The sequence below is a fragment of the Pseudomonas peli genome, assembly GCF_050563605.1.
Taxonomy (GTDB): Bacteria; Pseudomonadota; Gammaproteobacteria; order Pseudomonadales; family Pseudomonadaceae; genus Aquipseudomonas; species Aquipseudomonas peli_A.
Genome location: NZ_JBNXUH010000002.1, coordinates 113443 through 340789, shown reverse-complemented (window position 1 = coordinate 340789; position 227347 = coordinate 113443). Strand labels below are relative to the sequence as shown.

201 protein-coding genes, 3 tRNA genes and 3 pseudogenes (2 of these 207 running past the window's edge) are annotated in these 227347 nt (G+C 60.7%); 122 read left to right on the top strand and 85 right to left on the bottom strand.

What is annotated here, in order from left to right; translation table 11 throughout:
* Positions 1-467: the 3' portion of an NAD(+) diphosphatase gene (nudC, locus tag ACQ4LH_RS03890; RefSeq protein WP_430696015.1), read on the top strand. It extends 361 nt beyond the left edge of the window; only the last 467 of its 828 coding nucleotides appear in the window; its start codon lies off the left edge, out of view; the stop codon is at positions 465-467.
* On the opposite strand, the gene ACQ4LH_RS03885 is transcribed toward nudC, so the two are convergent.
* Positions 435-1220 carry a TSUP family transporter gene (locus tag ACQ4LH_RS03885; protein ID WP_430696014.1) on the bottom strand — a complete coding sequence of 262 codons (786 nt, stop codon included), beginning with the start codon at positions 1218-1220 and terminating at the stop codon, positions 435-437. The genes nudC and ACQ4LH_RS03885 overlap by 33 nt on opposite strands.
* 101 nt (positions 1221-1321) lie before the next feature.
* Between ACQ4LH_RS03885 and ACQ4LH_RS03880 the strand changes: the two genes are divergently transcribed.
* The gene (locus tag ACQ4LH_RS03880) at positions 1322-1969 is read left to right on the top strand and encodes a hypothetical protein (protein ID WP_430696013.1); all 648 of its coding nucleotides are present in this window, start codon (positions 1322-1324) and stop codon (positions 1967-1969) included.
* 55 nt (positions 1970-2024) lie between these two features.
* Here the strand turns inward: ACQ4LH_RS03880 and ACQ4LH_RS03875 are convergent, their stop codons facing one another.
* From ACQ4LH_RS03875 to ACQ4LH_RS03860, 4 genes are all read right to left on the bottom strand, one after another.
* The gene (locus ACQ4LH_RS03875; protein ID WP_430696012.1) at positions 2025-2792 is read right to left on the bottom strand and encodes an SDR family oxidoreductase; all 768 of its coding nucleotides are present in this window, start codon (positions 2790-2792) and stop codon (positions 2025-2027) included.
* A 180-nt stretch (positions 2793-2972) separates the two neighbouring features.
* The gene (locus ACQ4LH_RS03870; protein ID WP_430696011.1) at positions 2973-4040 is read right to left on the bottom strand and encodes a phosphotransferase family protein; all 1068 of its coding nucleotides are present in this window, start codon (positions 4038-4040) and stop codon (positions 2973-2975) included.
* Between the two features lie 284 nt (positions 4041-4324).
* The gene (locus ACQ4LH_RS03865) at positions 4325-4636 is read right to left on the bottom strand and encodes an SCP2 sterol-binding domain-containing protein (protein ID WP_304869276.1); all 312 of its coding nucleotides are present in this window, start codon (positions 4634-4636) and stop codon (positions 4325-4327) included.
* Between the two features lie 60 nt (positions 4637-4696).
* Positions 4697-5407, bottom strand: coding sequence for a histidine phosphatase family protein (locus tag ACQ4LH_RS03860; protein ID WP_430696141.1), 711 nt, complete (start codon positions 5405-5407; stop codon positions 4697-4699).
* A gap of 210 nt (positions 5408-5617) precedes the next feature.
* Here ACQ4LH_RS03860 and sohB point away from each other — a divergent pair, with 210 nt between their 5' ends.
* Positions 5618-6637, top strand: coding sequence for a protease SohB (sohB, locus tag ACQ4LH_RS03855; protein ID WP_430696010.1), 1020 nt, complete (start codon positions 5618-5620; stop codon positions 6635-6637).
* Positions 6638-6662: 25 nt separating this feature from the next.
* Positions 6663-7652, top strand: a complete 990-nt coding sequence (locus ACQ4LH_RS03850; protein ID WP_430696009.1) for a YhdH/YhfP family quinone oxidoreductase — start codon at positions 6663-6665, stop codon at positions 7650-7652.
* A gap of 54 nt (positions 7653-7706) precedes the next feature.
* Here ACQ4LH_RS03850 and ACQ4LH_RS03845 read toward each other — a convergent pair whose 3' ends face one another.
* Entirely contained in the window at positions 7707-8144 is a 438-nt protein-coding gene (locus ACQ4LH_RS03845) for a hotdog fold domain-containing protein (protein ID WP_430696008.1), read from the bottom strand.
* 113 nt (positions 8145-8257) lie between these two features.
* Between ACQ4LH_RS03845 and ACQ4LH_RS03840 the strand changes: the two genes are divergently transcribed.
* Positions 8258-8836: a TetR/AcrR family transcriptional regulator gene (locus ACQ4LH_RS03840; RefSeq protein ID WP_430696007.1), complete on the top strand. Its 579-nt coding sequence runs from the start codon at positions 8258-8260 to the stop codon at positions 8834-8836.
* Positions 8837-8881: 45 nt separating this feature from the next.
* Here ACQ4LH_RS03840 and ACQ4LH_RS03835 read toward each other — a convergent pair whose 3' ends face one another.
* The 4 genes from ACQ4LH_RS03835 to ACQ4LH_RS03820 form a co-directional block, all read right to left on the bottom strand.
* Positions 8882-9379, bottom strand: coding sequence for a DUF934 domain-containing protein (locus tag ACQ4LH_RS03835; RefSeq protein ID WP_397493264.1), 498 nt, complete (start codon positions 9377-9379; stop codon positions 8882-8884).
* Positions 9363-11021 (bottom strand): nitrite/sulfite reductase, encoded by a 1659-nt coding sequence (locus ACQ4LH_RS03830; protein ID WP_430696006.1) that lies wholly within the window; start codon positions 11019-11021, stop codon positions 9363-9365. The genes ACQ4LH_RS03835 and ACQ4LH_RS03830 overlap by 17 nt, the downstream gene beginning before the upstream one ends.
* A 430-nt stretch (positions 11022-11451) precedes the next feature.
* Entirely contained in the window at positions 11452-12069 is a 618-nt protein-coding gene (locus ACQ4LH_RS03825; protein ID WP_304869264.1) for a hypothetical protein, read from the bottom strand.
* A 7-nt stretch (positions 12070-12076) separates the two neighbouring features.
* On the bottom strand, positions 12077-13711 hold the full coding sequence (locus ACQ4LH_RS03820; protein ID WP_430696005.1) for a methyl-accepting chemotaxis protein: 1635 nt from the start codon (positions 13709-13711) through the stop codon (positions 12077-12079).
* Positions 13712-14041: 330 nt separating this feature from the next.
* Here ACQ4LH_RS03820 and ACQ4LH_RS03815 point away from each other — a divergent pair, with 330 nt between their 5' ends.
* Positions 14042-14872, top strand: a complete 831-nt coding sequence (locus ACQ4LH_RS03815; protein ID WP_430696004.1) for an undecaprenyl-diphosphate phosphatase — start codon at positions 14042-14044, stop codon at positions 14870-14872.
* Between the two features lie 87 nt (positions 14873-14959).
* Positions 14960-15928, top strand: coding sequence for an alpha/beta fold hydrolase (locus tag ACQ4LH_RS03810; RefSeq protein ID WP_430696003.1), 969 nt, complete (start codon positions 14960-14962; stop codon positions 15926-15928).
* A 19-nt stretch (positions 15929-15947) separates the two neighbouring features.
* Here the strand turns inward: ACQ4LH_RS03810 and ACQ4LH_RS03805 are convergent, their stop codons facing one another.
* Positions 15948-16847 carry a LysR substrate-binding domain-containing protein gene (locus tag ACQ4LH_RS03805; RefSeq protein WP_430696002.1) on the bottom strand — a complete coding sequence of 300 codons (900 nt, stop codon included), beginning with the start codon at positions 16845-16847 and terminating at the stop codon, positions 15948-15950.
* A 123-nt stretch (positions 16848-16970) separates the two neighbouring features.
* Here ACQ4LH_RS03805 and ACQ4LH_RS03800 point away from each other — a divergent pair, with 123 nt between their 5' ends.
* Positions 16971-17579, top strand: coding sequence for an FMN-dependent NADH-azoreductase (locus ACQ4LH_RS03800; RefSeq protein WP_430696001.1), 609 nt, complete (start codon positions 16971-16973; stop codon positions 17577-17579).
* A gap of 69 nt (positions 17580-17648) precedes the next feature.
* Here the strand turns inward: ACQ4LH_RS03800 and ACQ4LH_RS03795 are convergent, their stop codons facing one another.
* Positions 17649-19235 (bottom strand): ABC-F family ATPase, encoded by a 1587-nt coding sequence (locus ACQ4LH_RS03795; RefSeq protein ID WP_304869253.1) that lies wholly within the window; start codon positions 19233-19235, stop codon positions 17649-17651.
* A gap of 367 nt (positions 19236-19602) precedes the next feature.
* The gene (locus ACQ4LH_RS03790; RefSeq protein WP_430696000.1) at positions 19603-20223 is read right to left on the bottom strand and encodes a TetR/AcrR family transcriptional regulator; all 621 of its coding nucleotides are present in this window, start codon (positions 20221-20223) and stop codon (positions 19603-19605) included.
* A 149-nt stretch (positions 20224-20372) separates the two neighbouring features.
* Between ACQ4LH_RS03790 and ACQ4LH_RS03785 the strand changes: the two genes are divergently transcribed.
* The 7 genes from ACQ4LH_RS03785 (at position 20373) to ACQ4LH_RS03755 (ending at position 30513) form a co-directional block, all read left to right on the top strand.
* Complete coding sequence (locus ACQ4LH_RS03785) at positions 20373-21647, top strand: serine hydrolase domain-containing protein (protein ID WP_430695999.1); 1275 nt, start codon at positions 20373-20375, stop codon at positions 21645-21647.
* A gap of 123 nt (positions 21648-21770) precedes the next feature.
* Positions 21771-23096 carry an alginate export family protein gene (locus ACQ4LH_RS03780; RefSeq protein ID WP_430695998.1) on the top strand — a complete coding sequence of 442 codons (1326 nt, stop codon included), beginning with the start codon at positions 21771-21773 and terminating at the stop codon, positions 23094-23096.
* A 41-nt stretch (positions 23097-23137) separates the two neighbouring features.
* A complete protein-coding gene (locus tag ACQ4LH_RS03775) occupies positions 23138-24238 on the top strand; it encodes a polyamine ABC transporter substrate-binding protein (protein WP_430695997.1) in 1101 nt (366 codons plus the stop codon).
* A gap of 671 nt (positions 24239-24909) precedes the next feature.
* Complete coding sequence (locus ACQ4LH_RS03770; protein WP_430695996.1) at positions 24910-25740, top strand: p-hydroxycinnamoyl CoA hydratase/lyase; 831 nt, start codon at positions 24910-24912, stop codon at positions 25738-25740.
* A gap of 75 nt (positions 25741-25815) precedes the next feature.
* The gene (locus ACQ4LH_RS03765; protein WP_430695995.1) at positions 25816-27264 is read left to right on the top strand and encodes an aldehyde dehydrogenase; all 1449 of its coding nucleotides are present in this window, start codon (positions 25816-25818) and stop codon (positions 27262-27264) included.
* Between the two features lie 136 nt (positions 27265-27400).
* A complete protein-coding gene (locus ACQ4LH_RS03760) occupies positions 27401-29263 on the top strand; it encodes a feruloyl-CoA synthase (RefSeq protein WP_430695994.1) in 1863 nt (620 codons plus the stop codon).
* A gap of 2 nt (positions 29264-29265) precedes the next feature.
* Positions 29266-30513, top strand: a complete 1248-nt coding sequence (locus ACQ4LH_RS03755) for a thiolase family protein (protein WP_430695993.1) — start codon at positions 29266-29268, stop codon at positions 30511-30513.
* Between the two features lie 47 nt (positions 30514-30560).
* Here ACQ4LH_RS03755 and ACQ4LH_RS03750 read toward each other — a convergent pair whose 3' ends face one another.
* Entirely contained in the window at positions 30561-31052 is a 492-nt protein-coding gene (locus ACQ4LH_RS03750) for a MarR family winged helix-turn-helix transcriptional regulator (RefSeq protein ID WP_430695992.1), read from the bottom strand.
* A 337-nt stretch (positions 31053-31389) separates the two neighbouring features.
* Here ACQ4LH_RS03750 and ACQ4LH_RS03745 point away from each other — a divergent pair, with 337 nt between their 5' ends.
* The 4 genes from ACQ4LH_RS03745 (at position 31390) to ACQ4LH_RS03730 (ending at position 35335) form a co-directional block, all read left to right on the top strand.
* Positions 31390-32832 (top strand): coniferyl aldehyde dehydrogenase, encoded by a 1443-nt coding sequence (locus ACQ4LH_RS03745; protein ID WP_430695991.1) that lies wholly within the window; start codon positions 31390-31392, stop codon positions 32830-32832.
* 23 nt (positions 32833-32855) lie between these two features.
* The gene (locus tag ACQ4LH_RS03740; RefSeq protein WP_430695990.1) at positions 32856-33785 is read left to right on the top strand and encodes an alpha/beta hydrolase; all 930 of its coding nucleotides are present in this window, start codon (positions 32856-32858) and stop codon (positions 33783-33785) included.
* A gap of 104 nt (positions 33786-33889) precedes the next feature.
* Positions 33890-34549, top strand: coding sequence for a TetR/AcrR family transcriptional regulator (locus ACQ4LH_RS03735; protein WP_430695989.1), 660 nt, complete (start codon positions 33890-33892; stop codon positions 34547-34549).
* A gap of 54 nt (positions 34550-34603) precedes the next feature.
* Positions 34604-35335, top strand: a complete 732-nt coding sequence (locus tag ACQ4LH_RS03730) for a GntR family transcriptional regulator (protein WP_430695988.1) — start codon at positions 34604-34606, stop codon at positions 35333-35335.
* Between the two features lie 114 nt (positions 35336-35449).
* Here ACQ4LH_RS03730 and ACQ4LH_RS03725 read toward each other — a convergent pair whose 3' ends face one another.
* The 3 genes from ACQ4LH_RS03725 to ACQ4LH_RS03715 all read right to left on the bottom strand — a co-directional run bounded on the left by ACQ4LH_RS03725 (position 35450) and on the right by ACQ4LH_RS03715 (position 39764).
* Positions 35450-36403 (bottom strand): PDR/VanB family oxidoreductase, encoded by a 954-nt coding sequence (locus tag ACQ4LH_RS03725; RefSeq protein ID WP_430695987.1) that lies wholly within the window; start codon positions 36401-36403, stop codon positions 35450-35452.
* A complete protein-coding gene (locus ACQ4LH_RS03720) occupies positions 36400-37482 on the bottom strand; it encodes a Rieske 2Fe-2S domain-containing protein (RefSeq protein WP_430695986.1) in 1083 nt (360 codons plus the stop codon). The genes ACQ4LH_RS03725 and ACQ4LH_RS03720 overlap by 4 nt, the downstream gene beginning before the upstream one ends.
* Before the next feature lie 443 nt (positions 37483-37925).
* Positions 37926-39764, bottom strand: a complete 1839-nt coding sequence (locus ACQ4LH_RS03715) for a sigma 54-interacting transcriptional regulator (protein WP_430695985.1) — start codon at positions 39762-39764, stop codon at positions 37926-37928.
* Between the two features lie 281 nt (positions 39765-40045).
* Here ACQ4LH_RS03715 and ACQ4LH_RS03710 point away from each other — a divergent pair, with 281 nt between their 5' ends.
* The 8 genes and pseudogenes from ACQ4LH_RS03710 (at position 40046) to ACQ4LH_RS03675 (ending at position 50396) form a co-directional block, all read left to right on the top strand.
* The gene (locus ACQ4LH_RS03710; RefSeq protein ID WP_430695984.1) at positions 40046-40813 is read left to right on the top strand and encodes a coniferyl-alcohol dehydrogenase; all 768 of its coding nucleotides are present in this window, start codon (positions 40046-40048) and stop codon (positions 40811-40813) included.
* A 106-nt stretch (positions 40814-40919) separates the two neighbouring features.
* Positions 40920-42566, top strand: a complete 1647-nt coding sequence (locus ACQ4LH_RS03705; RefSeq protein WP_430695983.1) for a DUF1302 domain-containing protein — start codon at positions 40920-40922, stop codon at positions 42564-42566.
* Positions 42567-42584: 18 nt separating this feature from the next.
* On the top strand, positions 42585-43946 hold the full coding sequence (locus ACQ4LH_RS03700; protein ID WP_430695982.1) for a DUF1329 domain-containing protein: 1362 nt from the start codon (positions 42585-42587) through the stop codon (positions 43944-43946).
* Positions 43947-44020: 74 nt separating this feature from the next.
* Positions 44021-45106: a WD40/YVTN/BNR-like repeat-containing protein gene (locus ACQ4LH_RS03695; RefSeq protein ID WP_430695981.1), complete on the top strand. Its 1086-nt coding sequence runs from the start codon at positions 44021-44023 to the stop codon at positions 45104-45106.
* A gap of 66 nt (positions 45107-45172) precedes the next feature.
* Positions 45173-47581: an efflux RND transporter permease subunit gene (locus tag ACQ4LH_RS03690; RefSeq protein WP_430696140.1), complete on the top strand. Its 2409-nt coding sequence runs from the start codon at positions 45173-45175 to the stop codon at positions 47579-47581.
* Positions 47582-47605: 24 nt separating this feature from the next.
* Positions 47606-48319 carry a hypothetical protein gene (locus tag ACQ4LH_RS03685; RefSeq protein WP_430695980.1) on the top strand — a complete coding sequence of 238 codons (714 nt, stop codon included), beginning with the start codon at positions 47606-47608 and terminating at the stop codon, positions 48317-48319.
* Positions 48320-48437: 118 nt separating this feature from the next.
* Positions 48438-49538 (top strand): annotated as a pseudogene (locus ACQ4LH_RS03680) (HAMP domain-containing protein); the annotation flags it as partial.
* Positions 49515-50396 (top strand): methyl-accepting chemotaxis protein, encoded by an 882-nt coding sequence (locus ACQ4LH_RS03675; RefSeq protein ID WP_430696139.1) that lies wholly within the window; start codon positions 49515-49517, stop codon positions 50394-50396. The pseudogene ACQ4LH_RS03680 and the gene ACQ4LH_RS03675, both read left to right, overlap by 24 nt.
* A gap of 67 nt (positions 50397-50463) precedes the next feature.
* On the opposite strand, the gene ACQ4LH_RS03670 is transcribed toward ACQ4LH_RS03675, so the two are convergent.
* Positions 50464-51345, bottom strand: coding sequence for a helix-turn-helix domain-containing protein (locus ACQ4LH_RS03670; RefSeq protein ID WP_430695979.1), 882 nt, complete (start codon positions 51343-51345; stop codon positions 50464-50466).
* 251 nt (positions 51346-51596) lie between these two features.
* Here ACQ4LH_RS03670 and ACQ4LH_RS03665 point away from each other — a divergent pair, with 251 nt between their 5' ends.
* The 5 genes and pseudogenes from ACQ4LH_RS03665 (at position 51597) to ACQ4LH_RS03645 (ending at position 56889) form a co-directional block, all read left to right on the top strand.
* Positions 51597-52211 carry a DUF3237 domain-containing protein gene (locus tag ACQ4LH_RS03665; protein ID WP_430695978.1) on the top strand — a complete coding sequence of 205 codons (615 nt, stop codon included), beginning with the start codon at positions 51597-51599 and terminating at the stop codon, positions 52209-52211.
* A gap of 74 nt (positions 52212-52285) precedes the next feature.
* The gene (gene mhpT, locus ACQ4LH_RS03660; protein WP_430695977.1) at positions 52286-53503 is read left to right on the top strand and encodes a 3-(3-hydroxy-phenyl)propionate transporter MhpT; all 1218 of its coding nucleotides are present in this window, start codon (positions 52286-52288) and stop codon (positions 53501-53503) included.
* 500 nt (positions 53504-54003) lie between these two features.
* Positions 54004-55077, top strand: a pseudogene (locus ACQ4LH_RS03655) (HAMP domain-containing protein); the annotation flags it as partial.
* Positions 55072-55935 (top strand): methyl-accepting chemotaxis protein, encoded by an 864-nt coding sequence (locus ACQ4LH_RS03650; RefSeq protein ID WP_430696138.1) that lies wholly within the window; start codon positions 55072-55074, stop codon positions 55933-55935. The pseudogene ACQ4LH_RS03655 and the gene ACQ4LH_RS03650, both read left to right, overlap by 6 nt.
* A 21-nt stretch (positions 55936-55956) precedes the next feature.
* Positions 55957-56889, top strand: a complete 933-nt coding sequence (locus ACQ4LH_RS03645) for a LysR family transcriptional regulator (protein ID WP_430695976.1) — start codon at positions 55957-55959, stop codon at positions 56887-56889.
* Here the strand turns inward: ACQ4LH_RS03645 and ACQ4LH_RS03640 are convergent.
* Positions 56877-57323 carry a GlcG/HbpS family heme-binding protein gene (locus tag ACQ4LH_RS03640; protein WP_430695975.1) on the bottom strand — a complete coding sequence of 149 codons (447 nt, stop codon included), beginning with the start codon at positions 57321-57323 and terminating at the stop codon, positions 56877-56879. The two genes, ACQ4LH_RS03645 and ACQ4LH_RS03640, sit on opposite strands and share 13 nt — an antisense overlap.
* Positions 57324-57325: 2 nt before the next feature.
* Positions 57326-58675, bottom strand: a complete 1350-nt coding sequence (locus ACQ4LH_RS03635) for an amidohydrolase family protein (protein ID WP_430695974.1) — start codon at positions 58673-58675, stop codon at positions 57326-57328.
* Positions 58676-58937: 262 nt separating this feature from the next.
* On the opposite strand from ACQ4LH_RS03635, the gene ACQ4LH_RS03630 reads away from it, so the two are divergent.
* The gene (locus ACQ4LH_RS03630) at positions 58938-59324 is read left to right on the top strand and encodes a nuclear transport factor 2 family protein (protein WP_430695973.1); all 387 of its coding nucleotides are present in this window, start codon (positions 58938-58940) and stop codon (positions 59322-59324) included.
* A 189-nt stretch (positions 59325-59513) separates the two neighbouring features.
* Here the strand turns inward: ACQ4LH_RS03630 and ACQ4LH_RS03625 are convergent, their stop codons facing one another.
* Positions 59514-60704, bottom strand: a complete 1191-nt coding sequence (locus tag ACQ4LH_RS03625) for an FAD-dependent oxidoreductase (RefSeq protein WP_430695972.1) — start codon at positions 60702-60704, stop codon at positions 59514-59516.
* A 152-nt stretch (positions 60705-60856) separates the two neighbouring features.
* Here ACQ4LH_RS03625 and ACQ4LH_RS03620 point away from each other — a divergent pair, with 152 nt between their 5' ends.
* The gene (locus ACQ4LH_RS03620; protein WP_430695971.1) at positions 60857-61798 is read left to right on the top strand and encodes a cupin domain-containing protein; all 942 of its coding nucleotides are present in this window, start codon (positions 60857-60859) and stop codon (positions 61796-61798) included.
* Between the two features lie 178 nt (positions 61799-61976).
* On the opposite strand, the gene ACQ4LH_RS03615 is transcribed toward ACQ4LH_RS03620, so the two are convergent.
* On the bottom strand, positions 61977-63134 hold the full coding sequence (locus ACQ4LH_RS03615) for an alpha/beta hydrolase family protein (protein ID WP_430695970.1): 1158 nt from the start codon (positions 63132-63134) through the stop codon (positions 61977-61979).
* Positions 63135-63324: 190 nt separating this feature from the next.
* Positions 63325-64239 (bottom strand): LysR family transcriptional regulator, encoded by a 915-nt coding sequence (locus ACQ4LH_RS03610; protein ID WP_430695969.1) that lies wholly within the window; start codon positions 64237-64239, stop codon positions 63325-63327.
* A gap of 322 nt (positions 64240-64561) precedes the next feature.
* On the opposite strand from ACQ4LH_RS03610, the gene ACQ4LH_RS03605 reads away from it, so the two are divergent.
* From ACQ4LH_RS03605 to ACQ4LH_RS03500, 22 genes are all read left to right on the top strand, one after another.
* On the top strand, positions 64562-65500 hold the full coding sequence (locus ACQ4LH_RS03605) for a VOC family protein (protein WP_430695968.1): 939 nt from the start codon (positions 64562-64564) through the stop codon (positions 65498-65500).
* Positions 65501-65514: 14 nt separating this feature from the next.
* Positions 65515-65877 carry a Rieske (2Fe-2S) protein gene (locus ACQ4LH_RS03600; protein ID WP_430695967.1) on the top strand — a complete coding sequence of 121 codons (363 nt, stop codon included), beginning with the start codon at positions 65515-65517 and terminating at the stop codon, positions 65875-65877.
* Between the two features lie 175 nt (positions 65878-66052).
* On the top strand, positions 66053-67177 hold the full coding sequence (locus tag ACQ4LH_RS03595; RefSeq protein ID WP_430695966.1) for an FAD-dependent oxidoreductase: 1125 nt from the start codon (positions 66053-66055) through the stop codon (positions 67175-67177).
* 142 nt (positions 67178-67319) lie between these two features.
* On the top strand, positions 67320-68999 hold the full coding sequence (locus ACQ4LH_RS03590; protein ID WP_430695965.1) for a DUF1302 domain-containing protein: 1680 nt from the start codon (positions 67320-67322) through the stop codon (positions 68997-68999).
* Between the two features lie 12 nt (positions 69000-69011).
* Positions 69012-70376: a DUF1329 domain-containing protein gene (locus tag ACQ4LH_RS03585; protein ID WP_430695964.1), complete on the top strand. Its 1365-nt coding sequence runs from the start codon at positions 69012-69014 to the stop codon at positions 70374-70376.
* Between the two features lie 72 nt (positions 70377-70448).
* Positions 70449-71543 carry a WD40/YVTN/BNR-like repeat-containing protein gene (locus ACQ4LH_RS03580; RefSeq protein ID WP_430695963.1) on the top strand — a complete coding sequence of 365 codons (1095 nt, stop codon included), beginning with the start codon at positions 70449-70451 and terminating at the stop codon, positions 71541-71543.
* A gap of 4 nt (positions 71544-71547) precedes the next feature.
* Positions 71548-74043, top strand: a complete 2496-nt coding sequence (locus ACQ4LH_RS03575) for an efflux RND transporter permease subunit (protein WP_430695962.1) — start codon at positions 71548-71550, stop codon at positions 74041-74043.
* Positions 74044-74185: 142 nt separating this feature from the next.
* Positions 74186-75394: an MFS transporter gene (locus tag ACQ4LH_RS03570; protein ID WP_430695961.1), complete on the top strand. Its 1209-nt coding sequence runs from the start codon at positions 74186-74188 to the stop codon at positions 75392-75394.
* Between the two features lie 4 nt (positions 75395-75398).
* Positions 75399-76346 (top strand): PDR/VanB family oxidoreductase, encoded by a 948-nt coding sequence (locus ACQ4LH_RS03565; RefSeq protein WP_430695960.1) that lies wholly within the window; start codon positions 75399-75401, stop codon positions 76344-76346.
* Between the two features lie 10 nt (positions 76347-76356).
* Complete coding sequence (locus ACQ4LH_RS03560) at positions 76357-76947, top strand: malonic semialdehyde reductase (RefSeq protein ID WP_430695959.1); 591 nt, start codon at positions 76357-76359, stop codon at positions 76945-76947.
* 21 nt (positions 76948-76968) lie between these two features.
* Positions 76969-78042: a Rieske 2Fe-2S domain-containing protein gene (locus ACQ4LH_RS03555; protein WP_430695958.1), complete on the top strand. Its 1074-nt coding sequence runs from the start codon at positions 76969-76971 to the stop codon at positions 78040-78042.
* 14 nt (positions 78043-78056) lie between these two features.
* Positions 78057-78638 (top strand): cupin domain-containing protein, encoded by a 582-nt coding sequence (locus ACQ4LH_RS03550; protein WP_430696137.1) that lies wholly within the window; start codon positions 78057-78059, stop codon positions 78636-78638.
* The gene (locus tag ACQ4LH_RS03545) at positions 78635-79618 is read left to right on the top strand and encodes a fumarylacetoacetate hydrolase family protein (protein ID WP_430695957.1); all 984 of its coding nucleotides are present in this window, start codon (positions 78635-78637) and stop codon (positions 79616-79618) included. The genes ACQ4LH_RS03550 and ACQ4LH_RS03545 overlap by 4 nt, the downstream gene beginning before the upstream one ends.
* A gap of 10 nt (positions 79619-79628) precedes the next feature.
* Entirely contained in the window at positions 79629-80615 is a 987-nt protein-coding gene (locus ACQ4LH_RS03540) for an NAD-dependent epimerase/dehydratase family protein (RefSeq protein WP_430695956.1), read from the top strand.
* Positions 80615-81400 (top strand): cyclase family protein, encoded by a 786-nt coding sequence (locus ACQ4LH_RS03535; RefSeq protein WP_430695955.1) that lies wholly within the window; start codon positions 80615-80617, stop codon positions 81398-81400. The genes ACQ4LH_RS03540 and ACQ4LH_RS03535 overlap by 1 nt, the downstream gene beginning before the upstream one ends.
* Before the next feature lie 99 nt (positions 81401-81499).
* Entirely contained in the window at positions 81500-82696 is a 1197-nt protein-coding gene (fdhA, locus tag ACQ4LH_RS03530) for a formaldehyde dehydrogenase, glutathione-independent (RefSeq protein ID WP_430695954.1), read from the top strand.
* A gap of 104 nt (positions 82697-82800) precedes the next feature.
* Positions 82801-83511 (top strand): CoA transferase subunit A, encoded by a 711-nt coding sequence (locus ACQ4LH_RS03525; protein ID WP_430695953.1) that lies wholly within the window; start codon positions 82801-82803, stop codon positions 83509-83511.
* 2 nt (positions 83512-83513) lie between these two features.
* Entirely contained in the window at positions 83514-84143 is a 630-nt protein-coding gene (locus tag ACQ4LH_RS03520) for a CoA transferase subunit B (RefSeq protein WP_430695952.1), read from the top strand.
* Positions 84144-84172: 29 nt separating this feature from the next.
* Positions 84173-85831, top strand: coding sequence for an arylsulfatase (locus ACQ4LH_RS03515; protein WP_430695951.1), 1659 nt, complete (start codon positions 84173-84175; stop codon positions 85829-85831).
* Positions 85831-86862 (top strand): formylglycine-generating enzyme family protein, encoded by a 1032-nt coding sequence (locus ACQ4LH_RS03510; RefSeq protein WP_430695950.1) that lies wholly within the window; start codon positions 85831-85833, stop codon positions 86860-86862. The genes ACQ4LH_RS03515 and ACQ4LH_RS03510 overlap by 1 nt, the downstream gene beginning before the upstream one ends.
* A 14-nt stretch (positions 86863-86876) precedes the next feature.
* A complete protein-coding gene (locus tag ACQ4LH_RS03505; protein ID WP_430695949.1) occupies positions 86877-87713 on the top strand; it encodes a cache domain-containing protein in 837 nt (278 codons plus the stop codon).
* A gap of 10 nt (positions 87714-87723) precedes the next feature.
* Positions 87724-88011: a DUF2218 domain-containing protein gene (locus ACQ4LH_RS03500; RefSeq protein ID WP_430695948.1), complete on the top strand. Its 288-nt coding sequence runs from the start codon at positions 87724-87726 to the stop codon at positions 88009-88011.
* 4 nt (positions 88012-88015) lie between these two features.
* Here ACQ4LH_RS03500 and ACQ4LH_RS03495 read toward each other — a convergent pair whose 3' ends face one another.
* Complete coding sequence (locus tag ACQ4LH_RS03495; protein WP_430695947.1) at positions 88016-89476, bottom strand: MDR family MFS transporter; 1461 nt, start codon at positions 89474-89476, stop codon at positions 88016-88018.
* A gap of 11 nt (positions 89477-89487) precedes the next feature.
* Positions 89488-90207, bottom strand: coding sequence for a hypothetical protein (locus ACQ4LH_RS03490; RefSeq protein WP_430695946.1), 720 nt, complete (start codon positions 90205-90207; stop codon positions 89488-89490).
* Between the two features lie 614 nt (positions 90208-90821).
* On the opposite strand from ACQ4LH_RS03490, the gene ACQ4LH_RS03485 reads away from it, so the two are divergent.
* Entirely contained in the window at positions 90822-92744 is a 1923-nt protein-coding gene (locus ACQ4LH_RS03485; RefSeq protein ID WP_430695945.1) for a hypothetical protein, read from the top strand.
* A gap of 75 nt (positions 92745-92819) precedes the next feature.
* On the opposite strand, the gene pobA is transcribed toward ACQ4LH_RS03485, so the two are convergent.
* Entirely contained in the window at positions 92820-94004 is a 1185-nt protein-coding gene (gene pobA / locus ACQ4LH_RS03480; protein WP_430695944.1) for a 4-hydroxybenzoate 3-monooxygenase, read from the bottom strand.
* A gap of 120 nt (positions 94005-94124) precedes the next feature.
* Here pobA and ACQ4LH_RS03475 point away from each other — a divergent pair, with 120 nt between their 5' ends.
* The 7 genes from ACQ4LH_RS03475 (at position 94125) to ACQ4LH_RS03445 (ending at position 102940) form a co-directional block, all read left to right on the top strand.
* A complete protein-coding gene (locus tag ACQ4LH_RS03475) occupies positions 94125-94994 on the top strand; it encodes a helix-turn-helix domain-containing protein (protein WP_430695943.1) in 870 nt (289 codons plus the stop codon).
* Positions 94995-95584: 590 nt separating this feature from the next.
* Complete coding sequence (locus ACQ4LH_RS03470; RefSeq protein ID WP_430695942.1) at positions 95585-96148, top strand: TRAP transporter small permease; 564 nt, start codon at positions 95585-95587, stop codon at positions 96146-96148.
* Entirely contained in the window at positions 96145-97425 is a 1281-nt protein-coding gene (locus ACQ4LH_RS03465; protein ID WP_430695941.1) for a TRAP transporter large permease subunit, read from the top strand. The genes ACQ4LH_RS03470 and ACQ4LH_RS03465 overlap by 4 nt, the downstream gene beginning before the upstream one ends.
* Before the next feature lie 54 nt (positions 97426-97479).
* Complete coding sequence (locus ACQ4LH_RS03460) at positions 97480-98499, top strand: TRAP transporter substrate-binding protein (protein ID WP_430695940.1); 1020 nt, start codon at positions 97480-97482, stop codon at positions 98497-98499.
* 188 nt (positions 98500-98687) lie between these two features.
* Positions 98688-99938 carry an OprD family porin gene (locus tag ACQ4LH_RS03455; RefSeq protein WP_430695939.1) on the top strand — a complete coding sequence of 417 codons (1251 nt, stop codon included), beginning with the start codon at positions 98688-98690 and terminating at the stop codon, positions 99936-99938.
* Positions 99939-100213: 275 nt separating this feature from the next.
* Positions 100214-102124: a 3-dehydroshikimate dehydratase QuiC gene (gene quiC, locus ACQ4LH_RS03450; RefSeq protein WP_430695938.1), complete on the top strand. Its 1911-nt coding sequence runs from the start codon at positions 100214-100216 to the stop codon at positions 102122-102124.
* 138 nt (positions 102125-102262) lie between these two features.
* Positions 102263-102940: a TetR/AcrR family transcriptional regulator gene (locus tag ACQ4LH_RS03445; protein ID WP_430695937.1), complete on the top strand. Its 678-nt coding sequence runs from the start codon at positions 102263-102265 to the stop codon at positions 102938-102940.
* Positions 102941-102992: 52 nt separating this feature from the next.
* On the opposite strand, the gene ACQ4LH_RS03440 is transcribed toward ACQ4LH_RS03445, so the two are convergent.
* Both ACQ4LH_RS03440 and aroQ read right to left on the bottom strand, forming a co-directional pair.
* Positions 102993-103853 (bottom strand): shikimate dehydrogenase, encoded by an 861-nt coding sequence (locus ACQ4LH_RS03440; protein ID WP_430695936.1) that lies wholly within the window; start codon positions 103851-103853, stop codon positions 102993-102995.
* A gap of 4 nt (positions 103854-103857) precedes the next feature.
* Positions 103858-104298: a type II 3-dehydroquinate dehydratase gene (aroQ, locus tag ACQ4LH_RS03435; RefSeq protein ID WP_430695935.1), complete on the bottom strand. Its 441-nt coding sequence runs from the start codon at positions 104296-104298 to the stop codon at positions 103858-103860.
* 403 nt (positions 104299-104701) lie between these two features.
* On the opposite strand from aroQ, the gene pcaQ reads away from it, so the two are divergent.
* The 23 genes from pcaQ (at position 104702) to pcaC (ending at position 127469) form a co-directional block, all read left to right on the top strand.
* Positions 104702-105634 carry a pca operon transcription factor PcaQ gene (gene pcaQ / locus ACQ4LH_RS03430; RefSeq protein WP_430695934.1) on the top strand — a complete coding sequence of 311 codons (933 nt, stop codon included), beginning with the start codon at positions 104702-104704 and terminating at the stop codon, positions 105632-105634.
* A 103-nt stretch (positions 105635-105737) separates the two neighbouring features.
* The gene (gene pcaH / locus ACQ4LH_RS03425; RefSeq protein ID WP_430695933.1) at positions 105738-106457 is read left to right on the top strand and encodes a protocatechuate 3,4-dioxygenase subunit beta; all 720 of its coding nucleotides are present in this window, start codon (positions 105738-105740) and stop codon (positions 106455-106457) included.
* Between the two features lie 13 nt (positions 106458-106470).
* A complete protein-coding gene (gene pcaG / locus ACQ4LH_RS03420; RefSeq protein WP_430695932.1) occupies positions 106471-107076 on the top strand; it encodes a protocatechuate 3,4-dioxygenase subunit alpha in 606 nt (201 codons plus the stop codon).
* The gene (zapE, locus tag ACQ4LH_RS03415) at positions 107045-108133 is read left to right on the top strand and encodes a cell division protein ZapE (protein WP_430695931.1); all 1089 of its coding nucleotides are present in this window, start codon (positions 107045-107047) and stop codon (positions 108131-108133) included. The genes pcaG and zapE overlap by 32 nt, the downstream gene beginning before the upstream one ends.
* A 10-nt stretch (positions 108134-108143) precedes the next feature.
* The gene (locus ACQ4LH_RS03410) at positions 108144-109085 is read left to right on the top strand and encodes an AEC family transporter (RefSeq protein ID WP_430695930.1); all 942 of its coding nucleotides are present in this window, start codon (positions 108144-108146) and stop codon (positions 109083-109085) included.
* A gap of 127 nt (positions 109086-109212) precedes the next feature.
* On the top strand, positions 109213-110055 hold the full coding sequence (locus ACQ4LH_RS03405) for an IclR family transcriptional regulator domain-containing protein (protein ID WP_430695929.1): 843 nt from the start codon (positions 109213-109215) through the stop codon (positions 110053-110055).
* Between the two features lie 242 nt (positions 110056-110297).
* Positions 110298-111254: an AraC family transcriptional regulator gene (locus tag ACQ4LH_RS03400; RefSeq protein ID WP_430695928.1), complete on the top strand. Its 957-nt coding sequence runs from the start codon at positions 110298-110300 to the stop codon at positions 111252-111254.
* A 229-nt stretch (positions 111255-111483) separates the two neighbouring features.
* Entirely contained in the window at positions 111484-112845 is a 1362-nt protein-coding gene (gene benA, locus ACQ4LH_RS03395; protein WP_430695927.1) for a benzoate 1,2-dioxygenase large subunit, read from the top strand.
* Positions 112846-113334 carry a benzoate 1,2-dioxygenase small subunit gene (benB, locus tag ACQ4LH_RS03390; protein ID WP_430695926.1) on the top strand — a complete coding sequence of 163 codons (489 nt, stop codon included), beginning with the start codon at positions 112846-112848 and terminating at the stop codon, positions 113332-113334.
* A gap of 92 nt (positions 113335-113426) precedes the next feature.
* On the top strand, positions 113427-114437 hold the full coding sequence (gene benC / locus ACQ4LH_RS03385; protein ID WP_430695925.1) for a benzoate 1,2-dioxygenase electron transfer component BenC: 1011 nt from the start codon (positions 113427-113429) through the stop codon (positions 114435-114437).
* A gap of 31 nt (positions 114438-114468) precedes the next feature.
* A complete protein-coding gene (locus ACQ4LH_RS03380) occupies positions 114469-115239 on the top strand; it encodes a 1,6-dihydroxycyclohexa-2,4-diene-1-carboxylate dehydrogenase (RefSeq protein ID WP_430695924.1) in 771 nt (256 codons plus the stop codon).
* 70 nt (positions 115240-115309) lie between these two features.
* Positions 115310-116650: an MFS transporter gene (locus ACQ4LH_RS03375; RefSeq protein ID WP_430695923.1), complete on the top strand. Its 1341-nt coding sequence runs from the start codon at positions 115310-115312 to the stop codon at positions 116648-116650.
* Positions 116651-116678: 28 nt separating this feature from the next.
* Entirely contained in the window at positions 116679-117800 is a 1122-nt protein-coding gene (locus ACQ4LH_RS03370; RefSeq protein WP_430695922.1) for a muconate cycloisomerase family protein, read from the top strand.
* Positions 117801-117817: 17 nt separating this feature from the next.
* Positions 117818-118108 (top strand): muconolactone Delta-isomerase, encoded by a 291-nt coding sequence (gene catC, locus ACQ4LH_RS03365; protein WP_430695921.1) that lies wholly within the window; start codon positions 117818-117820, stop codon positions 118106-118108.
* A 30-nt stretch (positions 118109-118138) separates the two neighbouring features.
* A complete protein-coding gene (gene catA, locus ACQ4LH_RS03360; protein WP_430695920.1) occupies positions 118139-119080 on the top strand; it encodes a catechol 1,2-dioxygenase in 942 nt (313 codons plus the stop codon).
* 93 nt (positions 119081-119173) lie between these two features.
* Positions 119174-120400 carry a benzoate/H(+) symporter BenE family transporter gene (locus ACQ4LH_RS03355; protein WP_430695919.1) on the top strand — a complete coding sequence of 409 codons (1227 nt, stop codon included), beginning with the start codon at positions 119174-119176 and terminating at the stop codon, positions 120398-120400.
* A 128-nt stretch (positions 120401-120528) separates the two neighbouring features.
* Positions 120529-121788, top strand: coding sequence for an OprD family porin (locus tag ACQ4LH_RS03350; RefSeq protein WP_430695918.1), 1260 nt, complete (start codon positions 120529-120531; stop codon positions 121786-121788).
* Positions 121789-121973: 185 nt separating this feature from the next.
* Positions 121974-122822 carry a CoA transferase subunit A gene (locus tag ACQ4LH_RS03345; RefSeq protein ID WP_430695917.1) on the top strand — a complete coding sequence of 283 codons (849 nt, stop codon included), beginning with the start codon at positions 121974-121976 and terminating at the stop codon, positions 122820-122822.
* Positions 122822-123604, top strand: a complete 783-nt coding sequence (locus ACQ4LH_RS03340) for a CoA-transferase subunit beta (RefSeq protein ID WP_430695916.1) — start codon at positions 122822-122824, stop codon at positions 123602-123604. The genes ACQ4LH_RS03345 and ACQ4LH_RS03340 overlap by 1 nt, the downstream gene beginning before the upstream one ends.
* The gene (pcaF, locus tag ACQ4LH_RS03335; protein WP_430695915.1) at positions 123601-124806 is read left to right on the top strand and encodes a 3-oxoadipyl-CoA thiolase; all 1206 of its coding nucleotides are present in this window, start codon (positions 123601-123603) and stop codon (positions 124804-124806) included. Before ACQ4LH_RS03340 ends, pcaF begins: the two co-directional genes overlap by 4 nt.
* 72 nt (positions 124807-124878) lie before the next feature.
* On the top strand, positions 124879-126240 hold the full coding sequence (locus ACQ4LH_RS03330) for a 3-carboxy-cis,cis-muconate cycloisomerase (protein WP_430695914.1): 1362 nt from the start codon (positions 124879-124881) through the stop codon (positions 126238-126240).
* A gap of 11 nt (positions 126241-126251) precedes the next feature.
* The gene (pcaD, locus tag ACQ4LH_RS03325) at positions 126252-127040 is read left to right on the top strand and encodes a 3-oxoadipate enol-lactonase (protein ID WP_430695913.1); all 789 of its coding nucleotides are present in this window, start codon (positions 126252-126254) and stop codon (positions 127038-127040) included.
* Between the two features lie 36 nt (positions 127041-127076).
* Positions 127077-127469, top strand: coding sequence for a 4-carboxymuconolactone decarboxylase (gene pcaC, locus ACQ4LH_RS03320; RefSeq protein ID WP_430695912.1), 393 nt, complete (start codon positions 127077-127079; stop codon positions 127467-127469).
* A 112-nt stretch (positions 127470-127581) separates the two neighbouring features.
* Here the strand turns inward: pcaC and ACQ4LH_RS03315 are convergent.
* The 4 genes and pseudogenes from ACQ4LH_RS03315 to ACQ4LH_RS03300 all read right to left on the bottom strand — a co-directional run bounded on the left by ACQ4LH_RS03315 (position 127582) and on the right by ACQ4LH_RS03300 (position 130980).
* Positions 127582-128800, bottom strand: a pseudogene (locus ACQ4LH_RS03315) (MFS transporter).
* Between the two features lie 89 nt (positions 128801-128889).
* A complete protein-coding gene (locus tag ACQ4LH_RS03310; RefSeq protein ID WP_430695911.1) occupies positions 128890-129831 on the bottom strand; it encodes a LysR family transcriptional regulator in 942 nt (313 codons plus the stop codon).
* 133 nt (positions 129832-129964) lie between these two features.
* The gene (locus tag ACQ4LH_RS03305; RefSeq protein ID WP_430695910.1) at positions 129965-130273 is read right to left on the bottom strand and encodes an AzlD family protein; all 309 of its coding nucleotides are present in this window, start codon (positions 130271-130273) and stop codon (positions 129965-129967) included.
* Entirely contained in the window at positions 130270-130980 is a 711-nt protein-coding gene (locus ACQ4LH_RS03300) for an AzlC family ABC transporter permease (protein WP_430695909.1), read from the bottom strand. The genes ACQ4LH_RS03305 and ACQ4LH_RS03300 overlap by 4 nt, the downstream gene beginning before the upstream one ends.
* A 176-nt stretch (positions 130981-131156) precedes the next feature.
* Here ACQ4LH_RS03300 and ACQ4LH_RS03295 point away from each other — a divergent pair, with 176 nt between their 5' ends.
* From ACQ4LH_RS03295 to ACQ4LH_RS03285, 3 genes are all read left to right on the top strand, one after another.
* Positions 131157-132044 (top strand): LysR family transcriptional regulator, encoded by an 888-nt coding sequence (locus ACQ4LH_RS03295; protein WP_430695908.1) that lies wholly within the window; start codon positions 131157-131159, stop codon positions 132042-132044.
* A gap of 118 nt (positions 132045-132162) precedes the next feature.
* Positions 132163-132414 (top strand): helix-turn-helix domain-containing protein, encoded by a 252-nt coding sequence (locus tag ACQ4LH_RS03290; RefSeq protein WP_430695907.1) that lies wholly within the window; start codon positions 132163-132165, stop codon positions 132412-132414.
* Positions 132411-133607, top strand: a complete 1197-nt coding sequence (locus ACQ4LH_RS03285) for a type II toxin-antitoxin system HipA family toxin (protein WP_430695906.1) — start codon at positions 132411-132413, stop codon at positions 133605-133607. The genes ACQ4LH_RS03290 and ACQ4LH_RS03285 overlap by 4 nt, the downstream gene beginning before the upstream one ends.
* A 44-nt stretch (positions 133608-133651) precedes the next feature.
* On the opposite strand, the gene ACQ4LH_RS03280 is transcribed toward ACQ4LH_RS03285, so the two are convergent.
* Complete coding sequence (locus ACQ4LH_RS03280; protein WP_430695905.1) at positions 133652-134689, bottom strand: AraC family transcriptional regulator ligand-binding domain-containing protein; 1038 nt, start codon at positions 134687-134689, stop codon at positions 133652-133654.
* 10 nt (positions 134690-134699) lie between these two features.
* Positions 134700-135617 carry a GGDEF domain-containing protein gene (locus tag ACQ4LH_RS03275; RefSeq protein ID WP_430695904.1) on the bottom strand — a complete coding sequence of 306 codons (918 nt, stop codon included), beginning with the start codon at positions 135615-135617 and terminating at the stop codon, positions 134700-134702.
* A gap of 400 nt (positions 135618-136017) precedes the next feature.
* Between ACQ4LH_RS03275 and ACQ4LH_RS03270 the strand changes: the two genes are divergently transcribed.
* From ACQ4LH_RS03270 to ACQ4LH_RS03245, 6 genes are all read left to right on the top strand, one after another.
* Positions 136018-138525: a TonB-dependent receptor gene (locus ACQ4LH_RS03270; protein WP_430695903.1), complete on the top strand. Its 2508-nt coding sequence runs from the start codon at positions 136018-136020 to the stop codon at positions 138523-138525.
* A 71-nt stretch (positions 138526-138596) separates the two neighbouring features.
* Positions 138597-140522, top strand: a complete 1926-nt coding sequence (locus tag ACQ4LH_RS03265) for a phytase (protein ID WP_430695902.1) — start codon at positions 138597-138599, stop codon at positions 140520-140522.
* An 87-nt stretch (positions 140523-140609) separates the two neighbouring features.
* The gene (gene tolQ / locus ACQ4LH_RS03260; protein WP_430695901.1) at positions 140610-141320 is read left to right on the top strand and encodes a protein TolQ; all 711 of its coding nucleotides are present in this window, start codon (positions 140610-140612) and stop codon (positions 141318-141320) included.
* Between the two features lie 10 nt (positions 141321-141330).
* Complete coding sequence (tolR, locus tag ACQ4LH_RS03255) at positions 141331-141774, top strand: protein TolR (RefSeq protein ID WP_430695900.1); 444 nt, start codon at positions 141331-141333, stop codon at positions 141772-141774.
* Between the two features lie 11 nt (positions 141775-141785).
* Entirely contained in the window at positions 141786-142568 is a 783-nt protein-coding gene (locus ACQ4LH_RS03250) for an energy transducer TonB (RefSeq protein ID WP_430695899.1), read from the top strand.
* Between the two features lie 76 nt (positions 142569-142644).
* The gene (locus tag ACQ4LH_RS03245) at positions 142645-144600 is read left to right on the top strand and encodes a PhoX family protein (protein ID WP_430695898.1); all 1956 of its coding nucleotides are present in this window, start codon (positions 142645-142647) and stop codon (positions 144598-144600) included.
* A 58-nt stretch (positions 144601-144658) separates the two neighbouring features.
* Here the strand turns inward: ACQ4LH_RS03245 and sph are convergent, their stop codons facing one another.
* The 3 genes from sph to ACQ4LH_RS03230 all read right to left on the bottom strand — a co-directional run bounded on the left by sph (position 144659) and on the right by ACQ4LH_RS03230 (position 146972).
* Positions 144659-146173 (bottom strand): sphingomyelin phosphodiesterase, encoded by a 1515-nt coding sequence (sph, locus tag ACQ4LH_RS03240; RefSeq protein WP_430695897.1) that lies wholly within the window; start codon positions 146171-146173, stop codon positions 144659-144661.
* A 133-nt stretch (positions 146174-146306) separates the two neighbouring features.
* The gene (locus ACQ4LH_RS03235; RefSeq protein WP_430695896.1) at positions 146307-146675 is read right to left on the bottom strand and encodes an MmcQ/YjbR family DNA-binding protein; all 369 of its coding nucleotides are present in this window, start codon (positions 146673-146675) and stop codon (positions 146307-146309) included.
* Positions 146676-146693: 18 nt separating this feature from the next.
* Positions 146694-146972 (bottom strand): peptidylprolyl isomerase, encoded by a 279-nt coding sequence (locus tag ACQ4LH_RS03230; protein WP_430695895.1) that lies wholly within the window; start codon positions 146970-146972, stop codon positions 146694-146696.
* 143 nt (positions 146973-147115) lie between these two features.
* Between ACQ4LH_RS03230 and ACQ4LH_RS03225 the strand changes: the two genes are divergently transcribed.
* Positions 147116-148336, top strand: coding sequence for a PilT/PilU family type 4a pilus ATPase (locus tag ACQ4LH_RS03225; protein ID WP_430695894.1), 1221 nt, complete (start codon positions 147116-147118; stop codon positions 148334-148336).
* A 28-nt stretch (positions 148337-148364) separates the two neighbouring features.
* Here ACQ4LH_RS03225 and ACQ4LH_RS03220 read toward each other — a convergent pair whose 3' ends face one another.
* The 11 genes from ACQ4LH_RS03220 to ACQ4LH_RS03170 all read right to left on the bottom strand — a co-directional run bounded on the left by ACQ4LH_RS03220 (position 148365) and on the right by ACQ4LH_RS03170 (position 160306).
* A complete protein-coding gene (locus ACQ4LH_RS03220; protein ID WP_430695893.1) occupies positions 148365-149132 on the bottom strand; it encodes a substrate-binding periplasmic protein in 768 nt (255 codons plus the stop codon).
* A 32-nt stretch (positions 149133-149164) separates the two neighbouring features.
* Positions 149165-151120 (bottom strand): acetoacetate--CoA ligase, encoded by a 1956-nt coding sequence (locus tag ACQ4LH_RS03215; protein WP_430695892.1) that lies wholly within the window; start codon positions 151118-151120, stop codon positions 149165-149167.
* 253 nt (positions 151121-151373) lie between these two features.
* On the bottom strand, positions 151374-152276 hold the full coding sequence (locus ACQ4LH_RS03210; RefSeq protein WP_430695891.1) for a hydroxymethylglutaryl-CoA lyase: 903 nt from the start codon (positions 152274-152276) through the stop codon (positions 151374-151376).
* A 131-nt stretch (positions 152277-152407) separates the two neighbouring features.
* Positions 152408-154369, bottom strand: coding sequence for an acetyl/propionyl/methylcrotonyl-CoA carboxylase subunit alpha (locus tag ACQ4LH_RS03205; protein WP_430695890.1), 1962 nt, complete (start codon positions 154367-154369; stop codon positions 152408-152410).
* Positions 154366-155166 (bottom strand): gamma-carboxygeranoyl-CoA hydratase, encoded by an 801-nt coding sequence (locus tag ACQ4LH_RS03200; protein WP_430695889.1) that lies wholly within the window; start codon positions 155164-155166, stop codon positions 154366-154368. The genes ACQ4LH_RS03205 and ACQ4LH_RS03200 overlap by 4 nt, the downstream gene beginning before the upstream one ends.
* A gap of 36 nt (positions 155167-155202) precedes the next feature.
* Positions 155203-156810 carry a carboxyl transferase domain-containing protein gene (locus tag ACQ4LH_RS03195; protein WP_430695888.1) on the bottom strand — a complete coding sequence of 536 codons (1608 nt, stop codon included), beginning with the start codon at positions 156808-156810 and terminating at the stop codon, positions 155203-155205.
* An 18-nt stretch (positions 156811-156828) separates the two neighbouring features.
* Positions 156829-157992 carry an isovaleryl-CoA dehydrogenase gene (locus ACQ4LH_RS03190; RefSeq protein WP_430695887.1) on the bottom strand — a complete coding sequence of 388 codons (1164 nt, stop codon included), beginning with the start codon at positions 157990-157992 and terminating at the stop codon, positions 156829-156831.
* Between the two features lie 29 nt (positions 157993-158021).
* Complete coding sequence (locus tag ACQ4LH_RS03185; RefSeq protein ID WP_090253868.1) at positions 158022-158423, bottom strand: MerR family transcriptional regulator; 402 nt, start codon at positions 158421-158423, stop codon at positions 158022-158024.
* 227 nt (positions 158424-158650) lie between these two features.
* A complete protein-coding gene (locus ACQ4LH_RS03180; protein ID WP_430695886.1) occupies positions 158651-158983 on the bottom strand; it encodes a low molecular weight protein tyrosine phosphatase family protein in 333 nt (110 codons plus the stop codon).
* Positions 158984-159034: 51 nt separating this feature from the next.
* On the bottom strand, positions 159035-159256 hold the full coding sequence (locus ACQ4LH_RS03175) for a hypothetical protein (RefSeq protein ID WP_305591538.1): 222 nt from the start codon (positions 159254-159256) through the stop codon (positions 159035-159037).
* A 132-nt stretch (positions 159257-159388) separates the two neighbouring features.
* Positions 159389-160306: a LysR family transcriptional regulator gene (locus tag ACQ4LH_RS03170; protein WP_430695885.1), complete on the bottom strand. Its 918-nt coding sequence runs from the start codon at positions 160304-160306 to the stop codon at positions 159389-159391.
* A gap of 158 nt (positions 160307-160464) precedes the next feature.
* Between ACQ4LH_RS03170 and ACQ4LH_RS03165 the strand changes: the two genes are divergently transcribed.
* On the top strand, positions 160465-161694 hold the full coding sequence (locus tag ACQ4LH_RS03165) for an acyl-CoA dehydrogenase (RefSeq protein ID WP_305591534.1): 1230 nt from the start codon (positions 160465-160467) through the stop codon (positions 161692-161694).
* 54 nt (positions 161695-161748) lie between these two features.
* Here the strand turns inward: ACQ4LH_RS03165 and ACQ4LH_RS03160 are convergent, their stop codons facing one another.
* The 5 genes from ACQ4LH_RS03160 to xthA form a co-directional block, all read right to left on the bottom strand.
* Entirely contained in the window at positions 161749-161952 is a 204-nt protein-coding gene (locus ACQ4LH_RS03160) for a hypothetical protein (RefSeq protein ID WP_430695884.1), read from the bottom strand.
* Between the two features lie 4 nt (positions 161953-161956).
* A complete protein-coding gene (locus tag ACQ4LH_RS03155) occupies positions 161957-162940 on the bottom strand; it encodes a TerC family protein (RefSeq protein ID WP_430695883.1) in 984 nt (327 codons plus the stop codon).
* Positions 162941-163087: 147 nt separating this feature from the next.
* On the bottom strand, positions 163088-163837 hold the full coding sequence (locus ACQ4LH_RS03150; protein ID WP_430695882.1) for a substrate-binding periplasmic protein: 750 nt from the start codon (positions 163835-163837) through the stop codon (positions 163088-163090).
* A gap of 110 nt (positions 163838-163947) precedes the next feature.
* Positions 163948-165330, bottom strand: a complete 1383-nt coding sequence (locus ACQ4LH_RS03145) for a substrate-binding domain-containing protein (RefSeq protein ID WP_430695881.1) — start codon at positions 165328-165330, stop codon at positions 163948-163950.
* 104 nt (positions 165331-165434) lie between these two features.
* Positions 165435-166250, bottom strand: a complete 816-nt coding sequence (gene xthA, locus ACQ4LH_RS03140; protein WP_430695880.1) for an exodeoxyribonuclease III — start codon at positions 166248-166250, stop codon at positions 165435-165437.
* 143 nt (positions 166251-166393) lie between these two features.
* Here xthA and ACQ4LH_RS03135 point away from each other — a divergent pair, with 143 nt between their 5' ends.
* From ACQ4LH_RS03135 to ACQ4LH_RS03095, 9 genes are all read left to right on the top strand, one after another.
* A complete protein-coding gene (locus ACQ4LH_RS03135; RefSeq protein WP_430695879.1) occupies positions 166394-167035 on the top strand; it encodes a GNAT family N-acetyltransferase in 642 nt (213 codons plus the stop codon).
* 311 nt (positions 167036-167346) lie between these two features.
* Positions 167347-169074, top strand: a complete 1728-nt coding sequence (locus ACQ4LH_RS03130; RefSeq protein WP_430695878.1) for an autotransporter assembly complex protein TamA — start codon at positions 167347-167349, stop codon at positions 169072-169074.
* Positions 169071-172742, top strand: a complete 3672-nt coding sequence (locus ACQ4LH_RS03125) for a translocation/assembly module TamB domain-containing protein (RefSeq protein WP_430695877.1) — start codon at positions 169071-169073, stop codon at positions 172740-172742. The genes ACQ4LH_RS03130 and ACQ4LH_RS03125 overlap by 4 nt, the downstream gene beginning before the upstream one ends.
* A 294-nt stretch (positions 172743-173036) precedes the next feature.
* Complete coding sequence (locus tag ACQ4LH_RS03120; protein WP_160086853.1) at positions 173037-174380, top strand: alanine/glycine:cation symporter family protein; 1344 nt, start codon at positions 173037-173039, stop codon at positions 174378-174380.
* 289 nt (positions 174381-174669) lie between these two features.
* Entirely contained in the window at positions 174670-175170 is a 501-nt protein-coding gene (gene tpx, locus ACQ4LH_RS03115; RefSeq protein WP_430695876.1) for a thiol peroxidase, read from the top strand.
* A gap of 193 nt (positions 175171-175363) precedes the next feature.
* Entirely contained in the window at positions 175364-176590 is a 1227-nt protein-coding gene (locus ACQ4LH_RS03110) for an MdtA/MuxA family multidrug efflux RND transporter periplasmic adaptor subunit (RefSeq protein WP_430695875.1), read from the top strand.
* Positions 176587-179685: an MdtB/MuxB family multidrug efflux RND transporter permease subunit gene (locus tag ACQ4LH_RS03105; RefSeq protein WP_430695874.1), complete on the top strand. Its 3099-nt coding sequence runs from the start codon at positions 176587-176589 to the stop codon at positions 179683-179685. Before ACQ4LH_RS03110 ends, ACQ4LH_RS03105 begins: the two co-directional genes overlap by 4 nt.
* Positions 179682-182789 carry a multidrug efflux RND transporter permease subunit gene (locus ACQ4LH_RS03100; RefSeq protein ID WP_430695873.1) on the top strand — a complete coding sequence of 1036 codons (3108 nt, stop codon included), beginning with the start codon at positions 179682-179684 and terminating at the stop codon, positions 182787-182789. Before ACQ4LH_RS03105 ends, ACQ4LH_RS03100 begins: the two co-directional genes overlap by 4 nt.
* On the top strand, positions 182786-184243 hold the full coding sequence (locus ACQ4LH_RS03095; protein ID WP_430695872.1) for an efflux transporter outer membrane subunit: 1458 nt from the start codon (positions 182786-182788) through the stop codon (positions 184241-184243). Before ACQ4LH_RS03100 ends, ACQ4LH_RS03095 begins: the two co-directional genes overlap by 4 nt.
* A gap of 50 nt (positions 184244-184293) precedes the next feature.
* Here the strand turns inward: ACQ4LH_RS03095 and ACQ4LH_RS03090 are convergent, their stop codons facing one another.
* The 6 genes from ACQ4LH_RS03090 to ACQ4LH_RS03065 all read right to left on the bottom strand — a co-directional run bounded on the left by ACQ4LH_RS03090 (position 184294) and on the right by ACQ4LH_RS03065 (position 188439).
* Entirely contained in the window at positions 184294-185301 is a 1008-nt protein-coding gene (locus ACQ4LH_RS03090) for a DctP family TRAP transporter solute-binding subunit (protein WP_430695871.1), read from the bottom strand.
* 323 nt (positions 185302-185624) lie between these two features.
* Positions 185625-186629 (bottom strand): TRAP transporter substrate-binding protein, encoded by a 1005-nt coding sequence (locus ACQ4LH_RS03085; protein ID WP_430695870.1) that lies wholly within the window; start codon positions 186627-186629, stop codon positions 185625-185627.
* Between the two features lie 319 nt (positions 186630-186948).
* The gene (locus ACQ4LH_RS03080) at positions 186949-187449 is read right to left on the bottom strand and encodes a disulfide bond formation protein B (protein WP_430695869.1); all 501 of its coding nucleotides are present in this window, start codon (positions 187447-187449) and stop codon (positions 186949-186951) included.
* Between the two features lie 74 nt (positions 187450-187523).
* Positions 187524-187928, bottom strand: a complete 405-nt coding sequence (locus ACQ4LH_RS03075) for a hypothetical protein (protein WP_430695868.1) — start codon at positions 187926-187928, stop codon at positions 187524-187526.
* Between the two features lie 111 nt (positions 187929-188039).
* The gene (locus ACQ4LH_RS03070) at positions 188040-188222 is read right to left on the bottom strand and encodes a hypothetical protein (protein ID WP_430695867.1); all 183 of its coding nucleotides are present in this window, start codon (positions 188220-188222) and stop codon (positions 188040-188042) included.
* A gap of 25 nt (positions 188223-188247) precedes the next feature.
* Complete coding sequence (locus ACQ4LH_RS03065; RefSeq protein ID WP_430695866.1) at positions 188248-188439, bottom strand: hypothetical protein; 192 nt, start codon at positions 188437-188439, stop codon at positions 188248-188250.
* Between the two features lie 255 nt (positions 188440-188694).
* Here ACQ4LH_RS03065 and katG point away from each other — a divergent pair, with 255 nt between their 5' ends.
* Both katG and ACQ4LH_RS03055 read left to right on the top strand, forming a co-directional pair.
* Positions 188695-190905: a catalase/peroxidase HPI gene (gene katG / locus ACQ4LH_RS03060; protein ID WP_430695865.1), complete on the top strand. Its 2211-nt coding sequence runs from the start codon at positions 188695-188697 to the stop codon at positions 190903-190905.
* Between the two features lie 157 nt (positions 190906-191062).
* Positions 191063-191614 (top strand): ATP-dependent zinc protease family protein, encoded by a 552-nt coding sequence (locus ACQ4LH_RS03055; RefSeq protein WP_430695864.1) that lies wholly within the window; start codon positions 191063-191065, stop codon positions 191612-191614.
* Between the two features lie 85 nt (positions 191615-191699).
* On the opposite strand, the gene ACQ4LH_RS03050 is transcribed toward ACQ4LH_RS03055, so the two are convergent.
* From ACQ4LH_RS03050 to dsbD, 4 genes are all read right to left on the bottom strand, one after another.
* On the bottom strand, positions 191700-192449 hold the full coding sequence (locus tag ACQ4LH_RS03050) for a 3-oxoacyl-ACP reductase family protein (protein ID WP_430695863.1): 750 nt from the start codon (positions 192447-192449) through the stop codon (positions 191700-191702).
* A 118-nt stretch (positions 192450-192567) separates the two neighbouring features.
* Positions 192568-193338, bottom strand: coding sequence for a thiol:disulfide interchange protein DsbG (dsbG, locus tag ACQ4LH_RS03045; protein WP_430695862.1), 771 nt, complete (start codon positions 193336-193338; stop codon positions 192568-192570).
* 2 nt (positions 193339-193340) lie between these two features.
* Positions 193341-194150 (bottom strand): prolipoprotein diacylglyceryl transferase family protein, encoded by an 810-nt coding sequence (locus ACQ4LH_RS03040; RefSeq protein WP_430695861.1) that lies wholly within the window; start codon positions 194148-194150, stop codon positions 193341-193343.
* Positions 194150-195910, bottom strand: a complete 1761-nt coding sequence (dsbD, locus tag ACQ4LH_RS03035; protein WP_430695860.1) for a protein-disulfide reductase DsbD — start codon at positions 195908-195910, stop codon at positions 194150-194152. Before dsbD ends, ACQ4LH_RS03040 begins: the two co-directional genes overlap by 1 nt.
* Before the next feature lie 175 nt (positions 195911-196085).
* Here dsbD and ACQ4LH_RS03030 point away from each other — a divergent pair, with 175 nt between their 5' ends.
* Both ACQ4LH_RS03030 and ACQ4LH_RS03025 read left to right on the top strand, forming a co-directional pair.
* Positions 196086-196781 (top strand): response regulator, encoded by a 696-nt coding sequence (locus ACQ4LH_RS03030; RefSeq protein WP_430695859.1) that lies wholly within the window; start codon positions 196086-196088, stop codon positions 196779-196781.
* The gene (locus ACQ4LH_RS03025) at positions 196778-198136 is read left to right on the top strand and encodes an ATP-binding protein (RefSeq protein ID WP_430695858.1); all 1359 of its coding nucleotides are present in this window, start codon (positions 196778-196780) and stop codon (positions 198134-198136) included. Before ACQ4LH_RS03030 ends, ACQ4LH_RS03025 begins: the two co-directional genes overlap by 4 nt.
* Here ACQ4LH_RS03025 and ACQ4LH_RS03020 read toward each other — a convergent pair.
* The 4 genes from ACQ4LH_RS03020 to ACQ4LH_RS03005 all read right to left on the bottom strand — a co-directional run bounded on the left by ACQ4LH_RS03020 (position 198123) and on the right by ACQ4LH_RS03005 (position 201283).
* The gene (locus tag ACQ4LH_RS03020) at positions 198123-198467 is read right to left on the bottom strand and encodes a hypothetical protein (RefSeq protein WP_430695857.1); all 345 of its coding nucleotides are present in this window, start codon (positions 198465-198467) and stop codon (positions 198123-198125) included. The two genes, ACQ4LH_RS03025 and ACQ4LH_RS03020, sit on opposite strands and share 14 nt — an antisense overlap.
* Positions 198468-198489: 22 nt before the next feature.
* On the bottom strand, positions 198490-199533 hold the full coding sequence (locus tag ACQ4LH_RS03015) for a DUF2955 domain-containing protein (protein WP_430695856.1): 1044 nt from the start codon (positions 199531-199533) through the stop codon (positions 198490-198492).
* A complete protein-coding gene (locus ACQ4LH_RS03010) occupies positions 199523-200665 on the bottom strand; it encodes an HlyD family secretion protein (protein WP_430695855.1) in 1143 nt (380 codons plus the stop codon). The genes ACQ4LH_RS03015 and ACQ4LH_RS03010 overlap by 11 nt, the downstream gene beginning before the upstream one ends.
* A gap of 93 nt (positions 200666-200758) precedes the next feature.
* Positions 200759-201283, bottom strand: a complete 525-nt coding sequence (locus ACQ4LH_RS03005; protein WP_430695854.1) for a transporter suffix domain-containing protein — start codon at positions 201281-201283, stop codon at positions 200759-200761.
* A 358-nt stretch (positions 201284-201641) separates the two neighbouring features.
* On the opposite strand from ACQ4LH_RS03005, the gene ACQ4LH_RS03000 reads away from it, so the two are divergent.
* The 6 genes from ACQ4LH_RS03000 (at position 201642) to ACQ4LH_RS02975 (ending at position 204383) form a co-directional block, all read left to right on the top strand.
* Positions 201642-202109 (top strand): GFA family protein, encoded by a 468-nt coding sequence (locus ACQ4LH_RS03000; RefSeq protein ID WP_430695853.1) that lies wholly within the window; start codon positions 201642-201644, stop codon positions 202107-202109.
* A gap of 108 nt (positions 202110-202217) precedes the next feature.
* The gene (locus ACQ4LH_RS02995) at positions 202218-202493 is read left to right on the top strand and encodes a hypothetical protein (protein ID WP_430695852.1); all 276 of its coding nucleotides are present in this window, start codon (positions 202218-202220) and stop codon (positions 202491-202493) included.
* Positions 202494-202585: 92 nt separating this feature from the next.
* A complete protein-coding gene (locus ACQ4LH_RS02990) occupies positions 202586-202804 on the top strand; it encodes a DUF6500 family protein (RefSeq protein WP_430695851.1) in 219 nt (72 codons plus the stop codon).
* A gap of 53 nt (positions 202805-202857) precedes the next feature.
* Complete coding sequence (locus ACQ4LH_RS02985) at positions 202858-203412, top strand: YdeI/OmpD-associated family protein (protein ID WP_430695850.1); 555 nt, start codon at positions 202858-202860, stop codon at positions 203410-203412.
* 74 nt (positions 203413-203486) lie between these two features.
* Positions 203487-203927: a hypothetical protein gene (locus ACQ4LH_RS02980; RefSeq protein WP_430695849.1), complete on the top strand. Its 441-nt coding sequence runs from the start codon at positions 203487-203489 to the stop codon at positions 203925-203927.
* A 111-nt stretch (positions 203928-204038) separates the two neighbouring features.
* Entirely contained in the window at positions 204039-204383 is a 345-nt protein-coding gene (locus ACQ4LH_RS02975; protein WP_430695848.1) for a YciI family protein, read from the top strand.
* 83 nt (positions 204384-204466) lie between these two features.
* Here the strand turns inward: ACQ4LH_RS02975 and ACQ4LH_RS02970 are convergent, their stop codons facing one another.
* The 4 genes from ACQ4LH_RS02970 to ACQ4LH_RS02955 form a co-directional block, all read right to left on the bottom strand.
* Positions 204467-205870 carry an efflux transporter outer membrane subunit gene (locus ACQ4LH_RS02970; protein WP_430695847.1) on the bottom strand — a complete coding sequence of 468 codons (1404 nt, stop codon included), beginning with the start codon at positions 205868-205870 and terminating at the stop codon, positions 204467-204469.
* On the bottom strand, positions 205867-209046 hold the full coding sequence (locus ACQ4LH_RS02965) for an efflux RND transporter permease subunit (protein WP_430695846.1): 3180 nt from the start codon (positions 209044-209046) through the stop codon (positions 205867-205869). The genes ACQ4LH_RS02970 and ACQ4LH_RS02965 overlap by 4 nt, the downstream gene beginning before the upstream one ends.
* A gap of 13 nt (positions 209047-209059) precedes the next feature.
* The gene (mexE, locus tag ACQ4LH_RS02960) at positions 209060-210301 is read right to left on the bottom strand and encodes a multidrug efflux RND transporter periplasmic adaptor subunit MexE (protein WP_430695845.1); all 1242 of its coding nucleotides are present in this window, start codon (positions 210299-210301) and stop codon (positions 209060-209062) included.
* A gap of 166 nt (positions 210302-210467) precedes the next feature.
* Entirely contained in the window at positions 210468-211382 is a 915-nt protein-coding gene (locus ACQ4LH_RS02955; protein WP_430695844.1) for a LysR family transcriptional regulator, read from the bottom strand.
* Between the two features lie 262 nt (positions 211383-211644).
* On the opposite strand from ACQ4LH_RS02955, the gene ACQ4LH_RS02950 reads away from it, so the two are divergent.
* Positions 211645-212667: a zinc-dependent alcohol dehydrogenase family protein gene (locus ACQ4LH_RS02950; protein WP_430695843.1), complete on the top strand. Its 1023-nt coding sequence runs from the start codon at positions 211645-211647 to the stop codon at positions 212665-212667.
* A 189-nt stretch (positions 212668-212856) separates the two neighbouring features.
* Here ACQ4LH_RS02950 and ACQ4LH_RS02945 read toward each other — a convergent pair whose 3' ends face one another.
* Complete coding sequence (locus ACQ4LH_RS02945) at positions 212857-213600, bottom strand: Crp/Fnr family transcriptional regulator (RefSeq protein ID WP_430695842.1); 744 nt, start codon at positions 213598-213600, stop codon at positions 212857-212859.
* A 425-nt stretch (positions 213601-214025) separates the two neighbouring features.
* On the opposite strand from ACQ4LH_RS02945, the gene ACQ4LH_RS02940 reads away from it, so the two are divergent.
* Positions 214026-215381 carry a cation:proton antiporter gene (locus tag ACQ4LH_RS02940; RefSeq protein WP_430695841.1) on the top strand — a complete coding sequence of 452 codons (1356 nt, stop codon included), beginning with the start codon at positions 214026-214028 and terminating at the stop codon, positions 215379-215381.
* 29 nt (positions 215382-215410) lie between these two features.
* Here the strand turns inward: ACQ4LH_RS02940 and ACQ4LH_RS02935 are convergent, their stop codons facing one another.
* The 3 genes from ACQ4LH_RS02935 to ACQ4LH_RS02925 all read right to left on the bottom strand — a co-directional run bounded on the left by ACQ4LH_RS02935 (position 215411) and on the right by ACQ4LH_RS02925 (position 217843).
* On the bottom strand, positions 215411-215872 hold the full coding sequence (locus ACQ4LH_RS02935) for a PA2169 family four-helix-bundle protein (RefSeq protein ID WP_430695840.1): 462 nt from the start codon (positions 215870-215872) through the stop codon (positions 215411-215413).
* Positions 215873-216416: 544 nt separating this feature from the next.
* A complete protein-coding gene (locus ACQ4LH_RS02930; RefSeq protein WP_430695839.1) occupies positions 216417-216809 on the bottom strand; it encodes a GFA family protein in 393 nt (130 codons plus the stop codon).
* Between the two features lie 113 nt (positions 216810-216922).
* Positions 216923-217843, bottom strand: a complete 921-nt coding sequence (locus ACQ4LH_RS02925; RefSeq protein WP_430695838.1) for a LysR substrate-binding domain-containing protein — start codon at positions 217841-217843, stop codon at positions 216923-216925.
* 255 nt (positions 217844-218098) lie between these two features.
* On the opposite strand from ACQ4LH_RS02925, the gene ACQ4LH_RS02920 reads away from it, so the two are divergent.
* Positions 218099-218305 carry a tautomerase family protein gene (locus tag ACQ4LH_RS02920; protein ID WP_430695837.1) on the top strand — a complete coding sequence of 69 codons (207 nt, stop codon included), beginning with the start codon at positions 218099-218101 and terminating at the stop codon, positions 218303-218305.
* A gap of 160 nt (positions 218306-218465) precedes the next feature.
* Complete coding sequence (locus ACQ4LH_RS02915; protein WP_430696136.1) at positions 218466-219200, top strand: SDR family NAD(P)-dependent oxidoreductase; 735 nt, start codon at positions 218466-218468, stop codon at positions 219198-219200.
* Between the two features lie 25 nt (positions 219201-219225).
* Here the strand turns inward: ACQ4LH_RS02915 and ACQ4LH_RS02910 are convergent, their stop codons facing one another.
* Both ACQ4LH_RS02910 and gorA read right to left on the bottom strand, forming a co-directional pair.
* Positions 219226-219852 carry a trimeric intracellular cation channel family protein gene (locus ACQ4LH_RS02910; protein WP_430695836.1) on the bottom strand — a complete coding sequence of 209 codons (627 nt, stop codon included), beginning with the start codon at positions 219850-219852 and terminating at the stop codon, positions 219226-219228.
* Between the two features lie 7 nt (positions 219853-219859).
* The gene (gorA, locus tag ACQ4LH_RS02905) at positions 219860-221218 is read right to left on the bottom strand and encodes a glutathione-disulfide reductase (RefSeq protein WP_430695835.1); all 1359 of its coding nucleotides are present in this window, start codon (positions 221216-221218) and stop codon (positions 219860-219862) included.
* Between the two features lie 82 nt (positions 221219-221300).
* Here gorA and ACQ4LH_RS02900 point away from each other — a divergent pair, with 82 nt between their 5' ends.
* The gene (locus ACQ4LH_RS02900; RefSeq protein ID WP_430695834.1) at positions 221301-221723 is read left to right on the top strand and encodes a VOC family protein; all 423 of its coding nucleotides are present in this window, start codon (positions 221301-221303) and stop codon (positions 221721-221723) included.
* Positions 221724-221774: 51 nt separating this feature from the next.
* On the opposite strand, the gene galU is transcribed toward ACQ4LH_RS02900, so the two are convergent.
* From galU to gacA, 8 genes are all read right to left on the bottom strand, one after another.
* Entirely contained in the window at positions 221775-222614 is an 840-nt protein-coding gene (galU, locus tag ACQ4LH_RS02895) for a UTP--glucose-1-phosphate uridylyltransferase GalU (RefSeq protein WP_090253791.1), read from the bottom strand.
* A 44-nt stretch (positions 222615-222658) separates the two neighbouring features.
* Positions 222659-224050, bottom strand: a complete 1392-nt coding sequence (locus tag ACQ4LH_RS02890) for a UDP-glucose dehydrogenase family protein (protein WP_430696135.1) — start codon at positions 224048-224050, stop codon at positions 222659-222661.
* Between the two features lie 159 nt (positions 224051-224209).
* Positions 224210-224296, bottom strand: a tRNA-Leu gene (locus tag ACQ4LH_RS02885).
* 112 nt (positions 224297-224408) lie between these two features.
* A tRNA-Cys gene (locus tag ACQ4LH_RS02880) sits at positions 224409-224482 on the bottom strand.
* 39 nt (positions 224483-224521) lie between these two features.
* Positions 224522-224597 (bottom strand) — tRNA-Gly (locus ACQ4LH_RS02875).
* A 67-nt stretch (positions 224598-224664) separates the two neighbouring features.
* Positions 224665-225225, bottom strand: a complete 561-nt coding sequence (gene pgsA / locus ACQ4LH_RS02870; RefSeq protein WP_430695833.1) for a CDP-diacylglycerol--glycerol-3-phosphate 3-phosphatidyltransferase — start codon at positions 225223-225225, stop codon at positions 224665-224667.
* A 33-nt stretch (positions 225226-225258) separates the two neighbouring features.
* Complete coding sequence (uvrC, locus tag ACQ4LH_RS02865; RefSeq protein ID WP_430695832.1) at positions 225259-227100, bottom strand: excinuclease ABC subunit UvrC; 1842 nt, start codon at positions 227098-227100, stop codon at positions 225259-225261.
* Positions 227087-227347, bottom strand: partial view of a response regulator transcription factor GacA gene (gene gacA / locus ACQ4LH_RS02860; RefSeq protein WP_397493349.1) — the 3' end only. The gene runs 384 nt beyond the window's last position; the window shows 261 of its 645 coding nt (coding positions 385-645); its start codon lies off the right edge, out of view — the gene reads right to left on this strand; it ends in the stop codon at positions 227087-227089. Before gacA ends, uvrC begins: the two co-directional genes overlap by 14 nt.

Genomic DNA, 227347 nt, shown 5'->3' with positions numbered 1-227347 from the left:
TGCTGGGCGAACGCGCGATGCACTGCGTACGCTGCGAGCTGCAGCATTACCCGCGGCTTTCACCGAGCATGATCGTACTGGTAACCCGCGGTGATGAGATTCTTCTGGCGCGCTCGCCGCGCTTTGTTTCCGGGGTCTACAGCACCCTGGCCGGCTTCGTGGAAGCGGGGGAGTCGGTCGAGCACTGCGTGGCCCGTGAAGTGCGCGAAGAAGTCGGGGTCGAGATCAGCTGCTTGCAGTACCTCGGCAGCCAGGGCTGGCCATTCCCGCATTCGCTGATGCTGGGTTTTCATGCCGAATACGCCTCGGGCGATATCGTTATGCAGGCCGATGAAATCGAGGATGCTCAGTGGTTCAGCGTGCATGACCTGCCGCTATTGCCGGCGGCACGCTCGATTGCTCGCTATCTGATTGACGTCTATGTGGCGCGCCGTCTAGGCCAGCCCGAACCAGTGCTGCCAGGCTAGGCGCACGGTTAATGCCAGTACCACTAGGATAAATACTGGGCGGATAAACTTCGAACCGCCCTTGATCGCCGTGCGTGCCCCGAGAAACGCTCCGACCATCAGTGCAAGCCCCATGCAGATGCCCAGCAGCCAGGCCACTTGCCCGCTGATGATAAACACGGTCAGGGCGCAGATATTACTGACGAAGTTCATGCTGCGGGCCACGCCGCTGGCCTTGACCAGATCGAGCGGGTAGAGCAGCAGGCTGCTGACCGTCCAGAAGGCGCCGGTGCCTGGGCCCGCCACTCCATCATAGAAACCCAGGCTGATGCTTTGTGGCCACTGCCGGCCTTTGGCGATAGGCGCCTCGGCGAGCAGCGGCGCATCCGGAGTTTTGCCAAACAGCAGGTACAGGCCGCAGCCAAATACCACCGCAGGTAACAGCTGGTTCAACCATTCCGACGGCAGCCATTGCGCCAATGCGGCGCCCAGCAGTGCGCCGACCGCCGTGCCGATCAGGGCATTGCGCCACTTGCTGGGGTCAAATAGCTTGCGCCGGTAGAAGGTGTAACTGGCGGCGGCTGAGCCAAAGGTTGAGCTGAGTTTATTGGTGCCCAGGGCCAGGTGCGGCGGCAGGCCGGCAGTCAGCAGTGCGGGGATGGTCAGCAAGCCGCCACCGCCGGCAATTGCATCGATAAAGCCGGCAATAAACGCGACCAAGGCGAGAATCGCCAGGGTCGACAGGTCAACGCTGAGTTCAAACGGGAAAGCCATGAAAAACACGTCCTGTGTCTAATTGTGGTGTTCTCTTGCTGTTCGCCAGCCAGGTAGCTGCGCATAATGCCGGCAATTTCAAGCATAAGGAATGCACGGCAATGCAATACGGCGGACTGGCATGGGCAACAGCATTGTTGGCATTACTGGCGGCGTTTGTGGCGGCGCGCATCCTGTTCAATCGGCAGTGGTTTCTCGGTTGGTTGCGCGGCACCTGCGGCCTAGCATTTCTCGCCCTGGCGGCGCTGATTGGTCTGCTGGCCAACGATTTGCGCAGCTATGCAGCAATTCCTGAAGGTAAGCCGCTGGCCACACTGAGCTTCAAGGCTGACGGGCCACTGTATCGGGTCAGTGTGCTGGAGGGCGGTCGTGAGCGTACGCTGACCATGGAGGGCGATCTCTGGCAGCTGGATGCGCGTTTCCTGCAATGGAAAGGGCTGGCCGCGTTGATTGGCCTGGAGCCGGGTTATCGTCTGGAGAAACTGTCGGGGCGTTTCCTATCGATCGAACAGCAAAGCCTGGCGCAGCACACCCGGGTCGAACTGGCGCGCAGTCCATATGGTATCGATCTGTGGCGCTGGCTGCGGTTGGGTCAGCATGACCTGTTTATCTTCGACCCACAGGCGCGTCGGGTGACCTACCTGCCGCTGGCCGATGAGGCGGTGTACAGCATCAACCTGACGCCGGCTGGATTGCTCGCCGAGCCGATGAATCCGGCGGCCAAGCAGGCGCTGAAAGACTGGCAGTAAATTTCAGGTAGTAAAAAAGGGACCCGAGGGTCCCTTTTTTATTGGATGGGCTATCTCAGGAGAGGAAGCCGCCGTCCACGTTCAGCGCCACACCGGTGGTGTAGCTGGAGGCATCGCTGGCCAGGTACAGCACGGTGCCGGCCATTTCGCTTGGTGCCGCAACACGCTTGAGCGGGATGCGCTGCAGGGCGAGGTTGAGGATGGCGTCGTTCTTTACCAGCGCCGAGGCAAACTTGGTATCGGTCAGGCCCGGCAGCAGAGCGTTGCAGCGAATGCCGAACTGCGCGCACTCCTTGGCGAAGACCTTGGTCATGCTGATCACCGCGGCCTTGGTTACCGAGTAGATGCCCTGGAACTCGCCTGGCGAGACGCCGTTGATCGAGGCAACGTTGATGATGCTGCCACCACCGTTGGCCTTCATCAGCTTGCCGCCTTCGATGGACATAAAGTAGTAACCGCGGATGTTCACATCGACGGTCTTCTGGAACGCCGACAGGTCGGTGTCCAGTACGTTGCAGAACTGCGGGTTGGTGGCGGCGTTGTTGACCAGGATGTCGAGGCGGCCGAACTGCTCTTTGATCTGCGCGAAGACGTTGCTGATCTGCTCCATCTCGCCAATATGGCAGGCCACGGCGGTGGCTTTACCGCCATCGGCGATGATCGCATCGGCAACTTTCTGGCAATCGTCGATCTTGCGGCTCGAGACGATCACGTGAGCGCCTTGCTGGGCCAGCAGTTTGGCGATGGCTTCACCGATGCCACGGCTGGCGCCGGAAACGAAAGCGATCTTGCCGTCGAGGTCGAACAGTTGGGTCTTGGACATAGGATTTTCCTTTCTTATTGAGAACGTATCCAAAGTCTGCTGCGCGTCGGCCCTGCTGCGTTAAAAACAGGCTCGGAATGCTCATTTACAAAAGTAAACTCCGCTTCCTCGCCTGTTTTTGCCTTGCATGGCTCTAGCTCGCAAGCCTTTGAATGGGTTCTATGAGGCCTGTTCGGCCGTTTACAGCTGCGATTTGTTGATGACCTGCAGGCTCATCTGCTCCAGCAGCTTGTTCATCTGAATGAACTGCGCGAAGCGTTTGTCCTGGGTCTGGCCATGGAAGTAGCGGTAGTAGATCTGCTGCACGATGCCGGCCAGGCGGAACAGGCCGTAGGTGTAATAGAAGTCGATGCTCTTGATTTCGATGCCCGAGCGCTCGGCGTAGTAATCGGCGAACTGCTGGCGAGTCAGCATGCCCGGCGCATTGCTTGGCTGGCGGCGCATCAGCTGGATCGGTGCCGAGTCACCGGCTTCGATCCAGTAGGCGAGGGTGTTGCCCAGGTCCATCAGCGGGTCGCCGATGGTGGTCAGTTCCCAGTCCAGCACGCCGATGATCTGGCTTGGATTCTGTGGATTGAGGATGACGTTATCGAAGCGGTAATCGTTGTGCACAATACCGGGCTTGTGGTGGTCGGCAGGCATCTTGTCCTTGAGCCAGGCCTTGACCGGCTCCCACAGCGGCGCGTCGGGCGTCAGGGCTTTGTCGTAGCGATCACTCCAGCCACCGATCTGTCGCTGCACATAACCTTCGGGCTTGCCTAGGTCGCCCAGGCCGCAGGCCTGATAGTCGACGTTGTGCAGCTCGACCATCTTGTCGATAAAGCTCTTGCACAGCTCGCGGGTCTGCTCGGCGCTGAAGTTCAGCTCGGCCGGCATTTCCGAGCGCAGGATGATGCCGTTGACCCGTTCCATGACATAGAACTCGGCACCGATCACCGACTCGTCGATGCAGTGCACATAGGCTTTCGGGCAGTAGGGGAAGCCGGCGTTGAGCTGATTGAGGATGCGGTACTCGCGGCCCATGTCGTGGGCGGATTTGGCCTTGTGGCCAAAGGGCGGGCGGCGCAGGACGAATTCTTTGTCCAGGTATTCCAGCAGGTAGGTCAGGTTCGAGGCGCCGCCCGGAAACTGGCTGATGCGTGGCTCGCCCGTCAGACCGGGGATATGCGCCTTGAGGTACTGGTCGATGACCGCGGCGTCGAGTTCTTCGCCTTCGCGGATACGGGTGGACTGGTCAGTAAGCGCCATGTTTATCCCTTCTGCTTATGATGGGTGCCTAAGATAATTAGCTAATCTAATGCTGCTAGGGTCGCCTCACAAGGATTACACGCCGTTATAGGCGGGCGTGTTGCTACCCAATCAAGCTACCTGATTGGCTGTTCTGGTGCGTGTTGCAAGACATAAAAAAATGGCCGGGAGCCAGTGTGCACGTCGCGTAGCGACGGCCCGCAGGGTGGCCGCCCTGGATGGCGGCCATAAAAAAACCGGAGTCGAGGACTCCGGTTTGTTTTGTAGCGTAGTAGCCTTGCCGCTTAAACCGGGAACAGCTCGCCCAGTTTCATGGCCAGCATCATGTCGCCTTCGGCGCGCAGTTTGCCGGACATGAACGCTTGCATACCGTCGGTTTCGCCGCTGGTGATGCCTTTCAGGGTGTCGGTGTCCATGATCAGGGTCACGTTGGCGTTGGCATTGTCGCCTTTCTCAACGGCGCAGGTGCCGTCCTTGACGATCAGGGCGTAGTTCTCGCCGTCTTCGATGTTGAATTGGAACACCAGGTCCAGGCCTGCAGCGGCACCGGCGTTGAATTTGGACTGCATGGTATTGACGATGTCTGCAACGCTCATGGTTTCTTCCTTTTTCTCAGGTTTTTTCTAGCGCCCGTGATGGGTGCAGTGGGCCGAAACTCAGCGATAAGTGATGAGCTCCGGCGCCTTCAACAGCTGCAAATGCACATGGCTGTTGAAGGAAGCCAGGCTCACTTGGCTGCCGCGAAACTTCAGGCAGCTTAGTGAGGTGTTAACAATTTGCCAGTTCAGCTCGAAAGCCTGCGCGGGCGCGATACCGGTAATCAGATGCAACAGGGCAGTAATAGTGCCGCCCGAGGTGAATACGGCAATGTTCTGTTTGCTCTCGGCCTGTTGCAAAAGGCGGTTGAGGCCGCCCTGGACCTGCTCGACGAAGCCTTGCCAGCTTTGCAGGTCCGGCGTGTCGTGTTCGCCGGCAATCCAGCGGCCAATCAGCTTGGCGAACAGGCGCTGAAATTCAGCACGATTGCTCGCGCCATTACGCAGGATATGCAGGGCTTCAGGTTCTTCGCCAAGCATGCCCGGCAGCAGGCTGCGGATTACCGCGTCGGCATCGAACTCATTGAAGGCAGAGTCAATGTCCAGTGGTGGTATGGCTATGCCTGCATCGTGCAATTGCTGTAAGGCGCTGTTAGCGGTGTGCTGCTGGCGGCGCAGATCACCACTGACGCTGCGATCAATACGCGTGCCGAGTTGTGCGAGGTGCGCGCCCAACACTTCGGCCTGGCGAATTCCGATGGGCGATAGCACATCGTAATCGTCTGCACCGAAGGAGGCTTGGCCATGTCGAATCAGGTAGATGCTGCCCACGTCCGCTCGATTCCGGTACGTTGAAAGTTTCGCGAGGGTATGAGGAAGCTCAGGAGCTGTCAACGTAAAAACATACGCTTGTTTGAATTGCATGAGTGCGCTGAATAGCTGTGGTCTGTTTGCTGGCCGCCAACCCATGGCCTCGGTATGCTTGGGCACTATTCAGCGCGGCCGATGAGCGCGCGCTGCCATTGGTACAAGGGGGAATTCGTGGAGTTTTTTGCAGAGTACATCGGCTTTCTGGCCAAGACAGTGACCCTGGTTGTGGCCATTCTGGTGGTGCTGGTATCGATTGCCGCGCTGCGCAGCAAGGGCCGGCAGAGCACTGGCCAGCTGCAGGTGAACAAGCTCAATGACTTCTTCAAGCAGCTGCATCAGCGCATGGAGCACGCGGTGCTCGATAAGGAGCAGCTGAAAGCGGCGAGCAAAGCCGAAGCCAAGGCCGCCAAGCAGGAAAAAAAAGCTGGTATCCACAAACCGCGCGTCTACGTGTTGGACTTCGACGGCGATATCAAAGCCTCGGCCACCGACAGCCTGCGTCACGAAATCACTGCTTTACTGACTATGGCGACGCCGCAGGATGAAGTGGTGCTGCGTTTGGAAAGTGGCGGCGGCATGGTGCACAGCTATGGTTTGGCCTCTTCGCAGCTGGCGCGGATTCGTCAGGCGGGTGTGCCGTTGACCGTTTGTATCGACAAGGTCGCTGCCAGCGGCGGCTATATGATGGCCTGCATTGGCGAGAAGATCATTTCCGCGCCGTTCGCCATTCTTGGCTCGATTGGCGTGGTGGCTCAGCTGCCTAATGTGCACCGCCTGCTGAAGAAGCATGATATCGATTTTGAAGTACTTACCGCAGGCGAGTACAAGCGCACCCTGACGGTGTTCGGCGAGAACACCGAAAAGGGCCGGGAGAAGTTTCAGGAAGACCTGGAAACTACCCATGAGTTGTTCAAAGGCTTTGTTGCACGCTACCGGCCGCAGTTGGATATCGATCAGATTGCTACCGGCGAAGTCTGGCTGGGTCTGGCGGCGCTGGAGAAGCAACTGGTTGATGAGCTGAAGACCAGCGACGAATACCTGGCAGAACGCGCCAAGAGCGCCGAGCTGTTTCATTTGCACTATGCCGAGAAGAAAACCCTGCAGGAGCGAGTTGGACTGGCGGGCAGCGTGGCGCTGGATCGTTTCGTTCTGAACTGGCTGAGTCGTTTGAATCAGCAACGCTTCTGGTAATCGGTCCGCCGTATAGAGGAAGAACATGAGCAAGTTCAGCGCATTACAGGCCCGTGAAAGCGCAGCGGGCGGTTTCGAACAGGTGATTGTGCAGCGTGAGATCGACGACTTGCCGGCCGGCGAGCTGCTGATTCGGGTCAAGTACTCCTCGCTCAACTACAAGGATGCGCTGTCGGCCAGTGGCAACCGCGGCGTGACCAGAAGCTTTCCGCACACCCCTGGCATCGATGCCGCCGGTGTGGTGGAAGCTTCCAGTGTGGCCGAGTTCAGCGCCGGCGATGAGGTGATCGTCACCGGCTACGACCTGGGCATGAACACCTCAGGCGGTTTTGCCCAATACATTCGTATTCCCGCCAGCTGGGCGCTGAAACGCCCCCAGGGCTTGTCGCTGCGCGAGGCTATGGTGCTCGGCACTGCTGGGCTGACGGCAGCGTTGTGTGTCGACAAACTTGAGCAGGCTGGGCTCACGTCGGATGCCGGCCCCGTATTGGTAACCGGGGCCACCGGTGGCGTCGGCAGTGTCGCGCTGGCCTTGCTCACTTCTCTGGGTTACCGCGTTGCGGCGTCGACCGGCAAGGCCGAGCAGGCGGATTACCTCAAGGCGCTGGGGGCGCAGCAGATTGTGCTGCGTACCGAACTGCAGGACGGTACCGATAAGCCGATGCTCAAAGAGCAGTGGGCTGGCGCGGTGGATTGTGTGGGCGGGGATATCCTGTTCAACGTGGTCAAGTCGCTGCGCTACGGCGCCAGTGTTGCCTGCTGCGGCCTGACGGCTGGTGTCGGTTTTAAGGGCAGCGTGCTGCCGTTTATCCTGCGTGGAGTAAATCTGCTCGGGGTCGACTCGGTCGAGCTGCCGTTGGTGGTCAAAGCGTCGATGTGGGACAAGCTGTCGCTGCAGTGGAAGGTCAAGCTCGATGCACTGGTCACCGAGGTGACGCTTGAGCAGTTGCCCGATGCGATTGCGCAGATCCTCGCTGGCAAGCAGGTCGGTCGGGTGCTGGTTAACCTGGCTTGAGTGGTTGCGCGACTAAAAAGGCCCGGTCTTACCGGGCCTTTGTGTTTCTGGAGCTCAGGCCTGACTGACGTACATGGTGATATCTGCGCGAAACACCGCTTTGTCGCCGACAAAGGCCTGTACAGGTACAGTCACGTCACCCAGCTGGCTCCAGTCGATGGCGCTGCCATCGGCCACGGCGCGAATATCGCCATCGGCCTTGGCTAGGTATTCCACGGTCATACCGCGTGGAATCCAGCGGCAGCCCTTGGGGATAGATGCGTCGGTCATGGTCCCTGCGGCCAGCTCGGCCGCGTTGCACAGGGCAATCGCGTGCACGGTGCCGATATGGTTGAGTACCTCGCGGCGCTTGGGGAAGGTGACTTCGGCGTAGCCTGGACGCAGCTCTACGAATTGCGGGGCGATGCTGGCGAAGTAGGGCGCGACCTGGCCGATCATGGCGCTGAACTGCACCGGGCCTGTCTGCTGGAACATCTGTAACATCTGGCTCATGGGATTCTCCTGGCCTGTTTACTGATTGAAGAGATGTGCGCGCCAGGGCAGTATACGAATATTGGAATTTAATTCTAGAAATATATTCTAGTTAAGTTGTCGCCGAGGAAAGCATGGCCCGTCGTTCCCGCAAAGATGAAATCCTCCAGGCTGCGCTGGCCTGCTTCACCGAGGTTGGAGTCGATGGCACCACCATCGAGATGATCCGTGATCGTTCCGAGGCCAGCATCGGCAGCCTGTATCACCACTTCGGCAACAAGGAGCGAATCATCGCCGCGCTCTATCTGGCGGGTACGGCTGAGTACGCGGCGATGCTGGAAGAGGGCTTTGCCACGGCTGACAGCGCCGAGGCCTGCGTCAAGTTGCTGGTCACCAGCTATATCGACTGGGTGACGGCCAATCCTGACTGGGCACGTTTTGTCCTGCACAGCCGCAGCCGGGTGGAAGCGGGGGAAATGGGTGAGCAGTTGCGTGAAGCCAACCGCGAGCACTTTCAGCGCATATTTGCCGCGCTCTCGCGCTACCGTGAAGAGGGGCTGTTCAAGGCCATGCCGGTGGACTGCTTTGCTTCGGTGATCATCGGACCAACCCACGACTTCTCGCGCAACTGGCTGGCGGGGCGCACACAGACGCAACTGGCGGGTTGCCGCGATCTGCTGGCTCAGGTGGCCTGGGAGAGCGTGAAAGCCTGAAATAAAAAAAGCCCCGCAGAGCGGGGCTTTTCAGTGCTGAGCCAATCAGGCGCGGCGACGGAACAGCGGTAGCGGCTGATCCGTGGAGGCCTGATAGACCTCACTGAACTCCTCGAAGGCTTTCAAGGCATCCAGTGGGTCTTTGTCCTCACGCAGGGCGAAGGCATCGAAGCCCACGCGCAGGTAGGAGAACAGCTGATCGCGCAGCACATCGCCGATGGCGCGCACTTCGCCCTTGTAGCCGTAACGGTTGCGCAGCAGGTAAGCGGTGGAGCAGTGACGGCCATCGGTGAAGGCCGGGAAGTTCAACGCGATTACCTGGAAGTTATCCAGCTGATCGGCGATTTCCTCGATTTCCTCACCCGCGTCCAGCCATACACCCAGGCCGCCATCGCGGGCCTTGAGTGCGGTGCTGTGCTCGACCCACAGGCCCAACGGTACGATCAGGTCGTCGCAGTTGGGAATGCCGTCCAGCGTGGCGTCCTTGGGCAGCAGGTGCCAGCTTTCATCGATCAGCTGACCGTTCTTAATGATTCGCTGCATATACTCGCTCCTTGAACGGGTCTACGCCAATACGGCGGAAGGTGTCGAGGAAACTCTCTTCTTCGGTGCGGCGCTCGACATAGACCTTGACGATCTTGTCGATCACATCGGCCATGTCGGCTTCGGCGAAGGATGGGCCGAGGATCTGCGCCAGGCTGGCGTCACGGCCAGCGCTGCCGCCGAGGGACACCTGATAGAACTCTTGACCTTTCTTGTCCACCCCGAGGATGCCGATATGGCCAACGTGGTGGTGACCGCAGGCGTTCATGCAACCGGAGATATTCAGGTCGATATTGCCGATATCGAACAGGTAATCCAGGTCGTCGAAACGGCGCTGAATGGCTTCGGCAATCGGGATCGACTTGGCGTTGGCCAGGGAGCAGAAGTCGCCGCCCGGGCAGCAGATGATGTCAGTCAGCAGGCCGACGTTCGGCGTGGCGAAACCGTTTTCACGCAGCTCGCCCCACAGGGTGAACAGCTGCGCCTGCTCGACATCCGCGAGGATGATGTTCTGGTTGTGGCTGTTGCGCACTTCGCCAAAGCTGTAGCGGTCGGCCAGGTCGGCAATCGCATCAAACTGCTTGTCGGTGACATCGCCTGGGGCCACGCCGGTTGGCTTCAGTGACAGAGTAACGGCGACATAGCCCGGCTTCTTGTGGGCGAAGGTGTTGCGCTGACGCCAGCGGGCAAAGCCTGGGTGTTCGGCATCCAGGGCCGCCAATGCAGCATCCTGATCGTCGAGGGCTTTGTAAGTTGGGTCGATAAAGTGCGCGGCAACGCGGGCCACTTCAGCTTCGGTCAGGGTGGTCGGGCCGTCTTTCAGATGGACCCATTCCGCATTGACTCGCTCGGCGAAGACTTCAGGGGTCAACGCCTTGACCAGAATCTTGATGCGCGCCTTGTACTTGTTATCGCGACGGCCATAGCGGTTGTACACACGCAGGATGGCGTCGAGGTAACTGATCAGGTGCTGCCACGGCAGGAACTCGTTGATAAAGCTGCCGACGATCGGGGTACGGCCCAGGCCGCCACCGACGGAAACACGGAAGCCCAGCTCACCGGCGTCGTTCTGGACCGCTTCCAGGCCGATGTCGTGCACTTCAATCGCGGCACGGTCGCTGACTGCGCCGTTGACGGCAATCTTGAACTTGCGCGGCAGGTGGGTGAACTCGGGGTGGAAAGTCGACCACTGACGAATGATCTCGCACCACGGACGTGGGTCGATGATTTCATCCTTGGCCACACCAGCGAACTGGTCGGTGGTGGTGTTACGGATGCAGTTGCCGCTGGTCTGGATCGTGTGCATCTGCACGGTGGCCAGCTCGGCGAGAATGTCAGGCACATCTTCCAGGTCCGGCCAGTTGAACTGGACGTTCTGACGGGTGCTGATGTGCGCGTAGCCCTTGTCGTAGTCACGGGCAATCTTGGCCATCATGCGTACTTGGGCGGACGACATCAGGCCGTACGGCACGGCAACGCGCAGCATCGGCGCAAAGCGCTGGATGTACAGGCCATTCTGCAGGCGCAGCGGGCGGAATTCTTCACCGCTCAGTTCACCAGCGAGGTAACGGCGGGTTTGATCGCGATACTGCTTGACGCGGTCTTCGACGATTTTTTGGTCGTACTGGTCGTATACGTACATGGAGTGTCCTGTTATCAGGCTTTTTACAGCTATCAGCGCGCACGGCCGCGCACTCCCTGCGGAGCCGGAGGAAGATACCAGCTCAGGGTTATGCGCAAAAGTGATGTTTGAGTATATGGAAAGAACTTAAAGGGATAAGGCGGCCGTTGAACATAGCCCTACGGCTTGAGTAAGCGGGCATGCTGGTCTTAACTGCATAAGACGATTCACCCATAAACACAACAAGAGGGGTAGTCCATGAGTGAACACAGTGAACCGGATAATGCTGACAGCGTGGTAGATGCCAAGGCCATTTTCGCCTTGATTGTGATTTTCGTCGTCACTGCAGTGTTTTGGGTCAGCCAGCAATAAGACCTAGCAGCGGCTAAAGCGCAAAGCGGCATCAGTCAACTGATGCCGCTTTTTTATTGGCCGCAGGCTTGAGTGGTATTCAGTGACAGCTGAGGCTGTCGGCCTGGCGATAGAGCATAAGCAACTTGCGTGTAATGGACTGCTGAATATCGTCACGCTCGAAGGTCGATAGTCTGGTCAGGCGACTGACCTGCAGGCGATGCAGGTGGATATAGGGCATCTGCTGATCGAACTCGCGCAGGTCTCCCTTCATCATGATTGGCAGGAAGATATCGCCGGCCTTCTTCTGGTTGCTGATGATTTGCGCCAACGCCGGTTTGAACGGCATGGTTTTCGGCGCCGGGCCGCCTTCCTTGATCATCGTGGTCAGCAGCAAGCCTGGCTTGCGCAGGACCACACCGGGTAGCACGCATAGCCCGGTTTTACGTACGGCATGCGACTCGATGCCGTGCAGGGTGTCGTGGAACGCATAGGGATTGGGCAGCACCACCATCTTGCGGCCCATATCGCTGGGGAAGTGCAAGTCGTAGTTGGTGTACAGCTGGCGCGTCGACTCCGAGTACACGCACAGGCGGTTCTCGAACAGCTTGATAAAGCGTTCCGCCAGCTCGCGCCGGGCGATGCTGTCCAAGTCCCAGATCAGGTCCTGGTTCTGCGGTTTGCTCAGGTCGACTTCCTGGTGTTCCATATCGCTCATTGCGTTCTCATACCCTGAACTGTCCAAGCAGCCGGTTAAGCTGCTCGGCCAACTGACCTAGGTGTTGCCCGGCATCACTGGATTGTTGCGCCGCCAGGGCATTGTTATGGGCCAGGCTGGCTGCCTGGGTGACATTCTGGTTGATGTCTTCGACCACGTGCGATTGTTGCAGTGTCGCGCTGGCGATGGAAGCGTTCAGGCCGGTGAGATTGCGCAGGCCGCTGGCGATCAGGGTAAGGCTGGCACCGGCTTGACTGGCCTGCTCGATGGTCAGCTGCGAGGCTTTGCTGCTGTCGTTGATAACCTTGACCGCTGCCTCCGAGTTGCCCTGCAGGCGTTCGATCATCACCTGGATTTCCGCCGTGGATTTTTGCGTACGCTGCGCCAGCAGACGCACCTCATCGGCAACCACGGCAAAGCCGCGCCCTTGCTCGCCGGCACGCGCAGCTTCGATGGCAGCATTGAGTGCGAGCAGGTTGGTCTGTTCGGCAATCGAGCGGATTACCTCCAGTACGCTGCCGATTTGCGTGCTTTCCTGAGCCAGGGCTTGAATCACCGTTACGGCCTGGTCGATGGTGCCGGACAGCTCGTTGATCTGCCGCAGGCTCGCTTCAATGCTCTGCTGGCCTTGCAGGGCTTGCTCTTCGGCCGCGTGCACTTCGGTTGAGGCATGCTCGGCGTTTTTCGCCACATCCTGCACGCCGTACGTCACTTCATTGATCGCGGTGGCGACCAACTCCATTTGCTGCGATTGCTGTTCGCTGTGTTGCTGCGCCTGGCCGGAAACCTGGCCGAGGTTGCGCGCGGCAGCATCGAGCTGAACGGCAGAATCGAGGGACTGCTTGATCACCAGGCGCAGCTTGTCGGTAAAGGCATTGAAGTGGCGGGACAGGGCGGACAGTTCATCATTGCCGTGGGTGTCGAGGTTGCGCGTCAGGTCACCATCGCCGCTGGCGATATTGGCCATGGCGCTGACGGCGTGCTGCAGGGGTTGAGTGATGCTGCGTACGATCAGCACAATCAGCAGGGCCACTAACGCCGCAATCACCAGGCCAATCACTATGGTTTTTAGCGCCTGGGCCTGGAACTCGGCCTGAACATCATCCACATAAACGCCAGAGCCGATTATCCAGCCCCAGGGTTGGAACAGTTGCACATAGGAAACCTTGGGCACGGCGTCGCTGGCGCCCGGTTTGGGCCAGCGGTAATCGACCTGGCCAGCGCCCTGGCTTTTGCTGATGGCGACCATTTCATTGAACAGCGCTTTGCCGTCGGGGTCCTTGAAGCCCGAGAGGTTTTGACCTTCCAGTTTGGGATTAGTCGGGTGCATGACCATCATCGGGGTCTGGTCATTGATCCAGAAGTATTCCTGGCCGTCGTAGCGCAAGCCGCGAATGGTTTCCATGGCCTGCTTTTGGGCATCTTCGCGAGGCAGGCTGCCTGCGGCTTCCAAGGCGTGATAGTGCTGCAGAATACCGGCTGCGCTCTGTACCACGTGCTGGGTTTTCTCGGCTTTGGCGGCGTACAGATCGGTGTGGATCTGTTTGAGCAACAATGCGCCCTGAATAATCAGCATGACGATGGCGACCACCAGGATCAGCCATAGGCGACGGTTAATGGGTAGGCTGCGCAGGCTATTCATGGAGTTGTTCTCCCTTGTTGTTTTACGCCTCTTATAGGTCAAGAGCGTTTATTGGCTACGTTAGACCTTAGGCTAATTGGCAGATATGCAAAGTGTAGGTGAGCTACCTCGTGGGGCTCTCTGTGCTGTGAATAGAGGAGCGGCGCGGCGCGGCATGCGCTAAATGCGCAGGTTCTCTGCTAGGATTTGCGCCGTAACGAGTTAAGTGCGTGATTTGCTTATTTTTTCTGTCCGCAGGAACCTTTTGCGAAGGGTTCGGTCGGACGCCCTCACAAGTTCATCATCATATTTGTTGTTCGTGCTGGATAACGCATGTATTTAGGAGCGGGGATGGATCTTTGGGTTGCCGTGCAGGCACTGATTCTGGGCATTGTGGAAGGCGTAACCGAGTTTCTGCCGATATCCAGCACCGGTCACCAGATCATTGTTGCCGACCTGATTGATTTTAGCGGCGAGCGGGCGATGGCTTTCAATATCATCATCCAGCTGGGGGCGATTCTCGCGGTGGTGTGGGAGTACCGGCGCAAGATTCTCGACATCGTTGTGGGCCTACCTAAAGAGCCGCAGGCGCAGCGCTTCACGGCCAATCTGCTGATTGCCTTTCTGCCGGCTGTGGCGCTGGGCGTATTGTTTGCCGACCTGATTCATCATTATCTGTTCAACCCGATCACCGTGGCCCTGGCGCTGGTGGTGGGCGGGGTGATTATGCTCTGGGCCGAGCGGCGCACGCACCTGGTGCACGCCGAGAGCGTGGATGACATGACATGGAAGGACGCGCTGAAGATCGGTTTCGCCCAGTGCTTGGCGATGATTCCAGGTACTTCACGCTCCGGCGCGACGATTATCGGCGGCCTGCTGTTCGGTTTGTCGCGCAAGGCTGCGACCGAGTTTTCCTTCTTTCTCGCAATGCCGACCATGGTTGGTGCTGCGGTGTACTCCGGCTACAAGTACCGCGATCTGTTCCAGGCCAGTGACCTTCCGGTATTTGCCATTGGCTTTATCACCTCGTTTATCTTCGCGATGATCGCGGTGCGGGCGCTGCTCAGCTTTATCGGCAAGCACAGCTATGCCGCCTTTGCCTGGTACCGCATTGGTTTCGGCTTGCTGATTCTGGCGACCTGGCAGCTGCAGTGGATTGACTGGAGCACGGCGCAGCCGTGATTGCTTAGACTGTATTCGGCAGATGGATTAAAGGCGCACCCCTGGGTGCGCCTTTGTCATAGTGGCCTCGGTTAAATGGAGGCGCATATGCATCAGATTGAGCAGCAAATTCTTCAAGTCAACGGCATTGATCTGAGCCTTTACAGCGCCGGCCCCGCGACAGGGCGGCCGGTCTGGTTGCTGCACGGCTTTCCCGAATGCTGGCATTCCTGGCGCCAGCAGATTGAGCCGCTGGCGGCTGCCGGTTACCGCGTACTGATCCCGGAAATGCGCGGCTATGGCCAGAGCAGTGCGCCGCGTGATCCTGCGGCCTATGACGTGCTGACCATCTGTGCCGATATCCAGGCGGCCATGGATCAGCTCGGTCAGCAGCAGGTGTGTGTGGTTGGCCACGACTGGGGCGCACCGATTGCCTGGCACCTGGCCTTGCTTGAGCCTGAACGGGTGCAGGCGGTGGTCGGCATGGCAGTGCCGTTTGGTGGGCGACCCAGGCAGCCGGCTATCGAGATCATGCGCCAGCTTTATGCCGGGCGTTTCCATTACATCCTGCATTTTCAGCAGCCCGGCGTAGCCGAGGCGGAGATGGATGCTGATATCCCACGCACCCTGCGCATGATGATGCACAACACCTCGGCGGCCGTGCCCAAGGATCACTTTCTGCAGGAAAAACCTGCCGGTGCTGGGTTGTTCGATGGCGTGCAGGATCCCGGCACGCTGCCGGCTTGGTGCGACAGCGCAGCATTCGAGCATTACCTGAAAACCTTCGAGGGCCGCGGCTTCTATGGTGCGCTGAACTGGTATCGCAACTTTGAGCGCAACTGGCAGCGCACCGAGGCCTTGGCTGATCGGCAGATCGAACAGCCGGCGCTGTTTCTGCTCGGTGATAAGGACCCAGTCGGCACCCTCGAGGCCTACACCCTCAAGCAGATGCCCAAGCGCGTGACCCAATTGGAACAGCATGTGCTGAAAGAGTGCGGGCATTGGATTCAGAACGAGCAGGCCGAGCAGGTCAATCAGCTACTGCTGGCCTTCCTCGCTCGGCATTTTCCTGAATAAACCAAGACCTTCATTGCGACTAAATCGGCTGATCCCAACGGCTAAAGGCATCACTCAGGTGTTCGATCCACGCCCGCACGGCCGGCAGCATGCCGCGTCTGTGGGTGTACACCGCTTGTAGATTAGCGGCGGGCAGCGCCCAGTCAGGTAGCAGGCGAATCAGTCGGCCATCGGCCAGTTCATCTAGGCACAGGGGCGCGGGCAGCATGGTAAAGCCCAGGCCGGCCATGGCCGCGTGTTTGCGGACGTTGAAATCTTCGATGGCCAGGCGCGCTTCCAGCACAGCCTCCTGCACGCGCCCGCTGTCGTGTTGCAGGCGCAGGTGAATCCTGCGGTCCGCCTCCAGGGCCCCTAGCGCAGGCAGTGCAGCAAGATCGTCGGGCGTGCTGATCCTGGCGTGCTGCAACAAGGATGGCGCGGCCACCATAAAGGCTTGAGCCGGACGCAAGCGCCGGGTGATCAACGTAGGGTCTTCATCCTCGGCGCTGCGCACGCGCAAGGCGACGTCCACGCCCTCGTTAAGCAGGTCGATGCGCCGGTTGGTCTGAATCAGCTCCAGTTGCACCTTGGGGTAGGCCGCGAGAAAACTCACTACCAGCTCCGAGAGCAGGGCGATGCCGCCTGGTGCGCTGACCCGCAGACGACCGCGCGGCTCGCTGGTCAGGCTGGCCACGGTTTCCTCGGCCTGTTCGGCTTCCTGCAGCATGGCCTGACAATGGCGCAGATAACGCTCGCCGATATCGGTCAGCGCCAGTTTGCGCGTGGTGCGTTGCAGCAGGCGCGCGCCGAGGCGGTTTTCCAGCTCGGCAATCCGTCGCGACAGGCGTGATTTGGGGATGCCGAGGGTGCGCCCGGCTGCAGCAAAGCCGCCGGCTTCCACCACTTTGGCGAAATAGAACAAGTCGTTGAGGTCATGCATGATTTTATCGTCCTATCAGTGGGACGAACTATCGCATTTACGCTGACTAATCGGCTATTGCTTTCATCGATAGTATCTCCAGCATCTTGATCGCCGTGGGGCGATCTCAATTTGGAGATTGTCATGAAACTACTGCACCTCGATTCCAGCATTCTCGGCGACTCGTCCGCTTCCCGCCAACTCAGCCGCGCCGTGGTCGACGCCTGGTTGGCCGCCGAGCCTGAAGCGCACGTGAGCTATCGCGACCTGGCCAGCGATGTGCTGAGCCATCTGTCCGCCGCCAGCCTGGTGGCCGGCGGTACCCCAGCCGAACTGCGCGATGCTGCGCAGAAGCATGAAGTCGAACTGGCTGAAAGCACCCTCAATGAGTTTCTCGCGGCCGATGCCATCGTGATTGGCGCGCCGATGTACAACTTCACCGTGCCGACCCAGCTCAAGGCCTGGATCGACCGTGTGGCCGTCGCCGGCAAGACCTTTGCCTACGACGAGAACGGCCCCAAGGGGCTGGCAGGCGGCAAGAAGGTGGTGATCGTCTCCACCGCTGGCGGTATTCACGCCGGCCAGCCAAGCGGCCAGGCTCATGAAGAGTATCTGCAGCTGGTGCTGCGTTTCCTCGGCATCACCGACATTGAGATCGTCCGCGCTGAAGGCCTGGCCTACGGTGAAGAGCCGCGCGCCAATGCGTTCGCGTCGGCGCAGGCGAAAGTCGCGGAGCTGTTCGCCACTGCCTGATTGTCCGGCATAAAGCAAAAAGCCCGCTCAATTGAGCGGGCTTTTTATTGGTCGCAGGTTACTGCCGGTTTAGACGATCACGCCCTGGCTGCGCAGGTAGTCATCGTAGGTACCGCTGAAGTCGGTGATGCCGTTGGCCGACAGCTCGATGATGCGGGTGGCCAGGGAGCCAACGAACTCACGGTCATGGCTGACGAAGATCAGCGTGCCCGGGTAGTTTTCCAGCGCCAGGTTCAGCGCTTCGATGGATTCCATGTCCAAGTGGTTGGTCGGTTCGTCCATGATCAGCACGTTCGGCTTTTGCAAAATCAGCTTGCCGAACAGCATACGGCCTTGTTCTCCACCGGAGATGACCTTGACCGACTTGAGGATCTCGTCGTTGCTGAACAGCATGCGCCCCAGGGTGCCGCGGATCATTTGCTCGCCGGTGGTCCACTGGCCCATCCAGTCGAACAGGCTGACGTCGTCTTCGAAGTCGTGGGCGTGGTCCTGGGCGTAGTAACCCAGCTCCGCGCTGTCGGTCCATTTGACATGGCCGGCATCCGGGGTCAGTTCGCCGACCAGGGTGCGCAGCAGGGTGGTTTTACCGATCCCGTTCGGGCCGATAATCGCAACGCGTTCGCCGGCTTCAACCTGGAAGCTGAAGTTCTTGAACAGCGTCTTGCCGTCGAAACCCTTGGCCATTTTGTCGATCATCACGGCTTGGCGGTGCAGCTTTTTGTTCTGTTCGAAGCGTATGAACGGGCTGACGCGGCTGGATGGCTTGACCTCGGCCAGCTGGATTTTGTCGATCTGCTTGGCGCGCGACGATGCCTGCTTGGATTTCGAGGCGTTGGCCGAGAAGCGGCTAACAAAGCTTTGCAGCTCATTGATTTGCGCTTTTTTCTTGGCGTTATCCGACAGCAGTTGCTCGCGCGACTGGGTCGCGGCGGTCATGTACTCGTCGTAGTTGCCTGGGAACAGACGCAGCTCGCCGTAATCCAGGTCAGCCATGTGGGTGCACACGCTGTTCAGGAAGTGACGGTCGTGAGAAATGATGATCATGGTGCTGTTGCGCTGGGTGAGGATGTTTTCCAGCCAGCGAATGGTGTTGATGTCCAGGTGGTTGGTTGGTTCGTCCAGCAGCAACACTTCCGGGTCGGAGAACAGAGCCTGCGCTAGCAATACGCGCAGTTTCCAGCCCGGCGCGACTTCGCTCATCGGGCCGAAATGCTGCTCCAACGGAATACCCAGGCCAAGCAGCAACTCACCGGCACGGGACTCGGCGGTGTAGCCGTCCATTTCAGCAAACTCACCTTCGAGCTCGCCGACCTTCATGCCGTCTTCTTCGCTCATTTCCGCCAGCGAGTAGATGCGGTCGCGCTCGGCTTTGACCTTCCACAGCTCTTCGTGACCCATGATCACGGTGTCGATCACGCTGAATTCTTCGTAGGCGAACTGATCCTGGCGCAGCTTACCCAGGCGCACGTTCGGCTCCAGCATCACCTGGCCACCACTCGATTCCAGGTCGCCGCCGAGAATCTTCATAAAGGTCGACTTGCCGCAGCCGTTGGCCCCGATCAGGCCGTAGCGGTTGCCGCCGCCAAACTTGACGGAAACGTTCTCGAACAGGGGCTTGGCCCCGAATTGCATGGTGATATTGGCGGTGGAGATCACGAATCTTGGTCCAGATAAACGGGCGCACGGGCGCGAAAGGGGCGCGATTGTAGCGGTTTACGGCCACAAAAGGCAGCAGATGGGACAGGCGGAGTGGCTATTCGATGCGTTTACATGTGTGCAGTGCTTGCGTGCTAGTTGGAACAGCCAAACCAGCTATGGCACTTGAACCGTTGGTTTACCGGCAACTGATAACGTGTTTTATCGAGAGTTTCGCGATGCCGGTATGCTGTACATCGCGTTTTGGCCTCGAAGCTCTGCCTGGAAAAACGCTTCATTTCGCTTGGCAAAGCTAAGCAGGCGATAGGTGAAACCCGGCTGGCGAAGGTCGAAGACCAAGACATCTCCAGCCAGCCGAGGCTGTCCGTCAGATCTTGGGGGGCACCATTCCGTGGAGGATTAGGCCGGAAGTCTGGCGTACCTGCTGGCGATGAGTTTCAAGATCAAGCGGCTCACTACTGGTCAGGCGTAGCAACTGCAGGTGCGAATAGTCGTTGAGCAGAAATGCTGCCAGGTCCACATCCAGGTCGGCGCGCAACTTTCCGGCGTTTTTCAGATCGCGCAGCAATGCGGCAATTTCGCCGCGCAGGATGTCATTCATGCGCTTGTAGCTATCCGGCAGGCCGCTTTGTCCGCCGCTGAGTACATGCAGCAGCAGCTCACGCCAGATAGCCGGGGGCATCATCGCCAGGGCTTGGTCCACCAGCACCTTTTCTAGGTAGCACAGGGCATCCAGCGGGTCATCCATCTCGGCAATATGTGCGCGTGCATCGCTGATGGCGCGTGCGTCGCCTTCCTGCAGCATCTCGACCAGGATCTCGTGCTTGGAGCCAAAGTACTTGAACACGGTAGGGGCCGAAACCCCTGCCTCCTGGGCGATCTGCTCGATTGTGGTGCTCTGGAAACCCTGCCGCTCGAACAGCTTTACACCTGCCTGGCTGATCGCTTGCCGGCGCATCTCTTTCTGTCGTTCTCGCAAGCCGCTCAATTGTTCCCCCTGGGTTTTCCTGCCTTGGAGGCAAGAGCATAGCGGCTATTGTTTCTTCGTAAAAACAATTTATTGACTAAAGAAATTAATCTAGATAATTATTTAGTCACATCTGCCGTGTGCAGAGCACTTGTCAGGACGCATGCTTCATGACACTCCACACCGATTCGCTGATTGCTCGCCAACTGGCCCGTCACTATGCCGATGCCCACGAAGCGTTGTTTGCCGGCCCCGCTCACGACACCTTCATGAAGGGCTTCCCGCCTTCTGAGACGCAGCGTGTTAGCTGGCATAACTGGATGAGCCCACCGTTCAACAAATGGGGCTTTCGCCACCTTGCTCGGCTACGTCCGAGTATTTCTGTCGCTGCCGGCAACGCTGCGGCGAGCGACTTGCCCGAGGCTGCCGAGGATCTCGATGGATTCGGCTTCGAGAGCCTGTGTGGGCTGACCGTACGTCTCGATGAACAGCTGGTGGCCAGTCACTGCGACGCCTTTATCGTGCTGCACCGTGGCAAGGTGAAATACGAGCGTTACTTCAATGGGCAGAGTGCGAACGACCGACACATCATGTTTTCGGTTACCAAATCGCTGATTGGTGTGTTGGCTGAACAACTGATCTGTGACGGCGTGTTGAATCCAGAGTTGAGAGCCGATCACTACGTCCCCGAATTCGCCGGCAGTGCTTTCGCCGACGCCAGCGTTCGCCAGCTTTTGGATATGGCAGTGGGCATCGACTACAGCGAGCGCTACGACGATCCAGCGTCGGAAAGCTCACAGTTTGGTTACGCCTGCGGCTTCCAGCCGGCACCTGCTGCATACGCCCAGTTTGCCTCGCTCTATCAGTACCTACCGTCGTTGCGTAAACGCGGCGAGCACGGTGGTTTTTTCCACTACGTCACTGCAACCACCGAAGCCCTTGCGTGGGTGATGGAACGTGCCGGGGGCGTTTCTTGTCCCGAACTGCTGTCACGCATCTGGGGACAAATCGGCTGTCAGCGTGACGGTTACTTTATGGCCGACCCCTGGGGCCGCGGTGTCGCTGGCGCAGGCTTCAGCGCAACCGCACGGGATCTCGCGCGCTTCGGGCTGCTGTTGGCCAATGGTGGCACGCATGAGGGCAGGGCGCTGCTTGATCCGCGAGCGATCGAATCCATCGCCCAGGGCAGCGATCCGGCGATCTATGCCGCCAACGAGGAGTTCAGCGCATGGACGCCTGGAGCTTCATACCGCAGCCAATGGTACGTGTTCAACGATCACAGCCAGGCCCTGATGGCCTGCGGCATCAGCGGGCAGTACCTGTTCGTTGATCGCGATGCCGATGTGGTGATCGTCAAGCAGTCATCACTGCCTGAGGCAGTCAGCATCTTTGACCCCGATAACGTCCGCGTCCTGCGTGCGTTGGCCCGCCATTTCAAAGGCTGAGAGACATTACAAAAACGATCTGCCGGCGGGCTTTGACCTGTCGGCCCCACGCTGGATGCGTGATAGCGACGGTTGTCGCCTGAGCTGCCCTGTAACACAACAACAATCAACCAGGAGCAATCTATGAACCGAGTACCCTTGGTACCCTCACTTCTTGCCGCGGCGGTTTTGGCCAGCCAGCCGGCAATGGCTGGCTATACCTTCCAGGAGGGCGATCTTTCAGGAGAGGTCAATTTAACAGCGGGTGGTGCTGCAATTTTCACCCGTAACGTCAACTTCGGTGCGGGGCGTATCGATACCCGTAACGGTCAGGCCACCGGAAACAATGCAGACTGGCAAGAGGTCTATGTCAAGCCGGCGGTCAGTTTTAGCTATGCCCTGAACCCGGACTTCGACCTGTTGGCCAAAGGCTCGATCGTCGCTGCATCGACCTTCGGCGATGGCGACGCAGGCGGCTTTACCCGCGGTACCGACAATCGTGTCTCGGCAGAGGAAGCCTACGTGGGCTTTCGCGCCGGGGAATGGCGTTTTACCGCGGGTCGCCAGGACTACATGATCGGCTCGGGCTTTATCGTCATGGATGGCAATCTCGACTTTCACGATGACGCTGCCTTCTGGCTGGCACCGCGTACGGCCTTCCGTGACTCTGCAGTGTTGGGCTGGTCCCGTGATGCGCTTTCGGTACAGGCCTTCAGCCTGCGCACCGATGACCATCTTGGCGACTACCGCATGAATGGCGTGAACCTCGATTACGCGGTGGAGGGTGTTGCCACCTTCGGCGCGATGGCCATGAAGCTGAAGTCGGAAGATCGTGACTCCAATATCGCTACGCCGCGCGATGGCATGGAGGTCTACAACATTCGGGCGCTGAATGCCAAGCTGCCTGGGCTCCAGGACCTGACCCTTAACGCAGAGTATGCCGTGCAAGGCGGTAAAGACGGCGGTATCAAATATGACGCTAAAGCCTGGTATGCCGGGGCCGAATACGCCTTTAGCGATCTGCCCCTGCAGCCGAAACTGGGCTATCGCTATGCCTATTTTTCTGGCGACGAAGACCTGGCTGACAACAAGCGTGAAGCCTGGGACGCTCTGAGCAAAGGCTTTGTCGACTGGGGGACCTGGCTGGTCGGTGATGTGGTGGGTAACTACCTGCTCAATAACAGTAACCAGAAGGTGCACACCTGGTCGTTGAAAACTCAGGTGCATCCAGCGCTCACCGTCGGGGCGATGCACCACCAGTTCTCTCTCGATGAAAAGAATCTCTTCGGTGCGCCTGTCAGCGACCGGCGCTTCGCCGATGAAAGCGTGGTCTTTGTCGATTGGGCGGCAACTCCCCAACTGTTCACCTCGCTTTCCTACAACTGGGTGCAGCCCAAAGCAGCGGCCAAGCAACTGCTGGGCGACAAGACGTTCTCCGCCGTTGAAATGTACTTCACCTACCGCTATTGATGAGTGGGTAGCCGCTGTGGCGGGTACCCCGGGAGCCTGATATGAATTCTGTAATGCGCAGCATGGCGGCCGCGATTGCCGTCACCCTTATGAGCAGCTCGGCCTTTGCCGAACAACGAACCGTTCGAATCTACAACTGGTTGGAATACTTGCCCGCAGAGATTCTCAAGGACTTCGAGGCGGAAACTGGTATTCGCCCCATTTACGATGTGTTTGACAGTATTGAAATGCTTGAGTCCAAGTTACTCACAGGGAACTCGGGCTATGACGTGGTGTTTCCCAGTACTGCCAACCTGGGTAAGTTTATCCAGGCCGGTACATTCGAGCCGCTCGACCGCAGCAAGTTGAAAAACTGGTCTCACCTCGATGAGCCTTTCCTGGCTGAGTTGGCCAGCAGTGGCGATCCGGGTAACCAGTACGCCGTACCGTATATGTGGGGCACAACACTGATTGGCTACAACGTCGATATGGTGCGTAAGGCGCTTGGTCCAGACGTCAAGCTGGATAGTTGGGATCTGATCTTCAAGGAAGAGAACATCTCCAAACTGGCCAAGTGCGGCGTTGGTTTCATCGATGCCGCCAACGAGGTGCTGCCCATCGCATTGCATTATCTGGGCTTACCGTCGCACTCCACCGAGGCAGGCGACTATCGCAAGGCTCAGGCGCTGATGGTTTCGATTCGTCCGCACATCAATTACTTCAGCTCATCGCGCTATGGCATGGACCTGGCCAATGGCGATATCTGTGTAGGTATCGGTTGGTCAGGCGGTGTGGCGCTGGCAACGCGTTTGGCGGATGCGGCAGGTAAAGGCGTCAAGGTAGACATGATCCTGCCCAAGGAAGGTGCGCCGGTGTGGTCTGACGTGATGGCGATTGCCAAAGGCGCGGCTAATCGCGATGAGGCTCATGAGTTTCTGAACTACATGATGCGTCCGGATGTGATCGCCAAGGCCAGTAACACCATCGGTTATCCAAATGCCAACAAGGACGCCACATCTCTGGTCGATGCCAGCATTCGGGAGAACCCGAATATGTACATCCCAGAAGATGTTCTCCCCACGCTGTTTGTACTCAAGTCGTTGCCGCAGAGTGTCGAGCGCATGCGCATACGCACCTGGAACGCGATACGCACTGGTATGTGACTTATCTCAGGCCCGGGTTTTTATGGCGGGCCATTGTGTGGGGCGAGGGGAGGTGCTGAGCAGCGTCTTTTGCGTTTGCTCAGGCTCTTATTTCGTGGTGAAGGAGAGTCGTAGCCGACTCTCCTGTCGGCGTTCTCAGTGTCATATAAACCTCTGGTCCAGGTCGGCCCGGCCACCTCTGCGGGCAATGTACTCGGCTGGCAATCGATGAGTGCACCTCGTTCTTCGCGTTCAGTGCTGCTTTAAGGCTGGCATCACAGCCAGCGACGAAATCATCCCTGTTTTTGTCGTCGTGAGGGCCAGGCTCTGTCCTGTGTAGTCCCTGCGACACCATGCATACAACCGCAAGAAGCCCAATGTCGATTCTCGCGAGCAGATCGCCAACACCCTTGCGTTTACCCTGTGCCTTTGTCGCATTGCCGATAGGTCAGCACGTGTCAGCTAGCCCTCAATTTAAGAAAATAGATTATGTCTGTTAACGTAATTTTCTGCGTTTTTCTGGCAACAATTATCCGGTTTGCGGCTGTTTTATGGCGATGTAGTGCTGCTGTGAGCGGGTTTAAGCTTGAGTAGGCTTGTGGTGGTTGTTTTTAAATATAGTTAATTGACATAACTATATTGGCGAGGTAATTTTGTCTCCAGGCGCTAACAGCCAAGACAAGAGGTGTGAGATGAGCAGCTACGAAAACCGTTGGAAAACCGTCAAGGTCGAGATCGAAGAGGGTATTGGTTGGGTCATCCTCAATCGCCCGGAAAAACGCAACGCCATGAGCCCGACCCTGAACCGCGAAATGGTCGAAGTGCTGGAGACCCTGGAGCAGGATCCTGACGTCGGCGTGCTGGTGTTGACCGGTGCCGGCGAAGCCTGGACCGCGGGCATGGACCTGAAGGAATACTTCCGCGAAATCGACGCCGGCCCGGAAATTCTTCAGGAGAAAATTCGCCGCGAGGCCTCGCAATGGCAGTGGAAACTGCTGCGCATGTACACCAAGCCGACTATCGCTATGGTCAATGGCTGGTGCTTTGGTGGCGGTTTCAGTCCGCTGGTGGCTTGCGATCTGGCGATCTGCGCCGACGAAGCGACTTTCGGGCTGTCGGAAATCAACTGGGGCATCCCACCGGGCAACCTGGTGAGCAAGGCCATGGCCGATACCGTCGGCCACCGTCAGTCGCTCTACTACATCATGACCGGCAAGACCTTCGGCGGGCCGAAAGCCGCAGAGATGGGCCTGGTCAACGAGAGCGTGCCGCTGGCGCAGCTGCGCGAAACCACCATCGAGCTGGCGCGCAACCTGCTGGAGAAAAACCCGGTGGTGATGCGTGCGGCGAAGATTGGCTTCAAGCGCTGCCGCGAACTGACCTGGGAGCAGAACGAGGATTACCTGTACGCCAAGCTCGACCAGTCGCGCCTGCTCGATACTGAAGGCGGCCGCGAACAGGGCATGAAGCAGTTCCTCGACGAGAAGAGCATTAAGCCGGGCCTGCAGGCCTACAAGCGCTAGGTCTCGCTACGGCGCTTGAAGTTTTTCCAAGCGCCGAGCGGGTTTCCAGAACAAGCACAATAAGAGGAATTCCCCATGTTCGAGGTGCCTTTGCTGATTGGCGGTCAGTCACGACCGGCTGCTGATGGTCGCGTGTTCGAGCGCTGCAATCCGGTGACCGGTGAAGTGGTGTCGCGGGTTGCCGCCGCTACCCTGGAAGATGCTGATGCCGCCGTGGCAGCGGCCCGGGCGGCGTTTCCCGCCTGGGCCGCGCTGGCACCCAACGAGCGCCGCGCGCGCCTGCTCAAGGCGGCCGAGATGCTTGAAGACCGTGCGCCGGAATTCCTCGCGGTGGCCGGCGAGACCGGGGCGATGGCCAACTGGTACGGCTTTAACGTGCATCTGGCCGCCAATATGCTGCGCGAAGCGGCGGCGATGACCACGCAGATTTATGGCGAGGTGATCCCCTCCGATATGCCCGGCAGCTTCGCCATGGCCCTGCGTCAGCCCTGCGGCGTGGTGCTGGGTATCGCGCCGTGGAACGCGCCGGTGATTCTCGGTACCCGCGCGGTTGCCATGCCGCTGGCCTGCGGCAATACCCTGGTACTCAAAGCGTCCGAACTGAGCCCGGCGGTGCACCGCCTGATCGGTCAGGTGCTGCAGAACGCCGGCCTCGGCGATGGCGTGGTCAACGTGATCACTAACGCGCCGGAAGACGCGCCGGCCATTGTTGCCCGGTTGATCGCCAACCCGGCGGTACGTCGGGTGAACTTCACCGGCTCCACCCATGTTGGGCGCATCATTGGCGAGCTGTCGGCGCGGCACCTGAAACCGGCACTACTGGAGTTGGGCGGCAAGGCCCCCTTGCTGGTGCTGGATGACGCCGACCTGGATGCGGCAGTGGAGGCCGCGGCCTTCGGTGCCTACTTCAACCAGGGTCAGATCTGCATGTCCACCGAACGGCTGGTGGTCGATGCCAAGGTGGCCGATGCCTTTGTCGACAAGCTGGCGAGCAAAGCCACCAGTCTGCATGCCGGCGATCCGAGTGACAGCCTGTCGGTGCTCGGCTCGCTGATCGACGCTTCGGCCGGGCAGCGGATCAAGGCGCTCATCGACGATGCCCTGGCCAAGGGCGCGCGTCTGGTCACCGGTGGCCAGTTGGACGGCAGCATCATGCAGGCAACCCTGCTCGATGGCGTCACTCGGGATATGCGCCTGTACCACGAGGAATCCTTCGGGCCGGTGGCGGTGGTGCTGCGTGGCGAGGGCGATGAGGAGCTGTTGCGCCTGGCCAACGATTCCGAGTTTGGCCTGTCGGCGGCGATCTTCAGCCGCGATGTGTCGCGCGCCCTGTTGCTGGCGCAGCGGGTCGAATCGGGCATCTGCCATATCAACGGCCCGACCGTACACGACGAGGCGCAGATGCCTTTCGGTGGGGTCAAGGCCAGCGGTTACGGCAGCTTCGGCAGCAAGGCCTCGATCGATTTCTTCACCCAGCTGCGCTGGGTGACCATTCAGAACGGGCCGCGTCACTACCCGATCTGAAAACCTGATCAGGATCTGCTGAGCAGATCCTGGGCTGGCAAGCAGCACTATAAGAACAATCGGCCCAGGCACGGCCGCGCACCCTGGGGTGGCGCGGTCAGACGCCCAGGGCGCGCTTTGCTGAGGAGTTTCACAGGTGAACAACCCATCTAGCGGTCGCGTCGAACCCGTCTACCGGCCGGTATCGATCGGGCAGTCGGCGGTGCAACTGCGCGAGGTCGGGCAGGCGCTGTATATGGAGGCGTTGGAGCCGCTGCAGGCGTATCCGCATCGCCTGCTTGAGCGCCTGTTGCGCTGGGCCGAGGAGCGGCCCGAGCAGACCTTTATTGCGCGACGTGGTGCCGATGGTCAGTGGCAGCGCATCAGCTATGCCGAGATGCTCGGACGGGTGCGTAGTATCGCCCAGGGTCTGCTGGGCTTCGACCTGTCGGTCGAGCGGCCGCTGCTGATTCTCTCCGGCAACGATCTGGAGCACCTGCAACTGGCCTGCGCCGCCCTGTATCTCGGCGTGCCCTATTGCCCAGTGTCGCCTGCCTACTCGCTGGTGGCTCAGGACTACACCAAGCTGCAGCACATCTGCATGCTGTTGCAGCCGGGGCTGGTGTTCGCCGCCGATGGCCAGGCCTTCGCTCGCGCTATCGAGGCGGTGGTGCCGGCCACCACGCCGTTGCTGCTGACCGCGGGCGCAGTGGCGGGGCGCGAGTGCCGCTCGTTCGCCAGCCTGCTCGGCAACGAGGCCTGTGATCAGGCGGATGCGGCCTTTGCTGCGACCGGCCCCGACAGCATCGCCAAGTTCCTCTTTACCAGTGGCTCGACCAAGCTGCCCAAGGCGGTGATCACCACCCAGCGCATGCTCTGCGCCAACCAGCAGATGCTGTTGCAGACCTTCCCGGTGTTCGGCGAAGCGCCGCCGGTGCTGGTCGACTGGCTGCCGTGGAACCACACCTTCGGCGGCAGCCATAACGTCGGCATCGTGCTGTACAACGGCGGCAGCCTATATATCGACGACGGCAAGCCGACCCCGCAGCATTTCGCCGAGACCCTGGGCAACCTGCGCGAGATTTCGCCGACCGCCTACCTCACCGTGCCCAAGGGCTGGGAAGAGTTGGTCGCCGCCCTGGAGGTGGATGCCGAGCTGCGCGAAGTGTTCTTCGCGCAGATCAAGCTGTTTTTCTTCGCCGGCGCCGGGCTGTCGCAAGCGGTCTGGGATCGCCTCGATGCCGTGGCCGAAGCGCACTGCGGCGAACGTATCCGCATGATGGCGGGCATTGGCATGACCGAGACCGCGCCGTCCTGCACCTTTACCACCGGGCCCTTGTCCATGGCCGGTTATGTCGGCCTGCCGGCACCGGGTTGCGAGGTCAAACTGGTGCCGGTGGACGGCAAGCTGGAGGGACGCTTCAGTGGTCCCCATGTGATGCCGGGTTACTGGCGTTCACCCGAGCAGAGCGCTGCGGCCTTTGACGAGGAGGGCTTCTACTGCTCCGGCGATGCGCTGAAGCTGGCCGACCCCGAGCACCCGGAATGGGGCCTGATGTTCGACGGCCGTATCGCCGAGGATTTCAAGCTCAATACCGGGGTATTCGTCAGCGTCGGCCCGCTGCGCACGCGGGTGATCATGGCAGGCGCGCCCTATATCCAGGATGTGGTGGTGACCGCGCCGAACCGCGAGTGCATTGGCCTGCTGGTATTTCCGCAACTGGCAGCCTGTCGCGAGCTGGCCGGTCTGGCGTTCGACGCCACGGCCGAGCAGGTGCTGGCCGCGCCGCGGGTACGCGCCTGGCTCGGCGAGCTGCTCGAACAGCTCAACCAGCAGGCTACCGGCAGCGCCTCGCGCCTGGCCTGGGCCTGCCTGATGAGCGAGCCGCCGTCGCTGGATAAGGGTGAGGTCACCGACAAGGGCTCGCTCAACCAGCGGGTGATCCTCAGTTGCCGCGCCGAGCGGATCGATGCGCTCTATCAGGGCGCAGACCCGCAACGCGTAACGGCGGAGCGCTGAGCATGGGCAGCGGCCTCTATTCGGCGTTCGACGACGTAGCGATCCTCGAGGCCGTGCGCACGCCCTGGTGCGATTACGGCGGTGCCCTGGGCCTGGTCTCGCCGACCGACCTAGGGATCAAGGTCGGCCGCGAAGTGCTGAAGCGCGCCGAGATTGATCCGGCAGCGGTGGATTTGGTGCTGGCCGGTTGTGTGGCCCAGGCGAGTTTCGATGCCTATATGCTGCCGCGCCATATCGGCCTGTACAGCGGTGTGCCACAGGTGGTGCCGGCCCTGGGCGTGCAGCGCATCTGCGGCACCGGTTTCGAGCTGTTGCGTCAGGCTGGCGAGCAAATCGCCTCCGGCAGCGCCGAGTTGGCCCTGTGCGTCGCTGCCGAGTCGATGTCGCGCAACCCGATCGCCGCCTATACCCACCGCGGCGGCTTTCGTCTCGGTGCCGGGGTGGAATTCAAGGATTTCCTCTGGGAGGCGTTGTTCGATCCGGCTGCCGACGTCGACATGATAGGTACTGCGGAGAATCTAGCGCGGCGCTATGGCATCGCCCGTGATGAGGTCGATGCCTATGCCTTGCGCAGTTTCGAGGCGGCGCTGGCGGTGCAGGGCGAGGGTGTTTTCACTGGTGAGATGGTCAGTGTGCACAGCGAATCCTTCGAGCTGGATGGCTATCAATCGCGTGGTATCGCCTTGCCGCGGGGAGTTGAGTCGGTCGCGCAGGACAGCCATCCGCGGCCGACCAGCCTGGCGGCGTTATCACGCCTGCGCGCTATCCACGCCGGCGGTGTGCAGACCGCCGGCAACAGTTGCGCGGTGGTCGATGGCGCGGCGGCGGCCCTGGTTGCCTCTGCCAGCGCGGCGGCGGGGCGCAGGCCATTGGCGCGCTTGCTGGCGACTGCGGTGGTCGGTGTGGCACCGGAACTGATGGGTATCGGCCCGGCCCCGGCGATCCGCCTGTTGCTGGAGCGCAGCGGCTTGCGTTTGAACGATATCGCCCGCTTCGAAATCAACGAAGCCCAGGCCGCCCAGGTGCTGGCGGTGCAGCGCGAATTGCAGCTCGACCCGCAGCGCCTCAACCCGCAGGGCGGCTCCATCGCCCTCGGCCATCCGCTGGCCGCCACCGGCTTGCGCCTGACCCTCAGCCTGGCTCGGCAACTTCGTGCGGCCAACCAACGCTACGGCATCGCCGCCGCCTGCATCGGTGGCGGCCAGGGGATGGCGGTATTGATCGAAAATCCGGCGTTCGCTCGGGGTTAGTAATCCGTAGCCCGGATTGCATCCGGGCTAGCGAAGTAGGGTGGCGATCACTCCGCGGCGTTGCTGTCCTGCCGATAGACCTTGTGCAGCAGTTGCAGTAGCTGCTGGCGTTCGCCGTCGTCGAGCGCGGCGGTGGCTTCGCGGTCGCTGGCGGCGGCGATTTCCTTGAGTTGCTTGAGCAGGTTTTCCCCGGCCTTGCTCAGGAAGATGCCGTAGGAACGTTTGTCCGGCTTGCAGCGCACGCGCACGGCGAGGCCGAGCTTTTCCAGTTTGTTTAGCAGCGTCACCACCTGCGGTGGCTCGATGGCGAGGATGCTCGCCAGGTCGGTCTGCATCAGGCCGGGGCTGGCCTCGATGATCAGCAGGGCGGAGAACTGTGCGGGGCGCAGGTCGAAGGGATTGAGTTGCTCGACCAGGTTCTGCGCGACCTTTAGCTGGGCGCGACGCAGGGCGTAACCGATCAACTGGCTGAGCAGGGTGCCACTCGGCTCCGTGGCTGGGCTGTTCACTTCTGGGACGGGTGGGCTTTTCTTGGCCATTGGCTGGAACCGGATGCTCGCTATGGGTTGCCGAAATGGGCTACTGGTTAATAAACCTAATCAGTTTCGCACCAATAGCCAGGTTTTGGCCAGTTGCTTAAACCGACGGCGGCGTTTCAGGGTAAACCCTGGGCTGGCTTGGTGTTGCCCAAGACTATCCACTGGCCCCTTACTTGAAGGGGTAGAGCCTTTAGTCAGAAATTTAAAAATAAGGAAACCTAGTAGTTTCCTTTGTCGTTTTTTTTGCCATACTCCAGCCAACGAGTCGGTGGAAGTTCCGGTTTGTCCAGCACTTAGTGCTGGCTAATAACAATTCAACTAGCAGGAAAATTACGCCATGAGCATTCTCGGTCACCAGGCTGCGGCGGTCAGCGCCGAACAACTCGCTACGGCCCTCGCCGCCATGAAGCAGGCCCATCTGGCCGAGGGGGCGGCCAGTCTGGAGCTGCGCCGCGACCGCCTCGACCGGGCCATCGCCCTGCTGCTGGAAAACCGCGAAGCCATAGTCGCCGCGGTATCCGCGGACTTCGGCAACCGTAGCCGCGAACAGACCCTGCTGTCCGATATCGCCGGTTCGGTGGCCAGCCTCAAGCATTGCCGCGAGCACCTGGCCGAGTGGATGCAGGCCGAGTCGCATCAGGCGCCGTTCCCCGGCTGCGAGGCGCGGGTCGACTATCAGCCGCTGGGCGTGGTCGGGGTGATCAGCCCGTGGAACTTCCCCATCGTCCTGGCCTTCGGCCCGCTGGCAAGCATCCTCGCCGCCGGCAACCGCGCCATGCTCAAACCCTCCGAGCTGACCCCGCGCACCTCGGCGCTACTCGCCGAGCTGATCGCCCGTTACTTCGATGCCAACGAACTGAACACCGTACTGGGCAGCGCCGAGGTTGGCGCGCTGTTCAGCGCGCAGCCCTTCGATCACCTGATTTTTACCGGTGGCACCGCGGTAGGGCGGCATATCATGCGCGCCGCCGCGGAAAACCTGGTACCGGTGACCCTGGAGCTGGGCGGCAAGTCGCCGGTGCTGGTCTCGCGCAGTGCGGACCTGGCCACCGTGGTGCAGCGGGTGATGACGGTGAAGACCTTCAACGCCGGGCAGATCTGCCTGGCCCCGGACTATCTGCTGCTGCCGGAAGAGTTGCTGGGTGACTTCGTCACCGAGGCCGTGCGTTTTGTCAGCGAGATGTACCCAACCCTACGCAGCAACTCCGATTACACCTCGATCATCAACCCGCGCCATTTTGACCGCCTGCGCGGCTACCTCGCCGATGCCCACGCCAGGGGTGCGTATTTGGTCGAGATCAACCCGGCGCAGGAGGATCTGAGCGACCGCGAGACCCGCAAGATCGCCCCGACCCTGGTGCTCGATACCAGCGAGGCCATGCAGGTGCTGCATGAGGAGATCTTCGGCCCGTTGCTGCCGATCAAGACCTACCGCGATTTCAGCGCGGCCATCGACTACGTCAACCAGCAGCCGCGCCCCCTGGCGGCCTACTACTTCGGCGAGGATGCCGGCGAGCGCCAGCAGATGTTCGAACGCACCACCTCGGGTGCAGTGGTGATCAACGACTGCATGAGCCATGTGCTGTTCGAAGAGTTGCCGTTCGGCGGCGTCGGCCACTCGGGTATGGGGGCCTACCATGGCGTCTATGGTTTTCGCACCTTTAGCCACGCCAAGGCGGTGGTGGTGCAGAGCCCTATTGGCGAGTCCAACCTGGCAATGCGTGCGCCTTACGGCGCGATGATTCATGGTCTGCTGGACCAACTGCTGACCGCTAATTAATTGAGCCGTTAAGGAGCCAACTTATGAGCCTATTGAAAACCCTTAAGGCCAAGCTGCTGCGCGCCTTTGCCAAGCACATGAAAGGCAAATTCGTCTACGCCGCGGCGCAGTATCCGTTGCGCGCGGTCACCGAGGAATTTATTCCGAGCGCCTGGGGTCCGGCGCGGGCGCTGTTCTACTGGCCCGGTTCGCAAACCCTGGAAAAGTTGCCGGTATACGTGAATTTCCATGGCGGCGGCTTTGTCGCCGGGGTGCCCGAGCACGACGACAGCTATTGCCGCCGCCTGGCGCATAACCTCGGTTGTCTGGTGGTCAATGTCGATTATGTGTTGGCGCCTGAGCATCCCTTTCCCGCGGGTTTGCGCCAAAGCTTTGCGGTACTTGAATGGCTGGCCGAGCAGGCCGCCACGCTGGGCATAGATCCGCAGTGTATCGCCGTTGGCGGGCATAGTGCCGGCGGCAACCTGGCCACCGGCGTGGCCAATCTGGCGCGCGGGAATCAGCGGCTGCGGGTGGTGCATCAGCTGATCGATTATGCTGTGCTGGATCTGGCTCAGGATCCTGCGCTGAAGCTCTCTAGTCTCGACAAACCCTTGCTCGGTGCCGGCCTGGTGCGCTTCTTCAATAGCTGCTACCTGAGTGATCCGGCCCAGGCCCGCGACCCGCTGGTCTCGCCGTTGCTGGCGACGGTCGACGAATTGCGCGGCATGCCGCCCGCCACCCTGATTACCGCCGAGTACGACATCTTGCGCGCTGAAGGCGAGGCCTACGCCGAGAAGCTGCGCCAGGCCGGGGTGGCGGTGACTGAGCGGATGTTCGCCGGCTGCGACCATATGTTTACCCACCTGGGGCCGGACGACTCGGCGGAGCGGGCCTGGCAGTTGATGGAGGATTCGTTGCATGGGGCTTTTCAGCTTGAGGCAGTGGCGAGTGGTGCCGGCGCGCTGGCTTAGGCTTAGACCCGTGTGAGTCATTGGTGAGCGCCTGGGCGTCGTGGCGCAGGCGTTTACCGGTATGCCGCGGTAAGCTAGGCGCCACCCAAGGATCCCAAGCCCTTATGTCTGAAACCACCCCTCAGCTCCCCAGGCGCGGCCGGCCGCCGCTGCGCAGTCGCGATGAGCAGATGAGTCTGTTGCTGGACGCCGCGGCGGCCGAGATTGGCAGCGGCAATTTCGCCAACGTCACCATGGACGCCATCGCGCGTTCGGCGGGCATCTCGAAGAAGACCCTCTATCAACTGGTCGCCAGCAAGGAAGAGCTGATGTCGCAGCTGGTGGCCCGCGACCTGTCCACCCTCGAACTGCTTCTGGAAAGCGGCATCGACTGCGCCGAGGACCTGCTTAGCGAGCTGCGCATGTACCTGTACCTGTGGGCGCGCCTGACCCTCTCTCCCTTGGCCCTGGGCATCTACCTGATGGCCGCGCAAGGCCGCGAGAATGCGCCGGGCATCGCACGGATCTGGTACCAGGAAGGTGCCGAACGCTGCCTTAACCTGCTGCGTGGCTGGCTGGGCAAGGCTGCGGGCAAGGGCCTGCTGGCCCGCGCGGATGTCGAGCCGGCCGTCGAGCTGATCGACGCGCTGCTGATCTCGCAGCCGCTCAAGCTGTTCACCCTGGGGGTGCAACAGAGCTGGTCAGACGAGCAGATCGGTGAGCGGGTCGAGGTGGCCCTGGGCATGTTCGGCAGGTGTTTTATGGCGCGCGGGGCGGTGGCTTGACCGCGCCCTGGCTGCGCTATGATGTCGCGCATTGGGGACTGGCTGGGGACAGTTATGAGTAAGCCGGGTCAGCGCGTTCTGATCGCGCTGCGCAAGATGATCGCCTCAGGGGAACTGGCAGCGGGCGAGCGCATTGCCGAGATTCCCACCGCCGAATTGCTTGAGGTGTCGCGCACGCCGGTGCGTATCGCCTTTCGCACCCTGGAGCAGGAGGGCCTGCTGGTCAAATGCGCCGGGCGTGGCTACACCGTGCGTGCGGTCAGCCCGGCCGATATTGCCGGTGCGGTGGAGGTGCGCGGGGTGCTCGAAGGCCTGGCCGCACGCCAGGCGGCAGAGCGCGGCCTTGCTGCCGAGGTGCGCGAGGCCCTGCACGAATGTCTGGAGCAGGGCGACCGGCTGTTTCAGAAGGGGCATGTTGTAGAAGAGGATCTGGAGAGTTACCACGATCTCAATATGCGCTTCCATCAGCTGATTATCGCCGCCAGCGGCAACCCGGCCATCGCCGAAGCCCTGGCGCGCAACGACCACCTGCCGTTCGCCTCGGTCAGCTCGCTGGCGGTCGACCTGCACGATATGGCTCGCGAGTTTCGCCGTTTCAATTTCGCCCATATGCAACACCACGCGGTGTTCGACGCCCTGGTCAATGGCCAGGGATCGAGGGCCGAGGCAATTATGCGCGAACACGCCAATGCGACCCTGCGCTACGCGGAAATCTTTGGCCCGGCCCAGGTCGCCAGCGAAGGGCTTAAGGTGATTCAGAAGGGCGCGTCCGAAGAGCGGTTGTAGATGTTGGGGCGACGCATAGTCCTAGCGAGGCAGGGTGGATAACGCCTTTTTCATCCACCATCGCGGTTGGTGAATGGGGGAGGCGTCAGCTACGCACCCGATCCACCCTACGCCCTACAAATCCAATACCAACAACGGACTCTTCGCCCGCGAGCAGCAGGGCGTGAACTGGTCGTTCTGCGCCTGTTCGGCTTCGGTCAGGAACAGGTCGCGGTGCTCCGGTTCGCCGGCCAATACGCGGGTCAGGCAGGTGCCGCAGATGCCTTGCTCGCACGACAGTGGAATCAGGATGCCGGACGCCTCCAGCGCTTCGGCCACGCTTTTGTCGGCGGGAATCTGGATGATCTGGCCGCTGCTTTTGAGTTTTACGGCGAAGCTGCCGTCGTTGGCGTGATTGACGGGGGCTGCGGCGAAATACTCACGGTGTGCGTGTTCATCGTCCCAGCCCTGGGCTTTGGCTGTGTCCAGCACATGCGCCATAAAGCCGCCCGGGCCGCAGACATACAGGTGCGTGCCGGGATTGGGATTGGCCAGCAGGTTGGCGGCATCCAGGCGCTGCTCGGCATCGCCGTCGTCGAAATGCAGGTGCACGCGTTCGGCGAAGGGCGCGACCTGCAAGCGCTCGATAAAGGCCGCGCGCTCGATGGAGCGCGCGCAGTAGTGCAGCTCGAAGTCGGCTCCGAGCTGGTGCAGACGTTCGGCCATGCAGAGAATCGGGGTGATGCCGATGCCGCCAGCGAACAGCAGGCTGCGCTGGGTGTTCTCGCTCAACGGAAAGAGGTTGCGCGGTTCGCTGATAAAGAGCTTTTGACCGACCTGCATCTGCTCGTGCATGGCCTTGGAACCACCGCGGGAGGCGGGATCCTTGAGCACGCCAATCAGGTAACTCTGGTTTTCCCAAGGCGGGTTGCACAGCGAATATTGGCGGATCAGACCGCCGGGTAGGTGCACGTCGATATGGGCACCTGCGGTGAATGCCGGTAGAGGCGCGCCGTCGGGGCGGGCCAGTTCGAAGCTGCAGATATCCTGGGCCTGGTTGTTGCGGGCGACTACAGATACTTCGATCACGGGGCGCTCCTTGCACCGGCGGTGCTGGCGATCAGCTCCGGCGTCGCGGCCGGCGCGCGTTCCTGGGCGATCAGACGTTCGAGGATGCGCCGCGATTGCACGCCGCCGGCATCGATATTCAGCTTGAGCAGCTGGCGCTCTGGGTGGGCCAGCAGATTGGCCTGCTGCTGTTCGAGCATCTCCAGGTCCTCGGAAAAAATCTTGCCCTGGCCTTCGCGGATGCTGGCGGTGAGTTCCTGATCCTCGGGCTTGAAGCTGCGCGCCATGCCCCAGAAGTACCAGATCGAGGTCTCGGTTTCCGGGGTGATGAAATCGACCACGATGCTCGCCGCCTTGTCGGCCGGTGCGGCGTGATAACCACCCTTGCCGGCGTGGGCCACACCGACCTCGATCAACACATGGCTCGGCGGGGTGAAGCGGCAGATCTGCCAGCGGTCCACCGGTACGTCGTCGGCCAGGCCGTTGCCGCGCAGGGCCATGCGCCAGAACGGCGGCGCCATGATGTTCTGCATATGCCGGCTGGTGACCACATTCTCGCCCTCGACCGTGGTGACCGGCGCGACCTCGTCGATTTCCTTCTGGCCGATGCTGGAGGCGTGCACGTAGGTCTCGTGGGTCAGGTCCATCAGGTTGTCGATCATCAGGCGGTAATCGCAGTTGATATGAAACAGGCCGCCGCCATAGGCCCAGTCCGGGCTGTCGGCCCATTGCAGATGATGGATCAGCGCTGGGTCGGCCTGTTCGGCATCGCCCGGCCAGACCCAGATAAAGCCGTAACGTTCCTCCACCGGATAGCTGCGAATGCACGGGAAGCCGCGTACGCGCTGGCCCGGCATGGCCTTGGTCTTGCCGTCGGCACCCATGGCTAGGCCGTGGTAGCCGCAAATCAATTGGCCGTCCTCGACAAAACCCAGGGACAGCGGCGCGCCACGGTGTGGGCAGAAATCCTCGACCGCAGCGACCTTGCCTTGCGCCCCGCGATAAAAGGCGATCTTCTCCCCGCAGATCTGCCGGCCAAGGGGTTTCTCGGCGATTTCATCCGGGGTGCAGGCTACATACCAGGTGTTTTTCGGGAACATGGAGGCTCTCCTGTGGGTGGGCCTTGGTTGTTTTTATTGGATCCAATAGTTTCCACTTACGTAGCCGAGTGTCAAAGCAATAATCTGCACGCGGAGTATTTTGTGGCCGATTATCGGACGTTTAAGCAGTTTTTCTTGGCCTGTCTGGGGCCGTTTGGCGTGCCGAGCGAATACTTTGAGTTTGGTTAATTGCATTTATGGATCCAATTTCTCAGCGATAGATCAAGCCGTTTCCCGGATGTGTATGGGCATATAGGGCTGGTGCGCATGGCGCACCCTACGGGGCGTGCTGGGCTGGAGAGGAAGTGATTGAGCCCAGTAGTCCGGGTGCAATCCGGGGCGGATATTTGGGAGGCTTTCCCGGATTTCATTCGGGCTACAAAAAATGCCGTTCACCTGAATCAGGTGAACGGCATTGGTCTGGGGGAGGGGCCGAGAAGTTGTTACTCGCCCGGCGGCCGCCGCGACAGTCGATAGGACAGCTGCGCGCGGGTCAGGCCGAGGCGGCGGGCGGCTTCGGAGACGTTGCCTTTCACCTCGTTCATGCAGTGGTCGACCATCGCGTCTTCGACTTCCTGCAACGACAATCGGCTCAGGTCCTTGTCGCCGAACAGGGCGTGCAGTGCTTCGGGTTGCTGGGCAGGGGGCGGGCTGTTCGTCTGCTGGGGTTGCGCAGGCTCGTGGGGGGCTGCGGCAAGCTGGCCGCGCACGCCGATGGAGAACATCGGTTGGGCCAGACGTTCGCCGCTGGTGAACAGGTGCGATAGGTCGATGGCGCCGCCGTCCGGGGCGCTGATCACGCCGCGTTCCACTAGGTTCTGCAATTCGCGGATATTGCCGGGGAAGTCGTAGCCCAGCAAGGTGTCGGCGGTGCGCGGGGTAAAGCCGCTGAGTTGCCTGCCGTGGCGCTGGGTAAAGCGATGGAGGAAGTGGGTCATCAGCAAGGGGATGTCCTCCTTGCGTTCGCGCAGCGGCGGCAGGTGGATCGGGAATACGTTGAGGCGGAAGAACAGATCCTCGCGGAACTCGCCGCGCTGGGCGGCGGCGCGCAGGTCTACGTTGGTTGCGGCAACCACTCGCACATCGACCTTTAAGGTGCGGCTACCGCCAACCCGCTCGACCTCGCCTTCCTGCAGGGCACGCAATAACTTGCCCTGGGCCACCAGGCTGAGGGTGGCGATCTCGTCGAGAAACAGGGTGCCGCCATCGGCGCGTTCGAAACGCCCGGCGCGAGACTGGGTAGCGCCGGTAAAGGCGCCGCGCTCGACGCCGAACAGTTCCGACTCCATCAGGTTTTCCGGGATGGCGGCACAGTTGATCGCAACGAAGGGCGCCTCGCTGCGCGGGCTGATGCGGTGCAGCATGCGCGCGAACATTTCCTTGCCGACCCCGGATTCGCCGGTGAACAACACGGTCGCCTGGGTCGGCGCGACCCGTCGCAGCATATGGCAGGCGGCATTGAAGGCCGAGGAGATGCCGACCATCTCGCCGTCCTGCGCCGCTGCCGGCTCGGCTTGCAGACTGCTCGGCAGGGCGCCCTTGTCGGCGCTTTTTGCGCTGGGTTTGATTGCGGTCGCGCTGGCGCCGCTGCCGACGAAGGGTTCGGCGTTAAGGTCGGCCAGCTCTTCCTCGGCATCGCCCCATTCTTCTGCAGGCTTGCCGATCAGGCGGCAGGTATTGGAGCCGGTGGAGCGGCACTCGACCTCGCGGTAGAGGATCAAGCGGCCGACCATTGCCGAGGTGTAGCCGGTGGCGTAGCCAGTCTGCATCCAGCAGGCCGGCTCTGTGCCGATGCCGTACTGGGCGATATGTTCGTCGTCCTCGCTGGAGTGATGCCAGAGAAATTCGCCGTAATAGGTGCCCAGGTTCATATCGAATTCGAAGTGCACCGGCTCGACCTTCACTGCGCCTTCGAGGGCGTGGATGATCGGGCCGGCGGCGAATATCGCTAGGGTGTCGGCCTCGGGGAAGCGCTCCCTGACCAGGGCCGCATCCCGTGCGCCGCAGTGGTAGCCGGTGCGCAGCATGATGCCGCGGGCGCGGGCCAGGCCCATGCTTTCGATCAACTCGCGGCGCAGTGCGCCCAGGCCACTGCTGTGCATTAGCAGCATGCGTGCACCGTTGAGCCAGATGCGCCCGTCGCCAGGGCTGAACAGCAGGGCTTCGGTCAAATCCTGCAGGGTCGGCGCGGCGCCGGGTGGCAACTGTTCGCTGGCTCCGCGAGCAGGGGATTTCTGGGCGCCGCGGGAGAGTTCGGCCAGGGAGATCAACTTGTTCGCCATTGGAAACCCCTTAATCGGATTAATCATATTCCGCATAGTGCAGCATGAATTTGCTGAAATCATCACTTTTTAAGGTAGCTAAAGCCTGGCTAAGCGGGCTTGTTTTCCTGAGATTCAGAGCAGATGTGCGCGCTAGAGCGGTTTCTCTGTTGTGGCCAGTACATGGCATATCGATTGCTAGAACTAGTTACCGACTTTAACTAATTCGGCAATAACAACATGGCTTGGCTGTCGCCGCCCTCGCGCCAGCAGCACAAGCACGACTGAATCGGGAAATCCGTATGAAGCTGAGCAACAAGACGATAGTCGTGACCGGGGTCTCCTCGGGCATCGGCGCCGAAACTGCCAGAACCCTGCGTGCCCATGGCGCCACCGTTATAGGCGTGGACCGCAACGAACCCAGCCTGACCCTGGATGGCTTCGTCCAGGCCGACCTGAGTCATCCCGATGCCATCGATGCCGCCGTGCAGCAGCTGCCGGCGCAGGTCGATGGTTTGTGCAATATCGCCGGGGTGCCCGGCACTGCCGATCCGCAGCTGGTGGCGCAGGTCAACTACCTGGGTCTGCGCCATTTGAGCGAAGCCGTGCTGCCGCGCATCTGCGCCGGTGGGGCGATCGTCAATGTATCCTCGGTGCTTGGCGCCGAATGGCCGCAGCGTCTGGAGCTGCATCGCACCCTCGGCCTGATCAGCGGTTTCGCCGCGGGCGAGGCCTGGCTGCGCGACAACCCGGTGCCTGACCAGACCTGCTACCAGTATTTCAAGGAAGCGCTGATCGTCTGGACCCAGATCCAGGCGCAGCCCTGGTTTATGCGCACCTCGGTGCGGATGAACTGCGTGGCCCCCGGCCCGGTGTTCACCCCGATTCTCAACGAGTTCGTGACCATGCTCGGCGCCGAGCGTGCCCAGGCCGATGCCCACCGTATGAAGCGCCCGGCCTATGCCGATGAGATTGCCCCGGTAATCGCCTTCCTCTGCGCCGACGAGTCGCGCTGGATCAACGGCGTGAACATCGCGGTGGATGGTGGCCTGGCGTCTACCTACATCTGAACGTGGAGCTGCAGGCAACGCACTTGTGTGCAACCACTGCCGGTCGCTAGCGCGAACGGTGATACCCGAAAACATGCTTCCAACAACAAAAACAATGAGGGACAACATGCACAACTCTCGATGCTACCCAGGCTTCAAGCGTTCCGCTCTGGCGTTATCGGTGTGTCTGGCCGGCTGGGCTTCTCAGACTCAGGCCATGCAATTTGACTTGGGCGATAGTGAGTGGCGGTTGCGCTGGGATAACACCATCAAGTACAGCCAGGCCTGGCGTCTGCAGGGTGCCGACGACCAGATCACCAACTCGCCAACTGCTGGCGGGCTTTATCCAAATATCCAGAGCCAGGGCGATAACAACTTCAGTAGCGGTCTGGTCTCCAATCGCCTGGACCTGTTCAGTGAAATGGACCTGAGCACCCAGAACTATGGCCTGCGCATCAGTGGAGCGGCCTGGTACGACGATATCTACAACCAAAACACCGACAGCAGCCTGCAGCGCGACTTCCTCAACGATACCCGCGATCTGCACGGCCGCGACGCCGAGATTCTCGATGCCTTCGTATTCGTGCGTGGCAATATCGGCGAGTCGAGCCAGGGCACTCTGCGCCTCGGTCGGCACAGCCTGATCTACGGCGAGAGCCTGTTCTACGGCAGCAACGGCATCGCCAACGCCCAAGGACCGAGCGATATCGTCAAGCTGCTCAGCGTGCCGGGCACCCAGTTCAAGGAGATCCTGCGTCCGGTCAATCAGGTATCGGGGCAGTTGCAAATCAATCCGCAGCTGTCGGTCGGCGCCTACTACCAGTTCGAGTGGGAACGCTCTGCGCTGCCAGGTGCGGGCAGTTACCTGAGCGATAACGATGGCATTGGCGAAGGTTCCGGTTCCTGGACCCAGGTGTTCGGCAACGAGACGGTGCACGCCAGCGATATTGAAGCCAAGAACTCCGGGCAGGGCGGTATGCAGCTGCGCTACAAGCCGGCAGGCACCGAGCTGGAACTTGGTCTGTATGCCGCCAAATACCACGACAAGGCCCCCAGCGGCCTCTATGCCTACCTGGACGGTGCCGCCTTCGCGGCCACTGGCTTGCCGATTCTCGGCTCCTACCGTCAGGTCTTCGCCGAAGACATCAAAACCGTCGGCGCCAGTTTCTCCACCGCCTCAGGGCCATTCAACTTTGCTGGTGAGGCCTCGTTGCGCTGGGACGCGCCGCTGGTCAGCAACCTGCAGGTGGTGACGCCCGGTATGGCCGCGGACAACAACGGCGACGCGTTCTACGCCAAGGGCAAGACCGCGCATATCAACCTCTCGACCATCTACCTGCTGTCGCCCAATGCACTGTGGGATGGCGGTTCTGTACTCGCCGAGCTGGCCTGGAACCGCACCCTGAGTGTGACCGACAACCGTGCCGCGCTGGACTCCAACACCACCCGCGACGCCACGGCGCTGCGCATTTTGGCCGAGCCTGCCTACTTCCAGGTGGCCGACGGCCTCGACCTGAGCGTACCGGTGGGCCTGGGCGTGGTGCTCGACGGGCGCTCCTCGGCGGTAAGCAAGTCCGGTTTTGGCAACACTCACGCCGGCGACTGGAGCGTCGGACTCAAGGCCACCTACCTGCAGCGTTGGGACTTCGGCGTCAACTACGTGAACTTCTTCGGCAAGAAGGGCGCCGGGCTGCGTGAAGACGGCAACTTCAGCTACGCGCAGTCGCTGGCCGACCGCGATTTCGTCTCCGTCTACGTGAAAACCACATTCTAATAAGAGGTTTTATTCGCCATGCAAAGCCAATTTTCCTTGCGTCTCTCTGTCCTGACGATAGCCCTGATGGGTAGCTGTTTCGCTCATGCGGCGGTCTCCCCGGATCAGGCCGCGCGCCTCACTGCCGACCTCACGCCGATGGGGGCTGAACGCGCTGCCAATGCTGATGGCAGCATCCCAGAGTGGACCGGTGGCTACACCCAGGTGCCGGCCGGTTACAAAAGCGGCGACAAGCGCGCCGACCCTTTTGCCGCCGACAAACCGCTGTTTTCGGTCAACGTGGGCAATATGGCCGAGTACGCCGAGCAGCTGGCTGAAGGTACTCAGGCGCTGCTGAAGAAGTATCCGGACTACCGCCTGGACGTCTACCCGACCCATCGCAGCGCCGCCGCGCCGCAGTGGGTGTACGACAACACCCTGCAGAACGCCACCCGCGCCACGCTGGACGTAGAAACTGAGAAAGTCAGCGGTGCCTACGGCGGCATTCCCTTCCCGCTGCCGCAGAACGGTGCCGAAGTGTTATGGAACCAACGCCTGTCCTGGCAGGGTGCCGACACCTTCTACGCGCCATTCGACACATGGCTGATGACTGCAGGCGGCAAGAAGCTGCAGGCCACCCGCGCGAGCTTCTGGTACCAGAGTCCTTACTACTTCAAGGAAGGCAGCCTGGAAACTTATGAAGGCAAATACCTGATCGGCAAGTTGGCCACCGAGTTGCCGTCGTCCAAGGCCGGCGAGGGCCTGATGACCCACTGGGACATGGACCCGAGCGCACGTGGCGCCTGGCAATATCTGGTCGGCCAGCGTCGGGTGCGCCGCGCGCCGAACGTCGCCTACGACACCCCGGACTTCGTCACCTCCGGCGTCGGCTTCTTCGACGAGGCCTTTATGATCTTCGGCCCGACTGACCGCCACGACCTCAAGCTGGTGGGCAAGAAGGAACTGCTGGTGCCCTACAACAACAACCGTGCCGCTGCGGTGAGCAGCGACGAGCTGGTCAAGCCGGGCTTCCTCAACCCCGATCTGGTGCGTTGGGAGAAGCACCGCGTCTGGGTAGTCGATGCCACCCTCAAGGCCGGCAAGCGCCATGTGGTGCCCAAACGCACCTACTACGTGGACGAGGACTCCTGGCAGGTACTGATGATCGATGGATACGACGCACAGGGCAAACTGGGCCGGCATAACTACTCGCTGACCTTGCTGGCGCCAGAAATGCCGGTACTGACCAACCAGGTCATGTGGGGCAGCTACAACCTGGAAACCGGCGCCTACTTCCTCAATGCCTCGGCCAACGACCTCAAGGTGCAGTACCAGGCCTATCCGCGCCCATCGGCGTCGTTCTTCACCCCTGATGCCATGGCCAGCGACAGCATGCGCTAAGCCATCCACCGGCACGCCAGGGCCAAGCTCTGGCGTGTTGTTTGGCTAATTCTTCTGCAGTGGTTGGAGCGCATATGAGCGGCAAATTTTTATTCACACGGGCTTTGCCCCTGCTATTGAGCGCGCTGCTGCTGCCCGGTTGGGCTATGGCGCAATCGACGGTCAGCGCGCAGATTCCTCTGCTTGACCAGCCGGCGCTACAGAGCGCCAAGGCGCCGCGTGCGGTGCTGCTGGCTGTGACCCGCGCCGGCGAGCGGTTGGTGGCGGTTGGCGAGCGCGGCATCATTCTGCTCTCGGACGATTCCGGTGCGAGCTGGCATCAGGCCCAGGTACCGGCCAGCGTCAGCCTGACCTCGGTGCAATTCGTCGATGCCCAACACGGCTGGGCGGTGGGGCATCTCGGCGTGGTGCTGCATAGCGCGGACGGCGGCGAGACCTGGAATAAACAGTTGGATGGCATTCAGGCCGCGCAGCTGGCGCTCAAGGCTGCTCAGCAGGGCGGCGATGCCAAGCTATTGAAGGCCGCCGAGTGGCTGGTCGCCGATGGCCCGGACAAACCCTTTCTCGACCTGTATTTCAGCAACAGTCGCAATGGCTATGTGGTCGGTGCCTACGGCCTGATCCTGCGCACCACGGACGGCGGTGCCAGTTGGCAGGCCTGGATGGGCCAGGTGGAAAACACCGAGGGCCTCAATCTGTACGGCATTCGTGCCCAGGGTGATCAGCTGTTTATCGCTGGCGAGCGCGGTTTGCTGCTGCGTTCCAGCGATGGCGGGCAGTCTTTTCAGAAGCTGGAATCGCCCTATGAAGGCAGTTTCTTTGGCCTGTTGGCCAGCCGTAACGGCGGTCTGCTGGCCTACGGTTTGCGCGGCAACGCCTGGTGGTCGAGCGACCAGGGCAACAGTTGGCAGCAGTTGGACACCGGCGTGGAGTCGGCCCTGGCCGCCGGCCTTGAGTTAGACGACGGCCGCTTGCTGCTGGCCAGCCAAAGCGGCGAGTTGCTGCTTAGCGGCGATGGCGGCATGCAATTCGAACACCGACGCACCCACCAGGGCGCAACGGTTGCCGCTGTCGTCCAGGCAGCCGATGGCAGCCTGACCAGCGTCGGTCTGGGCGGCTTGTCCGCCCGCCAGGAAATCCAGGCCGTGGCCCGCCCTTGAGCGGCCACGCCAGCGCCCCCGTGTAGTTAGGAGTTGGATGTGAAATACGAAAAACCGTCGAGCGCAATGCACGGTCTGATCGGCCGCCTGGAAGACTTCGACCGTACTTCGGGCAACCGGGTGGAGCGGCTGATCTTCAACCACCGGCCCTGGGTGATCCTACTGTGCCTGTTGGCCACCCTGGTGCTCGGCTGGCAAGCCGCGAGCATCGGCATCAACGCCAGCTACGAGAAAACCATCCCCACCAAGCACCCCTTTGTGGTCAATTTCCTCGCTGAACGTAGTGAGCTGAGCGGCTTGGGCAATGCTCTGCGCATCGCCGTGACGGCGGAGCAGGGCGATATCTTCAGCGCCGAGTACCTCGACACCCTGGCCAAGCTCAACGACGAGATCTACCTGCTGCCGGGCGTCGACAAACCCTATATGAAGTCGCTGTGGACGCCGACCACCCGCTGGACCGCAGTAACCGAGGACGGCCTGGACGGCGGCACTGTGATTCCCGGCAGTTACGATGGCTCGCCAGCCAGCCTCGACGAGGTGCGCACCAACGTTGCCCGCTCCGGCGAAATCGGCCAACTGGTGGCGGCTAACTTCAAGTCCAGCGTGATCTACGTGCCGCTGCTGGAGATCAACCCGGAAACCGGCAAGACGCTGGATGCCGGTGAGTTCTCGCGGCGCCTCGAGGCCTTGCGCGACAAGTACCAGAACGATCAGGTACGGATCCATATCACCGGCTTTACCAAGCTGATTGGCGACTTGATCGAAGGGCTGCTGCAGGTTGCCTTGTTCTTCATCGCCGCAGTGGCGGTGACCATCGCCGTGCTGTTCTGGTACACCCGCTGCGTGCGCAGCACCTTCGTGGTGATGCTCTGCTCGTTGATCGGCGTGCTCTGGCAGGTCGGCCTGCTCGCGGCTATGGGTTACGAGCTGGATCCCTACTCGATCCTGGTGCCGTTTCTGGTGTTCGCCATCGGCATGAGCCACGGCTCGCAGAAGATGAACGGCATCATGCAGGACATCGGCCGCGGCATGCTGCCTTGGGTCGCCGCGCGGTTGACCTTCCGCCGCCTGTTCCTTGCCGGCCTCACCGCGCTGATCAGCGATGCGGTGGGCTTCGCCGTGCTGATGGTGATCGAGATCCAGGTGATCCAAGACTTGGCGATCACCGCCAGTATCGGCGTCGCCGTATTGATCTTGACCAATCTAGTGCTGCTGCCGGTGCTCTTGAGTTATACCGGCGTCAGTCCTAAAGCCGCACAGCGCAGCCTACAGGCGGAGCAGGATGACCGCGCCGGCGTGGCCCGCCATCCGCTGTGGCGCCTGCTCGACCGCTTTACCACTCGCAGCTGGGCTGTCGCTGCCGTATTGGTGGGCCTGCTGCTGGCGGTGTTTGGCAACCAGGTATCCAGCCAGCTGCAGATCGGCGATCTCGACCCCGGTGCCCCGGAGCTGCGCGCGGACTCGCGTTACAACCGCGACGTGCAATTTATGAACGACAACTATGCCGCCAGCTCGGACATCTTCGTGGTGATGATCCGCACCCCCGAGGATCAATGCACCCGCTACAGCACCCTGTCGGCGGTGGACCAACTGGCCTGGCGCCTGGAGCAACTGCCGGGGGTGGAGTCGACCAACTCGATGGCGGCGCTGAGCAAGATCGCCAGCGCCGGCTACAACGAAGGCAACTTCAAGTGGTACGAGCTGACACCCAACGATGGCGCCCTCGGCGCGGTACAGACACGCGCGCCGCGCGAGTTGTTCAACCAGGGTTGCTCGCTGCTGTCGCTGTACGTGTACCTGGCCGACCACAAGGCCGAAACCCTGAGCCGGGTAGTCGCCACCAGCGAGGCCTTTATCGCCGAGCAACAGCTGCCAGAGGTGAAATTTATGCTCGCCGCAGGCTCAGCCGGGATAGAAGCGGCGACCAATATCGTGGTCGAGCAGGCCATGCAGGAAATGCTTTATTGGGTCTATGGCGCGGTGATCCTGCTGTGCTGGGTAACCTTCCGCAGTTGGCGCGCGGTGCTGGTGGCGATCCTGCCGCTGATGCTTACCTCTATTCTCGCCGAGGCGCTGATGGTCGGCCTGGGCATGGGCGTCAAGGTCGCCACCCTGCCGGTGATCGCCCTCGGCGTGGGTATCGGCATCGACTACGCGCTCTATGTGCTGAGCGTGATTCTGGCGCGCATGCGCGCCGGCGATTCGCTGTCCGAGGCCTATTACCGCGCGCTGCTGTTCACCGGCAAGGTAGTGGTACTGACCGGCATCACCCTGGCGATTGCCGTGGCCACCTGGGTGTTCTCGCCGATCAAGTTCCAGGCCGATATGGGCATCCTACTGGCCTTTATGTTCCTGATGAACATGCTCGGTGCGCTGATCCTGCTGCCGGCGCTGGCCTACTTTCTGCTGCCGCAGAAACTCTTCGGCGCCAGGCCAGGCGATGTGGCTGCTGTGCAGTCGGGCGGGGTGAGCTGAATGCGCGCCCTGCAGGGAGGGTGTATGAGCCTTTGGTTGTTGGCGTCTTCGACGCTCTGGGCCGCAGCGCCTGCGCAGCAGTACCAGCAGCTGCGCAGCCAGGCGACCCTGCTGGCGGTGAATGCGCTGCTCTACTTCGATGCCGACCCGCGCGCGCAGCCAGATGCACGCCATCTGGCCACCGTGCGCGAAGCGCAGCAGCGTTTGGATGCACTGGCGCTGCAACTCAACTTGCCGGGGGAGATGGGGGACTCGCTGGCCAGCCTGAATGCCTGGCTGGACGATTTGCAGGCCGTGCGCCGTGACGAGGCGCCGCGTTACCCGCAGCTGTTGATCGGTTTGCTCGATAGCCGGGCGCAACTGGATCGGCAGAGCGACGCGGCCTATCAGCAGGTGCAGGCCGATCTGCAGCCCGTGGTGCGTTTGCTCAATCGGCAGAGCCTGGATATCGCCAGCCTGTTGCTGCATGCCCAGGCGCGCAGTGCGCGGGTGCTTGGCGATCATTCGCTGGCGTATTCGGAGGTCGAGTTTGTCGCCCGCGACCAGTCCATAGAGGAAGGGTTTACCGAGCTGATCAGCCTATTGCCGGAGCAGGCCGAAGCGCTGCACAAGCAGCGGCTAGCCTACCGTTTTGTACGCCAACGCCTGCTCGATCGCGATCCGGGACGGGTGACCGGCAGCCTGGAACGTTACCTGGCCGGCATCATCGTGGCGCTCGATGAAATAGCAGCGCGCTAGCGACCTGGGGGTAGGGTGCGCGGGGTCGCCTAGGCCGTGCACACCAACAATCCGCAGCCGGCGCTGGTGCGCACAGCGCACCCTACGAAACCCGCCTTCAGACATAAGGATAAAAATAATGCTGAAGCCAATCGCCAGACTGCTCGCCAACTGTTCGGTGGGGCAGAAGTTGTTGCTTGGTTTTGGTTTGGTGTCCGTACTCGCGGTCGTCGCCATTGCCCAGGGTTTGTATGCCACGGCCAGCCTGCTCGAACACAGCCGGCAAGTCAGCGCCATGGTGGCGATTAATAATCTGACCTTGCAGATGCGCAATGCCGAGAAGCGCTATGCACTTGAACCCACCGCTGCAGCCATGCAAGAGGTCGAGGACCTGGTGCGCGCGCTCGAAAGTCAGTTTCGCGCGATGCAGGCGCAAACCACGGCCGATGGTTTAGCCATGCTGGTCGCCATGCAGCAATCCATCGAGGGCTACCAGCAGTTGTTCGAGCAGTTTGTCGGCCATCAGCATCTGGCGGCAGATGCACTTAGGCATATGCAGGAGCAAGCCGAGCAGGCCCGCTTGCAGTTCGAAATGGTTGAGCTGGATATGTACGACCAGGTGCGCGGCGTATTGAACAGTGGCCAGGCGCTGGAAGGGGATCCGTTGAGCCTGGCCGAACAGGCCTCGGCGCTGCAGCGCAAATTGCTGGTCACCCGCAACAGCGAGTTTCTCTATGTGCAGACGGGGGAGTCAGCCGCCCTCGAGCGCTGGCGCGAGTCGACCGAGGAAATGAGCAACGCCCTGGAGTTGCTTCAGGGCCGGGTCGACGAAAACTCCGAGGCGTCCCTGGCCGCTGCCCTGGCGGCGCTGGTCGAGTATCGTCAGGCGTTTCAGAGGTATCGCGATAGCCTGACCTTGAGCAAGCAAACGGCGTTGCAGATGGATACCCAGGCGCAAACCGTATTGCAGCAGGTCGAACTGGCCGCCTCCGAGCGGAAGAACCAGATGGACGCGCGCGGTCGCTCGGTAATGCTGCTGCAGGCGGTGGGGGCCTTGGTCATCGTCAGCCTGGCGCTGCTGGCCTCGTTGACCATTCGCAATCTGATCGTTGCCCCGCTGCGCGAAACCCTGCTGGTCGCTCGGCGCATTGCCGCTGGCGACCTGAGCCTCGATATGCATAGTGGGGTCGTGCGCCGCGATGAGTTGGGGCAACTGATGGCGGCGATGGCCGAGATGACCGCCAACCTGCGGCGATTGGTCAGCCGTATCGGCGTAAGTGTTGCCGGCCTTGGGCAATCGACCGCGACCCTGGGCGGGCTTAGCGAGCAAAGCAACAATGGCGCGCAGCGTCAGCGGGTCGAGACCGAGCAGGTGGCCACGGCCATGCAGCAGATGGCCGCAACGGTGCAGCAGGTGGCGCAGAATACCGAGCAGGCTTCGCAGTCTGCGCTGGAGGCTGATAGGCAAGCGCGCAACAGCGATCAGATCGTGAAGCAGACCCGCGAGCATATCTATCGCCTGGCCGAGGACATGCAACTGTCCGAGCAGGCTGTGCAATCACTGCAGCAGCAGGTGCTGCGCATCGGCACGGTGGTCGACGTGATCAAATCGGTGGCCGAACAGACCAACCTGCTCGCACTCAATGCCGCCATTGAAGCCGCCAGGGCCGGCGAACAGGGCCGCGGTTTTGCCGTGGTGGCCGACGAGGTACGCTCCCTGGCCAAGCGCACCCAGGTGTCGACAGGTGAGATCGAAACCCTGATAGCGGGTCTGCAAAGTCTTTCGCTGCGTAGCGTTGCGCAGATCCAGGCGTGTGCGCGCAGCATGCAGTCCACCGTCGGCCTGTCCGATCAGGTGGGTTCGGCCCTGCAGGGCATTACCGGGGCGGTGTCGGTGATTGAGCAGATGAACCAGCAGATCGCGGCAAGTGCCGAGCAGCAAAGCATCGTCGCCGAAGAGGTCAGCCGCAACGTCATGCACCTGCGTGATGAAGCAGAACGCTTTGCCGATGCCAACCAGCAAATGGTTGTGGCCAGTGACGAACTGGCGGGGCTGGAGCGGGAACTGTTGGCAGCTGTTGCACAGTTTCGTGCATGAATAAGTGCCGCGCTGTTGACCATAGCTTCGCGATCAAGCAGGCGCAGCCCCAGCGATCAGATGTGGTTCAGGGGCGACGTTGCAGGGTGTAGTTGGGCTGTTCGTTGAACAGCTTGCGGTAAGACTCGGCAAACCTGCCCAGGTGCCAGAAGGAACGGCGCATGGCGATTTCCGCCACGGTGGTGTGCGCTGGCGATGCCTGCTGCAGGTCGCGATGGGCAGCGTTCAGGCGGCGCATGCGTAGCCAGGCGCTTGGCGCTAGCCCGTTGTACTGGATAAATGCTTGCTGTAGTTGGCGGATCGATACACCTGCGGCCTGGGCCAGTTGCAGGGTGGTGAAGTTGTCTTCGGGGTAGGCGTTGCTCAGCTCGCAGACGCGGTTGACGATCTGCCGGCTCAGTGTGAGCCGTTGCTGCTGGCGACGGTTCTCGTTGGGCAACGAGCATTCGAGGACGAAGAGGCAGTCCTCGACCAGTTGCGCGGCCAGGTTCGCGGGTTGCAGAGCATCTGTCGAGGTGATGAGCCTGCCCAGCAGGTTGCTTAGCCAGGAACCGAACAGTTGCGCCTGGGGTGACTTTAGCGGCGTCAGGGATAGACCTTCCAAGGCTTCGCTGGCGCAACGCATGCCGAGTCGTTCAAGGTCAATCACCACGGCCACTTCGCGGTAGTTTTCCGGGGTGATCCAAGTGTTGCGGCTTTGGCTGTCGAGCAGGTAGAGCGTGTTGCCGCTCATGTCGAAGCTGAACACCAGGGCGTTGGCTGGCGCCTGGAAAAATTGCTCGACGCGGGTGTTCATACGCTCTTCGTAAGCCACTACGCCGCCCAGCTCGGCATGCGTGATGCGACCCTGAAAACGCCCGGCGGACATCTGCGCGTAGTGCTGTTCCCAGCCGGCGATAGCGGTCCTCTGCTGCTCGACATCAGAGGTGTGCAGAACCTTGATCGACACGGGTCAGTCCTCCGATTCAGTGCACTTGATTTAAAGGTTAACAACTTTAATTAAATGCACAATATCAGTGCAGCAATTTGCTGCGCAAGGTGGATAGAGTATGGGCGCTGTATTGAGCAATTATGCTGCGCGGAATAGGGCTTTCGAGTGCAGGCAAACATTGTGCTGAGGGTCGTTCGTGAATTTATTGATAACGTTGATAACAAAAATACCTGGGGCGGTTTTTCTGCCATCTAACCGGAGTACAGCCTATGCAGCTTCACCCTGAAAACCCTCTCGCACGCCGCCGTTTGCTCAAGGCGGCCGGCAGTCTGGCCAGCACGATTGGCCTGATGGTACTGCTGGGCAACAGCACAGTGGCAGTCGCCGCAGAGTTGAAGGAAAGCATACCGAAGCGTATCGACAGCGAGCTGGTCATGCAGATCAACGTCAAGCTCGGCCCGGTGGAGGACATGGGCAAGGGCGCTGATGGTCACCGCATCAACTACCCGATTATCGGCGGCAGCTTCGTCGGTAAAGGCATGCGCGGCAGCGTGGTGCCCGGCGGTGCCGATCTGGCTGTGGATCGCAATGATGGCGTGACCCTGATCGACGCCCTGTATCGGCTGAAAACCGATGACGGCCAGATCATCATCATTCACAACGCCGGCATCTGGCGCCTCAACGAGCAAGGCCTGGCCAAGCAGGCCAAGGGCATTGCGCTGGAGGACATGCTGGACAGCGATGCGTATTGCCGCACGGTGCCATCGTTCAAGACCCAGCCGGGCAAGTACGCCTGGCTGAGCGACTCTATCTTCGTCGGCAGCATCGATTACCTCAGTGACAGCGAAGTGCTGATTGGTGTTTACCGCGTCAACGGTGTCTGACCGTCGCTGCATACCTACAGCCTGCTCCAGCCGGTTACGGACCAGTGAATAACAATATAAGAATCGAGGTTTGCATGTTTAGCTCAAATAACCAGGTGGCGCCTTCTCTGCGCACCATCCTGCTCTGCTTTATCGTCGCCATCCTGGAAGGGCTTGATCTGCAAACCGTCGGGGTCGCAGCGCCGGCCATGGCAGCAACCTTCAAGCTGGACTCGGCGGCGCTGGGCTGGGTGTTTAGCGCCGGCCTGATCGGGCTGCTGCCGGGGGCGGTGTTTGGCGGCTGGCTGGCCGACCGTTTTGGCCGCAAGAAGGTGCTGATCGGCGCGGTTATCCTGTTCGGCCTGTTTTCCCTGCTCACCGCCCATAGCGCCACCTACGAGCAGCTGCTTGCGGCGCGCCTGATCACCGGGTTGGGCATGGGAGCGGCGCTGCCCATCCTTATCGCCTTGTCATCCGAGGTAGCCAGCGTCGAGCTGCGCAATATGGCGGTTAGCCTGACCTATTGCGGTGTGCCACTGGGTGGGGCGGTGGCGGCCATGATCGGCATGTTTTCCGTCTCCGGCGACTGGCGCTTGGTGTTCTATGTCGGCGGCGTGGCGCCGCTGCTGATCGCCTTAGTGCTGATGCTCTGGCTGCCGGAATCGCGGGCTCATCGTGGTCAGGCATTGGCGCTGGGCGAGACCACCCGCGAACTGCTCGGCGAGCGCCGCCGTTTTGCCACCCTGCTGTTGTGGGGCAGCTGTTTCTGCACCCTGACCATCCTCTACATGCTGCTCAACTGGCTGCCGACCTTGTTGATTGAGCGCGGTCTGAGCCGCTTGGACACGTCGGCGATTCAGGTGCTGTTCAATATCGGTGGCGTGGCCGGCTCGTTGCTGGCGGGGCGCCTGATGGACAAGGGCAGGGCGCTGCTGGCGGTACTGCTGGCCTACTTGGGTATGTTCGCCGCACTGGCAGCACTGGGAATGGTGGAGCAACTGCAGGGCCTCTATATCGCCGGTATGGCGGCGGGTGCCTGCGCCGTTGGTGGCCAGCTGATTCTCTATGCCCTGGCGCCACGCATTTACCCCACCCAGGTGCGTGCGACCGGCGTCGGCGTGGCGGTGGCGGTCGGGCGATTGGGTTCGATGAGCGGGCCGCTGTTGGCCGGGCAATTGCTGGCTGCCGGGGCGGGAGTCAGCGGCTTGTTGTTGGCCGTATCACCACTGGTGGCAATAGCTGCGTTTACGGCCGCGACCTTGCTGACGCATGAGCGCCGTGTGCTGCCTGTTGTGGGCTCAATGGCGAACTAAATATCGAGCAACCACTTCAAGTCTCTGTATGTTCACGCTTGAGGTGGGGCTTTGCAATAGGGGCTTGTTCTGCGGTCTTGAGCAGATGCTTCCAGTGTTTGTATTGAGCGTTGAATAGGGTGCGGTCGTGTGATTTTGGAACGATAATTTCGCCTGGCTTTGCAGTTTTTCTGGTATCGCGATAGGCGATACCTCATAGCTGTTGATGCGATTAGTTTGGGCAGTGGCTGGGCCTTAAGGTTGACTTCTATAACGCGATTGCTCGTCAATCCGCGTGTTCAAATAACAACAAGAAAGGTCTTCGCCGATGAGCTATTCGCATCGCACCATGCCGATTGGGCATGTCGCCAACGCTGTATACAAATCCTTCCCTGGCCCCTCAATAGAACGTATTCAACTGTACTTTGCTTACGCTCCTGGCAGCTGAGCGAGGCTGACATTGAACGATGTTGTCACCGCGAATTGACGGTGTTCGCTGTATGTCGAGCTAGGGGGTTGGAATGTTCTCACTGAGTCGCGTACTCGGTAATTTTTCCGTGGGGGCTAAGTTGTCGCTGGGCTTTGGCCTTGTGTTGCTGTTCACCCTGGGGGTCGCAGTTACGGCCTTTCATTCTCTCGGTGTCCTACAGGCGCGTAGTGAGCAATCACGTGTCGAGGCTTCTATTCAAGCGCTGATCCTGCAAGCGCGGATTGCGGAGAAAGAGTTTGCCCTGACCCTAGCTTCGCAACCTATGCAGCAGGTACGCGGAGCTATCGATGGGTTAAGCCGGCAACTCAACCTCAGCCGCGACGACAGTGCAGCTCAGGCTGCCATGCGCCGAGCGGGCAGTGCCTATCTCGAGCAATTTATCGGTTATGCCGACTCGCTGCGTCAGGCCCGTGAGGCGCGCTTGCGCATGCAGGTATTGGCGCAAGCAGCGGGCGACAGTTTTACCGTGCTGTTTCTCGATCAGCTGGATGCGCTCAATGCGCAACTGGAGCAGGGTACATCACCGAGCAGCGAGCAGATGGTTCTTTTGGAGCAGACTGCAGCTCTGCGCGACAATCTGGCCAAGCTGCGTGACAGCGAGTTGTATTACTCGCTGGACGGAGAAGAGCGTTACCGCAGCGACTGGGAAATGAGCATGAGCGTTTTGCTATCCGCCATGCAGGCGCTGGACCTCGGCGATCAGGATCAGGAGTCACTGCGGGCCGCACGTGATGCGTTGGGCGATTACCGTAAGGCTTTCGAACAATTTGTCGCCAGTCGTGGGCAAAGCGCCCGCAGCAGCGCGGCGATGAATACCCAAACCGAGCGGGTCAGCGAGCTGCTGGCCCAGGCCGGTAAGCAGCAGATGCAGGCGATTGCACACGACAACCAGAATGCCAACCGCCAACTTGGGCTTATCACCTTGTTGGCGTTGGCCCTGGGTATTGGTGCCAGCCTGTTGATTCGCCAACTGATCTTGCAGCCGCTGCGCCAGGCGGTGAAATTGGCCCAGCGGGTAGCGGCGGGGGACCTGAGTTGTGCGCCGGACAGTGGCACGCGACGCGATGAGCTTGGCCAGTTGCTCGACACCGTGAGCAGCATGCTTGGCAGCCTGCGCGGGTTGGTCGGGCGTATTGGCAGTGGCGTCGGCCAGCTCAACGGTACGGCCGCCAGCCTGGTTGAGGTGATCGAGCGCAATATCCGTGGCGTCGAGCAGCAACGTCAGGAAACTGAAATGGCCGCCACTGCCATGCAGCAGATGAGCGCCACCGCTCAGGACGTCGCGCGCAACGCTGGTGAGGCCAGTGCCGCAGTAGCCCAAGCCGACAACCAGGCGCGCGAAGGTGATGAACTGGTGCGTCAGGCCGGGCGCAAAATCGACCGCTTGGCCGTGGAAATGACAGGCTGCGCTACAGCCATGCAAGCGATGCTGAGCGAAAGCGCAGCAATTGGTGGCGTGCTTGATGTGATCAAGGCTGTGGCCGAACAAACCAATTTGCTCGCGCTCAACGCGGCCATTGAGGCCGCACGGGCTGGCGAGCATGGCCGCGGGTTTGCCGTGGTCGCCGATGAAGTGCGTGGCCTGGCGCGGCGCACGCAGAGTTCTACCAAAGAAATCGAAGGGCTGATTGGTCGCCTGCGCGGTGTTGCCGAGCAAGCATCCGGGCGCTTGCAGGGCAGCCATGCACTGACCGATGAAACGGTGATCCTTGCGGGCCAGGCCTCTCAGGCACTGACTCGCATCACCCGCGCGGTGTCCAGCATCGAACAGATGAACCAGCAGATTGCCGCGGCGGCCGAGCAGCAAAGCGTGGTCGCCGAACAGGTCAGCCAGAGCATGGCGCGGGTGCGCGAAGTGGCCGAGGACAGCGCGCGCGAAAGCCTGCAATTGCAAGGCTCGACCGCCGAACTGCAGCAGGTCGGCGGGGAACTGAATGCGGCGGTCGGGCACTTCCGTACTTAAGCTGCAGGAGCAAAACCGTTTATGCGTTACCGCCGTCTCGACCTCAACCTGCTGGTCGCCCTCGATGCCTTGCTCAGCGAGTGCAGCGTCAGCCGCGCGGCCGAGCGCTTGCACCTCGGCCAGTCGGCCACCAGTTCGGCGCTCGGGCGTTTGCGCGAGCATTTCAATGATCCGCTGCTGGTGCAGGTGGGGCGTCGCCTGGAGCCGACGGCGCTGGGCCTGGAGCTGCTGCCCAAGGTGCGCGAGGCACTGGCGCTGACCCGCGAGATCGTCGATGCACCGGTGCATTTCGAGCCGGCCGAGTGCACCCGCCAGTTCACCCTGATGGCCTCGGATTACATCGTGGCGGTGCTGTTGCCAGCGGTCAGCCGCGAGCTGGCGCGGGTCGCCCCGGGTGTGCGCCTGAGCCTGCGCGACATGCCCATGCCGCGCGATGGCGATGTGGTCAGCGAGGCCCTGGATTACCGCCGTAGCGATGTGGTGATCGTGCCGCAGCGGCGGCTCAATCCGGCCTATCTGCAGGTGCCGCTGCTGAGTGACCAGCTGTGCTGCGTCGTTTGTGCACAGCACGCACCCTTTGCCGAAGGGCTGAGTCTGGCCGACTACTGCGCGGCCGAGCATGTGGTGCGCGAGTTCGCCGATGGTCGCAACCTGGCGATGGATGCCGAGCACCTGCGCGAGCTGGGCATCGAGCGGCGGGTGGGGGTGGCCCTGGAAAGCTTTGCCCTGATCCCGGAGTTCATTGTCAACAGCGCGCGGGTGGCCACGGTGTTCCGCCGTCAGGCCGAGCGTTTCGCCCAGCGTTATCCGCTGCGTATCCACCCCATGCCGCTGGCGTTTCCCGAGTCGGTGCAAGTGTTGCAGTGGCATCCCTACCAGGATCGCGATCCGGCCCTGGCCTGGTTTCGCGGCCTGCTTTTGGAGCAGGCCGCGAAACTCGATCAGCTGGGTTGAGGGTCACCGCTGTCGGCGACCAGGCCGGCTTCGCCGATGGCTTGCAGTGCGCAGCGTTCGTCGTTGTCCGAGGTGTCGCCACTGAGGCCGATGGCGCCGAGTAGTGCGCCGTCGCTATTGCGTATCAACACACCACCCGCCACCGGAATCACTTCGCCACAGGTCAAGCTGTTGATCGCATCGAAGAACGCCGGCATGGCTTGGGCGCGGCGTGCCAGTTCGCGGCCACCGAAGCCCATGCCCAGGCAGCCGCGAGCCTTGCCGGTGGCGATTTGCGGGCGCAGGAAGCTGGCGCTTTCATCACGCAGCACGGCCAGCGGATGCCCGGCAGGATCCAGCACGGCGGCGGCCATGGGTTTCAGACCCAGCTCACGGGCGGCGCGGATGGCGGTACTGGCGATCTGGGTGGCGGTGGCGAGGTCGAGTTGTTGCATGCTCACAGGCTCCATTTACCCAGTTGGGCGACGCGGTCGCGGGTGTAGAGATCGGTCCATTTCAGCGAGTTGAAGTCGGACACCTGCTTGGGGTTGTACGGGCTGCGCTCCAGCTTCACCGGCTGGCCGGCCTTGTACACGGCCTTGAGGCGCGAGCGGTCCTGGAGGATGCGGATGTCGTCCAGCGGCGAGCCATCGAGCAGGAGGAAGTCTGCCTGCTTGCCCACTTCCAGGCTGCCGAGGGTTTCGCCGCGCGGCATGCAGCGTGCGCCGACTGCAGTGGCAGCATGCAGGGCTTCGGCGGGGGTGAAACCGAGGCGGGTGACCAGTAGTTCCAGCTCACGGGCATGCCACTCGCCATAGGGGGTGACGGCAAAGCCGCTGTCGCTACCGCAGGCGAACGGGATGCCGGCGGCCTTGGCGCGTTTGAGCACTGCCGAGCCGACCTCCAGGGTGCGTGCGCAGTAGCCGGCGTACCCGGTGGTGATGGCCGGGTCGTGGGGCTGGCAGAAGTCCACGGTATTCTGCGGGAAAGTCATGGTCGGCGCGAGGATGCTGCCGGCTTCGAGCAGCGCCTCGATGCAGGCATCGTCCATATAGAAAGCGTGGAACACCAGGTCGACGCCGGCCTTGGCCGCGTACATCACCGCTTCGCGGCCGTAGGCGTGGGTCGCCACCTTGCAGCCGAGGCGGTGGGCTTCCTCGACCATCTCATAGGTTTCTGCGGCGGTGAAGGCGGCGATGATTTCGCCGTTGGGGCGGCGGAAGGTGCCATCCATGGCGATCTTGATCAGGTCGACGCCGTCCTTGGCCTGCTTGCGAATCTCGGCAATGGCCTCGGTACGGCTGGTGACCAGGGCGGCGGTGAAGTATTCCGGGGTGCCGACACGGCTGGGGAACCAGTCGTTGAGGCTCTGCCGGTTGGTGATCACCCGGCTGCTGGCGGCGATGCGCGGGCCCTCGAACATGCCGGCGGCAATTGCGTTGCGCACGGCGATGCTCAGCTGCCCGCTGTCACCGGGGCAGACCATGCTGGTCACACCGGCGGCGAGCACGTGCTGGGCGAAGAACATGCCGCGCAGGGAGCGGAATTCGTCGGTGGTCCAGATATCGATGTCTTCTTCGCTCTGCGCGTTGCCGAAGGCCAGGTGCGTGTGCACGTCGATCAGGCCGGGCATGACGAAGTTGTCGCCGGCATCCACCACACTGTCGCCAGCTTGCGGCGCGGGCGCCGAAGCGCGCGAGCCGACGTAGCTGAACAGGCCGTTTTCGACGATCAGGGTTTGTTGCTGGCGGGTGGCGAGGTGAGTGCTGTCGAACAGGGTCTGGCAGTGCAGGTGCAGGGCGCTCATAGTCGTTTCGCTGTGTGGATGGTTATGCGGCACGAGGCTAGGGCGCTGGGCCTTGGTGCCACCAGCAGATTGCATCGATGGCCAGCCATTGATGGCGTCGATAGCCGCTGAGGGCCAGATGTGACGGGGCTTTCAGATCGGTACTCAGGGATACGGGGCGGGTATCGCGAGTGGCGATGGCTGGGATTGAAATTGGCGATTTTTTCCACCGGTGATGGGGCCTCTATGGTGCGCGCTCGTCCCATCACCGAGAGCACTACCAATGACTGATCACAGCGTAAAAACCGAACTGCTGGCCCTGGAACAGGAGCGCCGCCGCGCGCTGGTCGAAGAAGACCACGGGCGCGTTGCTGAGCTGTTCGCCGACGACCTGGTGTACGTGCACACCACCGGCCTGGTGCAGGGCAAGGCCGACTACCTGGACTATGCGCGCAGCGCCGTGCAGTACCTGGCCATCGAGCGGGGCGAGTTGCAGATCCGTTTCTATGGCGAGGAACTAGCGGTGATGACCGGGCCGCAGTGCAACACCCTGCAAAAGCGTGGCGGCTACCAGGCGATCCGCGGCGAAGGCTTCGCTACCCAGGTCTGGGTGCGCGGTGCGCAGGGCTGGCAGATCAGTTCGTTTCACGCTACGCGTGCAGCAGCGTAAACGCAGGAGAAGGGCGCGGGGCTTGTGGTCCCGCTACGCCTCACCGTCTGGTTGCCCCGGTAATGGAGGACCAGGTGCCTCGCCCCGAGAAGGCAGAGACACAGATCGCCTTATGATTTAGGCATAGGCATGAAAACGGCTGCCGACGAGCAAATCATGCGGCAGCCTCATCACTCTCCAAGACCCGCATTAGGCCTGGTGTAGCTCCTGCATCATCAGCGACATCTTCTCCGCGTCGGCGAGGTAATCGCGGCGAATCATCCGGTCAAGAATACCGGTGTGGTCGAAGACGAAGTCGCGCAGCTTGGCCAGAGGGTAGGGCAATTTGTGGAAGGCATTGCCGAGTTTCCTGGCGAACTCTACGTGGTGGTTGACGTAGGCCACTCGCTGCGACTCGAAGCCATGGAAGCTATTGGTAATCTGCCGAGGATCGCTCAGGTCGGAGCCGGCTAACGCCTTGGCCAGGAAATAGCCATCCTCAATGGCCATGCCCATGCCATAGGCGGCGTAGGGTGATACCGGGTGTACGGCGTCGCCCAGGCAGACTACACGGCCACTGCTCCACTGTTGTAGCGAGGGACGGTTGTAGATGTCCCACTTGAACATCTGGGTTTCCAGGTTGGTGGACTGTATAAGGCGCGGTAGCGGGTCGGGGAAGTTGCGCAGGATCTTGCCGATGTGGCTGGCGATGTCAGCCGGTGCCGGGGCGTTTTCCTCGCAGGGTTCCACCACCCACCATTCGTAGCCTGGCTTGCCGTCGTGCAGCATGGGAAAGAAGCTGGCCTGGTACTTGTGCGAGTGGATGATCCGTCCGGTCTGCGCGGGAATTCCGTCGATAGGGTTGCACCAGGCCAGCCAAACGCGCAGGCCTACATGGAAAAGTTCAGGCTCGCCGAAGGTCTGGCGCGACACGCCGGAGCGGATGCCGTCGGCGCCAACCAGGATGTCGGCCTCAATTGTCTTTCCATCCTTGAAGGTGATGGTCACCCCATCTGCCGTCTGCGTGTAGTGGTCAAAGTCCGAATTGGGTACGAGCATCCCTTCGGGCATGAGTTCCATCATCCGCGCGAACGCGTTGGCGCGCAGCATGCCGTAGTGCCAGCCTTTGATGCCAAAGGATGTTTCCACGGACTGATTGAAGGGCAGACGCGAGCGCAGGCGGTTTTCACTATTACGGAATTCGGTGACGGTGAACGAGCCGAAGTTGTTCAGGTCAACGCCGTAATGGCGCAGCACCGCAAGCACCGGCACGCTCAGCAACACGGCACCGCCCAGCGGCCTGGGCTCCGGCTGCTTTTCGAAGACTCGCACGTCGAAGCCTTTCTGCTGCAGAGCCAGCGCGGCGGAAACTCCGCCTGGCCCAGCTCCGATCACTGCCACTCGTTTTCCAGCACGCCATTGGAGGCTAGGGTCGACACTCATTTGCATATCCCACAGTTTGTTGTTGTGCGGGCATTCTGGAGGTTTATGTCTGGACAAAAAATGCGTTTATATCTTACTTTTCGGATGAATACTCTTGATCGTGTGCCGTTATGGACTTGCTTAGCCACTTTCTATCGATGCTGAAGATCGAGTCGACCAGCATCTCTAGCTGGCACCTGTCGGAGCCCTGGGGCGTGCACGTACGTGACTATCAGCCCGGCTTCTGCTTTATCGTCACCGAGGGGCGCTTCGTGGTGGAGGCCGCCACAGGGCAGGTTCTACACCTCGCCCAGGGCGACACCTTGTTGGCGCCGCGCGGTGGTGAGTGCCGTCTCCTCTCGCGGTTGGGCGTCGCCACCACTGACCTGCGCGAATTGAGCTGGAGCGAGCCTCGCTCGCCCAGGCTAGACCGCAGCGTGCAGCCTGGGTCGGCGATTTCCGTCGTGCATGGCGGTGGCGGCGAGTTGTGCCGCTTGCTCGGGCTGGCGTTCAGCATACAGAGCGGTCAGGGAGCCTTCGTGCTGGCGGCCCTGCCGGATTTCATCGTCCTGCGCGACGGCGACGCCAGCATCCTCAGTCAGATTCGCCCGGCTATTGAGGCGCTGTTGGCCGACGACAATCCTGGTTATTACGCGGTGGCCAAGCACATGGCCGAGTTGATAGTGGTCGGTCTGCTGCGCAGCTATATCCTCACCGACGAGAGTTTTTCTCCCGGCTGGATGAAGGGCCTGCAAGACCCGTACATCTGCAAAGCTTTGCTCGCCATCCACGAAGCGCCCGAGCGCAAGTGGAGCGTGGCGCTGCTGGCTGCGGCCGCCAACTTGTCGCGTTCTACCTTCGCTGCGCGCTTCTGCCGTCTGATTGGCCAATCGCCCATCGACTACCTCAACGCTTGGCGCATCAGCCTGGCCGCCGAACTGTTGCGCGGCGGCACGGACTCCGTGGCGCATATCGCCTCAGCAGTGGGTTATCAGTCCGATCGGGTGTTCCGTCAGGCCTTCCGCGAGCGCATGTCTATGTCGCCCCGGCAGTATCGCAACCAACAAGTTTGAGGCCGAGAAGGGGGCAAAAGAGGCGTGTCGTCTAAAGATGCGGAGCGTCGGCGGGGCGCGAAGCGTCCCAAGATCGGTTGCCCACGCAGGAGCGTGGGCACCATAAAGAAAAAAACGGCAGGGCTTGCGCACCTGCCGTGGAGCACTTGGTAGCGTCGAGACTACTAAGTGAGGAGAATCAGGCCACCCGGCCGCCGAGGTTTTCCGCCACCCAGTCGGCAATGTACTGCCCGGCGTTGATGCTGTTGTCGAAGCTGGAGTGCTGCACGCCGCCTTCGCGTTCGGTGAAGATCTTCAGCTCGCGCTTGGGGCTGTTGACCAGTTGCTCGTAGGTGCGCTCGGCCCACTTCAGCGGGATCTGCGAGTCCTTCGAGCCGTGGGTGACCAGGAACGGCACCTTGATCCGGTCGAGCACGCCGTCCAGGTGCATGTTCTCGGCGATGGTCATGAACTCGTCCATGTCCTTGGCGCCGAATACCCAGCGCACATGGCCCCAGTAATGCGGTACGGGCAGCTCGCCTTCTTTCTCCAGGCGACGCTTCTGCACGTCGCGCCAGTCGTGGTTGGCACCCCAGACTACGCCGCAGGCAAAGCGCGGCTCGAAGGCCACGGCGCGCGGGCAGTAGTAGCCGCCGAGGGACACGCCTTCCATGCCGATGCGTTTGGCGTCGACGTCGCTACGGGTTTCCAGCCAGTCAACCACGCGGCTGGCCCAGTGTTCGCTGTCGTAGCGGGCGGTCAGGTTGTGCAGGCGCAGGGCTTCGCCGGTGCCCGGCTGGTCGATGATCAGCGAGGACACGCCGCGTTTTGCCAGCCAGGCCGGCAGGCCGACGCGGTATTTCATTTCCTTGGTCGAATCGAGGCCGTTGACCTGCAGCAGGATCGGCGCAGGGCCGGTTACGCCTTCGGCGCGCACCAGCAGGCCGGAGATGTGTTTGCCCTCGTAGGGGATTTCCACTCGCTCGCAGTTCTCTTTAGTGAGGGCGATGCCGCGGGCGAAGGTCTGCAGTACGCGCTGATACAGCGCTTCGCGGCCTGGCGCACCGTGGGCCTGCAGGCGCTCGCAGGTGATGTAGTAGGTGGAGGCGCGGTTGTACTTCTCGCCGGCGGAGAACAGACGGCCGGCGGCTTCGTCTTCTTCGGCCATGCTGCACAGCTTGTCGGCCATCTTCGCCCAGGTTTCGCGGAAGGCGGCGGTGCCAGCGGCATCGGGCTGCTTGGCGGCTTCGGCCAGTGGCTTGCACATCTCTTCGATTTCGCCGATGCGCGCGCCCATCTCGATGGCCAGGTTGACGGAAAGGTCCCAGACGTAATTGGTGGGGAAGTAACGGAACATTCTTATTGTCCTTTTCGTGGCGGCAGACTGGCGCTCTGAACCGGGCAGGCAAAGCCCACGAGCACCGTTTGCAGAGCACGTTAAGGAGGGGCCATCTATTTGGCCAATCGTGAGTCAGGATGCGAGGTATCGCGAAACGAGATAGTAAAGCGGCGTAGCGCAGCTGTCGGGACGTGCCGTGCCAGCCTGATCAGACCTGCTCCAGATCGTTGATAAACTCGCTGATCCGTTCGCGCAGCCAGCGGTGCATCGGGTCGCGGTCCATCGTGCGGTGCCAGAGCATGCACTCGCGCATTACCGGGACTTTCACTGGGGTAGGAAGGATGCGCAGTGGCAAGTGCGCGGCGTACAGGCGGGCCAGGCGTTGGTGCATGGTGGCGATACGCTGGGTGCCGACGATCAGCTGGGGCAGTGTGTTGAAGTCGTTGGTGATCACTTCCAGGCGGCGGTTGAAGCCGTACTGGTTCATAAACCAGTCTTCGATGCTCATGTGTCTGCTGCGGCCGAAACCCACGGAAACATGGCCCATGTCCATGTACTGCTCCAAGGTCAGGTTTTCGCCGACTAGTGTGTTGCCATTCCAGACAACGCACACGTGCTCTTCCTCGAACAGCAGTTGCGAAGGTTGCCCTTCGATAATGTAGCGCTCGGGCACGATCATCAGATCGACTTCACCACGCATCAGCAACTCACCGGAGTTGTCGCTGGGACCAAGCATTTCGAAGGTGATGTGCGGTGCTTCCTGGTGGATCTTCTGAATGACCCGGGCGAACAGCACGGTAATCAGATAGTCCGAGGTCACCATGCGGAAATGCCGCTTGCTGCTGGCTGGGTCGAACACCGGCTTGGCGGTGATCGAGGACTGGATGGTCAGTAGCACTTCGCGCACCGGTGCAACCAGCTCCAGGGCATAGGGTGTGGGCTGCATCTTGCGGCCGACCTGTACCAGCAGCTCGTCTTCGAAATAGGTGCGCAGGCGGCCGAGCACGCCACTGGTGGCGGACTGGGTCATGTGCAGGCGTTCGGCGGCGCGAGTGATGTTTTGCTCTTCCAGCAGTACATCAAGCGCCACTAGGAGGTTGAGATCCAGGTGATTGAAGCGCATGGCAGTCTCGAGTTTTGTATTTATTTTCGAGATACCTTCCTGTCAATGCATCACGACGTCAACCCCGACCTGACCGTTAACCGCCCACTTTCTTGGCCCTATTAACGCGACTTTCAGGTATCGCGTTTGACGATAGGTCACATCCCAACAAGCGATTAGTCAGTGATATGCCTGTGCGGCAATCTCGCCGCCAGTGAGTTGGCCGTGATGCTTGTACCGACTCCACCACCGGATCCCCGTACTGCTCTACCAAGTGTTCTTCGCGCTGGTAGGTATTCAGGTCCAGGGTTTTCCGCAGAATAATTTCAATGGAGTGGTATGCATGAACATCATTGGCCTTGACGCCCTGATCTTTGGCGTCGATGACATTCAAGCCTGTACTGATTGCCTGCGTGACTATGGTTTGCAGCCTGTTGATTTAAACGAGCAGGGCGGGCGCTTCGAAGCCCTCGATGGCACTGCAATCATCATCCGCCGCGCCGACGATGCCAGCCTGCCGGCCGCTATCGGCCCGGCGCCGTCGATTCGAGAAACTGTCTATGGCGTAGCCTGCGCCGCTGACCTCGACGTCATTGCCGACGAACTGGGTCGTGATCGCGTTGTGACCCGTGATGCCAGTGGTGCGCTGCACAGCGTCGACGAAATGGGTTTTGCCATCGCTTTCCAGGTCAGTGTGCGCCGTGAGTTCACTGCGCCGGCCGACCTGAGCAACGCACCGGGCCATGCGCCGCAGCGTCCGCTCAATCAGCCGGGGATCACCCTGGACATGCCAGCTGTGCCGCGCACGCTGTCGCACGTGGTGTATTTCGTGCCGGACGTGGCCAAGGCCGAGGCCTTCTATCAGCGCCTGGGCTTTGTCACCACCGATACCTTTATTGGTGCCGGGCCGTTTATGCGTCCGGCCGGCTCCGATGATCACCATTGCCTGTTTATGATCCAGACCCCGCCGCACATGAAGGGCTGCGAGCACTTCACCTTCCATATGGGCAGCGGCACCGAAGTGCTGCTGGCCGGGCGGCGTTTCGAGCAGAAGGGCTGGACCAGCTTCTGGGGCCCGGGTCGCCACCTCTTTGGCTCCAACTGGTTCTGGTACTTCAACAGCCCGCTGGGCTGCCACATCGAATACGACGCCGACATGGACAAGCACGACGACGCCTGGGCCGCGCGCACTGCGCCGCTGACGGCTGATAACTCGCAGCTGTTCCTGTTCACCTCCAAGGAAAAATGGGCTCCGGGTGGTCCGCCACCGAAGCAGGCCTGAGTGCAGCTTGCGCCGTGAGTCACGCCGCAGTTGCGCTGTGCCTTCTGGATGAGCTGGTCGAGGGGCAGGCCCGTGGGTTCGATCCGTTGCATACCGGGAAGGACAGCGTGTTTGCCCTGCGTCATGGCGGCGAAGTGCGGGTTTACCGCAACAGCTGCCCGCATCTGGATGTACGTCTGGAGTACCGCAAGGATCGTTTCCTCTCGGCTGACGGCGGCTTGATTGTTTGTTACGCCCATGGCGCACAGTTCCTTCCAGACAGCGGCCTGTGCGTCTACGGGCCTTGTCTGGGGGAGCGGCTGAGCGCTCTGCGCTGGTGTGTGGAGGCTGATTGGCTGGTGCTGGAGGCCAATCAATTGGCGGTATGTGGAGGGTAAGTGAGGTATCGCGATTGACGATACATCCCATCCTTACAAGCGATTAGTAAAACTTCTGCTTTGCCGGGAAAGTGAGTGCTACGCGGCAGCAGTTGAACCAACAATGCCCGGTACGAGGCCTGAATCGTTCCGGCAAACGCTAGCCCGAATCACAAGAATAAGAAGTGAGACAGCCATGAATGCAGTGAACAAGGTTCTCGTTGTGGGTGGTGGTATCGGTGGCCTGTGTGCCGCAATCGCCCTGCGCCGCAAAGGTATTGAGGTCGACCTGGTCGAACTCAAGGCCGAGTGGACGGTGTACGGCGTCGGCATCATCCAGCAAAGCAACGTGGTCCGCGAGATGGCCAAGCTGGGCGTGCTCGATGGCTACCTGGATGCCGCCTTCGCCTTCGAAGACGTGACCATCAACACCACCGATGGTCAGCAACTGGTGCGCATTCCTGGCCAGCGCCTGGCGGGCCCTGAGTACCCCGCCAACGTTGGTATATCGCGCCTGGCCCTGCATAACGTCCTCAGCGAAACCACCACTGCCCTCGGCGCTTCTGTGCGTCTGGGCCTTAGCGTGGACACCCTGAGTGATGACGCTGAGGGCGTTGATGTGCTGTTCACCGATGGCAGTCGCGGCCGCTACGACCTGGTGGTCGGTGCCGATGGCCTGTTCTCCAAGGTGCGTGGTCTGCTGTTTGGCGACAAGTACCAGCCGCGTTTCACCGGTCAGTCGGTGTGGCGTTACAACTTCCCGCGGCCAGCGGCGATCGATCACCTGGCCAACTACCAGGGCCCTGCGGGCAACGCCGGCCTGGTACCACTGGCTGAAAACCTTATGTACATGTTCGTCACCTCCCATGAACCGGGCAATCCGTGGATGGCTACGGAAACCCTGGCCGCCGAGATGCGCAAGCGCCTGAGCGGTTTCGGCGGCCTGATCGGCGAACTGCGCGAGCAGATTACCGACGGTCACCAGGTGGTCTACAAGCCGCTGGAAGTGGTCTTCGTCAACGAGCCTTGGTACCGCGGCCGCGTGCTGCTGATCGGCGACGCTGCACACGCGACAACGCCGCACCTGGGGCAGGGCGCTGGCATGGCCATTGAAGATGCTGTGGTGCTTGGCGAAGAACTGACGGCCGGCGGCAGCGTCGAGCAGCAGCTCGAACGCTTTATGGCGCGCCGCTTTGATCGCTGCAAATACATCAGCGAAAGCTCGGTGCTGGCTGGCGACAAGGAAATCGCCCACGACCACAGCTTCGACCGCATCGGTCTTGTCGTGCAGATGCTCAAGCTCACGGCCGAGCCCGTCTGAGGTATCGAGTGAGCTTGGCGAGCCGCTGAGTTCACTCCCCCAATCCCGGAATACTCGCTTCTGTACTGGCATGCCTTGCCCGGTAGGGGAGCGGTTACGCAAGAAGAACTGACGCACAAGAACAATAAAGAGGGTTACTTCGATGGCTACTCGCAAGATCGCCGCGTCGCGGCGCGCGCCCTTCACTCTGACTCTGGCGGCCAGCCTGGTGCTTGGCGCCAATGCGGCTCAGGCATTTCAGATTGAAACGGGCAACCCAGACCTCAGCCTGCGCTGGGACAACACCCTGAAGTACAGCTCGGCCTGGCGCATGAAAGATCCAAGCGACAAGCTCAGTGAAAGTGCTGTGGCGAGAAACCAGGACGATGGTGATCGTAACTTCGACAAGGGGCTGATCTCCAGTCGTCTGGATATTCTTTCCGAGCTGGATATCGACTACCGCGACTTCGGTGCGCGGGTGAGTGGTGCCGGCTGGTACGACACCGTTTATCAGGATGACAACGCCAACGACAATCCGGCGCGCTCCAACCAGCGCTCCGTGGCTTATGACGAGTTCACCGATGACACCCGCCAGCTGCACGGTGGTGATGTTGAATTGCTCGACGCCTTTATTTACTGGAATGGCGAACTGGCCGAGCGTGCGTTGTCCGTGCGCGCCGGTCGTCATGGTTTGATCTGGGGCGAGAGCCTGTTCTTCGGCGCCAACGGCATTGCCGGCGGTATGGCTCCGGTTGACGTGGTTAAAGCCCAATCGGTACCCAACACCCAGTTCAAGGAAATCACCCGTCCGGTCAGCCAGCTGTCGACCACCTACCAACTGACCGATGACCTGTCGCTGGGCGCGTTCTACCAGTTTGAGTGGGAAGAAACCCGCCTGCCGGGTGTCGGTAGTTACTTCTCCACCACGGACACCATTGGCGAGGGTAATGAGCGCCTGGTCGTTGGCGCACCATTCCCAGCCTTCCTCGGCGGTAACCCGAATAGCCCCGCCGCGTTCTTTCACGGCAAAGACAAAAAAGCCAAGAGCTCCGGTCAGGGCGGTCTGCAACTGCGCTACGCGGCGGAGACAGCGGAGTACGGTCTGTACGCGATCCAGTACCACGACAAGAGCCCCAAGCTGTATTTGAAGCCAGGTACGGGTGCACCTAATTTCAGCACCGGACAAATTGGGGAGTTCTATTGGGTTTACCCAGAGGAGATTCGCGCGCTGGGTGCCAGTTTTGCCACCACCGTCAATGAGTACAGCTTTGCCGGTGAAGCATCGATGCGCTGGAACATGCCGCTGGTTTCCAATGGCCAGACCGTGTTGCCAGGCGTGGACGCGGATAACGACGAGAATCCGCTGTACGCCGTCGGCCGCACGGCCCACGTCAACCTCAACGTGCTGGCGTCGCTCGGCCCGTCGTTTATTTCCAACGAAGCCAGTCTGGTCGGTGAGATCGCCTGGAACCGTGTACTCAATGTCACCAAGAATCGCAATGCCCTTGACCCCAATGCCACCGACGATGGCCTGGGTATCAAGTTGGTGTACTCGCCAACCTACCGCCAGCTGTTCCCCGGCGTGGATGTCAGCGTGCCAATGGGCGTCAGCTACTTCCCCCTGGGCAAGTCGTCTGCGATTGGTGCGTTCGGCCCGGATAACGGCGGTGATGTGAATATCGGTGTGACCGCTACCTACCTGGATCGCGTGACGCTGGGGCTGACTTACACCCATTTCTACGGCGCCGAGGACACCACGCTCAATTCGGCTAACCAGTTCAATTTCAAGCAGTCGTTGAAAGATCGGGACTACCTGGCTTTCTCCGTCAAGACCACGTTTTAAGAGGACTTGCACATGACCACTCAGTTCACACTCAAGGCCTTGTGCTTGGCCGTTTTGGCGGTTGCTGCGCCAATCACCCTGGCCGCCAGCGCCGAACAAGCTGCAGCGTTGGGTAAAACTCTGACGCCTTTCGGTGCCGAAAAAGCCGGTAACGCCGACGGCACCATCCCTGCCTGGGACGGCGGCTACACCACCGTCGATCCGGCCTACAAGCCGGGCGGCAAGCGCAGCGATCCGTTCGCTGCTGACAAGCCACTGTTTAGCATCACTGCGCAGAACCTGGCGGAGCACGCCGACAAACTCAGTGACGGCGTCAAGGAGATGTTCAAGCGTTACCCGGACACCTATCGCCTGGACATTTACCAGACCCGTCGTACCGCCGCTGCGCCGCAGTGGGTGTATGACAACACCCTAAAAAATGCCACCCGCGCCAAGCTGGTCGACAGCACCGGCGGGCTGATTCCTGAAGGTGCCTATGGCGGAATCCCGTTCCCGATTCCGCAGAACGGCACCGAAGCCATGTGGAACCACACGCTCAACTGGCGTGGTACCTCACTGTCGATGAACTTCCGCCACTACTTGATGACCGCTGATGGTAGCCAGGTGATGAGTACCGATGGCCAGGCCATTCAGGAAATGCCCTACTACTACCAAGACGGCACGCCGGAAACCTTCGACGGTGATTACTGGTTATTCCGCCTGCTCAACGTCGGCCCGCCGATCCGTGCCGGTGAGCAGATCATGGGGCGTACCAACGTCAATGGCGACAAGTCCCAGGCGCACGTTTATCTGAGCGGCCAGCGCCGTGTGCGCAAGCTGCCTAACGCCTGCTGCGATACGCCGACTCCGGCCACCGCCGGTGTGATGTCGTTCGACGAACTCAGTGTGTTCCAAGGCCGTATGGATCGTTTCAACTGGAAGCTGGTGGGTAAGAAGGAAGTCTACATCCCGTACAACACCAACAAGGTACAGGCTGCCGCCAAGCCGGAAGATCTGTTTGGTAAGCACCACCTGAATCCGGATTACGTGCGCTGGGAACTGCACCGCGTCTGGGTGGTGGAAGCTGACCTGGTGCCGGGCAAGCGTCATCAACTGCCTAAGGGCCGTTACTACCTCGACGAAGATACCTGGCAAGCCGCTCTCGGCGACCGCTGGGATGCCAATGGTCAGCTGGCGAAAACCCTGTGGTCGCTGTCTGCAGTACTTCCTGACCTGCCAGCTCACGCCAGCCTGTCAGCGGGTTTCTATGACCTGACTTCCGGTGCCTGGTTTATCCAGAACCTCTATACCGGCAAGGACAGCCAGTACGGCATCGTTGATCGCTACAAAACCTCGGAGTTCTCACCAGCGGCTATGGCTGGGCGTGGCGTGCGTTAACACGCATGGCCAAGTGAGGGTTCGACACGTCGTGTCGAGCCCTCTGTTTCAAGCGATTTTCCGAGGTAAGCAATGAACAAAATCAATTCGGTGGGGCATTGGCTTTTAGCCTTGGCCTTACCCTTCAGTGCAGCCTGCTGCGTTGCGGATACGGGCCCCGTGGGTTCGCCGCTGAGCACGCCTGCGATGCACGTGGCACCGACACAGAAGAGTGTTTTGATCGACCTGGCGCGAGCTGGCGAGCGCTTGGTCGCTGTAGGCGAGCGTGGTCTGGTGTTGCTTTCCGATGACAACGGACAAACCTGGCGTCAAGCCGTGGTGCCGGTATCGGTCAGCCTGAGTGCCGTGCAGTTTGTCGATGCGCGCACTGGCTGGGCCATTGGCCATGCTGGCGTGGTATTGGCCACCCGTGATGGTGGTGAAAGTTGGGTTGTACAACTGGATGGCCTGCGCGCCGCGCAGATCGAACTGGAGGCGGCCAAGGCCGATCAGGACACCGCGCTTGATCAGGACAGTGCCGAGGCTCGTCTGCAAAGCGCCGAGCGCTTAGTCGCCGATGGTGCCGATAAACCCTTCCTTGCCCTTGAGTTCGTTGATGACCAACGCGGCCTGATCGTCGGTGCCTATGGCCTGGCGCTGCAGACCGTTGATGGTGGTGCCAGCTGGCATTCCGTGGTGGGGCAGATCGCCAACCCGATGGGCATGCACCTGTATGCCATCAGCCGCCAGGGTTCACGCTGGTTCCTCGCCGGGGAGCAGGGCTACCTGGCCCGTTCCGATGATGACGGTGCCTCGTTTGCACAACTGGAAAGTCCCTACGAGGGCAGTTTCTTCACCCTGCAGAGCCACGCCGATGGCGCTCTGCTGGTCGGCGGGCTGAAAGGCCACGCCTTTATTACTCACGATGCCGGGGCCAGCTTTACGCGTGCGCCTGTGCCTATGCCGGTGTCCTTCAGTGATGCCACTCGCCTGAGTAATGGTCTGGTGTTGCTGGCCAACCAGGCTGGCATGCTTTTTCTCAGCAAGGGTGAAGCGTTGCAGCCCTTTAGCAAACCATTGGGCGTGCCCGTTTCCAGCCTGGTTCAGGCCGCCGATGGCAGCTTGATCGTCGCCGGTTTCACCGGCCTGCTGCGCGTGCCGCAGCCAGCCACCGTTGCTTCGGAGTGAGGTTATGACGTCCTCTACTGGTTTCAACTCATCCCCTGCGGGCAGTCTCGACAACTTCGATCCGCGTTCCGGCTCGGTAGTCGAGCGCGCGCTGTTCAATCATCGCCTGTGGGTATTACTGCTGTGCCTGGCGGCCACACTGTTTCTCGGTTTTCAGTCCACTCGTATCGAGTTGAATGCCAGCTTCGAGAAGATGATCCCGACCCACCACCCCTACATTGCCAACTACCTGGATAACCAGAAGCAGTTGACCGGTCTGGGTAATGCGCTGCGCATCGCGGTGGTCAACAAGCAGGGCGATATCTACGACGCCACCTACCTGAAGACCCTGCAAGAACTGAGCGACAAGATTTACCTGCTGCCTGGTGTCGACCGCGCCTATATGAAGTCGCTGTGGACCCCGGCTACCCGTTGGGTGGCGGTGACTGAGGAGGGCCTGGATGGCGGCCCGGTGATCCCCGATGACTACGACGCCAGCCCCCAGAGCATTGGCGCGCTGAAGCGCAACGTGCAGCTGTCCAACGAGATCGGCCAACTGGTCGCCTTCGACCAGACCTCCAGCATCATCTATGTACCGTTGCTGCAGAACACCGCCGATGGTCAGCCGCTCAACTACGCCACCCTGTCGCAGCAGCTGGAGTCGCTGCGCAGCGAGTACCAGAGCAACAGCATCGAGATTCGTATCACCGGTTTCGCTAAAAAAGTCGGCGATCTGATCGAAGGCTTGAAACAGATTCTGCTGTTCTTCGCCGTCGCCATCCTGATCACCACCGCGGTGCTCTTCTGGTACACCCGCTGCGTGCGCAGCACCGTGCTGGTGGTGCTCTGCTCGCTGGTAGCCGTGGTCTGGCAGCTGGGTCTGCTGCCGCTGCTGGATTATCAGCTGGACCCGTATTCGGTGCTGGTGCCGTTCCTGGTGTTCGCCATTGGCATGAGCCACGGCGCGCAGAAGATGAACGGCATCATGCAGGACATCGGTCGCGGCATGCACCGCGTGGTTGCTGCGCGCTTCACCTTCCGCCGCCTGTTCCTCGCCGGCCTCACCGCGCTGCTCTGCGATGCGGTGGGTTTCGCCGTGCTGATGATCATCGATATCCAGGTGATTCAGGACCTGGCGGTGATCGCCAGCCTCGGCGTGGCCGTGCTGATCTTCACCAACCTGATCCTGTTGCCGGTGCTGCTCTCCTATGTGGGGGTCAGTCCTAGCGCCGCGCAGTTCAGCCTCAAGGGTGAGCAGGCCGAAGAAGCCGGCCTGCGCCGTCATGCCTTCTGGCGTTTCCTTGATCTGTTCACCCAGCGTGGCTGGGCCGCACTGTGCATCGCCGTGAGCCTGGCACTGGCTGTAGTGGGTTTTATCGTCAGTCTGCAGCTGAATATCGGCGACCTGGACGCCGGTGCGCCTGAGCTGCGCGCCGACTCGCGCTACAACCAGGACGACGCCTTTATGACCCGCAGTTATGGGGCCAGCAGCGACCTGTTTGCGGTGATGATCAAAACCCCGGCCGGGGCCTGCGCCCGCTACGACATCCTGAACAAGGTGGATGCCCTCGACTGGCAACTGCGCGCCTTGCCCGGCGTCGACTCGACCAACTCGCTGGCGCTGCTCAACCGCCGCATGCTGGTCGGCCTCAGCGAAGGCAGCCCGAAGTGGTACGAGCTGCAGAATAACCAGGCGATGCTCAACATGATTACCGCCGGCGCGCCGCGCGGCCTGTACAACGAAGACTGCAGCCTACTGACCCTGTACGCCTACCTGACCGACCACAAGGCGCAGACCCTGACCCGCCTGGTCGATCACGTCGAGCAGTTTGCCGCAGCGAACAACACCGACGAGGTGCAGTTCATGCTCGCCGCCGGTAATGCCGGCATCGAGGCCGCGACCAATATCGTGGTCAAACAGGCCAACCGCGAGATGCTGTTTTGGGTCTATGGCGCGGTGATCCTGCTGTGCCTGATCACCTTCCGCTCCTGGCGCGCCACGGTCTGCGCGGTGATCCCGCTGATGCTTACCTCGATCCTCTGCGAAGCGCTGATGGTCTGGCTGAACATCGGAGTCAAGGTCGCCACGCTGCCGGTGATCGCCCTCGGCGTGGGCATCGGCATCGACTATGCGCTGTATGTGATGAGCATCATGCTCGGCCATCTACGCCAGGGCGTGAGCCTGTCCGAGTCGTATTACCGCGCACTGGTGTCCACCGGCAAGGTGGTGATGCTCACCGGCGTAACCCTAGCCATCGGCGTGGCCACCTGGATTTTCTCACCCATCAAGTTCCAGGCCGACATGGGCGTGCTGCTGGCCTTCATGTTCGTCTGGAACATGGTCGGTGCGTTGGTGCTGCTGCCGGCACTGGCCTACTTCCTGTTGCCGACTAGCCGCCAGAACGCTGCCGGTGAAGTGGTTGGCCTGGCTCCGCGTGCGAGCAAAGCGGCTGCCGACATGCACCTGATGCTGCCTGTAGAAGCGGCTGGCCCACAGATTGACGGTACGTACGGCCGTTAATTCGGCCGCGCCATAACAACAAGAGAGGAGTTGCCCATGCCCCGTGTACACGCCTGTATTCACCACCTGTTACGCGGTCTGTTGACCGGACTGACTGCCTATGGTGTGGCGTTTTCAGCTGTACCCGCGGTGGAGGTCTGTGATGAGCGCTGAACGCCAAGCGGGTCTGCCGCAATCGCTGCTGCTGTTGCTCGGCAGCTGTTTACCGGTACTCGGTGCGGTGCTGCTGGCACCGGTACTGCCACGTATGCAGGAACACTTCGCCAGCACCCCTGGTGCCACCGTGTTGGTGCCGATTGCACTGACCCTGCCGGCCCTGATGATCGCCTTGCTGGCACCCTTTGCCGGGGTGATCGCCGACCGTCTTGGGCGCAAGCCGCTGCTGCTCGGGGCCATGGTTCTCTACACCCTCTGTGGTGTGCTGCCGCTGTGGCTGGATTCGCTTGAGGCCATCGTCATCAGCCGCGCCGGTATCGGCCTGGCCGAGGCGGCGATCATGACCTGCTGCACCACGCTGATGGGCGACTACTACAACGGCGCGCGCCGTGAACGGCTGTTCGCCCTGCAGATGGTTGCCACCTCGCTGTCGGCGGCGATCTTTATCGCTGTCGGCGGCATGCTCGGCGAGCACGGCTGGCGCGTGCCCTTTGCCCTGTATGGCGTCGGTTTGTTGTTCCTGCCGCTGATGGCCTGGTTTCTCTGGGAACCGCGTGGCCAGGTTGCCGCTACTGCTGACGTTGCCGGCGGTGCATTCCCTTGGCGCGCCCTGACACCGCTGTATGCTTTGTCCTTCCTGGCTGGTCTTAGCCTGTTTGTGGTGCCGGTACAAGCCGGTTATCTGCTTAACCTGCTGCACGTCGATGCGCCGCAACAGATCGGCATGACCATGGGTGCCAACCAGCTTGGCGTGCTGGCCGGTGCGCTGAGTTTCCGTTTGCTCAGCGGCATGCCCGCACCCCGGCAGATGCTCCTGGCCTTTGTCCTGGCGGGTATTGGCGGGGCGTTGATGGCTGCAGCCGACAGCCATGCCCTGGTGGTGGTCGCGGTACTGGTCAACGGCCTGGGCATCGGTTTGATGTTGCCAACGCTGATCACCTGGATCATGTCGCTGGTTGGCTTTCATCAGCGTGGCCGTGCCGCGGGTTTCTTTACTGCGGCGATCTTTGCCGGTGAGTTCGTCAGCCCGCTGGTGGTGCTGGCGATTACTGGCGGAGTGAACAGCAGCTTGCCGACCGCACTGGGGATCATTGCGGCCCTGCAACTGTTGGTTGCCGTGGCCTGCCTAGGGCTGCCCAAACGGGCTGGCCAGGTGGACGTTGCGTCTGTCACTGAACAGCCGGCGCGAGGGTAAGACGATGATCGACGTCATAGTTACCCGTAAGCGTCGCGAAGCCGAAGGTGTTTATAGCTTCGAGCTGGCTGCTGCCGGCCAGCGCTCACTGCCTGCTTTCAGTGCCGGCTCGCATATCGACGTGCACCTGCCCAATGGTTTGGTCCGTCAGTACTCGCTGTGCAACCACCCCGAAGAGAGCCACCGCTATCTGCTGGGCGTGTTGCGGGACCCGGCCTCGCGCGGCGGTTCGCAAGCCATGCATGAGCAGGTCGAGGAGGGCAGCCAGTTGCGCATCAGCGAACCGCGCAACCTGTTCCCGCTGGTGCATGAGGCGGCCTACAGCATGCTGTTTGCGGGCGGCATCGGCATTACCCCGATCCTCTGCATGGCCGAGCGTCTGGCGCAGATCGGCGCGCCGTTCGAGCTGCATTACAGCGGTCGCGCCGCCGAGCGTATGGCGTTTGTCGAGCGCATCCGCAATTCGACCTTTGCCGACGGCGTGCACCTGCATATCGATGATGGAGTGTCTGGCCGTCTGGATGCTGCACGGGTTCTGTCCGCGCCGTCGAGTGATAGCCACCTGTATGTCTGTGGCCCCAATGGCTTTATGGACCATGTGTTGGACACAGCGCGCGAGCAGGGCTGGGCCGACACGCAACTGCACCGTGAATACTTCGCTGCAGCGGCTCCCACTGCCGAGGCCGGCAGCTTCGAAGTGCAACTGGCCAGCTCCGGGCAGTGTTTCCAGATCCCCGCCGAACGCAGCGTGGCCGAGGTGCTGCTGGAGGCCGGTATCGACATTCCGCTGTCCTGCGAGCAGGGCATTTGCGGCACCTGCGTGACACGCGTACTGGAAGGCGAGCCCGAGCATAACGATATGTTCCTGACTGATGCCGAGCACGCTCGCAACGACCAGTTCACCCCTTGCTGCTCGCGCGCCAAGAGCACGCGGCTGGTACTCGATCTCTGAGGTTTTATTGATGAATCAATCACTCTCCATTGACGCCATTGCGCAGCTTTTTCTCGACGCTCGCTCGCAAAATGCCTGGCTCGATCAGGCGGTGCCGGACGCGCTGCTGCGCGAGCTCTACAACACCCTGAAACAGGGCCCGACCAGCAACAACTGCTGCCCGGCACGCTTCGTTTTTGTGTGCAGTGCCGAGGCCAAGCAGCAGTTGCTGCCGGCGCTCAAGGGCCACAACGGCGAGAAGATGCTGCAGGCCCCGGTGACCGTCATCGTCGCCTTCGACAGCCAGTTCTTCGAGTTTCTGCCTGAGCTGTTTCCGATCTACGACGCCGCCGCGCCGTACCGCGACAACCCGCAGGCCGCGCACACCGCCGCGCTTCGCAATGGCAGCCTGCAGGGTGCCTACCTGATACTCGCCGCCCGCGCTCTGGGGCTGGACTGTGGGCCGATGTCGGGCTTCGACAACGCCCAGGTCGATGCCACGTTTTTCCCCGATGGCCGCTGGAAAAGCAATTTTCTCTGCAGCCTCGGCTATGGCGATGTCAGCGCATTACGCCCGGTCGGCCCGCGTCTGTCGTTCGATCAAGCCTGCCGCCTGATCTGACCCGAACTTAGGAGAACAGCCATGAGTGCACCCGCGATTCAACAATTCGATCCGCAAGGCCAACCGGCAGCCACAAGCTTTCCGCTGAACCAATGGTATGTCGCCGGATTTGCCTGGGAACTGACTGATACCCCCCTGGCGCGCACCTTGCTGGGCCACCCGCTGGTGCTGTTCCGCACCGCCGACGGTCAGGTGGCGGCGCTGGAAGACCGTTGCTGCCACCGCGCCTTGCCGCTGTCCAAGGGCACCCTGGAAGAGCAGGGCGTGCGCTGCGGTTATCACGGCCTGCTGTTCGGTGCCGATGGCAAGTGCCTGGAAGTTCCTGGCCAGACCAAGGTGCCCGGCAAGGCGCTGGTCAAGGCTTACAAGGTACGTGAGCAGGACCAAATCATCTGGCTCTGGTATGGCCGCGATGAGCAAGCTGAGCCGTCCAGCGAGCCACCGTCCTATCCGCACCACAGCAGCGGTCAGTACCTGTTCGGTGGCGACGTGTACCACTACGACGCGCCCTGGCAGCTGATTCACGACAACCTGCTGGATCTCAGCCACCTGGGTTATGTGCACCTGCACACCATCGGCGGCAATGCACGCATCCACATGAACGCGCAGATGCAGGTCACCGGCGATGACGAGTCGGTCAAGGTGGTGCGCTACATGCCGGATTCCGAGCCGCCGCCCACCTATACAGCGGCCTATCCGTTCAAGGGGCGGATCGACCGTTGGCAGGAAATCGAATTCAACCTGTCGCACCTGCGTATCTGGACTGGCGCGGTGGATGTCGGTACCGATGCCATCGACGACCCGCAGCGGGGCGGCTTCCACATGCGCGGTTTCCACGGCATCACCCCGGAAACTGCCACCAGCTGCCACTACTTCTGGAGCATGGCCACCAACCCGCTTTCCGAGCCCGAGGAAACCCTGCGCAAGGTACTGCAGCAGACCGAGCAGACCTTCGATGAAGACAAGCAAATCATCGAAGCGCAGTACGCCAATATGAAGCGCTTTGGCGTGCAGCCCATGGTGGATATCCATGTCGATGTGGGGCCGAACCGCGCGCGGCGGATTATCGAGCGTCTGCTCAAGGACAACGGCTGATGAGTACTCCATCCATGCAGCAACTGCCCGGCTTCAAGCGCGTGGTCACCGGCCACGACGCCCAGGGCCAGGCCGTGGTCGCCATAAGCGGGCCGACACCCAACAACTTCCCGCTCAAGGCGGTGCCCGGCACGGTGTTCTACGAGGTGTGGAACAGCACCGTCAGCCCGGCCGTGCTGGATAACGCAGACGACCCGACCAACCAGCCTCTGCAGCTCAGCCCGATGCCGCTGGGCAGCGTGATCCGCGTGGTGGATATCCCGCCGGATAGCGTGCAGAACCAGGTCAGCGCTGAGGACGCTGCGGCTGCCTTCGCCGAAATCGGCCAGGCCCACGCCGGCACCGGTCAGACCGACTCGAAACACAAACTGATGCACCGCACCGAAACCCTCGACTACGGCGTGGTCACCGAGGGCGAGGTGTGGCTGATCTTGGACGGCGAGGATGTGCACCTCAAGCGCGGCGACATCGTCGTGCAGCGCGGTACCAACCACGCCTGGAGCAACCGCACCGAACAGATGGCGCGGATGGTCTTTATCCTTCTCGACGGCCAGTACGCCGCCGACCTCGCGGCTTTGCACGGAGTACACCCATGAAGCTGGCCACCCTCAACAACGGCAGCCGCGACGGGCGTTTGCTGCTGGTCTCGCGTGACCTCAGTCGTGCGTTGGACGCCGGGCATATCGCCGCCACACTACAACTGGCCATCGAGAACTGGTGGAGCGTTGAACCCGAGCTGCAAACGCTTTACCGCGAACTTAACGAAGGCCGCGCTGAAGCTGCCTTCGCCTTCGACCCAGCAGCGGTCATGGCGCCGTTGCCGCGCGCCTACCAGTGGTGCGACGGCTCGGCCTTTCTTAACCATGGCGAGCTGATGCAGAAGGCTTTCCACCTCGACCCCATCGACGGTGCCGACACCACCCCGCTGATGTACCAGGGCGCTGGCGACGACTTCCTCGGCGGCCGCGACGACATCGCGCTGCCCAGCGAGAGCCAGGGCATCGACTTCGAGGGCGAGTTCGTGGTGCTGGTCGACGAAGTGCCGCTGGGCTGCACGGCCGAGCAGGCGGGCAGCCATATCAAGCTGATTTTGCAGATCAACGATGTCAGCCTGCGCGCCCTTGCGCCGCGCGAGATGAAGACCGGTTTCGGCTTCCTGCAGGCCAAGCCGTCGTCGAGTTTCGCCGCCGTGGCGGTGACCCCGGATGAGCTGGGCGACGCCTGGCGCGACGGCCGTGTACACCTGCCGCTGCACGTGGAGTGGAACGGCAAGTGGTTCGGCAACCCCAATGGCGGAGCGATGAACTTCAGCTTCCCGCAACTGATTGCCCATGCCGCACTGACCCGACGTTTGGGGCCAGGCACGCTGATCGGCTCCGGCACTGTGTCGAACGCCGACCGCAGTGTCGGTTCGGCCTGCATCGCTGAATTGCGCGCCATCGAGATGATCGCCCACGGCGCGCCGCAGACCGGCTTCATGCGCTTCGGCGACCGCGTGCGCATGGACGTGCTGGATCGCGATGGGCAGTCGATATTCGGCGGCATCGATCAACGCGTCGTTGCGGCCGTCGGCTGAGGAGTACGCCATGCGCGTAATGGTCACAGGGGCCAATGGTTTTGTCGGCCGAGCGCTGGTGCAGCGCCTGCTCGATGCGGGTGAGCTGCGTGGTCAGCCGATCAGCGCTTTGCTATTGCTGGACAAGGACCTGCAGGGCTTTCCTGAAGACAAGCGCCTGCGGCGCCACTACGGCAGCGTCACCGACGCCGCCCTGCTGCGCCGCGCCCTGGCCGATGGCATTGACGTGGTGTTCCACCTGGTGAGCATTCCAGGTGGTGCCGCCGAGGAGCAGTACAGCCTCGGATATCAGGTCAATCTGCTGGCCAGCCTGGAGCTGCTCGACCAACTGCGCAGCAAGCCTGGCGCGCCGGTGCTGGTGTATGCCAGCAGCGTGGCGGTGTATGGCGGCGAGCTGCCGGCGCGGATGGATGAAAGCGCCGTACCGCACCCCGAGCTGAGCTACGGCGCGCACAAACTGATGGTGGAAACCGCGCTCAGCGACCTGGCCCGGCGTGGCGAGGTGGACGGCCGCGCCCTGCGCCTGCCGGGCATCGTCGCCCGCCCGCGCGAGCCCAATGGCCTGCGTTCGGCCTTTATGAGCGACCTGCTGCAGGCCTTTGCTGCCGGCGAGCCATACCGCTGCCCGGTGTCTGCCGAGGCTAGTTGCTGGTGGATGTCGCTGCGTTGCTGCGTGGACAACCTACTGCACGCCGCCGAGCTGGACAGCAGCAGCCTCGGCCCGCAGCGGGTGTGGCAATTGCCGCTGCTGCAGTTGTCCATCGCCCAGGTACTCGATGCCCTGGCCACGGTTTATGGGCAGGAGCGCCGCGCGCTGGTCAGCTTCGCTCCTGATGCCGGCTTGGAGGCGCTGTTCGGCAGCGCCCCAACGATGAAAACCCCACAGGGCCGCGCCCTGGGCTTCCGTCATGACGGCTCGGCGGCTGGCTTGGTGCGTAATTCCCTAACTATTCCGGCACCAGCGCGCCGCTCGCGCGCCCAAGGAGTGACTGCTTAATGAAATCGACTAAACGCCGCCTGGTAGACCTCTCCGTCACCCTCGACAACAACCCCTACACCGATCCGCCGCCCTTGCTGCCGAAGATCGACTACATGGACCACCAGCAGGGCTGGCCGGAGATGGCCGCGATGTTTCCTGGCCTGAGCAAGGACCAGCTGCCGGGCGACGAGTCCTGGGCGGCCGAGCGCCTAAATATCACCACCCACAGCGGCACGCACATGGATGCACCCTGGCACTACGCCTCGACCACCGATGGCGGCAAGCCGGCCTTTGGTATCGACGAACTGCCGCTGGAATGGTGCCTGCAGCCCGGCGTGAAGCTTGACTTCCGCCACCTGCCGGACGGCCATGTGGTGACTGCCGCTGAAGTAGAGGCCGAGTTGGCGCGCATCGGCCATGCGCTGCAGCCGCTGGATATCGTGCTGATCAATACCCGTGCCGGCGCGTTGTTTGGCCAGCCGGGTTATCTGGATGCCGGCGTCGGGATTGGCCGCGAAGCCACCCTGTATCTACTGGAACGTGGTGTGCGCGTGGTCGGCACCGATGCCTGGAGCTGGGATGCGCCGTTCAAGTACACCCGCGAGCGTTTCGCTGCCAGCGGCGATGCCTCAATCATCTGGGAAGGGCACAAGGCCGGGCGTGATATCGGCTACGGCCAGATGGAGAAACTGGCCAACCTGGAGAGCCTGCCAGCCAGCGGATTTCAGGTGTCGTGCTTTCCCTACAAGATCAAACACGCCTCGGCCGGCTTCGTCCGCGCGGTGGCAATTTTTGAAGAGTAAGCCGAGTGGCTGCGCCTTCAGCGCTGCTTGTTACCCAGCGTCGACTGCTCGCGTTGGCAGGTTCTCTGGCGGTTTTAACAATAATTAAGGAGCACAGGTATGTCTGGTAATCGTGGTGTAGTGTATCTCGGCGCTGGCCATGTCGAAGTGCAGGAAATCGACTATCCGAAAATGCAGGACCCGCGCGGTCGCAAGATCGAACACGCGGTGATCCTGCGTGTAGTGTCGACCAATATCTGCGGCTCCGACCAGCATATGGTGCGCGGCCGCACCACGGCGCAAACCGGCCTGGTACTCGGTCACGAGATTACCGGCGAGGTGATCGAGAAGGGCAGCGACGTCGAGAACCTGAAAATCGGCGATCTGGTTTCGGTGCCATTCAACGTCGCCTGCGGCCGCTGCCGCTCCTGCAAGGAACAACACACCGGCGTTTGCCTATCGGTCAATCCGGCCCGCGCCGGTGGTGCCTACGGCTATGTCGATATGGGGGACTGGACGGGTGGCCAGGCCGAATACGCCATGGTGCCGTACGCCGACTTCAACCTGCTCAAGCTACCGGATCGTGACAAGGCCATGGAGAAGATCCGCGACCTGACTTGCCTCTCCGACATTCTGCCCACCGGTTACCACGGCGCGGTCACTGCCGGCGTTGGCCCTGGTAGCACCGTATATATCGCCGGTGCCGGCCCGGTTGGTTTGGCGGCTGCAGCTTCGGCACGTCTACTCGGCGCTGCGGTGGTGATAGTCGGCGACGTCAACCCGGTGCGTCTGGCTCATGCCAAAGCAGTTGGTTTCGAAATTGTCGATTTGTCTAAAGACACCCCACTACATGAGCAAATCGCCGCGTTGCTGGGCGAGCCAGAAGTCGACTGCGCCGTCGATTGTGTGGGCTTCGAGGCCCGTGGGCATGGCCATGCCGGCGTACAGCACGAGGCGCCTGCAACGGTGCTCAACTCGCTGATGGGTGTGGTGCGGGTCGCCGGCAAGATCGGCATTCCAGGCCTCTACGTTACTGAAGATCCAGGCGCGGTTGATGCCGCCGCGAAGCTCGGCAGCTTGAGCATTCGCTTCGGTCTTGGTTGGGCCAAATCCCACAGCTTCCACACAGGCCAGACCCCGGTGATGAAGTACAACCGCGCGTTGATGCAGGCAATCATGTGGGACCGCATCAATATCGCCGAAGTGGTCGGCGTGCAGGTGATCAGCCTGGACGACGCGCCGCGCGGTTACGGCGAGTTCGATGCCGGCGTGCCGAAGAAATTCGTTATCGATCCGCACAGGCTGTTTAGCGCCTAGTGGGCGTCGTTATCGCGCAGTTGATCGCATAGCGGTGCGCTTCCCTGCGGCTGGTTGCAGCGACCAGCCGCGATGTTTTTTGTAAATGAGCTGAGGAGTGATCCGTGGATAAAGTATTTCCCAGCGCTGCCGCCGCACTTGCCGGTCAGGTTGCCGATGGCATGATCTTGGCGGTCGGCGGTTTTGGCCTATGTGGGATTCCCGAGGCATTGATCGCCGCGCTGCGTGACAGCGGTGCACGCAACCTGACGGCGATCAGCAATAACGCCGGGGTCGATGGCTTCGGCCTTGGCCAACTGCTGGAAACCCGGCAGATCCGCAAGATGATTTCCTCCTACGTCGGCGAGAACAAGGAGTTCGAGCGTCAGTACCTGGCCGGCGAGCTGGAGCTGGAGTTCACCCCGCAGGGCACCCTGGCCGAGAAGCTGCGCGCCGGCGGTGCGGGCATTCCGGCGTTCTTCACCAAAACCGGTTACGGCACCCTGGTTGCCGAAGGTAAGGAAACTCGCCAGTTCGATGGCCAGTGGTACGTGATGGAAAAATCGCTGACTGCCGACGTTGCCCTGATCAAGGCGTGGAAGGCCGACAAGGCCGGCAACCTGCTGTTCAACAAAACCGCGCGCAACTTCAACCCGCTGGCGGCGATGGCAGGGCGCGTGTGCATTGCCGAGGTCGAGGAAATCGTCGAGATCGGCGAACTGGATGCCGACCAGATCCACTTGCCCGGCATTTATGTGCAGCGCTTGGTGCTCAACGCCAGCCCGGAAAAACGTATCGAGCAACGTACACTTTCTACAACAGCAGGGAGGAGCTGAGCATGGCCTGGACCCGCGAACAGATGGCGCAACGCGCCGCCCAAGAATTACAGGATGGTTTTTACGTCAACTTAGGGATCGGCCTGCCGACCCTGGTGGCCAACTACATCCCTGAAGGCATGGACGTCTGGCTGCAAAGCGAGAATGGCCTGCTCGGTATCGGCCCCTTTCCACGAACAGAGGACGTCGATGCCGATTTAATCAACGCAGGTAAGCAGACCATCACTACGCTGCCCGGCAGCAGCTTTTTCAACAGCGCCGACTCCTTCGCGATGATTCGCGGTGGCCATATCAACCTGTCGATTCTCGGGGCGATGCAGGTGTCTGCCGAAGGCGATCTGGCCAACTGGATGATCCCCGGCAAGATGGTCAAGGGAATGGGCGGGGCGATGGATCTGGTCGCCGGCGTCAAGCGCGTGGTGGTGCTGATGGAACATTGCGCCAAGGGTGGAGCGGCGAAGATTCTAGAACGCTGCGACTTGCCGCTGACTGGTGTGGGCGTGGTCGACCGGATCATCACTGATCTGGCCGTACTTGATGTGACTGAACAGGGACTAAAGCTGGTCGAGCTGGCCGAGGGCGTATCGCTGGCCGAGCTGCGTGATGCCACCGGCTGCACAGTGCTCGCCTAAAGCTGCCAACTATAAAAAGAGAGGCCCTGATGCGTCTGCATACATTGATCTACACCTTGCTGCTTGGGCCGCTGATGGCCGCTAATGCCGTCGCGGCCGATGCCAGGCCGAATATTCTGCTGATCGTTGCCGATGATCTCGGTTACTCGGACCTGGGTGCCTTTGGCGGCGAAATCAGCACGCCAAATCTGGACAAGTTGGCGGCCACTGGCCTGCAACTGACCAGCATGTATGCCGCGCCGACCTGCTCGCCGACCCGCGCCATGCTGATGTCCGGCACGGATAACCACCTGGCCGGGCTCGGCACCATGGAGGAAGCGCTGCAGCCGTTTCAGCGCGGTAAACCAGGGTATGAGGGCTATCTCAACCAGCAGGCGCATTCCATTGCGCAATTGCTCAAGGACGGTGGCTACAGCACCAACATGGTCGGTAAATGGCACCTTGGCCTGAAGCCTGAGCAGGGGCCAGATCAGCGCGGGTTTCAACGCTCCTTTACGCTGTTGGAAGGTGGGGCTTCGCACTTCAAACCTGCCGTGCTCAACCCTACCAAGGTCGAGCAGGTTAACTACCGGGAGAATGGCCAGGCCGTCGAGTTGCCGGAGGATTTCTATTCCACCGACTTCTACACCGACAAGCTGATTGCCTATCTGCGCGAAAGCCAGCAGACAGGCCGGCCGTTCTTCGCTTATGCAGCCTATACCTCACCGCATTGGCCACTGCAGGCTCCGGATGCCTACCTGGACAAGTATCAGGGGCGCTACGATCAGGGCTATGACGCTGTGCGTCTGGCGCGTATCGAACGGATGAAAACGCTCGGGCTGCTCGCTGCGGATTTCCAGCCGGCGAACTCGTTGCCGGCCAACCCCAGGTTGCCACGCTGGGACCAGCTGAGTATCGAGCAGAGAAAGACCGAAGCCCGCAAGATGGAGATATACGCGGCGATGGTCGACAACCTCGACCACAACATCGGCCGCCTGCTCGATCATCTGCGCCAGAGTGGTCAGCTGGACAACACCCTGATCGTGTTTATGTCTGACAACGGCGCGGCGGGCGAGGCTCATACGCAGTTCTACCCAGCCGGGCCCAATACCGACAACAGCTATGAGAATTTGGGTCGACCTGGTTCGCAGATCGATTATGGGGCGCGCTGGGCCGAGGTCAGTGCCGCGCCGTTCCGCCTGTTCAAGGGCACTCCGGCGGAAGGTGGGATCAGTGTACCGGCCATCGTGCAGCTGCCTAAACGCATGCAACGCCAGGGTTTGGAAACGGGTATCGCGCGGGTTGACGACCTGGCGCCGACCTTCCTGGCGCTGGCCGCTGTCGCCGATCCGGGCGACAGCTATGCCGGGCAGACTAAGCACCCGATCACAGGCAAGTCGATGCTGCCCATGCTGCACGGCCAGGCTTCCGCCCATGGCCAGCAAGCCGTGCTCGCGGGCGAACTGTTCGGCAATCTTTATTACCGCGAAGGCAACTTAAAACTGCTGGCTATGCGTCCGCAGGGCGGTTTTGCCGATGCACCACAACCGCTGCGTTGGCAGTTGTTTGATTTGGCCACTGACCGGGGCGAGCGCAACGATTTGGCTGCCAGCCAAGCGGATACCCTGGCGCGCCTGAAACAAGCCTGGCAGGGCTATGCCAGGCAGGTGGGCGTGGTTGCACCGCCCATGCCGGCCCAGGCGCACTGATGGCTCTGCGTGGCGCGCTACTGCTGGGCGCGAGCCTGTTGCTGCTCGGTTTCGGGGGGCTGAGTCTGTGGCTCTATCAGCCGGCTCAGGCCGCTCTCGGAAGCGTGCAGGGCTGTAGCGCTTACTCAGGCTTGCCAGAGGGTTGGCCGGCTAACCCGCTGGCCGCCATGCAGCAAATCAAGGGCGGCGAGTTTACCCCTGGCAGTTATAACGGCTATGACGATGAGTGCCCCTTGGGCGCAGTGTCGGTTGGCGATTTCTGGATCGACCGCACCGAGGTGACCCAGGCGCAATTCGCCGCGTTCGTCGCGGCCACGGGTTATCTAACCGAAGCCGAACGCGAAGGCGGTGGGGCGCTATTTGCTGCGCCAAACGCTGAACAGCTCAATCCGCCAGTGCTTTCCTGGTGGCGTTACGTGCCGGGCGCCAACTGGCGTCAGCCTGACGGTCAGGGTGATGTGGACTCGGCGCCGGGCAATCTGCCAGTGGCATTGGTTACGTTGGCCGATGCCCAGGCCTATGCGCAGTGGCTGGGCAATCAGCTACCCAGCGAGGCCGAGTGGGAGTACGCCGCACGGGGCGGCTCATCTGGCGAGCCGCTCGACGACACCCCGCTGGATGATCAGGGCCGGCCCACGGCCAATTACTGGCAGGGGGCCTTTCCGCTGGTTGATACCGCCGAGGACGGCTATGCCGGTCGTGCCCCGGTTGGCTGCTTCGCGGCCAATGCCTACGGCCTCTACGACATGATCGGCAATCTCTGGGAATGGACCGCTGATCGCTATTCCGGCGCAGTGCAAGGGCATGCCAATGGCGACCCGAGCACGTTGCGCTTGCTGCCTGTCGCAGCCGAGCAGCATCAGGTGATCAAGGGGGGATCGTTCCTCTGCGCCGCCAATTACTGCATGCGCTATCGGGTTGCCGCCCGTGAGCGACAGGAAGGCGATCTGGCCACTGCCCATGTGGGCTTTCGTACGATTCGTCGCTCCGGTCCTGAGCCGGTGGCGGCACAACGCTCACTTACGCAGTGAACAAGGTGAATGTCATGAAACGATTCTGTTTAGGAATAGCGCTGCTGTTGGCGCTGGTGGGAACCAGTCAGGCCGAGGTGGCGTCTGAAGGCGAACAGGCCCGGCGACTGCTGCAAAGTGCGGTGGAGTATTACCGTATGCAGGGTGATGCAGCACTGGCTGCGTTCAGCCGTCAGGGTGAGTTTGTCGATGGCGAGCACTATGTGTTCGTCGTCGATACCCAGGGCACTATGCTCGCCAGTGGCGGCAGCTCGGCGGTGCTGATCGGACGGGATGTGTCCACGGTACTGGAGCCGGAGCTGCGCACGGCGTTTGCCGAGGCGCTGGCCAGTGAAGAAGGCCGAATTGAAACCGCCGAGTACCGCTGGATGAATGTTCGCGACGCGCGTGTCGAACGCAAGCAGGTGTACTACCAGCGGGTCGGCGAACGCATCATCGCGGTCGGTCACTACTTGCCGCGCGCCACCCCGCAACAGGCGCAGGGGCTGTTGGATCGTGCTGTGTCGGCGCTGGAGAGTGACCTCCAGGGCACGCTCGGCTCGATCAATAATCTCTCGGCAGATTTTCGCGAGGACGATCTGTATGTCTTCGTTGTCGATCTCAATAGCCGCCGGTACGTAGCCCACGGCTACAACCTGCGTTTGCTCGGCGTGGATTTTGCCTCGATCAAGGACCCGGAAGGTAAGCCCGTTGGTGCACCGATTCTGGCGTTGATCGGCAAAAGCGCTAGCGCAGGCTATGACTATCGCTGGAAGAACCCGGTGACCGGCAAGGTCGAGGATAAGTACGCGCTACTGCGCAAGGTCGGGCATTACCTGGTCGCCGTGGGTTACTACCGCGAGCCTAAATAAGGAGGATCGAATGACAGTCAGTGAAGCCTATGTGTCTTGTGCTAATCCTGTACGGCTGATGACCCGGCTATGCCGACACTGGAGCCACAAGTTCAACGTGCAGCTGGCCGAGGGCCATGGTTCGGTGGCATTTCCTGCAGGCACTTGCGAGTTTGCCGCTGAGGCCAGTTTGTTGCAGGTCAGCCTGCACATGCCGGAAGACAACCAGGCACGCATGCAGCAGGTAGTCGCCGAGCACCTGCAGCGCATGGCCGGTACTGAAACGCTTGCGGTGCATTGGCGGGCGCGGTTGGAGTAGGCAGTTATTCAGGTGCGGCAGTAAGGTCGCGGCTGAGTGAGCGATCTTTCAAGCGCAGGGCGATCAACAACGGCAGTAGGGCGATTGCCGCATCGATCTGCAGCAACGTGGCGAAGGCCTTGCGCAACAGATGGCTGTCCACTGCTGACAGATTCATGCCTGTCTCTGTCATTGAGTCGGCGCTGATCCCCGGCAGCAATAGCCACAGCAAACTGGTTAATAGTGATACACCCAGCATGCCTCCCAGCCCTCGAAATAATCCACAGACTCCCGTTACCACACCTAGGTGATGATGGGGCGCTGCACTTTGCACGGCGACCAGTGAAGTTGGGAACTGCAGGCCGATGGCTGCGCCGCAGAGCAGCAGAACGAACAGAGTTGCCGGGCCATGGGGGCTGGGCAGCATGCTCAAAATCAGCAAGGCAACAGGCAGGAGTACGGCTCCGCAAACAATCATTGGCTTGTAGCGGCCCAGGCGGGTACTGAAATGGCCGCCGAGAAAAGCCCCCAACGGTGTGCCGAGGGCCAGAGCCATCAACTGGCTCGCACTGACTCCGGCCCCACCCGAGTTGTAGGCCTGCAGTGGGATAAGTACCGCCAGCCCCACAGCCTGGAAGCTGGCAAAGAACAGCAATAACCAGCCCGAACGCACCGCGTCGATGCGCAGTAGGGCCAATGGAATCAATGGATCAAGACTGCGCCGTTGTTGGATGATGAACAGCTTCAGAGCAACTACCGCGAGCAACAGCAGCAAACCATTCTGCACGTTCAACCACAGTGCAGAATGGCCGAGACGATTGATCAGCCACAGCAGGCTGCATAAGCCGATTATCAGTAGAACGCTGCCCAGGTAGTCGATGCGCGCATTGCGGCGGTTCTCCTGCAAGCCGGCGAGGCGGCGCTGGCTGAGAATATAGGCCAAAGCACCGAGCGGTAGATTGATCCAGAACACCCAGCGCCATGACCACTGACTGCTCAGCAGACCACCCAAAGTTGGGCCAATCAGACTGGCCAGGGCAAACATGCCGCTGAACCAGGCTTGGTAGCGACCTCGTTCTGCCGGAGCGATCAGGTCGCCAATCAAGGCCTGGATGACCGCCAGCAGACCACCTGCACCGATCCCCTGCAAGGCTCGCGCAGCTACTAGTTGTGGCATGGATTGCGCCAGCCCGCAGAGCAGGGAGGCCAGTACGAAAACACCGATGGCGATTGCCAGTAGTCGTCTGCGGCCAAACAAGTCACCAAGCTTGCCAAAGATCGGCGTACTGACGGTCATGGCTAGCAGGTAGGCGGAGACCACCCAGGCCAGCAGCTGGCTGCCGGGCAGGTCGCGGGCGATATCCGCAAGGGCCACTGCCACCACGGTTTGGTCGAGGGCCGCGAGAAATAGGCCGAGCATCAAGCCGGCCAGCACCCTGCGCAACTGAGTGGGCGTGAGCGGCACTGAGGCTACGCTGCGGCTCATGAGTTGTTTCCTTACTCGGCGTTGATACGCGCGAGGCCATCGGTGACTTGGCCCAGGTAGTAGGCGGCGCTGCCAGGTACCCAGACAAGTTCATGTTTGAGCAAGCGGGGGCGGATGAAATCGTACTTGCGCAGCAGCTTGTTCAGCTCGGCAGCATGCTCTGGCCAGTCCTGCTTGAGTGCTGTGAAGTTCTGCAGAATCTGCTGGTCCAGTTGGGCAAATGTACTGTCGTCCGTGGCCATCACATAAACCGCCAGCGAGCCGAAGGTGCGGGTCTGGTAGAGCAGTTGCAGGCGCTCAATGTCCAGCGTCAGTTGATGCAACGCTTGTCTACGGGGTTCGATCGGGGCGGCGCTGGCATAGCGCACGCTGGCCTGCTGGTCGAGGCGGGATTGGGCCTCCAGCAACGGGTTGATCCAGGTGGGGTAAAGCTCGGGAGTGTTGGCCGACTGGCGCTCCAACGTCTCAATATGTTCACGCATTTCGCTGGCGTACAGGATCAGTAGCGGGTCTTTTTCCAGCGTCACCAATCGCTGTAACTGCTGCAAGGTTTGTCGATAGCGCTCGGCATGCCGCGGATCGCTGTCAGTCTGGTTGGGGTTGTAGTGCACCAGCAGGTTGCTGCAGGTGTTGAACGCTTGACTGCGGATGGCTTGCAAGCGTTCGGCGTTAGGGCTGGCGAAAGCCAAGTGGGGTAGCAACAGCAAGACGAAAAGCAGGCGGACGGGCATGGCAGTGTTCCTTTCTTGTTGTTATGGCTCATGCAATGGCGCCGCGCCGAACCCGCGCAACGCGGGCCCGGTACCGTGCAAGACGAGGCGGGTAGCGACGTCGGAGCGGTGGGCGCAGAGAAAAAGCGCCGCGCGCTCTCGTGAAGCGCGCAGCGACAGCCAAAGCTGCGGGCAGCACTTTAGGGACACTAATGGATGTTCTGCAATTGCTTGGAACAAACTAAGTTCGATTAGCGCCCACTTAAATCTATTTGTTTAAATCCATCAAATAAAACGCTGTGCCGAGCATTTTTATGTGATTGCTGAAATCAATCTATCGGATGCGACGATACCTTGTAGCTGGGAAAACAATTGGTAATGCCGGGCGTTCGCCTGCAACTTTGCTGTGCCGAATTTTACCTGCAACTTGTATCAAGTGAAATTCAGTGGGAAAACGAGTGGTGTGGATTTCTTTGGGTGCAGTCGTTGAATGGTATCTGCTGATACTTAGTTGATGATGTTGCGCTTGCTTGGGTGTAAGCGTAGGCATCCTGTAGTTTGATATTTGCACTTTTGAAGTGCTGTTTTTTTGTACTTCATCTACAAAAATAAATATATAGATGGAAGGGTGAAAAATGAACGCTAACTTGCTTGTACGTGCATTCGCTGCCGCGGGTGTGGCGAGCGCACTGTTGATAGGCTTTCCTGTTGCTGCCACGCCGATGAAAGGCAATAACAAAACGCCTGACTTTGGACCCAACGTCATCGTCTTCAATCAGAAAACACCGCTCGCGACTATCAATGCAACGCTGCAGCGCATATCGAAAGAATCAGAGTTCAGCAAAAATCGTCATGCGGTTTTTTTTATGCCAGGTACTTATGGCAGTGACGCAGGTCAGCATGACCCCGCGACTGCGACCGGCATTGTAAATGCTGAAATAGGCTACTACACGGCCATCTATGGCCTTGGTAAATCGCCGGAGGATGTGCGTATCAACGGTGCGCTGCATGTGGAGCCGTGGCAGGAAAATCCTAACGGCAATCCTCAGGACGATACGCTCGAGTCCAACTCGCTGACCAAGTTCTGGCGGTCGATGTCCAACCTCACCATCAATCCTATTCAGCAGCCGGTCGGTGAGGATGCATTACTCACGTATCCCGAAGGCATCGCGCCGCCTCATACGCTGCGTTGGGCTGTTTCGCAGGCTGCACCCTTGCGTCGGATCAACATCCTCGGCGACCTCGAATTGACCGGCCGTTATGGCGCGTACGCCTTCGGTACCTATATTGCCAACAGCAAGGTCCAAGGTGCAGTCATCAGTGGTGATGGCACCCAGCAGAAAGCCCAGGCCCATTGGTATACGCGTGACAGTTCGATCGGCTCGTGGAACGGACGTGCCGTCAACTATATGTTCTCCGGCGTCCATGGTGCCCCGGCTAGCAATTTTGCACCCGGTAGCATTACCAGCCTGCCAACCACACCGGTTTCGCGAGAGGCGCCCTTTATCCATGTCGATAAAAAGGGTGAGTTTCAGGTTTTTGTTCCCCATGCCAAAACCCACTCTGCAGGTTTTGACTGGTCGGTGTCATCTCGCAGTGGCAAGCAACTCTCGATTCATAGTTTTTATATCGCCAAGCCGACTGATACAGCGGATCTTATTAATGCTCAGTTAAAAATTGGCAAGAATCTTATTCTTACGCCTGGTATCTATGAGTTAAATAAATCCCTCAAGGTATCTCGTCCGGGCACCGTCGTTCTAGGTCTGGGCTTGCCGTCTTTGGTGCCGATGCAAGGGACTGCTGCAATCGAAGTGGCTGATGTCAGCGGGGTAATGCTGTCCGGCATTACTATTGATGCGGGCCCTGTGCGTTCAAATGTGCTGCTGAAAGTGGGAAAAAAGAACAGTTATGCCGGTGCGCCACATGACCCAACTACACTCAGCGATATCTTTGTACGGGTAGGTGGGCCGCGTTTGGGGCAAGCGACTACCAGTGTGGAAGTTAATAGTAATAATGTGATTTTGGATCACAGCTGGTTGTGGCGCGGCGACCATGGTACGGGTACTGCCTGGGATCAGAATCATGCCGATCACGGTCTAGTGGTCAATGGTAATGATGTCAATGCGCTGGGTTTGTTTGTTGAGCATTATCAGAAACAACAGGTCATCTGGAATGGTGAGCGTGGTCGAACCCTCTTCTACCAAAGTGAAATGCCTTATGACCCGCCAAGCCAAGCGGCGTGGATGAACGGCAACAAAGAAGGTTATGCCTCCTATGTTGTTTCCAATAAGGTCAAATCGCATGAGGCGACAGGCCTGGCGATTTACTCCCTGTTTCTTGCCTGGCAAAACGTACATGCCTCCAGTGCCATCGAAGTGCCTGAAACGCCTGGCGTACGCCTCAAGTCCATGACCAGCGCGGTGATTTTTGGTGATGGTGGGATTCGTCATGTGGTCAATAATGTTGGTCCCGCAGCCCTGGCTGCTGAACCCAACTCTGAAATTTATCGCATGACCTCGGCGGTCAGGTTGAAGGCGTTTCCTGTCGCCCAGCACTGACTTTTCGCGTTGTAAATGAACAAAGCCCGAGCCGGTGACGGTTCGGGCTTTTTTGTTTGGCCAACGAGGCTACAGCTACTCGATGGCTTCGTAGGGTAGCCCTACATAATTTTCGGCAATGGTCTTACGTCCGGCCTCGGAGCCGACGAAGTAGTCCAGTTCGGTCTGCTGCATGCGCTGGCTGAATGCGTCGGTGCCGGGGAATTTGTGCAGCATCGAGGTCATCCACCAGGAGAAACGTTCGGCCTTCCAGATGCGCTTCAGGCACACCGCCGAGTAACGCTCCAACAGATCGCTGCGGCCCTCTTGATAGACCTTGAGCAGGATGCGGTACAGCGTGCTGACGTCGCTGGCCGCCAGGTTCAGGCCCTTGGCGCCAGTGGGCGGTACGATGTGCGCAGCGTCGCCGACCAGAAACAGATGGCCGTACTGCATGGGCTCGACCACATAGCTGCGTAGCGGCGCGATGCTTTTCTCAATCGACGGACCGGTGATCAGGCGTGCAGCGGTATCGATCGGCAGACGGCTTTTCAATTCGTCCCAGAAACGCTGATCGGACCAGTCCTCGACCTTCTCCTCACTGCCCACCTGCACGTAATAACGGGTACGGGTGGGTGAACGCATGCTGCACAGGGCAAAGCCGCGTTCGTGGTTGGCGTAGATCAGCTCCTCGTTGACCGGCGGGGTGTCGGCCAGCACGCCGAGCCAGCCGAACGGGTAGACCCGCTCGAACTCCTTGAGCACGCCATCGGGAATCGACTGACGCGACACACCGTGGAAGCCATCGCAGCCGGCGATATGCTCGCAGTCCAGGCGCATGGATTCACCGTTATGGGTGAAGCTGACGTGGGGCTGTTCGCCCTTGAGTTCGTGCAGCTGGGCGTCGGTCACGTTGTACAGGGTGACGCCGCCGCTGGTCTGGCGCGCGGCCATCAGGTCGCGGGTGACTTCGGTCTGGCCGTAGATCATTACCGTCTTGCCGCCGGTGAGCGCTTGCAGATCGATGCGTTCGCGGCGGCCGTCAAAGGCCAGTTCGAAGCCGTCATGCACCAGCCCTTCACAGTCCATGCGCTCGCTTACGCCGGCTTCGCGCAGCAGGTCGACCATGCCCTGTTCCAGGACGCCAGCGCGGATGCGGCTGAGCACATAGTCGGGGCTCTGGCGTTCGATGATGATGTTGTCGATACCGGCCTTGAGCAGCAGCTGGCCGAGCAGAAGGCCGGACGGGCCGGCACCGATAATGGCGACTTGGGTCTTCATTGTTATTGTCCTTGGGCGGCGCAGGGCCTTGTTGGGTTCTCCTGTATTTTTGGTGGATAGCATCGCGCTTTGAAGGCACTATCCGATTATATTTCTGGACTTTTCGAGTGTTGTTGCGTGATGCATAAGTCTTCTGCCTCTGCAGTGCCGGTGTTCAAACTGTACGGCGAAACGGCGGCCTGGCCGACGCCTGACCTGATTCACTGCGAGTCGATTCCCGAGCGCAGCCGCCTGCATGACTGGGAGATCAAACCCCATCGCCATGGTGATCTGGTGCAGCTGCTGTACTTGCAGGGCGGCAGCGCCGAGCTGGAAGTGGAGGGCGTGGTCAACCGCGTGCAGCAGCCCTCGCTGCAGGTGGTGCCGGCGCTTAGCGTGCATGGTTTCCGCTTTTCTCAGGATATACAGGGACATGTGCTGAGTCTGGCCCTGCCGCTGGTGGAGCAACTCAGTACGGTGCTCGACAGCCCGCCATTGTCGCACGCAGTCTGTTACCCGGTGGCTGAGCAGCAGCGCTATATGGACACTCTATTCGACTCCATCGCCGAGGAGTACAGCACGCAGCAGGCGGGTCGCGAGTTAATGCTGCAGTCACTGATCAGCGCTTTGCTGGTATGGGTTGGGCGTAGGTCGCAGGCCCTGATGTATGCCGAGACGCAGAATCAGGACCGTGGCCGCGAACACTTGCAGCGTTTTACCTGCTTGCTGGAAAGCCACTTTCGCGAGCACCGCCCGATCGAGCAGTACGCCACCGAACTGGGCATCAGTGCCGCGCACCTCAACGCCCTGTGCCGACGCCTGGCCGGCCAGTCGGCCCTGCAGTTGATCAACCAGCGCCTGCTGCTGGAAGCCAAGCGCTGCCTGGTTTACACGGCGATGACCGTCAATCAGATATCTGACAGTTTGGGTTTTTCCGAGCCGGCGTATTTTTCCCGCTTCTTCAAGCGTGGTTGCGGGCTGTCGCCCAAGGCCTTCCGCCAGCAGCGCTGAGCTGGAACGGTGGATTAGGGGTGACTGGCCAGATTTTCGCTAGTTCTGCGCGACGGGCGTAGTCGGGGCATCAGGCCGGGGGAGAGCGGTGAGCCACTGCGGGTAAATAGTCGATAATCGCACGCTTTGTACCGGCCCTATGCTTGCTTGAACAGCCGTGTTCAGCATGAACTTAAATCTAGTTTTTCCTTTATTAACAAGTAGATATGAGAGTATTCCGCGCGCTTTTTTAGGGCTGTCGATAAGCCCAAGCTAGCCGGCTAGATAACGTACGGGTTATTGACCGTATTAACCAGTTAGTACATTTTAGTCAGCACTTGCCTTGGCTACCATTGCCAATGGCCACAATAAAAATAGAGGAACACCCTATGCCGTACAGCATGCAGGCGTTCAATGCCGCCTCCCTCATTCTGCTCTGCACCTGTCCTGTGGCCCGCAATGGCCTCTCGTCGCCGCAGATCGCCCTTTATTCACTGCTTCAGGCTTAGAGCGCGAGCGAAATCCGTGCGGCTCGATCATGACCAGCATTCGTGCGGGTTCTGTCGTGTAGCGTGGGTCGCTGTACTCAACGAGTCTGAGAGGTTCCCATAATGACAAGAATCGTCGATCTGTATTTCAAACTGCTGAAGCTGCTGATTGTGCTGTGCATGGTTGCCATGATCGTGCTGGTGTTTGGCAACGTCGTCCTGCGTTACGCCTTCAACTCCGGTATCAGCGTGTCCGAGGAGCTGTCGCGCTGGTTCTTCGTCTGGATGATCTTTCTCGGAGCCCTGGTGGCGCTCAAAGATCGCGCCCATCTCGGCCTAGATAGCCTGGTCAAGCGCTTGCCGCCCCTGGGAAAACGCATCTGCCTGGTGATTGGCCATGTGCTGATGCTGTTTATCTGTTGGCTGATCTTCAAAGGCAGCTGGCAGCAGGCGGTGATCAACCTGGATGTGGTTGCTCCGGCCTCAGGCCTATCAATGGCAATTTTCTATGCAGCAGGCTTGGTATTTGGGGCCAGCGCTGCCGCCATCATCCTTTACGAACTCTACTTGGCCTTGTTCGGCAAGCTCAGGGATGACGAGCTGGTAATGGTCAAGGACAACGATGCGGCTGAGGAAATTCAGCATATCCAGCAACAGCAGAACAACGCCGGGAGCTCTCGCCCATGACACTGGTTATCTTCCTCGGCTCGTTGCTCGGCAGTATGGCGCTGGGCATCCCGATCGCCTTTGCCTTACTGCTGGTCAGTGTTGCGTTGATGTTCCACCTGGATCTGTTCGATGCGCAGATCGTCGCGCAGAACCTGCTCAATGGCGCTGATAGCTTTCCGTTGATGGCGGTGCCGTTCTTTATGCTGGCCGGTGAAATCATGAATGCCGGTGGTCTGTCCAAGCGCATCGTCAACATTGCCATGGCGCTGGTTGGGCACAAGCGCGGTGGTCTTGGTTATGTGGCGATCATTGCTTCCTGCCTGCTGGCTTCGCTCTCCGGCTCGGCTGTGGCCGATGCGGCGGCGCTGGCGGCGCTGCTGGTGCCGATGATGGTACTGGCCGGGCACAATCGGGCGCGCTCGGCGGGCCTGATCGCTGCGGGCGGCATCATTGCGCCCATCATTCCGCCGAGCATCGGCTTTATTGTCTTCGGTGTGGCGTCTGGGGTGTCGATCTCCAAGCTGTTTCTCGCCGGTATCGTGCCGGGTCTTATGCTCGGTGCAGCGTTGGCTATTGCCTGGTGGTTTATCTCACGCAGCGAGAACGTCGAGACACCCCCAAAACGCTCGCGTACCGAAGTGCTGCGCGCGCTGATCGAGGGCAGCTGGGCTCTGGGCTTGCCGTTGATCATCATCTTCGGCCTCAAGTTCGGCATCTTCACCCCCACGGAAGCGGCGGTGGTGGCAGCGGTCTACTCGCTGTTCGTGTCCCTGGTGATTTACCGGGAGCTGAAAGTCAGCCAGCTCTACGAGGTGATTCTCTCTTCGGCCAAGACCACCTCTGTGGTGATGCTGCTGGTGGCGGCCGCCATGGTGTCCTCCTGGTTGGTGACCATTGCCGATCTGCCTGGCCAGTTGGCGGCGATTCTTGAACCCTTTATGAGCAGTCCGACCTTGCTGCTGCTGGTGATCATGCTGCTGATCATTCTGGTCGGTACGGTGATGGATATGACCCCGACCATCCTCATCCTCACTCCGGTGCTGATGCCGGCGATTACCCAGGCGGGTATCGATCCGGTGTATTTCGGCGTGCTGTTCTTGATCAACACCGCCATCGGCTTGATCACCCCGCCAGTGGGTACGGTGCTCAATGTGGTGAGCGGGGTCTCGAAACTGAAGATCGAGGAAATCGTCGGCGGCGTCTGGCCGTTCCTGCTCGCGCAATTGACTGTGTTGTTCCTGCTGGTGCTGTTCCCGCAACTGGTCCTCGGACCACTGAAATTCTTCACCGGCTAATACCGGTGCAAGCTGTAGTAACTCGACCTCTAACAACAATGATCGGAGAGTGACATGCAAAAGTTGATGAAAACCCTGCTTGCTGGCGCGTGTGCCACAGGGCTGCTGCTGGGCAGTGTGGTCAGCCACGCTGAAGAAGTTCGCGAGCGCACCCTACGGTTCGCCTTCCAGAACGTCAAAGAACACCCACAAGGGCAGGGCGCACAGAAGTTCGCTGACCTGCTTAGCGAGAAGAGTGGCGGCAAACTCAAGGTGCGCCTATTCCCAGGCGGCACACTGGGCGGCGACGTACAGACGGTTTCTGCTTTGCAGGGCGGCACTCTGGATATCACCGTGCTCAACTCGGGCATCCTGGCTGCTCAGGCTGCGGATTACGCCATGCTCGACTTCCCCTTCTTGTTCAACAGTGTTGAGGAAGCGCATGCGGTGATTGACGGCCCCGTCGGCGAAAAGCTGGCTGCGCAGCTGGATAGCAAGGGCCTGATCGGTCTGGGCTATTGGGATCTGGGTTTTCGTCACCTGAGCAACAGCAAGCGTGCGGTGACCAAATTGGAAGACATGCAGGGCCTGAAGGTCCGCGTTATCCAGTCGCCGATCTATCTGGAAACCTTCTCCGCGCTGCGTGCCAATCCTGTGCCGATGGCATTCCCCGAGGTGTATACCGGCCTTGAGCAAAACACCATCGATGGCCAGGAAAACCCCTTCACCGTGATCGAAGGCAACAAGTTCTTCGAGGTGCAGAAGTACCTGTCGGTAACCGGGCATATCTTCAACCCACAGTCGCTGATCATCAGCCAGAAAACCTGGACTCGTTTGAACGATGACGAGAAGGCGCTGATCCGTGAAGCGGCTAGCGAGGCGCAGAAATTCCAGCGTGAAGTAACGGCTGCCAGCATGGATAAGTCGCGCGCTGCGCTCGAAGGCGAAATGGCGGTCAATGATATTTCCCCTGAGGAGAAGGATCGTTTCCGCGAGCGTGTGCAACCGGTGATCGAGAAGTTCTCCAAGGATCTGAACGCTGATCTGGTGAAGATGATGTATGACGAAATCGCCAAAGTGCGCGCAGCTCAGTGAGCTGAGCAGGCTGTGTCCAAGGGCACGGTCAGCGTTCGGGTAAGGCCGGGTTCAACCTGCCGTTAGGCGTTGCTCGGTATTCAAAGCGGCTCGCTCAGCGAGCGGTCGCATAAATCTTCCGTAGTGCCTGTGCGAGTCCTTCCAGGATCTGTAGGGCATCGTTCGTCCAAAAAATGGGTATACCAATAATGACAAAGCACAACACCCTAGCCTTCGGCGTTCTCGGTACTGCTTCGCTCGGTCTGCTGATGGCACTGCCATCCAGCGCCATGGCTGCCGGCTTCACCGATGACGCCAAAGTTACCCTCGGCCTGCGCAACTTCTATATCAACCGCAACTTCGTCGACCCGGCCTTCTCGCAGAGCAAAGCCGAAGAGTGGACGCAGAGCATGATCCTCGACGCTCGCTCGGGCTTCACCCAGGGCACCGTGGGTTTCGGCCTGGACGCACTGGCCATGGGCGCGATCAAACTCGATGGCGGCCGCGGCACCCGCAACACCGGGCTGCTGCCGGTGCACGATGGCAACCACCCTGCCGACAATTACGGCCGCCTGGCCCTGGCCGGCAAGGCCAAGCTATCGAAGACCGAGCTGAAGGTTGGCGAATGGATGGCAGTGTTGCCGATCCTGCGTTCAGACGACGGCCGCTCGCTGCCGCAAACCTTTGAAGGCGCGCAGATCACCTCTAATGAAATCGCCGGCCTGACCCTCTATGGCGGCCAGTTCCGGCAGAACAGCGAGCGCAACAACGCCAGCATGGAAGACATGAGTTACGGCGGCGGGTTGTCGGATCGCTTCAACTTCGCCGGCGGCGAGTACAAGTTCAACCAGGACCGCACCATGGTCGGCCTGTGGAATGCTGAGCTGAAAGACGTCTACAACCAACAGTACCTGCAGCTGATGCACAGCCAGCCGGTCGGCGACTGGACTTTCGGCGCCAACCTTGGCTACTTCCAGGGTACTGAAGACGGTAGCGAGCGCGCCGGCGAGCTGGATAACAAGACCTACTCAGGGCTGTTCTCGGCCAAGATCGGTGGCAACACTTTCTACGTCGGCCTGCAGAAAGTCAGTGGCGACACCGGTTGGATGCGTGTCAACGGCACCAGCGGCGGCACCCTGGCCAACGACAGCTTCAACGCCAGCTACGACAACGCTAAGGAGCGTTCCTGGCAAGTGCGTCACGACTACAACTTCACTGCAGTCGGCATCCCTGGGCTGACCTTGATGAACCGCTATATCAGCGGCGACAACGTGGAAACTGCCACCACCAACGATGGCAAGGAGTGGGGCCGCGAGTCCGAGCTGGCCTACACCGTGCAGAGCGGCACGTTCAAGAACCTCAACGTGAAATGGCGTAACTCAAGCATCCGTCGTGACTTCAGCAGCAACGAGTTCGACGAAAACCGTCTGATCTTCAACTACCCGCTGTCCCTGCTGTAATCCACCGCAACATCGGCATCGATTACTCCTTGTGTGTGTACCTTTCAGCCCGTCCTTGCGACGGGCTTTTTTATTCTTGTGATGGCGACCGCGCTTTGGCACGGCGTCAGATTTGTCGGGTGAAAAGGGCTGTGCGCGATAATCGAACATAAAACTAACTAGTTAGAACATTTTGCTTGCTCCACATAAAGCGACCCGCCAATACTCCAAATTACCCTCAGTCGAATCCTCATAAGCGCCGCTTAAGGTGCCGATTCACTTACCGGAGTCGCAGCATGCAGCGTTCAATTGCCACCGTCTCATTAAGCGGTACCCTGCCGGAAAAACTCGAAGCCATTGCCGCCGCCGGTTTTGATGGTGTGGAAATCTTCGAAAACGACTTGCTCTACTACGCCAGCAGTCCGCGCGATATAAGGCAGATGTGCGCCGATCTGGGCATTGCCATTACCTTGTTTCAACCGTTCCGGGACTTTGAAGGCTGCCGTCGTGACCGCCTGGAAAAGAACCTTGATCGCGCTGAGCGCAAATTCGATCTGATGCAGGAACTGGGCACCGACCTGGTGCTGGTGTGCAGCAACGTGGCCGCAGATTCCCTGGGTGATGAGGAAATCCTCGTCGACGACCTGCGCTTGCTGGGTGAGCGTGCGGGCGCGCGTAACCTGCGTATTGGCTATGAGGCCTTGGCCTGGGGCCTCCATGTGAACACCTGGCAGCAGGTGTGGAATATCGTGCGCCAGGCCGACCATCCAGCCCTGGGCGTATTGCTGGACAGCTTTCACACCCTGTCGCTCAAAGGGGATCCGCGGGCGATTGCCGAGATTCCTGGCGACAAAATCTTCTTTGTGCAGATGGCCGATGCGCCGATTTTGGCCATGGACGTGTTGGAGTGGAGTCGCCATTTCCGCTGCTTCCCAGGGCAGGGCGAGTTCGACCTGGCGGGTTTTCTCGCACCGATTCTGAAAAGTGGCTACAGCGGTCCCCTGTCGCTGGAAATCTTCAATGATGGTTTCCGCGCCGCACCACCACGGGCCAATGCGGCCGATGGCTTGCGTTCGCTGCTTTACCTGGAAGAGAAGACGCGCCAGCGCCTGGAGAAAGAGGCGGCTTTGCCGGCCGATCCGCAGCTGTTGTTCGCGCCACCGCCGGCCTGTCGCTACGACGGTGTCGAGTTCCTCGAGTTCGCTGTGGATGAGGCGCAGGGCGCCAAGCTGGCCGGCTGGCTGGAGCGCCTGGGCTTTGCGCGTAGCGGCCAGCATCGCTCCAAGGCCGTCAGCCTGCTAAGTCAGGGCGATATCAAGATCGTGCTGAATGCTGAACCCTATTCCTTTGCCCACAGCTTCTTCGAGGCCCACGGCCCGTCGCTGTGTGCCACCGCCTTGCGGGTCAAGAACAGTGCTTCGGCCCTGGAGCGCGCTCGCGCCTTCAAGGGCCAGCCTTACCGTGGCCTGGTTGGTCCCAACGAACGAGAGATTCCGGCTGTGCGGGCACCCGATGGCAGCCTGATCTACCTGGTGGAGTCTGCCGAGCCTGGTAGCACCATCTACGACAGCGATTTTCAACTCGATAGCCAGGCCGGCGCTGGTGGTGGTCTGCAGCGCATCGACCATATGGCCATGGCTTTGCCGGCCGATAGCCTGGATAGCTGGGTGCTGTTCTACAAGAGCCTGCTGGATTTCGAGGCGGATGATGAAGTGGTGCTGCCGGACCCTTATGGGCTGGTAAAGAGCCGTGCTATCCGCAGCCGCTGCAGCAGTGTGCGCCTGCCGCTGAATGTGTCGGAGAACCGCAACACGGCGATTTCCCATGCGCTATCCAGCTACCGCGGCTCGGGTGTGCACCATATTGCCTTTTCCTGCGCGGACATCTTCGCCGAGGTCAGCCGGGCCAAGGATGCCGGCGTGCCGCTGCTGGATATCCCGCTGAACTACTACGACGATCTCGCCGCGCGTTTCGACTTCGACGACGAATTCCTCAGTGAACTGGCCTATTACAACGTGCTGTACGACCGCGATGCTCAGGGCGGCGAGCTGTTTCACGTGTACACCGAGGCGTTCGATGAGCGCTTCTTCTTCGAGATTATCCAGCGCAAGAACGGCTATGTCGGCTATGGCGCGGCCAACGTTGCCGTGCGTCTAGCTGCCATGGCCAAGAGCCGCAGCGGCGTTGCGCGGCCAGTACGTTTCTGACGGCATGGCGGTGAAAAGCCGGATGGCCGTGCAAACGGTTGTCCGGCGTTGGCGTGGATGATGGCACCGACATCTTCCTTCGGCCTGGCGTCACGCCCATAATCGGCACCATCAGTACTTGGCCGTGAGCCCATAATAATGACCACTGAATTGCTCGAGCCCGTGCTCGAGCCCGTGCTCGAGACCCCGCGTAAAAGCCGCAAGAATAATCCGGAAAAGACCCGCGAAGACATCCTCCGCGCCGCTATTTCCGAGTTTGTCAGTCACGGCCTGTCCGGTGCCCGCGTCGATGCCATCGCCGAACGCACGAAAACGTCCAAGCGGATGATCTATTACTACTTCGGCAGCAAAGAGCAGTTGTATGTCGAGGTGCTGGAGAAGCTCTACGGTGATATCCGGCGTACCGAAGGACTCCTGCAGCTGGCCGAGCTGGAACCGCGCGAGGCGCTGCAACGGCTGGTCGAATTCACCTTCGATCACCATGATCGCAACGTCGATTTCGTACGCATTGTCTGCATCGAGAACATCCACAACGGCGAGAACGTCAAGCAGTCCAGCGCGATCCGCTCGATGAGCCATAACGTGTTGCACCTGCTCGATGAAACCCTGCGCCGTGGCGAGGCCAGTGGTGTGTTTCGTCAGGGGCTACAGGCGCTAGATGTGCACCTGCTGATCAGTTCGTTCTGTTTCTATCGGGTGTCCAATCGGCACACCTTTAGCCATATCTTCCAGATCAACCTGACCGATGACGCTGCGCTCAAGGCGCGTCACAAACAGGTGATCTGCGAGTCAGTGCTGCGCTACCTGCAAGCCTGATCTTCACGCACTTGCAGCAATGGGCCATGACGCTACGCCATGGCCGCAGCGATTAACCATTCATGCTGTGGAAATGTGCCTGCATGCGTTCGGCATCGGCTGTTACGCCGCTGAATAGCTCGAACGCCTTGACCGCTTGAAACACCGCCATGGTGCCGCCATCGAGGGTGCGGCAGCCAAGGGCGCGGGCTTCTTTGAGCAGTTCGGTTTCCAGGGGGAAGTAGACTATTTCGGCCACCCACAGGCCGGTGTGCAGGTATTGCGCAGGCAGCGGCATGCCGGGCAGCTTGGCCATGCCCACTGGGGTGGTGTTGACCAGGCCATCAGCAGCGGCAACTTGATTGGCCAGGTCACTACCGACCACGGCACGGCCATCGCCGAAGTGAGTGTTGAGGTTGTCGACCAAGGCCTGGGCACGACTCGGATCGACTTCGAAAATACTCAGCTGATCGACCCCTTCGCTAAGCAGTGCGTGCGCCACTGCAGCCCCGGCACCACCCGCGCCCATTTGCACCACGCGCCGCAGTGCCACGCCCGGCAGGCCACGCCGCAGACCTTCGGCAAAACCCAGGCAGTCGGTATTGTGACCGACGCGCTTGCCGTCCTTGAGTACCACGGTGTTGACGGCGCCGATACCGCGTGCTTCGTCCGACAGCTCATCGAGCAGTGGGATGATCGCCTGCTTGCAGGGGTAGGTGATATTGAGGCCGGTGAAACTCATCTGCTCGGCACCCTTGAGCAGCTCAGGCAGAGCATGGATATCCAGCTTGAGAGCATCCAAGTCGATCAGGCGATACAGGTAGCGGATGCCCAAGGCATCGCCTTCGTGTTCGTGCAGGGCAGGGGTACGCGAAGCCTGAATACCGGCGCCAATCAAGCCGGCAAGTACGGATGGTTGGGAGTTTTTGGTCATGGCGTCAGGCTTTCAGTAGATGGGCGAAATGGTCGATGGCCAGGCGGTAACCGTTACTGCCGAAACCGCACAACACGGCGAGCGCTATGCCGGAAACAAATGAGTGGTGGCGAAACGCTTCGCGCTTATGCACGTTGGACAGGTGCACTTCGATAACCGGCAGCTCGCTGGCCACCAGCGCATCACGGATTGCCACCGAGGTGTGGGTCCAGGCCCCTGGGTTGATCACGATGCCGGCATAACGACCGCGCGCCAGGTGAATCCAGTCGATCAGTTCGCCCTCGTGATTGGTTTGTCGGAACTCCAATTGCAGCTCATGCTGGCTGGCCGTGCGTTGGCACATCTGGCCAATGTCGGCGAGCGTTTCATGACCGTAGGTCGCGGGCTCTCGGGTGCCGAGCATGTTTAGATTCGGGCCGTTGAGCACGAGAAGGCTGTGATTCATTGCGATGACCTGCGCTTGTTATTGTGCGTTCGCCGAGGCAGCTGGCGTCTTGCAGATAAAAATGTACTAAACGGTTAGTTTGGTCAATTGTCCTAGCTGCGTAATCCCGGCCTGGTGCAAGCAACTGAAGGTCCGGGAAGAGGGCAGCGCACGGCGATTGTTCTGCCAGGCCTTGCAGTGCCTGCCTTGGCGAGCAGTCGATGAGGTACGCAGCGCGTTTAAAGGTTGTTCGATAAACGCCCGGTTTGTGGCTTCATGGCTTAGGCGAGAGTTACGTCAGCCTGTTGTGGTGCCAGAGCGCTCACTGGCATCCGGTTGAGTTGACCACCATCCATAACCACTTCTTTGTCTTGGCGGGCTACTTGGCGTTAGGCTTGGGGTCTTTCCCCGCGCTGAGTTCGCCGTGAATATCGACAACCGAATCAAGTTCCGCCACCTTTTGTGCTTTCTCGAAGTGGCGCGTCAAGGCAGTCTGGCGCGCGCCGCCGAGGTCTTGGCGATCAGCCAGCCAGCAGTGTCGAAGACCTTGAAGGAATTGGAGGAGGTTCTCGCCACCAGCCTGTTCGACCGTAGCAAGCAGGGCGTTACGCCGACTGCAGGCGGGCTGGCCTTTATGCGTTACGCAGGGCCTAGCGTGCAGGCCTTGCGCGAGGGGGTGCGCAGCTTGCGCAGCGGTGAGCATGAGGCCGGGGTGGTGCGCCTTGGAGTGTTGTCAACGGTGGAAAGCTCGCTGCTGCCTGAAGTGGTACGGCGCTTACATGAGCAGCATGCGGCCCTGGTGGTCAGTGTGGTCACCGGGCCCAGCGCGCATCTGCTCGACCAATTACGCGTCGGTGCGCTGGATCTGGTGGTCGGGCGCATGACCGACAGCCCACAAATCGAGGGGCTGACCTTCGAGCACCTGTACAGCGAATCGATGATCCTGGTGGTGCGTCCCGGTCATGCTTTGCTGCAGGCCGATCTGCAGGACCGCAGCCAGCTGGGCGATTATCCCGTGGTGTTGCCGTTGGCTGGCACCACCATTCGCCGCTATGCCGACAGCCTCTATGTGCAGTGCGGCATCGTCATGCCGCAGCAACGCCTGGAAACCCTCTCGGTAGCCTTGAGTCGGCGCTATGTGCAGTCCAGTGATGCCGTGTGGATTGCCCCGCAGGATGCCGTGCGCCAGGACCTGGCGCGCGGCGAGCTGCTGGAATTGGATATTGGCCTTCGCGAACCCGGTGGCTCGGTGGGCATTTGCAGTAATCCCACAGCGGCACTTTCGCTGGCGGCACAGTGGTGCTGCGAGGCTTTGCGGGAAGCTGCGGCGGATTATCGTGAGGGGCTTAATCCATAACTGAATGGTTATGGATGTCGACGTTCTTTTCAATTTCCAGTCGCATGACTCTGGTTGAGACTGGGTGCCAAGCCTGTACCCATTCCCACAAGAGGAGATCGACATGCCCGATGCGCACAACAGCCGCTTCGTCATTCGCGACCGTAACTGGCACCCCAAGGCTTTTACCCCTGACTACAAGACCTCCATTGCCCGCTCGCCGCGCCAGGCGCTAGTCAGCATCCCGCAGTCGATCTCGGAAACCAGCGGCCCGGACTTCTCTCATCTGCAGATGGGGGCGCACGACAACGACCTGCTACTCAACTTCCACAACGGCGGCCTGCCGGTGGGTGAGCGCATCATCGTCGCCGGGTGTGTCATGGATCAGTACGGCAAGCCAATCCCGCACACCCTGGTGGAAATGTGGCAAGCCAATGCTGGTGGCCGCTACCGTCACAAGAACGACCGCTATCTGGCGCCGCTTGACCCCAACTTTGGTGGCGTCGGCCGCACCCTGACTGACAGTCAGGGTTATTACAGCTTCCGCACCATCAAGCCCGGCCCGTACCCCTGGCGCAATGGCCCGAATGACTGGCGCCCGGCGCATATCCACTTCTCCATCAGTGGCCCGTCGATTTCTACCCGCCTGATTACCCAGCTGTATTTCGAAGGTGACCCGCTGATTCCGATGTGCCCGATCGTCAAGTCGATCGCCAACCCGGACGCAGTCCAGAGTCTGATCGCCAGGCTTGATATGAGCACGGCCAACCCTATGGATTGCCTGGCCTATCGCTTCGATATCGTGCTGCGCGGTCAGCGCCAAACTCACTTCGAAAACCGCTGAGGAGGAACCGTATATGCCTATCCAACTGCTGCCGGAAACCCCTTCGCAAACCGCCGGCCCCTACGTGCACATCGGCCTGGCCCTGGAGGCCGCCGGTAACCCGAGCCGTCCCCAGGAAATCTGGAACCAGATGGCCAAACCGGATGCGCCAGGCGAGCACATCACCTTGATCGGCAATGTCTACGATGGCAACGGCCACCTAGTGCGCGACTCCTTTCTGGAGTTCTGGCAGGCCGACCACCAAGGTCAGTACGACGCCGACTTCAATCTGGAAAAGCCCTTCAACAGCTTCGGCCGCACTGCCACCACATTCGATGCCGGTGGCTGGACGCTGCACACCATCAAGCCGGGCGTGGTCAATAACGCCGCCGGCGTGCCAATGGCGCCGCATATCAACGTTTCGTTGTTTGCCCGTGGCATCAATATCCACCTGCATACCCGTTTGTACTTCGCCGACCAGGCCGAGGCCAATGCCAAGGATCCGGTGCTTAACCTGATCGAACAGCCACAACGTCGCGAGACCTTGCTGGCCTATCCCTGTGAGGTGGACGGCAAACCGGCCTATCGCTTCGATATGCGTATCCAGGGTGACGGCGAGACGGTGTTTTTTGACTTCTAGCAGGAGTCGGCCGGACGTTCGCGTCCGACAGCACTTTGATGCCGCGCTGGCGGCCCAGGGTTACCGGGCCGACGGCGCACAACAGGCAGCCATTGACCATCTCGGTCAGTGGCTTTCTGCGTTTCTGCATCCCCGTGCGAGCTGGTTGCGTCGGCGTGCTGCCGGGGTGTACCTGCATGGCGGAGTGGGGCGCGGTAAAAGCTTTGTGATGGATGCGTTCTTCGCTGCTGCACCTCTGGCCAAGAAGCGCCGGGTGCACTTTCATGCCTTCCTTCAGGAGTTGCAGCAGCGCATGGGCAGCTACGTCGGGCAGGCCGATCCGCTGGCGATGGTAGCCAGCGAAATTGCCGAGCAGTCGCAGTTGCTGTGTTTCGATGAATTCCACGTGCATGACATCGGTGATGCCATGCTCCTTGGCCGCGTGCTCAAGCTGTTGGTGGCGGCAGGTGTGGGACTGGTCTGCACCTCCAATTACCCACCGACCGGGCTATGCCCCAACCAGCTGTATCGCGAACGCTTTCAGCCGACCATTGCGCTGCTGGAGCAGCGCTTCGATGTGCTGCAGCTGGATGGCGGCTACGACTATCGGCAGAGTTCGACCCGTGCTTGGGGCAGCCTGTGTTGGCCGCTGCAGGAACAGGCGGGCTGGCTGGGCGACCAACTGGGCTTGAGCCTTGCAGCCAGGCGTGACGCGACCTTGTTGGTCAATCAGCATCCGTTGCGCTTGCGCGGCCAGGAGGGCACACGGGCCTGGCTGGATTTCTCCGAGTTGTTTCGCCGCCCACGCTCCAGTGCCGATTACCTCTGGCTGTGCGGCGAGTTCCGCGAGCTGGCGATCGGCGGAGTGCCGCGCCTGGATAGCGAAGGTATCGACGTGCAACAGCGCTTTCTCAACTTCATCGATATCGCCTACGACAGCGGCATCCAGCTGCTGCTCGGTTGCGCCATTGGCCTCGACGAGCTGTGCCGCAGTGGCTCGCACAGTGATTTCTCCCGAACCCAGAGCCGCCTGCAGCAGTTGCAGGCCTTGCCGCTAGCTGTCGGCAGGATTAACTAAAGGGCTTCTGATGTTGCAGATTCTCGGCATCACCGCGCCCATCTTTATCCTGATCAGTATCGGCTACCTCGCCGCGCGCAATGGCCTGGTCAGCTCTGAGCAGGTTACCGGCATGGGCCGCTTTGTCGTCACTCTGGCCTTACCGGCCCTGGTGATCAAGGCGCTGCTCGAGCGCCCGCTGCACGAGGTGTTCGACCGCAACTATCTACTGGCCTATGGCCTCGGCTCGCTGGCGGTGTTTGTTCTCGGCTTTCTCTTCGCGCGCTTACTGCGCCGCGACAGCACGAGCGGCAGCGCCATCACCGCTTTGGGCATGTCGATGTCCAACAGTGGATTTATCGGTTACCCGATAGTTGCTTTGGTCGTCGGTGAAAAAGCCGCCGTGGGCCTGGCTTTGGGCATGCTGGTGGAAAACCTGCTGATGCTGCCTTTGGGGCTGATCCTGGCCGAAGCTGGCGCGCAACGGGGAGCTGGGCTGAAGGCGTTGGTGCTTGGCACCTTCAAACGCCTGGCAAGCAATCCGATCATCATCGCCATCAGCCTCGGTCTGCTGCTGGCGTTGTTGGATGTGCGCCTGCCAGCGGTTCCCTTGAGGGTAGTGGAAATGCTGGCGCAGGCTTCGGCACCGGTGGCGCTGTTTGTTATCGGGGCTAGCCTGTTAGGGCTCAAGGCCGCAGGGCTGATCGGCGATGTGCTGCAGGTCAGTGTCGGCAAGCTGATCCTGCATCCGCTGGCGGTGCTGCTGATGTTCACCTGGTTTCCTGTGCAGGACCCGATATTGCGTATGGCCGCGGTGTTGTTCGCCTGTTCTCCGATGATGAGCATCTACCCCATTATCGGCCAGCGCTTCGGTCTGGCCGGGCGCTGTGCGGCGGCGTTGCTGGGCGCGACGGTGTTGTCGTTTCTGACGGTCAGCACCTTTATTGGCGTGCTCGGCGGCCCACTGGGCTGATTGATTACGGCTGCACTCTGGTTGTATTGCCGGGATAGAGAAATTGCGATTATCGGACGATGGTTCGATAATCGCTCGAAGCTCCGCGATACTTCTTCCACCTCGGAACACGCACAGGACCATAACAATGAGCGAAGAATCGCCTCTGCCACTGTCGACCCTGGCACCGCCTATCGTGGCTTCACCGGCTAAACGCATCGAAGCGTTGACCGGCGACCCGAACTTCATGACTTCGCTGGCTCGTGGCCTGGCGGTGATTCACGCGTTTCAGGAGCGCAAGCGCCACCTGACCATCGCTCAGATCAGCCATCGCACCGAGATCCCCCGCGCCGCTGTGCGCCGTTGCCTGCATACGCTGATGAAACTGGGCTATGCCACCACAGACGGGCGCACTTACTCATTGCTGCCCAAGGTGTTGACCCTCGGCCATGCTTACCTGTCCTCGACGCCACTGGCTGTCACTGCCCAGCCGATTCTCGACCGTCTCAGTGAGCAACTGCACGAGGCCTGCTCCATGGCCACCCTGGAAGGCGATGAGATTCTCTACATCGCCCGTTCGGCGACGCCGCAACGCTTGATCTCGGTGGACCTCAGCGTCGGTAGCCGACTGCCAGCCTACTGCACTTCCATGGGCCGCATTCTGCTTGCCGGTCTCGATGATTTAGCTCTGGATGACTACCTGGAGCACGCCGATCTGCAGGTAAAGACCAGTCGCACCATCCACACGGTTGAAGGCCTACGCGCCAATATCGCCGAGATCCGCCAGCAGGGCTGGGTGATCATCGATCAGGAGCTGGAGATCGGCCTGCGCTCGGTCGCCGTGCCGCTTAAGGATTCTGCCGGCCAGGTGCTGGCGGCCCTCAATGTCGGCACCCATGTCAGCCGTGTGTCGCGTCAGGAGCTGGAGTCGCGCTATCTGCCGGTGCTGCTCGAAGCCAGCCGGGAGCTGAGCACCCGGCTGTTCCATTAGCCTCGGGGCTGCAAGCAGTGTGCGTTAATCGCACACTTGGCTGAAGGTTGAATTGAGTCGCTGGCCTCGTCGCGCGTAGTGTCGGGCCGTTTGCTGCAGGTGTTGCCTGGCATCTCGCCGCTACCGTTTATCCAGCCGATGCTGGCAAAGACGCGGACTCCCATAGAATCAGTCATAGCCTGATAAAGAACTGCGGCCAAAACAGCACGCAGTGACATAACAACAAATTGAGTGCCTTGTTCATGAACAGTTGCCTGCTCAGCGATGCGAGTTGCGTGTTCGACCGTGCCGACCCTTACGCGGTGTCCAACTATGTCAATGAACATGTCGGCAGCCACGATATTCGTTTACCGACAGTAGGGCACCCAGAGGCATCGCTCAACCATCGCAAGTTCGCCAGCCTGGATCTGTGCCGTATCAGCTATGGCGGTAGTGTGCGGGTCACCTCTCCGGCGCTGGAAACCATCTATCACCTGCAGGTACTGCTGCGTGGCCATTGCCTGTGGCGCGGACATGGTGAGGAGCACCATTTCAGTCCAGGTGAGCTGCTGCTGATCAATCCAGATGATCCAGTCGACCTGACCTATTCGGATGACTGCGAGAAATTCATCGTCAAACTGCCGTCGAGCTTGATCTACAAGACCTGTCGCGACAGCCAGTGGCAGCGCCCGGCCGACGGCATCCGCTTCGCGGCGCGGCATAACCTGCAGCAGTTGGAGGGTTTTACCAGCCTGTTACAGCTGGTGTGTAGCGAGGCCGAGAGTCCGCAGACCGTGCAGCAGGTGCAGGAACAGTACACCCGGATCATCGCTACGAAGCTATTGACGCTGCTGGATAACAACGTCAGCCGAATGGTCCCGGAGCGGGGCGCTGCCAGTTTCGAACGTATCCTGCAGTTCATCGAGGACAACCTGAAACAGGACATCAGCGTTGAACAGCTGGCCCAGTTGGCCCACAGCAGCCCGCGTTCGCTCTATGCACTGTTTGAGCGGCACACTGGCACCACGCCGAAGAGTTTTATTCGACAGAAGAAGCTGGAGCAAATCCACTCCAGCTTGAGCGATCCGGCTTCACGGGTGCGCAATATCACCGAAGTGGCGCTGGATTACGGCTTTCTTCACCTGGGGCGCTTCTCTGAGAACTATAAGAGCGCTTTTGGCGAATTACCCTCCGAAACCTTACGTCGCCGCGAAATGTGAGCATCGTCCTCGCTACGCTCTGATCCGTGTAACGCTCTAGCCGGCCTGTTCTGGGTTGGCTGAATATCTGCTGTTTGCGCCCCCAGCGTATTCCTTGATCGCCTTAATCCTTGCGACCGTTGGGCTTATTGCAGAAAACGGATAAAGGTTCTGCGCAAAGCGGATATTGTCGGACAGTCCTACGCCATAGCCTTCATACCGTTGACACAATAACAACGGAGCCATGGCGATGAACCTGGGACTCGACTACCTGAACGGCCTGCTGCAAGAAGACCAAGAGAAAGGCATTTTCCGCTGCAAGCGCGAGATGTTTACCGATCCTCGCTTGTTCGACTTGGAGATGGAACACATCTTCGAAGGCAACTGGCTGTACCTGGCGCACGAAAGCCAAATCCCCGAGAACAACGACTACTACACCACCTCCATGGGGCGTCAGCCGATCTTTATCGCGCGCAACAAGGAAGGAGTGCTGAATGCTTTTATCAACGCCTGCAGCCATCGCGGCGCCATGCTCTGCCGCTTTAAGAGCGGCAACAAGGCCACCTACACCTGCCCGTTCCATGGCTGGACCTTCAACAATTCGGGCAAGCTGCTCAAGGTCAAAGACCCCAAGGAAGCCGGCTACCCAAAAAGCTTCGATTGCGACGGCTCCCACGACCTGAAGAAGGTTGCGCGCTTCGAGTCCTACCGCGGCTTCCTGTTCGGCAGCCTGCGCGAAGACGTTGCACCGCTGGAGGATTTCCTCGGTGAGTCGAAGAAGATTATCGACATGATCGTCGACCAGTCTGCCGATGGCCTGGAAGTGCTGCGCGGTTCCAGCACCTACGTCTACGAAGGCAACTGGAAGCTGCAGGCGGAGAACGGTGCCGATGGTTACCACGTCACTGCCGTGCACTGGAACTACGCTGCCACCCAACAGCAACGCAAGCTGAAAGACGCAGGTGACGATATTCGCGCCATGAGCGCGGGCGGTTGGGGCAAGAAGGGTGGTGGTTTCTACTCCTTCGACAACGGCCACCTGCTGCTTTGGACCCGCTGGGACAATCCCGAGGACCGACCGCTGTTCGCCGAGCGCGAGCGCCTGGCTGCCGAGTTTGGCGAAGCCCGCGCTGACTGGATGATCGGCAACTCGCGCAACCTCTGCTTGTATCCGAACCTGTACCTGATGGATCAGTTCGGCTCGCAGCTGCGCATCGCTCGGCCGCTGTCGGTGGATAAGACCGAAGTGACCATCTACTGCATCGCGCCGAAAGGTGAATGTGTCGAGGCGCGTACTCGGCGTATTCGTCAGTATGAAGATTTCTTCAACGTTTCTGGCATGGCCACTCCCGATGACCTGGAAGAGTTCCGTGCCTGTCAGCAGGGCTTCGCCGGCCGGGCTATGGAATGGAACGACATGTCCCGTGGGGCCAAACACTGGGTCGACGGCGCCGATGAAGCGGCCAAGGAAATCGACCTGCACCCACTGATGAGCGGCGTGCGCACCGAGGATGAAGGCCTGTTCGTGCTGCAACACCATTACTGGCAGCAGCAGATGATCAAGGCGCTGCAGGAACAGCAGGACCAGTTGATTCATGTGGAGGGCGCGTAAATGAGCCTTTCCTATGACGCCGTGCGTGATTTCCTTTACCGCGAAGCGCGCTATCTGGACGACAAGCAGTGGGACGAGTGGCTGGAGTTGTATGCCAGTGACGCGACCTTCTGGATGCCCGCCTGGGACGACCGCGACCAGTTGGTGGAAAACCCGCAGACGGAAATTTCGCTGATCTGGTACGGCAATCGCAGCGGCCTGGAAGATCGCGTCTTCCGCATTCGCACCGAGCGTTCCAGTGCCACCATTCCGGACACGCGCACCTCGCACAACATCAGCAATATCGAGATCGTCGAACAGGCTGAAGGCCTCACCAAGGTGCGCTTTAACTGGCACACCCTGAGCTTCCGCTACAAGGTCGTCGACCACTTCTACGGCACCAGTTTCTACAGCCTCGACACCAGTGGGCCGAACCCGCTGATCAAGGCCAAGAAGGTGGTGCTGAAGAACGATTACGTACGCCAGGTCATCGACGTTTACCACATCTAAATCCGCTGCAGGGCTGCCGGCGTGAGGCGTTGCCTCCCGCTACGGGCCCCTGCATGCCGCAATCCGCCCGAACAGCTACAGCGAGGTGTGCCATGAGCCACAAGATCGCACTGAATTTTGAAGACGGGGTCACCCGTTTTATCGATGCCAAACTCGGCGAAACCGTGGCCGATGCCGCCTACCGCCAGGGCATCAACATTCCCCTGGATTGCCGCGACGGTGCTTGTGGGGCTTGCAAGTGCTTCGCCGAAGCCGGCCAGTACGACCTAGGCGAGGATTATATCGACGACGCCCTCAGCGAAGCCGAAGCCGAGCAGGGCTATGTGCTGACCTGCCAGATGCGCGCCGAGAGCGATTGCGTGGTACGCGTGCCGGCCTCAAGCGAAGTGTGCAAGACCCAGCAGGCCAGCTTCGAGGCGGCGATCAGCGCAGTACGCCAGCTCTCTGACAGCACCATCGCCTTGTCAATCAAGGGCGAGGCGTTGAGCAAGCTGGCGTTTCTGCCGGGCCAGTACGTCAACCTCAAGGTGCCCGGTAGCGAGCAGAGCCGTGCCTATTCATTCAGCAGTTTGCCGAAGGATGGCGAAGTCAGTTTTCTGATCCGTAACGTGCCGGGCGGCCTGATGAGCAGCTTCCTCACTGGCCTGGCCAAGGCTGGCGACAGCATGACACTGGCCGGTCCCCTGGGCAGCTTCTATCTGCGCGAGATCAAGCGGCCGTTGCTACTGCTGGCCGGCGGCACGGGCCTCGCGCCCTTCACCGCGATGCTGGAGAAGATCGCCGAGCAGGGCAGCGAGCACCCGCTGCACCTGATCTACGGGGTGACTAACGACTTCGACCTGGTGGAAATGGACAAGTTGGAGGCCCTGGCTGCGCGCATCCCTAACTTCACCTACGGCGCCTGCGTGGCCAACCCGGACAGCCAGTACCCGCACAAGGGCTACGTCACCCAACACATCGCGCTTCAGCACCTCAACGATGGCGATGTGGATGTCTACCTCTGCGGCCCGCCGCCGATGGTCGAAGCGGTCAGCCAGTACATCCGTGAACAGGGCATCCAGCCGGCCAATTTCTATTACGAGAAGTTCGCCGCTTCTGCCTGAGGCGGACGCACCATTGAGTGAGGTTGGAAAGATGAATAAGCGTTTCCAAGACAAGGTCGCCGTAGTCACTGGCGCTGCTCAAGGCATCGGTCGGCGCGTCGCAGAGCGGCTGCTGGCGGAAGGTGCACTCGTGGTGGCGGTGGACCGCTCCGAGCTGGTCTTTGAGCTGGCTGAGCAGCTGGGCGCCAAGGCGTTGTGTCTGACCGCCGATCTGGAACAGGCCAGTGACTGCCAGGGCGTGATGCAGGCCGCAGTCGCGCGTTTCGGCCGGCTGGATATTTTGATCAACAACGTCGGCGGCACCATCTGGGCCAAGCCCTTCGAGCATTACGAGCAGTCGCAAATCGAGGCAGAAGTGCGCCGCTCGCTGTTCCCGACCCTGTGGTGCTGCCACGCCGCGTTGCCACACATGCTGGAGCAGGGCAGCGGCGCCATCGTCAACGTCTCTTCAATCGCCACGCGCGGGGTTAACCGCGTGCCCTACGGCGCGGCCAAGGGCGGTGTTAACGCGCTGACCGCCTGCCTGGCGTTCGAGACTGCCGAGCGCGGTATCCGCGTTAATGCTACCGCTCCCGGCGGCACCGAGGCGCCGCCACGGCGCATACCACGCAATAGCGCCGCGCCGAGCGAGCAAGAGCAGGGTTGGTACCAGCAGATCGTCGACCAGACCTTGGCCAGCAGCCCGATGAAACGCTACGGCACGATCGATGAGCAGGTCGGCGCCATCCTTTTTCTGGCCTCCGATGAGGCCTCCTATATCACCGGCGTCACCCTGCCGGTGGGTGGTGGTGATCTGGGCTAGCGCCCAACAGACAACCGTTCGCCGCTTCAACGAGCTTTTCACAACAAAAACAACAGAGAGAACCGATGCCATGCGACAGATAGACGTACACCAAGTCATCGACAACGCACGCTTTAGCCGCTTCCACTGGATGGTCATGGCGCTCTGCGCGCTGCTCCTGATTTTTGACGGTTACGACCTATTTATTTATGGCGTAGTGCTGCCGTCGATCATGCAGGAGTGGGGCCTGACCCCGTTGCAGGCTGGTGCCCTGGGCAGCTACGCGCTGTTCGGCATGATGTTCGGCGCGCTGGCATTCGGCACCCTGGCCGACAGGATCGGGCGCAAGAAGGGCATCGCCATCTGCTTCGCCTTGTTCTCCGTAGCCACCATCATCAACGGCTTCGCCAGCAACCCCACTGAGTTCGGCATTTGCCGTTTTATCGCCGGTCTCGGTTGCGGCGGCCTGATGCCCAATGCTGTGGCGCTGATGAATGAATACGCACCGAAGAAACTGCGCAGCACCCTGGTAGCGATCATGTTCAGCGGCTACTCGGTGGGCGGCATGCTCGCCGCCGGGGTGGGCATCTACATGCTGCCGCGCTTTGGCTGGGAGTCGATGTTCTTCGCCGCTGCCATTCCACTCTTGCTGCTGCCGCTGATTCTTTGGCTGCTGCCGGAGTCGGTCGGTTTCCTGGTGCGCCAGGGGCGTCATGAGCAGGCCCGCGCGGTGCTGCAAAAGATCCAGCCTGACTTACAGATCGACGCGGCCGACCAGCTGCATATGAGCGATACCAAGGGCAAAGGCGTGGCCGTTTTCGAGTTGTTCCGCGATGGCCGTGCGCTGCGCACCTTGTGTTTGTGGCTGGCGTTCTTCTGCTGCCTGCTGATGGTTTATGCGCTGAGTTCCTGGCTGCCCAAACTGATGGCTAACGCGGGCTACAGCCTGGGCTCCAGCTTGTCATTCCTCCTCGCTCTAAATTTTGGCGGCATGGCCGGTGCCATTCTCGGCGGCTGGCTGGGCGACCGTTTCAACCTGAGCAAGGTGATGGTCGGCTTCTTCGTCGCAGCGGCCGTATCGATCAGCCTGCTCGGCTTCAAGAGCCCAACGCCGCTGCTGTACGGCCTGATTTTCATCGCCGGCGCCACCACCATCGGCACGCAGATCCTGCTGTATGCCGGTACCGCGCAGTTCTACGGCCTGTCGATCCGCTCCACCGGCCTCGGTTGGGCCTCGGGCATCGGACGCAACGGCGCCATCGTCGGCCCGCTGCTGGGCGGCGCGCTAATGGGCATCAACCTGCCGCTGCAACTGAACTTTCTTGCCTTCGCCGTACCCGGTGCCATCGCCGCCATTGCCATGACCGTATTTGCCATCAGCGCCAAGCGCCAGCAGAGCCCAGGTGCTGCGCTGGTTGGCGCCAAGGCCTGAGCCTTAATCGTCTAACTGGAAGAGTGAAATGAGCCAAGTCCTGATCGAAAGCGTGTCGACGGTGATCGTCGACCTGCCGACCATCCGCCCGCATAAGCTGGCGATGCACACTATGCAAAACCAGACCTTGGTGGTGATTCGCCTGCGCTGCAGCGATGACATCGAAGGCATCGGCGAGTCGACCACCATCGGTGGCCTGGCTTATGGCAACGAGAGCCCTGAGAGCATCAAGCAGAACATCGATAGCCACCTCGGCCCACTGCTGGTCGGTCAGGACGCGACCAATATCAATGCCGCCATGCTGCGCCTGGAGAAGGGGGCCAAGGGCAACACCTTCGCCAAGTCCGGCCTGGAAAGCGCGTTGCTCGATGCTCAGGGCAAACGCCTCGGCCTGCCCGTCAGCGAGCTGCTCGGCGGTCGTGTACGCGACAGCCTGGAGGTGGCCTGGACCCTGGCCAGCGGTGATACCGCGCGCGACATCGCCGAAGCTGAAGACATGCTGGGCATCCGCCGTCACCGCATCTTCAAGCTGAAGATTGGTGCGGGCGAGGTCAGTCAGGATCTCAAGCACGTCATCGCCATCAAGCGCGCCCTGGGCGACAGCGCCAGTGTGCGCGTCGACGTCAACCAGGGCTGGGACGAGTCCCAGGCCATCCGCGCCTGCCAGGTGCTGGGCGACAACGGCATTGACCTGATCGAGCAGCCCATTGCGCGGATCAACCGGGCAGGGCAGGTGCGTCTCAATCAGCGCTGCCCAGCACCGATCATGGCTGACGAATCCATCGAGAGCGTCGGGGATGCCTTTAGCCTGGCTGCCGACGGAGCCGCCAGCGTATTCGCCCTGAAAATCGCCAAGAACGGCGGCCCACGCGCCGTGTTGCGTACCGCGGCAATTGCCGAGGCGGCGGGTATCGCTCTGTACGGCGGGACCATGCTCGAAGGCGCCATTGGCACTCTGGCTTCGGCCCATGCCTTCGTCACCCTGCGCCAGCTGACCTGGGGCACCGAGTTGTTCGGCCCGCTGCTGCTGACCGAAGAAATCGTCAGCGAGGCGCCTGTCTACCGCGACTTTGCCCTGCAGGTGCCGCACACCCCCGGCCTCGGCCTGACCCTGGACGAAGAGCGCCTGGCGTTCTTCGCCCGCAAGTGACCTGAGAGGAAACCGCCATGCTGTTCCACGTAAAGATGACCGTAAAACTGCCGGCCGACATGGACCCGGCCAAGGCCACGCAGCTCAAGGCCGACGAGAAGGAACTGGCCCAAAGCCTGATGCGCGCCGGCAAGTGGCGCCACCTGTGGCGCATTGCTGGGCACTACGCCAACTACAGCGTGTTTGAGGTGGAAAGCGTCGAGGCCCTGCACGACACCCTGCTGCAGCTGCCGCTTTTCCCCTACATGGATATCGAAATTAACGGCGTCTGCCGCCATCCCTCGTCGATTTACAGCGACGACCGCTAAGCCCTGAGAACAACAAGCGAGGAAATCATCATGACTGTTAAAGTTAGCCACACTGCCGAGGTCCAGAATCTGTTCAAGGAGGCCAGCGGCCTCAACAACGAGCAGGGCAGCCCGCGCCTGAAGCAGCTCACCCTGCGCATCATCAGCGACCTTGCGAAGATCATCGAAGACCTTGAAGTCAGCGACGATGAATTCTGGACGGCCGTGGATTACTTCAACCGCCTGGGCGGGCGCAATGAAGCAGGCCTACTGGTAGCTGGCCTGGGCCTGGAGCACTTCCTCGACCTGCTGCAGGATGCCAAGGATGCCCAGATAGGCCTGAGCGGCGGCACTCCGCGCACCATCGAAGGCCCGTTGTACGTGGCGGGTGCGCCTCTGGCCGAGGGCCAGGTGCGGATGGACGACGGCAGTGAAGATGGCGTGGCTACGGTGATGTTCCTCGAAGGCGTAGTGCGCGACACCGACGGCCAGCCCGTATCCGGCGCAGTGGTCGACCTGTGGCATGCCAACACCCTGGGCAACTACTCCTATTTCGACAAGAGCCAGAGCGACTACAACCTGCGCCGCCGCATCGTCACCGATGCCGAAGGTCGCTACCGTGCGCGCAGCATCGTGCCCAGCGGCTATGGCTGCTCGCCGGACGGCCCGACCCAGGAGTGCCTGGATCAGCTCGGCCGCCACGGCCAGCGCCCGGCGCATATCCACTTCTTTATCTCTGCGCCGGGTCATCGCCACCTGACTACCCAAATCAATCTGGCAGGCGAGCAGTACCTGTGGGACGACTTCGCCTACGCCACCCGCGACGGTTTGATCGGCGATATCCAGTTTATCGAGAACGCCGCCGCAGCCCGTGACCGTGGTATCGACGGCAGCCGTTTCGCCACGCTGGAATTCAACTTCGAACTGCAGAAAGCCCCGGCTCCGGTCGCCGAGCAGCGTAGCGCCCGTCCGCGTGCTTTACAGCAGGTCTAAGTACAGCCTGTTTTGCCCCTTTCCCGGTTACGGGAGAGGGGAAACTAACAAGAGCGTTTCCCAAGGAACGCCAGCAAGACCTTGCGAGGGATCATGAAAGCCTTGTGCAAAGACTTCAGCCTGTCTGCCCTGGTGGCAGGCCTTATCGCGACGATCATCTCCTACGCGGGGCCGTTGGTGATCATCTTCCAGGCCGCCGACAGCGCCGGCCTGTCCCATGCGGTGGTGGCCTCCTGGGTGTGGGCCATCTCCATCGGCAGTGCTGTACTCGGCATCGGCCTGAGTCTGCGCTACCGGGTGCCTATTGTTATCGCCTGGTCGGCGCCTGGCTCGGCGTTGCTGGTCTCGCTGCTGCCGCAGGTCAGCCTGAATGAGGCAGTTGGCGCCTATATCGTGGCCAACCTGATCATCCTGCTGGTGGGTTTGTCCGGCACCTTCGACCGCATCATCGGTAAGTTGCCGGGTGCCATTGCCGCGGCCATGCTGGCCGGCATCCTGTTCAGCTTCGGCGCCCAGCTGTTTCTGTCCATCGACGAGCAACCGGTCCTGGTTCTGGCAATGTTCGCCACCTACCTGCTGGTCAGGCGCTTGGCACCGCGCTATGCGGTGATGGCGGTGCTGCTGGTTGGCACCTTGATCGCCATGGCCAGTGGCCAAATGCGCCAGGAGGCGCTGGTGTTTGAAATGGCCATGCCGCTGTGGATCAGCCCGGAGTTCAGCCTGGCGGCAACCCTCAATATCGCCTTGCCGCTGGTGCTTGTGGCGCTCACTGGGCAGTTTGTGCCGGGCATGGCGGTATTGCGCGCCGCCGGCTACCAGACGCCGGCCAGCCCGATCATCAGCACCAGTGCTCTCGGTAGCCTGCTGTTAGCGCCGTTCGCCTGTCACGGCCTGAACTTGGCAGCGATCACTGCGGCTATCTGTACCAGCCGCGAGGCCCATGAGCAGGCGGACAAACGCTATGTCTCGGCGGTGGTCGGCGGCGCAGTCTACCTGCTGTTTGGCCTGTTCGGCGCCACCCTGGTTTCGCTGTTCGCGGCCTTTCCCCAGGCGCTGATTGCCGCCCTGGCGGGGCTCGCGCTCTTTGGCGCGATAGGCAACGCGCTGGCAGGGGCCATGAGCCAGCCGGATGACCGTGAGGCGGCGTTGATCACCTTCCTGGTCAGTGCCTCGGGGATGAGCTTACTTGGCTTGTCCGCCGCTTTTTGGGGCCTGCTGTTCGGCATTGCCGCGCACCTGTTGCTGAGCCGGCGCACTGCCCCGCGCTCCGTTAGTGCGCCCATTAAGTCTGTGGGCTCGGCGGGCGAGGCTGCGCCCTGATCGATTCAACCCCAGTTTGTGCGCGGTGCTGACGACCGCCACCTAACCCCCACCATGCCTTGCAGGTCCGGAACGCCGAGCGCGCCGGGGTGGGTTTGTGCAACCTGAAATAACAATAAGAGCCCGCTATGAACAACAACCGCAGCACTTCCCGCCACCTGTTATCACTGGCCATTGCGGCCGGCATGCCGAGCCTAAGTCAGGCCGCCGAAGAGGGTTTTATCGATGGCAGCAGCGCGACACTGACCGCGCGCAATTACTACTTCAGCCGCGATTTCTCTGACATCGTCGGGCCTAGCCAGCAGTCCAGGGCAGAGGAGTGGGCCCAGGGCTTTATCCTCAATTTCAAGTCTGGCTATACCGAGGGCCCGGTAGGCTTTGGCGTAGATGCCATCGGCCTACTCGGTATCAAACTCGATAGCGGCCGTGGCCGAGTCAATACGGGCTTGCTGCCGGTGCAGGAGGCCGCTGATGATTACAGCCGTTTGGGCGTAACCGGCAAGCTGCGCATTTCCAAGACCGAGCTGAAGGTCGGCGAGCTGCAGCCGAATCTGCCGGTGCTGACGTTTTCCGACATCCGCCTGCTGCCGCCGAGCTACCAGGGCGTGAATCTCTCCTCCAGCGAGATCGCCGGGCTGACTTTACAGGCCGGCCACCTCAACTCCACCAGCCTGCGCAACGAGGCCGGCGACGAGAAGATGATCGCCATGCTCGGCCATCTGCCGCAGCGCGGCGCGGTCAGCGATGCCTTCAACTATGCCGGTGGCGACTACGCCTTCAATGCCGGGCGCAGCACTGCCAGCGCCTGGTACGGCCAGCTGGAGGATATCTACAACCAGCGTTTCCTCGGCCTCAAGCACAGCCAGCCGCTGGGCGCCTGGACGCTCGGTGCCAACCTCGGCTACTACGACGCCCAAGAGGATGGTGACCGCCTGCTCGGCGATATCGACAACCAGGCGTTTTTCTCCCTGCTGTCGGCCAAGCACGGCGGTCACACCTTCTATCTTGGCTACCAGGCCATGTACGGCGACAGCGCTTTTCCACGGGTGTTCGCCAACGTCACGCCGCTGGGTAACGAGGTGCCGACCTACGAGTTTGCCTCGGCCGATGAGCGCTCCTGGCAGGTGCGTTACGACTATGACTTCAGCGCCCTGGGTGTGCCGGGGTTGATCGCCGGTGTGCGCTATATCAAGGGCGACAACGTCGATACCGGCCGCGGCTTCGAGGGCAAGGACTTCGAGCGCGACCTGGATATCGGCTATGTGGTGCAGAGCGGCGGGCTCAAGGGCCTCGGCGTGCGCGTACGCAACGTTACTGCGCGCTCCAACTACCGCAGCGATATCGACGAGAACCGGCTGATCTTCAACTACACCTGGAACCTTCTTTAAGGGTAGGGCGGCCGGGCCTGTGGTCCGGCCATCAATGCACTTACGCCTGATGTGCCTGGCTGATAAACAATCAGAGTTGTTCGATTATCGAACCAATAGTCGATTATCGGATTGTTTGGCCTTGGGCCTGGCGTTAACGTCTGTTCACCGGCGTACAAGCGCCACGCAACCACAAGAGAACTTCCATGGCTGAAATCCTCACTCTGCGCGAAGCCATTCAGCGCTTCGTTCACGACGGCGATAGCATCGCTCTCGAAGGCTTCACCCACCTGATCCCGACTGCCGCGTCCCACGAAATCATTCGCCAGGGGCGCAAGGATCTGACCCTGATCCGCATGACCCCGGATCTGGTCTACGACCTGCTGATCGGCGCTGGTTGTGCTAAGAAGCTGGTGTTCTCCTGGGGCGGTAACCCCGGTGTGGGTTCGCTGCACCGCCTGCGTGACGCGGTGGAGAAGGGCTGGCCGCAGCCGCTGGAGATCAGCGAGCATAGCCATGCTGCCATGGCCAACGCCTATGTGGCCGGTGCTTCCGGCCTGCCGTTTGCGGTGCTGCGTGGTTATCAGGGTTCGGATTTGCTTAAGGTCAATCCGGACATCAAGTTCATCCAGTGCCCCTTCACTGGCGAGCAACTGGCCGCCGTGCCCAGCGTGCGCCCGGACGTTACTGTGATCCACGCGCAGAAAGCCGACCGCAAGGGCAACGTGCTGATCCAGGGCATCCTCGGTGTGCAAAAAGAGGCCGCTCTGGCTGCCAAACGCTGCATCGTTACCGTCGAGGAAATCGTCGACGAACTGCATGCACCGATGAACGCCTGCGTGCTGCCGGGCTGGACGCTCACCGCCGTGTGCCTGGTGCCGGGCGGGGCGCATCCGTCCTACGCCCATGGCTATTCCGAACGCGACAACCGCTTCTACCAGGCCTGGGACCCGATCGCCCGCGACCGCGCAACCTTCAGTGCCTGGATCGATACCTATATCCGCGGCACCGCCGATTTCGCCGCCTACCAAGCCAAGCTCGCGGAGGCCAACTAATGAGCGCCTACAGCACCAATGAAATGATGACCGTGGCTGCCTCGCGTCGCCTCGGCAATACGGATGTGACCTTCGTCGGCATCGGCCTGCCGTCCAAGGCGGCCAACCTAGCGCGCCTGACCCACGCCCCGGACGTGACCCTGATCTACGAATCCGGCCCGATCGGTGCCAAGCCCAGCGTACTGCCGCTGTCCATCGGCGACGGCGAACTGGCCGAAACCGCCGACACCGTAGTGCCCACCGGCGAGATCTTTCGCTACTGGCTGCAGGGTGGACGCATCGATGTCGGCTTCCTCGGGGCGGCCCAGGTCGACAAGTTCGGCAATATCAACACCACCGTAATTGGCGACTACCACAACCCGAAGGTGCGCCTGCCGGGTGCCGGCGGTGCGCCGGAGATTGCCGGTAGCGCGAAGAAGGTCTTTATCATCCTCAAGCAGGGCCACCGCACCTTCGTCGACAAGCTGGCCTTTATCACCTCGGTGGGCCATGGCGAAGGCGGCGATCACCGCCAGCAACTGGGCCTGCCTGGTGCCGGCCCGGTGGCGATCATCACTGACCTGTGCATCATGGAGCCGGAAGTCGGCAGCAAGGAATTTGTGGTCACCTCGATCCATCCGGGCGTGACCCGCGAGCAGATCACCGCCGCCACTGGCTGGCCGATCCGTTTCGCTGAGCAGGTGGCCGAGACTGCCGTGCCCGAGGCTTTTGAACTGGAAGCCCTGCGCGCCCTGGAAGCACGCACTGCGGCGGCCCACGGCCAGGCCGGAGGTGAGGAATGAGTCGCGAAGTCTTTATCTGCGATGCCATCCGCACACCCATTGGCCGCTTCGGCGGCGGTCTGGCAGTGGTGCGTGCCGATGACCTGGCAGCTATTCCGCTCAGGGCTCTTATCGAGCGCAATCCTGGCCTGGATCCGGCGGCCATCGACGAAGTCTTTATGGGCTGTGCCAACCAGGCCGGTGAGGACAACCGCAACGTCGCGCGTATGGCTTTGCTGCTGGCGGGCCTGCCTTCGAGCATTCCCGGCGTGACCCTCAACCGCCTCTGCGCCTCGGGTATGGATGCGGTGGGTAGCGCTTTTCGCGCCATCGCCAGTGGCGAGATGGAGCTGGCGTTAGCTGGTGGCGTCGAATCGATGTCGCGTGCGCCCTATGTGATGGGCAAGGCTGACAGCGCCTGGAGTCGCAATCAGAAGATCGAAGACACCACCATCGGCTGGCGTTTTATCAACCCGCTGATGAAGGCGCAGTACGGCGTGGATGCCATGCCGCAAACCGCTGACAACGTGGCTGATGATTACCAGGTCAGCCGCGCCGACCAGGACGCCTTCGCTTTGCGCAGCCAGCAGCGTGCCGGTCGTGCCCAGGCCGAAGGTTTCTTCGCCGAAGAAATTGTCCCGGTGCTGATCAAAGGCAAGAAGGGCGACAGCGTAATCGAGGCGGATGAGCATCTGCGCCCGGACACCACGGCCGAGGCGCTGGCCAAACTCAAGCCGGTGAATGGCGAAGGCAAGACTGTTACCGCCGGCAATGCTTCAGGGGTCAATGACGGTGCCGTGGCGCTGATTCTGGCCTCCGCCGAGGCCGTGCAAAAATACGGTTTGACCGCCCGCGCCAAGGTGTTGGGTATGGCCAGTGCCGGTGTGGCGCCACGGGTAATGGGCATTGGCCCAGTGCCGGCGGTACGCAAGCTGCTCGACCGCCTGAAGATGAGCATCCATGACTTCGACGTGATCGAACTCAACGAAGCCTTTGCCGCTCAGGGGCTGGCCGTGACCCGCGAATTGGGTCTGGCTGACGACGATGCTCGCGTCAATCCAAATGGCGGTGCCATCGCCCTTGGCCATCCGCTGGGTGCCAGCGGCGCACGCCTGGTGCAGACTGCACTGCATCAACTGGAGAAGTCCGGCGGCCGCCTGGGCCTGGCAACCATGTGTGTCGGTGTTGGCCAAGGTTTGGCCCTGGCCATCGAGCGCGTCTAGCGGGTGCTGCGTCCCAGGCTGGGACGCAAACTGCTATAAGACGAATATTCCTTTGATCTGTGGAGCATCGGCTTGAACAGCCCGAGCAACCAACTCTTTGACGCCTATTTCACTCAGCCTGCCATGCGCGCGATCTTTTCCGATCACGGCCGAGTGCAGGGCATGCTGGATTTCGAGGCCGCCCTGGCGCGTGCCGAGGCGAGCTGCGGGCTGATTCCGCAGGCGGCCGTACAGCCCATCGCCAACGCTTGCCAAGCCGAGCGCTACGATTTTTCTGCACTCGCCCAGGCCATCGTTACGGCCGGCAACTCGGCCATCCCGCTGGTCAAGGCGCTGGGCCGACAGGTCGCGGAGCAAAACGCTGAAGCCGAACGTTATGTACACCTCGGTGCCACCAGCCAGGACGCCATGGACAGTGGCTTGATCCTACAACTGCGGGCGGCCATCGCTCTGTTGGAGCAGGATCTGGCGCAACTGGCGACGGCTCTGGCCGTGCAGGCCGAGCGTCATGTTGATACCCCATTGGCCGGGCGCACTTGGCTGCAACACGCCACTCCGGTGACCCTGGGCATGAAGCTGGCCGGCGTGCTCGGTGCGGTCACTCGCCATCGCCAGCGCTTGGCTGAGCTCAAACCGCGCCTGTTGGTACTGCAGTTCGGCGGTGCTTCCGGCAGCCTGGCTGCGCTGGGCGAGCACGCCTGGCCGGTGAGCGAGGCCCTGGCCATCGAGCTCGGTCTGCAACTACCCGAGCAACCCTGGCATACCCAGCGCGACCGTTTAGTCGAATTCGCCAGCCTGCTCGGCCTGATCGCCGGCAGCCTGGGCAAGTTGGGCCGTGACCTCAGCTTACTGATGCAGACCGAGGCGGCTGAAGTTTTTGAGCCGGCCGCGCCGGGCAAGGGCGGTTCCTCGACTATGCCGCACAAGCGCAACCCGGTCAGCGCCGCCGTGCTGATCGGCGCCGCCACCCGTGCGCCCGGTCTGGTCGCGACCATGTTTAGCGCAATGCCGCAGGAACATGAGCGCAGCCTGGGTTTATGGCATGCCGAGTGGGACACCCTGCCGGAACTTTGCTGCCTGGTTTCCGGCGCGTTGCAACAGGCGCTGCTGCTGGTGCCGGGCCTGGAAGTAGATGCTGTACGCATGCGTAGCAACCTCGACCTGACCCAAGGCCTGGTGCTGGCCGAGGCGGTAAGCATCGCTCTGGCTCAACGCATCGGCCGCGACGCCGCCCACCACCTGTTAGAACAGTACTGCAAGCAGGCCGTGCGCGAGGGTGTGCATCTGCGCCAGATACTCGGCAGTCATGCCGAGGTCAGTGCTCAGCTGTCCGCCAGCGAACTGGATCGTCTGCTGGATCCGGCCTTGTACCTGGGCCAGGCTCGCCGCTGGGTCGAGCGCGCGGTGGCCGAACACCAGAATTTTTCGCACTAGGAGTGCCTTGCATGCCTGCCGTACAACTCGCCGATGGCGAACTCTTTTACAGCCTTGAAGGCCCCGCGGACGCGCCAGTGCTGGTGCTGTCCAACTCGCTGGGCACCGATCTGCAGATGTGGGATGCGCAGGTTGCGGACTTTGCCGAGCACTTCCGCGTATTGCGCTACGACACCCGTGGCCATGGCCAATCGCTGGTCACCGACGGCCTCTACAGCATCGAGCAGAACGGCCGCGACGTACTGGCCCTGCTGGATGCGCTGGACATTGCCAAGGTGCATTTCTGTGGCCTGTCCATGGGTGGCCTGATCGGCCAGTGGCTGGCGATCAACGCGCCGGAACGTATCCAGCGCCTGGTGCTGTGCAATACCGCGGCGAAGATTGGCAGTCCGGAGGTGTGGAACCCGCGTATCGAAACCGTGCTGCGTGATGGCCAGCCGGCCATGCTGGCGCTGCGTGATGCTTCAATTGCGCGCTGGTTTACGCCTGAATTTGCCGCCGCCGAGCCGGCCAAGGTCGAGCCAGTGGTCGGTATGCTGGCCGCCACTTCGCCGCAGGGCTACGCGGCCAACTGCGCGGCAGTGCGCGACGCCAATTTCCGTGATGAGGTCGCCAGCATCAAGGCAGCGACGCTGATCGTCTGCGGTACGGCCGATGTGGTGACCACCCCGGAACATGGCCGTTTTATGCAGGAACGCATCCGTGGTGCCGAGCTGGTCGAGTTCCATGCCGCGCATCTGTCCAACGTCGAAGCCGGTGAGCAGTTCACCCGTCGCGTGCTGGATTTCCTTACTGCCTGAACAACCGGGTGCGCCTTACGCACCCTGGAGCTGAAGATGGACGAGAAACAACGCTACGAAGCCGGCATGCAGGTGCGCCGCGCGGTACTCGGCGACGCTCATGTCGACCGCAGCCTGCAGCACCTGACGCCGTTCAATGAGGAGTTCCAGGAGATGATCACCCGGCATGCCTGGGGCGATATCTGGACCCGCCCAGGTCTGCCATTACACACCCGCAGCCTGATCACCATCGCCATGCTGATCGGCATGAACCGCGAAGGCGAACTGCGCCTGCACCTCAAAGCTGCGAAGAACAACGGTGTGACCCGTGACGAGATCAAGGAAGTGCTGATGCAGAGCGCGATCTACTGCGGCATTCCAGCCGCTAACGCGACCTTCCACTTGGCCGAGGAGGTGTGGGACGAGATGGGCGTGGAGTCCCTCGGATAGGGTAATTGTCTGCTTTCCGCTTATGTAACGATGCAGCTCTATCGGTCGGCCGGAGTCGCACTCACAGGCGCAGTGTCTATTCGATGCGTTTAGCAGTGCTTCCGGGCCATGTTTAAGCCTCGGTCCGGATAGCGTGAAAGCACTTGCGTCTTGCAAGGCGGCTCACCAAAGGAATCACCAGCAACGCAAGCCCCGCAACAGCCGCGGCCACATAACCAACACTGGCTATGCCGGCGGTTTGGATGGTCAAACCGCCGATGATCGCGCCCATGCCTATCCCGGCGTTGGCTGCAGAAACGTTGGTCGTTCCCGCAAGTGCCTGGGAGTGGCTCACCGAATTCATGACCCGTACCTGGCAGATCGGATAAAGCGCTGTATTGGCGATGCCCCAAAGCGCGAGCGCAATACAGATGAGTAGGCCTGAGCTCGCCAACGGTGTGACGGCAGCCATGCCCGCCGCCAGCAGCACCACGAAATAGGGCCGTGGCTTTGAGTGGCGAGCGATCCACTGCTTTGCCGCCAATCCAGTTGCCAATCAGGCCTATGGCGCCGAAGCCCATCATCCACCAACCCACATGCGCAGGGGCCACGCCGGCTACGCGCTCCAACATGTCTGCCAGGTAGGTGTAGGCAACGAACATGGCGCTGAAGATGATGATCGACAACGCGACGTTGGCCAGAAACAGCGGCTCTTTGAAGATGCGTGCTTGTTTGAGGAAATCGACCCGAGGGCTTCGCGCGACTTTGGGCATATAGATCGCCATGGCAACGGCCATCACCAGTGACAGGCCCGCCAGCAGCCAGAAGGCTCCCCGCCAGCCGATGCCGTTGGCAGCCAGTGTGCCAAGGGGGATGCCCAGCAGGAGCGCGGCGGTGATACCCAGATAGACCCTCGCAATCGCTTGTCCGCTCTTTGCCGGGCCGGCCAGTTGGGCTGCCGTTTCACTGGCGGTGCCCCAGAAGACCGGCAGCATCAGCGCCGGGATAAAGCGTGCGATTGCAAGTACCCAGATGTTTGACGACAGCGCCGCCAGGCCGTTGGCGAAGGCAAACACCAGCAGGATCGCGATAAACAGCTTCTTCCTGTCCAGGTGGGCGAGGGCGGCAGTCAGCGGTGGTCCAAAGAGCATGACGGTAAAGGCGAACAGCGTTACCAGCTGACCGGCTGCGGCAATCGAAATGCCAAGGTCACGAGCCAGGGCGGGAAGCAGGCCGATAATCAGGAATTCTGTGGTCACGATCAGAAAGGCCGAGATGGCCAGGATGGTGATGCTCAGGGTGGAGCTGCCAGCAGTGGAAACCAGTGGCCGGGGTGTTTCGATAGCACTCATGACGCCGCTCTTTAGCAAGGAAGGCGTCATGGTATTAGTTCTTTGGGTTCCTATTGCTGGCGTTTTTTATGGCTATTGAGGAGATAAATTCACTTATCAGTGTTCTCAGGCAAGCGGTGGCCTGCGGGAACCAGGCAGGCCGCGAGTGCTTCCAGCAGGACGCTGACCTTGGGCAGCGCCTCGCGTTTCTTTAGCCAGACCAGGTTCATTGGCAGGCCGTCGGTGGCCAGTTGCGGCAGCACTTCGACCAGTGCTCCGCTATCCAGATGTCCCTGCACCAGCCAGGTGGGTAGCTGGGCAATGCCATAGCCCGCCAGGACGGCCAACACTTCCCCCTCGCCATCGCCGACAGCGATTCGCGCCGGCATGATTCGGCGCTTCTTGTCACCGGGCTCAGGGCCTTCTCGGTACCAGGGGCTGACCTGGCCATCGCTATGGCCGTAGAGCACGCAGTCGTGTTGCTCAAGTTCCGCTTCGCTTGCCGGCGTACCACGCTTGGACAGGTACTCGGGAGCGGCGCAGTAGATCAGGCGCTCGGCGCCCAGGTAGCGGTGGCCCAGGGTAGCCGGCCAAACATCCGAACCACCGATGCGCACCAGAATGTCGATGCCCAGATCGGCCGGGTCGACAAAGCTATCGGTAAAGGAGATATGCGGCATCAGCAGTGGATGCTGTTTGGCCAGCTGCAGAATCACCGGCAACACGTGCATGCGCCCGTAAGAGGCCGGCAGATCGATGCGAATCCGTCCGCGAGGCTCGAAGAATTCGGCATGCAGTGCCAGCTCCGACTCTTCCAGGTCGGCGAGCACTCGCGTGCAGGTTCGATAGAAGGCCGTGCCCGCATCCGTCAACGCCAGCTTGCGTGTGGTGCGTTCGAAAAGGCGTATACCCAGGCGGGTTTCCAGCCGCGCGATGCCTTTGCTCACCGCCGAACTGGTGAGGCTCAGGCGTTCGGCCGCCGCAGTAAAGCTGCCGAGCTCGGCGACGCATACGAATACATCGATGCCTTTCAAACGCTCAGAGGAGAACACGGCATGGCCTTGAATAGCTGTGGGGCGGGGCAGGCAGACCTGACCTTCGGCCAATGGTCGTTGATCAGGACTGCCAGGTACAGCCTTTGCGCAGGGTTACCCCAGCGTGCAGCGCGGCAGCGTTATGCTGCATTCAGAATTGCCTGCTGATAGCCGCGACCAATATGCCCGCGGAGATCGCCGGCAGAGGCTTTTTTACCAGCAGCATGACAATTGCCGTGGTCAGCAAGGCCAGCCGCGCGCTCATATCGCCATCAATCGCCAGGGGGGTAAGAATGGCCACTAGCACCGAGCCAGACATGGCGCTGATGAACTGCTGAACCCTGTAGCTGATCGGCACATACGACATCACGAACACGCCACCCCAGCGGGTCGCCAGTGTCACGGCCGCCATGATCAAAACGATAATCAGCGTGCCAAAACCCGTCGTGGCAATGCTCATTTTTTCTTCTCCATCCACAGTGCACCCAGGACGCCGCCTGCCAGTGCGCCGACAACCACATGGCTATTGTCCGGCAGATACCAGTAGGCCAGCAGCGATGACCCGGCGGCGACTGTCCAGATGAGCAACAGCCGCAGGTTCTTCTCGCCCCCCACGGCCATCGCCAGCAGGAAGCAGCCCATCACCATGTCCAGGCCGAAGCTCTTGGGGTCATGGATGGCACCGCCAAAATAGATGCCCAGCCAGGTGCCGAATATCCAGAATGACCACAGTGCAAGACCGCCACCCAGCAATAAGCCGAAGCCCGGTTTACCGCGATTGAAGGCCTGCATGGACAGGGCCCAGTTGGCATCAGAAGCAACCAGCATCACGCCATAGCGTTTTGCCGGTGATAAATGACGCAGCCAGGGATATAGCGATGCGCCCATCAGCAGGTGACGCGCATTGATGGCAAATACAGTGAGGGCCAGCGGGACCAGGGGAATTTGCACGCCCCACAGCTCCAGCGCGGCAAACTGTGAGGCTCCGGCGAAGACCAGGGTGCTCATCAGCACAGCCGAAGGATTATCCAGCCCAGTCTGTACGGCCGCGAGGCCAAAAGCTGCGCCGAAGGCGATAACAAAAATGGAAAGAGGGACGAGTTGCTTGAAGCCAGCCCACACATCCTGGCGGCTGAATTCATGCAAATGCGTGGTGCTGTCCGACATGTTGCAGCCTCTGCTTCGTTTCTAGTCTGTCTGTTGCCGATATGGCCTGGCGCTTCCTCACTGGTCCGTGGGCGAAGCCAGTTAACGCATGGCAGAACTATGCACCTGGCGCTAACTGGAGAAAAACGCATAATTCAGCAGCAAGCCATTCGATAAGCTAATGCATGAGTCGCCCCATGAATGTTCAAGACCTCCAGATTGACTGGCTTAAATGCTTTGTCGCCGTCGTCGATGCAGGCTCGTTGTCGGGCGCGGCCCCAGAGGTCAATCGCTCCCAGTCGGCGGTGAGCATGCAGCTCAAGAAGCTTGAAGCAGCCCTTGGCTGCCAATTACTAATGCGCGGGCCCCGGCACCATCAACTCACCTCAGAAGGGCAGTTGCTGCTGGGTTATGCCAGACGGATGCTCGACCTGCATGCCGAGACACAGGCGGCCTTCCTGGGTGAGGAGCTGACGGGGCGGATTCGTCTTGGCGTGCCGGATGACTATGCCGCCCGCTACCTCACGCCGGTGCTCAAACGTTTCGCGCCGCAGCATGGCGCAGTCGAGATCGAGCTGGCCTGCGAGCAATCAACCTCGCTAATCCCCCGCGTTGAGCGCGGCGATCTGGATCTGGCACTGGTCTCGCGAGACCAGCCGCGGCACGGTACTTTGCTTTTTCATGAGCCGATGGTTTGGGTTGGCTCGGCGCAGTTCCAGGTATGGCGGCGTGATCCGCTGCCTATCGCCGTCTATGAAGACAGCAGCCTCGCCAAACGCAGCGCGATTAACTCCCTCGCTTTGCAGGGCCGCCGCTACAAGGTGGTGTACAACAGCTCCAGCCTTGCGGGGCAGATTGCTGCGGTTGAGAGTGGCCTGGCTGTCGCCGTGTTGACTCAGTGCAGCGCGCCGGTGCACCTGGAGATACTGGGCAGTGACCATGGCCTTGGCCCGCTGGAACCCATGGAAGTGGCCGTCTATCGAAGCCGCGCTTCCCAGGGCTCAAAAGCCGTCGATAGCCTGCACAGCCTGCTGATCAGGACTCTGCGGCTTTCAACCTCGGCAGCAACTGCGCCGTTTGAATAACAGCAGGCTTACTGCGTGCAGGGCTGATCCAGCGCACATGCACCCCGATTGGGCGATTTGATCTTAGCTTTAGTTTCGTATACGTTACATTTACCAATAAAGGTTATGTATACGTGACATGGACTATCTTCTTCTTACACAGCGTTTAGGCCAGCAAATCCGCGAGCGGAGGCTTAACCGTGGGCTGACTCAAGCCGGGTTGGCGGATATTGCCGGGCTTACGCGGCAAAAAGTCATTGCCGTGGAAAAGGGCAGCATTTCTGTGGGCATGACAGCCTATGCCCGTGTGCTGGGTGCTCTCGGCTGTGAGCTGTCGGTTGTTCCCGCAAGCATGCCGACGCTGGAAGAAGTGCAGGGGGTGTTTGAATGAACGCGCCATTGCAGGTCAACACGCCGGCAGGGGATAGCGGGCGAATCTTCACTAGCGCCGAGGATTATATTTTCCGCTATGCCGACCAAGCGACTGCCCGTGCCGCGATCAGTCTGTTGATGCCTGTGCGTATGGATGAGTATCGCCGCCGCGAGCTGCATCCGATTTTCCAGATGAACCTTCCCGAAGGCTACGTGCTGGAACAGCTGCGTAATCGTCTGGCCAAAACCGTCAATGTTGACCCCATGCTGCTGCTGGCGCTCTCAGGCAGCAGCTCACCTATCGGTCGGGTCTTTGTGAGTTCTCAGGCCGTCGATGCACTATTGATGCGCCAGCAGTTTCCCGGTGAGCGCCTCGAGGAAATCCTCACCTGGGATGGCGCCGAGGATATTTTTGTCGATCTGGTCGACCGCTACATTCTGCGCGCCGGCATTTCTGGGGTTCAGCCCAAGGTCCTGGTGCCGGAACATGCGGAGCCTGTGCCGCATAAATTCACGGCCAAAACTTCTGACTTGATCATCAAGAGTGGCCGCGATGAATTTCCGGGTCTGGCGATCAATGAATTTCTCTGCATGTCGATTGCCCAAGAGGCCGGCATTCCCACCCCGGAGTTCTACCTGTCAGATAACTCAAGGCTGTTTGTCATGCGCCGTTTTGACCGTGATGAGCAGCACAACCCTATCGGTTTCGAAGATATGGCCGCGCTGATGGGTTTGTCTGCCGAGCAGAAGTACAGCAAAAGCTACGCCGCCATCGCCAAGGCCATCCGCCTGTATTGCCCGACTGAGCACCTGCGCAGTTCGCTTGATCAGCTGTTCGACAGCGTGGCCCTGAGCTGCATCGTCGGCAATGGTGATGCGCACCTGAAGAACTTCGGCTTGCTCTATTCCGACCCAACGCAGCGTGATGCGCGCTTGGCGCCGGCCTATGACATCGTCAATACCACCGCCTATATCCCGGATGATGTGCTGGCGCTGGATCTGCTCGGTAACAAGTCGCTGTTCGCTTCACGGCAAGGGCTGCTGGAGTTCGCCAAAACCTGTGATGTCGACCAGCCGAAGGCGCGCATTCTGCGCTTGTTAGCGGCTCAGGAAGTGGTACTCGCACGCTTTCCCGAACTCTGTGAGCAAGCCCCTCAGGTCGCCGTAGCCATTCGGGCAAGCGCTCAGCCGTTTATCAAAACATTCGGCTGAAGATGATCCGCGCCGCTGGGAATTTATCGCCTGAGCGTTATCAGCTAGCGCGCTTCAAATAACTGCCGCAGTGCGCTGGGCGACAGCCCGGTCCAGCGTTTGAATGAGCGGCGGAAGTTGGTCGCGTCGTGGAAGCTCAGGAAATCGGCGATATCTTCATTGCTGTACGCCTTGATTCGATAAAGGTAGAGCGCTACGTGCTTGCGCACCCGGTCGTGCTGTTCCTGATAGTGCGTGCCGTGTTTCTGCAGTTTGCGTTTGAAGGTCGCGGGGCTCATCTCGAAGGCGAGCGCGGCCTGCTCCAGGCTGGGTGACTGACGCACGTTGGCTTGCAGCCAGGCATACAAACGGTCCAGTAGGCTGGCCTGGTAACTCAGGCCCTGCAGTTGCCGCGTGGCTTCCTGGCGCGCCACCGCACCGGCGGTGTGCGCGGCGTTGGGCCAGGCTGCGGTCATAAATTCGCGGGGCAGGCGCAGCATGTCCAGCTGGCTGTCGAAGTGCAGGTCTTCACCCAGGTGCACCCAGTATTGTTCGATATAGCGCGGCTCTGGGTGGGCGAAGTGGAAGCGCCACGGCAGTTGTTGCCCGGACAACCAGCGGGCCATCGCCACCACAGCCGTCATGCAGGCTTCGATGAGAAAGCGCCAGTGCGGGCCGGCGCCGCTGCTGTCGACCCAGTAGAGGTAGGCATGCTGTTCATCGAGCAACAGCCGTGGTGCCAGCAGTGGGCTAAACAGCGCGCGCATCTCGATCAGCAGTTCCAACGCCTGCTGCAAGTTGCCGGCTTGCTGCAGTGCCTGGCTGGCCGCGCCGTAGTGGCCAGGCAGCAGGCGTTGGCCGAAGAGGAAGCTGGTGTCGTCGGCTTCCAGCAGGCGTTGTGCGTTATCAATCAGCGCCAGGAACTGCTGTGGGCTGATGCGCACCTCGCCGGCCAGAATGTCGTCATAGAACAAGCCGGTGCCGCGCAGCAGGCGATGGGTATCGATCTCACGGCTGATGCCCAGGTCGATCAAGGCCGCAGGCTGATAATGGGCGGCGATAAAGCGACTGTCGCATTCGTACCAGGGCGTTTTCACGGTCATGGCATCAGCCTCAGGCGCGTTTGATAAAGGGCGGTTGCTTGGCTCGCGCCAACGCTAGATTGAGCCGTTGCAGCAGACCCTCGGGACTGTCCTGCTGCGCCATCACCACCGCCACGCTGGCGCTCAGCTGCAGCCGCTCACCGTGCAGGTGGCTTTTATAGGCCAGGTGCTGCATGGCGGCTTGCAGTTCCAGAGCCAGATGCCGGGCCTGTTGTTCGCCGGTGTTGGGCAGCAGTACCACGAAGCGGTCGCCGGCCAGGCGACAGAGCAGGTCCTGGCGGCGCAGGTTGAGCACCATCACCTGGGACACCACTTGCAATACGCGGTCGCCCTCGGCGTGGCCGTATTCACGATTGACCCGGCTGAAATCGTCCAGGTCGAGGATCACCAGCGATAGCGGTTGTTGCTCGCTGTGCGCCTCCTGCAAGGCTTGCTGCAACTGCAAGCGCAGGTAGTCGGCCCCGCCCAGCGGCGTGACCTTGTCGAATAGGCGATGTTCGCGAAACAGACGCTCGCGTTTTTCCATCTGGCCGCTGATCGCCAGCTGTTCGCGGTGCCAGTGATAGATGCCCAGCGTCATCAGGATAAACCCCACGGGCATCGGTCCCGATTCCAGCCACTTGTCCCAGGCGATGCTTTCCGACAGTTGCACGAACTCGTCGAGGGTATCCATCCACAGCGAGAAGAACAGGCACGCCAAGCCGTAGAACAGCAGGGTGGTGACTTGCCCGGCCGGGCGACTTTTCAGTAATAGGCCGATCCACACCAGCACCAACAGCGCCGAGCCGCCTTCACCGCCGATATCGGTCCAGTTCCATTCGCTTAGCGCCTTGAGCGTGCCGGCGCCGAGGTAGGCGAGCAGGCCGAAGTTGGCCGCCAGCAACAGGCCGGTGAGTTTCCATACGTGCAATTTCAGCAGTGGCGGCATGGCCAATAGGCTCCGCAGAGGGTAATGGCCGCCAGCACAACAGATGCACATGACGGTTTGGTTGCAGTAGGGGAGGTCAAATTGGCTCAGGGTTGTTCGCCGATTTATTGCGCTTTACGGCGATCAGGCGGTTTCTGCCGGTGCGTGTGGGCGCATTTCTGCCGCGCTATAGATGAAGGGCTGCGCTAAACAGCGCACCGGCCTGGCGGGTAGTTGGTCGCTCGGCTGCGACGTTGCGGTCATTTCAGCTCAATTGCGTGCAACAACCCGCTGAAACCCGCTGGTTTAGCGGTATTGCCGCACGTGCTGTCACAGAAGCGTCATCACTCCTGCCTAGCTTTCGCTCCCCAATAGCCCGGCCATTGCAGCCTGGCAGCGATCAATCTTGGGGAGGTAGGTGATGAAGGTTCGCAGCAGTTCCGCTCGCAATTCGGGTTTGCATATCAGCGTGCTGGCCCTGGCGATTGCCTCCAGCAGCCAGCTGATGGCGGCTGAACCGGCCACCGAATATGTCGAGGTGGTCGGCCAGGCCGTGAGTATCGACAAGGCGCTGAAAGAACAGCGCAGTTCCGACAACGTCGAGAGCGTGGTGCACGCCGACGGCATTGGTCAGCTGCCGGATGACAACGCCGCCGAAGCGCTGCAGCGTATTCCCGGCTTGTCGGTTGAGCGCGATCAGGGTGAGGGGCGGTTTGTCAGCGTGCGCGGTATTGCCCCGGATCTGAACAGCGTAACTATCAACGGCACCTTGGTGCCGTCGCCGGAAAGTGATCGCCGCGCCGTAGCCCTGGATGTACTGCCCTCGGAGCTGGTGCAGTCGCTGACGGTGGTCAAATCGCTGACCCCGGACATGGACGCCAACTCCCTCGGCGGCACCGTGGAAGTGGAGAGCCTGTCGGCCTTTGATCACGAAGGGCTGTTCTACACCGGCAGCGCCGAAGGCAGCTACGACGAGAACACCGAACAAACCAGCCCGAAGTTCTCCGGCGCAATCAGCGACCGTTTCAGCCTGGGCGACGGCATCGACAACTTCGGCGTAGCCGCAGCGTTGAGCTGGCAGGAGCGCGATTTCGGCTCGGACAACGTTGAAACCGGCGGCGCCTGGGACTTCGACAGTGGTGCGCGGCTGGAAGAGCTGGAGCAGCGCGATTACGAAATCACCCGTGAGCGCACCGGCTTTGGCCTGAACTTCGACTACAAACCGGATGACCTCTCCAGCTATTACCTGCGCACCCTGTATAGCCGCTATCAGGACAGCGAAATCCGTAACGCCGCAGGCGTCGAATTTGCCGATGCCCAGTTGCCCGGTGAGCGCGGCGATGCCGAAGGTTACCGCGAACTGAAAAGCCGCGAGGAAACCCAGGAAGTACAGTCCTACGTACTGGGTGGCGAGCGCATGCTCGGGCTGTGGACCATCGGCGCCCAGGCTGGTTACAGCCGCTCCAGCGAAGACAGCCCGGAAGGCATTGCCGGCGCGACCTTTGAGGGCAACGACGACTTCACCGACGCAGGCTTTGGCGACACCAAGAAGCCGCGCCTGAGCATCGACTCGGCGTTCTACGACCCCAGCAACTTCACCCTCGACAGCGTCGATTGGGAAAAGCAGAAGACCACCGACACCGAGCAGAACATCAAGCTCGACCTGGCGCGTGACTACGACCTCAGCGGTTATGCCTCCCAGGTCAAATTCGGCGGCAAGCTCAGCCGCCGGGAAAAGGACAACGACCTGGAAGCCTGGAGCTATGAGGACTTCGACACTTTTGGCCTTACCGATGCTCAGCTCAACCTCAGTCAGTTCAGCAAGGGTTCGGTGGATTACGGCCTCGGCCGCTTCGGCCCCAGTATCAGCGACAAGGCCATCGAACGCCTGCTCGGCGGCTTGAACAAGGCGGACTTCTATAACGAAGAAGAGTCGCGGGTGAATGACTTCGAGATGAGCGAAGACATTAATGCCGCCTACCTGATGAACAGCCTCGACATCGACGACTGGCGCTTTATCGCCGGTATGCGTTACGAGGGCACCGAGTTCGATGCCAAAGGCTCCGGCATTCGCGATGGCGAATACGAGGCGACCCAAAGCGATACGCGCTATGAGCATTGGTTGCCGGGCCTGCATGCACGCTATCAGCTCAACGCCAGCACGCAACTGCGCGCCGCCTGGACCAACACCGTGGTGCGGCCGACCTTTGGCCAACTGGCGCCAGGTTTCGTGATCGATGGTGGCGATGCCAGCTTCGGTAACCCGGAGCTTGATCCACTGGAGTCGATGAACCTCGACTTTGGCGTTGAGCATTACATGGGCCGTGCGGGCGTGGTGTCGGCGTTCGTGTTCTACAAGGACATCGACAGCTTCGTCTACAACACCGACCTGGCCGGCACCGGCGAATGGGCAGGGTTCGACGAAGCGCTGAGCTTTGCCAATGGCGACAGCGCCGAGCTGTATGGCCTGGAGCTGGCCTACTCGCAGAAATTTGACTGGCTGCCCGCGCCCTGGAACGGTCTGCTGGTAGGGGCAAACGCCACCTTCAGCCGCTCTGATGCGAGCATCGAAGCGCAGGGTCTGAGCCGTGACATCGACTTGCCGAATCAGTCAGAGACGGTCGGCAACCTGATGCTCGGCTGGGAAGACGACAAGCTCAGCCTGCGTCTGTCCGCCAACTACAAATCCGAGTACCTGGCCGAAGTCGCAGCCATCGACGATAAGGCCCATGACCTCTACGCAGATGAGCAGCTGTTTGTCGACTTCAGCGCCGGTTACTTCCTCACGCCTGCGCTGCAGCTGACCTTTCAGGCGCAGAACCTGACGGATGAGTCCTTCTACGTCTACAGCGGCCGCCGCGACTTCAACGCCCAATACGAAGAGTACGGCCCGACCTACAAGCTCGGCCTGACCTTCACCCATTTCTGACCTGTGTGCCGGCTGGGTGCGCCGCTGGCGTGCCCGGTTGGCTGTTAAGTTTTCAGTAAGGATTTGCCCGTATGCACCTTTCGTTTGTTAAGAAAAACCTGTTGCTCGCCAGCCTGATTGCCTTGAGCGCCTGCCAGAGCATAGTGGCGGATAAACCCGCTGCATCCCTGAGCCTGCAGACGCTTGCCAGCCCGAGCATGAAGTCGGTCGAGGCGGCGCAATGGCTGACCAGCGACAGCTTCTGGCCAGGCGCCGAACGCCTGCAGAGCAGTAAGAAGCAGGGCCTGTTCGTGCTTGATCGCCAGGGCGCGCCCCTGAGCCAACTGCCAGGCACCTTTGCCAGCATCGATCACCGGGTTGGCCCGCGCGGCCTGTTGGTGGCGGCCCTGGATGTCGACCGTCAACAGGCGATGCTGATCAACCTGGCAAACCAGCGCTGGGGTGAACCGGTGTACCTGCCGCGCCCGGACTACAAAATCGATGGCCTGTGCCTGTACCGCGATGCAGCGCACAACGCGTTTGTCTTTCTGGTTGGTGAGGAAGGGATTGGTGAGCAGTGGCTGGTCGCCCTGAACGAAGTGCCGCTGGCAACGCCCAAACGCGTGCGCAGCATGAGCCTGCCGCCGGCCAGCGAGCACTGCCAGGTCGATGATCTGGCCGAGCGCTTGTATGTCAACGAGGAGGGCGTCGGCCTGTGGGCGTACGCCGCCCATGCCGAGGCAGATCTGGTACGCGAGCCGGTAGGCCTGGTGCAGCCGTTCGGTGATATCGGCAAGGCGCTCGCCGGTATGGCCGTGGTACCGGGCGGCGTGCTGGCGCTGGACCCGGAAAGCAACACGCTGCATCGCTACCAGCATGGCGAAGCCGGTTGGCAGGCTCAGCCGGTGCTGCCCCTGGGGGAGCTGAACGAGCCGCAAGGCCTGAGTGTGCGTGCCGTTGCGGGCGGCCTGGAACTGTTGGTGCGCGATGACGACGGCCTGCAGCACGGGCAGCTGGCCTGGCAGGCGCGAGCCCCTGAGCCGCAAGCGGCACTACCGATTCTGCCGGTACAGGTGCAAACCGACCCGGTTCCGAGTTTGGGCGATGCCGCCGATGACCCGGCGATCTGGGTACACCCGAGTGACCCGCGCAAGAGTCGCGTACTGGGCACCGATAAACAGGGCGGCCTGCTGGCCTATGACCTGGCCGGCAAGCAGCTGCAGGACCTGCGCGTCGGGCGGATGAACAACGTCGATGTGCGCGCAGGCTTCAACCTCAATGGCCAGTTGGTTGATCTGGCCGTGGCCAGCAACCGTGATCAGAACAGCTTGCAGTTGTTTGCCATCGACCGCAGCAGCGGTGAGTTGCGCAACCTGGGCCAGCTGCCTACGCCGCTCAAGGACATCTACGGCCTGTGCATGTTCAAGGATGCTGCCGGGGCGATTTATGCGATTCCCAATGCCAAGGACGGCACCTTTCTGCAGTACCGCCTGAGTGCGGACGCTGGGCGTATCAAGGGCGAGCTGGTGCGCCAGTTCAAGGTTGAAAGCCAGCCGGAAGCTTGCGTCGCCGATGACCGCAACCAGCGCCTGTTCGTCGGTGAAGAGGATGTCGCGGTCTGGACGCTGGACGCCCGCGCCGATGCGCCGACCCGGCTTGAACAGGTGATTGCGTCCGGCAATGTGGTCCACGACGACATCGAGGGCCTGGCCGTTTACCAGGGCGCAACGCGCAACTACCTGGTGATTTCCAGCCAGGGCAACGACAGCTATGTGGTGCTTGATGCCACTGCGCCCTATGCCGTGCGCGGTGCGTTTCGCATCGGTTTGAACGCGCAACAGGGCATTGACGGCGCCTCGGAAACCGATGGCCTTGACGTTACCTCGGCCAACCTCGGGGGCATCTGGAACGCCGGCATGCTGGTGGTGCAGGACGGTCGCAAGCGCATGCCCGAAGACCGGCAGAACTACAAGTACTTGCCCTGGACCGCCGTGGCTAAAGCCCTCGGCCTGGAATAGCCCGCGCTGCCGTCATCAATCGGCAACACAAACGTAATCGAATAGCGGCCGAGGGTTTTCCTCGGCGCGCGATGCAAGGAGACACCCATGCACAATACCCTCGAACAGATGACTGTCTGGAGTCTGATCAGTGATGCCAGCCTGCTAGTCCAGGCGGTGATGCTGACCCTGCTACTGGCCTCGCTGCTTAGCTGGTACCTGATCATCCAGCGCAGCGCCGTATTGCGCCGCAACGAGCGCCTGATGAAAGACTTCCAGCTGCGTTTTCGCAGCGGCCACGACCTGGCTCAGCTGTACCGTGAAGGCAGCGATGGGCTGGATGAGGATGCCGGCTTGCAGCGCATCTTCCAGGCTGGTTACCACGAGTTTGTCCAGCTCAAGCGTGAGCCGGGGATTGCCGGCGAGCTAGTGATCGACGGCGTCGAGCGCTCGCTGCTGGTGGCCATCAGCGAGCAGGAAGAACGCCTGGAAAAGGGCCTGCCGTTTCTCGCCACGGTCGGTTCGGTCAGCCCCTATATCGGCCTTTTCGGCACCGTCTGGGGGATCATGAATTCCTTTATCGGCCTGTCCCAGGTGCAGCAGGCGACGCTCTCCACGGTCGCCCCGGGTATCGCCGAAGCGCTGATCGCCACGGCCATTGGCTTGTTTGCGGCGATTCCTGCAGTGATCGCCTACAACCGCTTTAGCGCCCGTGTGGCCACCCTGACCACGCGCTACTACGGCTTTGGCAACGAATTGCAGGCGCGTCTGCACCGCAAGCTGCACGCCGCCAGCAGCCACGTCAGCGCCGCCGCCTGAGGAGCCCGTCATGCGCAAGCCGATAAATAAACACGCGCCCAAGGCCGAGATGAATGTGGTGCCTTACATCGACGTGATGCTGGTGCTGCTGGTGATCTTTATGGTCACGGCGCCGATGCTCACCCAGGGTGTCAAGGTCGAGCTGCCAAAGGTCGCCAGTGAAGCGCTGCCCACCGATACCCAGCAGCAGATCCTGACGCTCTCGGTACAGGCGGACGGTGGCTATTACTGGAACCTGGGCAGCGAGCTGAACACGGAACAGCAGACCGACCGCACCGTGGGCCTGGAGGAAATGACCGCTCAGGTCACACAGATCATCGCCGAGCGCGGCGATACCCAGGTGTATATCCGCGCCGACCAGGCTGCCGACTACGCCACCGTGGTCGCCGGTATCGCCGCCTTGCAGAAGGGCGGGGTGAGTAACCTCGGCCTGATCACCGAGGCCCCGCAGTGAGCAGCGTGCTGATGGATCGTCCCGCCTCGATTACCTGGCCCAGATTGCCGATAGCGCGTCTGCGTAATGCCCAGGCTGCGCTACTGACCCTGGCCCTGCATGCATTGGTGCTGGCGCTGTTGCTGGCTAACTGGCCGGTGGAAAAGCCACCTGCGCCGAGCATCAACACCATCAGCATGCAGCTGCTCAGCTTGCCGCCACCTGCGCCGGTGGTGGAAGCCGCGCCTCCTGTGCCGGTCGAAGCCCCGCCGCCGCAAGTGCGTGCGCCGGTGGAGCCGCAGGTCGACCCGCGTATCGCCCAGCAGAAGTTGGAGCAGGCGGCCTTGGCGCACAAGCGTGTGGAGCAGAAGAGGCTTGAGCAGGAGCGTCAGCACAAACTTCAGGAACAGGCTCGCCTCGAACAGCAGCAACGTGAACAGGCGCAACAACGCCAAGCCGCCGAACAGCTGGCAGCGCAGCAACTTCAGCAGGCCGCTGATGCAGCTGCCGAGCAGGCGCGGCAGGCCGAAGCCGCTGCGGCGGCCAGCCGTCAGTACCTGCCGATTGCCAAGCAGGCACCGGCTTATCCGCAGCGGGCGCTGGACAAGGGCATCGAGGGCGAATGCACCGTCAGCTACACGGTCAACGCCCAAGGCCGGGTCGAACAGCCGGAGGTGATTGGCGCCTGCCACCCCATGTTTATCCGTCCCTCATTAGCCGCAGCGCAGAGCTTTCGTTACCAGCCGCGGGTGATCGATGGCCGCGCCGTCGCCGTGCCCAATGTGAAAAACACTTTTACCTACCGCATCGAATAAACCCATGCTCGCCGCCCAGGCTGCTCTGTGTAGAGCGGTGCGGGCTGGTGCGCGCCAACTTTTTGCGAGAGCCGTGATGAATCAGGATCACCAGCAGTTTCACGCCAGCCTTGAAGTCCACGACGACCAGTCGATCAACCCCAGTGGCAACCCGTCTCTGGCGCATGTGGTCGACACGCGTCGGCGCAATGTGCTCAAGGGCGGTCTTACCCTTGCCGCGCTCGGCTTCTTCGCCGGCGGCATCAGTGCCTGCCGCAGTGCCGGTGCCAGCCCGCTACTGGGCTTCAAGGGCGTACCGGTGCAGATCGATCCGCAATTCGACCGCGTGCTGGTCGCCGAAGGCTATAGCGCCACGCCGTTTTTCTCCTGGGGCGACCCGGTCGAGGCCGGCGCGCCGCAGTGGAGTCCGGATGCCAGCGACGATTGGCAGGCGCAGTTGAAACAAGCCGGCGACAACCACGACGGCATGGATTTTTTCGCCTTTGAAGGCGAAACAGACCGTGGCCTGCTGGTGATGAACCACGAATACGTCAACCCGCCGCTGCACCCCGGCAACCTGATCGACCAGAGCAAGCCACGGCCGATAAACGAAGTGCGCAAAGAACAAGCCGCCCATGGCGTCTCGGTGATCGAAGTGAAAAAGGCCGCCGACGGCCAGTGGCAGCGGGTTATGGATTCGCCCTACAACCGCCGCATCAGCGCCCTGACCGCCATGCGCATCGCCGGCCCGCTGGCCGGGCATGAGCTGATGCAAACCGTTGCTGACCCAACGGGCCTTGAAGTGCTCGGCACGATCAACAACTGCGCCACCGGCATCACGCCCTGGGGCACCTTCCTCACCTGCGAGGAAAACTGGCACAACTACTTTATCAACCGCGATCAGGCCGATTACGCCAGCCGCGTGTCGCACAAACGCTATGGCCTGGCCAAAGAGGGCACCAGTAAAAACTACGCCTGGGAGACCGCCGACCCACGCTTCAACGCCACCCCTGACCCGCAGCAAGCCCACGGCGGTTACGTCAACGAGCCGCATCGCTTTGGCTGGGTGGTGGAAATTGACCCCTTTGACCCACAGGCGCAGCCGGTTAAACGCACCGCGTTTGGCCGTTTCGGCCGCGAATGTGCGGCCCTGAGCCTGGGCGAGGACGGGCGCATGGCGTTCTACTCCGGCGACGATGCCAAGGGCGAGTACGTCTATAAGTTCGTCCCTAGCGGGCGTTTCGATGCGGCCAACCCCAAGGCCAACCGCGACCTGCTCGATGAAGGCACTCTCTATGTCGCGCGTTTCAATGCCGATGGCAGCGGTCAATGGCTAGCCCTGGTGCATGGGCAAAACGGGTTGACCAGCTCCAGTGGGTTTGCCAGCCAGGCCGAGGTGCTGCTTAACGCCCGCGCCGCCGCTGACTTGGTTGGGGCAACGCCGATGGATCGTCCCGAGTGGGCGGCTGTGCATCCTGCCAGCCGTGAGGTGTATGTGGCCCTGACCAATAACGATGGTCGCGGCGACAAACAACCCACCGACAAAGCCAACCCGCGCCCGCAGAACCTGCATGGGCAAATTCTGCGTTTCAAGGAGCAGGGCGCCGATCCTAGCGCTGAAACCTTCACCTGGGAGCTGTTCCTGCTGGCTGGCGAGCAGAAAGGCGCCAAGGATGCCAACGGCAACGTGGTGCCCGCCAACCTCACAGGCACCATCAATGGCGACATCTTTTCCTCCCCCGATGGGTTGGCCTTCGACAGCCACGGCCGTCTGTGGATTCAGACCGACTACGGCGACGATGAAGCGGCGATGCAGACCATGGGTTGCAACCAACTGCTGTGTGCTGACCCAAGTACTCGCGAGGTCAGACGTTTTTTGGTCGGCCCGCGCGGCTGCGAAATCACCGGCCTGGCCTGGAGCCCGGATGGCAAAGCGATGTGGGCGAATGTGCAGCACCCTGGTATCAGCTACCCGGCCAGCGACGGCCAAACCCGACCGCGTTCGACCACGGTGCTGATTACCAAAAATGATGGTGGGGTGATTGGCAGTTAAGCCAGTTCCCGGCGAGAGGGGTACGAAAAAGGCGGCTATTACAGCCGCCTTTTGTCGATCAGTAATGCAGCTTGCTGCTCCAGTCCGGGTAGTGCGCCGGGCGCTTGAAGTGCACGCGGAACTGTTCGGCATTGGCCGCTGAGCTGCTCCACAGGTACAGGTGCTCTTTCCAGCTGCCGGAAGCCCAGTTCTGCAGGTAGTAATCACTGCCGCGCACGGTATCGCGGTCGCGCAGGCGTAGTGTGTCGCCATCCTTGAGGCAGCCGCTGTTGTTGGGTAGTTCGATGCGCAGCTGATTGGAGGAGTCGCCTGCCTTCATGTAATAGGCGTAGTTACCGCCGCCACCGCCCAGCCACCAGTTGAGCCAATAGCCGGGATGGCGACGTGATTCCACCTCGATATAGTCGCCACTGCGGATGCAGAAACTCTCCGGGTGGTACCAGTTGCTCAGGCTGAACAGGCTCTCAGGCTCCAGCCCGTTGCCGTTGATCTTCACCCAGTCGTTGGCTTTGCTGCTGCCGGCGCGCAGGGTTTTGCCGGTGGTGGTGCTTTGCAAGACCACTTCGCCGTAGAGGTTTTGCTGCGGCTTGCTGGCGCGGGTTGGCGTCGTGCTGTCGGCGCGGGTGAAGCCGGCTACCGGTGAATGATCGGAGTAATCCTGAAACTGCCAGGTCGCGCCCGCCAGGTTGACCGTCCAGCGTGGCGCTGGGGTATCCAGAGCCTGGTTGTGCCAGAACGGCAGTTGCCGGTGATTGCGCGAAACGAAGATGTAATCCAGGTATTCCGGGGCATGATTGGGGTATTGGTAGTTGGCGATGCCGTTGCGCAGGGTATCAAAGGTGGTGTCGCTGCCGGCATAGCTGTCGGGTGCGTTGACCTGCAGGCGGGCGAGCATGTCGTGGTACTCGCCGCTGTCCTTGATTACGTTGAAGTCGCCGCCAATAAACACCAGCTGATCGAGTGCAATGCCTCGGGCACTGATGAAGTTCTGCAGTTCATCAAACTGGCTGGCCCGCACAGCGGTGCCTTTGCCATCCGGGCAACCGGTGTCCGCCGCCTGCGCATGGGTGCCGATGATGTGCACGGCCTGGCCATTGCGATTGAGTTTGACGTAGACGAAGCCCTTGTTGGACAGGTAATCCGCCCCGCAACCCTGGCTATAGACATATTGCACGCGTTGCTCGATTGGCCAGCGGCTGACGATGGCCACGCCGCCATCTTCCGGGGTGGTGTCCGAGTAGGCGCCTAACGTGGCATCCCAGCCGGTGCGGCTACGCCCGAGCACGGGCGTCTGAAACGGGTATTGGCTTTGCAAACCGTTCAGCAGAATGGTCGATGCCGGGTTATCGAACAGCTCGTTGAGAATCACCGCATCCTGGCCCTGGATATACGCCGCCTCGGCGATCAACGCCGCACGCTGCTGTTGGCCCCAGCCGGGTTTGATGCTGCTGGGCAGCAGGAACACGTTATGCGCTAGCAGTTTGAACTGCTCATCCGGGCTTGCCTGGGCAAACGTCGGGGCGGATAGGGCAAGCGTACTGAAACACAGCAGTGGCAACAGGCATCGATGCATGGGGTGGCCTCCGGGTAGGGGAATGGCCAGTCTTCCAGTCACCGTTAACCGCGAGAATGATCGAAAGGTGGGTGGGCTAGACCAGCGCCAGCGCAGTCTGCTTGGCGAGGGTTACATCGGCATGACGTGGCTGTTACGAATCCGCTGCTGGTGGGTCGAGCAACAGAGCTAGCTTCAGGCGTTTGGGCAGTTTGGCTACCACCAGCTGATGGGAGCGCGTTAGCAGTTCGCGCAGTTCGCCATCACTTAGCGGGTAGGGCGCGGCCATGCTGATCCAGCGTGCTCGAGCCAGATACGGGGCAGGGCGGATGCCCGGGCGGTCGCAGTAACCGAGAAACAGGTCGGCATCGACTTTAAAAGCGAGACCGTCGCGGCTGTCCAGGTGGAACAGGGCGAACATCTTGCTCTCGGCCACCGAGAACACCCGCACGCCGCCCCATTTGATGTCCTCACGGGCACCCGGCAGGCTTAGGCAGAACGCGGCGATTTGCTCGATGGTCATGCCAGGGACGCTCCTGTGTTACTCGCGGTAGAAAACCTGCACCAGATGATAGCCAAACTGGCTTTTCACCGGGCCGTGGACTTCACGTACCGGTTTTTTGAAGATCACCTGATCGATGGCGCGCACCATCTGCCCAGGGCGCACTTCACCCAGGTCGCCGCCTTTCTTGCCGGATGGGCAGGTCGAGTATTTGCGTGCCAGCACGTCAAACGCCTCGCCGGCGGCAATACGTTTTTTCAGCGCGACGGCTTCTGCTTCGGTTTTCACCAGAATATGGCGGGCCATTGCCTTCGGCATGACGGGCTCCTCGGATTTGGATGGGCGTATTGTGCCAGTATTATCAGCCGCTTAGCGCTTGGGCCGGGCAAGCTCCGATTTTCTCGGGAGCGATGCGTAATCTTGGCCTAACGTAATAAATCCAACTCGCGGGAAATTTTGTTATGGACCTCAATGCCATGCTGAAAATCCTGTCCAGCCAGGACGGGTCCGACCTTTATCTTTCTACCGGGGCGCCGCCCTGTGCCAAGTTCAATGGCGTGCTCAAGGCGCTCAGCGCCGACCCGCTCAAGGCCGGTGAGGTGGCAGCGATTGCCGATTCGGTGATGGACAGCGCGCAGCGTGAGGAATTCGAGCGTGAGCTGGAGATGAACCTGGCGATTTCCATTCCCAGCGTCGGGCGCTTTCGCATCAATATCTTTAAGCAGCGCAACGAGGTGTCGATCGTTGCGCGCAATATCAAGATGGAAATTCCCAAGTTTGAAGACCTCAAGCTGCCGGAAGTGCTGCTCAAAACGGTGATGGAGAAACGCGGCCTGGTGCTGTTCGTCGGCGGCACCGGCTCGGGCAAGTCGACCTCCCTGGCGGCGCTGATCGACTACCGCAACCGCAACAGTGGCGGCCATATCATCACCATTGAAGACCCGGTGGAGTACGTGCATAAGCACAAGAAATCGATCATCAATCAGCGTGAAGTTGGGGTGGATACCCGCAGCTTTCATGCGGCGCTGAAGAACACCCTGCGCCAGGCGCCGGACGTGATCCTGATTGGCGAGATTCGCGACCGCGAGACCATGGAACATGCCCTGGCCTTTGCCGACACCGGCCACTTGGCGATCTCCACGCTGCACGCGAACAACGCCAACCAGGCGCTGGACCGCATCATCAACTTCTTCCCGGAAGACCGCCGCCCGCAATTGCTCAATGACCTGGGCAACAACCTCAAGGCGTTCGTTTCACAGCGTCTAGTCAAGACCATCGACGGCAAGCGCCGCGCGGCGGTAGAGGTGCTGCTGGGCACGCCGACCATTCGTGATTTGATCAAGCGCAACGAGTTTTCCGAGATCAAGGAGATCATGGAAAAGTCGAAAAACCTCGGTATGCAGACCTTCGATCAGGCACTGATTGACCTGGTCAACGATGGCTCGATTGATGAAGAAGAAGCGGTGAAAAACGCCGACTCAGCAAACAACGTGCGCCTCAAGCTCAAGCTCTACCGCGACAACCCAGGTACCTCAGCGCCTGCCGCTGCGCCCGCGCCAGTGGCCGCCGCACCGACTCCTGCGGCACCCGCAGCGTCGGCGGGTGAATGGGGGCTGGAGCTGAAACTGGAGGATATCGAAGAGGAGCAGCTGCCAGAGGACTCCGGTCGCAAAGGCATTTGAGCACCGGTGGTGACAGGCATGTCCGCCGTTAATGCACGGGCCGGTAGGCGTCCTGAATACGCTGGATCATGCCTTCATCACGTAGCGCGTCGACTGCCTTGCGCAGACTCTCCTGCAAGTCTGCGTCGCACTTTTTGGAGCAGGCCAGGTACAGATCGGTACTGGCCAGCACGGGGCTCATCTGCAACCGATTGTCGCTTTGCGGCCACAGATACAAGCCTTCCGGCACCCCGGTAAACCAGGCATCAACACGGCCCAGTTCAAGCATGCGTGCGGGATTATCGCCAAGCTTGAGGCTGACAATCTGCTCATCGGCAAACCCCTCGCGCTTGAGTATTTCCATCTGTGCGGTGCCCAGGCCGACGGCGATACGCTTATAACGCTGACGCGCCTCGGCAAAGTCGGCCACTGGCGCGTCGAGGCTGAAGAAGGCGCGTTCAAGTGGCGAAATCGGGGCGATCCAGGTGTACAGGGCTTCGCGCTCAGGGGTACGCGAAAGCGGAATGATCAGCAGGTTTTGGCCGCGGCTGACCCGCTGCTGGGCGCGAGCCCAGGGGGTTACATGGATATGGCTGAGATACCCCGCGCGAGCAATGGCGGCCAATGCCACATCGCCGACCATGCCGTAGCCGCCTTGAAAGCTGACAAAGGTCAGCGGCGGCGCGTCCGGCATATGCAGCTCCAGCGGTTCCTGCGCTTTTACGCCTGGGCTCAACGAGGTCAGTAGTACAGCGAGACAGATCCAACGCGAAACCACGGCAGCACTCCAGCAACGACTGGCTTGGAGTATAAGCATTGCGTGCCGAGCAAGGCTGGAGTTTTGGTACTTTAGTTCTGCAAGTCAGCCAGGTCGCGATACAGCTCTAGCGCCTGCGGGTTAGCCAGGGCATCGGTGTTTTTCACTGGTTTGCCGTGCACCACATTGCGCACCGCCAGTTCGACGATCTTGCCGCTGATGGTGCGTGGGATATCTGCCACGGCAATGATCTTCGCCGGTACATGGCGCGGTGTGGTGTTGGCGCGGATTACCTGGCGGATCTGCGTTTGCAGCGCGTCGGTCAGTTCGATGCCATCGCGCAGTCGCACAAACAGCACCACGCGCACATCGTCGTCCCACTCCTGGCCGATGGCGATGGACTCCAGCACGGCTTCGACCTTCTCCACCTGGCGATAGATCTCGGCGGTGCCGATACGTACGCCGCCAGGGTTGAGTACTGCGTCACTGCGACCGTGAATCACCAGCCCAGCATGGGCGGTGATCTCTGCGTAATCGCCGTGGGCCCAGATTCCGGGGAACGTCTCGAAGTAGGCCGCCTGGAACTTGCTGCCGTCGCCATCCTTCCAGAAACCCACGGGCATGCTGGGGAAATGCTGGGCGCAGACCAGTTCGCCTTTTTCGCCCGTAACGGCTTGGCCCGCGTCGTTCCACACCTGCACGTCCATGCCCAGGCCTTTGCATTGCAGCTCACCGCGCCACACCGGCAGCATCGGGTTGCCGAGGGCGAAGCAGGAAACGATATCGGTGCCGCCGGAGATCGACGACAGGCACAGATCGGCTTTGATCTCGCGGTAGACGTATTCGAAGCTCTCGTGGGACAGCGGCGAGCCGGTCGACAGAATGGCCTTGAGCCGTTGCAGTTTGTGCGTGTTACCCGGCTTGGCACCGGCTTTTTCCAGAGCTGCGAGAAATTTGGCGCTGGTGCCGAAGATGCTGATGTTTTCCGCGTCGATCAGATCGATCAGGCGTTCCGCGCCGGGGTGAAAAGGCGAGCCGTCAAACAGCACCAGGGTCGCGCCCAGAGCCAGGCCCGAGACCAGCCAGTTCCACATCATCCAGCCGCAGGTGGTGTAGTAGAACAGCGTGTCGTCTGCATGCAGGTCAGTGTGCAGACCGAGTTCCTTGACGTGCTGCAGCAAGGTGCCGCCGCTGCCATGCACGATGCACTTGGGCACGCCCGTGGTGCCGCTGGAATAGAGGATATACAGCGGGTGATCGAACGGTACCTGGGTGAATTCGGGTTCGCCGCCGGGCTGATAGAAATTCTGCCACAGCGCGACCTTGGCCGAGGTCTGGAAGTCGGCGGCTTTGGCCTGGGCATTGGAGTAGGGCACCACAATCAGCTGCTCAAGCGAGGGCAGGCGTTCGAGGATTTCATTGAGTTTGCCGCTCAGGTCGAGATTCTTGCCGGCGTAGCGGTAGCCGGCGGCGGCGATTAGTACCTTGGGCTCGATCTGGCCGAAGCGGTCGATCACGCCCTGGGTGCCAAAATCCGGCGAGCAGCTCGACCAGGTCGCACCGAGGCTGCTGGCGGCAAGCATACCGACCAGGGTTTGCCAGGTGTTGGGCATAAAAGCGGCAACGCGCTCACCGATACCAACGCCGGCTTCTCGCAGGCTGCGTTGCAAACCCGCGACATGGGCGGCCAGCTCGGCATAGCTCAGTTGCTCGCGCGAACCGTCCTCACCAATGGCGATTAGGGCAGGGTGGTGATCGCGGCGACGCAGCAGGTGTTCGGCAAAGTTCAGCGTTGCCCCGGGAAACCAGTGGGCGCTGGGCATGGCGCTGCCTTCTTGCAGCACTGCCTCGGGTTGGGCGCTAAAGCGGATCTCGAAGAACTCGACAATCGCCTGCCAAAAGGCCTCACGCTGTTCCACGCTCCAGGCGTGCAGCGCCGGATAGTCGGCCAGTTGTAGGCTGTGGCGCTGATTGACGAAGCGGCGGAAGCCGTCCATCCGGGTGGCGGCGATACGTTCCTTGGAGGGTGTCCACAAGGGCTGTTGCATGTCGATTCCTCATTCGGCAGGTGCCGTAATTCTTATTGTGCCGAGCTGTTGCGCCTGGCCGATGGCACGCTAGCCTACTGGTCGCAGACAGCCTTGACCTGTAGCGACCCTTATTGCTCGGCTGCCGACCTGGCGGCTGTTGTAGCAGTTTTGCACCGAAGGCAGGGCCGGCACGCGGCATCTGGGGCTCGGGCTTTACAGGCTGTAAACAAAGCCTGACGGCAGTGGTTTTCCTAGCCAGATGCAGACAGATTTACGCGCTGGCCAGCCGCGCCCGTGCCACCCGCGAACCATTCGGTTTATCCAGCACCGCGCAAATACGCTGGCCTGCGGCGATCAGCCGGCCCATATCAATACCGGTTTCGATGCCCAGGCCTTCAAGCAGGTACAGCACATCTTCGGTCGCAACATTGCCAGTGGCGCCTTTGGCGTAAGGGCAGCCGCCCAGACCCGCAACCGAGCTGTCGAATACGCTGATGCCTTCGAGCAGACTGGCGTAGATATTGGCCAAAGCCTGGCCATAAGTGTCGTGGAAGTGTCCGGCCAACAAATTACGTGGCACCTCGCGGCCGACCACGTTGAACAGGTGACGGGTTGCTCCGGCAGTGCCGGCACCTATGGTGTCGCCCAAGGAAACCTCATAGCAGCCCATGGCATACAGCTCACGAGCCACGCTGGCGACTTGCTCGGGCGGCACGCTGCCGTCATAGGGGCAGCCCAGTACGCAGGAAACATAACCGCGCACGCGAATGCCATGCTGCTTGGCGGCGTCCATTACTGGGACAAAGCGCTCAAGGCTCTCGCTGATTGAGCAGTTTATGTTCTTCTGCGAGAAAGCTTCCGAAGCCGCGGCAAACACCGCCACTTCGCGCACGCCCGCTTCCAGCGCGCCTTCAAAGCCTTTGAGGTTGGGGGCCAGGGCCGCGTAGGTAATACCTGGCAACTGCTGGATCTGCGCAAACACCTCGGCGCTGCCAGCCATTTGCGGCACCCACTTGGGCGAGACAAAGCTGCCCACCTCGATATAGCTGAGGCCTGCGGCCGACAGATCATCGACCAGACGCACCTTGTCGGCCACGCTGATCGGTTGTTTCTCATTCTGCAAACCGTCGCGCGGGCCGACTTCGACCAGGCGGACTTGTTTGGGTAGGTTCATCGTTGCCTCGTTGTTCGTCTCGATGAGTATCGCGTTGCTCAACCCATCCTACGTTGCTGTGCTCACCTGTAGGAGCGGCCTTGGCCGCGATAAACCCTGATCGCGGCCAAGGCCGCTCCTACAAAACATCGTTATGCGCTGGCTTCATCGAGTTCCACCAGCATGGCGCCTTCGCTGACCATCTCGCCCTCGCTGCAATACAGCGCCTTGACGGTGCCGGCATGCGGAGCGCGGATGCTGTGTTCCATCTTCATCGCTTCCAACACCACCAGCGCAGTGCCGGCTTCGACCTGCTGGCCGGCTTCGACCAGTACCCGCACGATACTGCCGTTCATCGGTGCAGTGAGGCCGCCGTGCTGCTGATGGCTGGCTTCGACTTCGGCAATCGGGTCGACAAGCTGAATGCTGCGCAGCTCGCCGGCGTAGTGCAGATACAGGCTGTTACCTCGACGAATCGCCAGATGCTGCTGACGCAGGCCGTCGCGCTCCACCTGTAGGACTTCGCCTTGCAGCTGTACGGTGGAAGTCGAAGCATGGTGCAGGCGAATTACCTGGCGTTCGCTCTGGCAGCTCAGGTGCAGATCGGTTTCCGCTGGCAGGCCCAAGCGCAGGCCGTTATTGCAGGCCCAGGGCGAGTGGTTGTCGTCGTTGCGCTGCAGTGGCGCGTCACTTTGCACAAAGGCCTCGGCGGCCAATTGCCAGAACTCGGCCGGTAACTCGCTCACCGCAGGAAGCAACTGCGCCTCGTGGCGCGGAATAAAGCCGGTATCCAGCTCCGCATTGGCAAAGGCCGGATGGGCCAGTACGCGGGTAAGAAAGGCCAGGTTGGTTCTGACTCCGCCGACGCAGGTTTCCTTAAGCATGGCCAGCAGGCGCAGGCGCGCCTCTTCGCGGTTTTCGCCCCAGGCGATCAGTTTGCCGAGCATGGGGTCATAGAAGGGCGAGACTTCATCGCCTTCGCTGACGCCGCTGTCTACCCGACGACCTGGGCCAGCGGCGGCTTCGCGGTACAGCGCCAGGGTACCTGTGGCAGGCAGGAAGTCGTTGTCCGGATCTTCGGCATACAGGCGCACCTCGATGGCATGGCCAATCAGCGGCACTTGCTCCTGGGTGATCGGCAGCGCTTCGCCACGGGCGACGCGAATCTGCCAGGCCACCAGATCCAGACCGGTAATCAGCTCGGTGACTGGGTGCTCGACCTGCAGGCGGGTGTTCATCTCCATAAAGAAGAAGTCGCCGCGCTCATCCAGGAGAAATTCCACGGTGCCGGCACCGACATAGCCGATGGCCTGTGCCGCCTTGACCGCCGCTTCGCCCATGGCTCGGCGCAGTTCAGCTGACAAACCGGGCGCAGGGGCCTCTTCAACCACTTTCTGATGACGACGCTGGATCGAGCAGTCGCGCTCATTCAAGTACAGGCAGTTGCCATGCGAGTCGGCAAAGACCTGGATCTCCACATGGCGCGGCTTGAGTACGTATTTTTCCACCAGCATGCGCGAGTCGCCGAACGACGATTGCGCCTCGCGCTGGGCGCTGGCCAGAGCCTCGGCCAGTTCGCTTTCGCGCTCGACCACTTTCATGCCCTTGCCACCGCCGCCGGCCGCGGCTTTGAGCAGCACCGGGTAGCCGATTGCGTTCGAGGCTGCGCGGAAGGTTTCCACATCCTGCGCTTCGCCGTGATAGCCAGGCACTAGCGGTACCCCGGCGGCTTCCATCAGCGCCTTGGCCGCAGACTTGCTGCCCATGGCGTCAATGGCCGAGGCGGGCGGACCGAGAAAGATCAACCCTGCGGCTTCGATAGTGCGGGCAAAGCCTGCGTTTTCCGAGAGAAAGCCATAACCTGGGTGAATCGCCTGGGCACCGCTGGCTTTGGCCGCAGCGATCAGCGCGTCGATCCGCAGGTAGCTTTCCGCCGGCTTGGCACCGCCAAGATTCACCGCCAGATCGGCTTCGCGCACATGGCGGGCGTTGGCGTCGATGGCGCTGTGTACCGCCACGGTCTGAATGCCCATGGCTTTGGCCGTGCGCATCACCCGGCAAGCGATTTCGCTACGGTTGGCTACCAGCAGGGTGTCGATAGGCTTAAGGCTCATACTTGTGGCTCCTGCCATGCGGGTTTGCGCTTATCCAGGAATGCCCGTAGGCCTTCCTGACCTTCGGGGCTAACGCGGATACGGGCGATGGCGTTTTCTGTGTAACGGCGCAGCGCTGGGGTCAGCACGCCGCTGCCGACTTCGCGCAGCAGATCTTTGCTCGCCAGCATGGCCTGGGGGCTATTGAGCAGAAGCGTGTTGATCCACTCGGCCACGGCCGGCTCCAGGGCGTCGGCGGCATAGCATTCGGCAAACAACCCCAGCTCCTGTGCGCGCTGACCGCTAAAGCGCTCAGCCGTCAGGGCATAGCGCCGCGCCGCGCGCTCGCCAATCGCCTGCACGACAAAGGGACTGATCACCGCCGGCGCCAGGCCGATGCGCACTTCGGACAGGCACAGCTGGGCGTCAACTGTGCCGATCGCCATATCGCAGCAGCTGATCAAACCCAGCGCACCACCAAATGCCGCGCCTTGCACCACCGCCAGGGTCGGGATCTTCAGCTGATAAAGGTTGTGCATCAGCTCGGCCAGCTCGCGTGAGTCGGCGAGGTTGGCGTTGTAGTCCAGGGTCGCCGCGTGCTGCATCCAGGCGAGGTCCGCTCCGGCGGAAAAGTGCTTGCCGCGGCCGCGCAGCAGCAGGAAACGCAGGCTTTTGTCGGCCATCACCGCGTCGAGGGCCTGAATCAGCTCGCGGATCATTTCGGCGTTAAAGGCGTTGTTCTTATCCGCACGGTTCAGCCAGAGAGTGGCAAAGCCGCGTGGGTCTGTTTGCAGTTCGATGGTGCTGAAATCGGTCATGGTCTGTCGCTCTAGAATCCGGGGCAGGGCGCTGCCTTACATGCGGAACACGCCAAAGGTGGTCGGCTCGATCGGCGCGCTAAGGCTGGCGGACAGCGCCAGGCCCAAGATGTCGCGGGTTTGCGCCGGGTCGATAACACCGTCGTCCCACAAGCGGGCGCTGGAGTAGTAGGGGTGGCCCTGGCGTTCGTACTGTTCGAGGATCGGCTGCTTGAGCTTGGCTTCATCCTCGGCGGAGAAACTCTGCCCGGCGCGAGCGGCCTGCTCGTGCTTGACTTGCACCAGTACGCCGGCGGCCTGTTCGGCGCCCATCACGCCGATGCGCGCATTCGGCCACATCCACAGAAAGCGTGGGTCATAGGCGCGACCGCACATGCCGTAGTTACCGGCACCGAAGCTGCCGCCAATGATCACGGTGAATTTCGGCACCTTGGCGCAGGCCACGGCGTTGACCAGTTTTGCGCCGTGCTTGGCGATACCGCCGGCTTCGTATTTCTGCCCGACCATAAAGCCGGTGATGTTCTGCAAGAACAGCAAAGGAATGCCACGCTGGCAGGCCAGCTCAATAAAGTGCGCGCCTTTTTGTGCGGATTCGGCGAATAAGATCCCGTTATTGGCGAGAATCGCCACCGGATAGCCGTGGATATGCGCAAAACCGCACACCAGGGTTGCGCCAAACAGTGCCTTGAACTCATCGAATACGCTGCCATCGACGGTGCGAGCGATCACTTCACGTACATCGAACGGCTGCTTGGCGTCCGCTGGAATCACCCCGTACAGCTCTTCGCCGCTGTAAAGCGGATTGATCGGCGTACGGTTGTTGAGCACGCCGAGCTTGCGCCAGTTCAGATTGCTGATACTGCGCCGGGCCAGGGCCAGGGCGTGTTCATCGTTGTCGGCGTAATGGTCGGCTACGCCGCTAGTCTTGCAGTGCACATCGGCACCGCCAAGGTCTTCGGCGCTGACCACTTCACCGGTGGCGGCTTTTACCAGCGGCGGGCCGGCGAGGAAGATGGTGGCCTGGTTGCGCACCATGATCGCTTCATCGGCCATGGCCGGCACATAGGCGCCGCCTGCGGTGCAGGAACCCATGACCACGGCGATCTGCGGGATACCCATGGCCGACATATTGGCCTGGTTGAAGAAGATCCGGCCGAAGTGCTCGCGATCCGGGAACACTTCATCCTGGCGCGGCAGGTTGGCGCCGCCGGAGTCCACCAGATAGATGCACGGCAGGCGATTCTGCTGGGCGATGGTCTGCGCGCGCAGGTGCTTTTTCACCGTCAACGGGTAGTAGCTACCGCCTTTTACTGTGGCGTCGTTGGCCACGATCATGCATTCCACACCCTCGACCCGGCCGATACCGGCCACCACCCCAGCCGCCGGTACTTCTTCGCCATACACCTCATGGGCGGCCAGCTGGCCGATTTCGAGGAAGGGCGAGCCGATATCCAGCAGGCGGTTGATCCGTTCACGTGGCAGCAACTTGCCGCGCGAGGTGTGACGCTCCTGAGCCTTGGCACCGCCGCCTTCATGAACGCGGGCGAGCAGGGCGCGCAGGTCGTTTACCTGAGTAAGCATCGCCGCGCTATTGGCGGCGAACTCCGGCGAACGGGTGTTGATCTGGGTGTGCAGAATGGCCATCTGGCGCGCTCCGTCAGGCTATTTGGTTTCGTTAAACAGTTCGCGGCCGATCAGCATGCGGCGGATCTCGCTGGTGCCGGCACCGATCTCGTAGAGCTTGGCGTCACGCAGCAGGCGGCCGGCCGGGTATTCGTTGGTATAGCCGTTGCCGCCCAGCAGCTGGATGGTATCCAGTGCCATCTTGGTGGCCATTTCGGCGGTGTAGAGGATCACTGCGGCGGCGTCTTTGCGCGATTCCTCGCCGCGATCACAGGCTTTGGCGACGTTGTACAGGTAGGACTTGGAGGCATTCATGCCGGCGTACATGTCGGCCAGCTTGCCCTGCACCAGCTGGAACTCACCAATCGATTGTTTGAACTGCTGGCGTTCGTGCACGTAGGGCAATACCACATCCATGCAGGCGGTCATGATCCCGGTCGGGCCACCCGAGAGCACAGTGCGCTCGTAGTCCAGGCCACTCATCAGCACGCGTACACCACCGCCTTCGGCGCCGAGGATGTTCTCTTCCGGTACTTCGCAGTCCTCGAACACCAGCTCGCAGGTGTTGGAGCCGCGCATGCCCAGCTTGTCCAGCTTCTGGTGGCGGGAGAAGCCCTTGTAGTCTCGCTCGACGATAAACGCGGTCATGCCGCGTGAGCCGGCGCTGATGTCGGTCTTGGCATAGATCACGTAGGTGTGGGCGTCGGGACCGTTGGTGATCCACATCTTGTTGCCGTTGAGTACATAGCGGTCGCCGCGCTTCTCGGCGCGCAGCTTCATCGACACCACGTCGGAGCCGGCATTCGGCTCGCTCATGGCCAGGGCACCAACGTGTTCGCCGGAGCACAGCTTGGGCAGGTACTTGGTCTTCTGCTCATGGGTGCCGTTCTTGCGGATCTGATTCAGGCACAGGTTGGAGTGAGCGCCATAGGACAGGCCGACCGAGGCCGAGGCGCGGCTGATCTCTTCCATCGCCACCACATGGGCCAGGTAACCCATGTTGGTGCCGCCGTATTCCTCTTCCACGGTCATGCCGAGCAGGCCCATGTCGCCAAACTTGCGCCACATGTCCATGGGGAACTCGTTGTCGCGGTCGATCTGCGCGGCACGCGGGGCCAGTTCGGCCTGTGAGAACTGATACACCGAGTCGCGCAGCATATCGATGGTCTCGCCGAGACCGAAGTTGAGGGATGGGTAGCTCATGGTTCCACCTGTAATTGTTCGAATTAAGTTCAGGAGATAACGGTTTGTTTTTTATCAGTTTCAGCCAAAGCAGCTAGGCAGCGCTCTTCGGCGGTATCCAGCTCAAGCTGCATCTGTTCGATGTCCAGCAGTTGCTGCTGCAACTGGGCGCGGCGTTCAGCGATCTTGGCCATAAAGGTGTGCAGCTGCTTGTGATTGCCGTGTACCGGGTCGTACAGCTCGATCAGTTCCTTGCACTCGGCGAGCGAGAAGCCGATGCGCTTGCCGCGCAGGATCAGCTTGAGGGTGACCTTGTCTTTGGCAGTGTAGATGCGCTCCTGGCCACGGCGTTCGGGGCTGAGCATCTGCTGTTCTTCATAGAAACGAATGGCGCGGGTGGTGATGTCCAGCTCGCGGGCCAGTTCGGAAATGGAGTAGGTGGTGGCGGACATACGGCAGCGCTCTTGTTTACCTTTACGTTAACGTAAGGCTGAGCCGGTATTTAGTCAACAACCTTGAGCGGGCGCCTAGCTGATGTGTTTTATAGGTTCGCCGGATAGCCTTTAAAACAAAGGCTTAGGGCAGATAGCTAAAGATTCCATGAGGAATTTATGCCACTTCGTAGACGCGAGCGGACGGATGCCGCCTCGCTAGCTAAGCGGTGAGATAGATCGGGGATTTAGCGTGGCGGCAAAAAGCGCTGCATCTTGGTGTTCAGCAGTGCTATCAGGGCGGGGTCCATAAACTCGTAGTCGTCCGGGATATCCAGACAAACCACGCGTTTGTTGGTCAGATGGGCTTTGAATTTGCTGGCCAGTTTGCTGCGATGCACCCGCTGCATCACCAGAACCAGATCGGCCCAGGCCAGCAGCTCGGGGCAGACTGGTGTGTCGGCGTCATGATTGACGCCGGCCGATGCGGTTTCCACACCGGGCCACTCAGCGAATAGCTGCTCGGCGGTAGGGCTGCGTAGGCGATTTTTGGCGCAGATAAATAGCAGTTTAAGTGGCAAACAATCGTCCCTGATCGGCGCCGAGCTAAGCGCTATGGATAAATGGAAGGCTTACGGCTTTCTACCGGCAAAGCCGAACAGCAAACCGCCGGCGAGTATGGCGCCGATGCCCGCCCAAACTGGCACGTTGACTCTTTCCTTCTCCTGCACCGAGAGCTCGATCGGGCCGAGCTTCACTGCGGTGGTGTCCTTGGTGTAGCTGAAACCGCCATACAGCAGCCCCAACAGGCCCGCCACGACCAGTGCGATAGAGATAATCCGGATTGAATTCATGTTGTGATCCTCGTGCAGCGCCTGAGCTAATCGCCAGCGGTTTCAAAGGCAGGGCCGTCCAGGCCATTGAAGCACAGTGATGGCGTCTTGCAGGCGATTTCCTTGATCACAGATAGCGCGGTGCATTCGCCGTTAAGCTTTCTTTTCCAGGGCTGTGGCTTGCTGGGATATCTCGATGATCTGCTCGCGCATCCAGCGGTTGGCTGGGTCCTGGTCGGTGCTTTCGTGCCAGTAGATGTGGGTTTCCAGCGGCGTCATGTCCTTGATTGGCAGCTCGACAAAGTGCAGGTCGTTACGCCTTGCGAAGCGTTCCGGCACGGTCATGGCCATGTCGGTGCCTTGCAGCACGGTGGTGGCCATCAGGTAATGCTGCGAGCGCAGGGCGATCTTGCGCTGGATGCCCATACGGCCGAGGGCCAGGTCGACATGGCCGAGGCCGCTGCGACGGCTGGAGATATGGATATGGGTCAGGCCCATGTATTCATCCAGGCTGATTTTCTCCTTGGCCAGCGGATGGCCGCGGCGCATGGCGCACACGTAGCGGTCTTCCATCAGCTTGACGTGGCGTACCTGCGGGTCAGTGTTGAGCGGCGCGTCGACGGCAAAATCCAGACGGCCGGCGGCCAGCTCCTTGGTAGTTTCGCGGCGCCGGGCCAGCATGCTTTCGATATTCACGTTGGGCGCTAGGCGGCGCAGGCGCTGGAACAGCGGCGGCAGGACGATGGCCTCGGTGAGGTCGGTCATGCTGATGCGGAAGGTCTTGTTGGCCTGCGCCGGGTTGAAGATGCGGCTTTCCTGCACGGAGATGCGCAGTTGCTGCAGCGCATTGCGCACCGGGCCGATGATGTTCTGCGCCATTGGCGTGGGCACCATGCCCTGGGCGGTGCGCACAAACAGCGGGTCATTGAAGGTTTCGCGCAAACGCGCGAGGGCGTTGGACACTGCGGGCTGGGTAATGCCGACGATCTGCCCGGCACGGGTCAGATTGGCCTCGGTGTAGATGGCATCGAAGACGACGAAGAGGTTGAGGTCGACCTTGTTCAGATTCATTACACGCTCGCTCCGCAGGTTGTCGGTATCAGTGGATCATATATCGGTGATGAATGTTTATACACGGTGAGAATAGATTAGATAAATCCTAAGCCCTGTTCTAGCATCATTTCCACTTCACCGAACTCCCCAAAAATCAGCGTCAGAAGGTAGCCACCATGGATTTCGCCTACTCCCCCAAGGTTCAGCAGCTGCGTGAACGCGTCACCGCGTTTATGGAGACCCATGTCTATCCAGCCGAAGCCGTGTTCGAGCAGCAGGTCAATGAAGGCGACCGCTGGCAGCCCACCGCGATCATGGAAGAGTTGAAAGCCAAGGCTAAAGCCGAAGGCCTGTGGAACCTGTTTCTACCGGAATCCGCGCTGGGCGCCGGCCTGACCAACACTGAATACGCGCCACTGGCGGAAATCATGGGCAGCTCGCTGATCGGCGCTGAGCCGTTCAACTGCGCCGCGCCGGACACCGGCAATATGGAAGTGCTGGTGCGCTACGCCAATGAAGCGCAGAAAGAGCAGTGGCTCAAGCCGCTGCTGGACGGCACCATCCGTTCCGCCTTCGCCATGACCGAGCCAGGCGTGGCTTCTTCGGATGCCACCAATATGCAGGCCAGCGCAGTGCGCCAGGGCGATGAGTGGGTGATCAACGGCCGTAAGTGGTGGACTTCCGGCGCTTGCGATCCGCGCTGCAAGATCATGATCTTTATGGGTCTGACCAACCCGGATGGCCCGCGCCATCAACAACACTCGATGATTCTGGTACCGATGGATGCCCCAGGCGTGAAAGTGCTGCGCCCGCTGCCGGTATTTGGCTACGACGACGCGCCACACGGCCATGCCGAAGTACTGTTCGAAAACGTCCGCGTACCGTACGAGAACGTGCTGCTGGGTGAGGGTCGTGGTTTCGAGATTGCCCAGGGTCGCCTTGGCCCAGGCCGTATCCACCACTGCATGCGTTCCATCGGCATGGCCGAGCGCGCACTGAAACTGATGTGCGAACGCTCGATCAATCGCACTGCCTTCGGCAAGCCGCTGGCCCGCCTGGGCGGCAATATCGATCACATCGCCGACTCGCGCATGGAGATCAATATGGCCCGTCTGCTGACGCTGAACGCGGCTTATATGATGGACACCGTGGGCAACAAGATTGCCGCCAGCGAAATCGCCCAGATCAAGGTGGTTGCACCCAACGTCGCGCTGAAGGTGATCGACCGGGCAATCCAGATCCACGGCGGCGCCGGGGTTTCCAACGACTTCCCGCTGGCTTACTGGTACGCCATGCAGCGCACCCTGCGTCTGGCTGACGGCCCGGATGAAGTGCACCGTGCGGCCATCGGCAAGTTCGAGATCGGCAAGTACGTGTCGAAAGAAGTGATGAACGCCAGCCGCTAAAGCGCGTCACTGAAAAACCACAAGGCCCGCATTTGCGGGCCTTGTGCGTTACGGCTAATGCGGGGTTCCCGGCGGAGCAAACTCATCATCGGGATTAGCGCTCTGTTGCAGCCAGAGCATGCGCATATGCAACTGCGCCGCAAAGGCGCGAGCGGCTTGTTCCTGATGAAAGATCAGGCTGCGGCGGCCCATGCGCACTTGCCAACGCAGCTTGCCGCGCTGCAGCAGCGGCTCGATAACGATGCTCGGTGAACTCAAACGATCAATGCTCCTGCCTGGGTGCGCGGGTTTTCAGTAGCGACAGTACCACTCCGCCCGCCAGTAAGCCGAGGGTCATGCACAGCGAGAGCAGGGCGGGCACCTTGACGATATCGTGGAGAAAGATCTTGCCGCCAATAAACATCAGCACCAGTGCCAGGGCGTACTTGAGGTAGATAAAACGGTGCATCAGCGCCGCCAGGGCAAAGTACAGCGCGCGCAGGCCGAGAATCGCGAAGATGTTCGAGGTGTAGACGATAAACGGGTCCTGGGAGATGGCCAGCACCGCCGGCACGCTGTCCACGGCAAACACTAGGTCAGCCAGTTCGATGAGTACCAGCGCCAGCAGCAGCGGCGTGGCATGCAGCAGGTGCTTGCCCGACTTTCTATCCGGCTGACGCACCAGGAAGCGTCCGCCGTGCATGTCCTCGGTCACTCGAATATGCCTGCGCAGAAACTGCAGCAGGCGGTTCTGACTGAGGTCGGGGTGCTGTTCTTCCTGAGCCGAAAGCATGCGTACGCCGGTAAACAGCAGAAACGCGCCAAACAGGTACAGCACCCATTCGAAGTTCTGCACCAGCGCCGTGCCCAGGCCGATCATCGTTGCGCGCAGCACGATCACCCCGAGAATGCCCCAGAACAGCACGCGGTGTTGATAGCGCCGGGGGATGGCGAAGAAGTTGAGAATCACCGCCATAACGAACACGTTGTCCATCGACAGCGATTGCTCGACCAGAAAGCCGGTGTAGAACTCCAGCGCTTTGGTCGCACCCAGCTGCCACCAGATCCAGCCGCCAAAGGCCACGCCAACGCTGAAGTAGCCGCTGTACAGCAGCAGGCTTTCGCGCATCTCGATTTCATGCTGATCGCGGTGCAGCACGCCGAGGTCGAGTATCAGCAAACCGAGGATGATCAGCAGAAAGGCCAGCCAGAACCAGCCAGGGGTGCCGAACAGTGGGGTTGTGAGCATGCTTGCAAGGCTATCCATGAAGCCACCTCGAATGTCTGCCTAAGTTGAGAATCAACTCAGTGACTCCGACATCACGGTGAAGGCTCACCGCCAGAGGGGCCCGGCGTCACGCTGATTAAGCAATAGGCCTTGCTGGCAATCTTGGCAAGCGCAGGAGCGGGGTATTCAGTTGCTGTACTGGTAGATGATCGGGGCAAAAATGCCCGTGTCGTGGCCATTCTTCAGGCACTGATTGAACTGCTCCAGGAACCAGCCCATCTTCAGCGCTTTGGCAATGCCCATATGCTTGCTGTCGCTCTTGAACGGCACCGGCAGGGTGGTAAAGGCATCGGGCTGCAAGCCTGGCCAGCTCTGGGCGAGCCTGCGGATATCGACACTGGAGCCGAGCAGGATCGCATCGATACGCTCACGCTGCAGCATGCCCAGGCCGCTGCGGGTGTCGTTGAAACCGACGATGGTCAGGGTGCCGTTGGCCACGGCTTCGTCATACGCAGTGCCATAGCTGGTGCCGATAGTGGCGCCGATCAGCTTGTCTTTAAGGTCAGTGATGTTTTCGTAGGGAAACTCACGGCCTTTCTGCACCACCAGCACGATATGCTCGGTGAAGATCGGCTCGGAAAAGTCGAACAGCGTCAGGCGTTCCTCACTGATCGACAAGCCGATCACGCCGCCTTCACTGCGCTCGGCCATGGTGTAGGCACGTTTCCACGGCAACAGCTGGATCTGATAGGGCACCTGCATCTGGTTCAGGCAGTGTTTGCTGATGTCCACGACAATACCCTTGGCCTCGCCATCCTCCTCAAAGTACTTGGGGAAGCCATCGTGTGCACCAAACACCCGGAACACCTCGGCCTGGGCGCTTTGTACGACCAGCAGAGCCAGCAGCAGGATCAGCCGCAGAGGTTTAGCGGGCATGGCAGAACCTCAAATAGAGGCGAGAAAGTCTGTTCAGCTTAGCCACTCGGCGCTGTTAATCACTGCCTGATGCAGCAATACCTGCAAACAACGCCAGGGCTGAGCCAGCTCTAGTAAACCCAGACTTCCACCCGGCGGTTCTTGATCCGCCCGTCATCGCCGCTGTTGGCGGCTACCGGCAGTTCATCGCCCATGCCGATGATGTCGCGGAAGATCACGCCACCCTTGTTCAGCTCGCGACGTACGGCCATGGCGCGCAACTTGGACAACAGTTCAGCGCGAGCGGTGTCGGCCTTGGCATCGCCGAAGCCCACCAGTACCACCTTGTCATGCAGCTTGTCCTGCTCACGCAGGTAGGTCATCAGCCGGTTGAGGTCGCGCAGGGCCTTGTTGTCGAGGTTGGCGCTGCCTTCCTGAAAGCGGAAGTTCACCGACAGGCGTTGAGCGTTCTTCGCTAAATCCTGGTAGTTCGCCGGCATTTGCGCATTGGCGGGGATTTTCACCGCCTGCACGGTCTGCGCGATAAAGCCGTTCTGGTCGACAATTGCCTGGCCACGGGTGCTATGGGCGAACTGCACCAAGGCGCGGCCCCAGGGGTTGCTCAGCTCCGGCTGGTTATACAGAAACAGCCGGCGCGACAGCGGGTAATCCTCGGTGGCAACCAGGGTCAGGCTCGGCAGCATCGGTTGCGAGTCGCCGGCGGCAATCGCCACGGCCTTGGCCTGGCGAATATAAGGCAGGCCGATAAAGCCGATGCCGTTAGGGTCCTGGCTGACCGAGTCGGAGAGCTTTTCGCTGGACTCGAAGCGCTTGGCGTTGGCAGCCAGGACTTTGCCGTTGGCGCTCAGCACCAGCTCCTTGAAGGTGTCGAAGGTGCCGGACTTGTCATCACGGGCGTACAGGGTAATGGCACCGGCTGGCGCACCGAGTTGCGCCCAGTCGCTGATCTCTCCGGCAAATATCTGTGCCAGCTGCGCGGTGTTCAGCGCCGCCAGCGGATTGCTTGGATGCAGGATGATGGCCAGGCCGTCGAGGGCGATGATCTGCTCGGCGCTGGCGCTTTTCAGGTCGCCCAGGCTCAGCAGGCTGGTGGCTTCACTGTCCTTGATCGGCCGGGACGAAGCGGCCAGTTCGGCGCTGCCATCGGCCAATGAGGTAAAACCGGTGCCCGAGCCGTGGGCCGCCACTTCAATGCTTACGCTGCGGCCGTCGGCGGTCTTACCGATGATCTTCTGCTCGTTTTCCGCCGCGCCTGCTTCGATGCGAATGGCGCTCAGACCCTGTTCTTCGAGCAAGCCTTTGACCAGCGCCGGGCCAAGCCGCGCACCAATGGTGTTAGAGCCCTGGATACGCAGCACGCTGCTGTTATCGCTGGGGATGGGCAGGGCGGCGAATACCGACCAGGGCAGGGCGTAGCAAATGGAGCCGAGCAGCAGAAAGCTGACGGTACGAATCCAGGTATCACGTTCGAAGGCAGAGGAGGCGCGCAACATGCGGCAAACACCTTATATGGGTGAGTGAAAGTGCCGCGAAGATAAGACAAAAAAGTGACTGCAATATGACAGTCACTTATCTATGTGAAGCCTCTACTACAGGCTTACTGCGTCAGTTCCAGCCAGATGGGGGCGTGATCCGATGGCTTTTCCATGCCGCGCAGGTCGTAGTCGACGCCGGCATCCTTGATCCGCGCCTGCAACGCCTGGGAGGCGAGAATCACGTCGATGCGCAGACCGCGCTTGGGTTCGTCCTCGAAGCCGCGGCTGCGGTAATCGAACCAGCTGAAACGGTCATTCACCGCCGGGTTGAGATGGCGGAAGCTGTCGACCAGGCCCCAGCTCTTCAGGGTGGCCAGCCACTCGCGCTCTTCTGGCAGGAAGCTGCATTTACCGGTTTTCAGCCAGCGCAGGCGATTGGGTTCACCAATGCCGATGTCGCAATCTTCCGGCGAGATATTGATATCGCCCATCACCACCAGCGCCTGCTCGGGGCTGAACTGGCTGAGCAGCAGTTGCTGTAAGTCGGCATAAAAACGCTGCTTGGCCGGGAATTTGGTCGGGTGGTCACGGCTTTCGCCTTGCGGGAAGTAGCCATTCATTACCGTCACCGGATTGCCCTGGGCATCGGCAAAGGTGCCGTAGATAAAGCGCCGCTGCGCGTCCTCGGCATCCCCGGGAAAACCCTTATGCAGGCTCAGGGGCTCCTGGCGCGAGAGTAGGGCAACGCCGTAATGGCCTTTCTGGCCGTGGTAATGCACGTGATAACCGAGCTGGCGAATTTCCGCCTCGGGGAACTGCTCGTCGGAGACCTTGGTTTCCTGCAGACCGATAACATCCGGCTGGTGTTTGTCGATCAATGCGGCCAGTTGATGCGGGCGTGCACGCAGGCCATTGATATTGAAGGAGACGATCTTCATGGGCGGCAGTCCTGGCTGTGGCTCTGGAAAGCTCGCGATGCTAGCCCATTACCGGCCCTGCCTGCCAGCCTGTGGCGGCGCTGGGTACGCGGTGCTAACGTGGCTGCAGGCCCAGTAAATCAAGAACAACAGAGGTCAATTCGATGCCCAACAGTCTCGCCGAAGTTCGCATGCTCGATGGCGGTTATGCCCGCGAAGCACGCTCATTGCTCTACCACGCCTACCGTCACGACCCCACCTTTGCCTATCTGTTCGAGGCCGAGCGGCCAGGCTATGACCAGCGCGTACGCGCCACGGTGCGCGAGCTGGTACAGCAGCACTTTTCTGAGGACCTGCCGGCCATTGGCTTGCTGATTGACGATCGCCTGATCGGCATGGCGCTGATCGCACCGCCACAGCGGCGCATGGACATCACCGAAAGCTGGGGCTGGCGCATGCGCATGCTGCTGACCACAGGTTTCCGTTGCACCAAGCGTTACCTGGAATACCACGACGCGGTAATCGCCTGCCTGCCGCCGGGCCCCTATCACGTGCTGCCGCTGCTCGGCATTCACCCGGAATACCAGGGCAAGCACCTCGGCGAGCAACTGCTCGAAGCACTGCACAACTGGTGTGCTGAAGACGCCAGCTCGCAGGGCGTGGTGCTGGATACCGGAAATTCGCACTACCTGGATTTCTATAAACGCCAGGGTTACGAGGAAATCGGCGAGGTGGCCATCGGCCCGATTATCGAGCACGTGTTTTTCCACCCAAGCCCGCAAGTTGCAGTCAAAGCCAGCGCCTAAGAGCCCGCCCCGGATCTGCTGCGCGTCGGCCCTGCTGCGTTAAAAGCAGGCCGGGACGCGGCGTCTCGGAATGCTCATGTACAGTTCGTACACTCCGCTTGATTCGCTGCGCTCACCCATGGGTCAGCCGTTGGCTGTTACTCCGCTGCGCTGCGTTTCTCGCCTGTTTTTGCCTTGCACGGCTCTAGCTCGCTAGATCCGAAGCAGGCTCTAAGCTGCGTGCTCGGTATGCTTGGTTACATATCGAGTCGCAACTTAAAGCACAGGCCAGCGCTCTAAATCGGCCACTGGCTCGTGCTAGCATCGCCCCCATGTCTTTGTTCTCCAACCTTTTCGCAGGGCTATTTCTACTGCTGCTGAGTGCTACGGCCCTGGCCGAAGCACAGCTGCGCGTGCGGGTTGAACCGGCTAATAGCGCGCTGAAAAGCAATATCGAAGGCTATATCGGCAGCCTGGGCGATCGCGATGCCGAAGCCCTGCAACGCTTTCGCCGGGTAGCCGAGAGTCAGGCGGAAAAAGCCGCTCAGGCCCTGGGCTACTACCAGGCGCAGATCACCACAGAGGTCAGCGAAGGTACAACGCCGCGCCTGACCCTGCGTATTCAGCCGGGTGAGCCGGTGCGTCTGCGTGATGTGGTGGTGCGTATCGACGGCCCGGCAGCGCAGCTGCGCGATTTCCGTACGCCTAATGATCCGCAGCTGCGTAGCGGGGCGCCGCTTAACCACGGGCGTTACGACGCGGCCAAGCGCGAGATTCAGAATCAGGCCTCGCGTTACGGCTTCTTTGCTGGGCGCTTTAGTAGTCAGCGACTGACGATTGACCCCGATGCCGGGATTGCCGATATCGAGCTGATCTATTTCAGCGGGCCGCGCTATCAACTGGGCGCGGTGAGTTTTGTCGGCGATGCGCCGTTCGATGAGCAATTGCTGCAGCGCATGGTGCCGTTCCCGGCGGATACGCCCTATGACTCGGCGCTGATTGCTGAGCTGTATCAGGCGCTGCGCTCAAGTGGCTATTTCGAGTCCGTGCAGGTGGATGCGAATCCCGGCAGCGCCGCCTCCGAACAGATTTCGGTGCAGGTTCAGTTGCAGGCGCGCAAGCCGCGCAGCATGGGCCTGGGCTTGGGTTTTTCCACCGACGTTGGCCCGCGTGGCCGGGCCAACTGGACGCGGCATTGGGCCAACCCGCAAGGGCATAGCTATGGCGCGGAGTTCGAACTGTCGGCACCGCGGCAGAATGTCGGCCTGTGGTACGACGTGCCGCTCGATCCGCCGCTGACCGATAAGCTGCGTATCGCCGGTGGCTACCAGGCCGAAGACCTGGCCAATACCGACAGCAGCAGCCGTCTGCTGACCGTCGGCCCGGAATGGCACAGCAAACTCGACAGCGGCTGGCAGCGCGTGCTGTCACTGAAATGGCAGCACGAAGAGTACGACCTCGGCGATGACGCCGGCACCAGTACGCTGCTGATGCCGGGCCTGAGTTATTCCTACCTGCACAGTGACAACCAAATCGACCCCAACCACGGCTACCGTCTGCAGTTCGATCTGTCCGGCGCGGCCAAGGGGCTGTTGTCCGATGCCAATGTGCTGCACGGCAATATCCAGCTCAAGGGCCTGACCACCGTATTAAACCGGCATCGGCTGCTCGGCCGGGTACAAGTGGGCGGCACTGAATCCGATGGCTTTGCCAAAGTGCCGCCGTCGCTGCGCTTCTTTGCCGGTGGCGACCAGAGCGTGCGCGGTTATGACTACCAGAGCCTGTCGCCGGAGAACCGTGCCGGCGACAAGATCGGCGGGCGTTATCTGTTTACCAGCAGCCTTGAATACCAGTACAGCCTGACCGAACGCTGGCGCCTGGCGAGCTTCTTCGATCAAGGCAACACCTTTGACTCGCTGCAGATTCCGTCGCTGAAAAGCGCAGTGGGCGTTGGCGTGCGCTGGGTGTCGCCGCTGGGGCCGTTACGCCTGGATCTGGCACATCCGCTGGATGATCAGGGCGGTGTGCGCCTGCATTTTTCCATGGGGCCGGAACTGTGAAGCGCTGGCTACGCAATGTGCTGTTCAGTCTGCTGGGGCTGCTGCTGCTTCTGGCCATCAGCCTGAGCCTGCTGCTGGGCACCCAGGGCGGCAGCCGCTGGTTATTGACGCTGGTGCCGGGCTTGCAGGTGGACGATTTCAATGGCCGCCTGGGCGGTAGCTGGAGCGCGACACAGCTGCGCTGGCAGCAAGGCGAGAATAGTGTGCAGGTGATGACGCCTCGCCTGGATTGGTCGCCAGCCTGCCTGCTGCGTCTGACCCTGTGCATCGAGCAGCTGCACAGCGGACCGGTCAGTCTGGTTTTCCCCGGTGATGAGCAGCCCAGCAGCGAGCCGTTTCGTCTGCCTGACCTGAGCCTGCCGTTGGCGTTGCAACTGGGGCAGGTGCATATCGACAGCCTGCAGCTCAATGGCGTCGAACAGTTGCAAGGGCTGCAGGTGGCCGCGCGCTGGACTGCGCAGGGCATTCAGGTCGATAACCTCAGCTTGCGCACCGCCGATCTGCAGGTGGCGTTGCAGGGCCAGGTGCAAACCTCCGGCAACTGGCCGCTGCAACTGAGCGGGCAACTGCAATTGCCAGCACCCGAGCAACAGGCTTGGCCGGTGGCACTGCAGCTCAAAGGTGAACTGCGCGAGCGGGTACAACTGACAGCCAGTAGCAGCGGTTATCTAACCGGTGAGCTGACTGGCTGGCTGCAACCCTTGGCTGAACACCTGCCGGCGCAACTGCGTTTGCAGGTCGCTGCTTTCAAGGCCAGCGCCGAACTGCCCGACACGTTGAATCTTGAGAAGGTTGAGCTAAATGCCCAAGGCGATCTGCAGGATGGCTACCAGGTCATCGGCAGTGCCAGCTTGCCGGCAGCCGAGGGGCCGATTGCCCTGGCGATGGCGGGGTTGCTCAAGGCCGACGGCGCAGCGATCAGCAACTTGAGCCTGACCGCCAGACCGGAGCAGCAGGTGCAGCTCAGTGGCGAGCTGAATTGGCAGCAGGGGCTGAGTCTGGACAGCCGCTTTAACTGGCAGAACTTCCCCTGGCAGCGCCTTTATCCGCTGGAGGAACCCGCGCCTGTGGCGTTGCGGGTGCTCAAGGGTGAGCTGGCCTATCAGGATGGCAACTACCTCGGCCATTTTGCCGCCGAACTGGATGGCCCGGCCGGCGCGTTTAGCCTGCAAAGCCCGCTGAGTGGTGATCTACAGGCGCTGTATCTGCCCGAGCTGCGCCTGCAGGCCGGCCAAGGCCGCGCCGAAGGCCAGGTCAGCCTGGGTTTTGCCGAGCAGCTGAGCTGGGATGTGCGTTTGCAGTTGAGTCAGCTCGATCCGGCCTACTGGCTGGCCGAGCTACCCGGCACGCTGGCCGGCCCGTTGAACAGCTCTGGCAGCCTGATCAATCAGCAGCTCAAGCTGAGCGCCGATATCGACCTCAGCGGTCGTTTGCGCGGTCAGCCGGCCAAGCTGCTGGCAAAGTTTGCCGGCGGCCTTGAGCAGGGCGAGTTGAGTACGCTTGACGTACGCCTGGGCGATAACCGCATCAGTGGCAAGGCCGCCTTGCAGCAACAGTTGAGCGGCCAGTTATTACTAGCGATGCCGCGACTGGGTCAGCTTTGGCCGGGTCTACAGGGGCAGCTCAATGGCCAGCTGGATCTGGCCGGCAACCTGCAAGCACCTCAAGGCCAGTTGCAGCTGCAAGGTCAGCGTCTGGCTTTTGCAGACCAACGCCTGCAACAGCTCAAACTCGATGCCAGCCTGAATAGCGCCCAGCGTGGTCGGATCACGCTGGATGCGCAGGGCATTCAGCTCGGTGAAACTGACCTGGGCCGCCTGACTGCCACCGCCGCTGGTGATCAGCAGCAACAGAGCCTTGAACTGCAGCTGCAAGGCCCCCTGTTGCAAAGCCAACTGGCTCTGGCCGGCAAGCTGGATAAGGGCAACTGGCGCGGCAGCCTGAGTCGTGGCGAGGTACAAAGCGGCGGGCAGGACTGGCGCCTGCAACAGCCCGCCACGTTGGTGCGCCTGGCCAATGGGCAGCTCAGTTTGGGCGCGCATTGCTGGCGTTCTGGCGATGCCAGCCTGTGTGGCTCGGAGCAGCGCCTGCTGCCGCAGCCCAAGCTGAACTACCAGCTAAGCAATTTCCCCATGGACAGCCTGGCGCAGTGGTGGCCCAAGGACTTTACCTGGCAGGGTCAGCTCAACGGCCGGCTGCAACTGGATATGCCGGCCAGCGGCCCAAATGGCAGCCTGGAACTGGATGCCGGCAGTGGCATCTGGCGCATTCGCGATCAGCAGCAGTGGCTGGAATTTGCCTACGACAGCCTGCGCCTGAGTACGCAGTTACGCCCGCAGCGTATCGACAGCCTGCTGGAGCTTCGTGGCCCGGCCATTGGCGAACTATCCCTGCAGGCTCAGCTTGATCCGCGCCCGGCGAGCAAGCCGCTGTCCGGCAGCTTCCGCCTGAATGGCCTGGACCTGGCGCTGGCCCGCCCGTTTGTACCGATGGTCGAGCGTATCGCTGGGCAACTGAATGGCGCCGGCACCCTGTCGGGCGGGTTGTTGGCGCCGCAGATCAACGGCAACCTGCGCGTGGTCAATGGCGAAATAAGCGGCGCTGAGCTGCCGATGAATATCGAGCAGCTGCAACTGCAGGCGCAGATCGAGGGTGAGCGGTTGCTGCTGGAGGGCGATTGGCGCAGTGGCGAGCAGGGGCAGGGTAGCCTGAATGGCGAGCTGAGCTGGTCCGATGGACTGGTGGCGAACATGCAGCTGCGAGGCAGTCGTCTACCGGTCACTGTCGAGCCCTATGCCGCGCTGGAAGTCGAACCGGACCTGCGCGTGAGTCTGCGTGATGAGCAGCTGTCGGTAGCCGGCAAGGTGCTGATACCCAGCGGCAAGATTGAAGTGCGCGAGCTGCCGCCCTCAACCGTGCAGATTTCAAGCGATGCCCAGGTGGTTGGCCGCGACAGCGCGCAGCAGCAGTCCACGGCGATTGCCATGGATATCGATGTCGAGGTCGGCCAGCAGCGCCTGACCTTCAGCGGCTTTGGTTTGGACGCCGAGCTGCTTGGCCGTGTGCATATCGGCAATGACCTGGATACCCGCGGCGAGTTGAGCCTGAACAAGGGCCGTTTCCGCGCCTATGGTCAGCGCCTGAATGTGCGCCGCGCGCGCCTGCTGTTTGCAGGGCCTATCGATCAGCCATTTCTCGATATCGAGGCCGTGCGCCAGGTCGATGATGTGACTGCCGGCCTGCGCCTGAGTGGCAATGCCGCGCAACCGACCAGCGAAGTGTTTTCCGAACCGGCGATGAGCCAGGAACAGGCGCTGTCCTACCTGATCATGGGGCGGCCGCTGGGGCAGGGCGGTGGTGGAGACAACAGCATGTTGGCGCAAGCCGCCTTGGCCCTGGGCATGGCTGGCAGCGCGCCGCTGGTCAATAACCTGGCGCAGGGCCTGGGTATCAGTGACTTTCAGCTCGACACCCAGGGCTCTGGGGTAACCACCAGCGTGGTGGCCAGCGGCAACCTGTCCGAGCGTCTGAGCCTGCGCTATGGCGTGGGGGTGTTTGAGCCGGCGAATACCATTGCCTTGCGCTATGAACTGAGCCGAAGGCTCTACCTTGAGGCTGCCAGCGGGCTGGCCAGTTCTCTGGATTTATTCTATCGGCGCGATTTCTAGGCCATGTTTCTGCGGGCCGGCGCTGGATTAACCCAGTTAATTCGCGTTTAAATTGCGCACCTCGCTCAAAACGTCTGAGCGTTGAAATCTAAACAGTGAAAACCACTATCACAGTCTTCATATACTGACCGCCGCTGATCACCGGGCAGTCGTTGTGCTGACTGGTATAGCCCGATCCGTTGTTTGCAGGCGCGCCAACCCGGCTCGCGTTCTGCGTAACAGCCTGGCCTACCCGGCAATCGGACAAGCGAAGGCTACCCACCTCGCGTTCACTACAAGAATAAGGAAATGAGCATGGAATTCGTCAACACCCTGGTCAATCAACTCAATGGCGTGGTCTGGGGCCCGCCCATGCTGGTGCTGATTCTCGGCACTGGTCTGTTCCTCATGTTGCGCCTGAAATTCATGCCGCTGAGCAAGATCGGTGCAGGCTTCAAGCTGATGTGGCAAGGCCGCCAGAAAGGCGATGCCGAGAGCGGCGAGATCAGCCCGTTCCAGGCGCTGATGACCTGCCTGGCCGCCACTGTGGGTACCGGCAATATCGCCGGTGTGGCCACCGCGATTTTCCTCGGCGGCCCGGGTGCATTGTTCTGGATGTGGTGTACCGCGCTGGTCGGCATGGCCACCAAGTACTGCGAAGTGGTGCTGGCGGTGCATTACCGTGAGAAGGATGAGCGCGGCGAACACGTCGGCGGCCCGATGTACGCAATCAAGAACGGCCTGGGCAAAAAGTGGCTGTGGCTGGGCACCGCGTTCGCCATCTTCGGCGGCTTTGCCGGTTTCGGTATCGGCAACATGGTGCAGGTCAACAGCATGGCTGCAGCCCTGCAAACCACCTTCAACATTCCGCTGTGGGTTACCGGTGTGGTGACCATGGTGATTGTCGGCATGGTGATCCTCGGCGGCATCAAGCGTATCGGTAAGGTCGCAGCGACCCTGGTGCCTTTCATGTGCGTGGCCTACATCATCGCCGCCATGGTGGTGTTGGTGGTCAATGCCTCGGAAATCCCCAAAGCCTTTGAAATGATCTTCACCTACGCCTTCACCCCGATTGCTGCTACCGGTGGTTTTGCTGGTGCGGCGGTGATGGCAGCGATTCGCTTCGGTGTGGCGCGCGGTATTTTCTCCAACGAAGCAGGTCTGGGTACTGCAGGTATCGCTCAGGCGGCCGGCACCACTAACAGCCCGGTTCGTTCGGGGATGATCGGCATGCTCGGGACCTTTATCGATACCATCATCATCTGCTCGATGACTGGCCTGGCGATCATCACCTCCGGCGTGTGGACCAGCGGTGCCAGCGGTGCAGCATTGTCGGCGGCAGCCTTCGAACAGGCGATGCCGGGCGTCGGTGGTTACATCCTGACGTTGGCCCTGGTGGTGTTTGCCTTTACCACCATCCTCGGTTGGAGCTACTTCGGTGAGAAGTGCTGGGAATACATGGTCGGCACCAAGTCGATCCTGCCGTTCCGCATTCTCTGGGTGGTAGCCGTGCCGTTCGGCGCGATTGCCCAGCTGGACTTCGCCTGGTTGGTGGCCGATACCCTCAACGGTCTGATGGCGATTCCAAACCTGCTGTCGCTGCTGTTGCTCAGCCCGATCGTGGTCAAGCTGACCAAGGATCACTTCGCAAAAAATTGATGTGTCGCCTGGGCGGGCAGGGTAGTCTGACTCCTTGGTCAGCTATGCCTGCCCGCTCTGGCAAGCCGTTGAAAAACTACCTGCGTTGACAATACTGCGTTAAAAACAGGCTCGGAATGCTCATTTACAAACCCGTAAACTCCGCTTCCTCGCCTGTTTTTGCCTTGTCTTGCCTGCCTCGCCTACGTTTTTTCAATGGCTTGCTTCAAGAGGGCGCGGGCTTGCCATTTGGCGGGTTCGCGCCCTTACTTGTTAGCCCTCTCCAATTTCGTTGATAAGGATCGTTCCCATGGCACAAGTCACCCTCAAAGGTTCCCCGGTTGAAGTCACCGGTCAACTGCCGCAGATTGGTCAGCAAGCGCCGGCGTTTAGCCTGGTTGCCGGTGACCTCAGCGATGTGAGCCTGGCCAGCCTGGCCGGCAAGCGCAAAGTCCTGAACATTTTCCCAAGCGTCGACACCCCGACCTGCGCCACCTCCGTGCGTACCTTCAACGCCGAAGCGAGCAAACTGGCCAACACCGTGGTGCTGTGCATCTCCACCGACCTGCCGTTTGCCCAGGCGCGTTTCTGCGGTACCGAAGGTCTGGAAAACGTGATCAACCTGTCGACCATGCGTGGCGCTGACTTCCTGCAGAACTACGGCGTGGCCATTGCCAGCGGCCCGCTGGTGGGTGTTGCTGCCCGCGCGGTGGTGGTGCTGGATGAAAACGACAAGGTGCTGCACAGCGAGCTGGTCGGCGAAATCGCTGACGAGCCGAACTACGCAGCTGCGATTGCCGTGCTCAAGTAACACCCGCTAAACGCTTGTCCAACGGCCTGCTTTGCAGGCCGTTTTTGTTGGTGCAGGTTTTTATGACAAGCACTTTTCATTTGTGGATCAGACATTTAGTTACGTAAGGAAAAGGTAAATAGGGGGTAAAGAGGCTTTGCAGGCCGGCTGATACTGCATATCGTTCACGCTCCCCAAGGAAGTGATCGTCGCCATGCCTGATACACAGTTCACCACCCGTCCTCGCAATCTGTCGCGCCAATGGCTGCTCGGCTCACTCGCGCTGGCTGTTCTCGCCGTACTGTTGTGGTGGTTCTGGCCCAGCCCGCCGGAAGCGCCGCAGCGTGGTGGCCCTTGGCGTGATGGCGGGCCGGTGCCTGTGCGCGTGGCGACTGTCAGCCAGGGCGACTTCCCGGTTGAACTCAAGGCCCTGGGCACTGTGACCGCCTATAACACGGTGAATGTTCGCGGCCGGGTTGAGGGTGAGCTGGTCAAGCTGCTGTTCAAGGATGGCCAGCAGGTCAAGGCCGGCGATCTGCTCGCGGTGATCGACCCGCGCTCTTATGAAATCGCCTTGCAGCAGGCCCAGGGCGCGCTGCAGGAACACCAGGCGCAGTTGCGCAATGCCGAGCTGGACCTGGCGCGCTACCGCGGTCTGTATGCCGAAGACTCGATTGCCAAACAAACCCTCGACACCCAGGAGGCGCTGGTCAATCAGTTCCGCGGCAGCCTCAAGAGCCTGCAGGCTGATGTCGCCACCGCGCGGCTGAACCTGGATTTCACCCAGATTCGCGCACCTATTACCGGCCGCCTGGGCATCCGTCAGGCCGATGTCGGCAACCTGGTCAGCTCCGGCGATGAGTTGCCGCTGGTGGTAATTACCCAGACTCTGCCGATTGCCGTGATGTTTACCCTGCCCGAAGCCGAATTGCCGGCAGTGGTGCAGCAACTGCGAGCCGGCGAGACCCTAGCGGTAGAGGCCTGGGACCGCAGTGAAAAGCTCAAACTGGCCGAAGGCGAGCTGGAAAGTGTCGACAACCTGATCGACACCGCCACCGGCACAGTCAAGCTCAAGGCGCGCTTCGCCAACGCCGAGGAAATGCTCTTTCCCAACCAGTTCGTCAATGTGCGCCTGCGGGTGAAAACCCTGCAGAACGTCACCCTGATGCCGGCCGCAGCGCTGCAGTTTGGTGCTAGCGGCACCTTCGCCTATGTGGTGGACGCTGAAGACAAGGTGCAGCTGACGCCGATCAGCGTTGGCGCCAGCGACGGCCTGCTCAGTGTGGTCGAGCAGGGTCTCAAGGCCGGTGATCGCCTGGTGCTGGAAGGCACCGATCGCCTGCGCTCAGGCAACAAGGTCGAGGTGATTGGGGACAAACCGGTCGCCGCTCAGACCGAGCCGGCCACGCCTGAGCGCAAAGGAGCGCCGCGCGTCCAATGAACGCCTCTCGCCTGTTTATCCTGCGCCCGGTCGCCACCACGCTGATCATGCTGGCGATCTTCTTGAGCGGTCTGATCGCCTACCGCCTTCTGCCGGTCTCGGCGCTGCCGGAAGTGGATTACCCGACCATTCGGGTGATGACCCTGTATCCCGGCGCCAGCCCCGATGTGATGACCAGTGCGGTCACTGCGCCGCTGGAGCGCCAGTTCGGGCAGATGGCCGGGCTGAAACAAATGTCCTCGACCAGCTCGGGCGGCGCCTCGGTAATTACCCTGCGCTTTAACCTGGAGGTGAAGCTGGATGTCGCCGAGCAGGAAGTGCAGGCGGCGATCAATGGCGCAAGCAACCTGCTGCCCAGCGATCTGCCGGCACCGCCGGTGTACAACAAGGTCAACCCGGCCGACACCCCGGTACTGACCCTGGCCATCAGCTCGAAAACCATGCCGCTGCCGCAGGTGTTCGATCTGGTCGATACCCGCCTGGCGCAGAAGCTTGCGCAAACCAGTGGCGTCGGTCTGGTCACCCTGGCTGGCGGCCAACGTCCGGCCGTACGTTTGCGGGTCAACCCGGAGGCGCTGGCGTCCTATGGCTTGAACCTCAGCGATGTGCGCACGCTGATCACCGCCAGCAACGTCAATCAACCCAAGGGCAACTTCGACGGCCCGACCCGGGTGTCGCAACTGGATGCCAATGACCAGCTGAAATCCGTCGACGAATACCGCGAGCTGATTCTCGGCTACCAGAACGGCGCCACGCTGCGCCTCAAAGATGTCGCCGAAATAATCGACGGCGCGGAAAACCAGCGCCTGGCTGCCTGGGCCAATCGCAACGAAGCCGTGCTGGTCAACGTGCAACGCCAACCCGGCGCCAACGTGATTGATGTGGTCGACAGTATTCAGACGCTGCTGCCCAACCTGACCCAGGGGCTACCGGCCAGCGTCGAGGTCAGCGTGCTGACCGACCGCACCGAAACCATCCGCGCCGCGGTCAAGGGCGTGCAGCATGAACTGCTGCTGGCCATCGCCCTGGTGGTGCTGGTGACCTTCCTGTTTCTGCGCAAGGTCTCGGCGACCATCATCCCTTCCATCGTTGTGCCGCTGTCGCTGATCGGCACCTTCGGCGTGATGTACCTGGCCGGTTTCACCATCAACAACCTGACGCTGATGGCGCTGACCATCGCCACCGGCTTTGTGGTGGACGATGCCATCGTCATGCTGGAGAACATCGCCCGCCATCTGGAGGAGGGCGAAACTCCGCTCAATGCTGCGCTTAAAGGCGCGCGGCAGATCGGCTTTACCCTAGTCTCGCTGACCATCTCGCTGATCGCCGTACTGATTCCGCTGCTGTTTATGGCCGACGTAGTGGGGCGCTTGTTCCGCGAATTTGCCATCACCCTGGCGGTGGCCATTCTGATTTCCCTGGTGGTGTCGCTGACCTTGACGCCGATGATGTGCGCGCGCTTGCTCAAGGCGGAAAAGCCCGAGGAAGAAGGGCGTTTCTACCGCGCCGCAGGGGCGGTAATCGACGGCATGATCGCCCGTTACGGCGTGTGGCTGACCTGGGTACTCAAGCACCAGCCGCTGACCCTGCTGGTGGCTATCGGCACCCTGTTGCTGACCGTAGTGCTGTATCTGGCCGTGCCCAAGGGCTTCTTCCCGGTGCAGGACACCGGGGTGATCCAGGGCATTTCCGAGGCGCCGCAGTCGATTTCCTTCCGCGCCATGAGCGAGCGCCAGCAACGCCTGGCCGAGGTGATTCTGCAGGACCCGGCCGTGGCCAGCCTGTCGTCCTATATCGGCGTGGACGGTGACAACCCGACGTTGAACAGCGGCCGCCTGCTGATCAACCTGACGCCACGGGCCGAGCGCGATGTCAGTGCCAGTCAGATCATCGAACGGCTGCGCCCGGAACTGGCGCGGATTCCCGGAATCGAGCTGTACCTGCAACCGGTGCAGGACTTGTCCATTGAGGATCGGGTTAGCCGCACGCAGTTCCAGTTCAGCATGGAGTCGCCGGATATCAGCCTGCTCGAAGAGTGGGTGCCCAAGCTGGTCAGTGCGCTGCGCGAGCAACCGGAACTGACTGACGTGGCCAGCGACCTGCAGAACCGCGGCCTGCAGGTGTTTCTGCAGATCGACCGCGACATGGCCGGGCGCCTTGGCGTAAGCATCGCCGATATCGACAACGCGCTGTACGACGCCTTCGGCCAGCGGCAGATTTCCACCATCTACACCCAGGCCAGCCAGTACCGCGTGGTGCTGGAAAGCGAGAATGCCGGCAGCATCGGCCCAGCGGCGCTGCGGCAGATACACGTCAAGGCCGCCGATGGCCAGCAGGTCGCATTGTCGACCCTGGCCCAGGTCGAGGAGCGCGCCGCCAGCCTGCTGATCAACCATATCGGCCAATTCCCGGCAGCCACGTTGTCGTTCAACCTGGCCAGCGGCGTATCGCTGGGCGAAGCGGTGGCGGTGATTGAACGGATCGAGCAAGAGATTGGTATTCCTCCGGCGGTGCAGACGCGCTTCCAGGGCGCTGCTGAAGCCTTTCGCGCCTCGCTGTCGAGCACCTTGCTGCTGATTCTCGCGGCCATCGTCACCATGTATATCGTGCTCGGCGTGCTCTACGAGAGCTATATCCACCCGATCACCATTCTCTCCACCTTGCCCTCGGCGGGCGTTGGCGCGCTGCTGGCGTTGCTGATCAGTGGCAACGAGCTAGGGTTGATCGCGATCATCGGCATTATCTTGCTGATCGGCATCGTCAAGAAGAACGCGATCATGATGATCGACTTCGCCCTCGACGCCGAACGCAACCAGGGCATGCAGCCGGAAGCGGCGATTTACCAGGCTGCGCTGCTGCGCTTTCGGCCGATTCTGATGACAACCTTGGCCGCGCTGTTCGGCGCGATACCGCTGATGCTCGCCACCGGCTCCGGCGCCGAGCTGCGTCAACCGTTGGGCTTGGTGATGGTCGGCGGGCTGCTGCTGAGTCAGATCCTCACCTTGTTCACCACGCCGGTGATCTACCTGTACTTTGATCGCCTGTCGCGGCGCATCAGCGGCCGTAGCGCGGCCGGGCTTGTGGTCAACCCATGAACCTCTCCGGCCCCTTTATCCGCCGGCCGGTGGCAACCCTGCTGCTGAGCCTGGCGATTCTGCTGCTCGGCGGCGTCAGCTTCGGCCTGCTGCCGGTGGCGCCGCTGCCGCAAATGGATTTCCCCACGATCACCGTGCAGGCCAGCCTGCCGGGGGCCAGCCCGCAGATCATGGCGTCCAGCGTGGCCACGCCGCTGGAGCGCTCGCTCGGCACCATCGCTGGCATCAGCCAGATGAACAGCCGCAGCAGCCAGGGCAACACGCGGATCATGATTCAGTTCGACCTGGACCGGGATATCAACGCCGCCGCCCGCGAGGTGCAGGCGGCGATCAATGCCTCACGCGAGCTGCTGCCCAGCGGTATGCGCAGCATGCCTACTTACGCCAAGGTCAACCCGTCGCAGGCGCCGATCATGGTGCTGTCGTTGACCAGCGATGTGCTCAACAAGGGCCAGCTATACGACGTAGCCTCGACCATCCTGTCGCAGAAACTCGCCCAGGTAACTGGCGTTGGTGAAGTGCAGATCGGCGGCAGCTCCTTGCCCGCCGTGCGCGTGGCCCTGGAACCGCGCCTGCTCGATCAGTACGGCATCGCCCTGGATGAAGTGCGCCAGAGCATCAGTGCAGCCAACGCCAAACGGCCGAAAGGCGCGGTGGAAGATGCCGAGCGGCACTGGCAGGTGCAGGCCAGCGATCAGCTGGAAAAAGCCGCCGATTATCTGCCACTGATCATTCGCTACCAGGACGGCGCAGCCGTGCGCCTGGGCGATGTGGCGAGCGTTACCGATGGCGTCGAGGATCGCTACAACAGCGGCTTCTTCAACGATGAGCAGGCGGTGCTGCTGGTAATCAACCGCCAGACCGGGGCCAATATCATCGAAACCATCGCCGGTATTCGCGAGCAATTGCCGGCCTTGCGCGCGGTGATTCCCGCCAGCATCGAGTTGGAAGTGGCAATGGACCGCTCGCCGGTGATTCGCGCCACCCTGCACGAGGCCGAGCAAACCCTGCTGATCGCCGTGGTGTTGGTGATTCTGGTGGTGTTCGCCTTCCTCGGCCGTTGGCGCGCGGCGCTGATTCCGGCGCTGGCGGTGCCGGTGTCGCTGGTCGGCACCTTTGCGGTGATGTACCTGCTGGATTTCTCCCTGAACAACCTGTCGCTGATGGCGCTGATCATCGCCACCGGCCTGGTGGTGGACGATGCCATCGTCGTTTTGGAAAACATTTCGCGGCATATCGAGGCCGGCGAAACGCCCATGGCGGCGGCGTTCAAGGGCGCGCGCGAGGTGGGCTTCACCTTGCTGGCGATGAACCTGTCGCTGGTCGCGGTGTTTATCTCGATCCTGTTTATGGGCGGCATCGTCGAGCGGCTATTCCGCGAGTTTTCCATCACCCTGGCCGTGGCTATCGTGATTTCTCTGCTGGTATCGCTGACTCTGACGCCGATGCTCTGCGCACGCTGGCTCAAGGCCGAAACCGCCGAGCACCAGCCCAGCGCCATGCAGCGCTGGGGCGCGGCCGTGCAGACGCGCGTGCTGGCGTTTTACGCGCGCGGTTTGGACTGGGCGCTAAAACACTCCTTGCTGATGCTGTTTAGCCTGTTGGCGACCATCGCGCTGAATATCTTCCTGTTTGTCAGCGTGCCGAAGACCTTTATGCCGCAACAGGACACCGGACAGCTGATGGGCATGATCCGTGGCGATGACGGTTTGTCGTTTCAGGTCATGCAGCCGAAGATGGAAATCTTCCGTCGCGCGGTGCTGGCCGACCCTGCGGTGGACAGCGTGGCCGGGTTTATCGGCGGCAGCGGCGGGATCAACAACGCCTTTATGATCGTGCGCCTCAAGCCGGTCGCCGAGCGCAAGGCCAGTGCCCAGGATGTAATCAATCGTCTGCGCCAGTCGGTGCCGAAAGTGCCGGGCGGGCGGATGTTTCTGATGCCTGATCAGGACCTGCAGATCGGCGGGCGGGAAGGGCGCAGCTCGGAAAACGAATACATGCTGCTGTCCGGCGATCTCGACGAACTGCGCAAATGGCTGCCACCGGTACGCGAAGCGCTGCGCGCGCTGCCGGAACTGACCGATATAGACGCCAAGGAAGCCGAAGGCACCCAGCAGATTCGCCTGGTGGTCGATCGCGACATGGCCAAACGGCTGGGCGTGGACATGAACATGATCACCGCGGTGCTCAACAACGCCTTTAGCCAGCGTCAGGTGTCGACCATCTACGACAGCCTCAATCAGTACAGCGTGGTGATGGAGATCAACCCGCAGTTCGCCCAGTACCCGGAAACCCTCGACCAGATTCAGCTGATCACCGCCGAAGGCGCGCGGGTGCCGTTGTCCAGTTTCGCCCGCTGGGAGCGCAGCCTGGAAGAAGACCGCGTGCATCACCAGGGCCAGTTCGCCGCAGAAAACATCGGCTTCGCCCTGGCCGAAGGGGTCAGCCTGGATCAGGCCAGCGCGGCGATCAACAACGCGGTTGCCCGGGTCGGTTTGCCCACAGAGGTGCAGGGCATGCTCGGCGGCACCGGCGGGGCCTTTCAGCAAACTCAGCAGAACCAGCCGTGGATGATCCTGCTGGCCCTAGTGGTGGTGTATATCGTCCTCGGTGTGCTGTACGAGAGCTATATCCACCCGCTGACTATTCTCTCCACCTTGCCCTCGGCCGGGGTCGGCGCGCTGCTTGCGCTGCAACTGATGAGCATCGAATTCAGCCTGATTTCGCTGCTCGGTCTGTTTTTGCTGATCGGCATCGTCAAGAAGAACGCCATTCTGATGATCGACCTGGCCCTGCAGCTGGAACGCCAGCAGCACCTGAGCCCGGAGGAGTCGATCCGCCAGGCGTGCCTGTTGCGCTTTAGGCCGATCATGATGACCACCCTGGCGGCGATTCTCGGCGCGCTGCCGCTGATGCTTAGCAGCGCCGAAGGCGCGGAAATGCGCCAGCCGCTGGGCATCACCATTGTCGGCGGGCTGGTACTGAGCCAGCTGCTGACCCTCTACACCACGCCGGTGATCTACCTGTATTTCGACCGCCTGCGCCACCGGGTCAACCGCTGGCGCGGTGTGCGCACTGACGCTGCTCTGGAAACCCCGTTATGAAAGCCCTAGTTGCCTATCGTTTACCCACCTTGCTGGCGTTGAGTCTGGCCCTGAGCGCCTGCGCCATTGGCCCGGATTATCAGCGCCCGCAGTTGCAAACCCCGGCGCAGTTCAAACAGATTGAAGGCTGGACCCAGGCCAAGCCAGGCGATGCGCTGGAGCGCGGCAGCTGGTGGCAGTTGTATGGCGATGCTGAGCTGAATGCCCTGGTCGAGCGGTTGAATATCTCCAACCAGAACCTGGCCGCCAGCGAGGCGCAATATCGCCAGGCCCGCGCCCTGGTGCGTGGCGCGCGAGCGGCGTTTTATCCCAGTCTGTCGAGCAGCGCGGGGGCCAGCCGCAGTGGGCAGGGCACAGGGAGCCAGAGCACGTCCAGCGCCACCAACTCGAACAGCAGTGGCGTGTCCACCAGCTATGACCTCAGCCTGAATGCTGCCTGGGAGCTGGATATCTGGGGCAAGTTGCGCCGCTCGCTGGAATCCAGCCGCGCCGGCTTCGAGGCCAGCGCCGCCGACCTGGCCGCGCTGAAGCTCAGCCTGCAGGCCGAGTTGGTGCAGAACTACCTGCAACTGCGCGTGCTGGATGATCAGCAGCGCCTGCTCGATGCCACCGTCGCAGCCTATGCGCGTTCACTGAAACTCACGGAAAACCAGTACAACGCCGGCATCGTGCCGAAATCCGATGTCAGCCAGGCGCTGACCCAGCTGAAAAGCACCCAGGCCCAGGCCATTGACCTGCAATGGCAACGCGCCCAGTTGGAACACGCGGTTGCCGTGCTAATTGGTGTACCGCCTAGCGAGCTCAGCATTGCCGTGCGCGAGCAATTACCCGCACTGCCGGAAATCCCCGTGGCCTTACCATCGCAACTGCTAGAGCGTCGCCCGGACGTGGCTGCTGCGGAGCGCCGGGTGATAGCCGCCAACGCCGAGATCGGCGTTGCAGAGGCCGCCTGGTATCCAGATCTGACCATCTCCGCCAGCGGCGGCTACCGTGGCAGCAGCTTTGCCGACTGGATCGATTTGCCCAACCGCTTCTGGTCCCTCGGCCCTCAGCTGGCGCTGACGTTGTTCGATGGCGGCGCGCGCAGCGCCGAGCTGGAACGCAGCGAAGCGGCCTACGACCAGACCGTGGCGCAATACCGCCAGTCGGTGCTAGACAGCTTCCGTGAGGTAGAGGATTACCTGGTGCAATTGCGCGTGCTGCAGCAGGAAGCCGTGATCCAGCAGGAGGCCCTGGACGCCGCCCGTGAATCGTTGCGACTGATCGAAAACCAGTACCGCGCCGGCACTGTGGACTTCAACAGCGTGGTCAATGTGCAGGCCACGGCGCTGAGCAACGAGCGCACCAACCTCAGCCTACTGGGCAGTCGTCTGACCGCCAGCGTGCAGCTGATTGCGGCGCTGGGTGGTGGTTGGCAGGGTGAGTTAGAGGTGCCGGAGCAAGAAGCTCCCTAAGCGTCAGTACAGGTAACCGCCGTATTGACGCCTAGGACTTAGGGGGATGGTTATTCGCGAGATTTGCGGTTAACCGTTTGCGCGGCCTTGAGTATGTCTGCTCCGATCTCGGCCTCAAACTGCTGCCAAACCGGTTGCATGGCGGCACGCCAGGCTGCGCGTTGTTCGTCGCTGAGGGTGATGATCTGGCTGCTGCCGGACGCTTCGATACGCTGGCGATCCGCACGGTTGGCTTCTTCGGATTGGCGGTTCACCTCAAAACTCACTTCATCAATGATGGCTTCCAGCTCACTGCGGATATGGTGAGGAATGGAAAACCAGAAGCGCTGATTACTGACCAGCATGTAGTCGAGCGCACCGTGGTTGGTCTCGGTGATAAATGGCTGCAGGGTGTGCAGCTGTTTGGTGTAGATGTTCGACCAGGCATTCTCTGTGCCCTGTACCTTGCCGCTTTGCAGCGCGTCGAAGACCTCGGCAAAAGGCATCGCCAAGGGCGCCGCACCGATTTGATAGAACTGAGCTTCCAGCACGCTGGAGGGCTGAATGCGGAACTTCAAACCCGCCGCATCACTGGGTACCTGCAGCGCTTTAGTCGCCGAGAGCTGCTTCATACCATTATGCCAATACGCCAGGCCAATGATGTTGTGCGCTTCCATGGATCGCAGCAATTGACGGCCTTTGGCGCGCTTCTGGAAGCGCGTTACGGCTTCCAGGTCATCGAACAGGAAGGGCAGGTCGAACACCTGCAACTGCTTGGTGTATTTCTCGAACTTGGCCAGCGACGGTGCGAGCAATTGCACCTCGTTGTTAGCCAAGGCCTGCAGCTCGTTGTTGTCGCCAAATAAGCTGGAGGTCGGATAAACCTCGACGTTGACCTTACCTGCCAGGCGTTGATCGACCAACTGTTTGAACAGCAAAGCGCCCTGGCCCTTGGGTGTGTGCTCATCGGCGACATGGGCAAACTTGATCAGGATGGGCTCCTGTTCTTGGGCGTTGCAAAGGTTGAATGCACTGAACAGCAGGGTGCCAACGGCTATAACAGCAATCGACTTGAACATAGAGGAGTCCTTGGTTGAGGCAGGCGAGCAGTCTTGAATAGTCGGGTGTATCAGGCGCTATACGCACTTTCAGCGTAGTGGCTTTTTGCCGGCGCCCTTGTTGATCAACCAGGGGCGCGCAGAGGGGGCGAGTTAGAGCGGCGCGGAGGTTACTGCACTTGGCGAGACAGTGGAGTGCGATGGCGCACGTCTTAGAACCAGCACACGATCTGCTGCGCGTCGGCCCTGCTGCGTTAAAAGCCGGCTTGGATGCTCATGTACAGCTCGTACACTCGGTTTCCTCGCCTGCTTTTGCCTTGCAGAGCTCAATCGTGAACAGGCTCTTAACGCTTGTTGCGGTTAACCGTTTGTGCGGCCTTCATTATGTCGGCGCCGATCACGCCTTCGAACTGTTTCCACACCGGCTGCATGGCTTGGCGCCAGGCGTCGCGTTGCTCATCGTTAAGGGCGATAACTTGCGTGCCGGTGGCGGCGGCGATGCGGTCGCGGTCGGCCTGGTTGGCGGCCTCGGCTTGGCGGTTCACCTCGTAGGTCACCTCGTCGATGATGCCTTCCAGCTCCATGCGGATCTGGTGCGGGATGGCGTACCAGAAGCGCGGATTGCTCACCAGCATGTAGTCGAGTACGCCGTGGTTGGTCTCGGTGATAAACGGCTGCACGCTGTGCAGTTGTTTGCTGTAGATGTTCGACCAAGGGTTTTCCGCGCCCTGGACCTTGCCGCTTTTCAGCGCGTCGAAGACTTCGGCAAACGGCATGACCAGCGGCGTGGCGCCGAGCTGGTTGAACTGCGCCTCAAGCACCGAGGAGGGTTGGATACGGAACTTCAAACCCGCTGCGTCGCCCGGCACCAGCAGCGCCTTGGTTGCCGAAAGCTGCTTCATGCCGTTGTGCCAATAGGCCAGGCCGACGATGTTGTGGTCTTCCATGGAGCGCAGCAACTGCCGGCCCTTGGCGCGTTTCTGGAAGCGGTTGACGGCGTCCAGGTCATCGAACAGGAAGGGCAGGTCGAACACCTGCAATTGCTTGGTGTATTTCTCGAACTTGGCCAGCGACGGTGCCAACAGTTGCACCTCGTTTTTAGCCAGGGCGTCGAGTTCGTTGGCATCGCCGTACAGGGTGGAGTTGGGGTAGACCTCGACTTTTACCTTGTCGCCCAGGCGCTCCTCGGCCAGCTTCTTGAACAGCAGTGCGCCTTGGCCTTTGGGGGTGTTGTCTGCAACCACGTGGGCGAACTTGATCACGATTGGCCCCTTGTCGGTTGCCGCGTGAAGCGTGGTAGACGCCAGCAGCAGGCTGCCAGCGGCGATAGCACAGATCGACTTGAACATAGCGTTGTTCCTGTTCTTCTTATGTTGTTGTGTTGACGGCGTGCCAGGGTAAGTCTCAGCAGGCTGGCCGGTGCAGGCTGTCAGATTGGCGCGGCAGCACGATGGGTTGCCGTGCGCAGTGCACCGGCTATATCGCAATGCCTATGCCAGAGTGGTAACTCGTCTGCAGGGCTTGAGCGGCCACGGAACGGCCGTGATCGAGCGCACAGCGGTTGGCGAATAATCGCCATTTGTGCGTAAAAATCGGCAAATAACCGCTTATGGAGGGCAAGGGTGGCGTTTTACCGCCACCCTTAGGATGAGGGGGCTGCGGCGCGGATCAGCGCCGCACGGCGCGCCAGGCAGTAAACAGGCACAGGGCCAATAGCAGGACGACGCTGAGCAGGGTCCAGTGGGTGAACGACAGGCCGAGAATGCTGTAGTCGCTTTGCCCGCATACGCCAGCGCTCATAAATACGCTGGGCAGCCATTCATGCAGCGGCAGGTAGAACGAGTAGAACGGGAAGGGCGAGCAGCTGGAGCTTTCCAACACGCCGGTTTCGATCAGCACCAGATGAGTGTTGTCATACACCGCCATACCCGCAGCTGCGAGCAGCAGCGGCCAGAGCGGCAGAGTCAGCCAGCGTAGGCCAATGGCTTCCACGGCCAGAATCAGCAGGCTGATAACGCCACCACAAAGCAGCCACAGGCGAATCTGAATGCACAGGGTGCAAGGTTCCCAGCCGGCCAGATGCTGCAGCAACAAGGCACCGCCGAGCATTGCAAAGCAGGCGAGGGCAATCAGGGTGAGCAGGGGCTTGAGCGAGGTGGCGCGGGACATCTGAATCTCCGAAAGGGCCTGGCGCGTTGGCTAAGGCAGATACTGTGCCGACATCTAAGACGTGTGGCGCAGGCTTAAGTTGCAGCTCTGGTTGAGCGGTCCAGGTACATGGCCAGCAACGCAAGGATGATCGCCAGCGAATAGGCAAACAAGCCTAGATTAATGCCCAGAATCATTTTTTCCGAACCATCGGACAACACCATCGAGCCGCCGTAGCTATCACGCAAGGTATAGGCCAAGAGAAAGCCGCCAGTGACGAAGAAGGTCATCAGGCTGCTCAGGCGCAGATTGGCCCTAAACCACACTAGCCAGAACGAGAACGCACCAATCGCGCAGTTGGTCGCCAGCTGCCAGACCTCATGTAAACGCGCATGCGCCTCCCAGCGTGGGTTGAATACATGCGAGTCGTTCAACTCGAAGATCGGCACCACCACGGCATAAAACACGATGCCAAGGGTCACCAGCAATTTGCCAAGCATAAATAACGCTTCCTGTAGAAAGGCATTGGAATTGCGCGAGCATAACGGCGCACTAGGCGTTGAGCAAAAGCCCTGAAGTTTGAAAGCCAGAAGTGCAAAGCGGGCAGAGTTTCAGCTGGGCCAGTCTGCCGAAAAGCTGAAGGCGGACATCAGCCGGCCCTGGTCCAGCTCAGGCATTGCGCCGCTGATCAGGTCTCCCCAGAACTGCTCGTTAACGGCAATCTGCTGGGTTTTTCCGCCATCTTGAACATGCAGATACGTATGCAGAATTTCCTCGGCGCGCTTGGCGGGCATGCTGTGCTCCTTGTCCTGTTCTGGCTCAGCGTTTGAGTAGAGCAGAGTCCAGCTGATTGAAGCACTGCACGATGCGCTCATGGCTGACATCGGCAAATTCCTTCTGCGTCAGGCTCACCAGTACGCTGGTTTTTACCCGGCCGGAGCGCAGTTGGCGCTGCATATAGGCCAGTACATCAGCGTCGCTGACGGGTATGGATTGGCTGGGTTCTTCCACGGGTGTGCACTCTTTTTCAGTGAAATTGAGACGTGCGTTTTCGGCTCAGTAGTGTGCTGCTAGCCGCCACTTTATCAGCACATTCAACCGATTTTCTCAGCATAGGTTCAGGATGTTTTACCGGCATGACTCTATAGTCACTGAGTCATATTCCCTGACTACTATTAAGGTCATATCCAAATCCTATTGGCTCGATTGCCGTCCAGCTACCACGCTGAGTCCACCCCGTTAGGTGAAAAACAACAGGAGAGAGACATGTCAAACGATGCGAAATGCCCGTTCTCGGGTGCTGCCGGAACCAACAGCGTGGCTGGCGGCGCACCGAAGAACGCAGACTGGTGGCCTAACCAGCTGAGCCTGAAAATTCTGCAGCAGCACTCCTCCAAGTCCGACCCGATGGGTGCGGACTTTAACTATGCCGACGAATTCAAAACGCTTGATCTGCATGCCGTGATCAAGGATCTCACCGCGCTAATGACCGACTCGCAAGACTGGTGGCCAGCCGACTGGGGGCATTACGGCGGCCTGATGATTCGCATGGCCTGGCACGCTGCCGGCACCTACCGCATTCATGACGGCCGTGGCGGTGCAAGCACCGGCAACCAGCGTTTTGCTCCGCTCAACAGCTGGCCGGATAACGGCAACCTGGACAAGGCCCGCCGTCTGCTCTGGCCGATCAAGCAAAAATACGGCCGCAAGCTGTCCTGGGCTGACCTGTTCGTTCTGGCCGGTAACGTCGCCCTGGAATCCATGGGCTTCAAAACCTTCGGCTTTGCCGGCGGCCGCCCGGATATTTGGGAGCCGGAAGAAGACACCTACTGGGGTGCTGAAACCGAGTGGCTGGCCACCAGCGACAAACCCAACAGCCGCTACTCCGGTGACCGCAATCTGGAAAACCCGCTGGCCGCCGTGCAGATGGGTTTGATCTACGTAAACCCGGAAGGCCCGGACGGCAATCCAGACCCAGTCGCCTCCGGCCGCGATGTGCGCGAAACCTTCGCCCGCATGGCGATGAACGACGAAGAAACCGTGGCGCTGGTAGCCGGCGGTCACACCTTCGGCAAAGCCCACGGCGCGGGTGATCCAACCCTGGTCGGCCCTGAGCCGGAAGCTGCGGGCATCGAAGAGCAAGGCTTTGGCTGGATCAACAAGTTCGGCAGCGGCAAGGGCGTACACACTACCACCAGCGGTATCGAAGGTGCCTGGAAGCCCAACCCAACGACCTGGGATAACGGCTATTTCGACATGCTGTTCGGCTACGAGTGGGAACTGAGCAAGAGCCCGGCTGGCGCCCATCAGTGGACGCCGAAGAACGTCAAACCGGAGGACATGATTCCCGACGCCCATGACCCGGCGAAGAAGCACCCGCCGATGATGACCACCGCCGATATGTCGCTGCGTATGGACCCGGCTTACGAGAAAATCTCCCGTCACTTCCACCAGAACCCGCAAGCGTTTGCTGATGCCTTCGCCCGTGCCTGGTTCAAGCTGACCCACCGTGATATGGGCCCGCGTGCCCGTTACCTCGGCCCGCTGGTGCCGCAGGAAGAGCTGATCTGGCAAGACCCGGTTCCGGCCGTTAACCATGCCCTAGTGGATGCGCAGGACATCGCTGGCCTCAAGGCCAAGGTGTTGGCATCCGGCCTGTCGATTGCGCAACTGGTCAACACCGCTTGGGCGTCGGCTTCCACCTACCGTGGCAGCGACAAGCGTGGTGGTGCCAATGGCGCGCGTATTCGTCTGGCTCCGCAGAAGGATTGGGAGGTCAATCAGCCGGCCGAACTGGCCAAGGTGCTGGCGGCGCTGGAAGCTATCCAGAAGGACTTCAACGCCTCGGCAAGCGGCGGTAAGAAAATCTCCCTGGCCGACCTGATTGTTCTGGCCGGTTCTGCCGCGGTGGAAGCCGCAGCGAAGAAGGGTGGTGTGGATGCAGTGGTGCCGTTTGCTCCGGGTCGTACCGACGCCTCGCAGGATCAGACCGATGTCGAATCCTTCGCGGTGCTGGAACCCAAGGCCGATGGCTTTCGCAACTACGCCCGCAAGGGTTATGAAAGCGTTGCCGCCGAGTTGCTGGTAGACAAGGCGCAGCTGCTGGAGCTGACCTCGCCGGAGATGACCGTGCTGGTCGGTGGCCTGCGTGCGCTGAACGCCAATGCCGGCAAAGCCCAGCATGGTGTATTCACCAAGCGCCCGGAAACCCTGAGCACTGACTTCTTCGTCAACCTTCTCGACATGAGCACCAAGTGGCAGAAGTCCGCCAGCGAAGGTGTGCTGGAAGGCCGCGATCGCAAAACCGGCGATCTGAAGTGGACCGGCACTCAGGTTGACCTGGTGTTCGGCTCCAACTCCCAGCTGCGCGCTCTTGCCGAGGTTTACGCCACCAGCGACGCACAAGCGAAGTTCGTTAAGGACTTCGTCGCTGCCTGGACCAAGGTGATGAACCTGGATCGCTTCGATCTCAAGTGATCCGCAAAGAGGCTTAACACGCCTCAGATGAAACCACTTCGCCCCGCCATGGTCATTCATGGCGGGGCGAAGTTTTTTATAAGTGCTTGATTAAGTTTGAATTCAGCCAGCGCGGTTAACCTTGCCCCATCTTTTTAAATGCCTTTGGAGTCTCTCTATGTCCACCATCGCCAGCGTACCGCTCAAACAGGTTCCGGCCGCCTTCGCACTCTGCGCCGCACTGTTCGCCACCGGCGCGATGGCCAACCAGCCGCAGATCTATGGCCTGCACGAGAAGGTTTCGCTGCATGAACTGGCCCTGGAGCTACCCGCCAAGCTCGATACCGGCGCCGAAACCGCCTCTCTGAGCGCCAAGAATATTGAAATGTTCAAACGTGATGGCGGCGAGTGGGTGCGCTTTCAATTGGGTATGGAGAACGCCAAGCAGGCGCAGATCATCGAAAAACCGCTGGCGCGGATGAGCTATATCAAACGCCGCGCTGACGACCGCAAGCCCGGTGACAAGCAGCTGTATACCGCGCGGCCGGTAATCGAGATGGATATCTGCGTGGGTGATGAGCTGAAGAATATCGAGGTCAATCTGACCGACCGCAGCGCCTTTGAATTCCCGCTGCTGATCGGCTCCTCGGCGCTGAAAGAGTTCAACGCTGCCGTCAGCCCTGGCGTGCGTTACTCGGCTGGGCAGCCAAGTTGCACCCAGACCAGCTGATGTGCAATTGATCGAATTTTCCGAAGGCCTCGCCAGCTGATCGGGGCATGTGGCGAGTCGCACATGCCCCAGTTTCAGTCATGGGTTAGGCCGAGAAACCGCCATCAATCATCAAGCTGGCCCCGGTGATGTAACCCGCTTCCGGGCCGGCCAGGTAGGCGACAAAGCCGGCGATTTCTCCTGCCTTGCCGTAACGATCAAGCGCCATAAGGCCTTTCAGATACTCGGCACCTTCGCCATCGGCTGGGTTCATTTCGGTGTCCACTGGGCCTGGCTGTACGTTGTTCACGGTGATGTTGCGTGGGCCCAGGTCGCGGGCCATGCCTTTGGCCAGGCCGACCAGCGCCGACTTGCTCATGGCATATACCGCGCCGCCAGCCACCGGGATGCGCTCGGCGTTGGTGCTGCCGATGTTGATGATGCGTCCGCCGTCGGTCATGTGTTTGGCGGCTTCCTGGCTGGCGACGAACACGCTGCGCACATTGACTGCCAGAGTGTGATCCAGCTGTTCCAGGGTAAGTTCTTCGGTACTGCCCCAGGCCAGCACACCGGCGTTGTTGACCAGAATGTCCAGGCCACCGAAGTGCTCGACCGCAGCGCGAATGGCCTGTTGTACGGCTGCTGCATCGGTACTGTCAGCTTTGAGGGCGAGTGCCTTGCCACCAGCGGCAGTGACTTCGCTGGCCAGGGCATTGGCCCGCTCTGCGGAGGACACATAGGTGAAGGCCACTGCCGCGCCGTCAGCGGCCAGGCGCTTGACGATGGCTGCGCCGATACCGCGCGAACCGCCCTGGATGAAAGCCACTTTGCCTTGCAGGGTTTGGGTAGTTGTCATGCTGTATCTCCATTACAGAACGTTAAGTCAGTCGGTCTGACTAAGGTGTGGGCAATCTATTGCCGCGCGCCTGGGGGTCGGATTATCGACCGAAACCGCTCAGCGCGCGATGTTGCGATCAGGAGCGCGGCCCCATGATCTGTTTGAGCACATCGGGACTCGGCGCACCTCGCTGCTGGCGCAGCTGGCCGTTTTCGTCCGGGTAGAAAATCGCTGGCGTAGCCGCTACGCCCATCTCCGCCATCAGGCCAAGGTTGTTGTCGAGCTGCTGCTGGATCGCCGCTGGAATCTTCTTCAAGACTTTCAGCTTGCTGGCTTTGCCTGCGGACTCATGCTCATGCAGCGCCGCCTGCTGATCCTTGGCATTGAGCAGGGCCGCGGCCTTCTCGACGCTGTCCTGGCGCAGCATTCCGACCATCACGTGGCGGATCTGCACATCACCGGCCTCGACCCAGGGCCGCGCCTGTTTCCAGAACATGTTGCAGTAGGGGCAGTTGGGGTCGGAGAACATATAGAGGATGCGTGGTGCCTTGGCGCTGCCATCGGCGATCCAGGTACTGCGCTCCAGCTTGCCGAGCATTTCCTTGGCCAGCGGCTCGTACACCAGCCTGTCCAGGGGCTGGCGCGAGAGGTCTTCACCTTTAGCATTGAGCAGGCTGCCGACCAGCACATGTTGGCCATCCTCCGTCAGGTACAGGGCGACGCCCTGGCCGTTGTAGCGGGCGGCATAACCCTGCAGGCCGCTTGGTGCATCGAAGCGCTGGATGATTTCAGCACCGCGCGCTTCGACTGCTTTGATCGGAGCTGGCCAATCCTCGGCGTGCAATAGAGGCACGGTCAGCATGGTTAAAGCTGAAAGCATGACGGGGAGATTGATCAGTTTCTTCATGCTTATTGATCCTTCTTCAGTACTTCAAGCGCGCGAGCCAGGCTGGCGCGGGAGAGTTCGCCCAGGTGGCTGCCAACCTGGCGACCTTCGGCGTCGTAGAACAGCGTGCTGGGCAGGGCCATGGAGCCGACGTGCTGGCCCAGGCGGCCTCCACTGTCGAGCAGTACGTTGTCCAGCCCCAGGGCTTCGGCCTCTAGGTACTGGTTCACTACACCCTGGCCTTCGCCCTGGTTGACGAACAGGATGGTCAGCTCCGGGTTATCGCGTTGCGCCTCAGCCAGTACCGGCATTTCGCGGCGGCACGGAGGGCACCAGGTGGCCCAGAGGTTGACTACCAGTGGTTTGCCGACATAGTCCTCAAGCGCCACGGTGGCACCGTTACTGTCCCTGAACGAGAGCTCTGGCAAACGCGTGCCTTGTTCCAGGCCGTGCAGGGTCAGGCTGCCCAGGCCCCAGCTCAGTACGCCGACAGCCAGTGCGCTTGCCAGCGAGGTTCTGATAGTTGGCGTGCGCCAGGCCTGCCAGGCGCCCAGCAGCAGGGCAGCCAACAAACCAGGCCAGGCGATAAAGCCGCCGTCACGGATATCCAACACCTGCCAGGGTTGCTCGCGGTAGTGCTCGAAATACACCGCCACAAACGCCACTCGAGCGACCAGCATGGCCACCAGCAGCAAGCGAAATAGCTGTTTCTCGGGGTTTACCGCGCTGCGCCGGCCGACATACCAGCCGGTAAATGTCGCCAGCAGCAGGCTGAGCAGCAAAAGCACATGGGCGGTGCTGAGTGCCAGCGGCCCGATATTGATCGTTAACATCAACCACGCTCCTTGGTATTGCTCCATATCTGCAGAAACTGCTCGGCATCCACCGCACCGGTGATGCGCTGCGAGCGGCGCTCTTCACCATCCGGGCCAATCCACAGAAGGGTGGGCGGGCCCAGAACTTCAAAGCGGCTGAGTAGCGCGCGGCTTGCCGAATTGCTCTCGGTCACGTCGGGGCGCAGTACGCGCACGCCCTGCAGGCTGGCCTGCACCTCGGGGTTACCGAACACGGTTTTCTCCATGACTTTGCACGACACACACCAGTCCGCGTAGTAATCCACCAGTACCCACTGGCCCTCGGCCTTGGCGGCGGCCAGCTCAGACTCCAGAGCGGCCGGCTCGTTCAGGTCGATAAAGTGCTGCTTGCTCGGGGCTGCGGCAACGGCGGTGCCGGTGAACACTTTGAGCGGCTGCAGCGGGTCGCTGGCACCACCGGCGGCACCCAGCAGCATCGCCATGCCCCAGATACCCAGCAGTGCACCTGCGGCCTTGCTCAGGCTGGCGTGCTGTTGCACCTGACGCGCCAGATGCAGCAGGGCACTGGCCAACAGAATCAGCAGCGCGCCCCACAGGCCCAGCCAGACCGGCTCGTCCAACAGCGGGCGGATCACCAGCAACGCAGTCACCAGGAACAGGAAACCGAACACCACCTTGACCCGGTCCATCCACGCGCCCGGCTTGGGCAGGAAGCGGTTGCCCAGGGTCACCAGCAACACCAGCGGCGTACCGATACCCAGGCCCAAGGCAAATAACACCAGGCCACCGTGCAGCGCGTCACCACTTTGCGCGATATACAGCAGGGCGGCAGCCAGCGGTGCGGTCATGCACGGGCCGACCAGCAGACCGGAGAACAGGCCGAGCATGCTGGCACCCATCAGACTGCCACCTTGCTGCTTGCGTCCAGCATTCTCCAGACGGTCACGCAGTGCCGCCGGCAGCTGCAACTCGAACAGGCCAAACATCGGCAAGGCCAGCAGTACAAACAGCGCGGCAAAGCTGGCCAGCAGCCAGGGTTGCTGCAGCAGGCCTTGCAGGTTGGCGCCCATCAGTGCAGCGACCACACCCAACGCGGCATACACCAGCGCCATGCTCACCACATAGGCCGAGGCCAGCGCTAAACCGCGACGCGGCGAGGCACCGCTGCCCACCACAATGCCGGCGAGAATCGGCAGCATTGGTAATGAGCAGGGAGCAAAGGCCAGCAGCAGGCCCAAGCCGAAGAACACCAGCAGGCTCAAGGCCAGCGTCTGGTTCTGCAGGCCGCCGACCAGCGCCTGGTCTTCAGCCAGGGTGGTGTCCGGTTGGCTTGTCGCACCACTGCCAGACAGATCGATCTGTTGGGTCTGCGGTGGGTAACACAGTCCTGCATCGGCGCAGCCTTGCCAGCCAATCTGGATGCTGCCGGAGTTGCCAGCCGGCAGAATAAGCTCCAGGCGCTCACGGTAGATCTGCGAGTCGCCGAAGAACTCATCGCTATACGGCAGCCCTGGCGGCAACTCCGGCTCGACGCCAGCTGGCAGTCCGTTGAACTGCAGACGGTGCTGGTAGAGGTAGTAGCCGGGGGCGATGTCCCAGCGCAGCAGGGTTTCGCCACTGGCCTGTGGCTCGACGCTGAGCTCGAACGCCTGCTCGGCGGGGAGAAAGTCCGCCTGCTGGGTATTACCCGATAGCAGTGGATTGGCTGAAAAGCTGGAGGCATAAGCTGGCTGCAGCAGCCAGGCCCATAACAGAGAGAACAGCAGTAACGTCCGCATGCATAACCACGTCTGTGAATGTCGAGGTACGCAGGATCGCAGTTGGCGGTTAAGTCAGGATTAACGATGTGATAATCGGCGCAAATTGCAGTCGCCGGTTATCATTTCGTGCCCCGCGATAACGGCGGCTTAATCCTGACAACGGATAATTCAATCTCCTCCACGGACCGGTTCCATGTACATATTGCTGACTGAAGACAACGCCCTGATTGCCAGCGGCGTCGTGGCCGGACTCACCGCCCAGGGCTTTCGCGTGATGCACGCCGCGACTGCGGCCGAGGCTGAGGCGCTGCTGCGCACGGTGCAGTTTGATGCCCTGGTGCTGGACCTGGGCCTGCCCGACGAAGACGGTTTAAGCCTGTTGCGCCGACTGCGCCAGCGCGGTGTGACGTTGCCCGTGTTGCTGCTGACGGCCCGTGACTCGGTTGCAGACCGCGTTTCTGGGCTGCAGGACGGCGCCGACGATTACCTGGTCAAACCCTTCGACCTGCGCGAGCTCGCTGCGCGCCTGCATGCGTTATTGCGCCGTGCAGCCGGCCGCGCCAGTCCGCAGGTCGAGCATGGTCCGCTGCGTTATGACCCAGTGGCTTGCCAAGCGTTTTTGCACGAGCAACCGGTCGACCTGTCGCGCCGTGAGCAGGTGCTGCTGCAGGCGCTGTTGCAGAGCCCAGGTCGGGTGCTCAGCGGCGAACAGCTCAAGGATGCGGTCTACGGCCTCGACGGCGAGGTCGAGAGCAACGCCCTCAACGTGCATATCCACCACCTGCGGCGCAAGCTGGGCAACGGTATCGTTGAGACCGTCCGTGGCCTGGGCTACCGCCTGGGGCCGGCCGGGCACGCAGCCACCTCTGAGGAGAGTAACAACCCATGAGCCTGCGTTTACGCCTGACCCTTATCCTTGGTTCCGCCTTTGTGCTGCTCTGGTCGCTGGCCGCTGTGTGGATGCTGTTTGATCTGCGCAATCAGCTGACGCTCTCGCTCGATCAACGCCTGGCGTCATCCGCACGTATGGTTGCCGGACTGCTGGCGCAGCTGCCGCCCCCGTTACAGAGTGAATCAGGCACTCCGCTCAGCACCGAACAGCTGGGCATTCCCGAAGGCATCGCCTGCCAGATCAGCTCGGTGCGTGGCGAGATCCTTGCCAGCAGTCGCGCCGCGCCGGACAGTGCACTTGGCAGGGCGGACACAGGTTTTTATGAACGCAGCATTGATGGAATTGCCTGGCGCACGTTCACCCTGATCGAAGGTGATATGCGTGTAACCACTGCCGACCGACTGGATGAGCGCGACACGCTCAAACGCTCGATTCTGCTGGCCGCCGCGGCTCCAGTTCTGCTCGCTTTACTGGGCAGCCTGCTGGTGCTCTGGTTTGGCCTAAGCCGAGAGCTGTCGCCTTTACGGCGCATCCGCCAGGCGCTGGCTAAGCGCAGCGCCGACTGCATCGAACCACTGCATATCGAGGGTCTGCCCCAGGAGCTGCAACCGCTGGTGGCAACCCAGAACCAGCTGTTTCAACGTATAGCCCAGGCCATCGAGCGTGAGCGCCGGCTGACCGACGATGCCGCCCATGAGCTGCGCAGCCCGCTGACCGCGATTAAGACCCACCTGCAGGTGGCCGGCATGACCGAGGGCGAAACCGCCCGCCAGGCACTGGCCAACGCCGAAGCAGGTGCCGACCGCCTGCATCAGACCCTGGAGCAGTTGCTGCTCCTGGCGCGGGTCGAGGGTCGGCTGCCGTTTGACGAGAATCTGCAATACAGCGCCGAGCAAGTGGCGCAGATGGCTATTGGCGACGCCCAGCAACAGGACCAGCCCGCCATCGAACTGCAGCTGCTCGACGCCAGCGCCCAGCGCTTGCTGGATATGCCGCCAACCCTGGCGACTGCTGCCTTGCGCAACCTGCTGGACAACGCCCAACGGCATACCCCGGCCGAAACTGCCGTCAGCCTGAGCGTGAAAATGCGTGGGGATAGGGTCTGTTTCAGCGTGCGCGACTCAGGGCCTGGAGTGGCTGCGGACAAGCTCGCTCAACTGACTGAACGCTTCTGGCGCAATTCCACTGGAGAAGGTAGCGGCCTTGGGCTGTCCATCGTCAAGGCCATTGCCGAGCGCTGTGGCTGCGAACTTGAGTTTGCCAATACGGGCAATGGGTTCTGCGTGAGCTTGCTGGTCGTTACCCGAGCGGCCGTTGCCGGTGAGGTGGAGTGGGGCTCTACACGCTCCTAAAACTCCAGACTATTTCCACCACGCGCACAGCCAGGATCAGATAGAGCAGAAACAGGATGATCTGCAGCACCACGTGATGACGCATCTTGGCCAGCCGGTTCAACCCATCGCTGATATTCAGCAACAGCAGAATCGCCGAGACGATGATCAGCCCCCAACCAGCCAGCCTTGAGCCCCAAAGCCCCATAAAGAGCTGATGGTCGCCTCGCAGTGCATCGGTGCCGGCGGCAAACAGCAGCGCACAGACCAACAGATTTTTGATGTTGTCGAAGATCTTGGCGCTTAAGTCTGCATCCAACATCGCCAGGTACTTGCTCCAGAGATTGCGCATAAAACGGCACCTGAATTAGCAATTAGTGGCTGGCGTTGCGCGGCTTGGGCCAGAACAGGCTGGCCATGCACAAGGCATACAGAATCGCGAACAGCACATAGGCAATTCGCGTGGAAAACAGCTCCGGCGTCTCGCCTGGCAATGGCGAAACGCCAAGGCCAAAGAGAATCAGAAAGGTCGTAAGCCCGCCGCCAAATACCTTGCCCGTCGTCGTGCCCATTACCGCCTTGCCGGCAAACAACAGGCTTACCAGCAGCACGGAGAGGGTGATCAGCCAGAGGGTGGGTTTCATCTCGGTCAAGGTAAATGCCAGGGATGCAGCAACCCCGCCCAGCAGGTTGAGCGCGATCAGCCCGACGGCAGTGCGCCTGCTCATCGTCAACTCAAACTGGCTAAGCAATGAGGCGACGGTGATCGGTATGACCATCGCCGTGGCCAGGCGCGGATCAATCAAACACAGCGCAACCATCCCCAGCAGGATTGCGCCGCTGACCATTGCCTGGCGCGTCACCCTGCCAGGGTCAAGGCGTGACGGCGGGACGACGTTGGCATCTGCCGTACCTGTGTCTGGGAATACCGCGTGAGCGCCCCAGGTCAGCAGCAGACCGACACTGACCGCTTTGGCCAGAATCGCCACAATCGACTCACCGAGATCCCGCTGCAGTATGTCGAGCAGCGGCACCACGATGGCGATCACCAGCATCAACGCCGGCCCCGCGCCGCCCACCTGACGCCCCTGAGCGAAAAAGCAGGTGAAGTAGCACAGCCACAGCAGCGGAAGCAGTACCAATGGCCGGTCACCGAGCAGGCCCGTGAGGAAGATCAGCAGTGCGCCGACAATAAAGATCAGCAACACGGTGCCTAGCCCCTGGCGCAAGCCGGGTGGGCTGTAGCTTGCCAGCAGAAACTGGGTGGCAAACAACGGTGCGAGAAACGGCAGCACGCTGCCGTTCACCAGCCCCACGCTGAAACCCACCGTCACCGCCAGGGCCACACGCAAGCCCTGGCGCTTGGCGCGCGCCAGATCGATTGACGGTGAGATGCCAGCCGTGGCCTCAGTTGACATAGGTTAGCAGGGCCACAAGCCGCGCGGTGATTACGCCGAAAATATTCGCTAGCGGGTTATCCCCGGTGTAAATCACCACCGTGACCTGTGAGCCGTAGCGCAGGCCTTTCGGGTAAGGCTCCATCACCACCAAGCGTACGGGAAAGCGTTGCGGGTCACGTACCCAGCCGCTCTCGTTGCGCACCGAGGGCAGGGCAGAAGAGCTGGTGCCTTCCGTTGCCACGCCCCAACCGACGCTCTCGACCCGGGCATTGAAAATGCGCCCGGGCAACACGTCGAACACCAGCTCAGCGGTGTCATCGGCCTGTACATGCTCCAGGCTGTTTTCTTTAAAGGCAGCAGAAACCCATACGGTGCCGGTGTCGATAAAGGTTAACGCGGGCTGACCGGTACTGACCACCTGGCCAACGGCAAGCTGCAGATTGGTAATCACACCGTCGGCAGGCGCCTTAATCTCCGTGCGCACCAGATCAAGCCGGGCCTTCTCCAGTTGCGCGAGTGCCTGCTTGAACTGTGGGTTATCCGTACCGGTTGGCCCCAGTTCCTGACGTGCGCGCTGCAAATCGGCCGCTGCTTTGACCACGGCAGCCTCGGCGGAATTCAGCGATGCGGTGGCTTCATCCAGCCGTGCCCGCGCATACACGCCGCGTTCAACCAGCTGCATTACCCGGCGCGCTTGCTCACGCACATTGTCGCGCTGGGCGCGGGCAGACACGAGCTGAGCCTGCGCCGCATCCACCGATGCGGTGTTGGCCCCCAAGGACTGGCCTGTTTGCTCAAGGCGTGCCTCGGCTTCGGCAACGGCAATTTTGTAGGGCTGCGGATCGATGCGAAAAAGCAGCTGCCCAGCTTCTACTCGCGCGTTATCGAGCACCGCGATTTCCACCACGCGGCCGCCCACCTCAGAGGCCATTTGCACCACATAACCCTGCACCACAGCCTGCGAGGTGGAAGGGGTGATGCGCTCCATCAGGATGGACAACGCAAATAGCACGGCGGCCACCAACACCACGATCAACGCAACACGCCGTAGCGGATTAGACGGCGGGGCGGGGCTTTCAGCGGGGGCGGTGGCCGGCGTTTCGGCAGGAGGCGGGGGAGTGCTGTCGGGCTGCTCTAATGCTTCAGACATATAGATTTCCGTAAGGCTGATGTAGCAACCGCAAAGGGTGGCTAGGCAGTGTGAGGCCCGCGCGCCAGGCGCGGGCTTTCAGGTCGGTCAGGCTCAGACAGGGTCCTGGCTGGTGACCCGCGCGGTACGAATAAACAGCGCGCGCAGCTTCTCCCAGAAATTGCCGCCCAGCACAAAGAAGCTACCGATCAACATGGCATCGCCGAGCATCTGCAGCGCCCAGTTATTAGGCCGCAGGCCTGGGGCAACAGCATCGATATAGGGTTCGAGAAAGGACGAAATCAGCGGCAGGCAGAACATCACCAAGCCAATGCGATGGCGCATCGGGCTAATCTCATCCTCGGTGCTGGGCACCATCGAAGACATGTAGCCATAGATATGCTGCTTCAACTCCTGGAAGCCGGCCTTGCCCATGACGGCGATGACCAGCAGCAGGAGGATTTTGTTGAGAATAAACAGCCCACCCGTGAGTGCGGCGACCTTGGAGCCCGGCAAATCCGCTGCCGCCGCCAGCGGCACCAGAAGCCACAAAGCCGGAATCAAACAGATAATCGCGATGCCCAACTTGAATCGCCAATGGGCGGACTTGGGCTGGGCTGTGTTCTGCTCTGTAGTCATGTGTTCGTATCTTCCCTTGCGATTATTGTTTTTGGCCTCAAGCCCTGGAAACTATCCGCTAAATATCTAGCACAAAACAAGCGCAACGGCGCTTTATTGAGCCGTGTTTGCTCGACGCCTGTGCGTTGTCGGTTTGGTGAGGATTTTTAGGGGAGGGGGGCTGTTTTAGTGTGTCAAGACCGAGCTTTGGCGCAGTCACGGTTGGGGCTAATGCTACTGGGTCTGCTAGACAGTATTGCGGCAAAGACGTAGGTTTTGGCTGGTGTTACGTGGTGTCGGTTTTGCATTTGGCATTTTTTTGGATTGCTCAAACTGGTGGTGCTAGGCCGGGACTTTATACGACATCCTATGGAGTGGTATGCGACGGGAATGTCGTCTAGTTATAGTTAGGCTCTTAGAGCAGGAGGCTCCTTTGTATACAGGTAATTGTTTATGTGACGGAATCAAATTCCGTATTGAATCCGCGCTTGAACCAATTCAAATATGTCATTGCTCACAGTGCCGCAAAGCTCAGGGGACGCCATTCGCCACAAACACGCCGGTTTCCTCAGCTGCTTTTCAGCTGATCAGTGGCGCAGAATTACTTACGACTTTTGAGTCATCTCCTGGCAAGCAACGAGTATTTTGCAGCAAGTGCGGCTCACCCATTTACAGCAAAAAGGACAGTTTGCCGGGTGTATTACGCATCAGGGCTGGCCTCCTTAATGAAGAGCTTCCAGTCAAACCAGTGGCACATTTCTACACAGGATCAAAGGCTAATTGGTGGCCCATAAGTGACGGCTTACCACAGTTTGAGGAGGCTTATGTACCAACGAACAAAGCCTAGCAACTGGTTCAAATCGTTCGCCTCGCTCACTGGCACGGGCCAATCTCCGCTCTTAATAAACGTTATTCGTAGTTAGAAACTTGTCATCCAGCTACAACGGTGCCGCAAATGAAAAAGAAAGTAGAAAGGTCAAAATTATTGAGGGCCTTTAATTCACTTTGTGCTGCCTTGCTTATGGGCTCTGCAATTTACATTATTGTTATGGGCTTAAACTCTGTTGCTATGGCAGCTATAGTTATTTCCTTTTCCGGAGCAGCTGCGCCTCTTGTCCAAAGCGACGAAGGAATTCTAGAGATAGTAATCGGAACCTTCGAAGCCATGATTGACGGAGTTGTAGCAGTTGTCGAAGGCATAGCAAGTGCAATTGCTGGCCTGTTCAGTTAGAACACTTACAAGCGTTTAAAGTCGCTAGCTTCGCTAATCAGCGGGCAAAGTCAGCCTTTAACCAAACATTAAGCAAAAGGCAACTAAAGTTAATGCGGCAAGACCTAAGAGATAAAATAATCAGTGTTTGTACAAAGAAGATACATGCCAAGGGCGAGGCTGTTGGCGTTTCTTTTTACGCGTTCTTCGCAAATAAAAATGATGACCCAGAGCTTCTTATGGAAGCCGCAAGATGGTGGATAGAAATCCACAAGCTTGATCATTTCGAGAAGGCCGCAAAAATAAAGTCAATGGTTGAATCAGGACTCTGATTAATTCAGTCAACAGCCAGTTTAACCAAGCGCAAATATTGGGCGGAGTGGCAATGAGTAAAGCCGATGTGAAATCCCGGTTTGAGGCAAAGCTTCATCGCCCGGTGCAGCTTGGTAGTGATACTTCGTGGGCGTTCGTAGTGCTGCCAAGAGATGTGAGTGAAAAGCTTCCAAGGCGAGGAAGAACGACAGTTGAAGGCACAATTAATGGGCATCATTTCCAGGCGACTCTTGAGCCTGATGGTCAGCTGAGCCATTGGTTACAGGTAAGTAGAGAGTTGCACGAAGCTGCGGGCGTGGCCGTTGGGGATATCGTCACGCTAGAGCTAACTCCTGTGAAGCAGGAGCCCGAACCTGACATTCCAGCTGATTTTCAGGAGGCACTGGCAGCCACGCCTGAGGCTCATAAGGTTTGGAACGATACGACGACCATCGCACGATTGGACTGGATACACTGGATTACTTCAGCCAAGCAACTTAAGACGCGCGCCAAACGAATTGGTGATGCCTGCGATATGCTTTCATCCGGCAAGAAGCATGTTTGCTGCTTCGACCAGTCGGGCTACTACAGTAAGGCCTTCCGTGTGCCCGACACCGCAGATTTCTAAATTGGGCAGGGCGTTTAGGGGGTTGTATGGAACTCCCCAATTTTCATCGCAGAATTTGACGCATGGAGCATGCATTGAACAGTAATCAGACTTTTTGCTGGCGTTTACTGATAGCCGCCACCGCAGGCCTTATGTCGTTCGGGCTTATTCTTGTGGTTATGCCTGGCTTTACGTTGCAAGGTTTCAGTCTGCTGGTTTACGCCTCTAGCGCACACCTCAATACATTTGGCCCTGAGGCTGTGGCTTATATCAGCCTTGTCCATGCGGTTTTGGGCTCTGTGATGTTCGGCTGGGGCGCTGTGCTGATGTTTCTCGCGCTTGGCCCAGTGCGCAGAGGCTGCAAAGACGCATGGTGGATGTTCGTTGTGTCACTGGTCGCCTGGTTTATCCCAGACACAGCCTATTCGTTGCTGTCTGGCTTCTGGCAAAACGCTGTCCTGAATGCAGGGTTTGCTCTGCTGTTCGCAATTCCACTCACGGGATTACGCTCATACGTAACCCATGAACGCAGCTAACCAGACGTGTAAATAAGTCACCTACCGAGGTCGTATTGGATTTCCTCCATTGGGCGACTTGAATCAGGGAAGTAGGGCAGCCGCCCGCGTGAATCCGCTGCAGGAGACGTTATGGCGCAGTATCTGGTTGCTATACATCACCCCGACAACTACGACCCAGCCGTTGCCGAGGATGAGGCGATGACCCGCGATATCGACGTGCTTAATGACGAAATGGTGGCGGCTGGCGTCCGGGTTTTCGTCGGTGGCCTGCACCCAGCGCGCTGCGCAAAATCGCTACGAGCGCAGCCCAATGGCGAGGTGCTTATTAGCGACGGGCCATACCTGCAGACCAATGAGCACGTGGGTGGTTTCTGGGTGCTGGAAACGGCTGATCTGGATGAGGCGTTGGCCTGGGGGCGCAAGGCCGCCATCGCCTGCCGGGCACCGGTTGAGGTGCGGCCGTTTCACTCATAAAAAAGCCCCACGGCAAGGAGCGGATGCCGTGGGGTCGGGAAGGGGTTGGTCAAGCCAACCGGGGGAGAGTTTGCAAACAGGTTCTAGGCGTTAGGCTGCCACCCGCCGCCAAGGGCTTTGTAGATGGCGACGATGCCGCGGTACAGCTCGACTTCCGCCTGGGCCTGGGCGTCTTCGGCGCTTAGGCGTTCGCGTTCGGCGTCGAGTAGCACCAGGAAATCCACTTCACCTTCGCGGTAGCGCACGCGGGCTTGTTCGGCAGCGGCGCGGCTGGCTTCGGATTGGCGTAGCAGGGCCAGCAGGCGTTGTTGGCGTTTGCCGTAGTCGCTAAAGGCGTTGGCCGACTCCTCCAGGGCCAGCAGCACTTGTTGCTCATAGTTGGCCAGTGCGCCATCGGCTTCGGCTTCGGCCCCGCGCAGGCGTGCACGCACGCTGCCCAGGTCAAACGCGGCCCAGCTGATGGTTGGAGCAAGGCCCCAGGCTTGCGCCGCCGATGAACCAAGCTGCGAACCACGCCCGGCGGTAAAGCCGAGGAAACCGGACATGCTCACCCGTGGAAACAGATCCGCCGTGGCCACACCGATATTGGCGGTGGCGGCGGCCAATTGCCGTTCTGCTGCACGGATATCCGGACGGCGACGCAGCAACTCGCCGGGGTCGCCAACTGGCAGGGCCTTGGCAATGGCGGGCAGGTCCTGAGCCGAGAGGTCGACGCTCAATTGATCCGGGCGCTGGCCGAGCAGGGTGGCGATGCGGTGCATGGCGCGCTGCTGTTCGGCCTGCAGTTGCGGCAGGCTGGCTTCGGTGCCGGCCAGGCGCGCATCGCTACGCAGTACATCCAGCTGACTACCGACGCCGGCTTCGCGCAGCTGCTCGGTAATGGCGCGGGATTCCTGCTGGTTGCTCAGGTTGTCGCGGGCAATCCGTTCACGCAGTTGCGCGCCGCGCAGGCTGCCGTAGGCATCCACCAGTTCGGCGATCAGGCTGACCTGCAGCTGCTGATAATCCGCTTCAGCTACATCCAACTCGGCATCGCTGGCTTCCAGTTGACGCTGGATGCGGCCAAACAGATCCAGCTCCCAGAGCATGTCCAGACCCAGGTCATAACGCTCGCCGCGCACGCGCTGCTCGGTTACGCCGGGTTGCTGGGCTTTGCCAAATTCACCACTGGCGCGGCTGGTGACGGTCGGCAACTGATCGTTGCCGATGTCATCACGGATGGCCTGGGCCGCACGCAGACGGGCAAAGGCCACGCGCAGTTGGCGGTTCTCCTGCAGGGACTGTTGCACCAGTTGGTTGAGGATCGGGTCGTCGAACTGCTGCCACCAGCTGGTTTCAAAACGCGAGCGGTCGTAGCTGCTGCTTTGCGCGCTGCTCAGTGTGCCGGCATCCATCTGTGGAGCCTGGTAGTCCGGGCCTACGGCGCAGGCCGTCAGCGCTAGTGCTAACAGGCTAATAGCCAGAGGCTTGGCGGTAAGAGTCTTCATACCTGCACCTCCTGCAAACGCGCCATTTTCTGCGCTTCGCGCTTCTCCACAAAGGCGCGGATCAGTACATAGAACAGCGGGGTCAGCAGCAGGCCGAAGAAGGTCACGCCGAGCATGCCGCTGAACACTGCAACACCCATGGCATGGCGCATTTCCGCGCCGGCACCGGAGGACAGCACCAGTGGCACCACACCCATAATGAAGGCGAAGCTGGTCATCAGAATCGGCCGCAGACGCAGGCGGCAGGCTTCCAGCACCGCGCTGACGCGGTCCATGCCTTCTTCCTGTTTCTCCTTGGCGAACTCGACGATCAGGATGGCGTTCTTACAGGCCAATCCCACCAGTACGATCAGTCCGATCTGGGTAAAGATGTTGTTGTCGCCTCCCGCCAGGATTACCCCGGTAATGGCCGACAACAGGGTCATCGGCACGATCAGGATCACCGCCAGCGGCAGGCTCCAGCTTTCGTACTGGGCAGCCAGCACCAGGAAGGCCAGCAGTACGCAGAGCGGGAAAACGAAGATCGCGCTGTTACCGGCCAGAATCTGCTGGTAGGTCAGGTCGGTCCACTCGAAGCTCATGCCGTTAGGCAGTTCTTCCTTGAGCAGTTTGGCGATCGCCGCTTCGGCCTGGCCAGAGCTGTAGCCGGGGGCTGCCGCGCCGTTGATCTCAGCGGTGAGGAAGCCGTTGTAATGCATCACCCGATCCGGACCTGAGCTGGCGCTGACTTTAAGGAAAGCTGACAGCGGCACCATTTCGCCACGGTTATTGCGCACCTTGAGCTGGCCGATCTGCTCCGGCTCTAGGCGGAACTGCTGCTCGGCCTGCACGTTGACCTGATAGGTACGGCCAAAGCGATTGAAGTCGTTGGCGTACAGCGAGCCCAGGTAGATTTGCATGGTGTCGAAGATGTCGCTGATCGCCACGCCGTGGGTCTTGGCCTTTTCGCGGTCGATGGCAGCATCGATCTGCGGCACGTTGACCTGGTAGCTGGTGAACACCGACATTGGGTCCAGTTCCGGCAGCTGACGGGCCTTGGCGATGACGTTCTGGGTTTGTACGTACAGCTCGTCATAGCCGAGGTTGCCACGGTCCTGTATCTGCAGGCGGAAGCCGCCGATGGTGCCCAGGCCTTGTACCGGTGGTGGTGGGAAGATCGCCAGATAGGCTTCCTGAATACCCGCGAACTGGCCGTTAAGCTCAGCGGCAATGGCCCCGGCGGACATGCTTTCGTCCTTGCGCTGATCGAAATCTTTCAGGGCGACGAAGACGATGCCGCTGTTCGGGCTGTTGGTGAAGCCGTTGATCGACAGACCCGGGAAGGCAATGGTGTTGGCCACGCCAGGGTGTTTCCCGGCGATTTCCGACATCTGTTTCATCACATCTTCGGTGCGATCCAGGGTCGCGGCGTCCGGCAATTGGGCGAAGGCCACCAAGTACTGCTTGTCCTGCGCCGGGACGAAGCCACTCGGTGTGGTGGCAAAACCCAGGTAGGTCAGCCCCATCAACCCGGCATAGACGAACAGGGCGATGCCGCTACCACGCAGCACGCGCTTTACGGTGCCTACATAGCCATGGCTGGCACGATCAAATGCGCGGTTGAACGGCTTGAACAACCAGCCGCCAAACAGCTTGTCGAGCAACTTGGAGAAGCGATCCTTTGGCGCATCGTGGCTTTTCAGCAACACGGCGGCCAGGGCAGGGGACAGGGTCAGCGAGTTGATCGCCGAGATCACCGTGGAGATGGCGATAGTCAGCGCGAACTGTTGATAAAACTGTCCGCTCAGCCCGGAGATAAAGGCGGTGGGGATAAACACCGCACACAGCACCAGGGCCGTGGCGACGATTGGCCCGGTGACTTCCTTCATCGCCTGCTTGGTGGCTTCCACCGGGGTTTTGCCCAGGCCGATATTGCGCTCGACGTTTTCCACCACAACGATGGCGTCGTCCACCACGATGCCGATGGCCAGCACCAGGCCGAACAGCGACAGCGCGTTGAGCGAAAAGCCGAACATGTGCATCACGGCGAAGGTGCCGATCAACGATACCGGTACAGCGGCCAGCGGAATAATCGAGGCGCGCCAGGTTTGCAGGAACAGAATCACCACCAGCACCACCAGGATGATGGCTTCGAGCAGGGTATGCACCACCGCCTCGATGGAGCCACGCACGAAGATGGTCGGGTCATAGACGATTTCGTAGTCCACGCCTTGCGGGAAGCTCTGCTTCAGCTCGGCCATGCGTGCGCGCACCGCATCGGAAATCTCGATGGCGTTGGAGCCGGGGCGCTGGAATACCGGGATGGCGACTGCGGGTTTGTTGTTCAGCAAGGAACGCAGGGCGTACTGGCTGGAGCCCAGTTCGATGCGGGCAATGTCTTTCAGGCGAGTGATTTCGCCGTTTTCGCCGGCGCGGATAATGATGTTTTCGAACTCTTCCTCAGTGACCAAACGGCCCTGGGTGTTGATCGACAGCTGGAAACTGTTGCCCGCATCCGACGGCGGCGCCCCGAGCGAACCGGCAGCGACCTGACGGTTCTGCTCGCGGATGGCGTTGACCACGTCGGCGGCAGTCAGGTTGCGTGAAGCCACCTTGTTCGGGTCGAGCCATACGCGCAGCGAGTAGTTGCCGAGGCCGAACAGCTGCACATCGCCGATGCCATCCAGACGCGCCAGCTCATCCTTGATGTTGAGCGCGGCGTAGTTAGACAGATACAGCATGTCGTAGCGATCGTCCGGCGAGGTCAAGTGCACAACCATGGTTAGGTCGGGCGAGGCCTTGTCGACGGTCACACCGAGGCGCTGCACTTCAGTGGGCAGAGTCGGCATGGTGCGGGTGACGCGGTTCTGCACCTGCACCTGAGCCTTGTCCAGATCGGTACCGAGAGCGAAGGTCAGGGTCAGGGTCATCTTGCCGTCGGCAGTACCCTGGGACGACATATAAAGCATGCCTTCCACACCGGTAATTGCCTGTTCCAGCGGCGAGGCGACGGTTTCACCGATCACCTTGGGGTTGGCGCCAGGGAAGGTGGCGCGTACCACCACGGTGGGCGGTACTACTTCCGGGTATTCGCTGATCGGCAACTGGAACAGCGAGATGGCGCCGCTGATCAGGATCAGCAGTGACAGCACGGCGGCGAAGATCGGCCGCTGAATAAAGAATTGCGAGAAATTCATCGTCTTCTACCTATTAGCCGCGTGGCGCAGTGCTGGCGGGGCTGTTTTTTGCAGCAACCCGGCGGCTGTTCTGGCGTTCGATGGCCTGGCGTTGCTCGGTCAGCAGCGCCTGAGTCTTTTCATCGGCCATGGGCACGCTCTGCGGATCGACCGTGGAGCCGGGGAAGGCGCGCTGCAGACCGTTAACCACGATCTTCTCGCCCTTGGCCAGACCGCTACGCACGATGCGCAGGCCTTCCAGCTTCGGCCCCAGCTCAACGGCGCGGTACTGCACGGCGTTGTCCTTATCGAGTATCAGCACGTATTTCTTACCGAGGTCCGTGCCGACCGCTTCGTCCTTGATCAGCGCAGCGGCGTACTGGCCGCTGCCGACCAGCTTGAGGCGGGCGTAGAGGCCAGGGGTGAAGCGCCCATCACGGTTGTCGAATACGGCGCGGCCACGGATGGTGCCGGTTTGCGGGTTGACCTGGTTGTCGAGAAAATCCAGCTCGCCCAAGTGCGGGTGGCCATCTTCGCTGGACAGGCCTAGGTACACCGGGCTGGCATCGCGGGTCTGACCGCCGGCCTGGCGCGCCAGCTCAACGTATTTGAGGAACACACGCTCATCGGCATCGAAATAGGCGTAAACCTTGTCGGTGCTGACCAGGGTGGTCAGTAGGCTTTGCCCGGCATTGACCAGATTACCTTCGGTGATTTCCGCACGGCTGACGCGGCCATCAATCGGCGCGGTAACCCGGGTAAAGCTGAGGTTGAGACGGGCGTTATCCAGTTCCGCCTGGATGCCGGCAACTGCGGCCTTGGCTTCAGCGGCGGCGCTGGCGCGAGCGTCGGCCAGTTCGGCGGAGATGGCGTTGCTCTGGCGTAGGCGCTCGCCGCGATTGGCTTCGCTTTGCGTGCGGGCCTGGCTGGCGCGGGCCTGTTGCAGCTGGGCTTCAAGGCGTTTGACCTCGGCCTGGAACGGCCGTGGATCGATCTGGAACAGCAGGTCGCCTTTCTTCACCAGGCTGCCTTCATTGAAGGCTACGCGGTCTACAAAGCCTGACACCCGCGGGCGAATTTCCACCGACTCTGGCGCTTCCAGGCGACCGGTAAACTCGTCCCATTCATTGATCGGTTGCTCGATAACTTCAGCCACGCTGACTTTTGCAGCGGGCATCTGTTGTGCGCTTTCCGGCGCTTTGCCGCAGGCGCTCAGTACCAGCACTGCGGCAAGGGCTAGGGGAAAATGCCAGAGGTTTTTATTGGACTGTTCCATGTGTACTTCCGCCAGAGGGTGTTGTGATGAGGCGGAGTCTGCTGCGGCGGGGCTAAGGCGACGAATCGAACGACTCGAAGATGTGTATCACTCAGAATGATGGGAAGCAGGGTTGTATCGATAACTCGCTATGTGAGCAAAGCGCCTGGGGAGGGCGCTTACAGGGCTACAGGCTGTCGGGATCACCGCAGAACATCTGGATGCGTGAGCGCAGCCAGCGTTCCGCCGGGTCGTTGTCCTGGGCGCCGCGCCAGGCCATGTGCAACTCAAAGGTTTGCGCCGGAAGCGGCAATTCTTCGGCGCGTACACCTCCTGCAGAGGTCAGCGCTGCAGCGGTGTAGTCCGGCACGGTGGCGATAATGTCGGTGCCGGAGAGCAGGGTGCCAAGGCCGTTGAACTGGGGCAGGGCGAGGACCACCCGACGCTTGCGGCCGATTTTCTCCAGTTCTTCATCGATAAAGCCACCGAGGTCGCCCGCAAAGGACACCAGCGCGTGGGGCCGCGCGCAAAAATCATCCAGGCTCAGTGGCCCCGGCGCTGCATCGGCGCGCAGCAATTTCGGTTTGCTACGCCGCAGCACCTTGCGCTTGGCATTGGCCGGGAGTTCATCGGTGTAAGCGACGCCCACGGAAATTTCGCCAGAGGCCAAAAGCGACGGCATCAATAAATAGTTGGTGCGGCGAATCACCAGCACCACACCTGGCGCTTCGGCGCGCAGGCGCTTGATCAGCGGCGGCAACAGGCCGAACTCGACGTCATCCGACAGGCCGATGCGAAACACTGCATTGCTGGTGGCTGGATGAAAATCAGCGGCGCGGCTAACGGCGGTGGAGATCGAATCCAGCGCTGGCGAGAGCAGGGCGGAGATCTCCATGGCCCGCGCAGTAGGCTCCATGCTGCGGCCGGTGCGCACGAACAGTGGGTCGTCAAACAGGCTGCGCAAACGGGCGAGGGCAGCACTGATGGCCGGCTGACCGAGAAACAGTTTTTCCGCCGCACGGGTCACGCTGCGTTCATGCATCAGCGTTTCGAAGACGATCAGCAGGTTGAGATCGACGCGGCGAAGATCGTTACGGTTCATCCGGTGTCCATTCTGGAGTGGCTGCGGTTTTGCGCGCGACTCAGGCTAATGCCGAATGCTGTCGCCAGGCAATATGGCACGGGTAAATGATGTGTTTGTGGCTCATCATCATCCACAAGCATGGTGAATATCAGCCCCGAGCGGTGGAATTGCTGGCAAAGCCCGGATAAAGTCCGTGGCCATAAGGGGTCGCCACACCTGTATAGCGCAGAAATGCCAGACAGCTGCCGCGACCTGAATGGGTCAACCGAAGAGGTTTGCGATGTCCCGCATAGTTCGTTTCCATGAGTTTGGTGAGGCCGATGTCCTCAAGATCGAAGAGCGTGCAGCTCCTGCGCCGGCAGCGGGCGAAGTGCTGGTCGGTGTTGAGGCCGTGGGCGTCAGTTGGTACGACGTGCTCTGGCGACAGAACCTGGCCAATACACCGACGCAATTGCCGGCAGGCCTGGGTCACGAACTGGCTGGTGTCGTGCTGGCGGTGGGTGACGGGGTCAATGATCTGGCCGTAGGCGATCGAGTTGCCAGCTTCCCAGGGCACAGCGCCAACCGGTATCCCAGTTACGCAGAACACGTGGTGTTGCCGCGCAGCTCTCTGGCGCGTTACCCGGACAACCTGACTGCGCAACAGGCCGCCGTGCACTATCTGCCATCGATGGTCGGCTGGTTTGGCTTTAGCGAGCTGGCGCGTTTGCAGCCCGGCGAAACCGTGCTGGTAACCGCCGCAAGCCGTTGTTGGGGCCCGTATATCGTGCAGATGGGCAAGGCTTTGGGTGCCACGGTAATCGCCGCTACAGCCTTTGCCGAAGACAGCGACTTTCTCAAGCAGCTGGGCGCCGATCACATCATCCTTACTGAAGAGCAGGATCTGGTCAGCCGTGTCGGCAAACTGACCGATGGCCGCGGCGTCAATGTGGTAATGGATGCACTCGGCGGCCCGCAGATGTGCCTGCTGGGCGACGCCATTGCGCCGCGCGGTCGACTGATCCTGTTTGATCTGCAAGGCGGCAATGAAACGCCATTCCCAGCCTGCGCAGCGTTCCAGAAGAACATCCAGTTCTTCGTGCATTGCATCGGTAACTTCACCGGCAAGGAAGAGTTGAATATTCCGCAAGACCAGGCGGCAGTGGCCAAGGCCGTGCAAGGTATTAATCAGCTGACGGCAGATGGTTTGCTCAAGCCGCTGATCGACAAGGTGTTCAGCTTCGAGGATGTAGTTGAAGCGCATCGTTATATGGAAACCTGCCCAAGCCGTGGCCGCGTGTTGCTGGATCTCGGCAAGCAGTAGACGTAAGCCACATTGTACGAAGCCCGGATTAGGGTGAGAGCGGTGAATCCTGACTGGTCTGGGTTCACCGCTCTCATATGGCAGTTCGTATAATGTATATTATGTTAAATATGATATGCAGGAGGAAGATTAAGTCTGCCTCTGTCGGCAGCCTGGGCTTGCGCCCTATCATCGGCTGAGTTGCTCGCCTCAGTCCCTCCGGTACGTAACTGCGCTCAGTTGCTCTGGTCTACAGGGCAACAATCGATCAGTTTCCCTCTTGACCACCGCGTAACACTCGCAGCTCAGCTGCTCGAGCCTGAGGCGGTCTATAACGCTGATATGCCCGCGGTAATACTCAATGATGCCCTGGCGTTGTAACTTGCCAGCAGCCTCAGTGATTCCTTCGCGGCGCACGCCTAGCATGTTGGCAATCAGCTCCTGAGTCATTTCAAGTTCGTTGCCGGGCAGTCGGTCGAGGGACAGTAACAACCACCGGCACAGCTGCTGTTCAATACAGTGATGGCGGTTGCATGCTGCGGTTTGTGACATTTGGGTGATCAGCGTTTGCGTATACCGCAGGATTAGCTGCAGCAGTTCGCCGTGACGGTTGTATTCATCCATGAAGCGGTAGCCTTGCAAGCGATAAGCATGCCCACTGCTTTGCACGACCGCCCCGCTGGACATGCTCCCTCCCCCCATAAACAGCGCGAGGCCGACGACGCCCTCATTGCCTACTACGGATATCTCAGCCGATGCGCCACTCTCGGTCACACAGAGCATTGCAATAATTGAATCGGTTGGGAAATAGACATGACGCACAGTATCGCCTGCCTCGTAGATAACCTTTCCCTGTGGCAGTTCCACCCGTTCCATTCCACTGAACAAACGCTCTTGCACGTCCGTTGAGAGGGATGCCAAAAGAAGATTTTGTTGAGCGCATTCGTGATCCATTTAGGCATTCCATGTCTTTAAAAGGGCCGATGAATGGAGAGAACTGAGCACAAAAAGTCACACGCATAACCAATAGCGATATTTGCATCAGGGTTTAATCAGCCTATCCCGTGGCTGCCGGCGCCTTTAATTAAACGACTGCTGCGCGGCTCGCGGTATTTGATCCGGTGACTACCCGCATCTAGGTAATGACTCTCGTCCACATAATATTTGGCTATGTGGGTTGGAAAACGTTCAACAAATAATCGGTAGCCCTTTTTCTGGATGCAGTTGCCCAGCCTGATAGGCCTTCACCTAGGCCGCTTTTGCGATCCAGCATGTTAGCTAAATAACGGGAACATCCTCTGCTTTCATGACTCAACCCATAGTGCTGCCTGAAATATTCCAATAATCCTAAACACCTACCTGAATTCGGATAAGCGCCAATGAGCTTCAGTATGTGGATGCTGGTAATGGGCACCCTGTTGTTGATTCTCGGATTGGCCTCAGCCTTTCTGCGGCTGTTACCCGTTACCACGTCGACGTTGTACCTGGCATTTGGCCTGGCAATTGGCCCGCTTGGCCTGGGTATCTGGCAGCAGGATTTGTTGGATATTTCCGTTTGGTTAGAGCACCTGGCAGAAATCGCCGTGTTGATTTCGTTGTTTATCGGCGGGCTCAAACTGCGCCTGCCGTTTCGCGCGCCTGAATGGCAAGCCGCCTGGTTGCTGGCAGGCCCGGTGCTCCTTGGCACCATTCTCAGTGTGACGCTAATAGCCCACTATCTATTCGGCCTGAGCTGGGGATTATCGCTGTTAGTAGCCGCCATTCTCTCGCCTACCGATCCTGTGTTGGCCAGCCTGGTTCAGGTCAGCCACGCGGGCGATGAGGATCGCGTGCGCTATGCCATCTCCGGTGAAGCTGGGCTGAATGACGGCATTGCTTTTCCTTTTGTGGTCGCGGCCTTATTAGTCCTTCAGTTCAGTATCCACCCACCCACGAGCCCCATGCGTGAGGCCTTCGACTGGTTTTTGATCTATGTCGTATGGGCCGTTCCCGTCAGCCTGCTACTCGGATATGCCCTGGGCCATAGTGTCGGCCGCCTAGTTATTTACCTTCGTGCACGTGAAACCGATACGAGCGTATCGGCCAACATCTTCCTCGCTCTGGCCTTGATCGCCCTGTCCTACGTGGGGGCAGAGAGCATCGGGGGTTGGGGATTTCTCGCCACGTTTGCCGCAGGCCTCGGTTTACGCCATGCCGAAGTAGCCGCCAGCCAAGGCCATAAGCAGCCCGCAGAAAAGCGCGCAAGCAATACAACAACCCGTGAAGAAGGTCAGACGCACGGCGATATCGAGTTTGGAGAAGACAAGGATGAACATCCTAAGGTAGCCGCAGGCGCCCTGATGATGGACATCCTGTCATTTGGCAGCTTGCTGGAACGTATCCTAGAAGTGCTTATGGTGACCCTGCTCGGTGCCCTGCTCTATCAGCACTGGGACTGGCGCGCGCTGCCACTTGGGTTGGCATTATTCTGCGTAGCACGACCAAGCATGGTCATGTTGCTGATCGGAGGTCGGCTAATGCCGCCGGCGCATCGACTGCTCATTGGCTGGTTCGGCATCCGCGGCATTGGCAGCCTGTACTACCTCAGCTATGCAATCAACCAAGGCTTACCCGGCACTGTGGCGCAAACAGCCAGCGATTTGGTCGTCAGTGTGGTGGCCATGAGCATCGTATTGCACGGGCTAACCAGTCAGCCCTTGTTGCACTACTACGAACAGCTCAAGCGTCGTCCATAACATAGCGACGCCCGAGTTCCTGATGTTTATCAGCCGCGCATTTTTGCGCGGGTACGCAGGGCCTTAATTTGATCGTGGTTGCGCAGTACACCGTCGTACTGGCGCTGCACCAACTCGCGAGCGCTTAACGGCAGTTCCTTTTCGAGTGCTTCTGCATAGCGCTTTTTAGCGACGTCTTCACCGCGCTCGCATTCATTGAGGATGGCCTCCTCGTCTTTACCCGATACCAGCGCTTTGAGGTCTACCCACCGACGATGCAAATCGCCCGCTACGCTGGTGTCATCTTCCGGAGTACCACCGAAACCCAGGACCATGGCTTGCAGCTCTTTCGCCGCAAGAGCGCATTCCTGAGCACGGTTGGTAAACAAACTTTTCAACTCCAAGTCTTTCACATCCTCGGCGCAGGTGCGAAATCCAGCTTCGCCATCCATGCTGGTTTCGATCAGATCGTTGAGTACGCTAATGGTTTTATCCAAGTTGTCATTGCTCATTACGATTTTCCTTGCCGAATAACGGCTATTTGATTGCAATCCAGAGACATCGGTATATGCAAATGCAAAATTCCGACGTGGGGCTGCGAGTAGAACGTCCTTCTCTATTCAAGCTCTTGCTGCGAACGCATCTGCCTGAAATAGAAAGAGATATTCTCGTCGAGCTATAAAGACGATGCACAATTACACCACCTATATAGATGACCTGGTTGCTGCGCTAGGTGCTCCCCCAATCTGATCAACGGTACAAAAGCCCACGGCGTTGACGATAAGGCTCGTCTGTGAATGCTGGCTTTAATATCTACTACGTAAGTTTCTTATACTCGTGCTATATGGGTAGGTGAATTTGGGAGCGAAGTATTACCACGACTTTATATTGGGCTATTAGTTATTACTGCGGCGCACTGTAGTAAGAGCAAGCAAGCTAGAGTGATTGCCTCACGCTTAGTTGCCTCTATTTAAGTTATCTCCACCGCATGATTAATATTTGTAGTGGGCTATTTCGCATAAATAACAACTCAGTCTTTATGCGCGTTTCGCTTTCCTACTCCTCCCCACTACCCGTGGCATCACGATCGCGCTCGTATCGTCTGGTGAGTGGGAATACGGGCAACCAGGACTCGCGCCGGACGGTCCAGAGTTCGTATGTGGGCATCAATTGGTCAGGCGCATCCAAAGACCCCAGGTTTACTTCGATTTCATCTGCGCTGCGTGAGTAAACAGACGAGCCGCAGCGGGGACAGAAAAATCGTCCGTTATAGTCGCGAGTTTCGCCACCGATAGTCACTGCCTCCTGCGGGAAAATCGCGGAAGCGTGAAACAGCGCCCCATGGTGTTTGCGGCAATCAAGGCAATGACAAAGGCCGACCCGGTATGGGCTCCCCGACGCAACAATTCGAACATTGCCGCAAAGACAACCACCCGTGAATCGATCCATACCGCCTCTCCTCTTGAGTCAAACAGTCGGGATGTTCGTAACGAAGTTCGCTGGACTTGCACGATGCTCTATCCGCAGGGACACGGCGGAGCCGCTTAGCAAAACCTAAGTAGTTAGGCGCTCCACTTAAGCTTGCACTCCATCAGGAAGTCGACAAAAGCCCGTAAACGCAAAGGAACGTGGCGTCCGTGCGGATATAGCAAGGTGAAGGGCCTGGAGCGACCACCAAACGCCGTGAGGACCTCCACCAGACTTCCCTCCTCCAGCTCCCGCTCGACGATAAATCGGTAGGTCTGGAACAGGCCTGCACCACTTTTAGCCAAGGTAACTCCGCCAAGGACATCGTCAGAGCAACAGTAACTGCCTGCGGCAAGGGTCTCGCGATCCTTGCCATCTTCTCTGAACAGCCAGGGGATGCGCCGCCCGCTGCTGGGTAACTCGAACTGGATGCAGTCGCAACGATCGAGGTCTTCCAGGCTCGCCGGGGTGCCGATCCGGCTCAGGTATTGCGGGGTGGCAACCACCACCAGCCGGGCATCTTCGAGGTGGCGCGCGATAAGTGTTGAGTCGGGCTGCGCGCGCACGCGGATCGCCAGATCATAGCCTTCCGCCACGAAATCGATATTTCTGTTGCTCAGGTGAATATCGACCTTCACACCAGGGTGACGCTCCCTGAAGCGCGGCAATAGCGGAAGGATGCGGTGGTGACCATAGGTGGTGGGAATACTGATACGCAGCTCACCCGTGGGCTCGAGCTGTTTGCCCATCACTTCACGCTCAGCGTCCACCAGTTGAGTCAGGGCCTGGCGACATTGTTCAAAGTACACCCGCCCGCTCGCTGTCAGCCGAATGCTGCGGGTTGTTCTGACGAACAGCTGCGTCGAGAGGCGCTCTTCCAAGCGGGATATTGATCGGCTCACAGCCGCAGGAGTGACGCCTGCGGCAAGCGCAGCAGCGGTAAAACTGCCCTCTTCTGCCGCCATGCAAAAGAGCTCAATGCTACCTAGCTGAAGGTCATCAAAGTGGCGCTTCACGATTAATTACACCATGTATCAACTGAATTGCTAAAGCCTACATTTATCTAGCAATCAGGCACAAATATAGTTCACCCATCGACGACACAACCGATGCGCGCTGACCTCAGTCAGCTTGGAGAGTCGTCGGTTCTTCAATGCTTAGAAACACACCAGAGGAACCTCGAGGCCAGCACTCTAGACCTCACAACCGGCACAGAGCAGTGCAGCCCTGCTGCTCTGGCCACTAAACCACCCGCTCCATGGAGGTTCACCATGCCATTTGTAAGTGTTCGCATCACCCGTGACGGGGTTACCCGGGAGCAAAAAGCCCAGGTAATCGCCGAGATCACCGACACCCTGCAACGCGTGCTGGGCAAGCGCCCTGACCTCACCCATATCGTCATCGAAGAAGTCGATACCGATAACTGGGGCTATGCCGGAATAACCACGACCGAGTACCGAAAGAACGAACAGGGCTGACGCTCATCTACACCAGCCCCGGCTAGTCACAAACCGGCCAGGGGCTGGCCGAGTCAGTGAGTTTAAGACTTTCACTTTGTCCTGAAGTCAGCCTCCCCGCAGCTCAACATCAGAGTTTGTCTGTTATCAGCAAGCCCCTGGACATCCTTTGAGGAAACAGATCATGAGCAAGAAAACCGTAGTTATCACCGGCGCATCCAGCGGTATTGGCTTGGGTCTGGCCAAGGCTTTTCTCGACAACGACTACAACCTAGTCGGCAGCGCGCGCTCCACTGCCGGCCTGAAAGAAGCGGCCAATAGCCTGGGCAATCCCGACAATTTTGTTGGGGTGGCTGGTGACGTTGCCGATCCCTCGACCGCGCGTGACCTCTTCGCAGTGGCAATCGAGCGTTTCGGCAGTGTCGACGTGCTCGTCAATAATGCTGGCTTCTTCCTGCCCAAGCCCTTTATTGAATACACCCCCGAGGATCTGGATGCGCTCCTAGATACCAACCTCAAAGGCGTGGTCTACAGCACCCAGGTGGCTGTCGCCCACATGATTGATCGCGGGCAGGGGCATATCGTGAACATTTCCGCAGCGGTCGCCCTGCAGCCCAACATTGCCGTTCCCGCAGGGCTCCCGGTGCTGATCAAAGGTGGGATCAATCAGCTGACCCGTGCACTGGCTCTGGAGTTGTCTCCGTACAACATCCAGGTGAATGCGGTCGCGCCGGGCATCATCGACACCCCAATGCATGATCCAAGCTCACGCGACTTTCTGAACAACCTGGCACCATCCGGGCGTGTCGGCACAGTCGAAGAGATTGCCGATGCGGTGCTGTACCTGGCCAAAGCCAACTTCACTACCGGCGTGGTGCTTGCGGTCGACGGGGGCATGAGCACGGGCAAGTGGTAGTTGATTGAACAACCAGCTCGCGCAGTTAGCGGTGCCTGTCCAGTAGATGAAAACGTGGCAGCGAAATATGCCAGCGAATGGCGGCCAGGCGAATCAACAGCACCGTGAGCATAGCCACGCTGGTATCCAGCCAGTGCGGTGTATCCAGGGCGCGCATGCCGATAAACACCACTGCGCCGGCTATGCAGGCGGTGGCGTAGATTTCCTTCTGGAAGATCAGCGGGATCTCATTGCAGATCACATCGCGCATCACTCCGCCGGCGACGCCAGTCATCACGCCCATGATCACCGCCGTGCTGTGCGGTACGTTGTGCTGCATGGCGACTTCAGCGCCGATCACGGTAAACACGGCCAAGCCGAAGGCATCCGCCAGCAGCAGACCTTTCTCGTGGATCGGCTGGGTCAGGCGCACCCAAATCACGGTGCCCACTGCGGCCAACGAGGCGACAACGATGTACATATCGTTGCGAATCCAGCTGACCGGATGGTTATCCAGAATCACATCACGCAAGGTGCCGCCGCCCAAAGCAGTGATGATGGCAATCACCAGCACGCCGAACAGGTCCATGGACTTGCGCCCGGCCATCAGCGCGCCAGTGATGGCGAATACCGCGACGCCGAACAGGTCGGCCAAATAGAACAATTGCGCCATGCTGACCTCAGGACGACACGGGAGTGCGCATGGTGACGAACTCTTCGGCAGCCGTTGGATGCACGCCAATGGTTTCATCAAACAGTTGCTTGGTAGCTCCGGCCTTGAGTGCGACCGCCAGGCCCTGAACGATTTCGCCGGCGTCCGGCCCGACCATATGGCAGCCGAGCACGCGGTCTGTGGCAGCGTCCACCACCAGTTTCATCAGGGTGCGCTCCTGGCTTTCGGTCATGGTCAGTTTCATCGGCCGGAAGCGGCTTTCGAAAACCTGGACGCTGTAGCCCTCCTCCTTCGCCTGCTCTTCGCTCAGGCCGACCGTGCCGATATTGGGCAGGCTGAATACCGCCGTCGGGATCATCCGGTAGTCGACCTTGCGGTATTCCTCTGGTTTGAACAGGCGCCTTGCGACCGCCATGCCTTCGGCCAGTGCCACTGGTGTCAGCTGCACACGACCGATCACATCGCCGATGGCAAGAATCGATGGCGTGCTGGTTTGGTATTGCTCGTCGACCTCGATAAAACCGCGCTTATCGAGCTGCACATGGGTATTTTCCAGACCCAGGTTATCCAGCATCGGCCGGCGGCCGGTGGCGTAGAAGACACAGTCGGCTTCCAGCACGCGACCGTCCTTGAGCGTGGCCAGCAGGCTGCCGTCGGGTTGTTTGTCGATACGGGCGATGTCGCTGTTGAACTGCAGATCGACACCGCGCTTGTTCAACTCATCCTGCAGGTGCAGACGCACAGCTTTATCGAAACCACGCAGGAACAGCTCGCCGCGATAGAGCAACGAGGTTTTTGCGCCAAGGCCGTTGAAGATCGAGGCAAACTCCACGGCGATATAACCACCGCCCACGACCAGTACGCGCTTGGGCAGTTGCTCAAGAAAGAAAGCTTCATTCGAGCCGATGGCATGTTCATGCCCCGGAACTTCCGGAATCTGCGGCCAGCCGCCGGTGGCAATTAGGATATGTTTGGCGCTGTAACGTTTACCGCCCAGCTCGACAGTATGGTCATCGACAATCCGCGCGTGGCCTTCCAGTAAGGTCACGCCGCTGCTCACCAGCAGGTTGCGGTAGATGCCGTTAAGTCGGTCGATTTCGCGGTTCTTGTTGGCGATCAGGGTCGTCCAATCGAAGCGGGCTTCGCCCAGCGACCAGCCAAAACCCTGGGCCTGTTCAAAGTCATCGGCGAAATGCGCACCATAGACCAGCAGCTTTTTCGGTACGCAGCCGACGTTGACGCAAGTGCCGCCCAGGTAACGGCTTTCAGCAACCGCCACGCGCGCGCCATAGCCGGCGGCAAATCGCGCAGCCCGCACACCGCCGGAACCGGCACCGATTACAAACAGGTCAAAGTCGTAGGTCATTTCAGCCTCCAGAACAGACTGCCAGCATACCCCAAGGCGCGCCAGGGCCTAAACTTGAAGCATGCCGAACAGGAGATCAGTGATGCGCCCTACCCTTACTCATGTGGCGTTGCATGTGCCCGACCTGGATGCATGCGTGGCTTTTTATGAGCAGTTCTGTGCGATGCGGGTGATTCACCAGCGCGCAGGCAAGGGCTCAAGGATTGTCTGGATGGCTGAGCCGGGCAAGGAGCACAGCTTTATCTTCGTGATCATGCCCGGTGGTCAGGACCGCCAACTGGCGGCGGATGATTACAGCCATTTCGGTTTTGCCATGGCCAGTCGGGATGAGGTCGAAAACATTGCCGAACGAGCCCGACTGGCCGGATGTCTGGTCTGGGAGCCGCGTGATGAGCCCTACCCTGTTGGCTACTACTGCGGCCTGCGTGACCCCGCGGGTAACTATGTAGAGTTCAGTTATGGCCAGCCGCTAGGGCCTGGTGCTGAACATATGCCACTGGCCTGAATGCAAACAGCCACCCGAAGGTGGCTGTTTGCGGTCGCGGCGTAGGCTGAGTCAGTAAGCCTTGCCGGTCTTGTAGAGGTTTTCGAAGCAGAAGTTGGTGGCCTCGATATAGCCTTCCGCGCCGCCGCAATCGAAACGCTTGCCTTTGAATTTGTAAGCCATCACACAGCCGTTCTGCGCCTGCTTCATCAGCGCGTCGGTGATCTGGATTTCCCCGCCCTTGCCGGGCTCGGTCTGCTCGATCAGCTCGAAGATATCCGGGGTGAGGATATAGCGACCGATGATCGCCAGGTTCGATGGGGCATCTTCCGGCTTGGGCTTCTCGACCATGCTGTTTACCCGGTAGATGTCCTCACGAATCATCTCGCCGGAGATCACGCCATATTTGTGGGTTTCTTCTGGCGGCACTTCCTGAATGGCCACGATCGAGCAGCGGAACTGGTTGTACAGCTTGACCATCTGCGTCAGTACCGCGTCGCCATCCAGATTCAGGCACAGATCATCGGCCAGAACCACGGCGAAAGGCTCATCACCAATCAGTGGGCGACCACAGAGAATCGCATGACCCAGGCCCTTCATCTCAACCTGACGGGTGTAGGAGAAGGTGCACTCTTCGATCAGGCGACGGATGCCAACCAGATACTTTTCTTTGTCGGTGTCACGGATCTGGTGCTCAAGCTCGTAGCTGATGTCGAAATGATCTTCCAGGGCGCGTTTGCCGCGGCCAGTGATCATGGCAATTTCCGTCAACCCGGCTTCCAGCGCTTCTTCAACGCCGTACTGGATCAGCGGCTTGTTCACAATCGGCAGCATTTCCTTGGGCATGGCCTTGGTGGCTGGCAGAAAGCGGGTGCCGTAACCGGCTGCAGGGAACAAGCATTTCTTGATCATGGGAAACCTTGGGGAGATGGGGTGAAAATTGCGTGCGCAGTTTATCAGGCTGCACTGGCCTTACAATGCCCCAGCGCAGGCCGGCCAATACCTCGGTAAAGAAAACCCAGCTCAGCCAACTGCGCGGCATCATAGATATTGCGCCCGTCAAACAGTACGGGCATACGCATCACACTACGAATGCGCACAAAGTCGGGCTGGCGAAACTGCTTCCACTCGGTGACCAACACCAGCGCATCTGCACCTTCAACAACGCTATACGGCGATGTGCTCAAGCGCAGCTGACCGCTAGCAATGGCCTGGCTATAACGCTCTGCCAGAGCTGCTATGGCAACCGGGTCGCACGCCTGAACGGTGACGCCGACAGCAAGTAAGGCATCGAGTAGAACCAGGCTGGGTGCTTCACGCAGATCATCGGTACCTGGCTTGAAGGCCAAGCCCCAGAGCGCCACTACCCGCCCTTGCCAGTAACCGGAAAAATGCTCACGCAGGGCCTGGAACAGCAACGTCTTCTGTAGCGCATTACGGGCTTCGACTGCGCGCAGGATGCCAGGTTCAATGCCTTCCTGCTCGGCGCAGCGAATCAGCGCTCGTACATCCTTGGGAAAGCACGAGCCGCCATAGCCGCAACCGGCGTAGATAAAGTGAGTACCAATGCGTTTGTCGCTGCCGATGCCACGTCGCACATCCTCGATATCGACATCCAGGCGCGCACAGAGGCTGGCCATTTCGTTGATCAAGGAAATTTTGGTGGCCAAAAAGGCGTTGGCGGCATATTTGCTGAACTCTGCCGCCCGCAGACCCATGCATAACAAGCGCTCGTGATTACGCAGAAACGGCGCATACAAACGGCGTAGCAGCTCATGGCCCTGGGGTTCATCGCAGCCGACAATCACTCGATCCGGCCGCATAAAGTCGTCAATCGCCGAGCCTTCCTTGAGAAATTCCGGGTTACTTGCCAGCGTCACCGCAAAGCGTTTGCCTCGTTTGCTTAATCGACTGTTGATGCGCTGGGCAACACGCTCGGCTGTGCCAACCGGTACCGTTGATTTATTCACCACCACGCAGTTTTGCTCAAGCAGATCGCCCAGCTCATCAGCCACGGCCAGTACATGGGACAGATCCGCCGAACCGTCCTCCCCACTCGGCGTGCCTACGGCGATAAAGATGATCTCAGCCTGCTTGATGCCTTCATTGAGGTGCTGGCTAAAACTCAGCTGACCGCTACTCAGGTGGGTCTGCAGCATAGCCTCCAGCCCAGGCTCATAAATCGGCGACTGGCCACGGGCAAGCCGCGCCACACGCTGTACATCGCGCTCAACGCAGATCACTCGATTGCCCATCTCGGCAAAACAGGCTGCCGATACCAGCCCCACGTATCCTGCGCCAATCACACAAATCCGCATCGCCTGCACTCCTCGCTGAGTTACCGCGATTGCAGCTAAAGCAGATGGCAGGCGTATGACGTAAGCACGACACTCAGGTGACAGCGCTTGATAATCCGGGCGCACAAATTTCAGGCACAAAAAAACCGGCTACGAAGGCCGGTTCTATTGGGTTTCAGGTTCGCTGGGGAACATCTGAAATCATGTAGATGGTGCCCGAAGCCGGGGTCGAACCGGCACGAGGTTACCCTCGAGGGATTTTAAGTCCCTTGCGTCTACCGATTTCGCCATTCGGGCGGTAGCGCTGCATTGCGAGGCTTGGACTATATACAGCCCTTGGATGCCTCGCAAGGTTTCAAGCTTAAATGAAAAAGCCTCGTAAATCAGTGATCTACGAGGCTTTTCTAATTGGAGGCTGAGGTCGGAATCGAACCGGCGTTCACGGATTTGCAATCCGGTGCATAACCACTCTGCTACTCAGCCTTGAAACTAAACGGACCGTGTAAAACGGCCCGTTGAAAATGGAGCGGGAAACGAGACTCGAACTCGCGACCCCGACCTTGGCAAGGTCGTGCTCTACCAACTGAGCTATTCCCGCTTGTCGTGCTGACGGCCGCCATTCTATAGCTTCAGAACGGCCCGTCAACCCCTTGATTCAAAAAAGCTTATTTCTTTTCCGAGGTGATTCGCAGGTGTGGCCATGCGGCCAGCAGATACTGCGCCATCGACCACAGGGTAAGTACTGCAGCAATGATCAACAGGGCATAACCAAACAAAACCCAGGCGGTAAAGGTCGGCGGATTGGCTAGCAAAATCACCAAGGCAACCATCTGTGCGGCGGTTTTCCATTTGGCCAATTTTGATACGGCAACATGCGCGCGGGCACCTATCTCTGCCATCCACTCACGCAGCGCTGAAACCACGATTTCGCGACCGATGATGATGGCCGCAGGGAGCGTCAGCCAGAGATTGGCGTGCTCAGCCACCAGCAACACCAGGGCAACTGCCACCATCAGTTTGTCGGCAACTGGGTCGAGGAAGGCGCCAAAAGGCGTGCTCTGCTCCCAGCGACGCGCCAGGTAACCATCCAGCCAATCGGTTGCAGCAGCTACTGAAAACACCGCGCTGGCGGCCCAATAGCTCCAGCTGAAAGGAAGGTAGAACAGCAGAATAAACACCGGGATCAGCAATACACGGAGCACGGTAAGCAGGTTGGGGATATTCATCGACACAACTTGGCGGTAAAGAGAGTCGGCATTCTACTCACTGTGCAGGGCTGCATAAATCAACTCGGCGAGTTTTTTACTGATTCCAGGTGCTTTGGCGATTTCTTCGATGCTCGCGCGGGACAACTCCTGCAGCCCACCGAAGTGGTTGAGCAGCTCACGCCGGCGTTTGGGGCCTACGCCGGCAACTTCTTCAAGTGTTGATGTGCGGCGGGTTTTGCCACGGCGGGCGCGGTGCCCGGTAATGGCAAAGCGGTGCGACTCATCGCGGATCTGCTGAATCAGATGCAGTGCCGGTGAATTGCCCGGCAGGGTGAACTCATGAGCGGCGTCATTCAGGTACAGGGTTTCCAGGCCAGGTTTGCGGGTCGTGCCCTTGGCCACGCCGAGCAGAATCAGATCAGGCACTGAAAGCTCTTCGAGCACCTCGCGGGCCATGGCCAGTTGGCCTTTACCACCGTCGACTAGGAGGATGTCCGGCAGCTTGCCTTCGCCATCCTTGATCTTGCTGAAGCGTCGGGTCAGCGCCTGGTGCATGGCGGCGTAATCGTCGCCAGGCGTCACACCTTCGATGTTGTAGCGGCGGTAATCGGACTTGAGCGGACCTTCCGGACCGAATACCACACAGGAGGCGACAGTCGCTTCGCCGCTGGAGTGGCTGATGTCGAAGCACTCCAGGCGCTGCGGCACTTCATCCATATCCAGCGCCTGAGCCAGTGCATCAAAGCGTGCGGCAACGTGCTGTCGATTGGCCAGGCGTGCTGCCAGGGCCTGCTCTGCATTGATCACGGCAAGCTGCTGCCAGCGCGCGCGGGTGCCTCGTACGCGGTAGCTGATGCTCAGTTCGCGGCCGCGCAGCTCATCGATGGCTGCGATCAGCGTGGGGAAATCTTCGTGCTGCGCATTGACGATCAGTTCGCTCGGCAGATCGCGCTCCTGACTACTCAGGTAATACTGCGCAAGGAAGGCCAGCAATACCCCACTGCCCTCCTCCTCAATGGCCACCTGTGGGAAGAAGTTCTTGCTGCCAAGCACCCGGCCACCGCGCACGCTGATCAAATGCACGCATGCGCCACCGGGATTGACCATGGCCGCGACCACGTCCACATCACCGGTGCCGCCTTCCATACTCTGCTGATCCTGAACCCGGCGCAGCAGCGATATCTGATCACGCAACCCTGCCGCCCGTTCGAAGTCGAGCGCCATGGCCGCTGCCTGCATGCCGCCGGACAGCTCATCGGTCAGGGCATTGCTGCTCCCCTCAAGAAACATCACTGAATGGCGTACGTCATCAGCATATTCAGCGGGCTCTACCAGGCCGACACAGGGGCCTTTGCAGCGTTTGATCTGGTACTGGAGGCAGGGCCGTGTGCGGTTTTTGTAGAAGCTGTCCTCGCACTGGCGCACCAGAAAGGTCTTCTGCAGCAGGTTGAGGCTTTCGCGGATGGCCCCGGCGCTGGGATACGGGCCGAAGTAACGGCCCTTCTGCTTTTTCGCCCCACGGTGAATGCTCAGACGCGGGAAGTCGCCGTCGGAAAGAAACACATAGGGATAGGACTTATCGTCGCGCAGCAGAATGTTGTACGGCGGCCGCCATTCCTTGATCAGCGTTTGCTCAAGCAGCAGCGCTTCAGTCTCGTTGGCGGTGATGGTGGTTTCGACCTGCGCGATTCGGCCCACCAGGGCGGCGGTCTTCGGCGCTAGTCCGCTTTGGCGAAAGTAGCTGGCCAGACGCTTTTTCAGGTTTTTGGCTTTGCCCACATAAAGCAGTTTGGCGTCCACATCGAACATGCGGTACACGCCAGGGCGACCGCTGCAGGTGGAGAGAAATGCGCTGGAATCGAAGGCGGCGCGGGTTTCGTCAGCTGCCGGCATCAATCATGCCGTGGCGCACGGCCAGCAGGGCCAGCTCGACATCGCTGGTGATCGACAGCTTTTCGAAGATGCGATAGCGGTAGGTGTTTACGGTTTTCGGCGACAGGCAGAGCTTGTCGGAGATGGCCTGAACCTTCTGGCAACCGGCAATCATCAGCGCGATCTGGATTTCACGCTCGGACAATAGGTCGAAAGGCGAATTGCTGCTCTGCGGCTGGAACGACTTGAGGGCCAGCTGCTGGGCGAT

Excerpts from the sequence above, each read along its gene's own strand:
- ACQ4LH_RS03885 (WP_430696014.1), bottom strand. The coding sequence starts at position 1,220 with ATGGCTTTCCCGTTTGAACTCAGCGTTGACCTGTCGACCCTGGCGATT.
- ACQ4LH_RS03880 (WP_430696013.1), top strand. The coding sequence starts at position 1,322 with ATGCAATACGGCGGACTGGCATGGGCAACAGCATTGTTGGCATTACTG.
- ACQ4LH_RS03875 (WP_430696012.1), bottom strand. The coding sequence starts at position 2,792 with ATGTCCAAGACCCAACTGTTCGACCTCGACGGCAAGATCGCTTTCGTT.
- ACQ4LH_RS03870 (WP_430696011.1), bottom strand. The coding sequence starts at position 4,040 with ATGGCGCTTACTGACCAGTCCACCCGTATCCGCGAAGGCGAAGAACTC.
- ACQ4LH_RS03865 (WP_304869276.1), bottom strand. The coding sequence starts at position 4,636 with ATGAGCGTTGCAGACATCGTCAATACCATGCAGTCCAAATTCAACGCC.
- ACQ4LH_RS03850 (WP_430696009.1), top strand. The coding sequence starts at position 6,663 with ATGAGCAAGTTCAGCGCATTACAGGCCCGTGAAAGCGCAGCGGGCGGT.
- ACQ4LH_RS03845 (WP_430696008.1), bottom strand. The coding sequence starts at position 8,144 with ATGAGCCAGATGTTACAGATGTTCCAGCAGACAGGCCCGGTGCAGTTC.
- ACQ4LH_RS03840 (WP_430696007.1), top strand. The coding sequence starts at position 8,258 with ATGGCCCGTCGTTCCCGCAAAGATGAAATCCTCCAGGCTGCGCTGGCC.
- ACQ4LH_RS03835 (WP_397493264.1), bottom strand. The coding sequence starts at position 9,379 with ATGCAGCGAATCATTAAGAACGGTCAGCTGATCGATGAAAGCTGGCAC.
- ACQ4LH_RS03830 (WP_430696006.1), bottom strand. The coding sequence starts at position 11,021 with ATGTACGTATACGACCAGTACGACCAAAAAATCGTCGAAGACCGCGTC.
- ACQ4LH_RS03825 (WP_304869264.1), bottom strand. The coding sequence starts at position 12,069 with ATGAGCGATATGGAACACCAGGAAGTCGACCTGAGCAAACCGCAGAAC.
- ACQ4LH_RS03820 (WP_430696005.1), bottom strand. The coding sequence starts at position 13,711 with ATGAATAGCCTGCGCAGCCTACCCATTAACCGTCGCCTATGGCTGATC.
- ACQ4LH_RS03815 (WP_430696004.1), top strand. The coding sequence starts at position 14,042 with ATGGATCTTTGGGTTGCCGTGCAGGCACTGATTCTGGGCATTGTGGAA.
- ACQ4LH_RS03810 (WP_430696003.1), top strand. The coding sequence starts at position 14,960 with ATGCATCAGATTGAGCAGCAAATTCTTCAAGTCAACGGCATTGATCTG.
- ACQ4LH_RS03805 (WP_430696002.1), bottom strand. The coding sequence starts at position 16,847 with ATGCATGACCTCAACGACTTGTTCTATTTCGCCAAAGTGGTGGAAGCC.
- ACQ4LH_RS03800 (WP_430696001.1), top strand. The coding sequence starts at position 16,971 with ATGAAACTACTGCACCTCGATTCCAGCATTCTCGGCGACTCGTCCGCT.
- ACQ4LH_RS03785 (WP_430695999.1), top strand. The coding sequence starts at position 20,373 with ATGACACTCCACACCGATTCGCTGATTGCTCGCCAACTGGCCCGTCAC.
- ACQ4LH_RS03780 (WP_430695998.1), top strand. The coding sequence starts at position 21,771 with ATGAACCGAGTACCCTTGGTACCCTCACTTCTTGCCGCGGCGGTTTTG.
- ACQ4LH_RS03775 (WP_430695997.1), top strand. The coding sequence starts at position 23,138 with ATGAATTCTGTAATGCGCAGCATGGCGGCCGCGATTGCCGTCACCCTT.
- ACQ4LH_RS03770 (WP_430695996.1), top strand. The coding sequence starts at position 24,910 with ATGAGCAGCTACGAAAACCGTTGGAAAACCGTCAAGGTCGAGATCGAA.
- ACQ4LH_RS03765 (WP_430695995.1), top strand. The coding sequence starts at position 25,816 with ATGTTCGAGGTGCCTTTGCTGATTGGCGGTCAGTCACGACCGGCTGCT.
- ACQ4LH_RS03755 (WP_430695993.1), top strand. The coding sequence starts at position 29,266 with ATGGGCAGCGGCCTCTATTCGGCGTTCGACGACGTAGCGATCCTCGAG.
- ACQ4LH_RS03750 (WP_430695992.1), bottom strand. The coding sequence starts at position 31,052 with ATGGCCAAGAAAAGCCCACCCGTCCCAGAAGTGAACAGCCCAGCCACG.
- ACQ4LH_RS03745 (WP_430695991.1), top strand. The coding sequence starts at position 31,390 with ATGAGCATTCTCGGTCACCAGGCTGCGGCGGTCAGCGCCGAACAACTC.
- ACQ4LH_RS03740 (WP_430695990.1), top strand. The coding sequence starts at position 32,856 with ATGAGCCTATTGAAAACCCTTAAGGCCAAGCTGCTGCGCGCCTTTGCC.
- ACQ4LH_RS03735 (WP_430695989.1), top strand. The coding sequence starts at position 33,890 with ATGTCTGAAACCACCCCTCAGCTCCCCAGGCGCGGCCGGCCGCCGCTG.
- ACQ4LH_RS03730 (WP_430695988.1), top strand. The coding sequence starts at position 34,604 with ATGAGTAAGCCGGGTCAGCGCGTTCTGATCGCGCTGCGCAAGATGATC.
- ACQ4LH_RS03720 (WP_430695986.1), bottom strand. The coding sequence starts at position 37,482 with ATGTTCCCGAAAAACACCTGGTATGTAGCCTGCACCCCGGATGAAATC.
- ACQ4LH_RS03715 (WP_430695985.1), bottom strand. The coding sequence starts at position 39,764 with ATGGCGAACAAGTTGATCTCCCTGGCCGAACTCTCCCGCGGCGCCCAG.
- ACQ4LH_RS03710 (WP_430695984.1), top strand. The coding sequence starts at position 40,046 with ATGAAGCTGAGCAACAAGACGATAGTCGTGACCGGGGTCTCCTCGGGC.
- ACQ4LH_RS03705 (WP_430695983.1), top strand. The coding sequence starts at position 40,920 with ATGCACAACTCTCGATGCTACCCAGGCTTCAAGCGTTCCGCTCTGGCG.
- ACQ4LH_RS03700 (WP_430695982.1), top strand. The coding sequence starts at position 42,585 with ATGCAAAGCCAATTTTCCTTGCGTCTCTCTGTCCTGACGATAGCCCTG.
- ACQ4LH_RS03695 (WP_430695981.1), top strand. The coding sequence starts at position 44,021 with ATGAGCGGCAAATTTTTATTCACACGGGCTTTGCCCCTGCTATTGAGC.
- ACQ4LH_RS03690 (WP_430696140.1), top strand. The coding sequence starts at position 45,173 with ATGCACGGTCTGATCGGCCGCCTGGAAGACTTCGACCGTACTTCGGGC.
- ACQ4LH_RS03685 (WP_430695980.1), top strand. The coding sequence starts at position 47,606 with ATGAGCCTTTGGTTGTTGGCGTCTTCGACGCTCTGGGCCGCAGCGCCT.
- ACQ4LH_RS03675 (WP_430696139.1), top strand. The coding sequence starts at position 49,515 with ATGGCGGCGATGGCCGAGATGACCGCCAACCTGCGGCGATTGGTCAGC.
- ACQ4LH_RS03665 (WP_430695978.1), top strand. The coding sequence starts at position 51,597 with ATGCAGCTTCACCCTGAAAACCCTCTCGCACGCCGCCGTTTGCTCAAG.
- mhpT (WP_430695977.1), top strand. The coding sequence starts at position 52,286 with ATGTTTAGCTCAAATAACCAGGTGGCGCCTTCTCTGCGCACCATCCTG.
- ACQ4LH_RS03650 (WP_430696138.1), top strand. The coding sequence starts at position 55,072 with ATGCTTGGCAGCCTGCGCGGGTTGGTCGGGCGTATTGGCAGTGGCGTC.
- ACQ4LH_RS03645 (WP_430695976.1), top strand. The coding sequence starts at position 55,957 with ATGCGTTACCGCCGTCTCGACCTCAACCTGCTGGTCGCCCTCGATGCC.
- ACQ4LH_RS03640 (WP_430695975.1), bottom strand. The coding sequence starts at position 57,323 with ATGCAACAACTCGACCTCGCCACCGCCACCCAGATCGCCAGTACCGCC.
- ACQ4LH_RS03635 (WP_430695974.1), bottom strand. The coding sequence starts at position 58,675 with ATGAGCGCCCTGCACCTGCACTGCCAGACCCTGTTCGACAGCACTCAC.
- ACQ4LH_RS03630 (WP_430695973.1), top strand. The coding sequence starts at position 58,938 with ATGACTGATCACAGCGTAAAAACCGAACTGCTGGCCCTGGAACAGGAG.
- ACQ4LH_RS03620 (WP_430695971.1), top strand. The coding sequence starts at position 60,857 with ATGGACTTGCTTAGCCACTTTCTATCGATGCTGAAGATCGAGTCGACC.
- ACQ4LH_RS03615 (WP_430695970.1), bottom strand. The coding sequence starts at position 63,134 with ATGTTCCGTTACTTCCCCACCAATTACGTCTGGGACCTTTCCGTCAAC.
- ACQ4LH_RS03610 (WP_430695969.1), bottom strand. The coding sequence starts at position 64,239 with ATGCGCTTCAATCACCTGGATCTCAACCTCCTAGTGGCGCTTGATGTA.
- ACQ4LH_RS03605 (WP_430695968.1), top strand. The coding sequence starts at position 64,562 with ATGAACATCATTGGCCTTGACGCCCTGATCTTTGGCGTCGATGACATT.
- ACQ4LH_RS03595 (WP_430695966.1), top strand. The coding sequence starts at position 66,053 with ATGAATGCAGTGAACAAGGTTCTCGTTGTGGGTGGTGGTATCGGTGGC.
- ACQ4LH_RS03590 (WP_430695965.1), top strand. The coding sequence starts at position 67,320 with ATGGCTACTCGCAAGATCGCCGCGTCGCGGCGCGCGCCCTTCACTCTG.
- ACQ4LH_RS03585 (WP_430695964.1), top strand. The coding sequence starts at position 69,012 with ATGACCACTCAGTTCACACTCAAGGCCTTGTGCTTGGCCGTTTTGGCG.
- ACQ4LH_RS03580 (WP_430695963.1), top strand. The coding sequence starts at position 70,449 with ATGAACAAAATCAATTCGGTGGGGCATTGGCTTTTAGCCTTGGCCTTA.
- ACQ4LH_RS03575 (WP_430695962.1), top strand. The coding sequence starts at position 71,548 with ATGACGTCCTCTACTGGTTTCAACTCATCCCCTGCGGGCAGTCTCGAC.
- ACQ4LH_RS03570 (WP_430695961.1), top strand. The coding sequence starts at position 74,186 with ATGAGCGCTGAACGCCAAGCGGGTCTGCCGCAATCGCTGCTGCTGTTG.
- ACQ4LH_RS03565 (WP_430695960.1), top strand. The coding sequence starts at position 75,399 with ATGATCGACGTCATAGTTACCCGTAAGCGTCGCGAAGCCGAAGGTGTT.
- ACQ4LH_RS03560 (WP_430695959.1), top strand. The coding sequence starts at position 76,357 with ATGAATCAATCACTCTCCATTGACGCCATTGCGCAGCTTTTTCTCGAC.
- ACQ4LH_RS03555 (WP_430695958.1), top strand. The coding sequence starts at position 76,969 with ATGAGTGCACCCGCGATTCAACAATTCGATCCGCAAGGCCAACCGGCA.
- ACQ4LH_RS03550 (WP_430696137.1), top strand. The coding sequence starts at position 78,057 with ATGCAGCAACTGCCCGGCTTCAAGCGCGTGGTCACCGGCCACGACGCC.
- ACQ4LH_RS03545 (WP_430695957.1), top strand. The coding sequence starts at position 78,635 with ATGAAGCTGGCCACCCTCAACAACGGCAGCCGCGACGGGCGTTTGCTG.
- ACQ4LH_RS03540 (WP_430695956.1), top strand. The coding sequence starts at position 79,629 with ATGCGCGTAATGGTCACAGGGGCCAATGGTTTTGTCGGCCGAGCGCTG.
- ACQ4LH_RS03535 (WP_430695955.1), top strand. The coding sequence starts at position 80,615 with ATGAAATCGACTAAACGCCGCCTGGTAGACCTCTCCGTCACCCTCGAC.
- fdhA (WP_430695954.1), top strand. The coding sequence starts at position 81,500 with ATGTCTGGTAATCGTGGTGTAGTGTATCTCGGCGCTGGCCATGTCGAA.
- ACQ4LH_RS03520 (WP_430695952.1), top strand. The coding sequence starts at position 83,514 with ATGGCCTGGACCCGCGAACAGATGGCGCAACGCGCCGCCCAAGAATTA.
- ACQ4LH_RS03515 (WP_430695951.1), top strand. The coding sequence starts at position 84,173 with ATGCGTCTGCATACATTGATCTACACCTTGCTGCTTGGGCCGCTGATG.
- ACQ4LH_RS03510 (WP_430695950.1), top strand. The coding sequence starts at position 85,831 with ATGGCTCTGCGTGGCGCGCTACTGCTGGGCGCGAGCCTGTTGCTGCTC.
- ACQ4LH_RS03505 (WP_430695949.1), top strand. The coding sequence starts at position 86,877 with ATGAAACGATTCTGTTTAGGAATAGCGCTGCTGTTGGCGCTGGTGGGA.
- ACQ4LH_RS03500 (WP_430695948.1), top strand. The coding sequence starts at position 87,724 with ATGACAGTCAGTGAAGCCTATGTGTCTTGTGCTAATCCTGTACGGCTG.
- ACQ4LH_RS03495 (WP_430695947.1), bottom strand. The coding sequence starts at position 89,476 with ATGAGCCGCAGCGTAGCCTCAGTGCCGCTCACGCCCACTCAGTTGCGC.
- ACQ4LH_RS03490 (WP_430695946.1), bottom strand. The coding sequence starts at position 90,207 with ATGCCCGTCCGCCTGCTTTTCGTCTTGCTGTTGCTACCCCACTTGGCT.
- ACQ4LH_RS03485 (WP_430695945.1), top strand. The coding sequence starts at position 90,822 with ATGAACGCTAACTTGCTTGTACGTGCATTCGCTGCCGCGGGTGTGGCG.
- pobA (WP_430695944.1), bottom strand. The coding sequence starts at position 94,004 with ATGAAGACCCAAGTCGCCATTATCGGTGCCGGCCCGTCCGGCCTTCTG.
- ACQ4LH_RS03475 (WP_430695943.1), top strand. The coding sequence starts at position 94,125 with ATGCATAAGTCTTCTGCCTCTGCAGTGCCGGTGTTCAAACTGTACGGC.
- ACQ4LH_RS03470 (WP_430695942.1), top strand. The coding sequence starts at position 95,585 with ATGACAAGAATCGTCGATCTGTATTTCAAACTGCTGAAGCTGCTGATT.
- ACQ4LH_RS03465 (WP_430695941.1), top strand. The coding sequence starts at position 96,145 with ATGACACTGGTTATCTTCCTCGGCTCGTTGCTCGGCAGTATGGCGCTG.
- ACQ4LH_RS03460 (WP_430695940.1), top strand. The coding sequence starts at position 97,480 with ATGCAAAAGTTGATGAAAACCCTGCTTGCTGGCGCGTGTGCCACAGGG.
- ACQ4LH_RS03455 (WP_430695939.1), top strand. The coding sequence starts at position 98,688 with ATGACAAAGCACAACACCCTAGCCTTCGGCGTTCTCGGTACTGCTTCG.
- quiC (WP_430695938.1), top strand. The coding sequence starts at position 100,214 with ATGCAGCGTTCAATTGCCACCGTCTCATTAAGCGGTACCCTGCCGGAA.
- ACQ4LH_RS03445 (WP_430695937.1), top strand. The coding sequence starts at position 102,263 with ATGACCACTGAATTGCTCGAGCCCGTGCTCGAGCCCGTGCTCGAGACC.
- ACQ4LH_RS03440 (WP_430695936.1), bottom strand. The coding sequence starts at position 103,853 with ATGACCAAAAACTCCCAACCATCCGTACTTGCCGGCTTGATTGGCGCC.
- aroQ (WP_430695935.1), bottom strand. The coding sequence starts at position 104,298 with ATGAATCACAGCCTTCTCGTGCTCAACGGCCCGAATCTAAACATGCTC.
- pcaH (WP_430695933.1), top strand. The coding sequence starts at position 105,738 with ATGCCCGATGCGCACAACAGCCGCTTCGTCATTCGCGACCGTAACTGG.
- pcaG (WP_430695932.1), top strand. The coding sequence starts at position 106,471 with ATGCCTATCCAACTGCTGCCGGAAACCCCTTCGCAAACCGCCGGCCCC.
- ACQ4LH_RS03410 (WP_430695930.1), top strand. The coding sequence starts at position 108,144 with ATGTTGCAGATTCTCGGCATCACCGCGCCCATCTTTATCCTGATCAGT.
- ACQ4LH_RS03405 (WP_430695929.1), top strand. The coding sequence starts at position 109,213 with ATGAGCGAAGAATCGCCTCTGCCACTGTCGACCCTGGCACCGCCTATC.
- ACQ4LH_RS03400 (WP_430695928.1), top strand. The coding sequence starts at position 110,298 with ATGAACAGTTGCCTGCTCAGCGATGCGAGTTGCGTGTTCGACCGTGCC.
- benA (WP_430695927.1), top strand. The coding sequence starts at position 111,484 with ATGAACCTGGGACTCGACTACCTGAACGGCCTGCTGCAAGAAGACCAA.
- benB (WP_430695926.1), top strand. The coding sequence starts at position 112,846 with ATGAGCCTTTCCTATGACGCCGTGCGTGATTTCCTTTACCGCGAAGCG.
- benC (WP_430695925.1), top strand. The coding sequence starts at position 113,427 with ATGAGCCACAAGATCGCACTGAATTTTGAAGACGGGGTCACCCGTTTT.
- ACQ4LH_RS03380 (WP_430695924.1), top strand. The coding sequence starts at position 114,469 with ATGAATAAGCGTTTCCAAGACAAGGTCGCCGTAGTCACTGGCGCTGCT.
- ACQ4LH_RS03375 (WP_430695923.1), top strand. The coding sequence starts at position 115,310 with ATGCGACAGATAGACGTACACCAAGTCATCGACAACGCACGCTTTAGC.
- ACQ4LH_RS03370 (WP_430695922.1), top strand. The coding sequence starts at position 116,679 with ATGAGCCAAGTCCTGATCGAAAGCGTGTCGACGGTGATCGTCGACCTG.
- catC (WP_430695921.1), top strand. The coding sequence starts at position 117,818 with ATGCTGTTCCACGTAAAGATGACCGTAAAACTGCCGGCCGACATGGAC.
- catA (WP_430695920.1), top strand. The coding sequence starts at position 118,139 with ATGACTGTTAAAGTTAGCCACACTGCCGAGGTCCAGAATCTGTTCAAG.
- ACQ4LH_RS03355 (WP_430695919.1), top strand. The coding sequence starts at position 119,174 with ATGAAAGCCTTGTGCAAAGACTTCAGCCTGTCTGCCCTGGTGGCAGGC.
- ACQ4LH_RS03350 (WP_430695918.1), top strand. The coding sequence starts at position 120,529 with ATGAACAACAACCGCAGCACTTCCCGCCACCTGTTATCACTGGCCATT.
- ACQ4LH_RS03345 (WP_430695917.1), top strand. The coding sequence starts at position 121,974 with ATGGCTGAAATCCTCACTCTGCGCGAAGCCATTCAGCGCTTCGTTCAC.
- ACQ4LH_RS03340 (WP_430695916.1), top strand. The coding sequence starts at position 122,822 with ATGAGCGCCTACAGCACCAATGAAATGATGACCGTGGCTGCCTCGCGT.
- pcaF (WP_430695915.1), top strand. The coding sequence starts at position 123,601 with ATGAGTCGCGAAGTCTTTATCTGCGATGCCATCCGCACACCCATTGGC.
- pcaD (WP_430695913.1), top strand. The coding sequence starts at position 126,252 with ATGCCTGCCGTACAACTCGCCGATGGCGAACTCTTTTACAGCCTTGAA.
- pcaC (WP_430695912.1), top strand. The coding sequence starts at position 127,077 with ATGGACGAGAAACAACGCTACGAAGCCGGCATGCAGGTGCGCCGCGCG.
- ACQ4LH_RS03305 (WP_430695910.1), bottom strand. The coding sequence starts at position 130,273 with ATGAGCATTGCCACGACGGGTTTTGGCACGCTGATTATCGTTTTGATC.
- ACQ4LH_RS03300 (WP_430695909.1), bottom strand. The coding sequence starts at position 130,980 with ATGTCGGACAGCACCACGCATTTGCATGAATTCAGCCGCCAGGATGTG.
- ACQ4LH_RS03295 (WP_430695908.1), top strand. The coding sequence starts at position 131,157 with ATGAATGTTCAAGACCTCCAGATTGACTGGCTTAAATGCTTTGTCGCC.
- ACQ4LH_RS03290 (WP_430695907.1), top strand. The coding sequence starts at position 132,163 with ATGGACTATCTTCTTCTTACACAGCGTTTAGGCCAGCAAATCCGCGAG.
- ACQ4LH_RS03285 (WP_430695906.1), top strand. The coding sequence starts at position 132,411 with ATGAACGCGCCATTGCAGGTCAACACGCCGGCAGGGGATAGCGGGCGA.
- ACQ4LH_RS03280 (WP_430695905.1), bottom strand. The coding sequence starts at position 134,689 with ATGACCGTGAAAACGCCCTGGTACGAATGCGACAGTCGCTTTATCGCC.
- ACQ4LH_RS03275 (WP_430695904.1), bottom strand. The coding sequence starts at position 135,617 with ATGCCGCCACTGCTGAAATTGCACGTATGGAAACTCACCGGCCTGTTG.
- ACQ4LH_RS03270 (WP_430695903.1), top strand. The coding sequence starts at position 136,018 with ATGAAGGTTCGCAGCAGTTCCGCTCGCAATTCGGGTTTGCATATCAGC.
- ACQ4LH_RS03265 (WP_430695902.1), top strand. The coding sequence starts at position 138,597 with ATGCACCTTTCGTTTGTTAAGAAAAACCTGTTGCTCGCCAGCCTGATT.
- tolQ (WP_430695901.1), top strand. The coding sequence starts at position 140,610 with ATGCACAATACCCTCGAACAGATGACTGTCTGGAGTCTGATCAGTGAT.
- tolR (WP_430695900.1), top strand. The coding sequence starts at position 141,331 with ATGCGCAAGCCGATAAATAAACACGCGCCCAAGGCCGAGATGAATGTG.
- ACQ4LH_RS03250 (WP_430695899.1), top strand. The coding sequence starts at position 141,786 with ATGGATCGTCCCGCCTCGATTACCTGGCCCAGATTGCCGATAGCGCGT.
- ACQ4LH_RS03245 (WP_430695898.1), top strand. The coding sequence starts at position 142,645 with ATGAATCAGGATCACCAGCAGTTTCACGCCAGCCTTGAAGTCCACGAC.
- sph (WP_430695897.1), bottom strand. The coding sequence starts at position 146,173 with ATGCATCGATGCCTGTTGCCACTGCTGTGTTTCAGTACGCTTGCCCTA.
- ACQ4LH_RS03235 (WP_430695896.1), bottom strand. The coding sequence starts at position 146,675 with ATGACCATCGAGCAAATCGCCGCGTTCTGCCTAAGCCTGCCGGGTGCC.
- ACQ4LH_RS03230 (WP_430695895.1), bottom strand. The coding sequence starts at position 146,972 with ATGCCGAAGGCAATGGCCCGCCATATTCTGGTGAAAACCGAAGCAGAA.
- ACQ4LH_RS03225 (WP_430695894.1), top strand. The coding sequence starts at position 147,116 with ATGGACCTCAATGCCATGCTGAAAATCCTGTCCAGCCAGGACGGGTCC.
- ACQ4LH_RS03220 (WP_430695893.1), bottom strand. The coding sequence starts at position 149,132 with ATGCTTATACTCCAAGCCAGTCGTTGCTGGAGTGCTGCCGTGGTTTCG.
- ACQ4LH_RS03215 (WP_430695892.1), bottom strand. The coding sequence starts at position 151,120 with ATGCAACAGCCCTTGTGGACACCCTCCAAGGAACGTATCGCCGCCACC.
- ACQ4LH_RS03210 (WP_430695891.1), bottom strand. The coding sequence starts at position 152,276 with ATGAACCTACCCAAACAAGTCCGCCTGGTCGAAGTCGGCCCGCGCGAC.
- ACQ4LH_RS03205 (WP_430695890.1), bottom strand. The coding sequence starts at position 154,369 with ATGAGCCTTAAGCCTATCGACACCCTGCTGGTAGCCAACCGTAGCGAA.
- ACQ4LH_RS03200 (WP_430695889.1), bottom strand. The coding sequence starts at position 155,166 with ATGACCGATTTCAGCACCATCGAACTGCAAACAGACCCACGCGGCTTT.
- ACQ4LH_RS03195 (WP_430695888.1), bottom strand. The coding sequence starts at position 156,810 with ATGGCCATTCTGCACACCCAGATCAACACCCGTTCGCCGGAGTTCGCC.
- ACQ4LH_RS03190 (WP_430695887.1), bottom strand. The coding sequence starts at position 157,992 with ATGAGCTACCCATCCCTCAACTTCGGTCTCGGCGAGACCATCGATATG.
- ACQ4LH_RS03185 (WP_090253868.1), bottom strand. The coding sequence starts at position 158,423 with ATGTCCGCCACCACCTACTCCATTTCCGAACTGGCCCGCGAGCTGGAC.
- ACQ4LH_RS03175 (WP_305591538.1), bottom strand. The coding sequence starts at position 159,256 with ATGAATTCAATCCGGATTATCTCTATCGCACTGGTCGTGGCGGGCCTG.
- ACQ4LH_RS03170 (WP_430695885.1), bottom strand. The coding sequence starts at position 160,306 with ATGAATCTGAACAAGGTCGACCTCAACCTCTTCGTCGTCTTCGATGCC.
- ACQ4LH_RS03165 (WP_305591534.1), top strand. The coding sequence starts at position 160,465 with ATGGATTTCGCCTACTCCCCCAAGGTTCAGCAGCTGCGTGAACGCGTC.
- ACQ4LH_RS03155 (WP_430695883.1), bottom strand. The coding sequence starts at position 162,940 with ATGGATAGCCTTGCAAGCATGCTCACAACCCCACTGTTCGGCACCCCT.
- ACQ4LH_RS03150 (WP_430695882.1), bottom strand. The coding sequence starts at position 163,837 with ATGCCCGCTAAACCTCTGCGGCTGATCCTGCTGCTGGCTCTGCTGGTC.
- ACQ4LH_RS03145 (WP_430695881.1), bottom strand. The coding sequence starts at position 165,330 with ATGTTGCGCGCCTCCTCTGCCTTCGAACGTGATACCTGGATTCGTACC.
- xthA (WP_430695880.1), bottom strand. The coding sequence starts at position 166,250 with ATGAAGATCGTCTCCTTCAATATCAATGGCCTGCGTGCACGCCCGCAT.
- ACQ4LH_RS03135 (WP_430695879.1), top strand. The coding sequence starts at position 166,394 with ATGCCCAACAGTCTCGCCGAAGTTCGCATGCTCGATGGCGGTTATGCC.
- ACQ4LH_RS03130 (WP_430695878.1), top strand. The coding sequence starts at position 167,347 with ATGTCTTTGTTCTCCAACCTTTTCGCAGGGCTATTTCTACTGCTGCTG.
- ACQ4LH_RS03120 (WP_160086853.1), top strand. The coding sequence starts at position 173,037 with ATGGAATTCGTCAACACCCTGGTCAATCAACTCAATGGCGTGGTCTGG.
- tpx (WP_430695876.1), top strand. The coding sequence starts at position 174,670 with ATGGCACAAGTCACCCTCAAAGGTTCCCCGGTTGAAGTCACCGGTCAA.
- ACQ4LH_RS03110 (WP_430695875.1), top strand. The coding sequence starts at position 175,364 with ATGCCTGATACACAGTTCACCACCCGTCCTCGCAATCTGTCGCGCCAA.
- ACQ4LH_RS03105 (WP_430695874.1), top strand. The coding sequence starts at position 176,587 with ATGAACGCCTCTCGCCTGTTTATCCTGCGCCCGGTCGCCACCACGCTG.
- ACQ4LH_RS03100 (WP_430695873.1), top strand. The coding sequence starts at position 179,682 with ATGAACCTCTCCGGCCCCTTTATCCGCCGGCCGGTGGCAACCCTGCTG.
- ACQ4LH_RS03095 (WP_430695872.1), top strand. The coding sequence starts at position 182,786 with ATGAAAGCCCTAGTTGCCTATCGTTTACCCACCTTGCTGGCGTTGAGT.
- ACQ4LH_RS03090 (WP_430695871.1), bottom strand. The coding sequence starts at position 185,301 with ATGTTCAAGTCGATTGCTGTTATAGCCGTTGGCACCCTGCTGTTCAGT.
- ACQ4LH_RS03085 (WP_430695870.1), bottom strand. The coding sequence starts at position 186,629 with ATGTTCAAGTCGATCTGTGCTATCGCCGCTGGCAGCCTGCTGCTGGCG.
- ACQ4LH_RS03080 (WP_430695869.1), bottom strand. The coding sequence starts at position 187,449 with ATGTCCCGCGCCACCTCGCTCAAGCCCCTGCTCACCCTGATTGCCCTC.
- ACQ4LH_RS03075 (WP_430695868.1), bottom strand. The coding sequence starts at position 187,928 with ATGCTTGGCAAATTGCTGGTGACCCTTGGCATCGTGTTTTATGCCGTG.
- ACQ4LH_RS03070 (WP_430695867.1), bottom strand. The coding sequence starts at position 188,222 with ATGCCCGCCAAGCGCGCCGAGGAAATTCTGCATACGTATCTGCATGTT.
- katG (WP_430695865.1), top strand. The coding sequence starts at position 188,695 with ATGTCAAACGATGCGAAATGCCCGTTCTCGGGTGCTGCCGGAACCAAC.
- ACQ4LH_RS03055 (WP_430695864.1), top strand. The coding sequence starts at position 191,063 with ATGTCCACCATCGCCAGCGTACCGCTCAAACAGGTTCCGGCCGCCTTC.
- ACQ4LH_RS03050 (WP_430695863.1), bottom strand. The coding sequence starts at position 192,449 with ATGACAACTACCCAAACCCTGCAAGGCAAAGTGGCTTTCATCCAGGGC.
- dsbG (WP_430695862.1), bottom strand. The coding sequence starts at position 193,338 with ATGAAGAAACTGATCAATCTCCCCGTCATGCTTTCAGCTTTAACCATG.
- ACQ4LH_RS03040 (WP_430695861.1), bottom strand. The coding sequence starts at position 194,150 with ATGTTAACGATCAATATCGGGCCGCTGGCACTCAGCACCGCCCATGTG.
- dsbD (WP_430695860.1), bottom strand. The coding sequence starts at position 195,910 with ATGCGGACGTTACTGCTGTTCTCTCTGTTATGGGCCTGGCTGCTGCAG.
- ACQ4LH_RS03030 (WP_430695859.1), top strand. The coding sequence starts at position 196,086 with ATGTACATATTGCTGACTGAAGACAACGCCCTGATTGCCAGCGGCGTC.
- ACQ4LH_RS03025 (WP_430695858.1), top strand. The coding sequence starts at position 196,778 with ATGAGCCTGCGTTTACGCCTGACCCTTATCCTTGGTTCCGCCTTTGTG.
- ACQ4LH_RS03020 (WP_430695857.1), bottom strand. The coding sequence starts at position 198,467 with ATGCGCAATCTCTGGAGCAAGTACCTGGCGATGTTGGATGCAGACTTA.
- ACQ4LH_RS03015 (WP_430695856.1), bottom strand. The coding sequence starts at position 199,533 with ATGTCAACTGAGGCCACGGCTGGCATCTCACCGTCAATCGATCTGGCG.
- ACQ4LH_RS03010 (WP_430695855.1), bottom strand. The coding sequence starts at position 200,665 with ATGTCTGAAGCATTAGAGCAGCCCGACAGCACTCCCCCGCCTCCTGCC.
- ACQ4LH_RS03005 (WP_430695854.1), bottom strand. The coding sequence starts at position 201,283 with ATGACTACAGAGCAGAACACAGCCCAGCCCAAGTCCGCCCATTGGCGA.
- ACQ4LH_RS03000 (WP_430695853.1), top strand. The coding sequence starts at position 201,642 with ATGCGACGGGAATGTCGTCTAGTTATAGTTAGGCTCTTAGAGCAGGAG.
- ACQ4LH_RS02995 (WP_430695852.1), top strand. The coding sequence starts at position 202,218 with ATGAAAAAGAAAGTAGAAAGGTCAAAATTATTGAGGGCCTTTAATTCA.
- ACQ4LH_RS02990 (WP_430695851.1), top strand. The coding sequence starts at position 202,586 with ATGCGGCAAGACCTAAGAGATAAAATAATCAGTGTTTGTACAAAGAAG.
- ACQ4LH_RS02985 (WP_430695850.1), top strand. The coding sequence starts at position 202,858 with ATGAGTAAAGCCGATGTGAAATCCCGGTTTGAGGCAAAGCTTCATCGC.
- ACQ4LH_RS02975 (WP_430695848.1), top strand. The coding sequence starts at position 204,039 with ATGGCGCAGTATCTGGTTGCTATACATCACCCCGACAACTACGACCCA.
- ACQ4LH_RS02970 (WP_430695847.1), bottom strand. The coding sequence starts at position 205,870 with ATGAAGACTCTTACCGCCAAGCCTCTGGCTATTAGCCTGTTAGCACTA.
- ACQ4LH_RS02965 (WP_430695846.1), bottom strand. The coding sequence starts at position 209,046 with ATGAATTTCTCGCAATTCTTTATTCAGCGGCCGATCTTCGCCGCCGTG.
- mexE (WP_430695845.1), bottom strand. The coding sequence starts at position 210,301 with ATGGAACAGTCCAATAAAAACCTCTGGCATTTTCCCCTAGCCCTTGCC.
- ACQ4LH_RS02955 (WP_430695844.1), bottom strand. The coding sequence starts at position 211,382 with ATGAACCGTAACGATCTTCGCCGCGTCGATCTCAACCTGCTGATCGTC.
- ACQ4LH_RS02950 (WP_430695843.1), top strand. The coding sequence starts at position 211,645 with ATGTCCCGCATAGTTCGTTTCCATGAGTTTGGTGAGGCCGATGTCCTC.
- ACQ4LH_RS02945 (WP_430695842.1), bottom strand. The coding sequence starts at position 213,600 with ATGGATCACGAATGCGCTCAACAAAATCTTCTTTTGGCATCCCTCTCA.
- ACQ4LH_RS02940 (WP_430695841.1), top strand. The coding sequence starts at position 214,026 with ATGAGCTTCAGTATGTGGATGCTGGTAATGGGCACCCTGTTGTTGATT.
- ACQ4LH_RS02935 (WP_430695840.1), bottom strand. The coding sequence starts at position 215,872 with ATGAGCAATGACAACTTGGATAAAACCATTAGCGTACTCAACGATCTG.
- ACQ4LH_RS02930 (WP_430695839.1), bottom strand. The coding sequence starts at position 216,809 with ATGGATCGATTCACGGGTGGTTGTCTTTGCGGCAATGTTCGAATTGTT.
- ACQ4LH_RS02920 (WP_430695837.1), top strand. The coding sequence starts at position 218,099 with ATGCCATTTGTAAGTGTTCGCATCACCCGTGACGGGGTTACCCGGGAG.
- ACQ4LH_RS02910 (WP_430695836.1), bottom strand. The coding sequence starts at position 219,852 with ATGGCGCAATTGTTCTATTTGGCCGACCTGTTCGGCGTCGCGGTATTC.
- gorA (WP_430695835.1), bottom strand. The coding sequence starts at position 221,218 with ATGACCTACGACTTTGACCTGTTTGTAATCGGTGCCGGTTCCGGCGGT.
- ACQ4LH_RS02900 (WP_430695834.1), top strand. The coding sequence starts at position 221,301 with ATGCGCCCTACCCTTACTCATGTGGCGTTGCATGTGCCCGACCTGGAT.
- galU (WP_090253791.1), bottom strand. The coding sequence starts at position 222,614 with ATGATCAAGAAATGCTTGTTCCCTGCAGCCGGTTACGGCACCCGCTTT.
- pgsA (WP_430695833.1), bottom strand. The coding sequence starts at position 225,225 with ATGAATATCCCCAACCTGCTTACCGTGCTCCGTGTATTGCTGATCCCG.
- uvrC (WP_430695832.1), bottom strand. The coding sequence starts at position 227,100 with ATGCCGGCAGCTGACGAAACCCGCGCCGCCTTCGATTCCAGCGCATTT.